The organism is Providencia sp. PROV269 (assembly GCF_028477785.1).
GTDB classification, from domain to species: Bacteria; Pseudomonadota; Gammaproteobacteria; order Enterobacterales; family Enterobacteriaceae; genus Providencia; species Providencia rettgeri.
This window is the reverse complement of the sequence record NZ_JAMPLV010000004.1, coordinates 1-230,686: the sequence shown is the minus strand read 5'-3', so window position 1 is coordinate 230,686 and position 230,686 is coordinate 1. Positions and strand designations below refer to the sequence as shown.

Genomic DNA, 230,686 nt, shown 5'->3' with positions numbered 1-230,686 from the left:
GATTTCAGCAAGGTTAAATGATTTGAGCCCCCAAATAATCAAACTAACCAGAAAACCGCCAATGACGGGAGAAGGAATACAAAAGCGCTGTAGCCATTCGATACGTTTTTTTAAGTGGATCCCCATGAGTAGGCAGATCACCGTTAGGAAGAGGGTGGAGAGTGTGTCGAGGTGTAGAATCATATTTTTCCCTTTTTAACTGTTGTCTTTCACGCTACAGCGTTGTTGGCCGCGCTCCGTTACCCTAGTCACATACTTTTGTATGCTCCTAGGGATAACGTCACTTGCCGCCTAGCTGTAACGCGAAATTCAATAGTTAAAAACCATTAATGCGCTACAGCGTTGTTGGCCGCGCTCCGTTACCCTAGTCACATACTTTTGTATGCTTCTAGGGATAACGTCACTTGCCGCCTAGCTGTAACGCGAAATTCAATAGTTAAAAACCATTAAGTTATCGTGCTACGGCTAGTTTGATAATCAACTTCAAAGCTATTTTTATTGTGGTGTTTGAAAATTAATTATCTTAACAGCGTGAGAAACAGTGTATTTATCAGTCGAATTGTTGTGTTGTTTTATTAGAATAAATATTGGTAAATCAAATAAGCCGCGAGTTTGGCGGTATGGTTGTCAATATCAAATTCAGGGTTGCATTCTGCGATATCAAAAACAGCCATTTTTTGGCTACTTTTGATAATGGCAAACAGTTCATCAAAAACTTCAGTGGAAATACCTTTCGGTGCTGGTGCGCTAACGCCCGGCGCAATGGCAGCAGAAAACACATCTAAATCAACGGTGACATATAAATAGTCTACGCCGTCAATAAATTTTTTAATTTTTTCAATTGCTTGAGGAAGCTTAGAATAAGCAAGTTCTTTATCGCGGATATATTGGCAACCTAATGAATCAGCGGTATCGAACAATACTTTAGTATTGCCATGGTCTGCGATGCCTAAACATAAATATTGAAAAGGGCGTTGGTGCTGCTGACACAACATGGCAGATTGTAAAAATGGGGTACCAGAAGTCGCGATAGGGGCTTCGCGTAAGTCAAAATGCGCATCAAAGTTAATAATACCGATCGTTTTACCTGCTTGATAATGTTCAACATAGTCAAACAGGCCTTGGAAGCTTGCAAATGCGACTTCATGGCCACCGCCAAGTACAATCGGCTTTTGGTTTTCAGCGAGCAGTGCGATAAGCTGGTCGGATAAACGACGTTGTGCGGCTTCCAGATTGCCATCATCACAGCTAATTGTACCGACATCTTTAATTGCAAGCGGTTGATGAATAGGTAACCCAGCCAGTTGATAGCGAATTGCATCTGGGCCTGCTTTAGCGCCTTGGCGGCCTTTATTGCGCCTAACGCCCTCATCAGAAGCAAAACCAATTAATGCAAATTCAGCAGGTGTGTGTTTATTAATGACTTGATGGATGCGCAAATGCTCTTGTGTTTCACCATCTGTGCGCCCTTGCCATTGGAAAGGTTGTGTCATAGTTACTCCAAGTTAATTAATTTAGTGATGTTATGCGCTGTTTGGCAGGTGTGCGTGATAAATTCATCCACGCGATGTGTAGAGCGGAATTCAGGTGCCATAACTGAAACGACAGCTAACACATCATTTCCTTTGAAAATCGGTGCAGATACCCCCAGTACGCCTTCATCGATTTCACTCACAGACATGCCGTAACCTTGCTTGCGTATCTGTTGTAAATCTTGTTGTAGCTTTATTTTTTGTTGTTCAGTGGTTAACTGCTTTGTATGAGCTTCAAGTACTTGGTTTTGATAGAGTTCATGACGAAAAGCTAACAAGGTTTTCGCACTTGCTCCCTTAACTAAAGTATTGCCTCGCCCAATAATAAAAGAACAGCGTAGCGCTTGTTCACTCTCAATCATGTCGACACAAATGGTCTCTCGTAAATTTGAGGTAATAATTGCCACCGTTTCTTGGGTTTTTTTCGCTAAAGTTTGCAGTTCTTGTTTAGATGCGCTCATCAATAAACTGTGGTGATAGTATTTTTCTTGATTTTTGATACTCTGCGAGCCGACACAATATGTGCCATATTGTTTTGCGTGAGATACAAATTCCCAATCTATGAGAATTGTTAGTAAACGATAGACTGTTGATAATGGGATCTCTAACGCTGATGAGATAGACTGTGGCGTCACTGGAGATGCGCAAGTTGTGATGTAAGACAAGATGTCTAAGGTTCTATTTATACTGTTCATAGCATCTCCTTTTTTTCGAACTTATCAGTAAATTTTTTTCGTCTCAAATATAATTCCCATAATATGAGAATTATATTGTAGCAAATAGGTTAATTTATGACTTTTATTTGCTTAGAATGAGAATATTCGAACAAGTATTAGCCAATTAGAGTGTTTGCATGTGTGAGCAAAAAAAGAATTACCGTAAAGGCGGTTTTACATTTAAACAGTTTTTTGTGGCCCATGACCGATGTGCGATGAAAGTGGGGACGGATGGCGTGCTATTGGGGGCTTGGGCTCCCGTGGACGGTGTTCAATCTGTATTAGACATTGGAAGTGGTAGTGGGTTAATAGCCTTGATGTTAGCGCAAAGAAATACAAAGTTACGTGTTGATGCGGTCGAATTAGATAGTGATGCCGCAGTGCAAGCGCAGGGAAACTTTACTGAATCGCCATGGGCTGAGCGTTTGCATGTTATCAACCAAGATATTGTCAGCTACAGTCAGTTACATTCAGTTCAATATGATTTGATTGTGAGTAACCCACCGTATTTCGAACCTGCTGTTGCGTGTCGGGACGAAAAACGAGACCAAGCGCGATATACCGCGACATTAACTCATGATGTATTACTAGAAAGTGCAAAATCCTGTCTTCTATCTCATGGACTATTTTGTTTAGTGCTGCCCTATGAGGTCGGTGAAAAAATGCAGAAGATGGCTGAGAATTCAGGCTGGTTTACTGCTTTTCGCGTTAATGTTAGTGATAAACCTACAACAGCCTACCATCGCATGCTATTGGGCATTCAACTGCAAGAGACACAAACACAAGTGACATCGCTGGCACTCAAAGATGAAAATGGTGAGTATACTGATGAATTTCGTAAACTAATTCAGCCATTTTATGTGAAATACTAAAGCCGGCACTTAAGGCCGGCCCTAGCTCACGTTATTCAGGTTGTAAAATAGTGGGGCCTGAATTAGGAAGTGGTTCTGGGTAATCTAAGGTGTAATGTAATCCCCGGCTTTCTTTGCGTTCTAATGCACAACGAACCATTAATTCAGCAACTTGAACTAGGTTTCGTAGTTCCAATAAATTATTTGAGATACGAAAGTTGGCGTAATAATCGTGAATCTCTTGTTGAAGTAAATGGATGCGGCGTAATGCACGTTCAAGGCGTTTAGTCGTTCTGACGATCCCCATGTAGTCCCACATAAATAGACGTAATTCATGCCAATTATGTTGAATAACCACCTGTTCATCTGAGTTATGTACTCGGCTTTCATCCCACTCAGATAAATAGGGAATATCATCGATCTGTTTGATCGTTTTATTAATGTTTTCAGCCGCCGCCCAGCCGTATACCAAGCATTCTAATAGCGAATTGGATGCCATACGGTTTGCACCATGTAAGCCGGTGTAGCTCACTTCGCCAATTGCATAGAGATTCGTGATATCAGTCATACCCGTTTCATCGACAATTACACCACCGCATGTGTAATGGGCCGCTGGTACGATAGGGATGGGCTCTTGAGTGAGGTCTAACCCTAAAGTCATCAATTTCGCATAAATAGTCGGGAAATGGTTTTTAACGAAATCGCTAGGCTTATGGCTAATATCCAAATACATGCAATCAGCACCAAGGCGTTTCATTTCATGGTCAATAGCACGTGCAACAACATCGCGAGGGGCAAGTTCACCACGATCGTCGTGATCTGGCATAAACCGGCTACCATCAGGGCGCTTGAGGTAAGCTCCCTCACCACGTAATGCCTCAGTTAATAAAAAATTACGTGCTTGTGGATGAAATAAACAAGTTGGGTGAAATTGATTAAACTCAAGGTTAGCAACACGACAGCCAGCTCGCCATGCCATTGCAATCCCATCACCAGAAGAAATATCTGGATTCGTGGTATATTGATAAACTTTGGCCGCGCCGCCCGTAGCCAGAACAATCGTTTTCGCTCGAATAGTTTCAACTTGTTCTTTTTGGCGGTTCCAAACGTAAGCACCTAAAATTCGCGGTGATTCAGCTGTGCTAGAAAGGATTAGGTCGACGGCATTATAGCGTTCTTTAATATGAATGTTTGGGTGAGCAAAAGCGAGGTCGACTAACGTGGTTTCAACTTCTTTTCCTGTCGCATCAGCATGATGGAGAATTCGTCGATGGCTATGGCCGCCTTCACGGGTCAAATGATACTGTGTTTCGCCGTTCTCGGTAATCTCTGTATCGAATAAAACACCTTGGTCGATAAGCCATTGAACGCATTGTTTTGCATTGGAGGCAATAAACTCAACAGCTTCTTTCTGGCAGATACCTGCACCAGCAATTAGTGTATCTTCTACATGAGATTCGATGCTGTCAGTGTCATCAAAAACTGCAGCAATACCGCCTTGTGCGTAATAAGATGCTCCTTCGCTAAGGCTGCTTTTACTAAGAATGGTCACTTGATGAAAGGGGGCGAGCCGCAAGGCAGCTGAAAGTCCTGCGACACCACTCCCAATGATTAAAATATCAGTGTAATGCTGTGTGGATTCGTTCATAAGTGTTTGCATGTATATAATAGTATGTATTGAGTTTTTTATGTTAGCCTATCGAGTGTCCTATTGCTATTAGTGGATGGCTGTTAAGGTACAGTATATTGACCTAGCGCTATTTACGTATTCAAATGGTTTTAGTGTGATAGCTATCGCATTCGTGCCTAAAATCTGTATGCTGTCTTCTGGATCTTGTAGTTAGTTGTTTTAATAAGGATCTTTAAGATCAACCAAGTAATTTTTTCATCAGTTTTGTAAATTTTTGACTATTTTTTTAGATTAAATTGAACTTCAACGAGTTCTACTACTCAAAGTAGTGCTTGCTTTAGGAAGGGAGAACATGATCAAGTTAACATATTATCGGCCTGAATTCGGGAGATACTTCCTGGAATGAGCGAGCAATTGACCGACCAGATTTTGGTTGAAAAGGTACAAAAAGGCGATCAACAAGCTTTCAACTTATTGGTGATAAAATATCAGCATAAAGTCGCGAGCTTAGTATCTCGCTATGTACCGCAAGCAGATGTGCCTGACGTTGCGCAGGAGTCATTTATAAAAGCTTATCGCGCCATTGGTTCGTTTCGTGGTGATAGCGCATTTTATACTTGGCTTTATCGGATTGCGGTAAATACAGCTAAAAATTATTTAGTTGCCCAAGATAGGCGCCCACCTGCGTCGGACTTGGAAGCGAGTGATGCAGAAAACTTTGAAACCGCGAGTGCCTTAAAAGAAATTTCGAACCCAGAGAACTTAATGTTGTCTGATGAATTAAAGAAAGTTGTTTTCCGGACCATCGAATCGCTGCCTGAAGATCTTAGAATGGCAATTACGCTCCGCGAGTTAGATGGTTTGAGCTATGAAGAAATCGCAGAAATAATGGATTGCCCAGTCGGCACCGTACGTTCTCGTATTTTTAGGGCAAGGGAAGCGATTGATAATAAAGTTCAGCCACTGATTCAACAGTATTAGTATGTTAAATCAGTCAATTAAACATAATTGTGATGCAATTAACTGAAGGTAATTGGGCATGCAAAGAGAGAAACTTTCCGCAATGATGGATGGCGAAGTACTAGACTTAGAACTGGTCAGCGCTATTTCACGTGATTCAACGTTAAAACAACGTTGGGAGAGCTATCATCTTATTCGTGATACTCTACGTAACGATACTAGTGAAGTCATGCATTTTGATATTGCAAGTAAAGTTGCGGCAGCATTAGAGAATGAAGCTGTGCGTATTAATCCTCAGGTAGTTGTCGAATCGCAGCCAGAGCCTGCGACTTGGGGGGCTTTCCCATTCTGGGGCAAAATTCGTCCTTGGGCGAGCCAGTTAACTCAAATTGGTGTTGCAGCCTGTGTGTCTTTGGCTGTAATTGTTGGCGTTCAACAATACAACCAAAGTAATGCGGTTGACTCACCGGTTGATGAGCCAATGTTCAATACCATTCCTGTCGGCAGCGGGGCACCAGTTAGCTTGAATATCTCAGATAACCAATTATTTGGTAATGAGCAGCAACTTCAACAAGTTGAACAACAAAATCAACGCATTAATGCGATGCTACAACAGTATGAAATTGAAAGACGCTCGATGCTCAACCAGCAATATCAAGAGTCTGCACAACCTGCGTCTTCAGCAGGAGTTAAATTGCAATAATGAATAAATGGTTATCCGTCATCTGCCTGACGGGCAGCCTGATTATTTCTAATCAAGCTTCGGCATCTGAAATAGATGCCGATGTTCTTTTTAAAGAAATGGGGAATGCTGCCCAGAACCTTTCTTACGAAATGTCTTATATGACATTTAGTCCGCAATCAATAACGCCTGTACGTTATCGCCATGCAATCATTAATGGTGAACCTGTTTCACAAATGATCCAAATGGACTCATCGCGTCGTGAAATTGTTCAAAAAGGTAATAGTATTAGTTATTTTGAACCAGGTTTTGATGCATTTAGCTTAAATGGCAAATATATAGTTGATAATTTGCCATCAGTAGTTTTTGCCAATTATCAGCAAATTAAACCTTATTATAATTTTATTGATGCGGGACGTACCCATATTGGTGATAGGCCTGCGTTAGTGATTCGCATAATATCGAAAGACAACTCTCGGTTTAACTATGTAGTATTAATCGATGAAGAAACGAAATTGCCATTACGTATCGACCTTCTTGATAATAATAGCCAAACATTAGAACAATTTCGTGTGATCTCGACGGTGCTAGATAGCCAAACAGTGAAAGACTCATTACTCGCATTAAGTAAGGTAAATATGCCACCATTATTGATTTCCCCTAAAAATGGAAATCCTTCTTTTAAATGGCAAGTTGGCATGTTACCTCCTGGTTTTGAAGAAATATCTCGTTCTTCGCGAAAATTAGCTGAAGACGACGTAGTAGAAACCGCAATGTTTAGTGATGGTTTATTTACCTTTTCTGTAAACGTGACAAAATCGACTAAAGGCCCGTTACTTGATCAACCGCTTCAAAATGGGCGTCGTACTATTTACACAATGACGCAAAAGCAAAATGTTATCACTATCATTGGTGAATTACCGTTAGCAACAGCGCAAGTGGTAGCAGGTAGTATTCAGTTTCGGGAGTAAATTATGGTAAAAGAGTGGGCAACAGTAGTCCGTTGGCAAAACGGTAGAGCTTTATTGCGCTATGGTTCTTCGTCCGGCTGTGGTAGTTGTGGTGCTCGTAAAACCTGTGGTTCTTATGCTTTAAGCAAAATAGGGCCAAATACGGAACATGAATTAGAAATTGCGATTGAACAACCGCTAGTTGAAGGGCAAAAAATTGAAGTGGGCATCCCGGAGGGAAGTTTGATCCGTTCAGCGCTATTAGTTTACTTAACGCCTATTTTGGGGTTATTTATTTTTGCAGGCTTAGCACAGGCGTTTGATTTTGAGCAGTTCTGGATAGCAATTTCAGGTGTAATTGGTGGTATTATTGGCTTTTATATTGCGCGTAGACTAGCCTCAAATTGGCGTGATGATGAAGCTTTTCAACCTGTTATTTTACAGATAGGGCTACCTCCAAGTGAGCTTTCAGTACAAGTTAATTGCTAAATTTCAATATGTTGAGTTAGAAGATTAATTTGATATTATCAATAGAAAGGGGAAACTTAAGTTTCCCCTTTTTGTGGATTAGAGTTAATTAACAAACAAATAGTATTATGGCGAACAAAGTTATTAACCAATTTTGTCTGTTTTGAGTTAGAAATTACAATAGATTGACTATGGCTATAGAAGTGGTTGGTGTGAGTTGTATTAATGATGAATCACGACAACTAATCTATTAACCTGATGCAGGTTTACAGTTGTTTTACATTGAATCTTTGTGTTAGCGGGTTCTTATATGTAAAATGCAGCTAATTAACAATCTTGTGATAATCATAGCATTTTAGTTTTGCTGCAATATTTGCACAAAGCTGATTTTGTAAGGCAATTTAAAAGAAGATATTACCTTGAAAATCAATAACATAAGAAATTTTTCCATCATTGCACATATCGACCATGGCAAGTCGACCTTGTCAGACCGCATCATTCAAATTTGTGGTGGCTTAACTGACCGCGAAATGGCGGCACAAGTTTTAGACTCGATGGACTTAGAGCGTGAGCGTGGGATCACTATTAAAGCACAGAGCGTAACGCTTGATTACAAAGCTTCAGATGGTGAAACTTACCAATTAAACTTCATTGACACACCGGGTCATGTTGACTTCTCTTATGAAGTGTCTCGTTCATTAGCTGCCTGTGAGGGGGCTTTGCTGGTGGTTGATGCAGGGCAAGGTGTTGAAGCTCAAACTTTGGCAAATTGCTATACCGCTATCGAGATGGACTTAGAAGTTGTTCCGGTCTTAAATAAAATTGATTTACCAGCTGCTGATCCTGAACGTGTTGCCGATGAAATCGAAGATATTGTCGGCCTTGACGCACATGATGCAGTTCGCTGCTCTGCAAAAACCGGTATTGGTGTTCAAGATGTGATTGAACGTCTTGTTAAAGAGATTCCACCACCTGTTGGTGATGCAGATGCTCCGTTACAAGCACTGATTATTGACTCTTGGTTTGATAACTATTTAGGCGTGGTTTCTTTGATCCGTATTAAGAGCGGAACATTGAGAAAAGGCGATAAAATTAAAGTTATGAGCACAGGGCAAGTGTATAACGCAGACCGCCTTGGGATTTTCACACCGAAGCAAATCGACCGCGATGTATTAAGTTGCGGTGAAGTGGGCTGGTTAGTTTGTGCGATTAAAGATATCACTGGCGCCCCAGTTGGGGATACATTAACTGGGGCTCGCAACCCGGCAGATAAAGCGTTACCAGGGTTTAAAAAAGTTAAACCACAGGTATATGCAGGCTTATTCCCCGTCAGTTCTGATGACTATGAATCATTCCGTGATGCATTAGGTAAATTAAGTCTAAATGACGCATCTTTATTTTATGAACCAGAAACTTCGACTGCGTTAGGCTTCGGCTTCCGTTGTGGTTTCCTTGGTTTATTGCATATGGAAATCATTCAAGAACGTTTAGAACGTGAATATGATCTTGATTTGATTACCACTGCACCGACTGTTGTGTATGAAGTGCAGCAAACTAACGGTGATATCGTGTATGTCGATAGCCCATCTAAGCTACCGGCATTGAACAATATTGAAGAATTACGTGAACCAATCGCAGAGTGTCACATGCTGATGCCTAAAGAATATTTGGGTAACGTTATTACACTTTGTATTGAGAAACGTGGCGTTCAGACCAATATGGTCTATCATGGTAATCAAGTATCGCTGACTTATGAAATCCCAATGGCAGAAGTAGTATTGGATTTCTTCGATCGCTTAAAATCAACGTCTCGCGGCTATGCATCTTTAGATTATGCATTTAAACGCTTCCAAGCATCAGATATGGTGCGTGTCGATGTTCTTATTAATAATGAACGTGTTGATGCTTTGGCCTTGATCACACACCGTGCGAATTCTCAATATCGCGGTCGTGAACTGGTCGAAAAAATGAAAGAGCTAATCCCGCGTCAGCAGTTCGATATTGCGATTCAAGCAGCGATTGGTAACCATATTATTGCTCGTTCTACAGTTAAACAATTGCGTAAAAACGTACTTGCCAAGTGTTATGGTGGTGACGTTAGCCGTAAGAAAAAACTGTTGCAGAAGCAAAAGGATGGTAAGAAACGTATGAAGCAAGTTGGTAACGTTGAGCTACCACAAGAAGCGTTTCTTGCTATATTGCATGTTGGTAAAGACTAAGTTTACAAGGAGCCTCAATGGCTAACACCTTTGCCTTGATCCTAACACTGGCAACATTAATCACAGGGATTATATGGTGTTTAGACAAGTTTAAATTTGCACCTGCGCGTAAAGCAAAACTCAAGCAGTTACAGGATGCAACGAATGGCGCCGTGAGTGAAGCGGATGTGGCAAATGCTGTCCGCCGCCCATCGTGGCTTGAAACAGGGTCGTCTATTTTCCCTGTGTTGGCGATTGTACTGATTGTGCGTTCATTTATTTATGAGCCATTTCAAATACCTTCAGGGTCAATGATGCCAACGTTGTTAGTTGGTGATTTTATGTTGGTTGAGAAATTTGCTTATGGTTTAAAAGACCCAATTACACAAACGACGTTAATCGAAACGGGTAAACCGAAACGTGGTGATATCGCAGTTTTTAAATACCCAAGAGATCCTAATGTTGATTTTGTAAAACGAGTTATTGGAATGCCGGGTGATAAAATTATTTATAACCCAGATGCAAAGGAATTAACAATTTACCCGAATTGTGCAGATAACAAATGTACAGAGACCTTACCTATTGTTTATGGTCCTCTGGCGCCGAGTGAATGGACCATGTTCCTTGATATCGGTTCTGTTGTTGATAACCAAAAGGGGAATTATGAAATTCCATTAGACCAACCTCTACCAAGGAATGCGTTACGCCAGTATGAGCGTAGTGAAAAATTGGATACGGTTGAGCATCAAATTTTAATTATTCGTCAAGCAATTACTGAAGCTAAATATCTGCAACCAGGTATGCCGAAGAACGAATGGATTGTTCCTGAAAAGCACTACTTTATGATGGGTGACAACAGAGATAATAGCTCTGACAGTCGTATGTGGGGCTTTGTACCAGAAGAAAATTTAGTCGGTCGTGCAGTATTTATTTGGTTAAGTCTTGATAAACAAGAAAATGAATGGCCGACAGGTATTCGCTTTAGCCGAATTGGTCCACTATAATTTGAATAGTGGGTCTAGCCAAATGTTGGAAATGCGGGTTTTCATTTGAAAATCCGCATTAACCGAAGCATTATTGTTTTACCCAGTGTACAATATAGATTAATTAATATTATTGGCTCCCCAATTATTAACTCTCCTATTTTAACTTATTGTAACTAATGAATTTTTATAATTAGTTCCACTGAGCTGTAAAATATATGGAAGCATAAGGAGTCAGTGCAAACGCAACAGTTTTGTAAAATGGTGAATTTTACAGGTCTGTTGCGTGTGCTTTTTTATCAAATAAAAAATGGTTGGGCGCACATGAACCCCTCTTTATTAGAAAAATTACAGCGTAAGCTTGGTTATCAATTCAAGCAGAACGAGTTATTAATCCAAGCATTGACACATAGAAGTGCAAGTAGCAAACATAATGAGCGTCTAGAGTTTTTAGGTGACTCAATTTTGAGTTTTGTGATTGCAAATGACTTATACCACCGTTTTCCAAAAGTGGACGAGGGTGATATGAGTCGTATGCGAGCAACGCTTGTACGCGGAAATACATTAGCAGAAATCGCACGTGAATTTGAACTCGGTGAGTGTTTACGTTTAGGGCCGGGGGAATTAAAAAGCGGTGGTTTTCGTCGCGAATCTATCCTTGCTGATACTGTTGAAGCACTGATCGGTGGTATTTTTTTAGATAGTGATATCCAAACGATCGAAAGAATTATTTTAGATTGGTATCAAAGTAGACTGGTTGAGATCAGTCCGGGTGATAAGCAAAAAGACCCGAAAACAAGGTTACAAGAATATCTGCAAGGGCGCCATTTGCCACTACCTAATTATTTGGTTGTTCAGGTTAAAGGTGAAGCTCACGATCAAGAATTTACGATCCACTGCCAAGTTAGTGGTATTGACCAACCGATTAATGGTGTTGGCTCAAGCCGTCGTAAAGCAGAGCAAGCAGCAGCAGAGCAAGCATTGAAAATTTTGGAGCTTGAATGAGTGAATTACAATCCCACTGTGGTTTTGTTGCCATAGTTGGACGGCCAAATGTCGGTAAATCGACATTATTGAATCAATTACTGGGGCAAAAAGTTTCGATTACTTCGAGAAAGCCACAGACGACTCGCCATCGTATTATGGGGATCCATACAGAAGATAATTACCAAATTATTTATGTTGATACCCCAGGACTTCATATTGAAGAAAAACGTGCAATTAACCGTTTAATGAACCGGGCTGCATCCAGTTCAATTGGTGATGTTGAGTTAGTTATTTTTGTCGTTGAAGGGACTAATTGGACCGCTGATGATGAAATGGTATTGACTAAGTTATCTAGCTTACGTTGCCCTGTTATATTAGCAATTAACAAAATTGATAATGTGACTGATAAAACGATACTATTGCCTCATATTAGTATGATCAGTCAGAAAATGAATTTTTTAGATGTTGTTCCGATTAGTGCTGAAAAAGGTACTGGTGTGGATACAATTGCTAAAATTGTTAAACAGCATATCCCTGAAGCAGTACACCATTTTCCGGAAGATTACATTACTGACCGTTCTCAGCGTTTTATGGCATCTGAGATTATCCGTGAAAAGCTCATGCGTTTCTTAGGTGATGAGCTACCATATTCGGTGACGGTTGAAATTGAACAATTTAAGGTAACAGAAGCGGGTATTTACCATATCAATGGCTTGATTCTTGTTGAGCGTGAAGGCCAAAAGAAAATGGTTATTGGTAACAAAGGTAGCAAACTGAAAACCATCGGTACCGAAGCGCGTATCGATATGGAAAGAATGTTTGATAACAAGGTGCACCTTGAGCTTTGGGTTAAAGTTAAATCAGGCTGGGCTGATGACGAAAGAGCATTACGTAGCCTGGGTTATGTTGACGACCTAAAATAGTAGGTGGCAAAGTGAGTGGTTGGCAGCGTGCGTTTGTACTCCATTCAAGGCCTTACAGTGAGACGAGTTTATTACTCGATTTTTTTACTGAAGGCGAAGGAAAAATACGTTTACTTGCAAAAGGCGCTCGCCGTAATCGCTCACCATTAAGGGGCTGCTTACAGCCCTTCACACCTTTGCTAATCCGCTGGGGAGGCAAAGGTGAAATCAAAACCTTAATTAGTGCAGACCCAGTTTCTTTAGCCCTCCCTTTAACAGGAACCGTTCTATATAGCGGTTTATATCTTAATGAATTAACCGCGCGTGTATTAGAATTTGGTACACCATATTCTGCACTATTTTTTGATTATCTCTCCTGTTTACAAATTCTTGCTGCGAGTGAGCACACTCCTGAATTTGCCTTGCGTCGCTTTGAGCTAGCCTTGCTTTCTTACCTTGGTTATGGTGTTGATTTTTTACATTGTGCTGGTAGCGGGGAGCCCGTTTCTGACACAATGACTTACCGGTATAGAGAAGAAAAAGGATTTATTGGTAGTTTGGTTGTTGACCAGCTTAGTTTCACGGGTAAACAACTTAAAGCACTGGCAAGTCGCGAATTTCCTGATGCAGATACGCTTAAAGCAGCAAAACGTTTTACTCGACTTGCTTTAAAGCCTTATTTAGGTGGAAAACCTTTAAAAAGCCGAGAGTTATTTCGCCAGTTTACTTATTCGCCAGTTGTGCAGAACAAACAGAGTTGAAATTGTTTTTAATTTTATTTTTACCTAGTTTGTTATACCGCTAATACCCCTAATACCTCTATATATCCCTTTCTCATGTATCTTTTTAGCTGAACTGGCTTTATCAAACAATATATTTTTTTGTCGATATAAAATCTTACGAAGCGCTTCGCAAAAATTAAATACAACGACTGAAATAGGGTATGTATATTGGAATTTACTTCGAATGATGAGAGATTTATTCCCTCAGCACAGGAAATTACAGTAGGATAGTAGGCAGATAAGTTTATTAGCGTTTACTAATGAGGAATAAAAAATGGCAGAGCTTTTGTTAGGCGTAAATATCGACCATATTGCAACGGTTAGAAATGCAAGAGGAACTCAATATCCAGATCCTGTACAAGCTGCGTTCGTTGCTGAACAAGCGGGAGCTGATGGTATCACCATTCATTTACGTGAAGACCGCCGTCATATTACAGATAGAGATGTCACATTGCTAAATGAAACCATTCAAACTCGAATGAATCTTGAAATGGCGGTAACGGACGAAATGGTAGAGATTGCTTGTCGTATTAAGCCTGCATTCTGCTGTTTAGTACCTGAAAAACGGGAGGAAGTGACCACGGAAGGCGGTTTAGATGTCGCAGGGCAAAAACAGAAAGTTGCAGATGCTGTTAAACGCCTCACAGAAGCGGGTATTTTAGTTTCATTGTTTATTGATGCAGACCACGCACAAATTGATGCTGCGCAAGAGTGTGGTGCTCCGTTTATTGAAATCCATACAGGAGCCTATGCAGATGCTAAAACAGAACAGGAGCAAGAACTTGAGTTTCGCCGTATTCATGATGGCGTTATATATGCGGCGAGTAAAGGAATTAAAGTCAATGCAGGTCATGGCTTAACCTATCATAACGTTCAACGTATTGCTCAGTTACCTGAAATTTATGAGCTTAATATTGGTCATGCAATTATTGGCCGAGCATTGTTCAGTGGGTTAGCTCAAGCCGTTGCTGATATGAAAAAAATTCTGTTGGAAGCGCGTAAATAATGGCAATTGTAGGGTTAGGTACAGATATTGTGGAAATTGCTCGTATTGAGTCTATGATTGAACGTACAGGTGACAGCCTTGCTAAACGCATTTTAACGGAGGCTGAGTTAGTCCAGTACCAACAACAATCAAAGCCAGCTCGCTTTTTAGCAAAACGCTTTGCAGTTAAAGAAGCTGCAGCAAAAGCACTAGGTACGGGAATTCGCAATGGTCTAGCGTTTAATCAATTTGAAGTCACTAATGACAAGCTTGGGAAACCCTTATTGAGCTTAAGTGATGAGGCATTAACGTTGGCTAACTGCATACATGCAACACACTTTCATGTTTCGATTACCGATGAGCGGCATTATGCGGTAGCTACTGTGATAATTGAAAGTATTATGAAGAATTAAAGTCTTTCTAAGTAGTAGAAAAATATAGGTTATTTATTGCTTGTTTGATTAGCCAATAAATAACCTATTAAAATAAAAGATATATTATCTGAAAATAGAATACAATACTTATTTTAAGTTAAATATCTATGCTTAACGCTATGAAATAAAATGGCCATTCAATCAGTTAATAAAGAATTGACTGGCTAATAATACATCGCTTTGTAATTAGTTTAATTAAAAACTATTTTCCATGGTGAAATTATATTATTCTCTTACAAATTTTCTAATTTCCCACTCTAAAGTTCGCTGAGATTGTTCATAAAAGAAGAAAAATCCATTTTCAGCATAAATTGCTGTTCCTTGTTTAGAGTTTCTTTTATAGTCAAGAGAGTCAAATAGTTTTATAGAACCATTTGCATAAATAGTAAATATATCTAATTTAGACTCAGTGGTGTTTGTACATATAAGGAATTGTTTGTTTTGATTTGGTTCATAAACAACTTGGAGGTCATCATGGAAAGTATCTAACACTCCATCTTGTACAAAATTTTTAAGATCTATTTTTCCATCTTTTGTTATTTCATAAATAACAAAAGACTTGTTCTTAGCTATACCAATAAAGTAATTATAGTCTTTTACAGTATAAACTAAACTTGTGCTGTAATAATTATTAAATTTACTTTTTTGAACGCTTTCACTTGATTTGGTCATAATATCCCTCTTTGAAAATTGGTAAATGCGAGGGGTTAATGTATCAGAAAATATTTATTGTAATAGTAATAAATATTATCAGAATATAATGTTTATTAATCTTTGGTAATAAATTGTATAAGCGAAAACTTATATAAGCTTAAACTGATAAGAATTCATCATAGGAAGTAAGCTACTACTAAATATTATTATGTTTATTTTTTATAATGATGAATTCTTAAAGTAATCATAGAGGTTTAAATTTTGTCTGCGTGGTGGATCATAACAAATTTATCCCATAGCTGATCTTGGCTTTCGATATGATTGGGATCAATAATGATAGTATTGTTTATGGGACATACTGATTGGCAGGTAGGCTTATCGTAGTGCCCTACACATTCAGTGCATAGGTTTGAGTCAATCTCATAAATTTCGTCACCCATAAAAATTGCATCATTTGGGCATTCAGGTTCACACATATCACAATTGATACAGCGTTTTGTAATTAATAAAGACATATCAGTGACTTATACTCGACTAAGTTAAAAAATAGTAACTTATACCTTGCACCTATTCGTTACTTCTATTCAATTCTTGTGTTTTTGTGCAACCATTTTACATTGAAAAGCTTGAAAAAGTAATACTAAATTACAATACTTATTTTTCATATTATTTAAATGTAAGTTTTTTAAAGTCCATTGTTATGCAGAATGGCTATTTTTCCCTGAAAAATAGGAATATTCAAATCAAAATGGTTTGGTTAATGGAATGTAAGTGAGTTATTTGGTTTTACTAATATTTTTTTATTGCTGTTTGGTTATGGGTTTAGTATTAATTAAAACTGGATTATATTTTTAATAGGAAAGTTATGGTTTAAAAAGTTTGAAAAGGAAGCTGTTTTTAACTGAAAAGTTTTAATATTAAGATGTTTTTTATTAATTAATGATAAAAAATTCTTTTTCGGGTATTATGGGAAGTATGTTTAATTATTGTCAATAAGGGTCTTGTATTTGACCCTTATTTATTTTGAATTTTAACTTAAATATAATGCGATGTTATTATTCTTCTATCGAATAGCTATGAATTTTCCAGTTTTTATCTTTTTCTGCTTGGCTATATATATGAATAAGACCATTAGCGATATAAAGCGTTGCTGATTGAATTGTATCTCCAACGTTGAAGTTATCAACATAGATCGGCTGTATACCTGCTTTATCATCTATTTGGTACAATTCGACAATTTTTTCATTTAAATTATAACCATATAAATATTGTTTATTTTTTGCTGAATTATAGAATGCTTGAATGTTACTAAGGTAGGACCTCAGTTTTCCTTTTTGTACTGGTGCATTTGGGTCAACTTTACCATTATCTGCCATAGAGTATACAACGTAAGTTTTATCTTTTGAGTGCCCTAAAAAATAATTACGTTTAGCGGCACTAAAGGTCATCTTTGTTGGATAGAAATCTTCGAATGCTCCATTTTATACTAATGTTCTAATAATAAGCATATATTTATTCCTTCCGTTGTTAATAATGAATAAGCCTAGTAATCATAAATAAGTTTGATTTAAAATAATCTTTATTATCAGTTCATTTCATATATCTAATTAATTGAATAAATATTCACAAAGAGTGAAAGTTATGATAAAAATAATAAAAAAGATAAAGGGTCAAAAATATGTTCGAAAATCTTGGCGTTCTTAACTTCTGGACTTATTTGGCAGGGTTAGTTTTAATCATTATTGTACCAGGACCTAACTCATTATATGTATTAAAAACAAGTACATCGAGTGGCACTCGGTTTGGTTATCGGGCTGCTCTAGGGGTATTTACTGGAGATGCAATATTAATTTTCCTGTCATTTATCGGTGTCGCTTCAGTGATTAAAGCATCCCCGACATTATTTATGATAGTTCGCTATTTAGGTGCGGCTTATCTACTATATTTAGGCGGTAAGATTTTATATAGCACATTTATGTATAAAAAATCGCAGCCAAACGGTATTGATGCTATCCCAATTAAAACAGAAAAACACTTTACTCGCGCTCTAGTGCTGAGCTTAACAAACCCGAAAGCAATTTTATTTTATATTTCTTTCTTTATACAATTTGTTGACTTTAATTACTCACATGCATGGGTACCTTACCTTGTACTTGCGACGATTTTAGAATTAGTGAGTTTTTTATACCTGAGCTTATTGATTTTTAGTGGCTATTTGATTGCGCGTTTTTTGCGTGAAAAGCAACTCCTTGCAAAGCTTGGAAATTGTACGGTAGGCGCTTTCTTTATGGGGTTTGCAGCTAAATTAGCGATTTTTAGCAATTAAAATTAGGTTGCTATTACAGAGACAAAAGCATTTTAATTGCGGTCATTCTAACATTTGAGGATAATCGCGTGTAAAACGCATTGACCAGAGGTAAGAGTGACGCAAATTGAAATTGATGAGTATTGGATGCAACAAGCTATTGAACTTGCGCTAAAAGCACAAGATCTTGGCGAAATTCCTGTTGGTGCGGTCTTAGTTAAAGACAATCGTTTAATTGCTTCAGGCTGGAATCGTTCAATTATTGACCATAATCCAACAGCACATGCTGAAATTATGGCTCTGCAACAAGCAGGGCAAGTGCTGTCAAATTATCGGTTATTGGATACCACATTATATGTAACGTTAGAGCCTTGCATTATGTGTGCAGGCGCAATGATCCACAGCCGTATTAATCGTGTCGTTTATGGTGCTAAGGATTTTAAAACTGGCGCTTGTGGTTCCTACCTAGATATTATGGGGCAAGCCGGGCTAAACCATTATGTGGATGTGACTGGTGGTGTTCTAGAAGAGCAATGTTCTTCAATGCTGAGTGCTTTTTTTAAATTGCGTAGAGCGCAAAAAAAAGAACAAAAGCGCTAACACAGTAAAATTTAGCGCACTTATTTTATTTCAGCATGATTTATAGCGAGTTTTCAGGTGCTTCTGGTGGCGAGATAGGTGTTTCATTATCGGTCTCATCGGTATTTTTTGATGGGTGTAATGAAAGTAAATATTTTCCTAATGGCAGCCTTTTTTCATCAAGAGTTTTAGATGGCCGCGCCGCAGAACTCATTTTCCCTAAATTCGTCATACTAACTTTTTCAGAAATAGGGGACTGATTTTGCATAGCTTGAGATTCAGTAGTGCTATGGTTCTCAGGAGAAATCAAATAAATAAGTGACTTCTGGGCAATATCAAGAGCATGCTGTTTTCTTTCTTGGCTTTGTAAGTAACCCACTAAACTTTGATGATAACGACGAATATTCTCAACGTAACGATAAGCTTCGTGGCCACGTGCATAACCATAAGTGAGTTGTGAGTAATATTTTTTCTGCGTCAATAAAGGTAAACGGGCTTTTACATCTAACCACCGGTTAGGGTCTCCGCCTAACATTTCAGTTAATTTACGGACATCCTGCATATGCCCATACCCCATATTATAGGCGGAAAGGGCAAACCAGATACGGTCATCCTCTTCGATGGTTTCAGGTAAACGCTCCATAATATAAGCAATATAAGCGGCGCCGCCCTTTATGCTTTCTTCCGGGTCTAACCTATCTGCAATACCCATTGTTGTTGCGGTTGGCTTTGTTAGCATCATTAGCCCGCGTACCCCCGTAGGTGAGGTCGCTAAAGGATCCCAATGGGACTCTTGCCATGCAATAGCCGCTAATAATTTCCAGTCAATTACCTGAGCATATTTTTCAAATAGAGGTTGATACTCGGGGAGTTTATTATCAATGGCTTTAATAAATGCCATTGTGTCGAAATAATCGAAAGACTCTACATGGCTGAAATATTTTTCATTAAGACGTGCAAGTAATTCGCTTTCATGGCTGATGTTGAAGAAATCAAGCAACGCAGCATCTAAACTGTTTTCTTTACTACGACGCATATACCAAGTAACAGCATGATCATCCAATAAATCAAAAGCAACCGCTAATTGCGGGTGAATACGTTGCTGTAGTGCAACGGCAATAGAGTCTTCTAATGTGTAGTCAACCTCACCATCGGCAACCATTTCAAGGATTTGATTGGTATTGTATTTTGAGGTTTCTTCCCACTTTAGGTTTGGGTATTCCTTGGCGAGTTCCTTCAAGGTACTTGCATGCGCCGTACCCGCTGTTACCAATAATTTACCCGTTATTTCATTGAAGTTTTTGGGGCGATTTGTTCCTTTGCGATAGACAAGTTGTTGAGTGACATTAAGATAACTTGGACCAGTTTTTGTTTTGGCTAAACGGTCTTTGTTATACAGTAAACCCGCAACCGCGATATCGGCATCGCCATTTTCAAGGTCATCAAATATTTGCTCGAATGTTGGGCGGATGGTTATCTTGAGTTTAACGCCTAAGTATGAGGCAAAGCCTTGAGCCAGCTCGTAGTCGAACCCACGCAGCTGTTTCTGCTCATCAATATAGATAAGTGGCGAGCTAACGGCACTAATACGTAATTCACCTTGAGAAATAATTTTATTAATTTGTGAATTCTGCGTATTGGGCCAGCGGACGTTAAAACCGATGACCATAGTTGCTAGTAGCGCGATGACCACGATAATTAAATAGTTAACTTTTAAGTTATTCAAATAATAGTTTCTCGTGCATTGACTGGTGCTGTATGTCCATAAAAGAGTATGGCTAAGTAATGGTTATAATTCCAGTAGTCGGCTATTTTGCTCAACATTTAGGAACGGTGCAACCTATATTATCGTATTTAGCACAGAATAATATTTAACTAATCGCTTTATTTTTAATCACGCAAACGGTTTCGTATTGATGAACATTGCTCTATAATGTGTTCCGGTTTCCCTGCTTTCATGTTCAGGGCTGGCGTTTAAAAGAGAGAAATTAAGACGATGGAAATTTTGCGTGGTTCACCTGCTCTATCAGCATTTCGTATTACCCGCCTTTTGGCGCTGTTTGCAGAAAAACAGCTTCCTGTCACGGATATCTATGCTGAGTATATGCACTTTGCTGAATTATCAGCGCCGTTGAGTGATAGTGAGCAAGGCAAACTGAGCAGTTTGTTAAAGTATGGTCCTTCTCTGGCTGAGCACGAGCCATTCGGTAAGCTTATTTTAGTCACTCCTCGTCCGGGAACTATCTCTCCGTGGTCTTCAAAAGCCACCGATATTGCACATAACTGTGGTCTTCGCCAAGTAAAGCGTATCGAACGCGGGATTGCTTATTATGTTCAAGGTGATGCATTGACCCAAGAACAGTGGCATGAAGTGATCGCTATTTTGCATGATCGCATGATGGAAAGCATTTTTTCTTCTTTTGAACAAGCGAGCGCACTGTTTGTGCAGCAACAGCCGGCACCAATGAAATCCATTGATGTGATTACAGGTGGCCGCCTTGCATTGGAAACAGCTAACAGGGAAATGGGGCTCGCGTTAGCCGATGACGAAATTGATTACCTGTTAGAGGCATTTACTGGGTTAAAACGTAATCCAACGGATGTTGAGCTCTATATGTTTGCGCAAGCAAACTCAGAACATTGCCGCCATAAAATCTTTAATGCAGACTGGGTAATTGATGGTGAAAAACAGCCTAAATCACTGTTTAAAATGATTAAAAATACGTTTGAAAAAACACCTGACCATGTTTTATCTGCTTATAAAGATAATGCCGCCGTTATGGAAGGTTCGTCTGTTGGCCGCTTTTTTCCTGAACCTGAAGGACGTACATACCGCTACCACCAAGAAGATGCTCATATCTTAATGAAGGTGGAAACTCATAACCACCCAACAGCGATTTCACCATGGCCGGGAGCAGCAACAGGCTCTGGCGGTGAAATTCGTGATGAAGGCGCAACAGGGCGCGGCGCGAAGCCAAAAGCTGGTTTAGTCGGTTTTTCTGTTTCTAACTTACGCATTCCCGGTTTTGAACAGCCTTGGGAAGAAGATTTTGGTAAACCAGAGCGCATTGTGACGGCTTTGGATATTATGATGGAAGGGCCATTAGGTGGGGCGGCATTCAATAATGAATTTGGTCGTCCTGCGCTATTAGGTTATTTCAGAACGTATGAAGAAAAAGTTAACAGCCACAATGGTGAAGAATTACGTGGTTACCATAAGCCTATTATGTTAGCGGGTGGTATCGGAAACATCCGTGCAGATCACGTACAAAAAGGCGATATTACGGTTGGTGCAAAACTGATTGTACTCGGTGGCCCTTCAATGAACATTGGGTTAGGTGGCGGGGCTGCATCATCAATGGCATCAGGCCAATCAGACGCAGATCTCGATTTTGCTTCGGTACAACGTGATAACGCCGAAATGGAACGCCGTTGCCAAGAAGTTATCGACCGTTGCTGGCAGCTTGGTGATGATAACCCTATCTTATTTATCCACGATGTGGGCGCAGGTGGTTTATCGAATGCCATGCCTGAGCTGGTGAGTGATGGTGGCCGCGGTGGACGTTTTGAGTTACGTAAAATTCTTAATGATGAACCGGGCATGAGCCCGCTAGAAGTTTGGTGTAATGAGTCTCAAGAGCGCTATGTGATGGCAGTTTCACCTGAGCAGCTTTCTGTCTTTACGGCGATTTGTGAACGTGAACGTGCGCCATTTGCCGTGATTGGGGAGGCGACTGAAGAGCGACATTTAACACTGAATGATGAACACTTTTCTAACCAACCTATAGATATGCCTTTGGATGTTTTACTGGGTAAAACACCAAAAATGCTGCGTGATGTAACAACATTAAAGGCAGAGCCCGATTCATTAGATAGAACAGCGATTAATTTAAATGAAGCGGTGAAGCGTGTTCTACATTTGCCTGCAGTAGCTGAAAAAACATTCTTAATCACCATTGGTGACCGCACAGTGACGGGTATGGTGGCACGAGATCAGATGGTTGGCCCATGGCAAATTCCTGTTGCTGACTGCGCGGTAACCACCGCTAGCTTAGATAGCTACTATGGGGAATCCATGTCAATAGGTGAAAGAACACCAGTAGCATTGGTAGACTTTGCTGCATCAGCACGAATGGCAGTTGGGGAAGCATTAACTAATATCGCATGTTCTTATGTGCAAGATTTAAAACGCGTTAAATTGTCGGCTAACTGGATGGCAGCAGCTGGGCACCCTGGTGAAGATGCAGGTCTATATGAAGCGGTTAAAGCGGTAGGAGAAGAACTGTGCCCTGCGTTAGGTTTAACTATCCCAGTTGGTAAAGACTCCATGTCAATGAAAACGCGTTGGCAGCAAGATGGCGAAGAACGCGAAATGACCTCGCCACTTTCTTTGGTGATTAGTGCATTTGGTCGTGTTGAAGATGTTCGCTTGACAGTGACACCTGAATTAAAAGTAACTAATGATAATGCCTTGTTATTAATTGACCTTGGGCAAGGCAATAATGCGCTGGGCGGCTCTGCGCTCGCACAGGTATATCGTCAGTTAGGTAATAAAGCCCCTGATGTACGCAGTCCTGAAGTATTACTTGGCTTCTTTAATACAATTCAGAAGTTGTTATCAGAGCAAAAACTTCTAGCCTACCATGACCGCTCAGATGGTGGTTTATTCGTCACTTTAGTAGAAATGGCTTTTGCGGGTCATTGCGGTATTAATGTTGATATCAGCTCTTTTGATGAAGACACGCTTGCGGCGTTATTTAACGAAGAGCTAGGAGCAGTCATTCAAATTAATGAAGCCGATAGAGCGTATGTAGCAGAATGTTTTGAGCAAGCAGGGCTGGCAGGTTGCGTTCATTATTTAGGTTCTGCAATACATGATGATGTCGTGATTATTAATAGCCGAGATACGGTTGTATATCGTGAATCTCGTAGTTTATTGCGTCAATGGTGGGCTGAAACTACTTGGCAAATGCAACGCTTGCGTGATAACGAAGTGTGTGCAGACGAAGAGCATGCGATGAAACAGGATAACCAGGACCCTGGTTTGAATGTGAAACTGACGTATGACATTGAAGAAGACATCGCAGCGCCGTTTATTTTGTCAGGCGTGCGCCCTAAAGTGGCTGTTTTACGCGAACAAGGCGTGAACTCGCATGTGGAAATGGCCGCCGCTTTTGACCGTGCTGGTTTTGATGCGGTTGATGTGCACATGAGTGATTTACTTGCAGGTAACTTGTCTTTGGAACAATTCCAAACATTGGTGGCTTGTGGTGGTTTCTCTTATGGGGACGTATTAGGTGCGGGTGAAGGTTGGGCAAAATCTATTTTATTCAATAATAAAGTTCGTGATGAATTTGCTACGTTCTTTAACCGCCCAGATACCTTATCTCTTGGGGTGTGTAATGGTTGCCAGATGATGTCGAACTTACATGAGCTGATCCCAGGTGCGGAATTCTGGCCTCGCTTTGTACGTAACCGTTCAGAACGTTTTGAAGCGCGCTTTAGTTTAGTAGAAATTGCGAATAGCCCATCGTTATTACTGCAAGATATGGCAGGCTCTCGTATGCCTATTGCTGTTTCTCATGGTGAAGGGCAAGTGGAAACACGTGCAGCGGCACATTTACAGCAATTAGAAGATAACGGGCTGGTGGCGATGCGTTTCGTGAATAACTATGGCCAAGTGACAGAGGAATATCCAGCTAACCCGAACGGGTCAGTTAATGGAATTACTTCGGTGACATCGAAAGACGGCCGTGCAACGATTATGATGCCGCATCCTGAGCGTGTTTTCCGTACGGTAAGCAACTCATGGCACCCTGAAAATTGGGGAGAGGACAGCCCATGGATGCGGATTTTCCGTAATGCACGTAAGCAATTAGGTTAATAAATCACAAGCTCGATAGATTGTTGAAAAGGCCAGCTATTTTGCTGGCCTGAATTTTAATCGAGCTAGTTTTAAACGGAAAGGTTGGTTTTTGAATCAGAATTATTCCTAATTACTATTTCCAAAAACGGTTGATTTGCTCACGTAATGCTTCTGCCGTTTTTTTACCCTTATCGCCCACTAATGCACGGCCAGCAATAAAGGCTTTGGCCTTGATACCGTTAAATAAATGGATATCCTCCGGCACGATACCGCCAGTAATGGACAGTTCTAGCCCTAAATCAGACAGTTTTCGCATTTTTTCGATATCTTCATTGGTCCAGCCAATACCGGCGAGTTCAGCATCGCGGGAGCGGTGGTAAATCGCTTGGGAAATACCTAAATCGACCCAATTTTTGGCATCTTCAAAAGTCCAATTACCATAAATTTCAATTTGGATCTCACGATTAAACTCATCGGCAACTTTTTTGCAGGCAGCAATAGTGGCAATATGCGCCGCGGCTGAGACTGTGATCCAATCTGCTCCTGCTTCAAATGCCATTCTCGATAAAATGGCTCCCCCATCGGTGGTTTTCATATCGCAAACCAGAATGTGATTAGGGTATTTTTGACGTAAAGTAGAGACCGCATTCATGCCATCAGCGAACGCTAAAATTGTACCCACCTCAATAATATCAACGAAAGTGTGTACATTTTCAGCCACTTCGAGTGCGGCAGGTAAGGTGGTTTGGTCTAATGCAATTTGGATCAAAGGCTTTGTCATTGTGATTGTCCTAAAATATTTTCATGGATTAGACGCGCAAGGCCATCACCGTTATTATCTGTAGCACAGATAGCATTCGCATGGGATTTCACCGTGTCATCGGCATTTTTCATTGCTACGCCTAGGCCCGCTAGCTCAATCATGGAGATATCGTTGTGGTTATCACCAACAGCGATAACTTGGTTTGAGTTATAACCCTGAGAGTTAAGATATTCTGCTAAACGCGTTCCTTTGTTATTGCCTTTTGCGGCAAAGTCGAAACGGTTTGACCATGATTTTTCGGCATTAAAAGTTTGTTTAATCCAAGGGGAATTTAAGAAACGTTCTAACGTAGACGGTTCACCTTCGACGACGAACTTCCAAATATAGTCAGCCTGCTGGACTTGTTCTTCAAATGAATCAATGCGATAAATTTTCGGTGGATGAGCCATGGTTGAGTCGTTAGCCCACTGTTCCATTGTACTCATGTAATCGATAGGGTCGATTTTTGAATACACCATGGCATCGGTGATGTACATCACCATTTTCAGTTTATCGTTCTGTGCTAATTCGATGAATGTCAGTGCATTCTCTTTGGTAAGGGCATTGTGCGTGATAACTTTTTCATTTTGGTAATCATAGATATAAGTACCATTGCAACAAATAATCGGCGTAGTTAGCCCGAGTTCATCATAGTAGGGGCGGGCAGCAGTATGGTGGCGACCAGTGACTATCATGACGTGGCATTGTTTTGCTGCTTGTTGAATGGCTTGTTTGACTGCAGGGTGGATCGTATGTTCTTGAGTTAAAGCCGTTCCATCCAAATCAAGCGCTAATACGTTATACATAGTTGATTACCTCTATCGCTAATTAATGATTTTCTTTTATTTTCATTAAATTAGCATAATGCTTGATCAATAACCTGATAAACATCATCAATCGTGCGGCAACGGCGTAGTTTTTCAAGATCAACGCCAGTTTCACTGTCTTCATCATCGAGAACACGAGTGACTTCCATCAGACCTTCCATATGTTCATCGGATGAACTGCCTGCCAAGGTGATAAGTACGTCAACAGGCTCATCTTCGCCATCAAAAACAATCGGTTTTTCCAGTGTGACTAAAGCAAAAGCGGTTTTTAGTACCCCGTCTTCAGGCCTTGCGTGAGGAAGCGCTAAATTAGGTGCGATACAAATATAAGGCCCAAGTTTTTCAATACTGTTGATAATTGCTTTATGATAGCTAGGTTTTATCGCACCTGAAGCGATGAGCAAGTCTGTGCCTATCTTAATGGCATCACGCCAGTTATCAGCGGATGCTTGTAGCTGTATCGAATTATTGTCGATTAATGATTGTTTAAATCCCATCATTGCCTTCCTATTTTTATACATTAAGTGAATAGATACCGTTATGAGCGATATCTATACCCATGAGTGATGCTATTTATTCCCTATAAAATTGGTATGTATGATATCGAGTAGTTCATCACCAAATGAGTTGGGGTTGAGCATATTTTGTACGCCAAGAATGAATTTACCATCACCCGGATCCATTTCTGCACTAAGGTGTTTAGAGGAAACGATAATATCAGTTGCTGGTAATTTCGATTTATAATCGGAGACTGCACAAGAATCCATCACATGAGGAATGCCTTTCTTTTCGAGGTACTGGCCAATTTTCATTTTCATCATCATGGACGAGCCTTGTCCATTGCCGCAAACCGCTAAGATACGTACAGGCTTAGTACCATTATGTTCAATAGATGCAGCTTCGACTTCTTCATTGGTTTCCATTTCAGTTTCGATTGGGTTTTGTGCATCTTCTTCGGCGCGAAGTTTCTTTGCAGCAAAATACATATAGACAAGGGAGAGGGCGACAACGACAAAGAAGAACATTTTAGAGAAGGACAAACCTTGCATAATGACAGGGAAGGCGAGGGCCCAGTCGGCCATACCCATCCAACCACTAAAGTCCGTACCTTGGCTATTAATTAAGCTGATTGCCCAAGCTGAACCCAATACTTCAATGATACCCATCACGAAACACACTTTCATGACGGCTTTCCAACCCCCAAAATGGTTGGCAAAAATACCGATAGTGGCGTTCGAGAAGAACATAGGGATAAAGCCTGGAATGATCATAATGGGGGAGTTGAATGCCAACATACCGAGTACCGCAACAAATTGCCCGATAGCACCCCACATAAAACCAAATACCATGGCATTAGGGGAGAATGCATAGATAGCGGCGCAGTCAATCGCAAGAACAGCATTGGGGATCACGCGCTCTGAAATACCTTTGAAAGCTTCAGATAATTCAGCGACAAACATGCGTACACCGGTAACAATGATTTGGATGGCAACGGCAAATTTTAAACCCGTTTCAATGATATAAATAGTCCAGTGAGTGGTACCTGCCATGGTTTGTAGGTTGGGAATGCCAAAAGAAATCAGAATAACGCCAAAGAATAAGGTCATCACAATGGCGGTGGCGGAAATGCTGTCATGGAATATATGCAACCATTTGGGCAGTTTTAAATTATCTACGCTGTCTTTTTTATCGCCCAGTTTCGGAGCAACTTTAGTGGCTATCCATGAAGCAAATTGTTGCTGATGACCTATTGAGAACCCAGCACCTCCCGTCACTTCTTGCGTCGGTTTAAACATAATATTGGAGGAAATACCCCAATACAGTGCCATTAATACCGCAGAATAAATAATGGTTTCCCACATGCTCGTCCCGAGTACAAAATAGAAAACAGCGATCAAGCCTGCTTGTTGAAACATAATATGCCCTGTCAGCATAATGGTACGAATACCGGTGACGCGGCGGAAAAGGACTAAAAGAATATTAATTGCGAGAGCTAACAACACGGTATAGCCCACCCATGAATAGTTATCTCCCATCGCTTCCATGGTGGCCATCATTGATGTATATGGGTCAATAACTGACCCTGTAAGTCCATGGTATTCAGACATTTTTTCGATGACGGGTTTAAAACTGGACACTAAGGTACTGGCACCCACGCCAACTAGCATAAAACCAACAATCGTTTTGATTGTCCCTTTGAGGATTGTCGTGCCATCGCGCTTTAATAGCCAATAACCGATAAATGTGACTAAGCCTAATAATAGAGGCGCTTTTGTCATTACTTGGCTGTAAAAAATATAGAAAGCGTCGTATAAAAAATCCATATTTTTACCTCTAATCAAATTGTATTTGTAATTTATCTGGGTCAGAGATTAATCATATTGATCGTATCTGGTGTTATTGCGATATAATCATTTAAAGCGACTAATCAGTCTCGCAAAAATCAAATGTGATCATATGTAATCATCAATTGCTCTTTTTTGATTGTTCTCATTTGTGCGTTTTTTTACCAGCAAAAAAATAAATAAATGGCGACCTGATCACGTAAAATTTAAAATTATCTTATATATCAATAGAATAAATTTATATTTGTCAAATGTTGTTTTTTTACCTGAGCAAAGGTTGACAATAGTAAGTGAGATAAATAGAATCAAAACCAATCACCAATAATCATTTTGAATCATAATCCATCATCAAGGTGATTATTAACTAATAAGGCGATGATTATGAATGAAGTGCAAAGACACAATGAAATATTGTCGTTATTGGAAACACATCGAGTGATCAATGTTTCTCATATTACCGAACAATTTAGTGTGTCTCCTGCAACAGCTCGTCGTGATATTTCAAAGTTAGATGAGCAAGGTAAATTGCGGAAAATCCGTAATGGCGCTGAACGTATTGAAAATAAAAAACGCAAGTGGACACCGTTAAACATTAACAGTACCGAGCACTATGAAGAAAAAGCTGAAATCGCAATTAGAGCGGCAGAGCTTTGTCTTCCTGGGGAAAGCGCTGTCATTAACTGTGGTTCTACCGCGTTTATGTTAGGGCAGCAATTATGCGGGAAAAACGTACAAATTGTGACTAATTATTTTCCATTAGCGAGCTATTTGATTGATCAAGACCATGATGACGTCATTCTAATCGGTGGGCAGTATAACAAAGCACAAAACATTTTTTTGAATCCGGCTTTGAACACGTTAATGGGTTATGCAGGTAACTGGATGTTCACATCAGGGAAAGGGTTAACGGAAGCTGGATTATATAAAGCTGACATGCTGACTGCGGTTGCAGAGCAGCAAATGCTTGACCAAATTGATAAATTAGTTGTTGTTGTAGACAGTTCCAAAGTGGGTCATCGAACCGGAATGTTATTTTGCCCAGCTAATAAGATAGATGTTCTTATTACTGGAAGAAATGCCAACTCTGAGGTTATCAAAGCGATTGCCGCACAGGGCACGCGAGTGATACTGGTTTAATTCCGTCGTATACCTAATTTTTAACATTTAAACCAATTCAGCCTTCATGCCTTAATTTCTCGATTAAGGCATCAGGCTCCCTACATCTAAAATTCTTGAAAAAGGTATTATGACTATGAGCAAAGTTAATGAAATCACACGTGAATCTTGGATTTTAAGTACATTTCCTGAGTGGGGAACGTGGCTAAATGAAGAAATTGAAAAAACGGTTGTTGAACCTAATACCTTTTCAATGTGGTGGCTAGGATGCACAGGGATTTGGTTAAAAAGTGAGGGAAATACCAATGTTTGTATCGATTTTTGGTGTGGAACAGGGAAAAAAACACAAAAAAATCCATTGATGAATAAGCAACACCAAATGATGCGCATGGGGGGAGTTGAAGCGCTACAACCAAACTTACGAACCGCAATTTTCCCTTTAGACCCGTTTGCCATTAAAGAAGTTGATGCGATTCTAGCCTCTCATGACCATGCTGACCATATTGATGTCAATGTGGCTGCGGCGGTAATGCAAAATTGCGGCGACCACGTTAAATTTATTGGTCCTCAAGCCTGTGTAGATTTATGGATTAAGTGGGGCGTACCAGTAGAGCGTTGTGTAGTCGCCAAAGTTGGCGATGTACTGGAAGTAGGGGATATGAAAATCCGTGTGTTAGATTCATTTGACCGCACAGCATTGGTGACATTGCCACAGGGTGTTTCTTCCACTGATAAGCAAATTTTAGATGGCATGGATTCTCGTGCGGTGAACTACTTGATAGAAACAACTGGCGGCTCTATTTATCATTCCGGCGATTCACATTATTCAAACTATTATGCGGCGCATGGTAACCGTTACAATATTGATGTCGCACTGCTTTCTTTTGGCGAAAACCCACGTGGTGTGACGGATAAAATGACGTCATCGGATATTTTACGTGCAGCAGAATCATTAGATTGTGAGCGGGTTATTCCATTCCACCATGATATTTGGGCAAACTTCCAAAATGACCCGCGTGAAATAGAAGTGTTGTGGAATATGAAAAAAGAGCGTTTGCAATATAAATTTGCCCCGTTCTTTTGGCAAGTGGGTGGGAAATATACTTATCCAACCGATAAAGACCGCATGCATTATCAACATTTCCGTGGCTTTAGTGATATTTTCAAAAATGAACCTGAATTACCATATAAAGCATTTTTATAATTAATTGGTTTGTTAAGAAAAGCAGAAGGGGAAACTTTTCTGCTTTTTTAATTGGACTTAATAACGAAAAAAACCGTCACCATGAAGTGACGGTTTAAGTGATTGAATTAGAAATTATTCTTTTTCGGTTAAGATAAACATGCCGTATGGGTGGATCTGCAAATAAAGTTTTTCCCCAATAGTGGGTTGCAACTGCGTCGCATTAATTTGCAGTAACATAGATTGACCGTGCCAATCAACAGTGACCTCGTATTGAGGTCCCATATAAGCAACGTGAGTAACTGTGCAGCATTGGCTATCTTCGCCTTGCAAACTCAGTGTGATGGCTTCAGGACGAACCCCCACAGTCACCGCAGTTTTATCTGTAACAAACTGCTCTGGACGCGGTAAACGATAATTGAAAATATCCACCGAGTCAGCGCTAAGAGTTGCAGGGAAAATATTTGCATCCCCCATAAAGCTCGCCATAAATTTTGACGCTGGCTGGCGGTATAGCTCTTGCGGTGAACCTAACTGCATGATTTTCCCTTTATTCATCACTAGAACCATATCCGAAACCGCAAAAGCCTCGCTTTGGTCATGGGTGACATATAAAGAGGTGATATTGAACTGTTGCTGTAACTCACGAATTTTTTCACGCATGCTACGACGCAAATTTGCATCCAAGTTACTTAATGGCTCATCAAATAATAGCACTTTAGGCTTGAGTATCAATGCACGAGCTAAGGCTACACGCTGCTGCTGACCTCCAGAAATTTGGTCAACAAAACGGTCAGAAAAACCGGCCAAATCCACTAACTCTAATGCTTCTTCAACTCGTTTTTTAATTTCCGCTTTGGGTAATCCTAACATTTTTAAGCCATAACCGACATTATCCCCTAACGACATATGTGGGAATAGGGCGTAGGATTGGAAAACCATACAAATATCACGCTGTTGAATTGAACGGTCTGTCACATCTTCGCCATCAATAAACATGCGGCCTTCAGTGGGTTTTTCTAACCCCGCCACTAGGCGTAATACGGTAGTTTTACCGCAACCGGATGGGCCGAGTAGGGTCACCATGCTACCTTGCGGAATAGAAAGACTTAAATCATCGATGACGGTATTGTTGCCAAAGCGTTTAGTCACATTTTTTAGTTCAACAAAATTATGTTGTGTCATGTCAGTTACTCCGTGATTACTCTGCATTTTTGGCTTTGGAACGTGAAACACGGGCTTCGCCAATCAAATAGTCAAATAAGAAAATAATTGCCAACATTACGACAATCAGGATTGAGCCATAGGCAATAGCAACGCCATATTCACCGTCTTCTACACGGTTCAAAATATAGGCTGTAGCGACGCGAGTATCAGGAGTAACCAAGAATACAATCGCACTGACCGTGGTGATCGCACGGACAAAGCTATAGATCAGCGCTGATAAAATGGCTGGGCGCAACAATGGCAGTAAGATAAAGAAGATGGTACGCATTGAACCCGCCCGTAAGCTGAGAGAGGCTTCATCCAACGATTTATCAATTTGCCCTAAGCCTGCAATACCTGCACGGATCCCGACAGGAACGTTACGCATGGTCATTGATATAATGACGATAGCGGCAGTTCCCGTTAAATAAAATGGGGAATCGTTAAAGGCTAAGATGTATGACACGCCCGCAACTGTTCCCGGTACGGCAAAGCACAGCATCGTGGTAAATTCGATGGTCTTTTTACCGCGGAACTCTTGGCGAACCACAATATAGGCAATTAATAAACCGAGGATCGCGGTGATGGGGGCGGCAATACCGGCGTACAGAAGGGTATCCAACAATGATGGCCACGCACCATCGCTCATTCCTTGACCGAATAATTTTATAAAGTTATCGAAAGTTAAGGTGTAATCAACACCCCAGTTAACGGTAAAGCTACCGTAGAAAATACTGCCGTATAACAATACGTTAAATGCAACCCAAATCGCTAAGAAAGTGGTCACAGTGGCAATTAATGACGTTGGTAAAGGCTGAACATCACCACGGTAAGATTTTCCTGATACGGTGACATAGGAGCGTTTACCTATCCACATATACTGCACGCAGAAGACTAATAGTGAGAACACTAATAGTGATGCACCCAAGGTACTGGCGGCTTGATAATCCAGCTGTGAACCGGTGATATAAAAGTAAATTTGCGTTGCGAGTACGTCGAAGTTACCGCCTAAAACCAATGGGTTACTAAAGTCAGCAAGCGATTGCACAATGACGATTAAAAATGCGTTCGCCAAAGCAGGTTTCAGTAATGGCATAAACACATTAAAGAACGTTTGGTAGCGGTTTGCCCGCAGTGTGTACGACGCTTCTTCTAATGATGGATGAATGGTTTTAATTGCCCCATCTAAAATCATAAATGACATAGGGGTAAATGCGAGGACTTGAGCCAACCAAATACCGGTGAAGCCATATAACCAGTTGGTATTTTCCAGACCCATATAGGTCGCAAGGAATTCAGTAATATAGCCCGAACGCCCCATCATCAAGGTGACCCCTAAGCCAACCACAAATGGCGGAGTGACGATAGGCAAAATAGAAAAAACACGGCCAATGATGGCAGAGCGTTTAGCAATACGCGTCGTATAAATGGCTAAAATTAAGCCAAAGAAAGTACAGCCAGCCCCTACCGCTAACGATAAAAATACTGAGTTAATAATAACTTGGACAATATGAGATTGCGTCAAAATTGCCACAAAGGCGAATGGTGCAAAGTCCCCATTTCCATCAGTAAACATCGGAATGAAAATAGCGACACTCGGGAACACAATAAACAGGGTTATCAAAGCAACAACGGTGATTAGCGAGCCAATAACGAATTGGTCTCCACCGAGCCACTCAAGTCGAGTTAACGCCAGTGTCATCACCATACCCAAGGCGATAAATAGTACAATAGTTGAGTAACCTAACCCTTTTCCTTCAAAATAGGAGGTTAAGATCACCACGGCTGCGGTGACAACCGCCACGCCAATATCGAAATAATGGCGGGTTTTATGGTAACGATCCGCTGGTGTTAACGGGCGAATAAATAAAATAGAAGGCAATAAATACCAGAGCCAGCTAATGTTTAGGTTGCTCCAACCGTAAGCCGCTATGATTTCGTCTTGTGTTGAGTCAAGTACGCCATAGTCTAAGCTCCAAGAAGGCAGCAACGCGAAACCTAGCCAAGCAATCAGCAGCCAAAAAAATATGCTATCTTTTTTGGTTGAGGTCGATAAGGTTAGGGTTTGAGACATAGTTCCCCCTAAGCTCGTCATATATTGCGCTGTCACAGTGTTGGCTTCACTCCATTACCCCAGTCACATACTTTTGTATGCGTTTAGGGATAACGTCATGCGGCGCTGGCGACAACTCAAATTATTCAGAGCTTAATTAAATTTAATTTTTATTTTAGTTTAGTAAGAGCTCAGTGCGGTGGATGGCCACCGCACGAGATAGCTATTTGCTCATTTTGACTTCTGTTACCCATTTATTGATAAGGTTCTTACGGACATCAGAATCACCGTATTTGTCCATATCGTAATTAATTAGGTTTAACTCATTGAGTTTTAAAGAAATAGGAGATGACTCAGCTGTCGTATTGGTTAAGATTTGGTAAGATTTTCCTTCTTTCCAACTTAACTCTTGGGCTTCTTTCGATAAGACGAAATCAACAAACAGTTTCGCGTTATCCATATTGCGTGCATTTTTCAGGATACTGATCCCGCCAATTTCATAGCCAGTACCTTCGCATGGTGCGATAAGCTCTAATGGCGCGCCATTTTCCACTTCTAATGAATAATCATGTAAAAAGCCAATACCAATGGCCGACTCACCGCGAGCGGCGTTACGTGCTGGGGCAATACCTGACTTAGTATATTGAGAGATATTTGAGTTTAATTTTTTAAGGTAATCAAAGGCTTGCTCATTACCCCATAATTGGTCGAAAGTGGCTAATGCGGTATAAGCGGTTCCTGAACTTTGTGGGTCTGCAATTTGAATTTCGCCTTTATATTCAGGTTTGGTTAAATCTTTCCAGCAAGTTGGGATAGGTAACCCTTTCTCTTTTAGGCGGTCTTTGTTAACGCCAAACCCTAAAATACCGATGTAAACTGCGGAAGAGTAATTACCTTTACGTTTTGCAGGGTCTTGGAATTGTGGCATGATTTCAGCCAGATTTGGCGATTTGTATGGTTCAAGTAAATCCATTTCCCCTGCTTGTGAATGTGGGTCTAATGTACCGCCGTACCACACGTCAGCTTGTGGGTTTCGTTTTTCAGCTTCGATTTTGGCTAACGTACTGCCAGAACCATTACGTACAAAGGTGGTTTTGACATCATATTTCTTAGCAAAAGCTTGTGTTTCAGTTTCACACATGGCGTTAGTGGCGCTACAGTAAACAACTAAACGGCCCGCAGCATTTGCAGTGGTAGTAATAGCTGCAAGGGATAAGCCTGCAGCAACAAGCGTAGAGAGAGTTTTCAGTTTCATTGTCAGTCCTTTATTCAGGTTTTATTATCAGAGGGTGAAACAGTGCCCGCCAAATGCTCTCGTTTGCTGACATTGGCAATCAATAGAGGCATTAGCAGTAATCCCATCAAAGCCGCGGCACTGGCAAGTAAGGAAAACATGCCTGACCAACCATAATGTGCAATGACTTGAGAGAGTGGCCACCCGGCAATCGCCGCCCCTAAATAGGCGTACAAACCGAGATAACCTGTTACCGCTCCAGCTGCTTTTTTATGACAATATTCTGTTGCAGCTAGACCGATTAACATTTGTGGTCCAAAAACAAAAAATCCAATCGCAAAGAAGCATGCAGCCAATAAAGCATAGTGATGAATTGGCGTTAACCATAAGGCACTTACTGAGACACAAAGACCCAATGAAAACAGCAGGATCATAGGCGCTCGTTGGCCACGAAACAGAATATCAGAGCCCCAACCAGAGCAGAGTGCCCCTAATAATCCGCCCAGCTCAAATAACGATAATGTTGCATTCGCACTGAGTAAATTGGTGCCATGTTTCTCTGTTAACCATAGATTTCCCCAATCATTTATCGCCATGCGAATGAGATAAACCAAAATATAGGAGAAGCCCAGTAACCAAATCATACGGTTAAAAATGATGGCATCTTTTAATATCACTAGCATTGGCATTGGCGGCGATAAGCGCTCTTGGCGCAACTCCAAAACATCGTGTCGCCACTGCCCAACGCTTGGAAGCTGCTCTTCTTGCGGTGTGCCACGTAATTGACGACATAACCACAGCCCAATAATGACACCAATAACACCAGGGACAATTAAGGCCATTTGCCAACTGTATTGGGTCGCCAATAACGCGGTAAGCAAGGGCAGTAACATTCCCCCAAGGTTGATGGAGATATTCCATAATCCCCACCAAAACCCGCGTTCATTGCGTGAATACCAGTGCGTTAGAATGCGTGCACAAGGCGGCCAACCCCAACCTTGGAAAAAGCCATTTAATGTCCAAACAATTAATAACGCTGGAAATGATAAGCAATAGGCAAAAATGATGTTGAGTAACCCCGTCATCACTAAGCCAACCCCCATAAACCAACGGTATCCTGTAATATCGTGGAAAATCCCTGAAAGAAACTTGGAGATTCCGTAAGTCAAATAAAACGACGTCGCTATCCAACCTATGTCACTTTTATCAAGAAACAGTTCGTTTTGCATAACAGGCATCACGAAGTTAAAACTCTTTCGTGTGAGGTAAAAAGTGGCATAACCAATAATCATTGATAGCATTAAGCGGCGACGCCAAAAACGATACGTGTTATCCAGACTCAACGTGTCTTTACCTGTCATAGGGCGGTTTCTCTTGTTAAGGAAAATGTAATCAAGTTTTTAACAAAAAGGATGAGAGAAGGTATTAGAGGGCTAGGAATTATTCCTAGTTTTGCGATGTTTTATCTTAAAATGTGGGCAAGTTAACACTTATTTGTGTTCCGTTTTGGGTTGTTAATGTCCAATCACCACCTAAGGCTCGAACTCGCTCCTCAATACCGCGCAACCCAAAGCCACTAGTGCGTTTGCTAAATGGAATGCCGACGCCATTATCATTAACAACAAGCTGGATCGAGTCACCTATTTGCTTAAGAGATATGTGGATTTGTGTGGCTTTTGCATGTTTACTGATATTGTTAAGTAACTCTTGGACGAGGCGATAAAGCGTAAACAACACTGTTTCATTGATCGGTGTTGTTTGTAAGCCATAATGAAAGTGGCATTGAATATTATTCTGTGGAAAAGAAAATTCAGCAATTAAGTGTGTTAGTGCATTTTCAAGCGACATTTCATCTAACACAGGAGGGCGCAACTGGCGCAATAATTGCCGCGTAGATTGATGAATTTGTTGCGCTAATTCATTTATTTGACTTGCTGCTTGGTGGCTGATGTCATCTGTTGCTGTTTTTTTCACTAACATCGACTGAATTTGAATCGCGGTGATATTTTGCCCAATTTCATCATGCAGCTCACGGGCAATCGCTTTTTTGATATCTTCTTCGGTATGCACGAGCTGCAACATTAAGTCGCGCCGTGTTTTTAGTTCTTCTTCTAAGCGTTGGCGATAACGTTGTAGGTTACTCGCCAGCTGTTTTTGTCGGCTAATTGCTATCCCAAGGCCAATACCAATTAAGGCTTGAGTGCTGAGAAACATTTCTAATTCTTCTAAATCAGCAAATGCACCGTGAAATTGCCGGGCAAAAGTAATGATTAAACTACCTAATAATGCAGAAAGTACGCCACCTTGCCAGCCATAACGATAAGCCATAAAAACGTTAGGAATAAACACCAGTAAGACAATTAACCGTTCAATTTCGGGAGCAAAAAATACTTGGGCGCTGAGTCCAACGACACAAAATAGAAAACACCAAACAATTAAAGAGGTTCGTAATTGCTTATCTGGCGTCCCATAATCAAGGAGCATTTGGTAGTGCTGTTCGTGTAGATATTCATAAATAAGGTAAACAAAAGGAGAAAGCAGTATCCCTCCGGTTAATGTTGTTAGGAATAATTGGCTAATGGAATAAGATGATAACCCACTGAATAATAAAGCATGTAATACACTATTTGCCGCAACGCCTGCGAGTAATAATAATAACCGCTGCCAATATAACGTATAACGCCACCAGATATTTTGAATAACAAAAGCAACACCGAGACTTAATAACGGTGATAACAGTAAAATAGGTTGGAAGAGAAGTTGCTCTGATGATAACCAAAAATTTAATATCCCTTCGCTAAGTAGCAGTGTTGGCCAGTAGCGTCGCCAAAGGATAATCATCAATGCTAGGCGTAAGCCTTGCGGCAGAAATAAAGTTGCCTGAAAACTGTTTTGACTTAAATAAAAGCCGATGATCCACAACCCAATCCATAACAGCGAATAAGTAAAAAATAAGAAGATGGATTGCAGCGTTAACCGTAAGCTTTTATTCATGCCTAAATTACCGTGAAATTAGATTATGTTCTAGCGCGTAGTGAACAAGGTCGATGGTATTTTCGCATTGCAATTTGCCTAATATATTTGCGCGGTGAACGTGCACGGTTTTATGGCTTAATTCAAGTTGCTCTGCGATCACTTTTACACTCAAGCCAGCAACTAATAAATCAAATACTTCCCGTTCCCGAGGTGTCAATTCATGTAGGCTTTGCTGTTGTTGAGGTGAGTGGCGTAGTGCTCGCATAGCATCGGAACATAAGTAGCAGCCGCCTTGGTGGACAGAGCGAACAGCTTGCACTAACTCTTCAGGGCCACAACGTTTAGTTAAATACGCGCTGGCTCCCGCATCTAAAGCACTTTGCACAAAGGCTGGGGTATCATAAATGCTCAATATAATGGTGCGAAAATCAGGCTTTTTTTGACGTAAACGTGATAAAAGCTGTAAACCGTTTTCATCTGGCATCGATATATCCATGATGGCGACATCGATATCCAAATTAAGCAAATTAGGCCAAGCTTCTTGGGCATTCGCATATTGCCCAACAACAGAAATATCGGGTTCCAGTGTTAAAAGTTGAGCGAAACCAGAACGCACAACCACGTGGTCATCAACTAAAGCGATTTTTATCATATTTTTTATCAATTTGATGAGTAGGATATTGGGAAATCTTATATCAATATCGAGAAAGATTAGCTACCAGCAGAATGTAAAATTCTGCTGTTCATCCATAATGACGAGCAATTTTTTTATTGGGGTAAAATTTTCACGCAAACTTATTCATATTGAATAATAAATAACCAAAAAACAAGGTGTATAAAAATAGCGACAGACGCCACTTTGGGGTGTCGCCAAAAGGAGACATTTATCTTATTGATAAATATAGATTTATAAATTTGATGTTTAGGGTGTCTTAAATTAGCGACAATATTGAGAAAGAGATAAACCGTTTCAGTGTATCCAGAATCACTGAATAGACGATAAAAAATAAATTGTCTTATTTTTTAATGTGTTAAAAAATAAATTGAAAAGTTGGCACGGCATGTGCATAATAATATTCAGTTGCTCATTCAACTTCTTATGTAGGTCCAAAATTAGTTGGGTACATACCACATAAACCAAGAATGACGCCAAAGTAAGGTGCCTACCGTCCAACAGCACAGATATTCGCCTTCGGGCCTTATCAAACACAGGGCGACACGTGGAGTGAGGCACCACCTATATAATTATCTTTAATGTAAAGACATAATTATATAAAAGCAGTAACCATCAGAATCAGAGTAGTTGTTATCGCTGGCGGAGTAAAGGTAAGTCCTTTATCCCGCCTTCCTATTTTATGCCCACCATAATGCCCGTCATACTTTGTACCACAGCGTTGTTGGCTGCTCTCGTCTACCCGAATCACATACTTATAGAGATATCTTCACTTGGCGCCTAGCTGCAATCCGAATTATTTAGGGCATAGCTGAGTGTTTTATTTTTAAAGCAAAAACTAAAGAAAAGACGAAAGAATTCATTTAATAAGACCTATTGATTCTTTTATGCTTTCGTTTATGCGAAAAAGGAACATCCGGAGCGATGAACATACCTATCTGAAAATTATCATTTTTTACCAATTAAATTGGCACGTTCATTGCTTTTAGTTGTTACACTTAGTCTGATTTTAACGCTATGGGACACATAATTTGGATTGTGCTTTTCGCATGACAACGAGTTCTGCTACCATTGCAATACGTTGAATGGGTATGAGATGAATGTATTGAGTAAATGGCGTTTTTTCCCGCGCTCCTTGCGCCAACTCGTTGTGATGGCATTTTGGCTTGTACTACTTCCTTTATTAGTACTCGCTTACCAGGCATATCAAAGTCTGGAGCAACTTAGTAACCAAGCTGCCAATATCAATAAAACCACGTTGCTTGACGCACGGCGTAGTGAAGTGATGAGTAGTCTCGCCTTAGAAATGGAACGGAGCTATCGTCAATATTGTGTGTTACAAGATCCCACCTTGCAAACGCAATATCAGAAACAGTTTGCAGATTATCAGCAAATGTTCGAGCGTCAGAAAACAATCTTACCCACTTCGTCAGACACCTCCGCATTGACTAACACTTTGGATGCACTTAAAACGGTCGCTTGTGAAAACAATGAGCCGACAGAAAAAATTACACGAGCTTTAGAACAGTTTTCTGCCGAAAATGCCTCATTAGTGCAAGAAACTCGTGATGTGATTTTTAGCCGTGGAGAACAGTTACAAAAAGCAATTGCGAATAAAGGTCAATTATTTGGCTGGCAGAGCTTAATTTTATTCTTATTAAGCGCTTTACTAGTTGCATTATTCACAAGGATGATTATTGGCCCAGTTAAAGCTATCGAACGAATGATTAACCGTCTTGGAACTGGACGCACGATAGCCAATAATATTGAGCGCTTTAAAGGCCCTAGGGAATTACGGACAATTGCGCAGCGTATTATTTGGTTAAGTGAGCGATTAGCATGGCTTGAATCACAGCGTCATGAATTTCTTCGCCATATTTCACATGAATTAAAAACACCTCTTGCGAGTATGCGTGAAGGAACGGAGTTACTTGCTGATGAGGTAGCTGGACCATTAACGGTGTCTCAAAAAGAAGTTGTAGAAATTTTGGATCACAGTAGTAAGCATCTTCAGCAACTTATTGAGCAATTACTTGACTATAATCGTAAGCTTGTAGATGACCCACCAGAAGCACAGATTGTTGATTTACAAAAGCTCATTGAAGATATCGTCAAAGCACATAACTTACCCGCACGGGCTAAAAACATCAAAACAGAAGTGCGTTTAAAAGTGGATAGCTGTTTAGCTGAACCCTCACTTCTTGGGCGAGTTATTGATAATATCTATTCCAATGCGGTGCACTATGGCGGCGAATCAGGTAATATTTGGATCTCTAGTCGACAAACAGGCAATAAATTGCTAATTGAAGTTGCGAATACGGGTACGCCAATTCCTGAATCTGAGCAAAGCATGATTTTTGAACCTTTTTATCAAGGCTCATTACAAAGAAAAGGTGCTGTTAAAGGAAGTGGGCTAGGGCTAAGTATTGCGCAAGATTGTATTAAACAAATGGGGGGTGAGCTTTCTCTTGTTCCCACTAAATCAGCAGATGTCTGTTTTAGAATTGAACTGCCTCTAACCGCAGAGAATGAATAATGGTAAATCGGTCTACAGGTGTTTGGGCGGTACTTTACCGTAACGCATCGTTAAGTAAAAATAATCGAAGAGTACCTTATGTGATGAGACGTACAGGGCTCAATTTTGGGGCGGTCTTATTTTCCCTAATCTTAAGTGGATGTGTCGCTAAAAATGGCCAGTCACCGCTCGAAACTCTAGCGCAAGTCGTTGTGCCTGAGGTAAAAGTTACGGACTATCGGTATACATCATGTGAAACGATCTGGAACAATGACCAACCTACTGCACGGGAAAACGCGCTATTTTGGTTGCGAATGATGGATTGTGCCGATCGTACTGAAACCAGTCAAGCACGTGAGGAAGCAGGTAAAATCGAGGTAACAAACTGGTCGAGTGCATTTCAACAGAACATTTTGTTGAATTCTGCAGATCCGTCTATTGCTGAACGTCGCAAAATGCTGGATAGCATTAATACGTATAGTTTGAATTTTCCAACAGCAGTACGGCCATTATTGCAATTATGGCGTGAGCAACAGGTGCAAATTATCAACTTGTCAGATGCGGGGGCTCGTTATAAGCGCCTACAACAAGAAATGGATACAAAGCTCGACCGCTTGAAAGAAGATAATGCTAAATTGGCTTTCGAACTGAATACGACCTCCCGTAAGCTTGAAAACTTAACGGATATTGAACGTCAGCTTTCTTCTCGTAAGAAAAGCACGAACGAAACCGAAAAAGAGGTAGAAAATGGGGTTGAAGGAGATAAACCTATTTCCTCTGAAGAGCCAAAGCCTGATAGCAGCGCATCTTCTCCAGTAGAGCAAAATTCATCGGAGAATGAACAAAAATGACGAATCGTAAGTCAGCAAATTTGTTACTAGTTGACGATGACCCAAGTCTTCTGAAACTGTTAGGTATGCGTTTGAGTAGTGAAGGCTTTAAAGTCACTACCGCAGAGAGCGGCCCTGAAGCGCTAAAAATCTTACAAAAAGAAAAATTAGATTTAGTGATCAGTGATTTACGTATGGATGAAATGGATGGCATGGCGCTTTTCGATGAGATACAAAAAGCCCATCCAAACATGCCTGTCATTATATTAACAGCTCATGGCTCGATTCCTGATGCCGTCGCGGCAACACAACGAGGCGTATTTAGTTTTTTAACTAAGCCAGTCGACAAAGACGCATTATATAAAGCGATTGATGAAGCACTCGCGCTCTCTTCAACACCCATAAGTGATGAAGAGTGGAGCTCTGGTATTGTCACACGTAGCCCCTTAATGATACGCCTGTTAGAACAAGCGCATATGGTGGCACAATCTGATGTTAGCGTATTGATTAACGGGCAAAGTGGTACAGGTAAAGAGGTTTTAGCGCAGGCGATTCATAAAGCTAGCCCTAGGGCGCGTAAGCCGTTTATTGCCATTAACTGTGGTGCACTACCTGAACAATTATTAGAGTCTGAACTATTTGGGCATGCAAAAGGCGCCTTTACTGGCGCAGTTAGTAATCGCGAAGGGTTATTCTTTGCAGCCAGTGGTGGGACGTTATTTTTAGATGAAATTGGTGATATGCCAATGCCATTGCAGGTTAAATTACTGCGGGTATTGCAAGAGCGCAAAGTTCGTCCTTTAGGTAGCAACCGTGATTTAGATATTGATGTACGTATTCTGTCTGCAACTCACCGTAACCTACCAAAAGCAATGGAAAAAAATGAGTTTCGTGAGGATCTTTACTATCGTTTAAATGTGGTCAACTTACGTATTCCTGCGTTAAATGAACGTTCAGAAGATATTCCATTATTAGCTAATCATCTATTGCGTGAAGCTGCATCACGTCATAAACCTTTCGTACGTAGTTTTTCCAGTGATGCAATGAAATGCTTAATAACAGCGAGCTGGCCGGGCAATGTCCGTCAATTAGTGAATGTGATTGAACAGTGTGTAGCATTAACGACGTCTCCTGTTATAAGCGAAGCACTGGTTAGCCAAGCACTTCAAGGTGAAAATACGGCGCTACCAACATTTGTTGAAGCTCGCAATCAGTTCGAATTGAATTATCTACGTAAGTTATTACAAATGACGAAAGGAAATGTTACCCAAGCTGCCCGAATGGCAGGACGAAACCGTACAGAATTTTATAAATTACTTGGCCGTCATGATTTAGAAGCTAATGATTTTAAAGAATAAATAAGTATTATTTACCACATGGTTGTTATCGATTACATTATGTGGAATAAGGCAATTCATATTCACGCTCCGGGAGAAAAAATACCTTATGAGCCGTAAGCTTAATATTTCACTAGCACAACTTAATTGGTTAGTCGGTGACATCGAAGGCAACTGCGATCGCATGCTGCAAGTTGTGAGTGAACAAGCACCAAACACAGATATTGTCATGTTTTCAGAGCTGTCTTTGACAGGGTATCCACCAGAAGATTTAATTTTCCGAGCTGATTTCGAGGACCGCTGTTTAGTACAACTCGACCGTTTGCAAAAAGCCAGCCAAGAAACGGCGATTATTGTTGGTCACCCATGGTATGAAGGGGATGATATCTATAATGCGCTGTCCTTTTTCTATCAAGGCAAATTGCACGCTCGCTATTTTAAACAAGAGTTGCCAAATTATGGTGTGTTTGATGAACCCCGTTATTTCACTGCAGATGAAAAATCCTGTGTTGTTGAATTTAAAGGTTATCAGCTCGGTTTATTAATTTGTGAAGATATTTGGTATGACGAGCCAGTAGATGCAGTCAAAGGGGCGGGTGCTGAAATATTATTAACCATCAATGCATCTCCTTATGATATTCATAAAGAACATATTCGAACCGACTTATTAGTCGAACATTGCAAACGCACTCATATGCCAATTGTGTATCTCAACCAAGTGGGTGGGCAAGATGAATTGGTGTTTGATGGTGGCTCAAAAGTCATTGCAAATAAAGGTAAACAAATCTTTAAATTGGCAGAATTTAAAGAGCAAGTTATCACAGTTCAATTTGATGAACTTGCATTGGTGAGCGAAGGTAGCGTATTTATTGAGAATGACCCAGTTGCTCAGGTATACCAAGCTTTAGTTATGTCAACTCGTGACTACATCAATAAAAATGGTTTTAATGGTGCAATTTTAGGGCTATCAGGCGGTATTGACTCAGGGCTAACGGTGGCTATTGCGGTTGATGCTATAGGGAAAGAGCATGTGCAAGCTGTCATGATGCCATTCCGCTATACTTCTGAAATGAGTATTCACGACGCTAAAGAGCAAGCTGATTTGCTTGGGGTTGAATTCGATATCGTATCCATCGAACCGATGTTTGATGCCTTTATGGCTCAGTTAACGCCGATGTTTGAAGGAACCGCGGTTGATACCACTGAGGAAAACTTACAAGCACGTTGCCGAGCGGTTATTTTAATGGCAATGTCAAATAAACGTCGTCGCTTAGTGTTGACTACCAGTAATAAAAGTGAATCTGCTGTTGGTTATTCAACATTATATGGCGATATGGCAGGTGGTTTTGATGTGTTAAAAGATGTGCCTAAAACCCTTGTTTTTGAGTTAGCTAAATATCGTAATACATTATCTCCAGCAATTCCTCAACGTGTGATTGATAGGCCACCGTCAGCAGAACTTGCTCCAGGGCAATTAGATCAAGACAGCTTGCCGCCTTATGATGTGTTAGATGCATTATTGGAAGGCTACGTGGAAAAAGACTTGTCAGTTAATGATTTAATCAAACTTGGTTTTGATAAAGACGTGGTACGAAAAGTTGTACGTCTTGTTGATATTAATGAATATAAACGCCGTCAGGCTCCTGTTGGGCCACGTATTACGATGCGTAATTTCGGTAAAGATCGCCGCTATCCGATCACCTCAGGTTTTGGCCGTAAAAACTGGTCATAACAGGAATTATTTATGAAAAAAATTGATGCAATTATAAAGCCATTCAAACTTGATGATGTTCGTGAAGCATTGGCTGAAGTGGGTATTACCGGAATGACGGTAACTGAAGTGAAAGGCTTTGGACGTCAAAAAGGGCATACTGAGCTTTACCGTGGTGCAGAGTATATGGTTGATTTTTTACCTAAGGTTAAAATTGAAATTGTTGTCCCTGATGACATTGTTGAAAACTGTGTCGAAACCATTATGCAAACGGCCCAAACGGGCAAAATTGGCGATGGGAAGATCTTTGTTTATGATGTAGCTCGAGTGATCCGTATTCGGACCGGTGAGCAAGATGAAGAAGCGATTTAATAAATTACGTTATGTGAAAAAGCGGTAACGGAAAATACACAGGAATGGGATTAGAATTGCGTATTTATTATGCGAGTCCGTTACCGCTAAATTTAGAAAAATGGCAAACACTTAACCATTTAAACCATTTTCTTCAGTTAACATGTTTCAGAGAATGCTCTTCTAAACAGAAGAGCATTTTTTATCCATTAATTGAGGGGTAATACTTTATGTGGTCCAAAACATTCATAGTGAATAGCATCGGCATCGACACCCATTGCAATTAGCTGTTTGCCTACGTGCTGCATAAAACCAACAGGGCCACAGAAATAGAATTGCATGTTCGGTTGCTCAATCCATTCACGTACCAATTCTAAATTCATTAAACCTTCATATTGGTAATCAAACCCGAGACGATCTTCCTCTCTTGGTTGATTAAACCAAATCGCAGATTGGCTGGTTTGTTGTTTTGCTAATAGTTGTTGAATTTCGTGCCTAAAGGCATGAACAGCACCATTTTCAGCGGCATGGAACCAATTAACTTGAGCATTGTGACCTTGTTCTGTTAGATGATTTAACATACTCAGCATTGGGGTTAAACCAACGCCTGCAGAGATCAAGGTAACAGGTGTCTGGCCATCAACATCAATGAAGAAATCACCACAGGGTGGGGCGAGTAGTACATGGTCACCTTCATTTAATTGTTGATGTAAGAAATTAGAAACTGAGCCTTGTTCTTCACGTTTTACTGCAATACGGTAGCTACGGCCATTAGGCGCAGTCGTCAGTGAGTATTGGCGGATTTCTTGGTTTTCAAATCCCTGGTTGTTGACATAAATAGTGATATATTGGCCTGGGCGGTAATCCGCGACAGGTTTCCCATCGACAGGTACGAATTCAAAACTGGTGATTACATCACTTTGGGGCTGTTTTTGTTTCAATTTAAATTCACGTAAACCTTCCCAGCCCCCAATTTTATCTGCATTCTCTTGGTAAATTACTGCTTCACGACCAATAAAGATATCAGCTAAGACCCCGTAAGCTCTTCCCCAAGCATCAAGTACTTCTTGGCCTGGGCTAAGTAGTTCATCGATAGCCGCCAGTAAATTTTCCCCAACAATAGGGTAATGCTCAGGTTTGATATTTAAACTAACGTGTTTTTGGGCAATTTTTTCAACCGCTGAAATCAGTGCTTCAGGGGTTTCAATATTTACCGCATAAGCACAAATAGCGTTGAATAGAGCTTCACGTTGGTCGCCATTCATTTGGTGAGTCATGTTAAAAATATCTTTTAGTTCAGGGTGTTGTTTAAACATCCGATCATAAAAATGTGCGGTTAGTTTTGGCCCTGTTTCAGCAATGGCAGGAATGGTGGATTTAACAATGGCGATGGTTTGGCTATCTAGCATACAGGTGCTCCTGAATTATTTTCATGTTCTCATCGTAGTGATCGTAAGGCGTCAGTTTTTAGTTTTGTACAAACATATCCTTTTACATCATTGGGATAAGTATATTTCATCCCAATAAATCACTCTTTTTTGAGAGACATAAAGTTTATTTATAAACATGTATTTTAAATACAACTTATAATATTTAAGGTTTTATGTAAAGACTCAAACTGGGAAAATATGTCGGAATTAAGCACACAATGAGAAGGGGCTAGCAAATCTGGATGTTTCTACGTTAAAAATTAAAATTTAAGCTATTTTATAGTGGAGCCTTCAGAAGCAAATGAAGTGAAAAAAATTAATGCAATCGTTTGCGTATATTTTTTCTTTAGGGCTATCTCAAGAGAGAAAAAGAGTTTACACTGTGTGTCATTGCGATGAATCGATTTTCAACCTATTGAATTGCTGAGGCAGGAGAAGCGAATGTTAAAGCGTGAAATGAATATTGCTGACTACGATCCAAAATTATGGGAAGCAATGGAGCAAGAAGTACAACGTCAAGAAGAACACATTGAATTAATTGCTTCTGAAAACTATACCAGTCCACGAGTCATGCAGGCTCAAGGTTCTCAGCTAACCAATAAATATGCAGAAGGCTACCCAGGCAAACGCTACTATGGCGGTTGTGAGTATGTTGATGTGGTAGAACAATTAGCGATTGACCGTGCGAAAGAACTATTTGGTGCTGACTATGCGAACGTGCAACCGCACTCAGGTTCACAAGCTAACGCTGCTGTTTACATGGCGTTATTACAGCCAGGTGATACTGTTCTGGGGATGAATCTGGCACATGGTGGTCACTTAACTCACGGTTCACCAGTTAACTTCTCAGGTAAACTGTACAACATCGTGCCTTATGGCATCGATGAAAGCGGTAAAATTGACTACGATGATATCAAAGCGCAAGCTGAAAAACATAAACCAAAAATGATTATCGGTGGTTTTTCTGCGTATTCAGGTGTGGTTGATTGGGCAAAAATGCGTGAAATCGCAGATGGCATTGGTGCTTATCTGTTTGTGGATATGGCTCACGTAGCAGGTTTGATTGCTGCTGGTGTTTATCCAAACCCAGTGCCTCACGCACATGTTGTGACGACAACAACACATAAAACTTTAGCAGGTCCACGTGGTGGATTAATTTTAGCTAAAGGTGGTGACGAAGAGTTATACAAAAAAATCAACTCAGCCGTATTCCCAGGTTCTCAAGGTGGCCCTTTAATGCATGTGATTGCAGGTAAAGCGGTTGCATTGAAAGAAGCGATGGAACCAGAATTCAAAGTTTACCAACAACAAGTGGCTAAAAATGCCAAAGCAATGGTCGACGTTTTCCAAAAACGTGGCTATAAAGTCGTATCTGGTGGAACGGAAAACCATTTGTTCTTAGTGGATTTAGTAGACAAAGATATCACAGGTAAAGATGCAGATGCTGCACTGGGCCGTGCGAATATCACAGTTAACAAAAACAGTGTACCTAACGATCCTAAGAGCCCATTCGTAACGTCTGGTGTACGTATCGGTTCTCCTGCAATTACACGCCGCGGCTTTAAAGAAGCAGAAGCGAGTGAGCTAGCGGGCTGGATGTGTGATATCCTAGACAACCTCAATGACGAAGCGACCATTGAGAGCGTAAAACAAAAAGTATTAGCAATTTGCAAGAAATACCCAGTTTACGCATAATTTAAACGACAATTCGTGATTAAAACCCGCTTCTACATGCATGTATGAGCGGGTTTTTTGCATTGAAAAAACGGAGGGATGATGGTCATTCCATCAACGCGTTGGCTAGCCATTGATTATTTTACCTACTTTTTTGCCTACAGTATTTTCTTACCATTTTGGTCAGTTTGGCTACAAGGTGAGGGAATTGATGCAGAAATGATTGGTGTTTTGTTAGGGGTAGGGTTAGCAGCCCGTTTCCTTGGCGCGATGTTCATTACTCCTTTAGTTAAAGAGCCCTCGAAACTGATTACGGCACTACGTTTACTTGCAGGGCTTTCACTCATTTTCTCTGTTGGTTTTGCTTTGGGTTCTCATTGGGCATGGCTGCTATTTGTAATGATAGGCTTTAACTTATTTTTTGCGCCAATGGTTCCGTTAGGAGATTCACTGGCAGGAACATGGCAAAAACAATTTACCTTTGACTATGGCAAAATTCGCGTCTGGGGGTCGATAGCTTTTATTATTGGCTCCTCATTGATGGGGTATTTAGCAGGTGTTTGGGGTAATAAAGCCATCATGGTAGCGTTGATAGTAAGCTGTTTAGCATTATTACTAGGCGCAATGATGAAACCGGCAATTATGCCAATGGGAGCGGCGAAAATTGAAGGTGGCAATAAAGTCACTTTTAAACAGTTGATTGCTGATAAAAACGTCGTTAGGTTTTTAATTTGTGTGACCTTATTACAAGGGGCCCATGCAGCTTATTATGGTTTTGCTTCCCTATTTTGGAAAGAGGCGGGTTATTCAGATTTAGTGATCGGTAATTTATGGTCGCTGGGGGTGGTTGCTGAAGTCATTGTATTTATGTTAAGTCACCGTTTGTTCCGGCGTTGGAGTGCGCGTAATTTACTGCTGTTATCCGCATTTTGTGGAATTATCCGCTGGGGGCTGATGGGGGCGTTTACTGCATTACCTGTGTTAATTGTAGTGCAAATTCTTCACAGTGGGACTTTTACGATTTGTCATCTAGCGGCAATGCGCTTTATCAGCGCAAGAAAAGAAAATGAAATTATCCCATTACAAGGTGTTTACTCTGCCCTCGCAACCGGTGGTGGGTTAGCCGTCCTGACTATTATTGTGGGGTATATTTATGAGCGAGTGCCTGCTCATCATGGTGTAGTTTTCTATTTAATGGCGCTTCTTGCTATTCCTGCCGTGTTTATCCGCCCTAAAGTTGTAGCTCAATCCTAGTATTTATCAACCAAGCTATAAAAGGGGCTAAACCTATTTTTATAGCTTGGTTTGGTACTGAATTTGTTTCCCTGTATCGTCAATATAAATCATTGTTATATTTTCTCCGTGATTAATGACGGCGGTTGAAGGGAAGATTTGTGATGAAAATGGCGCAATCATCGAGCTTTTTGTAATAGAACGGCTTTCATTATTAGCTAGATAGATATTGGCAATACTTAAAAAATAAGGGGTTGGGTTGTTGACGATAATGCCATCTTTAGCTAAATGGAATTTAATGTTATTGATTAAATCATCTGGTTTATTTATAAGCGCAATTGGTCGATAAAAAACTTTAATCCGTGTTTGAATGGCGAACTGCAGCATATTTGCACTATTTATTTGTTTTGGCTTTGGCGCAATGTCTAATACATTTAAATAAAATACAGACTCTTTATTCGTAGGGAGTTTGTCGCCAATAAAGCGTATTTGTAATTGAGCCCCGTCATTTGCCGCGATTTTAGTAACGGGGGGGGTCACAATAAATGGCGCGTTCGTCGTTTCTGGTGTTGAATCGAGGTTACCTTCATCCACCCAACTTTGAGTCAATGTGGCTTGTTCACTGTAATTAGTCAGTTGAATCCCGACGGCCTTTTTATCGCTAGGAAAAATAATTCGTGTTCCTTGTAAAACAAGGCTCGCACATGCTTGGACGCTAAAAAATAGTAACGTAGCAAACCCTGTGATTTTAATTATTCCGTCCATAATATTTTCCTTTCTAATTGTATGACATCACCACGGTTGCAGTACTTGAGACTTGTCCTTGAGTGACACTACTTGGGTTGTATGCATGGTAATAAGCACCTAAGTTTACTGAAAAAGAAGGGGAAATCGGATTTCCTTTAAGGACAGTAAAAATATTTGTCGCGCCATTTTTAGCTGCTACGCTATCCGAAAGTACTAACGGTGTATTGAGATTGCTTGCGCTAACTAATCGGAAACCAACGCCTTTAGCACCTTGGCTAATGGTATTATTCAAGGTTGTTTTATCATTTGAGAGTAAATTACTACTGGATAAAAAAATAGATACATCACGAGAAGCATTACCGCCTGCTAAAAAGTCTTGGCAGGTAAAGTTAAGCGTGAATGGCGTGTAGCCTGCTCTGGTTACAGTTTTCACCGCATTGATACTTACTGGGGGTAGCGCAACGACTAAACCTTGGTTAACAAAATTACAGGTAGTGAGAATGGGATTATAAGTTAAGGTCATTGGTTGTAAGTAGATGTCATCGGCACTGGTTGGCCATTGTAGCGTTAACAGAAAAGTGACTAATTTGACTACAATATCTAATAACCACTGTAGAATTCCCAAGCTGGATGCATCAGAGGCGAGTACAATAGGGGTAACTGTGGCGGTACTTCCTGATACTTCGACATAGTTGGTTCCGGGTTTGGCTGTGAGCAAATTAAATTGAACGGTAAAATTTGTATCGAGCTCACTACCTTGATGTATACCTTCCGTAAGGCCGACAACTCTATCTTTTTCTAATGCAGTGACTGTAATTGAGACAAACTGCTTTCCACCATTAAAACCAATAGTGGCTGTTCTGCCTTGGAAGGGGGATGCAATACCGATAGAGTTAGGAAAAAGCAATCCTCTTGCAGTACAGGTAAAAGTTCCAGGGTAGATGGTTCTGCTATTTTTACTAACTTGAGTCGATGTACTGGTAAGTTCTGTCGATAAATCAAAAGCAAGAGCGGGAGCCGTCACTGTAGATGTTTGTCTACAATGTGCTGAGGAATACTGGCTATAAGCCAATATACTGGAAAGCATCAGTGCTAAAGTGATTTTTTTCATCATGTTTTCCTTTATCGACAGAGGTTTTTATTCTTATCCATCGTATTGAGTAGTGGCTCAATAACACATGTCTTTTTCCCTTTAAGCTTTATGTGCAATGCCATCGGTAATTGCTCACTTTTGATATACATCACGCCAGATTGACCGACATAACCAACACTTTGCTGTTTAGCATCTGTGATTTCTGTACCAAAAGGTAAGCTATCGCCATTAGCAAGCACGCCTCGGATGAGATAAGTTTGTCGTGTATCGGTTTCGAGTTTGATGTAATTCACCGCTCCTTGATATGGACTCACATTGGCCATATTACCGAGCACCTCTGCACCTGCGGTTTTTTCTGTATCCGTCAAGGTATAGGTATTGGTTCTATACGGTGTGGAATTAGCAACTAAAACGACACCTTGTTGGTTGGTTAAGGTAGTTTTATCAGCGTTGACCATCATGTTACTGGCCATTGGAGCATCAATGATGGTATAGGTTTGTCCTGCTTCCCCTGAAAAAACAATATGTCCAGGGATAGCAACCAGAGTTCCTTTGGCGCCTAAACCAGTTTGGCGGTAATTATTGGCCTCTGTGTAAGATCCTGAAAGCGTGCTAGAGGGAAGCTGATAGCTGACGTTGCCACCAACTAAGTTATTCCCACCGTTTTGGTTCGTTGCAGTTAACGTATAATTGACTTGGTCATTTTTACCTGCAATACCACTGACACTTAGCGTAGTTTGTTGGTAACGAGAGTCAGTGAAATAACTTCCCATGCTAATATTGGCGCGTTTTTCAAATAAAGAAAAAGGAACACTAAAGTTGGCATAAATACGTGTTTCTTCTTCGCTGTCGTAATTACGAACACGTGAAACAGACACACTATAGGAAATATCGTTATAGTTGTTGGCATAACCAGCTTGATATTCACGGCTATTACCGTTTGTATTCCAATAATCACGATGTGTCCCCGAGATGAATACCGAACCATAACCATCTGCTAATTGTTGGTTTAAATTCAATGTAAATGTGTTTTTAGCACGTGAACCGCGTAAGGCGTCATAATTAGTGAGTGAAAGTTCAGGTGGAATATTATTGCCGAGTTTTTCTGATAGCTGGTCTTGATAAACTTTCCAAGCGCGATAATTGTCTTGGGAATAAATGGCATCAATAAAACTATAGTAGCCACTAGTCGAATAACGATATGACGCCAAGGTTAAATTGGTCGACGTTGCGTTAATATATTTGTTATAAGTCAAGCGATAGCTTTGACCACTATGATCGCCTGAATCTAATTTAGTATTTGCTTGCGTAATATCAGCTGAAATGGCCCCAAAACTAAAATTCCAACCACTCCCAATAACGCCGGAATAGTATTTTTCGCTAAATAACATTCCTGCATAAAGTGTCACTAAATTATTTAAACCATAGTGAAACTCACCTTGAGTAAATTTGGGTTGATAATGGGTATTGTCGATTTTTGTTTGCCCAGCAATGAGGCTGTAATTGTAAACGCCTTGTTTGAGCATATCAGGTACAGCAGAATAGGGTACAGTAAAGGTTTCTTGCCTTCCATCAGCTTCTTGGACAACGACGAATAAGTCACCACCACCAGCACTAGGCTGAAGGTCATTAAATGCGAACTCACCAGGGGGAACGTTTTCTTGATAAACCAGATTGTTATTTTGGTATACGCTGACTAATGCATTTGTTTGAGCGACACCGCGTATAATGGGGACAAAATTTTGACTTGAATTTGGCAACATACTGGCTTCTGTTGCCAATGCAATGCCTCGAACTCGAATACTATTAAATAGGGCTGCAGGTGTATAAAAATCACCTAATTTCAACCCGGATTTGATTGCACTAAGGGGGCGATAAATATAACGGGTATTGTTTTTCCATTTTTGGCTACCATGAGAGCTATGTCGATAGCTGGACTCATCTCTAAATTGCCAGGCGCCCAAATTAATGCCTGAATTTAAGGTCGCATAAAAATTGTCACTGCTGGTTTTTGAGTTTTTTTTCTCTTTGTAACTATAATAATTTGTATTATAAGAAAAAATAATTGCAGGCTCGCCATAATTCCAGAGGCTGGGGTCAACATAGTTAGCTTCGATTTGTTTCAGAGCGACTTGAGGGACGATAATATCGAGCCGCAGGTCGTTGATATTAAATTTATACTTTATATTGGGTACTAAATCATCTATAGGAATAAATGGCTGTTGTTTGGTTTGTTCAATTACCTCAGAAGACAAATTCAGATTTAATTTTTGCACATCATCAGCAGCAAGGCTGATCAGTTTACCATCATTATTGATATCAATTTCAAACTGACCTTTCCAATTATTATTGACATAAAGGTCGGCTAATTGTTTACCTGATGGAATGTTATTATCAGTATAGAATCGTGAAATATCTCCTTGTGCAGATTTACCTACCAATAGGGAAGTCTCAAACTCGTCCGCTATTGAGTTCTTTTGATAACTTTGTAGTCCTATTAAGATTAGGAGATAGAGATAATTTTCTTTTTTCACGATGATTTCTTCTATTAAAGTTTAATATTTTTAGATTTGAAAACACCATAGTCATCCACATACATTAAAATAAGATCGTGGTTTTTCATTATTCCTTTAATAGGTAATTCTTTTTCAGACATAGGGGCAATCATCGCAGAATCAGTTAATGAGTTATTTTTATCGTCAGATGGTGCGATAGCTGCAATAGTTAAATGGTATTGTGAATTATTTTTAACTAATATTTTATTATTTTTAATCTGATAGCTTGCATTATTAATAACCTCATCGGGAGATTCAGTTAGCCCAATAGGACGATAAAAAATTTTAATTCGTGAACGTGTGGCTAGCTGAATTGCATTTTTGCCTTTAGCAGACTCTGGCGTTTTAGGAATATCTAAAACATTTAAGAAAAATACGCTTTCAACATTTTCAGGAAGTTTTCCGGGTATTTTTTTAATTTTTAGTTGCTGACCTTGTAAACCTTCAATTTTAACAATAGGAGGGGATAAATAAAAAGGCGCTTCAGAATTCTCAGGCGTGGAATTTTCATCACCGTTATCAATCCATGACTGAACAAGAGACGATGTTTTACTGTTATTGGTTAATTGTACAGCAATACTATCAGCGTCAGCAGGATATATAATTCGAGTGCCAGTAATAATAACATTAGAAAGTGTTGCGCTCGAAAATAAAATAGTGAGTAATAAAACTAGAATTTTCATAATAGCATCCATTTAAAGCCAGGCTAATAAAAGCCTGGCTAAGTCATAATTATAAATAGGAAACTGTATATATTACGTTTGATTGCAAAAGACCGACTTTGGCGGCAGTTGCATTAGTTTTATAATAACTGGCAATTAAATTGAGGGTAGCTCCTGTCGCACCACCAGTATCAGCTCCTGTAAGGTTAGTATCAAAAGCCACATTGAGTGGAATTGCGGTGGTTGGAGTACTGGTTTTAGATAAACTAAATCCGACGTTTTTGGCAACGGAAGCATCATTTTCATTCACGGAAGTATTCACTAAATACAAACCGGAAGGAGAAATATTACTTGACGAATAGAAGTGTAATTTCAGATTACTTACAGGGACGCTTGCGGGTGCGCAATCAGAGAAAGTTAAAGAAAATTGTTTTTGATTTTTAGAAATAACCGTGGCGGCAGTTGTCCCTGCATCTGTTACGGTTATTGGATCAAGAACAACAGTCATATCGGCACTATTTCCGCCATTAATGGTACAAGTTGTATCGCTTATTGCTCCAGAAATTGAAATAATTCCCCCAGCACTATTCGTTATTGCAAGTGCTGAACCTGATATAAAAGATAAAGAAAGTAAAGACAGAGGTAGTATATATCTAGACATAATTAACCCCATAAGGTCAAAAATAAAATAAAGTTATATAACTTTGATTAACAGCTGAATGTAAATTAGCTGTATTGTTTTATGCTAGATATAAAGTGCATTTTTTTCAAATTCAAAATTAAAAAAACAAATAATGAGATTGGTGTGTTTTTTATATATATGAATTTAATGTAATATTATTTTTTTGATTGTTTCAAAATAACGCGTAATAAGTGTGTTTATTGGTGGTTAGTGGTTTGTCTATTGGAATACTTCTCGTTGTAAGTGTTATTATGACAATGGCAAAGGTCAATTAACTTAATCATAAATAGAAGTAATATTAACTCATGGGATTAAATAAAATTTAATTTATAAAAAATAAATTGATAATAAAATGGCAAATCATAGAAAATGATTTGCCATTGAAAGATATCTTATAAGCTTGGTAGGAAAGTAGTAAATACAGGCATAAAGGTGACTAAGAGTAAAACGATAATTAATGCAAAGAACAAGGGCATAACTTCACGAATAAAATCAGAAATACGGACACCAGTAATCGATGTGGCTACAAACATGACGGTTCCCATTGGCGGTGTTAAGCAGCCGATGGCCAAATTAAGGATCATGACAATGCCAAAATGGATAGGATCAATCCCTAATAGCTTTACTGTAGGCATTAATAATGGAACAAGGACAATAATTGCGGCATTTCCTTCAATAAACATACCTAGGATTAACAACACCGCATTGACAATCATTAAGAAGACATACGGGTTATCAGAAAAATTGGTCATCATTCTGGCAACATCTTGCGCCACTTGCTCGTTCGTCAATACCCATGCTAATGCGGAACAAGTCATAATAATGAGCATGATACTTGCTGTTGAACGGGCGGTTTCTAAAAATGAGGCAGCAATGTCTTTTAACTTCATTTCACGATAAAAGAAGGTACCAATTACAATAACGTAAAGTACAGCAATAGCACCAGCTTCTGTTGGTGTAAAAATACCAAAGCGAATTCCACCAATAATAACGAGAACTAATAGGAAAGCAGACATCGCTCCTTTACCTGTTTGGTAAACTTCAGCAAATGTAGGTGCTTTATCTCTAGCAGGCTTATATCCACGTTTTTTTGCAATCAGATAAATTGCAACCATTAAAGCAACGCAGCACATTAATCCAGGAATGATTGCAGCCATAAACATCTTACCAATAGAGACGTCAGCGACAAATCCATAGATGATTAATGCAATACCCGGTGGAATTATAGGTGTTATTAATGATCCTGCGGCAGTGACAGCGGCAGAGAAGCTTTTTCCATAACCTAATTTTGTCATTTCTGGCACTAACATTTTAGATAGCATTGCACAGTCAGCGAGGTTAGATGCAGAAAGTCCGCCCATCATTGTACTTAATAATACGTTAGATTGGGCAAGTCCTCCTGGATAGTGGCCAGACAGAGTACCAGTAAATTTCAACATTCGTCTAGTAATACCAGTGTAATTCAAAAGGTTACCTAACAAAATGAAGAAAGGGATAGCAAGTAACGTCACATTTTCCCCAGCCCCAATAATGCGTTGTACCGCAATGAGGGGAGAAATGTCACCCGCAGAGAAAAAGTAGGTGAGTAATGCAATCAGTACACTTAAAAAAATGGGAACATTAATTAAAAAGCAGAATATTAATACGATACAGGCGATAATTACTGACATGGTTTATCTCCTTTTAGTAATTTACTCATGTCTTCCAGTAAATGTTGGATAGAAAATAACACCATGATGGATGCGCCAATGGGTACAGAAAGGTCGATATAATAATAAGAGACACCAATAATTGGTGTTATTTTGTCTTCTGCAATAATAGAGAGTTCATATCCAAGATAACCAAAAATTGATAAAGCAATAATGGCCATAATATGAGTAACGACCGCAATAGCTAATTGTACTTTTTCAGGAAATAAAGAGGTAATTGCATCAATACTGACATGCATTCTTTTGCCTGCCGCAGATGCTGCGCCAATCATCACCAACCAAATGTAGCAAATGATTAAAACTTCCTCACTCCACATTAAAGGGTCATTAAGAAGCCAACGCATGAATACAGCAAGAATGGTAATAATGACAATAGCGGCAACAGCAAGAGAAGCCACTATATCACTTAATTTCCCCAGAAATTTAAACATAAAAGATCCTTGCGAGAATAATAGTTAACCATTTGTATTGTAAAAATATTGGCGGTATTAACCGCCAAGTAATAGGGTTACTTATTAATAATATCTTGAGTTTGTTGATATAAATTCGCAGACCATTCAGGGAATTCATTATAGAAAGGCTTAGATTTTTCTTTGAAGAGCGCTCTGTCTACTTCAACAACAGTAACACCTTCATTTTTCATTTTCTCAATGATTTCTTTTTCTTGTTGTAAGACTAAATCTGTTAGGAATTGCCCAGCTTCATTTCCTGATTCAACTAAAGCCTGCTGAATATTTTCAGGTAATTTAGCGTAGGTTTTGCTGCCCATGACTAGGTTGGTTACGTTCTCTACATGACCCGTTAAAATCAAGAATTTGGCCGCTTCATGGTGTTTTTGCCCATATAGCACAGGAATTGGGTTTTCTGCGCCATCAATAATTTTAAGATTAAGTGCAGTATAAACTTCTGCTAAAGGTAATGGTGTTGGTGTGGCACCCATTGCCTCTAAACCTTTAATTTGAATTTTATTATTGGGGACGCGAATTTTTAAGCCTTTTAGGTCATCTGGGGTTTGGATCATTTTATTGGCTAAGATATGGCGTGAACCATATAACCAATCTTTAGAAACCACGTGAAGGCCTTTTTTATCTAACTGTTGTTCTAAGGAACCATACCAAGGTGAGGCATTTAATTTAAAAATATCTTTATAAGATAGTCCTAAATACGGCCCAAACATAATGCCGTAATCAGGTACATAATCAGAAAAGAAGGCACCATCTGCTAAGGTAATTAGTGGGCTACCTAACTTCATTTGTTCGATGACATCTTTTTTGGAGCCTAATTGTGAGCTTGGATAAGGAATTAATTCACCTTCACCATTAGTTTTTTCATTGAATTTTTTTGCCCATTCGTGAATAGCTAAATCAAAAGGCTCTCCAGGGTTATTTTCATAAGCGACTTTTAACTTATATTTAGCATCTGCAAATGCGGCATTTGTCATGCTGCCCATTAATAGCATTGTGCTGAGTGTTAAGCTAAGAAGTTTTTTTCCGTTTAATGTGCTCAGTTTCATAAAGGTATCTCCTGTAGGGGGATTTATTGTTTTAAGTATTTATTTTCTTTTTCTAACCAATGTATTTTCTGCGTAGCATTGATTCTGTACCGCTACTCAGAATTTCAGTAATTTTTTGGCTCACATCATCTTGTAATTGTGGTATTTCGTTGAGGTTTAATCCCCATAAATCAGACATTGCTAGCACATTTTCAGTAAGTTGTTTTACATTTGAGTCATAGAGTTCATGCCAAGCTTTAAAGCGTTCAAGTAAATAATCATCATCATTTAAAGGAATGAGTTGTTCAGCCTGTTTTCCTCGATAGAAAACAATAAGTGCAGCAAGTGAAAATGAAATGCAATAAGGAATTTTATTGTATTGCTTAACATAAGAGATTAATTGAGGTAATAGGCGAGTTTTAAATTTAGTTAACGAGTTTAGAGATATTGAAATTAATTCATGTTCTATATATGGGTTATTAAAGCGGTCAATAACTGCGGAGGCAAAAGCCGCGAGCTCCGAAGGGCTTTGAGATAAAACAGGAATAACTTCATTATCAATTAAATCTTTAATGAAAGCTAAAAAGATTGGGTTGCTAGTGACATCACGGACAGTTCTGATCCCTGCCAAGTAAGCAACAGGAACCATCGCGGTGTGCGCACCATTTAAGATTGCAACTTTACGCTCTTTGTAGGGCTTTATGTCATCGACTACTTTGATATTTAATGGTAATTCATTCAGTTTTAGCTTCTGCTCTAGTATTTTTGGCCCTTGAATGACAAATAAATAGAAATATTCAGCAGTGACGAGAAAATCGTCTTTATAACCTAATTCTTTTTCCAGTTTCTCAATTTCATTTTTCGGGTAGCCAGTAACGATCCTATCGACTAACGTAGAACAAAACGTATTACTGCTATTTAGCCAAGCAATAAAATCTGCGGGGAGTTGCCAGTCTTGCGCATGTTGATTCACAAACTCTTGTAACTTATCGCCATTATAGTCAATTAACTCACAGGGGATGATGAACAACCCTTTGCTATTATCACCATTAAAATGTTGAAAGCGGTGAAATAAAAACTGAGTAAGTTTCGCAGGGAAACTACTTGCTGGTGCATCTTCTAAGCGTACGTCGTGCTTATATACGATCCCTGCTTCCGTCGTGTTAGAGAAGATCCATTGTAATTCGGGATTTTCTGCACATTTTAGAAACTTATCATATTCAGAATAAATCAGTATTTCACGGTTAACCGAATTAATAATTCTTATATTCGAAACGCTTTGTTTTTGTTCATTAATTCCCCTGGTGATGGCAGTATAAAGTCCATTTTGCTGATTGATTGAGGGATGTGATGAGTCAATTGGCCTGACAAGCGTAATGCCACTATTGAAATCTGTCTTTTCATTCAGTTGGTCAACCATCCAGTCGATAAAAGCACGTAGAAAATTACCTTCTCCGAATTGCAAAATTCTCTCTGGGTATTGCTTATTAGCCATTGACTGTCTATTTAAGTAATCCATGACCATTCCTCTAGTTATTATGTGTATTAATCATCCGGTGTTGATTCAGACTAGAAGTATTTTTTTCTATGGACTATTAATTGCATCAATTTTGTGGAATGAATGGCTTTTTGATGTTTTTAATCTGTTTTTTATCAGTTAAAAACAGATGGAATTATAAATGAATTCAATCTATTTAGTTAGTTGGTATTTTAATTGCATGAAAAATAGTAATATTTTTATTTTTTATAATTTTGATTAATAGTAATTTTATAATTAAGTTGTTTTTTTTACTAAAAAATTCAGGTTTTATTTGATGTATATATTATCGAGCCAAAGAATAAGTCATCGTTGACCATTCATTGGCCTTGTAACTTAATGTTATTTATTCATAAGTTTGCTGTATGGAGTTAATCATAGTTCTTTTAGCGGTATCTAAATGATGTCGAAGTTCATTCATCGCCACAATATCATTACGGCTAATCAAAGCACTTAAAATGGTCATATGTTCTTCAATTGCCAGTACATTTCTTTCTTTTAAATCTGACTCATCCCATTGATATTGAAAGTGAAATATCACAGTGATGATTTCAAGAGACTGATTAAAAAACGGGTTATTGGCACCTGATAAAATAAGACTATGTAGTTCATAATCTAGTTGGGAAAAGTCGCGGTAATTGATAGTAACGGTTTCCCGTAGTGTCCTATGTTTGAGTAATAGCTCTTTCGCTAAAATCCAACGGTGGTCATCTGGTGGTAAATTTAAAAAATGAGTCAGAGCATTGGTTTCTAGCAATTCCCTGAACTCAAAAAGCTTTTCTGCATATTCACGCGAAAATTTCATCATGTGCCAGTTCCCCCGGTGGGTGTTTTTAATTAACCCATAACGAGAAAACTCCACTAAGAACTCCCGAACAATACTAGAACTTACATGGCTTTTTTTTGCTAGTTGTAATTCAGTAAAAGTATCCCCAGGCATCAATTCTTTGCGTTTAATCATTTGATAAAACGCTTTTTCGAATAAGACGATTTGTTGATCAGGAAGACTTGATTCAACAGGAAAGAAATCAGTTTTATTGGGATAGCGAATAACATGATATTCACTCCCTTGTTTTTCAATGATTTTCTTTTCTAATAAATATTCGAGGGTATGTCTCACTGTGGTTCGACTGATATTAAACATCTCAGCTAAAGAAGATTGTGAGGGAAAGGGGGATGTTAATAAATTTTTATGTATAGCGTCTAAAAATTCATTAATTGACCCATAGCGTACATTTTTACTCCTCACCATTTAAACACTCCTTAATCTGATTTTTATTCTTTAAAGACCGATTTAAAACCGATTTAAAAACATTTAATCACAAAATTCGGTTGTTAAGTATCTAGTCTATGTTTTTTAAATTAAAAAAGACAGATTAATTGACGGAGGAAAATATGAAACAATTGATTTGTCAGGAACCTAAAAAATTAGTCTATCAACAAGTCGTTGAACCTACAGTGCAAGTTGGGCATGTAAAAATAAAAATACATGCGGTTGGAATATGTGGAACGGATATCCACGCTTGGGGAGGAAATCAGCCCTTTTTTCAATATCCACGAGTATTAGGACATGAAATCTCTGGAACTATTTGTGATGTTGCACCTGACGTTACACAATGGAAAGTCGGTCAGCGTGTTGCTGTAATGCCTTATGTTGCCTGCTATGAATGTGGTGCTTGTAAGGAAGGAAAAACAAATTGCTGCGAAAAAATTTCAGTTATTGGCGTTCACGAAGATGGTGGTTTTTGTGAATATTTAAATGTGCCAGAGAAAAATGTATTAGCGATTGAAGATACAGTTACAGATATTGATGGCGCCTTAATCGAACCATTTTCAATCAGTGCTCATGCCGTCAGGCGTGCGCAGGTTAAACCTCAAGATACTGTTTTAGTTGTAGGGGCAGGGCCTATAGGGCTAGGTGTTGCTGCTATTGCTAAAGCGGATGGTGCTAACGTATTAGTGGCTGATACCAGCGAGGCACGTCGTCAACATGTTGAAAAAGTATTAGGCTTAAAAACGTGTGACCCAGCCGATGAAAACTACTTATCAAGTATTGAACACCATTTTTCAGGTATGCTTGCTGAGAAAGTTATTGATGCAACGGGGAATCAACACGCAATGAACACCGCGGTGAATTTAATTCGTCATGGTGGCTTAATTGTATTTGTTGGGCTATTTAAAGGTAATTTATCGTTTCCAGATCCAGATTTTCATAAGAAAGAGACAACAATGATGGGAAGCCGAAATGCCACTCCTGAAGATTTCAATAAAGTTGCAAGGTTAATGGCAGAAGGTAAGTTATCTAGTGGTATGATGCTAACGCATCAATTTGATTTTAATACCATTGGTGATATTTATGAAAGTGATGTTATTAATAATCGTGAATTAATTAAAGGTGTTATTTTATTTTAAATAACAATTTATCTTTAAATAATAACAAAAAACCCACAATAAAAGTGGGTTTTGTTTTTAGTTCGTCTCTAGAAAGGATGTGTTAGCGCTTTAATGCTTCTGATAACTCATCTTTCATGACGGACAGTATGTCTCTAACAACACGTGGGCTACCAGCAACTAAGTTACCTGAGGCTAAATAATTATGACCGCCAACAAAGTCAGTTATGATGCCGCCAGCTTCACGCATGATCAGCTCACCGCCCATGAAATCCCACGGTTTTAAACCAATTTCAAAAAAAGCATCAACACGGCTAGAAGCCACATAGCATAAATCTAATGCTGCGGAGCCGGTACGACGCAAATCAGCACATTTGTTAAACATCGCAGTCATGATGTTCATATAGACAGGTGCATGTTGTTTTTGTTTGAAAGGGAAGCCTGTCGCAACGATAGCGCCATCAAGGTCACGTTTTTCGTCGATGCGAATACGATAACCGTTAAGCTGAGCGCCTTGCCCACGTACTGCGCTAAATAATTCATTACGCATTGGGTCATAAACAACAGCAACTTCTGTACGGCCTTTAACGCGCACAGCGATAGAAACAGAAAAATGGGGGAGACGTTTTGTGAAGTTGGTAGTGCCATCCAGTGGATCGATTACCCATTGAATATCATCATCTTTACCAATTAGTTCACCACTTTCTTCAGTGATAATAGTGTGGTCAGGATATGATTTGCGGATGATTTCAATAATCAGTTGCTCAGATTCTTGGTCAACGTTAGTAACGAAATCGTTAGTGCCTTTCTGAGTGACTTTAATATTGCTAGGCATTTCATAGTTTTTAGCTATGTGATTACCGGCCTTACGTGCTGCACGTATGGCGATGTTAAGCATCGGATGCATGGGCTTTTTCCACTGGAATGTTAAAGAACGAAAAACTTGAGTGCCGAAGTATATAGATGTTCGTCACAATAAGCAATTTTGTGTTAAGCTATTGCAATAATTTTTTCATTAAACGTATAAATCATGTTAGATAACATCCGTATTGTTCTTGTTGAAACCTCACACACTGGTAATATGGGCTCAACAGCTCGTGCCATGAAAACCATGGGGCTTTCTAATCTGTACCTCGTTAATCCTCTCGTTGAACCTGATTCACACTCTATTGCGCTTTCTGCCGGGGCAAGTGATGTTATTGGTAATGCGACAATAGTTAAAACTCTCGATGAAGCTTTAGAAGGCTGTAAGTTAGTGATCGGTACCAGTGCACGTTCTCGCACCTTATCTTGGCCAATGGTTGAACCACGTGAATGCGGCATTAAATCTGTTGAGCAATCCAAAGAATCACCTGTTGCTATCGTATTTGGCCGTGAGCGAGTGGGCTTAACCAACGAAGAACTTCAAAAATGCCAATATCATTTATATATCCCCACAAACCCAGAATACGGTTCTTTGAATTTAGCGATGGCAGTGCAATTGGTGAGTTATGAAATACGCATGGCGTATCTTTCAATGGATGAAAAAAATACGGTAATTTCCGCTGATGATGAGGTAGAATACCCACCGTCAGAAGATGTTGAACGTTTTTATGTCCATCTTGAGAGCGTGTTGAATGAATCAGGTTTTATTCGTAAAGCGCACCCTGGCTTAATTATGAATAAATTACGCCGTTTATTCACTCGAGCGCATATCGAAACCCAAGAGTTACATATCCTGCGGGGTATCTTAACATCAATGGAAAAATGGGCGAAAAAGTGAGGTTAAATCCGTGGTAAAATCAGGTGAATAATACTTGAGTAAATTAGTCAGGTAAATAGTTGACTAAATTACTCAGGAATGTCACAATCTGACCATAATTTACCATGGAGTAATATGTTATGAGACTCACTTCCAAAGGGCGTTACGCAGTAACTGCGATGTTAGATGTCGCATTACACTCTCAGTCAGGTCCAGTGCCTTTAGCTGACATTTCTGAACGTCAGGGAATTTCCCTCTCTTATCTTGAGCAACTTTTCTCTCGTTTACGTAAAAACGAGTTAGTTTCGAGTGTGCGCGGTCCAGGTGGCGGTTATTTGCTTGGTAGAGACGCAGACCAAATCTTTGTTGCTGAAGTAATCGCTGCGGTAGATGAATCTGTTGACGCCACCCGTTGTCAGGGTAATAAAGAAGGTTGCCAAAATGGTGATCGCTGCTTAACTCACGCATTATGGCGCGATTTAAGCGATAGAATTACAAGTTTCCTTAGCAGCATTAGCCTTGATGAACTGGTTAAAAACCAAGAAGTCATGGTTGTTGCTGATAGACAAGATAACGAACAGCGTAAGACCATGCCAAATGGGATTACACCTGAATCGATTATCAATGTACGTGCTTAAAAATATTAAAAAAATTGCAGTCGGTACATTTTGGTGAGTTATTAGACGAAGAGCTAATTTCCGCCATTTGTATCTTTAAAAATTAAAGGCAAGTTAGCTTGTCCTTTGGAGTAAGTGAGCAATGAAATTACCAATTTATCTTGATTATTCAGCAACAACACCGGTTGACCCGCGTGTGGCTGAAAAAATGATGCAATGTTTAACAATGGATGGGAACTTTGGTAACCCAGCGTCCCGTTCTCATCGTTTCGGCTGGCAAGCTGAAGAAGCGGTGGATATTGCTCGCAATCAAATCGCCGAATTAGTGGGTGCTGACCCACGTGAAATTGTATTTACCTCAGGCGCAACTGAGTCTGATAACTTAGCGATTAAAGGCGCTGCTAATTTCTATAAAAAGAAAGGCAACCACATTATTACCTGTAAAACGGAACACAAAGCCGTTTTAGATACTTGCCGCCAATTAGAGCGTGAAGGTTTTGAAGTGACTTATCTGTCACCACAAAGCAATGGTTTAATTGCTATGCAAGACCTACAAGACGCTATCCGTGAAGACACGATTTTAATTTCTATTATGCATGTTAATAACGAAATTGGGGTTGTGCAGGATATCGCAGCTATCGGTGAATTATGCCGTAGCAAAGGAATTATTTTCCACGTTGATGCAACACAAAGCGTAGGTAAATTACCTATCGACCTTAGTGCGCTAAAAGTGGATTTAATGTCATTCTCTGCTCACAAACTTTACGGGCCAATGGGTATCGGTGCGTTATATGTGCGCCGCAAACCGCGTATTCGCCTTGAAGCGCAGCAACATGGCGGTGGTCATGAGCGCGGTATGCGTTCTGGGACATTACCTGTACACCAAATCGTGGGTATGGGCGAAGCTTACCGTATTGCCAAAGAAGAAATGGCGGCGGAATCTGAACGCTTACGCGGTTTACGGTTACGTTTGTGGAATGGCATTAAAGATATCGAAGAAGTTTACCTCAATGGTGATTTAGAACACGGTGCGCCGCACATTCTGAACGTCAGCTTCAACTATGTTGAAGGTGAATCACTGATGATGTCATTAAAAGATTTGGCTGTATCTTCAGGTTCTGCATGTACTTCTGCAAGCCTAGAACCTTCTTATGTACTGCGCGCTTTAGGGATGAATGATGAGCTGGCACATAGCTCAATCCGTTTCTCTTTAGGTCGTTTCACGACAGAAGAAGAAATTGACTATGCAATCAAAATGATTCATGGCGCAATTGGCCACTTACGCGAGCTGTCTCCTTTATGGGAAATGTTCAAAGACGGCGTAGATCTTAACAGCATCGAATGGTCTCACCATTAATCAGACGGTTTCAGGAGTTTAAAAATGGCTTACAGTGAAAAAGTTATCGATCATTATGAAAACCCACGCAACGTTGGTTCGTTTGACAACAGCGACCCAAGCGTAGGTAGCGGTATGGTAGGCGCACCTGCCTGTGGTGACGTCATGAAATTACAGATTAAAGTAAATGATGACGGCATTATTGAAGATGCACGCTTTAAAACTTATGGCTGTGGTTCAGCAATTGCATCAAGTTCACTCGTGACTGAATGGATGAAAGGCAAAAGTTTGGACGAAGCGGAGTCAATCAAAAATACAGCGATTGCCGAAGAGTTAGAATTACCACCAGTGAAAATTCACTGTTCAATTCTGGCTGAAGATGCAATTAAAGCTGCTATTGCTGATTACAAAAGCAAACGCCAAAGCAAATAAGTTTTTAATCAGTCTATAGGGCAACCCATATTAATAAATAACAACAAGTTATCGTCCTATAACTGGAACAATACCCACGGCGTCTAGGCTAAACATCGCTGAGTTTCTTAGTTTAGAAATAGGGTGGGTATAAAATAATTTGAAGGCGGATGCGACTCATGAGTAGCATCTGCCTTGTTTGTTTCTAAAGTGAGGTTTGCAATGTCTATTTCTCTTACAGAAAGTGCTGCGCAGCGTATTCAATCCTTTCTACAAAATCGTGGGAAAGGCGAAGGTTTGCGTTTAGGTGTAAGAACTTCAGGTTGTTCAGGAATGGCTTATGTTCTTGAATTTGCTGATACAATCAATGAAGAAGACACAGTTTTTGAAGATAAAGGTGTGAAAGTCATCATCGATGGCAAGAGCATTGTTTATCTTGATGGTACTGAGCTGGATTTCGTGAAAGAAGGCTTAAACGAAGGGTTTAAATTTAATAACCCTAACGTCAATAGTGAATGCGGATGCGGTGAAAGTTTTCACGTATAATGCGTTTTATTAAGCCTAATTTTTGGCCAATCTTACTAATTTTATTTTATTAGTGGTATTGGTAACCGGTTCGAGAAACTGAGCACTTATGGATTATTTTACTCTTTTTGGGTTGACTCCCATCTATGCCATCGATAGCGAACAACTGACGTTACGTTTTCAAGACTTACAGCGTCAATACCATCCTGACCGTTTTGCAACCTGTTCTGAACAGGAGAAAATGCAAGCACTACAAAAAGCAGCAACCATTAATGCTGCTTATCAAGCCCTCCGTCATCCGCTAAAACGCGCGGAATATATGCTTTCATTGCATGGTTTTGATATTAATAACGAACAACATACCATGCATGATACGGCATTTTTGATGGAGCAACTTGAGCTACGCGAAGAGTTAGACAATATTGAGAACAGTGATGACGCACTTGATCTATTGGCTAAATTTATGCAGAGCGTCAAACAAATGCAGCAAGCACGAAGTGCACTGATGGTGACAGAGCTAGATGCCATGCAGTGGGAAAAAGCCGCTGATACCGTACGTAAACTACGTTTTCTCGACAAGCTTCAGCAGCAAGCAGAGCAACTCGAAGAACGATTACTAGATGAATTTTAAGAGAAAACGATTATGGCGTTACTACAAATCAGCGAACCCGGTATGACAGCAGCTCCGCATCAACGCAAATTGGCTGCAGGCATTGATTTAGGTACCACCCACTCTTTGATTGCGACAGTGCGCAGTGGTGAAGCTGCAGCTTTGCCTGATAGCCAAGGGCGCTTTTTATTACCATCGATTGTTAATTATCAACCCGAAAGCAAATTAGTGGGATGGGAAGCGAAACAACTTGCCGAGCAAGACCCGGTCAATACCATTATTTCAGTGAAACGTATGATGGGGCGTTCATTAGCCGATATTCAAAAACGCTACCCTGACTTACCTTATCAATTGACTGCCAGTGAAAATGGTTTGCCGTTTATTCAAACCGTGGCTGGCCAAGTTGACCCAATCCAAGTTTCTTCTGACATTCTAAGAACACTAGCAAAACGTGCTGAAGAAACCTTAGGTGGGGAAATGGATGGCGTAGTGATCACAGTACCGGCTTATTTTGATGATGCACAACGCCAAGGGACCAAAGATGCAGCGCGCCTTGCAGGCTTACATGTATTGCGTTTGCTGAATGAACCGACTGCGGCTGCGATTGCCTATGGATTAGACTCTGGGCAAGAAGGTGTGATTGCTGTTTATGACCTCGGTGGTGGCACTTTTGATGTGTCCATTTTACGCCTGAGCCGTGGTGTTTTTGAAGTGTTAGCAACGGGCGGCGATACCGCGCTTGGTGGTGATGACTTTGACCAAGTATTGGCTCAGTGGATTGCTGAGCAGGCAGGGGTTTCATTACAAGGTGATCATCATTTAAATCGTCAGTTATTAAATGTGGCGACAGAAACCAAAGTTGCGCTTAGTGATGCAGAAACAGTGACTATTCAGCTTGCCAACTGGCAAGGGGAAATTCGTCGTGAGCAGTTTGAAACGTTAATTGAAAATTACGTAAAGCGCACTCTGATGGCTTGTCGCCGTGCGTTAAAAGATGCGGGTGTTGAGGTTGAAGATGTTCTGAATGTCGTGATGGTCGGTGGTTCGACTCGTGTGCCACTAGTACGTCAAAAAGTCGGGGAGTTTTTTGGTAAATCACCACTGACATCCATCGACCCAGATAAAGTTGTCGCCATTGGCGCTGCAATTCAAGCGGATATTTTAGTCGGAAACAAGCCTGATAGCGAGATGCTGTTGTTAGATGTGATCCCACTCTCTCTTGGTTTGGAAACGATGGGTGGATTAGTCGAAAAAGTGATCCCGCGTAACACCACCATCCCTGTTGCTCGAGCCCAAGAGTTTACCACCTTTAAAGATGGTCAAACGGCGATGAGCGTTCATGTCGTACAAGGTGAACGCGAAATGGTGGCAGATTGCCGTTCATTAGCTCGCTTTACCTTGCGTGATATTCCAGCGATGGCCGCAGGTGGGGCACATATTCGTGTGACTTTTCAAGTCGATGCCGATGGGCTGTTGAGTGTTAGCGCCATGGAAAAATCGACAGGTGTAGAAGCATCGATTCAAGTTAAGCCATCGTATGGGTTAACGGATAACGAAATTTCAAACATGATTAAAGATTCAATGACTAACGCGCAAGATGATTTAAATGCGCGCCGCTTAGCGGAGCAAAAAGTTGAAGCTGCAAGAGTGCTTGAAAGTTTAACGAGCGCATTAGCCCAAGATGGCAATTTACTGACGCCAGAAGAAGAGTCAGAAATTGATAATGCAGTCAATGAGTTAATTAAAGCGGTTGAGGGTACAGACCCAATCGTAATTGAAAATGCCATTAAACAACTGGATAAGCAATCGCAGGAGTTTGCAGCGCGTCGCATGGATACCTCCATTCGCCAAGCGTTGTCAGGCCATTCTGTGGATGAGATATAATTATGCCTAAAATAGTTTTTTTACCTCATAGTGATTTATGTCCAGACGGTGCAGTAGTTGAAGCACAAGAAGGCGAATCTATTTTAAATGTTGCACTACGCAGCGGTATTGAGCTTGAGCACGCCTGTGAAAAATCCTGTGCTTGTACAACCTGTCATTGTATTGTTCGTGAAGGTTTCGATTCACTGGAAGAAAGCAGTGAACTCGAAGATGACATGTTAGATAAAGCATGGGGGTTAGAGCCTGAAAGCCGTCTAAGTTGTCAAGCATTGGTGACGGATGAGGATTTAGTGGTAGAGATCCCTCGTTATACTATCAATCACGCCCGCGAACACTGATTTTTGTCATACTTCACGCTGTAGCGTTGTTGGCTTCTTTCGCTAACCCTAGTCACATACTTTTGTATGCTCCTAGGGATTAGCTCAACTTGCCGCCTAGCTACAACGTGAATTATTTAAAAAATAGAAACGCTCGTCATACTTCATACTGTAGCGTTGTTGGCTTCTTTCGCTAACTCGAATCACATACTTTTGTATGCTCCTAGGGATTAGCTCAATCGCCGCCTAGCTACAATGTGAATTATTTAAAAAATTGAAATGCTCGGCATGTTTGGCGTTGTAACGTAGAGCATCAATGGTAAAAATCATTTAATAATCAAATTGGTGAGAGAACATGAGTTTAAAATGGTCAAATAGCCGCGAAATCGGTGAAGCACTGTACGACGCATTTCCTGATGTTGATCCTAAAACGGTGCGCTTTACTGATATGCACCAGTGGATTTGCGATTTAGAAGAATTTGATGATGACCCGCAAAAATCGAATGAGAAAATCCTAGAAGCCATTTTGTTAGTTTGGCTGGATGAGTTCGAATAAGTAGAGTTTTACCCTAAAAACCGAGTGACTGTCAGAAATAGTGCTCGGTTTTTTATTTTATATCAGCACTATAATGATATCCCTATTGGTATTTATCAGTTAAGGTAATGCTATCTGCCGACAGAATCAATGGGTTTTTACTGTCTGCAAAAATAGACAAAGTGAGAAAAACGATGACAAAACAAATTATGCCAGTAATGATTTCTTGTGAGCCTGCTGCACCTTGTTGGGGTGAAGGCGCATTGTTAAGCTCTAGTGATAAAGGGATGACAATCCACCTGAAACATGCAGGTAAATTATGTGCAGTACAAAGCGCTGGCCGTAAATTAGATGGTCAAGGGATCCGCAATGTTGCTTTGGCTGGCGAAGGATGGGATTTAGAAAAAAGCTGGGCATTTTGGCAAGGTTTTCGTGCGCCAAAAGGGGCGAGAACGATTGAATGGCCAGTATTGCCTGAAGCAGACCGCAAAGAATTAGAAAACCGTATTCGTACCATTGATTGGGTACGTGATGTCATTAACGCACCTGCAGAAGAGTTAGGCCCAGAACAACTCGCACAACGCGCCATTGATTTACTCTGCACTGTGGGCGCACAAGACATTAGCTACCGCATTATTAAAGGCGATGACTTATTAGAACAGGGGTATACCGGTATTCATACGGTCGGTCGTGGTTCAAGTCGCCCACCTGTCTTTTTAGCGTTAGATTACAACCCAGGTGCGAACCCAAATGCCCCTGTTTTTGCTGCGTTAGTCGGCAAAGGTATTACTTTCGATTCAGGTGGTTATAGCATCAAACCATCGTCTTCCATGAATTCAATGAAAGCGGATATGGGCGGTGCTGCAACCTTAGCGGGTTCATTGGCATTGGCGATTTCTCGTGGCTTACAAAAACGCGTCAAAATGTTCCTGTGTATTGCTGACAATATGGTTAGCGGTAATGCATTCAAATTGGGTGATATTATTCGTTACCGTAATGGTAAATCCGTTGAAATTATGAATACGGATGCTGAAGGCCGCCTTGTGTTAGCTGATGGCCTGATTGATGCGAGCAAAGAAAAACCAACGCTGATCATTGATGCTGCAACCTTGACGGGTGCGGCGAAAACCGCCGTGGGCAATGACTACCATTCAGTGTTGAGCTTCGATGATAAATTAGTTGCTGACTTGATGAGCGCTTCAGACGCTGAGTTTGAACTGTTCTGGCGTTTACCTTTGGCAGAGTTCCATCGCCAACAATTACCGTCTGGCTTTGCGGATTTGAACAACATCGCGGCACCATCGCACACAGCAGGCGCAAGCACTGCTGCGGCATTTTTATCGCATTTTGTCGAAAATTATCGTCAAAATTGGGTACATATCGACTGCTCCGCGACTTATCGTAAATCTGCAGTTAGCTTATGGGCAGAAGGCGCAACGGGTACAGGTGTAAGAACATTAGCAAACTTATTAATCAGTAAATCAAAGTAGTGAATGTTTGATTAATAACAGGCACGGGAAGGTAACTTTTCGTGCCTATTTTTTATCTTGATGTATTTGCGAGTATAATAAGCTCTTCTTTTTAATAGCAGGGGATTGGCAATGTCGCAGCAATCGAATAATAACAGTTCCACCCAAGAAACTGAGATCCAATTTACTGAGTTAACCGTACCGAAAGGCTCATCACTTAAATTAAGTGTGTTAGAAGAACAGCCGCAGGCTATTGTTGATGCGCTTAGCGAATTTTTTAAACAACACAAAGTCGTGAGACGCGGTTTTATGGTCTCCGCAGTAGAGAGTGATAACGCTGAAGAAACGCCAATATTAATGATAGCGTTAGAGTTTACTGCAGGGGCAGAAAATATTGATTCCATTATTCATGAGGCGGGGACACTTGCTTGTGAGTTTTTAGCCGATGACGAATCTATTGATTTTTGTGTGGTAAATGAGAATGAGCAAGGTGTCAGCCACTTTATTACTCAACATATTCAGCCTTTTTATCAGCGTCGCCTTGGTAGCTTCTTACGAGACACAATCCCAGTAAAAAACACCTAATAGTTCCATGTATAGAGTGAGAAAAATGTTTTTCTCACTCATAAAAGGCATATTGCTCATTTATTAAATATATATTCTGCTTACTATTTAAAAAATATTATTTCATTTCACTGTTTTTCTCGCCCATCATTTTTTCCGTTTTGTCTGATAGGTGTTCTAATCACATTCTGTTAAATTATATTGATAATTGAAACAATATCAGCAGTATTTATCTGTGTGTGTTTTTAGCCATTTCCAAGTATATAGTGGGTTTTAACCTCCTGTTAAAACCTTAAAAAAACAGAATAAATTTTAACTAATTAAAGGGCGGGCGGTAATGAAACAACAATCTAGTTGGGCTTCATTGGCGGGTCTAAAAACCAAAAAGCGTTATTTAGCACTTGCGTTGGCATCTGTCGTGGCATTGGCCGGTTGTGATAATACAGAAGAAGCAACCAAAAATGAGCCAAATGTTTCCACGACAGCGCCAGAAAATCAAACTAAAACAGCGCCAGTTGCAGAGCAGAAAAAAGCAGCACCGAAACTTTCCACTGAAGAAATGGTAAAAAAATATGCAGGGAAAGATCTCACCATTTTAGATGCGTCTGAATTGCAGCTTGATGGTGCGAGTGCCATGGTGGTGACATTCTCCGTTCCATTACAAGCAAACCAAGATTTTGGCCAGTACATAAACCTCATTGATGTTAAAACCGGTAAGTTAGATGGCGCTTGGGAACTGTCTGATAACCAAATGGAATTACGTTTTCGTCACCTTCCACCGTCTAAAGAATTAAACCTCACCATTAACCCGGGCATTAAAGCGGTTAATGAGCGTACAACGACCGAAAGTTTTGAGAAAAAACTCACCACGGCGCAAATCATCCCAACAGTTGGTTTTGCAAGTAAAGGCTCTTTATTACCGAGTAAAGTCGCACAGGGTTTACCTGTGATTGCGCTGAATGTTGATAAGGTTGATGTTAATTTCTTCCGTGTGGATGAAAAGCAGCTGCCACAATTTTTAGCGCAGTGGCAGTATCGTAGTAATTATGAGTATTGGTATTCAGAAGAGTTTCTCGACAAAGTGGAGCTGGCTTATACCGGCCGTTTTGATTTAAATCCAGATAAAAATACTCGCCAAACTATTTTACTTCCGTTGAAAGATGTCAAAGAATTACAGCAAGATGGCGTATATTTGGCCATCATGCAAAAAGCAGGCAGCTATAGCTATCAATTCCCTGCAACCGTCTTCACATTAAGTGATATTGGCGTGTCACTACACAGTTACCAAGACCGAGTCGATATTTTCACGCAATCCTTAGCGAAAGGCTCTGCCATTAAAGGCGTTGAGCTACGTATTTTGGATGAAAAAGGTCAGTTAGTGACAAAAGGCACCACAGATGGTGATGGTCACGCTCAATTAGATAAATTAGCGGGTGGAAAATTATTACTGGCAACCCATGAAGGGCAAACCAGTATGATTGATCTCACGCAGCCGGCACTTGACCTGTCTGAATTTGATATTTCAGGGCCAGAAGGCTATGCAAAACAATTTTTCACCTTTGGGCCGCGTGATTTATATCGTCCGGGTGAACTGCTGCTGGTGAATGGCTTACTGCGTGATGGCGATGGTAACCCAGTTAAAACTCAGCCGGTTAAAGTTGATGTATTAAAAACAGATGGGCAAGTGGTTCGTAGTTTCGTGTGGCAGCCGGAAGAAAACCAAAATGGGTTATATCAATACCAATTTGAAATTCCTAAAAATGCAGAAACGGGCGGTTGGTCGTTACGTTTTGATTTAGGTGACGGTTCACCACAACGCTATTACAAATTCAATGTTGAAGATTTCATGCCAGAACGCATGGCGCTGGAAATTGTTGGCAGTGATGTTCCTCGTTTAACAGACCAGTCGGTTGATTTTGATATTCAAGGCCGTTATTTATACGGAGCACCTGCAGCAGACAACCAGTTGCAAGGCCAAATTGTTTTAAAAGCAGACCGTGAAGCGGTAGCAAAATTACCCGGTTTTGAATTTGGCGCTGTCAATGAAGAGGGCTTACCTCGTAAATTAGATGAGTTTGACTTGACGCTGGACAGCAACGGTGAAACCGTCATTTCAATTCCAAACAGTAATTGGAGCTCAACACGTTCACCAATTTCGGCCGTTTTACAAGCAAGTTTACTCGAAGCTGGCGGACGTCCAGTGACGCGTCGTGCTGAGCAAGCCATTTGGCCTGCGGAAAAACTAGTCGGTATTCGTCCATTATTTGCCAAAAAAGAAATTTACGATTACCGCACAGATCGTTATGTCAAACGCCACAATGTGGATGAAAATTCACTCGCAGAATTTGAATTAGTCATGGCGGATGCGGCGGGTAATAAACTAGCGGCAGAAAACTTAACCGTGCGTTTAGTGTACGAACGCCGTGATTATTACTGGAGTTGGTCTGAAAGTGGTGGCTGGTCTTCAAATTATGACCAAAAAGACCTCGTTATGGCAAATGAAAATATTGCCATCGCGAAAGATGGAACGGCGAAAGTCTCCTTCCCTGTGGATTGGGGCGCATTCCGTTTAGAGGTATTAAACCCAGAGAATCAGCTCGTTTCTAGCGTTCAATTCTGGGCGGGGTATTCATGGCAAGATAACACGGGGGGAAGCGGTTCAGTTCGTCCTGACCAAGTGAAACTCAGCCTGAATAAGCCTGCGTATTTACCAGGTGAAAAAGCCAAAGTTCGCATTGAATCCCCTAAAGCCGGTAAAGGCTATATATTGCTCGAGTCGAGTAATGGCCCACTGTGGTGGGAAGAAATTGATGTACCAGAAAAGGGCTTAGACGTTGAAATCCCAGTCAATAAAGAGTGGGCTCGTCATGATTTATACGTTTCTGCCGTCGTTGTTCGTCCAGGTGATGACTCTAAAGAAGCCACGGTGAAACGTGCGGTGGGTGTGTTGCATTTACCAATTGCAGATGAAAACCGTAAGATTGCGTTGGCCTTAACGACGCCAGACAAAATGCGCCCTAATCAAGACTTAACGGTAAAAATTAAAGCGACAGCGCAAGATGGCAAACCGTTACCTGAAAAAGTGAATGTGCTGTTATCTGCAGTTGATACTGGTGTATTAAATATCACGGATTTCAAAACCCCAGACCCGTATGACGCCTTTTTTGGCCGCAAGCGCTATGGCGTTGATCAGTATGACGTTTATGGCCACTTAATTGAAGGACAAGGTAAGATTGCTAACTTACGCTTTGGTGGTGACAGCGAGGATGCGGCATTAGAGCGTGGTGGTATGAAGCCACTCACTGAAGTGCAAATCATTGCGGAGCAAGCCAAACCTGTCACATTAAATAAAGACGGTGAGGGTGAAATTAGCCTTGCTATCCCTGATTTTAACGGGGAATTACGTGTGATGGCCCAAGCATGGAATGAAAAAGAGTTCGGCCATGCGGATAGCAAAGTGATTGTCGCGGCACCATTAGTGACACAAATGTCGATGCCTCGCTTTATGGCGGGCGGTGATAAGTCTTACTTTGCGCTTGATTTGACCAATATGACGGATAACACACAAAATGTGACTGTTAATTTCAAGGCATCAGGAATGGTGAAACTTGATGGCGTCAGCAGCCGTGAGTTGGAGTTACCAAAAGGCAAACGCACCACCATTAATTTACCTGTCAGAGCAGACTACGGCTTCGGTGAAGGCGAAGTTTCGATGACCATTAATGGCGTGAAAATTCAAGGCGAAGCCAATAAAGACTACAGCAATAGTTGGAAAGTGGGTGTTCGTCCGGCACAGCCAGCAGAAACGGTTTCTTTTGCCACTTCCATTGAGCCAGGTACTTCATGGGCACTGCCAACTAACCAAATTGCAGGCCTGCAACCGGATACCATTGAAGGGCAAGTTCTGTTAACCAGCCGTCCGCCATTAGATATCTCACGTTATATTCGAGAGTTATTTGCTTATCCATACGGTTGTTTAGAGCAAACTATCAGTGGTTTATACCCTTCATTGTTCTCAACCCAAGCCGAACTGAATAAGTTAGGGATTAAAACGCAAACAGATGCGGACCGCCATAAAGCGATTGAAATTGGTATTCCACATTTGTTAAGTATGCAACGTAATGATGGCGGTTTTTCATTATGGGATAGGAACGGTCGCGAAGAGTATTGGTTAACTGCGTATGCGGCGGATTTCTTGAATAAAGCCAATCAACGTGGCTTTACTGTCCCGCAAGAGGCGATAAGTAACGCCAATACGCGTCTACTGAGCTATTTACAGGATGGTAGTCAAATCAACTACCCGTATACGGAAAACCATGAGGGCGCTCGTTTTGCTACTCAGGCCTATGCAGGTTTAGTGTTAGCATCACAGCAAAAAGCACCGTTAGGCGCATTACGTCAACTTTATAACCAAAGAAACTCTGCAGCAAGTGGCTTACCTCTGGTTCAGCTTGGAGTTGCATTGAACTTGATGGGTGATAAATCACGTGGTGAGAGTGCAGTGATTGACGGACTGAAAAAACAACGTAACCGCTACAGCTATGTTGGGGATTACGGTTCGGTGATCCGTGATGATGCGATGATTGTTGCGCTATTAAATGAATATAATTTAATGCCAAAATCCCGTGACCAAAAACTTCAAACTTTATCTAATAATTTGACTTCTCAACGTTATTTCTCAACACAAGAGAGCAATGCGTTATATTTAGCAGGTCGTTTCTACTTAAATGAAAGTGAAGCACCGTGGAAAGCTACGATTAATGGCCAAGAACCCCCAATGGTCTCAGATAAACCTGTAAGTGAATTCCTGAGTAAAGATCAATTGGAGACAGGTTATAGCATCGAAAACAGCGGAACGAATACTTTGTATACACGCTTAAATGTGGTGGGTTATCCGCAACATTCACCAAAACCAAGCTCGAATGTATTAGGTATCACTCGTAGCTACTATGATATGAAAGGCAATCGCATTTCGTTAGATAGATTAAGAAGCGGTGAAATGGTGGTGGTTAAACTGGAAGTTCAAGCATCCCAAAGTGTGCCAGATGCGTTAGTGGTTGACTTGCTGCCCGCAGGCTTAGAACTGGAAAACCAAAATTTAGCGAACAGTAGCGCTAATTTGAGTGAGTCCGCGCCGAACCTGCAAGAATTAATTGATGACATGCAGCAATCGCAAATACGCCATATGGAATACCGTGATGACCGTTTTGTGGCTGCGGTTGAAGTTCAGCAATACCGCCCAACGACCTTAGTCTACTTAGCGCGAGCGGTGACGCCGGGTGTGTATAGTATTCCGGTACCACAAGTTGAATCAATGTATGTCCCTGACTGGCGTGCGACTGGCTACTCGGATGGCCAATTAGAAATCGTTCGCTAATCACCTTCTAAAGCCCTTATATTGATACTCAGATATAAGGGCTTTTTTAATTTATTTTCGGTACTCCCATCAATGAAAAAATGGTTACGTCGCACAGGCATCACACTGGTTCTGTTGGTCATTATTTTGCCACTGGCTTTTTTAGCTGCTGATAAAATTTGGCCGTTGCCGATTAAGCAAATTGAAATGGCACGAACCGTGGTTGCAGCTGATGGTACACCATTGTGGCGCTTTGCAGACAAAGAAGGAATTTGGCGCTTTCCTGTTACACTCGAAGAGGTTTCTCCTGATTTTATCGAAGCGTTATTAACGTATGAAGACCGCCATTTTTACCGTCACCCGGGGGTAAACCCGTTTTCGTTAGTTAGGGCAGCGGGGCAGTTTGTGAGTTCAGGGCGTATTGTGTCGGGCGGAAGTACCATTTCGATGCAAGTTGCACGGTTAATTGACCCCCATGAAAGAACATTGGGCGGTAAGCTGAAACAGCTTTGGCGTACGGCTCAACTCGAATATCACTATTCGAAAGATGAAATTTTAGAAATGTATTTAAACCGTGCTCCGTATGGCGGAACCATTGAAGGTATTGGCGCAGCTAGTTGGGTATATTTGAATAAGTCACCGGCAAAATTGACGGCGAGTGAAGCGGCTCTCTTTGCTGTTCTACCTCAAGCCCCTAGCCGTTTAAGGCCAGACCGTTATCCACAAAGGGCACAAGCCGCCCGTGATAAAGTATTGGATAGGTTAGAAGAATACCAAGTCTGGAGCTCTGAAAAAGTTGCCGATATTAAACAAGAACAAATTTGGTTAGCACCGCGAAAGAATCCGCATTCAGCCCCTTTGCTTGCAAGGAGGGTGACCATAGATACGCAACAGTCCATCATTGAAACCACTATCGATGCCAGTTTGCAAAGGCAACTGGAAGACATGGCCATGAATTGGAAAAACCAACTACCAAAACAAACATCATTGGGAATTTTGGTGGTTGATCATACAGATATGGCAGTGAAAGCGTATATTGGCTCAATTGATTTTCAGGATGATAGCCGTTTTGGTCATGTGGACATGATTAGTGCTTGGCGCTCTCCAGGCTCAACGTTAAAACCATTCTTATACGCATTAGCTATGGATGACGGGCTCATCCATGCGGAATCGTTATTACAAGATGTTCCACGGCGCTTTAATGATTATCGTCCGGGGAACTTTGACAGTGGTTTTAATGGGCCAGTGAGTGTTAGCGATGCGCTCGTTCGTTCATTGAATTTACCGGTGGTTCAGTTGTTAGATGTGTATGGCAGCAAACGATTTACGGCTCAACTGCGCAATGTTGGGACTGAGCTACGTTTTCCGTTAGGTAGTGAACCAAACTTGTCGCTGATTTTAGGCGGCACAGCCACACGGATGGAAGATTTAGTTTCTGCCTATAGCGCATTTGCGCGAAAAGGTAATGTGTCACCGTTACGTTTTAAACCAGCCGATGAAATTCGCGATAGAGTGTTGATGTCACCGGGAGCTGCATGGATAGTACGCCGTATTATGGGGGGGGAAGCACGCCCTGTTCCTGAGGCTAATTTATCAGGGCAACTCAATTTGGCATGGAAAACGGGAACCAGTTATGGTTATCGCGATGCGTGGGCGATTGGTGTTAATCCACGTTATACCATCGGCGTTTGGGTTGGGCGGCCTGATGCGACACCCGTTGCGGGACAACTAGGCTTTGCAACCGCCATTCCGATTATGAACCAAATTAATGGCATGTTACTGAGCAAAATCTATCAATCCCACGAACCACTACCAAAAGATGTAAAACCTGCCAGTGTGAGCCAAGCGGTGATCTGCTGGCCGGGAGGAACTTCATTACTGAAAGACGATAATAACTGCCGCCAAAGGCGTCTTAGTTGGATCTTGGATAATACCATTCCGCCTACTTTAATGGCGCGAGATCAAGAGTCACTATTAGGATTAAGACAAAAAATCTGGGTAAATGACAAAGGGCTTCAAGTCGCGGCAGATTGCCCAAATGCCCAAGAAAAAGAAGTACATTTATGGCCTATTACCGTCGAATCTTGGTTGCCATCAAGTGAAAAACGTGAGAACCGTTTACCCAAAGCGGATTTAGCGTGTCCACCGATGAAGCTAGAAATGCCGCCATTATTGATTTCTGGTATCCGTGATGGGGAGGTTTTACAGCGTCTATCCGGGAAAACCAGCTTAGATTTACGTTTAGTCACGCAGGGTGGGCAAGGGCAGAAATGGTGGTTTTTAAACGGAGAACAAGTGAATACAACCGAGCAAAACGGTTCTATTTTGCTGACACTCGATAAAAGTGGGAACTACCAAATTTCGGTATTAGATTTAAGCGGCCAAGTGACGGCAATGAGGTTTAGAGTGAAGTAATAGATGAAAAACGTGACTTACCCGAAAAAATAGTGTTTTTTGCTATAAAAAATTTAACAAAATGTTGTTGTGACTGTAGGAAATTGTAATCAGAGCCCCTATAATCATCGCCTTATTTTTCTTTTTCCTAGATATGGTTGCTTTTGAAGTCTAAAGGCCTAACAATAGAATTAGAAATAATATAAAAAACTACAACATGCCTATTTTAAGTTCTTGCATCCTAAGTTACAGGGAAGAATAAAGAATAAAGGCCTAATGAATCGCTAAGAGGTTATTTATGACTGTTCAACGTACATTTTCTATTATTAAACCAAACGCTGTGAAGAAAAACGTTATTGGTGCAATCTACAACCGTTTTGAAAGCGCGGGTTTCACAATCATCGCTGCTAAAATGATGCATTTGACTCGTGAGCAAGCTGAAGGCTTCTACGCTGAACACAAAGGCCGTCCTTTTTTTGAAGGTCTGGTTGAATTCATGACTTCAGGCCCTATCATGCTGCAAGTGTTAGAAGGTGAAAACGCAATCCAACGTCACCGTGACCTGATGGGCGCAACTAACCCAGATAACGCATTAGCGGGTACTTTACGTGCAGACTACGCAGACAGTTTCACTGAAAACGCAACTCACGGTTCAGACTCTGAAGAATCTGCTGCACGTGAAATCGCGTATTTCTTCACTGCTGATGAAATCTGCCCACGCTAAGACTTCTTTAACTAATGCATTAGCATTATTGTTATAAAGTTTGTACAATGCGACGCCCTGCTATGATTAGCGGGGCGATTATATTTTTAAGACCGCAAAAATTACGTCGTGCTATACTCACTACTAGCACTGCCGAAAGTGTAACAACGAGGCAATACACCATGTCTGATATGACGACAGATGCACAATGTGCAACTTCTTCCGCTATTTCTGTCACACCAGAAAAAACGAACCAAAAAACCAATTTACTCGATTTAAACCGCAAGCAAATGCGCGAGTTCTTTGCTCAAATGGGTGAAAAACCGTTCCGCGCGGATCAGGTCATGAAATGGATTTATCATTATTGCTATGATGATTTTGACCAAATGACCGATATTAATAAAGTCCTTAGAGCAAAACTGAAAGAAGTCGCGGAAATTCGTGCACCAGAAGTCGCTGATGAACAGCGTTCATCAGATGGCACCATTAAGTGGGCAATCAAAGTGGGTGACCAACTGGTTGAAACGGTGTATATCCCAGAAGCAGACCGTGCAACATTGTGCGTTTCTTCACAAGTGGGTTGCGCATTGGAATGTAAATTCTGCTCTACGGCGCAACAAGGCTTCAACCGTAACTTACGTGTTTCAGAAATTATTGGTCAGGTTTGGCGAGCTGCCAAAATTATTGGTTCACTGAAATCCAGTGGACGTCGTCCAATTACCAACGTTGTGATGATGGGAATGGGCGAACCATTGCTGAATTTGAATAATGTCGTCCCTGCGATGGAAATTATGTTAGATGACTTCGGCTTTGGTCTATCTAAGCGCCGTGTCACGATTTCCACTTCAGGTGTTGTGCCTGCACTGGATAAGCTAGGGGATATGATTGATGTTGCGTTAGCGATTTCATTGCATGCGCCAACAGATGATATCCGTGACGATATCGTTCCAATTAATAAAAAATACAATATTGAAACCTTCCTCAACAGTGTGAATCGTTATTTAACGAAATCGAATGCTAATGCAGGGCGAGTAACTGTTGAGTATGTGATGTTAGATCACGTGAACGACAGTGTTGAGCAAGCACATCAATTAGCGGAATGTTTAAAAAATACACCGAGTAAGATTAACTTAATTCCATGGAACCCGTTCCCAGGGGCGCCATACGGTAGAAGTTCGAATAGTCGTATTGACCGTTTTTGTAAAGTATTGATGGGATATGGTTTTACCACGATAGTGCGCAAAACACGCGGTGATGATATTGATGCTGCCTGTGGGCAACTTGCTGGCGACGTGATCGACAGAACAAAACGAACGTTGAAAAAACGCTTAGCAGGGGAACCTATCAAGGTAAAAACAGTCTGATTTATAAATAGGCTTGAATCAGTGAATTAGGTGATGATTTAGGGCGTTTTAGAGTTAGGCAAAACGCCTTTGTTCACCTACAATAGTTGAAGCAATAAGAAAAATTTAATTGTTGTTTCAACATGATGATAAATTATTGACGAATAAAGCTGCTCAATGTTTGCTTTATATCTTTTAAACTTGGAAATAGTGTTGCCAGCAAATGACTATCGAAAATAATACCGAACAAGCTACGACCACAGTAGGACAATTATTGACGCAAGCACGTGAGCGCATGGGGCTAACCCAAGATGTTGTTGCAGAACGATTGTGCCTTAAAATCAGTACGGTAAAAGAGATAGAACAAGATATTGCTCCCGCTGGCGTGGAACCAACATTTTTACGAGGCTATATTCGTCTTTACGCTCGTATGGTAGGTATACCCGAAAGCGAATTAAAAACGTATATGAAAACGGAAGAAACCGTTACGTTAGCCAAAGTTTCTCCTATGCAAAGTTATTCTTTGGGGAAAAAACGCAAAAAGCGCGAAGGTTGGTTAATGAAGCTGACTTGGTTGATTGTGATTGTTCTTATCGCAATGGTTGGCATATGGTGGTGGCAGGATCATAACGCTCAAAAAAATGAGCTAGTTTCAATGGCAAATCAAAATGATTTGATTTTGTCCCAGCAAGATAATAACACCACACCGGTTGAATTACTGACATCAACAGAGGTCGTCTCAACTGACACGGCGCCTGTTGTACCGGAAAATACTCTTGAATTACAAACTCAAGAGCCCGTATTAGCGACTGACCCTATTACCGAGCCTGTCAAAACAATTCCATTGCCTAATGCACCGCAATCTTCAGTTGCATTAGACAGAACACAAAATACAGAAACGGCTGAACCTGTTGCTGCAAGCAGCCAAGCCCTAGTATTGAATTTTACTGGCCAGTGCTGGTTAGAAATTCGTGATGCGAATAATAAAATCTTATTTAGTGGCACCAAAAATAATGGTGATAAGTTGGAACTTGATGGGCCGCAACCTTATCGCCTGAATATTGGTGCACCAGCGAATGTCACTGTACAGTTTCAAGGCAATACTGTTGATTTAAGCCGCTTCATTAAAGCGAAACGTCCAGCAAAATTGAAGTTACCTGAAGCCTAAAAACAGACAGGTAAAAAGAAGCAAACTATATCCGAAAACATCTTTTTTGATAGGCTATAGTTTGCTTTCTTGTGTATAGTTGAGCGTATAAAAATAATCGTTAAAACTATATCGCGGTAACAAAGAATATCACGGTAATAAAGAGTACCACGGTAACAAAGAGCACATGGACGTTCGGAGAATTAAACCAAAATGCATAATGAATCACCGATAAAAAGACGTAAATCCACCCGTATTAATGTAGGTAGCGTACCCGTAGGCGATGGCGCTCCTATCGCTGTCCAGTCAATGACTAATACCCGTACAACTGATGTCGAAGCCACAGTTCGCCAAATAAAATCCCTTGAGCGTGTGGGTGTTGATATTGTGCGTGTTTCTGTTCCTACCATGGATGCCGCTGAAGCATTTAAATTGATTAAACAACAAGTTAGCGTTCCATTGGTGGCGGATATCCATTTTGACTATCGTATTGCATTAAAAGTGGCAGAATACGGCGTTGATTGCTTGCGTATTAACCCAGGTAATATTGGTAGCGAAGAACGAATTCGCCAAGTTGTTGATTGCGCACGCCACTACAATATTCCGATTCGTATTGGGGTTAATGGTGGCTCCCTTGAAAAAGATATTCAAGAGAAGTACGGCGAGCCAACACCTGAAGCATTGGTTGAGTCGGCAATGCGTCATGTGGACATCCTAGATAGGCTTAATTTTGATCAGTTTAAGGTTAGTGTAAAAGCATCAGATGTATTTCTTGCTGTCGGCTCTTACCGTTTATTAGCGAATAAAATCGATCAACCACTGCATTTAGGGATTACCGAAGCCGGTGGTGCCCGTGCAGGTTCAGTAAAATCTGCAATTGGCTTAGGAATGCTATTGTCTGAAGGTATCGGTGACACCTTGCGTATTTCTTTAGCTGCTGACCCTGTTGAAGAAGTTAAAGTGGGTTTTGATATCTTAAAATCACTGCGAATTCGTTCACGTGGTATTAATTTTATTGCTTGCCCAACTTGTTCACGGCAAGAGTTTGATGTGATTGGTACCGTGAATGAATTAGAACAGCGTTTAGAAGATATCATTACACCAATGGATGTATCGATTATTGGCTGTGTGGTTAATGGCCCCGGTGAAGCGGAAGTTTCTACGCTAGGCGTTGCAGGGGCAAAAACCAAGAGCGGTTTTTATGAAGACGGTAAACGACAAAAAGAGCGTTTTGATAATGACAACATTATCGACCAGTTAGAGGCTAAAATTCGAGCCAAAGCGGCGATGATGGATGAAAGCAAGCGGATTGAAGTCAACTTAAAAGACTAATTTTGTGTATTCTACTGCTAAGCGGCTCACCGAGTCGTTTGGCATGTTTAGAACAAACACTCTATCAATCATCCGCATTTTTTTCTAAAATCGGTCGCTCACCGTACAAATTGACAGATAAATCCCGATTAGTATCAGTAATTGGTGTTTGTTGATTGAACCAGATGATATTTCGCTCTTATAATCAAACTTATGTAATTCTGAAAATAGAGAAATAAAGTGGGAAAAAATATCCAAGCCATTCGCGGTATGAATGATTACTTACCAGCTGACACGCGTGTATGGCAGAAAATCGAAGCAACATTGAAAAATATTTTACAGGGTTATGGTTTTAGTGAAATTCGTACCCCGATTGTAGAGCAGACCCCGCTATTTCGCAGAGCGATTGGTGAAGTGACGGATGTCGTTGAAAAAGAAATGTACACTTTCAATGACCGTAACGATGAAAGTCTGACATTACGCCCTGAAAATACCGCAGGTTGTGTCCGTGCCGGTATTGAGCATGGTTTGCTGTACAATCAGGAACAGCGTTTGTGGTATTTAGGACCTATGTTCCGTTATGAGCGCCCACAAAAAGGCCGTTATCGTCAATTTCACCAGTTAGGGGCTGAAGTTTTTGGTCTTGCGGGTCCTGATATCGATGCTGAAGTCATCTTAATGACGGCACGCTGGTGGAAAGCGTTAGGCATTAGTGAGCATGTGACTTTAGAGCTGAACTCGATTGGCTCATTAGAAGCGCGTGCCAATTACCGTGAGGCTTTAGTTGCTTTCTTAGAACAGCATAAAGACAAGCTGGATGAAGATTGTAAGCGTCGCATGTATACAAATCCTCTACGTGTTTTGGATTCTAAAAATCAAGAAATTCAGGCTTTATTGAATGATGCACCTGAACTGTTTGATTACCTTGATGTCGAATCACGTGAGCACTTTGATGGCTTATGTAAGTTATTAGAAGCAGCAGGGGTTAAATACCGCGTTAATCAACGCTTAGTTCGTGGTCTTGACTACTACAACCGCACCGTTTTTGAATGGGTAACAACGGCACTGGGCTCACAAGGCACAGTTTGCGCGGGCGGTCGATATGACGGCTTAGTTGAACAATTAGGCGGTCGTGCAACACCTGCGGTTGGTTTTGCCATGGGTATGGAACGGATGGTGTTGTTAGTCCAAGAAGTGAACCCAGAATTTACAGCGGATGCTTCAGTTGCTGATGTTTATCTTGCTTCTTTTGGCGAAGATAGCCAACAAGCAGCGATATTAGTAGCCGAAAAAGTACGTGATGCACTACCAACACTACGGTTAATGACTAACCACGGTGGTGGTAACTTCAAGAAACAGTTAGCAAGAGCGGACAAACAAGGCGCTAAAATTGCACTGATCTTGGGGGAAGATGAAATTAAAAATAGCCAAGTCACATTGAAAGATTTACGCACAGGCGTACAAGAAACTATTTCGCAGCAACTTATGGCGTCACGCATCGCCGAGTTATTAGGTTAAGGAGAGACAAGTGGAAGTCTATACAAACGAAAATGATCAAGTCGATGCGATTAAACGCTTTTTTGCGAATAATGGCGTGGCATTAGTTGTTGGCCTCGTAATTGGTGTTGGTGGTGTATTTGGTTGGAACTACTGGCAGTCTCATAAAACGAATGTACTGCAGGAAAGCGCTCAAAAGTTTGAAGCAGTAAATAGCCAATTACGTTCAGGCTCAGAGCAAGGCATTGTTGCAGCGCAAAAATTCGCGGCTGAAACCGACGATGTATACAGTGCGATGATGGGCTTAGAGCTTGCACAAATCGCGGTGGATAAAGGCGATTTAGCTAATGCACAAACTGCATTGACCAATGCACTAGCCAAGGCAAAAACCGTGGATATGCAAGATTTAATTAACTTGCGTTTAGCGCGAGTGCAATTAGCCCAAGGTAATGCTGATGGCGCGATAGCGTCAGTTGCAAATATTAAAAGTAAATCATGGCAAGCAACGGCACAGGATGTCCGTGGCGATGCTTTACTCCATAAGGGCGATAAAGCTGGTGCAAAAGCCGCTTATGCTCAGGGGTTAGAAAGTGAAGGCTCTCAATCTATTAGAGGTATTTTGACTCTGAAGTTGAACAACGTATCTAATTCATAAGAAGAAAGGAAACGACAAACATGCAGTTGCGCAAAACACTTTTAGTTGGCCTAGTCGCTTCAGCTTTACTTGCCGGTTGTTCCAGCGAAACTGATTCTATTATCATGGCGCCACTTCCACAGGTTGAAAATCAATTCACCCCATCAATTGTTTGGGATAAATCGGTTGGAAATGGTGTTGAACAATTTTATTCTGAATTATCACCTGTTTGGGATGGTTCAGCCGTTTATGCAGCAGACCGCAAAGGTTTAGTTAAAGCCTTTGAACTCGATAGTGGCAAAGAACTGTGGTCAGTCGATTTATCTAAACGCACGGGTTTTCTTTCTGCTAACTTATCGGCATTGCTATCAGGTGGTTTAACCGTTGATGGTGATAAAATTTTTGTGGGTACTGAGCGCGGAACCGTTATTGCTCTGAACAAAGAAGATGGCCAAGTTGCTTGGGATGTCGAAGTTGCAGGCGAAGCCCTTTCTAAACCTGTTGTGAGTAACGACTTTGTTATTATTCACACCAGTAATGGTCAACTACAAGCTTTAGATGTCAATAGTGGTGAAATCAAGTGGACCGTTAACATGGATACACCATCGTTGTCATTACGTGGTGAATCTGCTCCTGCGGTTGCTTTTGGTGCTGCGATTGTCGGTGGGGATAACGGCCGTGTCAGTGCGGTGCTATTGTCTCAAGGTCAGTTAATTTGGCAACAACGTATTTCTCAAGTGACAAGTTCGACAGAAATCGGCCGTTTAAATGATGTCGATATGACACCAATTATTGATGACGGTAAAGTGTATGCGATTGCTTATAATGGTACTTTAGCCGCACTGGATATGCGTTCAGGTCAAATTCTGTGGAAACGCGAGCTTGGCTCAATCAATGACATGGTGATGTCAGGTGAAAACCTGTATCTTGTCGACCAAAATGATCGCGTGTTATCTGTTCGTAAAAGCGATGGTGTAACGCTGTGGACACAGGAAGAACTGCTAAACCGCGGGCTATCTGCGCCAGAAATGTATAATGGCTATCTTGTGGTCGGTGATAAAGAAGGTTATCTGCATTGGTTAGATATGAGTACGGGCGGGTTTGTAGCACAAAACAAATTAAACAGCTCCGGTATTCACAGTCGTCCAGTGGTTGCAAGTGATAAGCTAATGGTTCAGACAAAAAACGGAACAGTTTACCTCTTAACACGTTAATTTTCTGACAAACCGCCAATTTATCGATAAAATCAACGGTTCCTGAAGATAGGAGCCGTTTCGTTTTTTGTTTTCTGAGTTAAAGCCTCAGAATTCCTTTAGTTAATAAAAGTTGTGAGGCATCTAAAAATGATACCCGTCGTAGCGCTGGTAGGGCGTCCAAACGTAGGAAAATCCACGTTATTTAACCGTTTAACCCGTACCCGTGACGCATTAGTAGCGGACTTTCCCGGTCTGACTCGTGATCGTAAATATGGTCGTGCTGAAGTTGAAGGGCATGAGTTCATTATTATAGACACGGGTGGTATCGATGGGACTGAGGAAGGCGTAGAGACGCACATGGCCGCACAGTCCTTGCAAGCAATTGAAGAGGCAGACATTGTTCTGTTTATGGTTGATGCAAGAGCCGGGTTAATGCCCGCTGATGAAGGCATTGCCAAACATCTTCGTAGTCGCAAGAAAAAAACCTATTTAGTCGCGAACAAAACCGATGGAATTGATGTAACTACGGCAATCGGAGATTTTTACTCGCTTGGCCTAGGCGAAATTCATCCGATCGCGGCATCACATGGTCGCGGTGTTACTCAGTTAATTGAACAGTCGTTGAAACCTTTTGTGGAAGAAGACGAGGAAGAAGTTGAGTTGACCGAGGAAGAAGAAAATGCGGCATATTGGGCTGAGTTAGAAGCTCAAGGTGAGCTTGATGAAGACGAAGAAGATGACTTTGACCCAACAACATTACCGATTAAATTAGCCATCGTTGGCCGTCCGAATGTCGGTAAATCGACATTAACCAACCGTATTTTAGGTGAAGAACGTGTTGTGGTGTTTGATATGCCAGGAACCACACGTGACAGCATTTACATCCCAATGGAACGCGATGAGCGTGAGTATATTTTAATCGATACCGCCGGTGTGCGTAAGCGTGGAAAAGTTACAGAAACAGTGGAAAAATTCTCTGTTATCAAAACATTGCAAGCGATTGAAGACGCGAACGTCGTACTCTTAGTTATCGATGCACGCGAAGGTATTTCAGACCAAGATTTATCTTTACTTGGCTTTATCCTCAATGCGGGGCGCTCATTGGTGATTGCAGTCAATAAATGGGATGGTATGAAGCCAGAAGACCGCGAGCACGTAAAAGACATGCTTGAACTGCGTCTTGGTTTTGTTGATTTCGCGCGTATTCACTTTATTTCTGCACTGCATGGTAGTGGAGTGGGTAATTTATTTGAATCAGTGCAAGAAGCTTATGAGTCTGCAACTCGTCGAGTAGGTACTGCATTATTAACTCGTATCATGAAGATGGCAGAAGATGAGCACCAACCGCCACTTATTCGTGGTCGTCGTGTTAAAATGAAGTATGCCCATGCTGGGGGACACAATCCACCGATTGTAGTGATCCACGGTAACCAAGTTTCTGATTTACCAGATAGCTATAAGCGTTATTTGATGAATTACTTCCGCCGTTCATTGCAAGTGATGGGAACGCCAATTCGAATTCTGTTTAAAGAGGGAGAAAACCCTTATGCAGATAAGAAAAATAAGTTAACGCCAACCCAGTTGCGTAAGCGTAAGCGTTTAATGCAGCATTTGAAAAAACGCTAGTCAATAAGGCGCTGATGAAAGCTTAATTAGCCCTATTGAACGCATAAAAGCCGTAACAAAGTCATTATGTTACGGCTTTTTAATATTATCTGGATAATACTTTAAGAATGAATATCGCCCTTACGTTACTAGCATATATCATGATGAACGTAAGGGTAAGAATCAAAGATTGAGGAAAATTATGGACACTCGTTCTTCTACACGTTTAAACAAATATATTAGTGAAAGTGGTATTTGCTCAAGGCGTGAAGCTGACCGTTATATTGAACAAGGTAATGTATTTATTAATGGTAAGCGTGCAGGAATTGGCGACCAAGTTTTTGCTGGTGACGTGGTAAAAGTTAATGGGCAATTAATAGAGCCGCGTAATGAAGAAGATTTAGTATTAATCGCACTCAATAAGCCTGTCGGTATTGTTAGTACGACAGAGAGTGGTGAAAAAGATAATATTGTTGATTATGTTAATCATAGTACCCGAATTTTCCCGATTGGCCGCTTAGATAAAGACTCTCAAGGGTTAATTTTTCTCACCAACCATGGGGATTTGGTGAATAAAATTTTACGGGCAGGCAATTCTCATGAAAAAGAGTATTTAGTCACGGTCAATAAACCCGTAACGGATGACTTTATTCGTGGAATGGGGGCTGGAGTACCCATTCTTGGAACAATGACGAAAAAATGTAAGGTTAAGAAAGAGGCTCCTTTTGTTTTTAGAATTACACTTGTACAAGGACTAAACCGTCAAATTCGTCGTATGTGTGAGCATTTTGGCTTTGAGGTCACCAAGCTTGAACGTGTTCGCATCATGAATGTTAAGTTAACAGGCATTCCTGTCGGGGAGTGGCGTGATTTAACTGATGATGAACTGATTGAATTATTTGATATGATGGAAAAATCTGAATCAGACGTAAAAGTAAAGAAGCCACAGAAGTCAGCTTCTGCTAACAAAAGTAATACAAAGCAGACTTCGCCAAGTAAACCCAAAGTAAAACCAGAAAACCCGACACGCAAAAAGTTTACACAACCAGGTAGAAAAAAGAAAAAACGTTAACGTGCAGGTTTGATTAATAAGGCTGAATAAAAGAGTTGTTTTGAGCTCTTTATTATCGGCCTTTATGTTTTACAGAAAAATTAATCTTAAATTAGTTTAAAACTGTTTATATAAATTATTGCAGTTTTAAAACTAGTCCAACATCTAACCAGCTTTGCTGTGTTTTTTGCGCGATATTATCATCAAATAATTTCTTAGCAGCACGGATCGTTGCATTAGCAAATTCGATGAAGTTGGCTCTCTTTGTCACATTATTGTCAGACACGGCTTCAAGCCAAATTTTACCGGCGATGTCCCATGTATAACCTCCAAGACTCTTAGCTAATAGGTAAAAGGCTCTATTTGGGATACCTGAATTAATATGTACGCCGCCATTGTCAATAAAAATAGGTAAATCCTGATATTGAGACATATGACCAACTTGCGGGTCTCTAACATCGTCAGAAAGATAATAAGCATCCCCTGGGTTTATCATAGAACGTAGTGCCGGCGCATTTATTTGGTCAATAAATAAATTTTCGCCTAGTAGCCAATTAGAAGTATCGGCTGTTTCATTATTTAAATATTGTTTCACCATAATCCCAAGTACATCTGCGACAGACTCATTGAGCGCACCAGATTGGTAAGTATATCTAAAATCAGCTTTTGAACTAATAAAGCCGTGAGCCAGCTCGTGAGCGATTATATCGATGTCATTATAGAATGGGCCAAAAACGATTCCATCCCCGTCACCAAAGAAAATAGCTTGAGAATTCCAAAATGCATTAGCGTAGTTTGTTCCATAATGGATAACCGCATTAATATCAGCAGAACAGCCAAAAATTTGGTCAATATTTAACTTTTCCTTAAAAAAGGTACGGATAATGCCAATTGAATTAAATACTTGCCCCGCTGGTTCTGATGGCGCATGAGTATCTTCTTCGCGCATAATCACCGCGTAGTCATCATGTGGCATATGGCTATCAGGTGAAAGTCCTGAACGTTCACAAATTGGCAGGTCGGAATGCCAGTGGTTTTTATGTGGGACAGGGCGTTGAGCATCGCGAATAAAGCGATTATAGCGCTTTCCTATCATATCTATAGGGCATGCTGAAAGATTATTGCGGTGGAGTAATGCATCTTCATGTGAATAGGTTCGGCTCATAATATCATTGATATGCGTGAGCGTTGATTTTAAGTCTGTGTGGCCTGATTTAGTGACTAAACTTGCTAATAAACAAGGTGATAATAATGAACGGCCTAAAATTTGATTCATATTACAACTCCATTCAGTTGGGTGAAATGGAATCATAATCTGTCGTGATTGATTTGTAACTACTTGATATTTAAGATTTATAATCAATAATTATTATTTTATGTTAGAAAGGTAGAACGGTTATTTTTCTACCTTAATTTATAAACCAGTGTTATCAATTATGGCGAAACCCACTCTTTATTTAAGACTAAAAATTCAGTATAGAGGGCAGCTTCTGGGCTATTAGGTTCTGGATGATAGTCGTATTCCCAGCGAACAAGCGGTGGCATTGACATTAAAATTGACTCTGTGCGGCCTCCGCTTTGTAAGCCAAATAATGTACCTCTATCCCATACTAAATTAAATTCTACGTAGCGACCACGACGATATAATTGGAATTGACGTTCTCTTTCACCCCATGAATGAGCTCGGCGTTTTTCAACAATCGGGACATAGGCATCTAAAAAACCATTACCCACCGCTTGAGTGAAGCTAAAACAAGACTCAAAACCACCTTGGTTAAGGTCATCATAAAATAGCCCACCAACACCTCGAGGTTCATTTCTATGTTTCAGGAAAAAGTATTCATCGCACCAATTTTTATATTTAGGATATACATCAGTCCCATAAGGGCGACATAGATCACGAGCAACGGTATGCCAGTGGATAACATCTTCATGAAAACCATAGAAAGGGGTTAAATCAAAACCGCCACCAAACCACCAAACGGGCTCATAACCTTCTTTTTCAGCGATAAAGAAACGAACATTAGCATGGGTAGTTGGAATGTAAGGATTCAGAGGGTGAATAACAAGAGAGACGCCCATTGCTTGGTAGCTACGGCCAGCAAGCTCGGGCCGATGTGCAGAGGCTGATGCTGGCAACTTTTCTCCTTTAATATGTGAGAAGTTAACCCCAGCTTGTTCAAATAATGCGCCTTTCGTTAGTACTCGGCTACGACCGCCACCACCTTCAGTTCGTTCCCATGTTTGTTCTAGAAAAGTTTGCTTACCATCTAGCTCAGTAATTTTTTGGCAAATAGTCTCTTGCAAGTTCTGCAAATAGGCTTTTACGCGATCAATATCTGGGTAATTCATTGTTTTATAATAGAACCATAGCAAAAAAATAATGGTTAAAGTATACCCTTTTACTCGAAGAAAGGCATATTGAATATTGATTGTGTTGCAAAAGCAGAGATAATGGCAGAAAGATTAGCTTAAGTAGGCAAATGAGATGGAAATACGAGTCTTTCGGCAAAGTGATTATGAAGACGTCCTGACCTTATGGGAGCGTTGTGCTCTCAATGAATTTTCAGGTGATCCTGAACTCGATATTGAACGCAAATTACAGTGTGGGGCCGACTTATTTTTAGTGGCTGAAGTTGCCGGTGAAATTGTCGGTACTATTATGGGGGGCTACGATGGCATTCGTGGCACAGCTGTTTATCTTGCTGTTCACCCTGAATATCGCGGTCGTGGTATTGCTAATGCATTAGTGAGTCGACTAGAAAAAAAACTGATAGCCAGAGGCTGCGGAAGAATAGAGTTATTAGTGAGTGAAGAGTCTGATGCGGCTATTTGTATGTTTGAAAAAATGTTGTATGAAGAAGAACAACCTGAACGTTTGATTTATTCGAAAAAATTAACGCACGAAACGGATTTTTAAGTTAATTGACTATTTATTTAACTTTCTATGGGAATGTTTTAGTAAATAGATTGTCACAATATGCATTATGCGACTCATAAAAGAGGATGATATGTCCCAACATGCAAAGTTGAACAGTAATAATGGATTATCGCCGTTGTTGAAGGTTTCTCTACTCTGTGGAGCAGCCTTGTTATCAGGGTGTGCGGGTGTGAAGGTTTTTTCGCCATCGACTTGGTTTAGTGGCCCGTTGGTAGTTTCTAGCTCAGGGCTTGGCCAAGTGACCAGTTTTACACCAATGCAAGCGGATATCATTAAGAAACAGCTTAATGACCGTTATACACTACGCAGCGGTATGCAAATGGAAAGTGGGGATGTGGTCACAGTTTTCCAAGGTATGGATGACAATGAAGTAAAATTAGAAATAGTGGGCCCTGAGCACGGTTATGTCTCACGTATTACGGTGAGTGATCCAAATATCGTCACCGAATGGGGGCCTGCAATTGGTACTGAATTTAGCGAAATTTACCAAAAAGCCTTCGGTATTTGCGGCTTAGGTGAACGAGTCAATGATGTTCCGACTATTGAATGTAATTCACCGCAATCAAGTAAAGTGGTTTACCGTTTTACAGGTAAATGGCAAGGGCCAGAAGATTTAATGCCCCCTGATGATGATCTGAAAACATGGCAAATCTCACAAATTATTTGGCATAAATAGTTTTATTTCGTTAATGATATCGCTGGGTCTATTCAGACTGGCGATATCTTCCCATTAATACTTCTTTTTCGTTGTTTTCAAAGAAATTTCCCCTTTCTTAAATTTTCTTTCTTATAATAGGCCTGAAACCTATATTCCCTTGCGTTAAAACAAGGTGAACATCATGGCGATAAGATAGGATATTAATATCGTTTTATATAAGAAATAGGTTATATAACATATTCATTTTACGAGGTTTACCGTATGTCTCATTCTCAAAGTGGTATTTTGAAAGAACATAGCCGTTTTGGTATTTTTATTGAAGCGCAAGTGCAAGAGGGATCTCTGGATGAAATTAAGTCTGGATGTAAAAGCTTTGTCGAGGCTTTAACTAAATTACAAGCCCAATACCCAGATGACCGCCTCGGCGCGGTTATCGCGTTTGGCTCTGACATCTGGAAACAGCTCGGTAAGACAAATAGTGCCCCTGAATTGAAACCATTTCGCACGCTAGGTAAAGGACTCGCTCCTGCCACTCAACGGGATATGTTTATTCATATTCAATCACTGCGCCACGATATTAACTTTTCATTAGCACAGGCGGCTTTAAAAGCATTTGGTAAATCTATCTCTGTGGTTGAAGAAATCCATGGCTTCCGTTGGGTAGATGATAGAGATTTAAGTGGTTTTATTGATGGAACCGAAAATCCGCAAGGGGAAGAAATTGCGGAGGTCACATTAATCGAAGACGGTGAAGATAAAGGCGGAAGCTATGTTTTAGTCCAACGCTATGAACACGATTTAAGAAAATGGGATCGTTTTTCGGAACATGAACAAGAAAAAATGATTGGTCGGACGAAAAAAGACAGTATTGAGCTGGACGAAGATGCCCGTAATGTTACCTCTCATGTTTCCCGTGTGGTTATTGAAGAAGAAGGTGAAGAGCTTGAAGTTATGCGTCACAGCTTGCCATATGGAACAGCAAGCGGTAAGCACGGCTTATTCTTTGTGGCTTATTGTGCAAGATTACACAATATCGAACAGCAATTATTAAGTATGTTTGGTGAAAAAGACGGCAAATACGATGATTTGTTGCGAATGACGAAAGCGGTATCGGGCAGTTATTACTATGCTCCATCAATAGAGTCATTGCTGTCTTTATAAGTTTACTCGTCATACTTTGCGTTACAGTGCTGTTAGGTAGGTTAGATTGCCTTAGTCACATACTCTAGTATGCTCCTAGGGCTAATCTTCCTTGCCGCCTAGCTGTAACACAAATTATTTAGAGTAACTGTTTATACTTAGCAATTTAAACATAATGATTTGTATTTATTCTATTATTATTAGCCCGTTATCATTAATGCCTACTTACTACCTAGTAATGATTTAACTTATAGAATGCTCCTCCATTGAGTAATATTCATATCACTAACTAATTAAAAAATCAGTTAATTTTCCTGCTTATGACGTTCATTTCTTTGTTATTCTAATTTGATATATAAAAAGGTGATTGATAGCTACACAGTTATAACCAAAACATATACAGTGGTTCCAATGTCAGCCATTTGGGTTTAGTTACGAACAGGTGTGGAATGAAAAAATCATTTTTGAAAAAAACGGCACTCGCAAGTTTGGCAACAGTCTCATTACTCGGCAGCTCGCCACTAATTGCAGCTGAACTGCTTAACAGTTCTTATGATATTGCACGTGAACTATTTGTGGCGTTGAACCCATCATTTGAAAAACAGTGGAATGAGGCTCACCCTGACGACAAACTAACGATTAAACAATCACACGCAGGCTCATCAAAGCAAGCCTTAGCGATTTTACAAGGGTTAAAAGCAGATGTGGTGACCTACAACCAAGTCACCGATGTGCAAATTTTGCATGATAAAGGCAATTTGATCCCAGCAGACTGGCAAGCTCGCTTGCCAAATAATAGCTCACCGTATTATTCAACAATGGCGTTTTTAGTTCGTAAAGGAAACCCGAAAGGAATTAAAACGTGGGATGATTTGGTCCGCGAAGATGTCAAATTAATCTTCCCAAATCCAAAGACTTCAGGAAATGGTCGTTATACCTACCTTGCTGCATGGGGGGCTTTTAATCAAGAAAATAAAGGTGATAAAGCGAAAACCCGTGAGCAAATGAAACAGTTTTTGAAAAATGTCGAGGTATTTGATACCGGAGGGCGTGGTGCAACAACGTCATTTATTGAGCGAGAGCTTGGTGACGTCCTGATTAGCTTTGAATCTGAAGTGAATAATATTCGCTCTCAGTATGGTGAATCAGACTATGAAGTTATTGTGCCACCAGTGGATATTTTAGCAGAATTCCCTGTCGCTTGGGTCGACAAAAATGTACAAAAAAATGGGACTGAAGACGTCGCTAAAGCTTACTTAAATTATCTCTATAGCCCACAGGCGCAAGAAATCATCACTCAGTATAATTATCGGGTGAATGATAAAGCGGTAATGAATGCGAATAAGGATAAATTTCCTGAAACTCAGCTGTTTACGGTTGAATCTCAATTTGAGAGCTGGCCAAAAGTGATGGATGTTCATTTCGTCACTGGTGGGGAATTTGACAAATTAATGGCAGAAGGGCGCCGTTAATGAATCGTTCAGGAAAGCGCTTTTTGCCGGGTTTTGGGCTAACGCTAGGTAGCAGTCTGTTCTATACGTGTTTGATTTTGCTATTACCCATGAGTGCATTGGTGATTCAATTATCAGAAATGACATGGCAGCAATACTGGGCCGTCATAAGTTACCCGCAAGTGGTTGCTGCGTATAAAGTGACGTTACTGTCAGCGTTAGTCGCAAGTCTGTTTAATGCGGTATTTGGCATGCTATTAGCTTGGATTTTAACGCGTTATCGCTTTCCTGGGCGTTTGTTTTTAGATGGTTTAGTGGATTTACCCTTTGCATTACCTACCGCTGTGGCGGGGCTAACATTAGCAACCTTATTTGCAACCTCAGGGTGGTATGGGCAATATCTGCACCAGTTTGATATTAAAGTTGTTAATACTTGGCTGGGAATTGCGGTTGCAATGGCATTCACCAGTATTCCGTTTGTTGTGCGTACGGTTCAACCAGTGTTGGAAGAGCTCGGCCCTGAGTACGAAGAAGCTGCTCAGACTCTAGGTGCAAGCCGTTGGCAAACTTTTCGTAGAGTGGTATTACCGGAGCTTTCACCAGCCTTATTAGCCGGAACGGTTTTATCCTTTACGCGTAGTTTAGGTGAGTTTGGCGCCATTATATTTATTGCGGGTAATATTGCGTGGCAAACCGAGGTTGTTTCATTAATGATTTTTAGTCAATTACAACAATTTGATTATCCGGCCGCCAGTGCTGTCGCCTCAGTTATTTTAGCGGTTTCATTGTTACTGTTATTTAGTGTCAATTTAGTACAAAGCCGCTTCGGTAAACGGTTAGGAGGTAAGTAATGGCGCAAATTACCCCCATTCATACTGCTAGCCGTACCCAAATAAACTGGGGGAAATGGCTATTAATAGCGATAGGTTTATTGTTTTCACTTTTACTATTAGTTATTCCAATTGTTTGGATATTTATTACAGCTTTTCAAAAAGGGTTAGATGCTGTTTTACTGAATTTGGCAGACTCTGATATGCTACATGCCATTGGTTTAACAGTATTAATTGCTTTAATTACGGTTCCGGTAAATTTAGTCTTTGGTACCATGATGGCGTGGTTAGTGACGCGATTTCAGTTTCCTGGTCGCCAATTATTACTAACCCTAGTTGATATTCCGTTTGCGGTTTCACCTGTTGTTGCAGGTTTGCTGTACTTACTTTTTTATGGCTCAAACAGTTGGTTTGGTGGATGGCTTGAAGGTTTTGACATCCAACTGATGTTTTCATGGCCCGGTATGGCATTGGTGACTATTTTTGTCACTTGCCCATTTGTGGTACGTGAGTTAGTCCCGCTAATGTTAAGTCAGGGTAGCCAAGAAGATGAAGCGGCGGTTTTACTTGGGGCCTCAGGATGGAAGATGTTTTGGCGTGTGACATTACCTAATATCCGCTGGGCATTGTTGTATGGGGTTGTTCTAACTAACGCCCGCGCGATCGGTGAATTTGGTGCGGTTTCGGTGGTCTCAGGGGCTATTCGCGGTGAAACATACACCTTACCATTGCAAGTTGAATTATTGCATCAGGATTATAATACGGTGGGCGCATTTACGGCCGCAGGGATCCTCGCACTAATGGCAATTATCACCTTAATTCTTAAAAGTGCATTGCAGTGGCATTTGAGTCGCCAGCAATCTGAATCAGGAGTCCATTAATCATGAGTATTGAAATTGAAAAAATCGGTAAATTATTTGGTAAAACCCAAGTACTTAACGATATTTCACTGGATATTGCATCGGGTGAAATGGTTGCCCTATTAGGGCCTTCCGGTTCAGGAAAAACAACCTTATTGCGGATTATTGCAGGGCTTGAGCAACAAAGTCAGGGGCTATTACGTTTTCATGGTCACGATGTCAGTAAAATCCATGCTAAAGATAGGCATGTTGGCTTTGTATTTCAACACTATGCACTATTTCGCCACATGACAGTGTTTGATAATGTAGCCTTTGGTTTAACTGTCTTACCAAGAAAACAGCGCCCATCCGCTCAGGCTATTAAAGATAAAGTAACAAAATTGCTAGAAATGGTTCAACTCGGTCATTTAGCTTCACGTTACCCTGCACAACTTTCAGGGGGGCAAAAACAGCGAGTGGCATTAGCAAGAGCTTTAGCCGTTGATCCACAAATTTTATTATTGGATGAACCTTTTGGCGCGCTCGACGCACAAGTACGTATTGAATTACGCCGTTGGTTACGTCAATTACATGATGAATTAAAATTTACCAGTGTTTTTGTGACTCATGACCAAGAAGAAGCCATGGAAGTTGCAGACAGAGTGGTGGTGATGAGCCAAGGTCATATCGAGCAAGTTGGCACACCGAGTGATATATGGCAGCGCCCAGAAACACGATTTGTCCTTGAATTTATGGGGGAAGTCAACCAAATCTCTGCCCATATCAAAGGTTCAACATTAAATATCGGTGGCTATGACTTTCCACTGAACCACACTAGTGTTCAACAAGGAGAAGTCGACGTATTTTTACGTCCTTGGGATATCTCATTACAAGCTGAAGTGGATGAGCAGCACCGTTTACCTGTAAGGGTCACGGAATCGGGGCCAAGAGGGCATTTTTGGCAATTAACCGTTCAACCGTTAGGTTGGGGGAAAGAGCCGTTGTCAGTGATTTGGCAGTCTGAGAAAACAATACCCACTCGAGGTGAACGTTACTTTTTAGGTAGCCAGCAGGCAAAGATTTATCAAGGTGATCAGGCGTTAATTTTTCCACAACTCGCTGAAAGTGCATGAATATAAAATTCAATAATTTATAACACTAATAAATATATTATTGGTGTTACCTTCTCTATTACTTTCTAGGTATATTCCCGATGATTAGACTTTATATTAAAAATATTAAGTCTAATCTCTCTATGTTTAATTTTCGCATAACCATTTGATATCAAATAATTAATTATTATATTTTTATGGGAAATATAACTGGCAATTCTATAAACTTATTGTAATATAATATATCAATTAGCTATATCAGAAATGGTAATTAAGATAATCTATTTTTCTAATATTAATGTGAAGAGATTTCAATTTTTACATTTCAATATTGGGGTAATATCTTATCTCTATTCTTTCTTATTTATATATAAAAATTATAAGGATGGTAAAGTGTCGGCTCTGGAACAGTTTATCGGTAATACCCCATTAGTAAAACTTCAGCGTTTAACACAAGGGATTGAAGCTGAAATTTGGGTAAAACTTGAAGGCAATAACCCCGCGGGTTCAGTGAAAGATCGTGCGGCATTTTCAATGATTAATGAAGCGCAATTACGGGGTGAAATTAAGCCAGGCGATACGCTAATTGAAGCGACTAGCGGTAATACCGGTATCGCCCTCGCGATGATAGCCGCAGTAAAAGGCTACAAATTAAAATTACTCATGCCAGATAACATGAGTAAAGAGCGACAAGCCTCTATGCAAGCTTATGGTGCAGAACTTATCTTAGTAAGTACGGCTGTCGGTATGGAAGGTGCACGGGATCTCGCTAAAGAAATGGAGCAGCGAGGAGAGGGGAAAGTTTTAGACCAATTTAATAACCCTGATAACCCATTAGCCCATTTTAAAACAACGGGTCCTGAAATTTGGCAGCAAACTCACGGCGCAATTACCCATTTTGTGTCGAGTATGGGAACCACGGGGACCATTACAGGGGTTAGCCGCTATTTAAAATCCCAGTCAGCGGACGTGCACATTGTTGGCTTACAACCTGCTGAAAAAAGCCAAATTCCGGGTATTAGGCGCTGGTCACCGGGTTACTTGCCCGGCATCTTCGATAGCTCATTAGTTGATAGCGTACTGGACATCAACCAGCAAGAAGCCGAAGAAACCATGAGAGCCTTAGCGAAGGTTGAAGGTATCTTTTGTGGTGTGAGCTCAGGTGGAGCGGTTGCCGGTGCTTTAAAAGTGGCTCAAGCTAACCCAGGAGCGGTGATTGTGGCAGTCATTTGCGACCGAGGAGACCGATATTTATCAACAGGTGTATTTAATGAGTGAGATAATTTAATTGCCACTGGCGTGCAATAAAGTACCCCATCAATGAAAAACCATCAGGCAAGCCTGATGGTTTAAACTAAATATAGGTAGTTGAGTTATTTCTTAATACGCATGACGACAGTTTCACCCACTGTCACTGAGCCCGTCAGTTTGTTTAGCTCTTTGATTTCGTCCATATTAGAAATGACAACCGGAGTTAGAACCGATTTTGCTTTCTCTTCTAATAGTGCTAAATCAAACTCAATGATTAAATCACCTTTTTTCACTGCTTGACCTTCTTCGGCGATGCGTTTAAAACCCTCACCTTTAAGCTCAACAGTATCAATACCGAAGTGAACAAATAGTTCTATGCCATCATCTGATTCAATAGAAAACGCATGGTTAGTTTCAAAGATTTTACCAATTGTACCGTCTACAGGGGCAACGATTTTGTTACCTGCGGGTTTAATCGCAATACCGTCACCTACAATTTTTTCTGCGAACACAACGTCTGGAACATCTTCAATATTGACTATTTCACCCGATAAAGGCGCGATAATCTCAATACTGCCACTGCTACTTTTGTCTTCCGAAACGAGTGATTTCAGTTTGTCAAACAGACCCATGGACCTTCTCCTAATCGTTTTATATGGGACCGAACTAATGTGCTGTTCTTAGCATAACGTTTTTTCTTGGATAAAGGTATCTACAAGTTTCATCAATTCATCGGCTGTTGGTTGAGCAAGTGCTTGTTCAGCCAAAGCTTGAGTATCAGTAAAGCTCGCATTGCGAATTAGCTTTTTGATACGTGGAATTGAAATTGCGCTCATACTAAATTCATCCAGCCCCATGCCAAGTAGCAATAAGGTTGCACGCTCATCTCCAGCTAACTCCCCACACATCCCAGTCCATTTACCTTCAGCGTGTGATGCATCGATCACTTGCTTAATTAAGTTTAGGACAGCAGGTGACATCGGGTTGTAAAGATGAGAAATCAGTTCATTACCACGGTCGACCGCTAAAGTGTATTGAGTGAGATCGTTCGTCCCAATACTAAAGAAATCAACTTCTTTTGCCAAATGGCGAGCAATAACAGCAGCTGCTGGCGTTTCAACCATCACACCGACTTCAATTGACTCGTCAAAAGCCTTACCTTCTTCACGTAACTGAGCTTTCAGCATTTCTAGCTCTGCTTTTAGTTCACGAACTTCTTCAACGGAAATGACCATTGGGAACATAATACGCAGTTTACCAAATTTAGAGGCTCTTAAAATAGCTCTTAATTGTGAGTGTAAGATTTCTTTGCGATCAAGACAAATACGAATTGCACGCCAGCCGAGGAATGGGTTCTCTTCTTTCGGTAAATTCATGTATGGCAGGTCTTTATCACCGCCGATATCCATAGTGCGGACAATAACGGCTTGGCTGCCCATCGCTTCTGCAACTGCTTTATATGCCTGGAATTGTTCTTCTTCAGTAGGAAGAGAGTCTCTATCCATGAATAAAAATTCAGTACGATAGAGGCCAACGCCTTCTGCGCCATTGCGTTCTGCTCCGGCAACATCACGCACGGTACCAATGTTGGCACAAACTTCAACTTGATGACCATCAAGGGTGATAGCTGGCAAATCTTTTAATTTTGCGAGCTCTTCTTTTTCTTGAAGATATTCATCACGGAAGGCTTTCAGTTTGTCAATTTCGGTTTCAGATGGGTTCAAGTGGATAGTGTTGTTGACACCATCTAACACAATGAAATCGCCATTTTTAATTTTACTGGTGGCATCGCTCGTACCGACAATGGCAGGTAACTCAAGGGAACGCGCCATAATTGAGGTATGCGATGTACGGCCACCTAAATCAGTAATAAACCCTAATACTTTATCTAAATTCAGCTGGGCGGTTTCTGAAGGGGTTAAATCCGCAGCGACTAAAATAACTTCTTCGCTGATTGCACTTAAATCAACGATAGGAATATTTAAGATGTTTTTTAATAAACGTTTACCAATATCGCGTACGTCAGCGGCACGCTCTTTAAGGTATTCATCGTCAAGAGATTCAAGTGCTTGGGCTTGGTCTTCAATAACGGAATATGCAGCTGCATCAGCAGTTTTTTTATCACCTTTGATTAAAGAGACAATTTCTTGTTCCAGCTCTTCATCTTCCAGCAGCATGATATGACCTTCAAAAATCTCAGCTTTTTCGGCTCCAAGATTTTTTTCGGCTTTCTCTTTAATCAAATTGAGTTGTTCGGCTGATTTGTTACGACCCTCAATAAAACGAGCGATTTCTTTATCAACCTGATCGTCAGCGATTTTTTTTGTGCTAACAACGATAGGATCTTCTTTGAGGATTAAAGCCTGACCAAAAGCAAAACCCGGGGATACTAAAATTCCTGAAATCATAATATTACCTTACTGCTGCTAGTGCTGGGAGTTCTGATGTTGCAGAGACGACAATAAATATAGCTGATTATACAAATGTCCCCGAATGAGATCACTCAGGGACATTGAATGAAATCAGTAAACGCTATATTCGTGCGAAATTATTCTAATTCGCCCATCAGTTTAACTAAATGCTCAACGGCTTCTTTTTCATCTTCGCCTTCAGCTGAAATTGTCACTACTGTGCCTTGTGTTAGGCCTAAGGTTTGTAATTTAAACAAACTTTTCGCACTAGCGGATTTACCACCAGAGATTAAAGAAATATCGGAAGAGAATGCTTTTGCTTCTTTTACGAATTGAGCTGCAGGACGAGTATGTAGACCATTTGGTGCCGTAATAGTAACTTCTTGCTGAAACATAGTATTTCCTCAATAACTTTCGTTTTTTTAATTACCCAGCCAATTGTAGATGAAATAGACTAGGTTTGCGTATAAGTTAGATTATTAACTTGAAAAAAGGTTTCCTACTTTGTGCGGTATCAACCCTTTTTCTGCTTTTCTTGCGAACTCGTGACTTTTTCTCGTTGGCAAATTATTTTACTTGGCCTAGAGGTTGGCTAAAAAGTGATTAATTTCGAGGTGCAAAATAATTACTATGTTTAATACTAAACCCCGAATTAGAAATCATCTCCATCCGTGCTAAAGTTTGATCCATGCCACAAAAAAAGCACCATTTAGGTGCTTTTTTAACGATATTGTAACGAAATTATGTTATTCAGCGGAAATGTCAGCAAACAGGACAGTTGACAGATAACGCTCACCTGAAGAAGGTAAAATAACGACAATATTTTTACCTTTATAAGCAGGGTCAGCGGCAATCTTAGTGGCAGCAGCAATTGCTGCACCTGATGAAATCCCTGCGAGAATACCTTCTTTTTCCATCAGCTCGCGTGCGGTTTTAATCGCTTCGTCATCACTGATTTGAATGACTTTATCAAGTAATTTTAAATCTAAGTTACCTGGAATAAACCCAGCGCCGATCCCTTGTATTTTGTGAGGACCCGGCTTAATTTCTTCGCCCGCCAAAGCTTGGGTAATGACAGGAGATGTTTCGGGTTCAACAGCGACGATAGTCACATCTTTACCTTTGGTATTTTTCAGATACTTTGCAATACCGGTAATTGTCCCACCCGTACCGACACCTGCGACTACAACATCTACATTGCCATCGGTATCTTCCCAAATTTCAGGCCCTGTGGTTTTTTCATGAATTTCAGGGTTTGCTGGGTTATTAAACTGTTGAAGTAATAGGTATTTTTTAGGGTTACTATTCACTATCTCTTCAGCTTTAGCTATCGCACCTTTCATGCCTTTTGCACCCTCGGTTAAAACGAGGTTGGCACCCAATGCTTTGAGCAGTTTACGGCGTTCAATGCTCATAGTTTCAGGCATGGTTAACGTCAATTTATAACCTCTTGCCGCAGCCACATAGGCTAAAGCGATACCCGTATTACCACTGGTTGGCTCAACTAATTCTTTATCTTTGTTGAGGATACCTTTTTTTTCTGCATCCCAAATCATGTTCGCACCAATACGGCACTTAACACTGAAGCTTGGGTTGCGAGATTCCACTTTTGCTAAAATATTGCCATTACCAAAATGCTTTAAACGGACAAGAGGGGTGTGGCCAATGGTCAACGAGTTATCATCATAAATTTTGCTCATGGGATATCCTTAAAATCGGTTAGCCGGTAATGTAATCGGTATTAATAAAAAAATAATCAGATGGATTCAACATACGTTAAGAACAAATTAATGCAAATATGATTTGAGTATAAGCTTATAACGTAATGCTATTTTAGATCCAATTGTTCTAAGAAATTTCGCTGAAAAGAAGTGAAGTATTCGATAAGAGAAAGGCGCAGGCGATAAGCCTGCGCAATAATTGGTATACAATAATTGATAAAATTAGTAACGTGCGTAACGCTCACGATACCGGTCAACCCACATCAATGTTGCACCACAGACAGCAACAGGCATGATCACTAAGTTGACAAAAGGCACCATCATTAACAGGCTAACGACACCACCAAATTGAACATTTCTCATTCGTTCTTTGGCAAGCGCTTGCTTCATTTCACTGAAACCAACACGATGGTTATCAAACGGATAATCGCAATATTGAATTGACATCATCCAAGCACCAAATAAAAACCACAGTACCGGAGCGACAGTTTGGCCAATACCAGGTATGAAAAATAGGATTAATAACCCAATAGCGCGAGGCAAGTAGTAACCGATTCGGACAAACTCGCGTTTTATCATACGAGGAACATCTTTTAATAACTCAGCCACACCCGTATCTGGCGATGGTTTACCCGTTAGCTCAGCTTCGAGTTTCTCTGATAGCCAACCGTTAAAAGGCGCCGCGATAATATTAGCAACCGTACTAAAGAAATAGGTAAATACGAGCAGTATTGAGATAACGGCGATTGGCCAAATAACATAGTCGAGCCATTGTAGCCAGTCAGGAACGTAACTCATCACTTGGTTTATCCAGCCACCAAGCTTGGTATATAACCACCAAAATGCGCCGCCTAAGAATAAAATATTGGCTAATAGGGGCAAAATAACAAAACGTTTAATACCGGGACGAGTGATTAATCTCCACCCTTGTGTAAAATAATAAAAACCGGAATGGTCTTTTTGTGTCGAAAATGTCGATTGGGTCATACTTCTTGTTCTCTCCTTTTCGGTTGACCATGTATCATATAGATATGAAATTAGGCTGACTAGCCATTATTCGCTTAAAAAAGCAGCAAATGAAAGCGGAATATTCTCTTTCTTGTAAGAAAATCGTTCTGGGGGTTGCACTTAGAGCAATTGAGAAATAATCTTAGGGTAGTTTCCGCCGTATTGGCATTATCATTCATCAACTAGAGATAGCAGCGATGCAGGATTTGCGTCTGATATTAGTGGTCGTAGGTGCGATAGCGATTGTCGCTTTATTACTGCATGGTTTATGGACCAGCCGTAAAGAGCGCTCAAAGTTATTTCGCGATAGACCCGTAAAACGTAGAAAAAACGATATGCAAGAGAATTCATCAGAATATGATGATTCCGCATTATTTACTGAAAATCAACCTACTCAGCAAGCGCCTGTTCACCCCGCTGCGACTGAGCCTGTATATCCGGTAAAAAATGAGTCTCCAGTTGAACCTAATATACAGCCACAGGCATCGGTTGAACCTGACATTATTATGAATATGGAGCCAGAGGCTAAATCGCCAGTTCATAATGAGCCTACGATGCACCAACGTACTGAACCTGTTCATGTACCTGAGCAACTCACCATTAATATGAGTGAGGAAGTGGCTATTGAGCCAGAAGTTCGTACTCAGCCAGTCATTGGTACTGCCGCTGAGCCGCATATTGATTCAACTAAATTGAGCGAAGAGCCTCAGCCGAGTACCTATGAACAAGAGACGCAGCATATTGAGAAGAAAGCTGAGCCGCAGGAAAATTCTGCTACAACAAGTAGCAAGGAGACAGTCCTGGTACTTCACGTAGCAGCTCTTCAAGGACAAGAACTTCAAGGTGAATTGTTACTGCAGAGTATTTTACAAGCCGGTTTCCAATTTGGGGAAATGAAAATATTCCACCGTCATGTGAATCCGTCTGGTACAGGGCCTGTGCTGTTTAGCTTAGCTAACATGGTAAAGCCGGGCTCATTTGACCCTGAGACAATGGCGGACTTTACCACCCCAGGGGTTTCCATGTTTATGATGGTACCGTCTTACGGTGATGCAGGGCAAAATTTCAAACTGATGTTGCAAGCGGCTCAACGTATCGCATCAGATGCGGGAGGGGTTGTTCTTGATGACGAACGCAAAATGCTGACACCTCAAAAAATAGAGGTGTATCATGCACGAATTAGAAACACACTAAGTTAAGTAAACATTGAACAAAACCCCCATTAATTGGGGGTTTTTTATCTGTATGAGTGAATCATGACTACCAAACAAGAAATAGACGAATTAAAAAAGCAGTTACGTCATCATGAATATCAGTACCATGTATTAGATGCGCCTGAAATTCCAGACGTGGAATATGACAAGTTAATGCAACGTCTAAAAGAGATAGAGGCGCAGCATCCTGAACTTGTCACCAGTGATTCACCGACTCAACGTGTTGGTGCTGCACCATTAGCTGCGTTTGATACCGTACGCCATGAAATTCCTATGTTGTCGCTAGATAACGTTTTTGATGAAGAAAGCTATCTTGCGTTTGATAAGCGAGTCAGGGATCGCTTGAAAAATCATCAAGAACTGACTTTTTGTTGTGAGCTCAAGTTAGATGGGTTAGCGGTCAGTTTGCTGTATGAAAACGGTGAGCTAGTACAGGCCGCGACTCGGGGCGATGGAACCGTAGGCGAAAATATTACTGCGAATGTTCGAACCATTCGTGCTATCCCATTGCGTTTAACGGGAAGCAATATTCCTGATCGCGTTGAGATCCGTGGGGAAGTTTTTATGCCCCAAAAAGGCTTTGAAGCGCTTAATGAGCAAGCACGCAAAACGGATGGCAAAGTCTTTGCAAACCCACGTAATGCAGCAGCAGGTTCTTTACGCCAATTAGACCCACGTATTACCGCCAAAAGGCCGCTTACTTTTTATTGTTATGGTGTGGGGCTTGTGGAAGGAGGCTCTTTACCGGATACACATTATGACCGTTTAATGCAATTCAAGGCATGGGGTTTACCGGTTAGTGATTATGTTCAATTACGTGTTGGTCATCAGGCAGTATTGGATTTTTACCATGAAATTGAGCAAGTTCGACCTGACCTTGGCTTTGATATCGATGGTGTGGTTATTAAGGTTAACTCGATTGCGATTCAAGAAGAGTTAGGGTTTGTTTCTCGAGCACCTCGCTGGGCGACCGCATTTAAATTTCCAGCGCAAGAACAAGTGACATTATTAAAAGATGTTGAATTTCAAGTCGGGCGTACCGGGGCTATCACGCCTGTCGCGCGTTTAGAGCCCGTGCAAGTTGCAGGCGTCGTTGTCAGCAATGCGACTTTACACAATGCCGATGAAATCGAACGCCTTGGTGTGCATATTGGTGACACGGTTATTATTCGTCGAGCCGGAGATGTTATTCCGCAAATCGTCAGTGTTGTGGTTGATAACCGCCCTGCAGATAGCCGGGAAATTGTTTTTCCAACTCATTGCCCAGTATGTGGCTCTGATATCGAACGAATCGAAGGCGAAGCGGTAGCGCGCTGTACAGGTGGGCTTATTTGTGGGGCACAACGCAAAGAAGCACTGAAACATTTTGTCTCACGCAGAGCAATGGACGTCGATGGCATGGGCGATAAAATTATCGACCAATTAGTTGAAAAAGAGTATGTCAAAACGCCGGCAGATTTATATCAATTAAGTGCGGGTATCTTAACAGGCTTGGATAGAATGGGGCCGAAATCGGCACAAAATCTGGTTGATGCACTCAATAAGTCTAAACAAACGACGTTAGCTCGTTTTATTTATGCCCTTGGAATTCGTGAAGTTGGTGAAGCAACGGCGGCAAACTTAGCCGCGCATTACACCACACTTGAAGCCGTGATGGCGGCAGATGAAGAGTCACTAAAAACGGTTCAAGATATTGGTCATGTGGTCGCGAAGCATGTGGTCAATTTTTTCCGCGAACCTCATAACCAAGCGGTGATTGAAGATTTACTGACTAAGGCAAATATTCATTGGCCTGAAGTAAAAGTCGTCAACAGTGCAGAAATTGATAGCCCATTTGCAGGTAAAACGGTAGTGCTAACAGGGTCAATGAGTATCTTGACGCGTGATGAAGCCAAAGACAAATTAGTCGCTTTAGGTGCAAAGGTTTCAGGAAGCGTCTCTAAAAAAACAGATTTGGTGATTGCTGGTGAGGCTGCAGGTTCTAAATTAGCGAAAGCAAATGAACTTGGCATACGTGTTATAGATGAAAATGAATTGATTCGTTTGCTGAATATTCAATAGTGAACTATATTCAATTTGGCTTAGTTGCCTACAATCTCTGTAGGCAACAATTTTGTACGCAGGTTGTTGTAAGTCTTAACTTAAATTCTCAGTAAAATTTCTGTGCAAAAAAAGCGAATACTAGGATTTGTTATAGTTGAAACGTGATCCCCTTCTTCTTTTTGCAAAATACACCTAGTAAGCTTTCATATTAATGTGACCTCCGTCTCATTTAAATGTTGTCTATTACATAGAATATGCACATAGACTGATTCTTAAATTTGTTGGAGTCGCATATGACCTCGATCCTGCATTTCGTTTTATCTTTAGTAGTAATAGCTGCTCTTGCTATTTTAGCCAGTAGTAACCGTAGAGGGATCCGCCCTCGCTATGTTGTTCAACTACTGGTTATTCAAATTGCATTAGCTTATCTGTTCTTAAAATCGAATATTGGCGAATCATTTGTTCTTGGTGTGGCAGGGGTATTTACCCACTTGCTAGGCTATGCAGCAGAAGGGACCAAATTTATTTTTGGCGGTATGATTGAAGGCAACTTAGCGTTCTTCTTCTTACAAGTATTATGCCCAATCATCTTTATTTCTGCGTTGATCGGGATCTTACAGCACGTCAAAATTCTTCCTATCGTGATCCGTATCATCGGTACCGTGCTATCGAAAGTGAATGGTATGGGGAAATTGGAGTCATTTAACGCAGTCAGCTCATTGTTATTGGGTCAGTCAGAAAACTTTATTGCGTATAAAGACCAATTGAACCGGATGTCAGACCGCAGAATGTACACCATGGCCGCAACAGCCATGTCAACGGTATCTATGTCTATCGTTGGGGCATACATGACCATGTTAGAGCCACGTTTCGTGGTCGCTGCATTGGTTCTGAATATGTTTGGTACTTTCGTTGTACTCTCACTGATTAACCCGTATCCACCGGAAGGTGAAGAAGATATTCAAATGAGCAACCTGCATGAAGGGCAAAGCTTCTTTGAAATGTTAGGTGAATATATTCTTGCAGGGTTTAAAGTAGCAATTATCGTTTCAGCAATGTTAATTGGTTTTATTGCCCTCATTGCGATGATTAACGGTATTTTCTCAGCCGTATTCGGTATCGACTTCCAAACCATGTTAGGTTACGTGTTCTATCCGTTTGCGTGGATGCTCGGTATTCCTGCCGATGAAGCCTTACAGGTTGGCGGAATTATGGCAGTGAAAATGGTGACGAATGAATTCGTTGCGATGGACGGCTTACAAGCGATTGCTGGTGGGTTATCTGAGCGCTCTGTTGGTATCTTATCTGTATTCTTAGTTTCTTTCGCTAACTTCTCATCCATCGGTATTATTGCGGGTGCGATTAAAGGCTTAGATGAGAAACAAGGTAATACCGTGGCTCGCTTCGGTTTGAAATTACTGTACGGTTCAACCCTAGTTAGCTTCTTATCTGCAGCCGTTGTCGGGTTAGTTTTGTAATCCACTAAAACATGCTAAATTAAGAAACGGCGTTCAAATGAGCGCCGTTTTTTTATGCTTTGATACAAAAGAGAACTAATAATGGAAAAACAAGATCTCATCGATATGGCCAATACCTATATGCCATTTGGTAAATATAAAGGCTGCGTATTAATTGATTTACCCGAAGAATATTTATTATGGTTCTATAAGAAAGGAGAGTTTCCTGCTGGACGTTTAGGGCAGTTAATGGAGATGACCCTAGGGTTAAAAATAGAAGGCTTAGAAGGGCTAGTAAAGCCTTTAAAGCGAGGTTAATTGTGCCCTAGTGCGTGAGTAATCTTCTGGCTTAAAGTAATAAATAACTTTTGCTCTTGGGGGGTTAATGCTGCTTTGACCTTAGCCGCGTTTTCAGCACGTCCTGTGGCTGCACGCTGCAAAAAATGATGCCCTTTGTCGGTTAAATGGGTGATCAGTTCCCGTCTATCTTCTTCAGATTGATATTGCTCGACAAATTCATAATATTTCAGAACTCGAAGAAACTTCGATAAATTTTGGCGAGAAAGGCCAAGTGCTTGGCTTAACTGGCTTGGTGTTAAGTCTCCTTTTAATCTCAATATCTCTAGCACATCATATTGGCCCCAAGTTATTTGTTCAGGGGTAAAGCTAACTCTGCGTGCAACTAGCGTACATTGCAGTAGAGAAAGCGCATCTTCAAGAGAATTTGGCATTATGACGATCCCGTAATATTCAATCTGTTGAGTATATATTGATTTTAATAATAAGACGACCAGTTGATTAACTTTAGTTAATTAATTATAGTTAACTAAAGTTAATTATAATTGAGGTGAGCTATGGGTAAATTTAATCAGCGAGTTGCGCTTATAACAGGGGCATCGACAGGTGTCGGTTTCACTATTGCACTAAAGCTGTATTCACTTGGCGTAATAGCGGTAATTACGGGGCGTAATGAGGCAGCTTTACAACAAGCCGCTAAAGAAATAGACCCAACAGGACAACGTGTCTATGCCATAAAAATGAATGTCGCAAATGCACAAGACTTTAAAACAACAGTTGAAAAAATTGAGCAACAATACGGTGCATTGCACTACTTGGTGAATAATGCAGGGATCACTGGGCCTCATGGCGTCAATATTGAAGATTATCCTTTAGAGGCTTGGCATGAGGTGATCGAGACCGATATAACAGGAACATTTCATGGTTTAAAGTACAGTATTCCTGCGATTTTGCGCAGTGGTGGGGGAGCTATCGTGAATTTATCAGCTTGCAATGGGGTAACAGGGATAGCGGGCATAGCACCTTACACCGCAGCAAAGCATGCGGTACTGGGGTTAACGCGTTCAGCAGCCTTAGAAAACGCTCAAAAAGGTATTCGTATCAATGCGGTTGGCCCCGGCTATGTAGAAACACCGAATATTAGCGTATTACCACAGGAAACGAAGCAATGGATGGCTTCAACTCATCCAATGGGTAGAATGGCTACTCGGCAAGAAATTGCTAATGTTGTCGCTTTCTTGTTATCAGAAGAGAGTAGCTTTATAACAGGGGCGTTTATTCCTATTGATGGTGGTTATACTGCGCAGTGATGCAAAATAATCAAGGTTTGGCGTCAGCCACAAAATGAGGGAAGACGCCAAAATTACTACCAGTCTACGAGCCTGCTTTGCATCCCTTGGTGGCTAGGGAAATGTGGTAAAACCTCTTCAGCCATTTCTTGTAGTACCTCTAAAGCTGGTCGCTCAGAGTATTGAATTCCAATCGCGGCATGGTTAACTCCCGCAGCTTGCCATTCTTCGAGTAGTTGAATCAAACCGTTACGGCCTGTTCGTAGAGTGAATCCTCCTCGTAAAGGAGTGCGCGGGAAATCAGGATCATCGACAAGGTCAATCCATTCATTTGTCATATGTGGCCTAAAGTCATGTTCAGGGATGAGGGCACGCCAGGATGCAATTTTCTCAGCTAAACGAAGAGCGCCTTCTGGATGACTGGTAGCTTCAGGATAGGATAACCAACCATCGGAATAATCAGCAATCCACTGTTTAGATTGGCCTGAGCCTCCTGTGACGATTAATGGTATTTGCCCAGTGATTGGTTTCGGGAGTAGCTGGGCTCGATTGAACTCACCTAGTGGGGATTGAATATTCAGTAACCCATCAGCCATTAACTGCCTAAAGTAATCAACAGCCTGTGCAAATCTTTTTGCACGTTGCTCATAATTAATACCATAGGCAGGAAACTCAATAGCTCTATCTCCTGAGGCAATACCCATTACTAGCCGGTTACCTGAAAGTTGGTCAATTGTGGTGGCCGCTTTGGCTAAATCAATTGGGTGTCGTAATGAAAAAATCGAGCTTCCTGTAACCAATGCAACATTTTTTGTTCTGGCAGCAATAAAGGACAAATAGGTCAGAGGATCAAATAACTGACCTGCATCACCAAACAATGGGTCGAATAAGGGAATATCTCGCACCCAAACTGCAGCAAAATTATATTCATCAATATGTTCGATTAAGTTTATTTGCCCTTTTAATATCTGGGTATCTCCTTGATAAAAACGTAAGGGCAGGAAAATTCCGACAGTAAGTTTGTTAGGAGAAAACATACGATTATAGCCTACATGAGATGCAAAGGACGATGATGGCTGTGCTTTTTGTTTAGGGAAAAATGGGGATGTATTCATGTCATTGTCCAATATTAGGCTTCTGTAGCAGGGGCGGGTAGAGTGATCCCTTTCATGACAGCGGGTCTCAAGGCAACTCGGTCATACCATTTCGTTAAATGTGTGTGTTGGCTAAAATCGAACGCAATAACCTGAGCAATGTGTAACCAGCCGAAATTAGCGATATCTGCGATGGAGTAATCAGAGCCTGCAAGATAAGGTGCATTTTCGAGTTGTTTGTCTAATACCGTGAGTGCCTTGTGGGTCATATTAAAATAGCGTTCCACAATCTCTGGCTTTGGTGATTTATCGAAAATAGCGAAGTTTACCCATTGACCTATAATCGGCCCTAAACTGGCAGAATGGAATTGTAGCCATTTAATGGCTTCCCACTTTTGTTTAGGGATAGCGGGAAGAAGTTGGCCTGTTTTTTCAGCAAGATATAATAAAATTGCGGCTGATTCAAAGAGAGTAATCTCTGTTTGTGGATCATAAATAACAGGAATACGTCCATGAGGATTTAACTGTAAAAAAGCGGGTTGCTGGTGGTTACCACGAGAAATTTGTATATGATTAAGGTGGTATGGAAGGTTTAGTTCTTCTAATGCTATTGTTATTTTAAATCCATTTGGTGAGCTATCAGTATAAAGTTCAAGCATAGTTGTATTCGCTTTTCTATATCGTTAAGATTGAATTGATGCCTTGATTATTGGTTTTCTACTGAAGAAAATAAAACCATATTAACTCAACTTAAATTTAGAAAAACTAAACTATGAATCCGGTTCTTCCATTACTTGCTTTACGAGCTTTCACCGAAGTGGCGAAACATAAAAGTATTAAGCGCGCCGCACACTTTCTTGGTGTGACATCAGGTGCGGTTAGCCAGCAAATTCGTTTATTAGAAGAACGGATTGGAATGCCATTGTTTGTGCGCAGTCACCACAGCATGGAATTAACACATGCAGGGCAGTGTGTTTACCCTGCGTTGTTGCAGGCATTCGAACAAATCGAAGGTTCAATGTATGTGCTAGAAAATATTCGTAAAGAAAAAACGATTAACATTAGTACCGTTCCTTCATTTGCCGCCTCTTGGCTAGTACCCCGTTTAGGGAGGTTCACGCAGTCACATCCTGAAATTGAGGTGCATATTGAAGCTTCTTCAGCATTAGTTAATTTGCATCAGCAGCGGGTTGATATAGCTATTCGCCATGGTTTAGGGCATTACCCAAATTTAGTGAGTGAGCGGTTAATTACACCTGTTTTATTACCGGTGATGAGTCCTGATTTTCCGATTAATAGCGCGATTGAAACCCCGCAAGACTGCCTGAATTACCCATTATTACAAGATAATGACCGTATGGACTGGTCACTTTGGCTAGCGGCTCATGGCGTGGAAAATAGCGAAAGAGCAAAACGGGGAAGTGCATTTGATGATGATTATTTATTGATCCGTGCTGCGATTGCAGGGCAAGGTTTAGCCTTAGTCCCAAAAGAGTATGCGATACAGGAAATCGAAGAAGGGCGGCTAGTGCAAGTGATTGATAAGCCATGGCCAGCGAGGTTCGCGTATTATTTAGTGATGTTACCGGAATCTATTGAAAAACCAGAAGTTTTAGCATTTTAAAATTGGATTAAATCGGAAGCTAAACAGACTGAAAGTGTAGAAAGTTAATGGTGGAGCTAAGCGGGATCGAACCGCTGACCTCTTGCATGCCATGCAAGCGCTCTCCCAGCTGAGCTATAGCCCCAATCGAAATGTTTTGTATTGTGCCATCTAACAGGGAATTAGATGGTGGAGCTAAGCGGGATCGAACCGCTGACCTCTTGCATGCCATGCAAGCGCTCTCCCAGCTGAGCTATAGCCCCAAACAAAATCTTTTGGACGCAGGGATGATATTCAAGGCTAGAGAGAGTGTCAATCAAATAATAGCATTTCCAAACCGATTGATTAAATATAAAGCAAATTCTAGCTAATTCAAATGATTGAAGTAATCAGCGGGTAACTTTTATTTATTAAAGCCAAACCCTTGGCCGATGTTAATTTTTGCACCGTTTCTCAAGAGCAGCGTATTATTATATTGGATATCATCATTAGTTAGATTTGGAGCCATAAGCAATAAGCTACTGCTATCAACGAGAAGGAGCGTATTTTTTAATGATATGTTATTCATGCTTATTGATGAGGTTTTTTTATCATCTGGCCGTGTGATATTAATGGCGGAAAACACCTTTCCTTGAAACTCACCTAGAGTTGAGATCTCTGCGCGTTTAGTATTAATAATTCCATTATTTGCTATATTAAATTCATTTTCGCTATGAATGAATAGATAAGGTGTATTTACCGTTGCAGCTGGCCTTATCAGAATATTTTTTCTTTTCCGCTGTTGTGGTATTGCCTCAGGAAAGATATCTGGAATAATTATTTCATCTTTTGTGATTTTAACATCACCATTATAAATTTTAATACTTCCTTCAGAGTGATTTTCTTTATTAAACCTAATTTTATTGGCTATCAAATTCAAGTCATTATAATTATTTTTTAATTTACTGATGTTGATTGTTCCTTTTTGAACTGTATTGGGTTTATATTCTCCTTGATTATTAATATGTTGGACTGAAAAGGCTGTTAAAGTGGTTAAATTATCAAAGCTACAGCGATTACAGTTGATCCCATTGGGGTTGACGATAAGGTGATGGGTTTTCTCGGTGTTAATATTAATATTACCGTTAATATAACTTTTGTTATTGGAAGTGACCTCGCTAATAATTAATTTTGCTGGATAAATAGGGTGGTTATTGATTTTCAATCCCTTTTTATTAACATGAAATTCTTGATAATAATTATGGGAAACTTGGTTTTTATCGCTTGGGTTTACCTCTATAATAGGAATATTGTTTCTGTTTTCAGCTATTCTAATTTGTTGGTTTTTACTATTATCAATGAGTACTTTCTTTTCTGAGAGAATAGAGGAAAAACTCATTTTTGAAAATATTAATATAGGTAATATGATTGTGAGATTGATAATGAATTTTTTCATTTAATGACCGTAATTGTGTGATAGAAGTGTTTACCATAAATTAATCATCACCCATACGTCTAATTAAGATTTTATATGAACCCAGGTAATATATAAATAATAACCTCATACGTGATAAGACGCATGAGGTTATTTAATTTTAGTCGTTATTATTGTGCGCTTGATTCGCGCTCACTAATAAATGAAAGTGCTTTTTCAATACGAGCGATTGAACGGGCTTGGCCGATAGCGTGAACGGTCACATCAAGGCCTGGAGATTGGCCGGCACCTGTTACAGCAACACGTAAAGGCATTCCCACTTTACCCATACCCACTTCTAATTCAGCTGCAGTAGCTTCGATGGCTTGATGAACATTTTCAGCCGTCCAATCAGTGATCGCAGCTAACTTATCTTTTACGACTTCTAACGGTTGACGTGCAACAGGTCGTAAGTGTTTTTTCGCGGCATCAGCATCAAACTCTTCAAAATCTTGGTAGAAATAGTGGCAGGATTCCGCCATTTCTTTCAATGTCTTGCAGCGTTCACCCAGTAATTTGATTAGATCAACTAATTGAGGCCCTGTGCTGGTATCAATGTTTTGTTGTTCAATATGCCATGCAAGATAGGTTGCAACTTCTTCTGCTGGTAATGTATTGATATAGTGGTGGTTTAACCATTGCAGTTTTTCAGTGTTAAACGCACTTGCTGATTTACTGATAGCATCAAGGCTGAAATACTCTTTCATTTCTTCAACGGTGAAAATTTCTTGGTCACCATGAGACCAACCTAAACGCACAAGATAATTAAGAAGCGCTTGCGGCAAATAACCGTCATCACGGTACTGCATAACGCTAACTGCACCATGGCGTTTTGACAGTTTTTTACCATCATCACCTAGGATCATTGACACGTGGGCATACACAGGCACTGGTGCCCCTAATGCTTTTAGAATATTGATCTGGCGAGGTGTGTTATTAATATGGTCTTCACCACGAATAACATGAGTGATTTCCATATCCCAGTCATCAATTACGACGCAGAAATTATATGTCGGGGAACCATCAGTACGGCGAATGATTAAGTCATCCAGTTCTTGGTTACTAAACTCAATTGGCCCACGAATTTTGTCGTCAAAAATAACGGAACCTTCTTGTGGATTACGAAAACGAACAACGTGTGGCTCATCTGGCGTATGGTTGTGAGCATGATCACGGCAGCAACCATCGTACCGAGGCTTTTCGTTATTTGCCATTTGTTCTTCACGTAACGCTTCTAGACGCTCTTTTGAACAATAACAACGATAAGCGGTACCCGCATCTAACATTTGATCAATGACATCATTATAACGGTCAAAACGTTTAGTTTGATAATAAGGGCCTTCATCCCAATTTAAATTCAACCAGTTCATACCGTCCATAATGGCGTCGATAGCTTCCTGAGTTGAACGTTCTAAGTCAGTATCTTCAATACGCAGGACAAATTCGCCCTGATTGTGGCGACTAAATAACCAGGAATACAGAGCGGTACGTGCACCACCAACGTGTAAATAGCCAGTTGGACTTGGCGCAAAACGGGTTTTGATTTTACTCATCGAGATTGCCTTAATTGCAAAACATGTTTTTGAAGCGCTTATCTATTTACTGTAAAAGACTAAAAACAAGCACAGTTAACTGGGTAGCAAGTTTGATGTTCTAAACAGCGAAATGTCTAAGCATTGCTAAAATGTGTATCTATTCTATCATCCTACAATGATTCCTCAATCAAGTTATCAGAATAGAAGACAAGAAATTACGCAGTTTCGACAAATTTGACATAAATAAATGCGCTTTAAAAATAATTTCTGTTTTTTTCTTAAAAGAACAAAGAGAAAATGATAGGTAATTGATTAAAAAGGCAGCTTTTCTGGTGAATATTGAAACATCTTGATTATTTTTGCAACGAACGATAAAAATCTATTGAAAAAGCGTTGACTCAGAACTCAGTATCCCTATAATGCACCTCCATCGACGACGGGGCGATTAGCTCAGTTGGTAGAGCACCTCCCTTACAAGGAGGGGGTCAGTGGTTCGAGCCCGCTATCGCCCACCACCGTTGACGATGACAATAAATAATTGGGCGATTAGCTCAGTTGGTAGAGCACCTCCCTTACAAGGAGGGGGTCAGTGGTTCGAGCCCGCTATCGCCCACCAATTATTTATTATAATGTAATATAAGTCATGAAGTGGGCGATTAGCTCAGTTGGTAGAGCACCTCCCTTACAAGGAGGGGGTCAGTGGTTCGAGCCCGCTATCGCCCACCACTTCATTAGATACTTGCATTAAAATACAATTTAGATGGGTCGTTAGCTCAGTCGGTAGAGCAGTTGACTTTTAATCAATTGGTCGCAGGTTCGAATCCTGCACGACCCACCATCTAAGCAGTAAAAAAATCAGAATTTCCAAGATGGGTCGTTAGCTCAGTCGGTAGAGCAGTTGACTTTTAATCAATTGGTCGCAGGTTCGAATCCTGCACGACCCACCATCTCAGCCATTTCTAAGTTAATTCCCAATCAAGTAAATACTCAAGTTGCCAAGCTATACCTCGACAAGCTGGTTGTAGGTTCAGCCCGTAGGGAAAATCCGAAGGATTTAAATCCTGCACGACCCACCATCTCAGCCATTTCTAAGTTAATTCCCAATCAAGTAAATACTCAAGTTGCCAAGCTATACCTCGACAAGCTGGTTGCAGGTTCAGCCCGTAGGGAAAATCCTGTACGACCCACCATTAAGACATGGTGTTATTGCAGACTAAATCTAGCGAATACACACATATTATGGCAGTTTTATTTCTTAAAGGACTCAATAAGGATTAAAGTAATTAGCAATTATACTGCTTGCCTGATATGTAGAATAATTCAGGATGCGCTTTGCAATGATCATTTCGTTCTTACACCTATATTTCTATATGGCATTAGCAGAATATATTTTACTACTAATAGATAATAAAGGAGTAAGCGATAGACTATAATGATTTAATTAGGCATAAATGACAAAATAAAATTGTATAAATGAATGTCTAATTGCTATTTTGTGGAATAGAGAAAGTACATATCAATTTTTTATAAACTATTTTTATTATATCGTAAATGTGAGATACTACATCTTGGTTATAAACTCTGAGATCGTGTTTGTTTTTGAAATATTATAGCAATCTGCGTACTGTAAAAAATAGAAACTAGTAAGAACCAAATTAGATTGTCGATGAAAGTCATTTTTCATAATTTTGTGATGCTCATCTAGTAAAATGAATAATAAGCTTTCTTAACGTTATGGTTTTGTTATGTTTGGTACTTGAATATTATAAATTTTATTCTTGCTACTTTAAAAATTTACTATTTCGCTAATTGTAACAGGTTAACTGGCTTTTTAGCGTACTGATATTTTGTCGAATCAGAGAGTTTTAGAGATAAAATTGATTGTTTTTACTATTTTTTACATAAAAGTACCATCTAAACTGGGTTTATCACATTTCTCCAACTAAAATTGTATCAATAACATTAATATTGTTACAGTGTTAAATAATTCTGTTTATTTCCTTTGTTTTTAGATTATACATCGGCTATATGGGTCTTTTTTAGATAAATATTCCAAAGAAAGGTGGGTGTCTTATGGAATATAAGCATGAGGTATTACTCATTTTGTGCGTAACTAGGTGATATTACAGCACTATTTTGATTTTAAACATGAAGTGTATAGAGTGAAATACTTTGTTACATAGTTGCAATGTCAATTTAGGACTAGTTGAAACTAATTATAATGGTAGTATATCATTCTTTCCGATATATGCTGAATCGACTATAGCATTATCAAATGTTATACACATAAATATAAAAATAAAATATGTAGATAATTATCTGCTAATTTTTATTTCCTTAATATAAATTGAAGCGAGAATGTTTATGAACACGAAATATCCTGTCGCTTGTGCAGTTGGACAAAAAATAAAAGCCCTTAGAAGAGCTCAAGGCTTTACTGTTTTTCAGTTAGCTAAAGAGATAGATATAAGTGAACAGCAGCTATTTCGTTACGAGCGCGGTGTTAATCGTATTGATATAGATTGCCTTGTTCGAGTGTTAAAAGTTTTAGACGTTAACATGGGTGAGTTTTTTAGTGAAGTCCTACAAGATGATACTCAAGTAGATGAGAGCACTGGTGATAAAGGGTTTGAAAGCTCTGCATATACCCTTGTATAACCAAATATCCATATTGTCTCAGAATGAAACGTAATTAACTTTCGTTCTTAATTATTTCAATTGGGAACGTAAATTAAATGTATCTGCTGTGTATGATTTAAATAAGACAATAGCTATTTTTAGCTTATGTTTCATAATAGAACAAATAAAAGCCCGAAAGGGCTTTTATTTTTATATCCTTAAACTAACAATTACTTAATATTTCACTCGGTATGGGGGTAGTTTTTCTGGCGTGCTTATGCCTAGTTAACTTTCTTGTTCTTGAATTGGCTCTAATATTACTGTGACGATACGTGTTTCGATCATTTCTCCAATTCTTAATTGCAGTTGTTCTAGTTTTATGACGGTATCTTGTAAAGGACTCGATATAGAAGCATAAATAAATTGGTTAAGCGTCCTTTCATCGCCGTTATCAATTTGAATACCATAAGAGGATTGGATCTCATTTAATCGCGTCGTTCCTTTTAGACTTAACCCTGTATCGGGTAGTTCAATAGGTATGTGCTCAGAGATATTTTTTTCTGAAAAAAGACGTTCAAGGAAAATACGGTTTTCAGGTTTAAGAACAACGAATAAATGGTCATCAGCGTGAAGAATAGTTGACCCCCTTGGTGGTAAAACACTTTTTTCTCGCGTAATCATTGCAATGACAGTTTGGTCTGGTAATGCTAATTGTGATAACCGACGACCTACCGCAGAGCAATCCTCCCCTAAAGTATATTCCACTAAATCAGCATCTATTTGGTCTACTGCGGTAATATCTAAAGTGGCTGCAGGGATCAATGGAGGTGGCTGCATTAAATTCAATTTACGTGCTACATAAGGCAAGGTTGAGCCTTGTAAAGTTGCTGAGATTAATACCACAAAGAAAACCACGTCAAAAATCAGATGGGCATTAGGTAGCCCGTAGATAAACGGGAAAATAGCGAGAATAATAGGCACTGAGCCACGTAAACCTACCCAGGAAATCAATGTTATTTCAGGTTTTGGAAAACCAAATAATTTTAGGACAGGTATTACAGCCAATGGCCTCGCAATAAAAGTTAAGACAAGGGCGATAACTAAGCCTTCAAGCCAGACTTCAATAAGAGAACTTGGGTTGACAAGTAACCCTAACATAACGAACATGATAATTTGGCTTAGCCATGCTAATCCATCATGGAATAAAAATGTGTTACGTTGAAAAACAAACCGATGATTACCAATTACCACACCGGTAACAAAAATAGATAAGAAACCACTGCCTTCTAAGTTACTGGCGAGCCCGAAAGAAAGTAGTCCACATGCAGCGACAAGGACAGGATATAATCCAGTTGCTAGTAGCTTAATCTTATTGATAATTTTGACTGAAACCCAGCCAACACTCAAGCCAACAACTGTCCCTATTCCCATCTGGCTAAAAAATAGCAAAATTAATTCACTACCTGAAGCTTGTGGATTCATTAAGAGTTGTAATAAACCAACCGTTAAGAATATGGCAGTAGGATCATTGGTTGCACTTTCTATTTCTAAAGTAGATTGCAGACGCTCGTTTAAATAGATCCCAGCGTTGCGCAGTAAGGAAAAGACGGCAGCGGCATCGGTAGAACCGACGATAGCGCCAAGTAGTAGCCCTTCAAGCAGAGGGACACCGAGAATATAAGCTGCGGCGAGCCCAGTTACACCAGCAGTTACAAGAACGCCAAGTGTTGCTAGTGTAAAAGACGGTTTCCAAACTAAACGAATTGACTTTACGGATGTTTGCAGACCTCCATCAAATAAAATTAAAGCAAGAGCAAGAGAACCAACGGCATACGAAACATTAACGTTATCAAACGTAATCTTACCTATCCCATCTTCACCGGCTAACATGCCAATAAATAAAAACATGACTAGCATGGGTAAACCAAGTCTAGCTGACAATTTGCTAGAGAAAATACCCAAAAGAATGAGTATAGAAATCAATAAAATGAGTTGTTCAATAGTTGGCATAATCAGTTTAATCTGTAAGTGAATAAAACGCTGACGATGCATCGTAAAGCGCGCGTAGAAAGCAAAAAATGTCAAAATAGCAAGATAACTAAATATACACTGAGAATAGATTATTTTAGCGAAAAGCCGATAATATCCATTAAAAAGTATATCTACATGATTATAATATAAATAAATTTAAATAATTTGATTATTTATCGCATTTTTTGTCATTAAAGTGAGTTAAAGCACGTAAAAAAACGATAAATTTGAATAAGTAAGCATCGAGGTGGGCTTATTATATTTTTTTAATCAAAGATAATTATGGCGTGGGGAGAGAAGTATTGAAGGGAGGGAATAGGCATTTATAAAGTAAGGTCAAAATAAAGAAGGCCGAAAAATTTTCGACCTTCACCATTACACTAATGATAGCGAGCTTTTTTAGCTAAATAGTCGCCAATAAATTGCATGCCTTGAACGATAATTACCAATGTAACAACGGTGATAGCCATTGCGACATTATCAAAACGCTGGTAACCATAGTTTAGAGCTAAGTCACCCACACCACCACCACCAACGGCGCCTGCCATGGCGGTTGCACCAACTAAAGTAATACTGGCAGCGGTTAAACTTAGGATTAATGATGACTTCGCCTCAGGTAAAATAAAGTGCCAAACAATTTGCCAATTTGTTGCTCCCATAGAATCAGCCGCTTCAATAATACCTGAATGTACGCTGAGTAATGAGTTTTCAACTAAACGTGCAGTATAAGGAGCAATAAAAATAACTAATGGTACAATTGCTGCAGTTGTTCCTATTGAGGTTCCAACCATAAAGCGTGTTAGGGGGATCATTGCAACTAATAATATGATAAAAGGCAATGAGCGAATAATATTAATAATAGGGTTCACTATACGATAAATACATTTATTTTCCCAAATACCGTCTGGCCTCGTTACAACAAGTACGATACCTAACAGAATCCCAAATATAGAGCCTAATACGAGTGCAACGCTGACCATCGTAAAGGTTTCTGACATCGCTAATAAAAACTGTTTAGTTGTTAAAGCGGTTTCGAATAATTGTGTCATATTGCCCCCTTATTGACAGCAACCCCACGTTGACGAAGAAAAGAAACCGCCTCATCCATTTTTTCTTTATCACCAATAAATTGGACAAACATGCTACCTAGCACGACACCACTGATTTCTTTCATGTTGGCAAATAAAATATTTATTTTGACAATTTCTTTCAGTATTAACTCATTAACAACAGGTTGTTGAGCGGAAGTTCCTAAAAATTCAAGACGATAAACATCTTGTTGATGTTCTAAGTTATGTAGAACGCGCTCTGGAATTTCTTCGTTTAACACGGTTCCTACAAACTTTCTGGTTGTGTCTTGGCGTGGGTTGGCAAAAATATCAAGTACGGTTCCTTCTTCGACAATTTTACCTGATTCCATAACAGCAACACGGTTACAGATTTGTTCAATAACTTCCATTTCGTGAGTCACGAGTAAGATAGTAATATGTTGTTCTTGGTTGATCTTTTTTAATAATTGCAAAATTGAGCGAGTCGTTTGTGGGTCAAGTGCTGAGGTGGCCTCGTCACATAATAAAATTTGTGGGTTATTGATCAAAGCGCGAGCAATACCAACTCGTTGTTTTTGTCCACCAGATAACTGCCCTGGGTATTGGTTTTTTTTATCGCTAAGTTCGACATATTCAAGAATGCTATCAACTCGCTGAGTGATTTCCTGTTTATCGATACCTGAGAGTACTAAGGGCATCGCAATATTTTGTGCGACAGTTTTCGTTTCCAGTAAATTAAAATGCTGGAAAATCATACCGATGCTTTTTTTATGTGAACGAGTTTCTGCTGGGGTATGCTCAGCAATATTTTGGCCATTAATGATAACAGCACCACTGGTTGGTTTTTCTAATTGATTCACTAGGCGGATAAGTGAGCTTTTACCAGCTCCGCTATAACCAATAAATCCAAAGATATCCCCTTTATTGATATGCAAATTAATATCTTGCAATGCAACTAAAGACTGCCCATCTTTTTCATAGACTTTTTGAATATTTTGAAAGGTAATCATAATTTACTCTACATTATCAGTTAATTGCATACGTTCTGAAGGTGGTGCAGCGGGGAGCCACTCATCACCTAATAATTCAGCTTCTTGGCTATTTTTGACTTGCTCAAGATGTTGTTCTTGATGGTTCAGATACAATTGAGCGGCAATATGGTCAGCCAATCGTTCAGCTCCAACATTCGTTCCGGGGATTAACCCTATAACGGGCCCCATGCTGAGTGATGCGCTTAAATTAAAACAATATAACTGATTGATTTTTAATGTGTCTGAGTTGCTTTTAGCTTGAAATTCAAAGTGATTACCTAAATAAGGGTGTGAAGCTAACTCTGCATTTTCCTCATGGAAAGATGGTGTGTATGCATCCCCCCATGTTTTGACTAGCGGAGATAATTGATGAAAAGCTCTGTCCTTAGCCCAATTAATTCGATAGCCAGTTGCCAAGATTAAATAATCTAATATGAATTTGCCTGTTGTGGTCGTGACGTGCAACTTTTTGTTTTTTACTTCAATAAATTTAACTTGAGTATTGAAATTGAAATAAGCATTTTCATGGCGAGAGACTCTCAAGGTACTTCCGTGAGGGGCTGGTGTTTTAGCTTTAGCAACATAATCCGTGTAATGCCACTTTTGAGCATCGGTAAAATAGGTATATGCATTGGTAAAACCTGCACTTCCAGCAACTTTTCCTCGGTTTACACGAGGCATATCGTTAGCTCGGATCAAAATTTCAACCGAATTAGCGCCATTTTCTAATGCCGTTGCTGAGCTATCCATCGCTCCTGCACTATAACCTACAACACCAATATCTAAGCCTTTAAAACGGCGATAGTCAGTGCCTGCGTAGGAGTGTTCCCAATAGGCTGTTGGAATATCATTCATAAAGCTAGGGATATTGGCCTCACTAAAAGACTCCATACCCGTTGCTAAAATAACATGTTGTGCTTGATAACTGACTGTTCCTTCAGGGGTATTAAAAATTAATTCACGGTAGTTATCATTAAGTTGTACATCAACGAGATGGTATTGATTAAGCACATGGGGTTCAGTCATGGTTTTATACCATTGCAGGTATTCACCCCATTGCAAACGTGGAATTTTATCAAGTTCATCCCATTTTTGAATACCAAATTGGGCTTTAAACCAAGCTTGGAAAGTTAATGAGGGAGATGCAAGTGCAGGGCCAACCACATGTTTTGGTGAACGTAATGTTTCCATTAGTGCAGGGCTTTGCCATGGGCCTTCTTTGCCAGAAGCGGCCTGATCGAAAACAATGGCGTTAATTCCGCGTAATTTCAGAGCGAAAGCTGCTGCAATCCCTGACATGCCCGCGCCAATGATAGCGACATCAATAACTTGGTTTTCAGGACAGTTTTTTGATAATGACCAAGACGTTATTGGTAAATTTAAATATTGCAAATCTTGTTTTATTTGCGCTTCTAATGCCTCTAAACCCATAATCAGTTCCATTGAATTACTCCTTGCCCTCGGCTATTTCAAAGGGTTCTCCTAGTGATAACATTAAGCGGTTCGCCCATGAAAAGAAGGCTGTTGATTGAACTAAATCGAGTAATTCAAGTTCAGACAAGCCTAGCGTTTGTAACTCTTTAATTTGTGATGATGTGGCTTGGATGGGGGTTGCAGACAAGGAAGCAACCAAATCTGTGATGGCTAGTAGTCTGTCATCAAAACCTTCTGCAAGTACTGAACCTGTCGCCGTTGCTAATAGTTTATCAACATCAGCGCGTCGCTCTTTTGCATATTGACTGGCTTTTCTTGCGTGAACAGAAGCACAGTATATGCAACCATTAACTTTACTAGTTACAGCTGCTGCAAATTCACGTTCCCAGCGAGGTAGCCCTTCAGAGGTATAAAATACGCCACGGTCAATTAAAGTTCGTAATTCTAAAATTTTGCTTTGATGGGCAAGTAGTAAAAAATATTCAGAGTTTAATTGACCAAATTTTTTCATAACTTGGGCTTCTTCAGCGGATAATGTCTTCGCATCTCTTGCTGAAATCCAAGCTTCCCATCCTAAATTATCTTGTGTAAAAGCGGTTGGGGATGAATTTCCTTTGCGGGTTAAAGGTTGGTGGTTCCACTTACCTGCAACAACTTTAGGTGCACTATTTGTAAGATTACTACTATCCGTCAGTAACAGAATCCCTTCGATTAGCCGAGCTTGATAAGTGACATAAGTTATTAATTGAGCAAGTAAAATAATGTCACTTTCTTGCCAACCTTGGTTAGTTAATTCGGCAATCAATTGGTAATGAGTGTCTTTCGGTGACTGTGTTAAAACTTGCAGATATTCTTTTGCTGTGGCAAGTGGTTTGCTAAGCGGTTCATCAGGAATTGAGTTTATTAATTGCAAATAAAATTCAGCAAGGCGGGGACTTCCTGTAATTTTTGCAACTTCATGGGCAAAATAATATTTCACATCACTTGTTAGCCGTGTCGAGGGCGCTGAAAAAATGGCTTCAAATACGGCTTGAGTATTTTCAGTCGCCACATTACGTTCATGGCGAATCTTAGTTAGACTGGAATCTGGTGTTAAGTTAGTTAAATAATTAATTACATCATTATTGGAAATAGTCATAAAGTAACTCACTTTTTTTAAACGTTTTTTATCTCCTTCATTACATATCAATCACATCACTAATCGAACGATCTATTTGTTATATGCTTATAACCAAAAGAAATTAAACTAAGCCCTTATATTACTTTTGTATTAAGTTATAACGATATAGTCTAAGTCGTGCTCTCTAATTATGATTATACTGCCCAAAATATCTTTACAGGGTTGTTACATATGTTAAAACAAAAAATAATAGGCTTGTCTTTAATTACTACGGCTTTAGTTGCGTTGGCAGGTTGTGGTGATAATAGTGAAAAAGATAATCCGAATAAAAAACAAATTACGATAGGCTTTGGTGTTGGTAATTATATTGACCAAGTGGATAAAGGTATCGTCCCGATTTTAGAGAAAAAAGGTTATACGGTTAATTTGCGCCAATTTTCGCAGAATAGGCAAATTAATCCTGCTTTTGAAGAAGGTTCAATCGATGCTTCTGTTAATCAAAGCCGCGCCTATATGGAGGCTTATAACAAAAAGAATAATATTAACATGGTGGCATTGACGGATTCACCGAGTGCGCCACAAAGTCTGCGGTCAAATAAACATAAAACACTGGATGATGTGAAAGATGGTATGATCGTCGCGCTATCTAATGACCCTGTTAATGCAGAACGTGGTGCTAGAATTCTGGAACAGTTAGGTTGGATTAAAATTAAGCCAAATGTGAGTACATTAAGCTTTAGTGTTAATGATATTTCGCCTGATAAATATAACTTAGATATCCGAGAAACTGATGCAGCACAAGGGTTACGATTATTAGATGATGTCGATTTTGTCGTTGTGAATGGCAACTATGTTGCAAGTGCAGGTCAGCGCATTGCTGATGGCTTGGTCGTAGAAAATTCACCGCTAGAGCATCGTGTTATTGTGACTGTCATGCAAAAAGACCTAGATGCTCAGTGGGCAAAAGATTTGAAAGAAGCTTTTGAGTCTAAAGAATATGCAGATTATATTCGTTCGCAGCGTATTTACGATGGTTTTATTGAACCTGAAAGCTGGAACAAATATCCTAAATAAAACCCTAGTCTGTTTTTTTATTATTAGTATTACGTTAACCACTAATTTTTATTAATTAGTGGTTTTTTCTATATAAACTAAATATCTTACTGATTTAATGTGAAAAATATTCGTGTTGAATTTGTAGACAATCTGATGTTTTTTCGTTATTTAATAGATTAAGAGCTGAATTATAAAAATAGAATATAGATAAGTTTATGTAAAAAATAAAACTGACAGGGGAAAGTATGAGTAACGAATTAATTGATGCATTTAATGTAATAAAATCTAAAAGATGGGTTGATTTGACACATAGCTTCGATAAAGATTCACCGCATTTTTTTATGTTTGATTCTGCTGAGTTTAAAACATTATTTGGTTATCCAGAGGGTTTTTTTGCACAGCAATTTACATTTCCAGGCCAATATGGCACTCATATTGATGCTCCTTGTCATTTTGTCGAAGGAATGCGTTATTTACATGAACTCGAATTAAAGGAACTTGTTTTGCCATTGATTGTTATAGACCAATCAGAAAGAGCAAAAGAAGATCCAAATTTTGCATTTTCTCGTAATGATATTCTCAATTTTGAAGCACAAAATGGCCAAATTGAATCCGGGAGTTTTGTTGCATTACGTACCGATTGGAGTAAACGTTGGCCATCACAAGAGCTTATGGATAATAAAGATGATGAGGGCAATAACCAAATACCGGGTTGGGGAATGGACGCTCTTAAATTTTTATTTGAAGAACGTGGAATAAAAGCTATTGGACATGAAACATTTGATACTGATGCAGCAAAAGATTTTCGAAAAAATAATGCATTACTCGGTGAGTATTATGTATTAGAGCAAGATACATACCAAGTTGAATTACTCGCTAATTTAGACCAAGTGCCCACACGTGGTGCCGTGATTTTTAATATTGTCGCTAAACCAAATAATGCCAGTGGTTTTCCTGTGCGTTCTTTTGCAATACTTCCATAGGAAATATAATTATAACCAATCTGCTAATGTAATAGCAGATTGGTTAAAACGGCTATAAAGCAATTATAATCCATGCAGCGGCTAATAGCATACACAATAGCGCGACAACTCCTCCAGATTTAGAAAATTCACCGAAAGAGATTTTTACACCATATGCCGCTGATTGTTCAACGACAATAATTCCAGCAAGGCTACCGAAGACCAGTAAATTACTTGAAAAGCCTGAACCCAATACAAGAGCTGCGCCTAATGAATCGGCATTACCATCAGGTGTTAAGAATGGGACGAGTAACATAACTGAGGGATTATTTCCAACGATAGTGCTTAGAACACCGGTCACTAAAAATAGGGCTAATGGATTATTGAGATCCACACCGTAGCTTCGTAAATCCGTTAATAATTGCTGAGGAAGGCCTGTGGCGGCAAAAGCAGCGTTAACAACAAATAACCCCATGATGAGTAATAGAAGATTACCGTCGACGAGTTTAAGCATATCACTCGAGGCAATGGACCGGTTTAATAATAAAAAACCAGCAGCAGTCAATGCTATAAGTTCTTTAGGAATATCAGTCACAATAAAGGCAATGATGACTGCGAAAGTAATAACACCAGCTTTTGCTGTCTCCCATACATTTAATGTTTCTTGGGTTTTTTGTGGGGAAGCTGCTAGCGTATTTTCTTTAGCCAAATACCAACGATTACGATATAACCAAACGAGTACCAACCATGTTAATGGTAAAGAAAGTAGGGCTGGTATTGCTGATGCCTGTAATAAGCCTACAAACGAGATATCGAGCCCTTGGGCTGCGATCATATTTTGTGGGCTACCAATTAATGAGCCGGCCGCGCCATTATTCGCCGCGAAACAAAAACCAAGTAAAAATGGAATTGGGTTTAAACCGCGAGATAAACTAATTGATACTAATAATGGTGTCATGGCGACAACAACAACATCGTTAGTGAGAAATGCAGAAAGAAAGCCACCGACAAGAATTAAAACCGCGAGTAATGTAGGGGGAGAAACTTTTAGCATTGCCACTCGGTTTGCGGTCCAACTATAAAAACCAGACACAACAAAAGAAGCAGAAACGACCATAAGCCCAAATAACATACCAATCGTTCGGTAATCGATAGCATTCCACGCATGAGGCGGTGTAATACTGCCGATAGCCATCATAGCTAGGGCGCCAATAACAGCAGCTCCAGTTCTATCAACTTTGAAGCCTGGTAGCTTACCAAAGCCCATTGCAATATAAACTAAAAGAAAAACAATAACGGTTAACGTCATGATATTCACATTTTAATTAAGAAAATTAGAGGTAATTTATCGATGAACACTCAGCGAAGCAAGGCTAAATAATGTATTGATAATAACATGTTGCAGTTAGCTCCATTTAAGATTGTCGCTAAAAGATAACAATAATGTAATTAAGAATGAAGTTTACAAATAGCGATAACAAGCATTGACCATAAGAAACGATAATCTGATTTGTTGCAGCATAAAAAGAAAAACAAAGAAAATACATTTGGTAATTTTATTACAAAATTAAAAAAGTATTTGGTCAGTTGAGAATTTGATAGCAGCTCATAGGATTAAAAAAGAGAAACTGAAAATTAATTGTGACAAAAGTCACTATTTAAAGATAAATAACGTTTTTTAATTTGTGATTTAAGTCACAAAAAATGGTTTTTTAGTGCAAAAAAAGATCAATGTAATTTAGTGACACGAGCTTTTTGTGAGCTTCATCAATATAAATATAGGGTGGACAGGGGGGTAATGGTGACTTTGATCACATAAAGGCCCACGTGGTGCGAATCTGATAAAGCTCATGCTAGAGTGAAAGTGTTGAAAAAATCACGGACGTTATTTGGCGATAACGTTACTACTTTATCATTCTCGTACCACGGGGTTCTGTCATGGTAACATCAAATATCAAATTAAAGGTACAGAATTTTGGGCGTTTCCTCAGTAATATGGTTATGCCTAATATCGGTGCTTTTATCGCTTGGGGATTAATTACTGCGTTATTTATCCCAACTGGCTGGTGGCCTAATGAGACATTAGCTCAACTTGTAGGCCCTATGATCACCTATTTACTACCACTATTAATCGGTTATACCGGTGGCCGTTTAGTCGGTGGAGAGCGGGGTGGAATAGTTGGCGCAATAACAACAATGGGTGTAATTGTTGGGGCCGACATGCCAATGTTTATGGGGGCAATGATTGCTGGCCCATTAGGCGGATATGCAATAAAACGTTTTGATTTGTGGATAGAAGGCAAAATTAAAACGGGTTTTGAAATGTTAGTGAATAATTTTTCATCTGGCATTATCGGTATGTTATTAGCCATTTTGGCTTATTTAGCGATTGGGCCTCTTGTTGCAGGGCTATCCAAGATATTAGCAGCCGGTGTAAATGTGATGGTGGAGAATAATTTACTTCCACTCACGTCTATTTTTGTTGAACCTGCCAAAATCTTATTTCTTAATAATGCTATCAATCACGGTATTTTTTCACCACTAGGTATTCAGCAAGCATCAGAAACAGGTGCATCCATCTTTTTCTTAATTGAAGCCAACCCTGGACCCGGTTTAGGTGTTTTACTCGCGTATATGTTTTTTGGCAAAGGTAATGCTAAGCAGTCTGCGCCAGGAGCCGCAATTATTCACTTTTTTGGTGGCATCCATGAAATTTATTTTCCTTACGTCTTAATGAATCCTCGGTTAATTCTTGCTGTTATTCTGGGTGGAATGACAGGGGTATTTGTGATGAACCTTTTTCATGCTGGGTTAGTCTCTCCTGCATCCCCGGGCTCAATATTTGCAGTTCTACTGATGACGCCTAAATCATCACTTATCGGCGTTATTTTATCGGTCGCAAGTGCTACAGTTGTTTCTTTCATCGTTTCAGCTCTTTTATTAAAACGAACACGAATTGGTGATGATGATGAACTCGAGAGTGCGACGAAAAAAATGCGTAATATGAAAACGCAATCAAAGTCATCATCAGTAAATTCAATCAATAAAGATGCTTCTATCAATTTAGCTCAAGTGCATAACATTATTGTCGCTTGCGATGCAGGCATGGGCTCAAGTGCAATGGGAGCGGGGGTATTAGCCAAAAAAGTACGTGATGCTGGCTTGCTAGACATCACCGTCACTAATATGGCAATCAACGATTTACCAGAAAATGTTGATATTGTTATCACTCATAGGGATTTAACGCAAAGAGCGAAATCATTTGCGCCAAATGCAATCCATATTTCTTTAACAAACTTCTTAGATAGTCAAACGTATAATGATTTAGTCACGAATTTAATAGCTAAAAAAAATCCTAAGGCAGCTAATGATGGGCATTTAATTAAACAAACTATTGTTGCGGCTAATGATGAGTCATATGACATAACCGAACATGAAGAGGCTTTGTTTACTTTAAGTGCGAAGCACATTCATTTAAATCTGGCGGCAGAAAATAAAACCCAAGCTATCCGCTTTGTAGGGCAGAAGCTAGTTGAAGGCGGGTATGTTGAGCCTGAATATATAGAGGCTATGCTAGCTCGTGAAAAACTAACACCAACATATCTTGGAGAGTCTATTGCGGTACCTCACGGAACAATAGAAGCCAAAGACCGCGTATTAAAAACTGGCATTGTTATTTGCCAATATCCTAAAGGCGTACAATTTGGTGAAGAACCCGATGAAATTGCTCGCTTAGTGATTGGTATTGCAGCACAAAATAATGAGCACATTGAAGTTATTACACGAATTACTTCCGCTTTAGATGAAGATGGGGTCATTGAGCGTTTATGTGAAACCCAAGATGTTCAGGAAGTACTCGAAATTTTAGCGTCTCAAAGTGCAGCATAAGGAGAATAATAATGAAAGTCATTCATTTTGGTGCAGGAAATATAGGCCGCGGTTTTATTGGTAAATTATTAGCAGACGCAAATTCACAAGTCACTTTTACGGATGTCAATCAGCCATTAATTGACCAACTAGCACATCAACAATCTTATAATGTTCATGTTGTTGGTCAGGAAAATCGTATTGAGAAAGTCCAACACATTCACGCTGTTAATAGTAATGATCCTAAAACGATAGAGTTTATTGCAACGGCAGATATGCTTACAACAGCAGTCGGGCCTCAAGTGCTTGAAAAAATTGCCTCAACGATAGCTAAAGGCATTATTCATAGAAAATCGTTGGGAAATAACCAGCCACTCAATATTATTGCATGTGAAAATATGGTGAGAGGAACTAGCCAATTAAAGCAACATGTATTGGCTCAATTGCCTGAAGAGTTACATCAATGGGTTGAGCAGCATATTGGTTTTGTAGACTCCGCAGTTGACCGTATTGTTCCTCCGATGGAGGCAGCGAATGATGACCCGCTTGATGTTACCGTCGAATCCTTTAGTGAGTGGATTGTTGATCAGACACAATTTGTTGGTGATATTCCTATTATCGAAGGAATGGAATTAACGGATAATCTAATGGCATTTGTCGAACGTAAGCTATTTACGTTAAATACAGGCCATGCAATAACAGCTTATCTGGGACAATTATATGGATACCAAACAATTAGTGAAGCGATTGGCGATTTTAGGATCCACACTATTGTTAAATCGGCAATGAAAGAAAGCGGGCAAGTATTAATTCAACGTTATGGCTTTGATTCGAAAATACATAATCAATACATAGATAAAATACTGAGCCGCTTTGCGAACCCATATTTAAAAGATGATGTTAGCCGAGTAGGACGACAACCTATGCGAAAATTAAGTTCAAATGATCGCCTAATTAAGCCGTTATTAGGTACATTTGAATATCAATTATCACATGAAAATCTGATCATAGGTATTACAGCTGCATTGCATTTTAGGTGTGAAACTGATCCCCAAGCAAATGAAATGGCAAAGTTAATTGCAGACAAAGGACTTACCCAAACGGTCATTCAACTTTGTGGAATAGAGCAATATCCAGAGGTAATTGATAAAATTTGTACTCAATACCAGTTAATGATGTTGAGTAAAAAGTAATATTACGGATAATGGGTTAATTATTGAGGTTCAATCACTTTATGGCTACCTACTATGTGAAAGCAAGTAATATAGCCATAAAGTGATAAAAGAAGCTAATATGGAAAATAAACAAAACATTGAAAATCAAATTCTTGAGCGGTTGAATCAACGACCAGAGGTGCACTTATTTGTTCAAGATGTCGTTATTTTAATTTCACAAGCTATTGATAAATTAATGTTAAAAGTTTTCAGAAAGGATGACTATGCAGTAAAATATGCAGTTGAGCCTCTTTTAACTGGAAATGGCCCATTAGGGGAGTTATCGGTTCGTTTGAAACTCTTATTTGCGTTAGGGGCTATTTCTCGTGAAACCTATGAAGATATAGAATTATTTCTTGCTTTGAATGAGTCATTATCTGCAGAAAAAATAAATATAAATTTTACGGATGATGAAATTTTAGGCAGTATTAAAATGCTTCATTGTATGGAACCATTACCAGAAATGATGAGATTTAATCAGCCGGAAGATCTTATTGATAATCAATTAATTGAATTGCAAAAACACCGTTTTCAGCAAATGATCAAATCTTCATTGATATTGTCTGTAACAGCCTTAATTACCCAAATTATCGAAACGGATGTATTTTAAATCGGTTATCCTATCATCTCTATTTTACTGTTTACTTATCGAGGTAAATATGTTTGAAATAATACGTTATTAGCCGAGAATCAGCAGAGTATCGAATGAATATTATTATTGCACATGAAATAACCACCGAAGATAAAGAAGAGTTACTTGCAGGGTTGCGTAGTTTTAATACTCAGTTTTTAAATGCCGACCGATTTGGTTCATTAGGAATTTATTTTAAAAATGATGATGGTGTGATGCTTGGTGGTTTACTTGCCTCAGTTAAGGCAAATTGGTTATGTATTGATTATTTATGGGTTAGTGAAAGTGCCAGAAATGATGGATTAGGGCGTGAATTGATGTATACCGCTGAACGGGAAGCAATAAAATTAGGTTGTATTCATAGCTTAGTTGACACATTTAGTTTTCAAGCCTTACCATTTTATGAAAAATTAGGATATGTGAAACAAATGTCATTACCTGACTTCCCGGAGACAGGCATGCAACGACATTATTTAACTAAACGTGATATATAAAAAGTACCTATAAATTATGGCATGATCGGTTTAGTCGATAAATATTGTGCTGCATAATCAGGTAGGCGAGCCTTTAATTTATCAATTGTTATTTCAGCAATGACACCACTTGTCGGTACTAACTCGTTTGTTTCAACGAAAATATTCTCTGAACAAAAGAACTGATTAGATGAGAATGATTTTTCTGGTGAAGTAACTAATGGTTTGCTCTTAGTCCTATTGATAAAGCGATTAGAGAAAACTAGATAATTTTTAATATTAATAGATTTATCTTCAGTATCTACAAAATTTTGCCAATAGCTAATTAAAGCGTCAGATAAATAATTATTAAAAATGAAGGTGTCTTGCATAATTAGCCATTTGTCATCGACATTGTCATAGGGGCGTGCATTAAAAGAAATGTGATTAAGATAGTTACCAGCAAATACGAGTCCTTTTGCATTACGAAACTTTAATTGACCGGATGGCTTATCATCTTTTGGCCAGCCAGAGAAATAATTTTGAATAACTTCAACTTGTTCATACTGTTTAATATAAATACCATGATCACGTTGTATATCATCTTTATCTGTTTTAGGATTGTAGAGAAAGATTTGGTCACTACCTGAAATAAAGTTTTTACGAAATATCCCTTTTTTGAGATTACTCGTCGAATACCAACCGGAAACAAATTCACCTTGGGCATCATCAAAAGATATTAATTTTTTATCTCTTAAACTTAAAAGTGTGGTGAGCAGTATCTGTGTTTTTTTATCAAGCCATGGTGTTGCTAAGTTAATCTCATCGACCGAACCTAAAAAATTTTGTTCAATTAATAAACCGGAACTATTACCATAAGTACTAAGACCAACTCCTGCATAGTTACGCCCACGCATAAAAACATTACCATTTATTGTATAGAAATGACTAGAACAGGTCAGTTGCGCTGTGCTGTATTCGGTTATTGTGTTAATAAATACATTATGGCTAATACGAATTGCAGATTTGTGTCCATAAAAATGTATTCGAATATTGTCAAAGATTATGTTCTCTATGTTTATATTTGACACTTTTGTTCTGTAGGTACTATCACCGAACATAACCGATTGTCCTTTGGGATTTAAACAACGAAAAATTGTGCCTTCTATCGAACCCAATAAGGAATTATAAGATGTTAATAATACATCGCTAGCAAATAAGTAAGTACCGGCAGGAAAATAAATACCTTTATGAAATGTGTTACTTTCTTTAAGTAAACTTAATATCGCCTGACTTAAATCTTTATCTGTATTTGGTAATATACCTGCATCTTGTGCATTGATATAGCCATCCGGTGTGTCATTGCATGTGGGGCTTTGATTTATCATGTATATATCCTATCGACGGTTTTATTGTGGGGATATGAATAGTGTCACTTATAATTATCTGGTACTTAGCTATAGTACTAGTCATAAGGGGGATAAGTATATTGTTTTATCAATAATTCAGCAATATAAATTAAAATTATCATGGTCTACATTGTTTTTAACGCATTGATATTTATGTTAAAATTAATTAAAATATATTATTGCGAATAATATTTTTTAATTTTTGGTTCATCGGCATAGTTATTATGTAAATCTATCATTCGCAGTTTGATTATTAATAAATGAAGATAAAATATGAAAATTTGTATTATAGGGACGTCCGGGGCAGGAAAAACAACATTATCTGCCAAGCTAGCCGATGAATTTAATACGCCTGTATATGGCTATGATGAAATTTATTGGAATAAAACTCAGGCAGAATATATCAAAAATCCTCAACCTATTATTAACGCATTAGTCTTAGAGATAACATCTAAAAAAGAATGGATTATTGAAGGCGCTTACGATAGGCGTTTAACTCCCTTTTTTCATGACTGTACGTTAATTATTCGCTTAAATGTACCTTACCATATATGTGCCTTTAGAATCGTAAAACGATACCTTGCATCTAAATTTACAACGATAGGGCCCAAAGAGACATTTTTCAATACAGTTGAGTTACTACGCTTTGCAAAGCAATTTGATAAGCAGCTTGATGATTTCTTTGCACAAAATCCTTTATTTTCTTCTAAAGTCATCATTATAGATAATTCCAAACAATGTATTGGTACGATAAAAAAACATTTAGAATAAATAGGGTTCAGTGGCCTGTCCGGCTCTTACAGTATAAATAATTTTAGCAATAACTTTATTTGTACATCTATCAGTTGGTTTATGCTCTCTAAAGGCTGTTTTTGCTTCATCTCTTTTCTTCTGGTATCGGCTAAATAAATTTGCCCATAAAAAATACTATATACATGAGTACTTAGATTCCACTAGAAATTACTAGACCTTCTTGGAAGTAAAAATAATTAATCAATTCTCGTATAAAAAATAAAATAACATTCAAGCGGCCAAGTCATTTCAATCACTCAGAATGGCACTCAATCAGTTGGTAGGAGGAGGGATCATTAATTAAAAGTGACTCATTTTTAATTAAATATCTATTAGCATTTTTGCTTATAACGAATTGAGGCGGGGGGATTTTACAATCCTGTTCATCAATAATAGATGCATTAAATCCTGTGGCTATTTCTTTTAATGTATAATTCCCCTGGCAAGCATATAATTCTTGCCAGGATGAAATAGTTAACTTAGCCTCATTGTTAAATTTAAATTTTAGATTAATAAGTGTATTAACATCATTATTTGATTTTTTCTCGGAATAGTGTAAATAATAGCAACCAATGGTTTTAGTTGCATATGCACAATTTAATATAATGAATGAGAATAATGCACTAATAAATATAAGGTAACTCATTTTTGATTCATTCATCGATGATAACTAGTATACATAGCGTAATAGCAGAAAGTAAGTTAGCACTGCGTTAATTAACCGATTAATAAGCATTTTGACGAACATTAAAGGGTTGTAAAATCCTATTCCAGATTTCAATCATTTGTTATATTTGTCTTAATAATGAATTCTAAAATTTCTTTAAACATTTCTTTTCTATCTAAATTTATAGAATATTTAGGCACTGTACCGTCATCGTGCCCGCCCTCATAATCCATTGATGGCGTACTTTTCCATTTATTGCTAGATTTGAGTAACGTATATTTGCGCTTATCGCCATTCATCTCAGTAGAACGGTTGTCGTCAGACAGAATCGCCCGTATCTTTATGTTTTAAGTTAGACCCCATAATGCTAGGTAAAAAAATAACAGGAACCACTTTGGTTGCAGGGACATAAAGGTGGGCTTTGGCGTTCCGTGATTGATGTTCAGTCGTACATTCCCAAGAAACCCGTTTTTTCACATCAAATTGACAAAATGGTGCTGGATATTTTCGCCTTGTTCATCCTGACTCATTGTATTTTCTTCAAATTGAGCATGCCGATGATTGATTTGATATTCCCACTTATACTCAAATACATTTATTTATGAAAAATAAGGCGAGAATGATGGCAATATCGATGAGCAATTTATCGAGTGATAGGGAATTATTTATTTTGCTGAATCAATGCATATCGGTTCAATAGTTGTTTAAAGTGAGTATCAATACGTTGATATTCTGATTCAGGTACAGTGCCTTGCGCTTGTAATTGTTCTAGTTGGCGTAGTTCTTCTTCGAGTGGCAACCCTTGATTAAAATGTTGACGTGCATTAAAAATAATCGTTTTTAATTCAGACCCAGTGATATAGCTGCGAGGTTTACCATCGAGACTGTCTAAGCGCGTACTGAGATTATTTAACTCTGACATTCCTTCAGACCACTGTTGGAGTTTATCGCGAGATGACGCATTGATTTGCATATTTTGCTGCCATTTATCGTTTAACGCTCTGACTTCTTGCCGTTCACCATATTGCTTCGTGAGGTAACTCACCATGCTTAATCCATACTGTTGAGACCAAATTGGGGAGACGGACTCTAATTCTACGAGGTAGTTATCGATTACCTTGAGTTTTTCAGGAGAAAAACTATTCGGTTGCGCGGCATTAGGTTGTAATTGTTGCTCAAGAATTGAGGCAATATTCGGCGTAAAGTCAGGTAACTGGGGTAGCGCTTGCGCTAAAACGTGGTTATTGATTTGCGGGTGTAACACATACAAAGTTCCTGCACACAGCGCGCCTGTGAGCACAATACCGAAAGCCAGACCCACACAAATGCCTTTGCGGTAAGAAGGCTTGGTCGGTGTCGGTGTACTGATAGTGGCATTGGCCTTGATGGAAATTGGCGTTGCTGCGGCACGGGCATGAAATGATGATGGTGAGGTTTTCGGCAATTGCAGCGGCGTTGGTGGAATAAAACCACTATCGGGAACATCGGTATTTTCGAGTTGCTTGGCTTGAGTGGTGAGCAAGTTTTGCAGTCGTTCCAGCTGAGTGAGGTGTTTGAGCTCTAATGTTTGCAGCAACTGTCCAATTTGGTTGAGCGTCGCTTCAGTTTGATACAGTGCTGGCAGGTCTGCATAAACAGGTGCATGGGCGCGTAACCCTGTCATGAGTTGTTGGCTCAGCGTTGCGAGGATCTCAACCCGGGCATGGGTCTGTTGTGGCCATAATCCTTGCCAGTGGCGGCTCAGTAAATGTTGGAGTAAAGATAAGCCTTCGTTTAATCCCGCAATGCCATTTTGATGCTGGCGGATCAGGGTAAACCATGCGCAAGTTTGTAAATCAGCGCCATTTTGGTTGAATAAGGACAAACATAGCCCATGAGCTCGAGCCCAGTCAACATCAGGGCGGGCAGGGTGGAAGCGTTTGTTTAACTCGTCTTTAAGGGCAGAGAAATCAGTCAGGGTGCGAGGGTCGCCACCAAGGCGTAATGTGTTTAAATCTGGGGTCATAGTCTTCTCACGCTATCGTCGGTTAAATCGTATCGAATTGTTTTTTCAGATGGTGGACGAGAATGCGTCCATCCGGCATAAACTCAGTGCCATAACGGATTAACCCTTGCTCATGTAATTCAACCTCAAGGGCGTAATGGAGTGCCCCAAAGCTATTTTGCGGTAATAACACTAAAGAGAGTGATTTGATACGGGGCTCATACTTGAGTAACGTTGCTGATAAAATGGTCATCATATTGTGAGCGGTACCGGGGAGACCTTGGATCATTTTACTCATATCGGGGAGTCCGTAGTCGGGAAGATGTTCGATGCTACCCGCTCTGGCGTTGAGAATGCGGCGAATATTGTCCATCACGGATACCATCACTTGGTCATGTTCTGGGATAGCATCAATATCTAATCCTCCCGCAAAATACCCCGTCAACATTTCATATAATGAAGGCTGGGACATGCTATTTTTCTCCGAGTGGTTTCAAGGTCATGGTGTTATCCGCGAGGGTGAGTAAGCGTGGATCATCGGGTAATAACCGCTTTTTGGGGATCACCACGCGCCAGTCGTCGGTGATAAGGTCAGGGTGATGGAACATTACGGCAACGGCAACAAATTCAGCACCGTCCTCAAGGGGCATATCAAGAGAAATTGATTCGCCAGGGCGAATTCGCAGGTCTTTTTGTGTGACTAATGAGGATTTGAGTACTTGGCTATCTTTAGCGAAAAGGGTGGCATAGTCGCTTTCAACAAAGCTTTCAAAGTTTTTTAGTTGATAAACACGGATAATCGTTGATAGCGAAGCGCCAGTATCGTCAGTATTGAGTGCTTCGCGTGCCACGAAATCAAGATGGACGACTTTCACTTGCTTATAAAATATCGCGTTTGCTGCACTGCGAGTGCCATCGCTGACCATTTGAGTAAGTCCGCATCCAGTGAGGTTTAATGCTGTCAGAAGCACCAATGTCTTGCCGCAAAATGACAATAAAGGGAGTTGTTTCATAGGTGAGTCCCAGAATTAGAATCGATAATTAGCATAATGTGAGGGCGGCGTAGAGTGTGATGTTGCCGATAACCGCTGATAGCGCCCCAAATTTAAGGTAATAATGTGTTCTCGGTGAGGGGCATTAGGCGCCAATGTGCCCATCGCGGCGGTACGTCCCAGTTGAACACCTTGGCGAGATTGCGTGCTTAACGTTGCGTTAGGGAGCAACTTTCTGGGTAATTTGAGACAAAGACGGGCATTGACTCTTGACCCTAGGTAAACATGCAACAGCGCCATTAAATCTTGATACAGTTGTCCGTCAGGCAACCAATTGCGGGCTTCATTAAAGTTATCTGTCTGTAAGGTAATCAAAATTTGGCTGTTTATATCGGTAGAATACTGACCTAAAACAGGCTTGTTGGTTAAGGTCATCGGTGTTCTGCAGGATAACCCTGTTTGAGTGGTTTGCTCAATGCGTCTTGGGTCATGAGGCTTGATGTTAACTTGGGTATCAGGCGCGAGTAATTTAACTAATGATATAACCCCTTCGGCGGTACGAGTTGGAAAACGTAGCGTACCCAGTAATGCGAGAAAGCGGGATAAAGGCGCTTGCACATGTTGAGCAGTGCCGGGGATCCCCAAGCCAATTAACCCATATAAATACTGGGAAGTTTCGTCTTCACCTCCCGCTAAAAATGTTGCAGGGTAAGAGTATTTTCGCCAAATACGATAAAACTGCGTCGTCAGTCGGTGGTTAAAAATATCTAAAAAATCGGTAAGAGACTCGGTTCCCTCACGTCGTTGTGCAATGTCATCAAGGTAGGTTGTCGGTAGCGGGGAAGTGACACCATATAACCCTAAAAATGTCGTTCGAATACTGGGTGTGTTGCTATCTCGGTAGCGGTCTTCAATGTCGATACCTTTAATTTCGGTGACAGGAAAACCCATCCCACGATGGGGACGAAACCGGATAACATCTGTTTTCGGGTCTTGGGTGCTACCGAGTGGCGGGCGCTGTTTATTACTCTGTTCTAGCAGTTGGCAAAACCGATAGAAGTTAACCAGTGGTAGACGCTCCCCTAGTGCATCAAAAAGCTGATTTACTGAGGATGATTCTCTGTCCATGTGAGGCTATTTCCTTTTGGTACAATATGGAGAGTTAATTGGTTAAATAGATGCACGTCGGTATAAAGCGCGAAAAAGCGATTGAGCATTTCACCAAAGAGATGAATATCACCTTCACCGTTAAATCCGTTGCTATCAAGGGTGATATCGATGGCAATACCACGCTGTAAAAAGCCTTTTTCGAAGCGCTCAATAAGGTGCTGTTCAACGTGGATCATGGCATCGAGTTTGCGGCTGTTTAGATCATCATCTCGCCAGTCATAGAGTGCCAATGTGCCACGTAATACTTCTACGTTATCCATCATATTGAGGAAGCTAGCGCCAAGGTGACTGAGGACACGCCAATGGAACCGATCTTCTGCAGGGGGATAGCACGGCAGGGTTGGCTTACATAAATTACGAACCTGCAATTGGGTTTGTAGCGTTTCTTCGGTTCTGTCGAGCAATGTACTTTGCAGCGCTTTGCGTGGAAGTTGTCCGTTAGTGCCGGTTAATTGTAAAGATAAGGTTTCACTTTCAAGGGTAGCGGTCGGTTGTTCGCGTTCTCCCCCTAAAATCAGCCATGTATCATGTAACCCACTGACACCGCGCTTAACACGAGTGTGGTAGTAGTGTTCTGGCGCATTGCGGCGCAACATGCCGCCTCTGTGGCGGAAACTGCTGAATGGAACATAATGAATGTGTTCATCTCGTCTTGTGCCATGAACCGTATCGACAGCATAAATTTCGGTGTGCCCATCTTGTAGGCGACGGGGACGCAGTAAATATTCACTTTCTAACCCGTTAACGGTGAGTGGGTCAGCTTCAATATTGAATAAGTTGATCACCGGAACGCTGTGCAGTTTTAGGTTATCCGTACTTAATGGAATGTCGCTATCCCATAGCGTATCAAGCACAATTTCGAGTTCAAAATGACTCAATCCTTCAGGTAATTGAATTTCACCGAGCCCGTTTAAGTTGACGAAAAAAAATTTTTCACGGAAAGAAAAATACTCCAGTAATAGCTGGTAGCCGCTGAAAGTGCTATCACTTTTAGGCCACAGTTGGTCTTCTTCAGCAAAGCCCCCCGGGGAAAACCAAAGGGGTAAACGAATACGATCAGGGGACGATGGCAGGCGAATATAGGTGGCTGCAACTTGCTTAGTCAGCGCTAAATGGAGTGCATAGGTCGTTGGAACGTCACCAGAGAGATAAAAGGAGAGTGCATTAAGTGCGGTTTGTTTCCAGTCAGCGAGCTTCGCACAATCGAACTGCAAACGAATTACGGAACGGCCATCAGGCTCTGTGGTTAAATTAACGGTTGATAGCACAATGGGATTGAGCGTTAAGTCTCGCGTTGTGCGATAGCGGCAGACGGTCTTTTTGGGACCAATCGGGCGCGAAAGCACTTCAAAGTTAGCAGGGATCACCGATGAGAGTTTCATATCGTGAATATCTGGCGCGAGTTCAACGACAGAAAGCGATGGAATGGTTTGTAGATAATGAGGCCAAAGTAGGCTAACTAACCCTTCTGTTAACTCAGGTAAATCATCATCAATTTTTTGGCGCAATTGCCCCATGGAGAAGGCAAAACCTTCAAAAAGTCGTTCAACAAAAGGGTCAGGAATGCCCACTTTGTCTAAATCTAATAACGCCGCACGATCGGGGTGAGCTTGAGCGAATTCTTTAGCTGCTTCACGCAGATATCGCATCTCCGCATCATAATAGCGAAGGGTTAAATCATCCATTTGTGTGGTTCTCATTGATTAATTTAGGGGTAGAGTACTAAGGCTCGCACAGGATCTAATCGTGTGAGTTGAGCCAGTAACTCAGACATCTGATGATGCAGTTCAGCTTTGTCAGGTGTATTACGCTGCGTTTTCCCTCGCAACAGTTGCAATTGGCGGGCTTTAACTTCAAATAACGAGTGTGGTTCCCAATCAGCGAGACGCATCTGCTCAGCACTGTGGTCTAATTCACGAAGTAAATTCAGTGCCAAATCATAACGAGTAAATTGTTCGGCCACTCTTGCCATCACTAATTGCAGCAACCATTTTTGACGGGGTGTTTGGATATTCGGACGTGACATTAACCAGGCTAATGCGGCTTCAACGCCTTCAGTGTCAGCTTGAGTTAACGCTTCTTGTTCTAACGAAAATATTGAGTCGTTATCATCGTCACTTGTGCCACGAACAGGCATGTGATGGAGAGACTGAATATTCTCTTCTAGAATATGCTGTTTGATCCACGCTAATGTGACTTCATCAGCGAAAGGTGTGCCATCTTCCCAAGCGAGATTTTCTAAACCCGGCAAGCGAAGTAAGAACTGCTTTAAATCAGAAGCAATCACCTCTGCCCAGCCGTCCCACGGCGCAGGGGATTTACTCAATGCCTGATGCAAATACCACTGCACATCTAACCAAAAATGGTTAACTCCTTCTGCAAACAATCGATCAGCTTGCTCGGTGAGTTCGAGCCAATTTTGTTGCAGATATAAACGTTTTAGCTGCGCTTTGGCATCTGAGCGTGGTGAGGCTAATCGAGTACAACCTTGCTGATTTTGTGGTGGCGATTGGTGCAGGGTATCCCAACGGACAGATTTCATCAGCCGGTGACCCGACAGCCAGCCGTTCGGTTGATTACGCAGATAATTGGCGAGTACTTTGGCTTGATCAAGTAATTCTCGACCAGACTGAATAGGCGTGATAGCGCTGATACCTGATGATATCTGTTTCGTTGAGATATTTTCTGTTGATTTAATATTTTGTGGAACAACACTATTCGCACCACCAGATTGTGCAAGTCGATTTTCTAATGCGCGTAGTAGTGGTGCAAGATTAGGACGGTTTGCTTCATCCCATGTACTAAATTCATCCACAATCGAACTAAGTAACGCCACGATACGTGCGAATTCGTTACTATCCACTTCAGGATAAAGGGATAAACTGTCGATAACCCGTTGACCCGCCAACCATTCAATGGCCGACTTTCGGCTATTTGGGCGATTTGGTAGCAAGTCATCATGGTAACGGTGGAGTAACCCTGCCAGTAATCCTAATCCATCGGCTAGGCCCGTTTCACCTTCTTGATGCAAGCGTGCCCAAACGTAGTAAGTGATCACGCGTGCGTCTTTACAGACATGAGTTAAGAGATTTTCGGCAAGTGTACAGATTAATTGTGTATCTGAGCCTGATAACTTGTTGACTTCTTCTTTCATGCGTTCGAAGTCATCGTCATAGCCAGGGTCTTCCCCAACCGGATTTTCAGCTGTGATTGGCAATAACCAGCGTTCCCATAACACGACTTGTTGTTCCACTAATTGATTAGCGACAAGCGGATTTCCGGTAAAACAGGCTGTGCGTAAGGCAGTTAATAAAGGCATAGGTGATGTCCTATCGAGGCTAATCCAAGAAGATTTTTTCAGGTAGCACAAAGTTACGTAGTTTTAATAGCGCCAGTGGGCCTTGGCCCATTTCAGTGCGCAGTTGGTAATTGAGCGTGTTGCCATCTGGCGTAGTCCATGACACGGTATAGCTACTGGTGCTTCCTGCATAAGGCGCGACCTTGGCTGTCTCGAGTAAACGGATTAACCCCCAAACACCACGATGATCACCATAGAGTCGGGTACCGGTGGAGGTCGTCATCCAAGACAATGAGGCGCCTGACGCGACGGTATCGGCAGGCCATACAAACCGTTGCCATTGAGGGAATTGGTTATCGTAGGTGAGGTTTTGCTTATCGATCACCAGTATCGTTTGCATCACTTGTTTACTGGTGCCTGGGCGCATTTCGAAGTATAGGCGAGCTTCTCCGTTTGCGAACGCTACATCGCCTAGCTCACTCAAGGTATTCATCGCCTGAATAAACTCAGGGTTAAAGCGTAAGCCTTGAGCATTCGTGCTATTGGGTACCCAATGGTTGCCTTCTTTGCGTAAGACACCTTGCAAGCGTGTTTCTAAGAAACGCTGAATACGTCCACTATCAGGGCGAAGATATTGTGCCATCAGAGGCAAAGAAATATCGCTTTGCGTATCTTTCAAGGGATAGCGACCACCAAAGGCATTATTCCATTCATTGACAATCGCATTTTGCCATTCGCTATTGATCCCTTGAGCGGTAGGTGTGAGTAGCTGTTGCCATGCCTGAGTCATGGGCTCCACCAACAGTGCATCGCCAAAAGGTTGCCACTCTTGCCCAAAACTGGCGGCAATCAAGCTCCCCATATCCCGCGTTTCGGCAAAATCGACACTTTTACCTTCTAGAATACTTTGTGCGAAGGCTTGGGACATGGCTTGTGGGTCGGGGGCATTCACCACTTGCTGAAGTTTTAAGCGCACACGAGTAATACGGGTTAAATACGCTTGTAAACTCAGATTATCACCGGTTTGTGAGGTGGCTTGAGGATCAACAAAGTTTAGGATAGGACCAAACGTCTCTTCCAATGGCCCCGTAAAATCGGCTTTTTGGTTAATCACCGGTTTTTGTTCTTTGTTGAGCAGCTCTTTTGCCGAATTAACAAACGAGTCGGCCAGTTTTTCTGCCTGACGTCCGGTTTTCCCTTGGTAGGCGAGGGTATTCATCAGGGCAATGACCGGGGACTGGCGAACATCGCTCATTAATGTGAGCTGGTCAATAGTATCGGACAGGCTGTCGGTCTGTCGCCATTGCAGGCTGTTTAAAAAATTTAACCAGCTACTTGAAAAATCGGCAAAATAACGCTCGGTGAGTTGCTGTTTAAGTACGTCAGGCGAAATCTCTTGGCTAAGTTCATGCTGGTTGTCGCTCAATACCCAGTCAATTTCATTGCGACGGGATTCAACCACTTTTTTGATGGCGGGTTGAATGGACTCTTCCCACGCTTTGCGGGTAAAAATGCCCGGTACAAACTCTTCTGTCGTCAATAAAAAGCTAACATCAGTATCGTTTGTCATGTCATTGAGGGTCATATCCGGAAATTGGTTCTGTGCCTGCAAAAGCACTTTTTGGTATAACGAAGCACTTTCGCTGCGTTGGCCGATTTGTCGAATGAGTAAGGTACGGCTTTGATTAATCAGGTTATTGTTAGCCGATAATTGCCAGCCAGGGTGCTTTGGTAGCTGCTGCGCGTAGAACATGAGCAACTCTTTGCCGAGAGTGTGCCATTCTCCTTCATCCATTCCCTGAGGGGCGGGTAGGGTAGTTAGGATACTATCAGTGAAAAAAGCAGGTTCCATACGCTCAGGCGTACTCATCATGAGATAAGTTTTTAAATCTTGATATGCACGTTGGGTAGCTTGGCGACGCTCATCACTATTTGGCGATAATTGTGTATAGGCTTGCAATCGTTGCTCAAGTTGTTGACGGATATTATCTCGCAGAGGAGGGAGTACCGTCTGCTGATACAACGGCCATAAATGCGCTAATAGCGGCTCATTGCTATTCAAGCCAAAATGTAGCCAAAAAGGCACTGAGTTCTGTTCCCGATGCGTTAACAGCCCAAGAGTTTGCTGAAAATCATACTGAGCTTTGAGGCGTTCAGTTTCCGGCAATTGGCTGTTAGCGGCGACGCTCGCGCTTTGGTAGCTCTCTTCGATAAGCTGGCGATTGGCGAAATAAGAGACAATCATGCCTGCACCCCACAAGGTCATGGCGGTAGCAGCACCATATTGAACGAGACGTTTTTTGTCAAAGCCTAAAGAGGCAGGCTGTAAACCGGATGCCAGTTCAGATTGCACATTTAACCAGCTTTGCCAGCGCGTATCGGGGTGCCAACTATTGGGTAAACGTTGCTGATTTAACGGATTGATAGAAGGGCTAAATGCGATGCCGGAAAAAGGCAGCGTACGTAATTGGGTATTGAGTGGCGCTAATGCGGTCGCAAGCTGCTGGCTGCCCCCGTTTTGTAGAAATTGGGCTAAGGCGAGTAGATAGGTGTGTTTCTGTTCGCGAAGTAATGCTTGGGTTCCGTTGATCACAAGTGCGGGGATCAGGCTTAACAAGCTAGGTGATAACGCCTCGGCTGGCATATTTTGCTCTATCATGCAGAGGATAGAGGGCGTTTCAACAGCACTGAGGGATTGTTGGTCACTGACACTCCATACCCAAACAGGCGCACGCCAACCTAATGCTTGGAAGAGGTTTTGGATTGCACGCCCTGCGTTATGGGCTGTTGCGGTATTGAGATTAGTGAAAGTGACGTTGTTGTCTAAAAGCTGGGAAGAAATGCTGTTTTCCGTCACCCAAATCACGCCATCGAGCGGACGACGCCGGCGTAGGTGTTTGAGGGTCTCTAGTCGCTTTGAGTCGATGGAACTGCCGATATCGCCACCGTAGATAAGCAAGGTGCCATCACACTCTTGCCAGATTTCTTGGGTAAGACTTGGGGCGAGTTTTTCGACGGCGGAGTGGGAGCCGAGGAGGAGCTGAATAGAGACTTTGGAATGCCAGAAAGTGCCGTATTGGGATTTTAGGGTTGCTAATATGGGGGATAAATTTTGGTTATTAAGGATGGATTTTTTATCTTCATCTGGGTAAGTGCCCGTGTCTTTATTTTCCTCACGGTGACCAGCTATTTTTTTGTGATGGAGCCCCCATCGAACGACTCTATTAATAATACTAAAAGAAATAATAATACCGATCGCAATGTACTTTTTGAATTCTGTTTCTAGGTAAAAATGTTCACCATAGAACCACACACTCAGGCATAGTAAGACGACAAAAATGAAGAAAGAAAATGTATTCACTACGGGTTTATTCAATTTTATATTCATATTGATGGACTCGAAGTAATAGTTCCAATAAACATTGATTGGTTATCTTGGGAAAGTGTTAAAGCTGAGTTTTTGGTTTGAGAAACATAGTCAATGGCGATGGCTAAATTTAACCAACTTGAAAATTCGCCTACTGGACCAATAAAAAACTCTAAGTTAAGTAATTTATTGGGTTCTATTTTAGGGAGCGCCTCAGAGGCGCTGAAAAGCGCGCCGATTAAATCGTTTTGGCATTTATTGTCAGAAAAACAAAGAAACGTATTTTTTGATTCAGTCTGTATTTCAGTAAATAAACGGATGGCATTCTGTTTATCTTCATCGATTGTGATTGGCATCGGTCTTTTTACATTCGCAATTGTATTTAGTTGATATGCTAGAGCGACTTCATCGGAAGTAAAAATAAAAGCTGCAAAAGCGGCAGATTGATTTTGGTTATAAGCCTGCTCAATGAGTACAAGTTGGATTAGGTCTTCATTCTTTCTAACAGTATCTTCGATGTAGTTGTAATCTAGTTCATGGGTGAAATTTACATTGTGTGGTGGTGGGGTATGAAATAATTTTTCCCATGAATATTCAAATTCTTTTCTTGAGGTGTTGAGGTCTTGATTTGTTAAATAGTGAACAGAGAAAGGGTATTTTGTACTGACTTCAAGAATCTTATCTTGAAGTGTCCTTAGTAAAATAAAACACGGAGATTTATCTTCAGGTAAATAATCAATTCTCTTTGGTAGTTGGTAGCTTGCGATATGTGAATTCTGATGTTTTAAAATATAGGGTAATGTGATTTTATCAGGAAGCAAAATAACGGAGTCTAATATGCTAATCGCTCTTGAACCCCATTCCTCCCACTTTGTATCAGCATATTTTTTTTCATTTTCTAAGAATTCATAATTATTTTTTGATTTAAAATAAAAAATGAGTTTTACAAAGAATGTAATTAAAACAGTAATTAGCGGGGCTGTAGCCACAAAAACTGTGATAATCCTTCCTTTATCTGAATTAAAAGCGTCTTTTTGAGAATTAAAATAGAGAGAATAAAATAGAAAAAATAATGTTAATCCTAACGCTATAATCCACTTAACGTAAGGAGGTTTATGAGGTTTAGGTACTTGTAGCGATGCTTTTTTATTCCAAGACATAATTATCCTAAATTAAAGTCAGTAATACTGGCAATGAGATAACAACCACACTCAGTTTTACTTCCATCCACGGCAACAGGAATACCTTTACATGTAAATTCTGTAGTGCCTTCAATAATGGCATTAGTACCATGACCTTTTTTAGGACAACTGATTAAGTCACCTATTTTAGCTGCTCTTTTCCTGTCGATAATAATATCGGAAGTTGCGGTAATAACTGTACCACCATGACTGGTTTTATCACCCAGTAAAATAATGTTTTTAATCATAAGAGTTTAAATAGTAATAGGTAGGTTGTGATATATCAAAAAATATTAACTTAGTATTTTAATATTAATTATTGGCTATAACCTTCAGTGGTTGAAATAGGCGTTGGGGAAATTGTTGATACAGCGCCGCCAGATTTTGGTGGTAACCCATTCAAGGGTTTTCAACACACCGAAATCCATTACCAAACTCATGGTCAGGGAGTTTACCCCCTCGGGTGATCGTTAATGTGCCATCAACACTGCCACGATAACCGCGCTCCACTTTTTTTGTTCCACTTTCTGGTCCTGGTGGATTATCTTCGGGGGAGTGTTGATAATAATCGTCACTATACCAATCGTTGACCCAATCCTTCCCATTGCCCATCATGTCATACAGTCCGATAGGGTTCGGTGCAAAATTCCCTACAGGAGAAAACCCATCAGTAAAGTTTCGTTTGGGGTCTCCATCATAATACAACTTATTATCACTATTCCCGTAAATCAAAAATTGCCCGCCGCTGCGGGCGGCATATTCCCACTGCGCTTCGGTTGGTAAATCGGTTTTTTTGCCACTATTTATCCCTAACCATTGGCAATAATCTTTCGCATCCTGCCATGATACTGTTGCTGGGTAGTCGTCACCCAGTTTATCTTTCTTTGCATAGGGATTATTCAATACATCTAAGTAGTAATCCGTTTTATCGCGTCCTTGCAAATCGAGCCAACGATTAAACTCCCCCCACGTGACCCGGTATTTGCCCATCTTAAAATCGTGCAATGAAACCCAGTGTAACGGTCGGGTCGACGGATCAATACTATACGGCAGCTTATCTTCCACTAACGGTCCAAAATCTCCCATCTGAAAACGCCCTCCGGGAATAGAAACCATATTATCCATCGAGGTTTGACGCAACTTAGCCGATTCAGCCGCTTTTTGCCCACTATCACACCCTGTAAGCATGACTATCAGTAAAGGTGTGTAGAGACGCCATGGCATTGTCATTATTGTAACTCCTTATCGTTCACAAACACGCGCGTACAACTGTCCACATAGATAAATTCAACTTGCTTTAATGGCATTTGCTGATTTACATCCGTATTTTGCAGAACTTCAAGACAATCGGGAAGCTGTTGATACAGTGCCTCAAGATTTTGTCGATAATGGCTTGGCTCTATCCTAATGTCCGGTAATGTCCCGAGAATAACTGGGGCGGGACCAAATAATTGCGGCTTTATTGCTGAAATAGGTGCTTCCCCATCAGATAAAAAAGCCACAACCTGTGCTTCATTTGCTCGCCAATCCCCTTTTTCCCCAATATTCATGGATAAGTGCTGCATAATATTTTCGTAATCCCGTTTGGATTGTGCCCAGCTTAAAATCAGTAAAATCGCCCGTTTACGCGACGCAAACCGCACGCCTCCTTCACATGTCGTGCCTTTATGACTGGCAGGACTGAACTCATCCCAAAAATTCCCAGTCATCAGCGAGGCAATCGCCGCCCCTTTACTTTCTGGAGGCGCTAGTTTTAAACACTCGCCATTAGTGCTGTTTACCTTCTCCATTAACGTGACGCGCGCCTCTTTATTCTTCCATGATAATTCAAAAGCACTCATTAATTCAGTAAAACCCTGATATGCCGCTAAAAATGCCTTAACATTTTTGACGATTCCCATTGATTTCATAAGGGTTAACATACAAAAGACTTGAAAATCCTTATTTGTCACAATGGTCAAGACTTTGATGTAATCGACATTACGTAACATATAACCAAAAGCAGGTAAAAAATCTTTAAAGATAGCTTCCCCGTTGATATCAAACGCCAGCGTGCCTTTACCCCCAACCCCTTTACACAATCCGCCTGACACCAAACAGCGTACCCGCCCATCAGTATAAGTGAACTGGATAGCCCCAGTGACCCCCATGCCGGCTTGCAGCGAAACACCTGCACTGCTTTTCCCCAACACTGCAAACCCATCCGCTCCTTGGGTTGAGCCTGTTTCCGATTTATGTGGGGAATTCCATTTCAGTGAACCGGTCACATTTAAGCTGGCTTGCGCTCCGGCAAAAATACCGATTTCCCCCGTCACTTTTGGGTCGGCAGGGCGGTGACTGACGTCAGCTTTTCGTTCGCTCGGATCTGTTTTTGACGCAACTGAGGTAGGTAGCCCTTTCATTGAGTTCCCTTGAAAACTGGCACCTCCTTCCACTGCAAGACTCACCCCGACACTCCCCGACAAAACGACATCAATATCCAGCCGCATCGTGCCTAGTACACCCATACCGCCGCCTTGGATTTTGTCTGCATCCAAAGGATACATCAGGGTAATCCCTTGGTCATAAGGCAGTTTGAGTTTCAGGGTGCTTTTGGATTCCGCTAATGCTAACCCTGCATAGGCACTGAATTTTCCATCTGCCGCCGGCAATGAACCTTCTTTACGTTTTCCGGTCCGTAAATCCACCTCAAACGGACTAAATCCAGCTTTAAAACCTGCACCGTATCCCCATCGCATCAGTTGGGACTGGGAGTCAAACTCAAAGTTGTCACCTTTGTACGGTGAGTTTTTCAGTTTTTCATTTAGCTCATTAGCCCATTCCCCGAGCGTATCGGCTTTGTCTTCCACCAATTTTTTGTCATACAGGGAGATGTTCATTTTCCCCGTGGTTAATTGTGATGTGAGCTTTTCCTTGTCAATCACTTGCCGTTGGCGCTTTTCCCCCTTGTCATCGGTATATTCTTCGGTAGTGATAAAACTTTTAGTCCCACTTTTCTTGTCATTCTCATTCAGTTGATAGCGGCGAATATGATTTTTAATTTTATCGGAGCGCACGTAGGTGTATTTATACCCCTTTTTTCCCCCGGAAATTTCGATGAGCTCCATGAGTCCAATGGCACTTTTTTTACTGCTGTCGTCCAAGAGCTTAGTTTTGGGCAACTCTTCCGGAGGAGCGAGCATTTTCATTTCCGTTTTTAAATTTTTCACGGCAGTATCGAAGCATAACTCTTCTTTGCGCAGCTCTGCCAGTAAACGTTCTCTATCCTTCAATTTATTAACATCATAGGGTTGTGAAATATCACCGAGCTTTCGTTGAAGCTCTTCTATGCGTAATTCTGCATCCACACGAAGTGCTAATAATCCGTTCATTTGATTATTATCGAGTTCGATGGCCCGTGCATCGTTATAATCGGGAAAAAGGAACGTACCACTGTCGGGGTGAAAATAGAGGCTAGTTGGCGCAGTGCTGGTGGCGATTTCCCCAGTAGCCCCCGGTTTTGTTTTTGATTGATGGTTATTTTCAATATTTTCTGACATAAAAATACCTTTGAATAAAATAGACGGTAAGATTTCGTTGTGAATATTAGTTTTAGTCCGTATCAGAAAGGGGATCTTGATTATTCCGTTCTATTTTCATATCGATTTTTTGTGGTGTAGCCGTAAATATTTCAAGCGTTCTACCGTCTTTATCTGAGATGGCTTCATAGGTGTCTCCATCATCAGTGGTGAGTGTGTATTTGGTAAAAGGTAAAACTTCCTGACTGGTTTCATCTTTGATAATAAATTGCTCGCTAAAGCCTTTTGGAATTTCAGGCGCTGGGGAGTTGAAGTTAGTCGCCCCCATTTTCTGAACATTGGTCGTTTTAAGTAATACATTGCTTGGTGTGCCAATTTCAACGTTACCATCTGCAATCTTGATGTAACCACCACCACAATTAAGGATAATTTCTTTTTTTGCGGTAATATTCAGTGCTCCATCAATCGTTCTAATATCAAGGTCTTTTTTAGATAAAATTGACATTGCATCATTTTGAGACTGTATTTTTATATCACCATATTTGGCTATTGCATTAATGCCTGAACTTTGAGCGTAAATGCTGACATCATTCTTGGCATTGAATGTGATTGCGCTATTTGCAGATATATTTGCAGATTGATTAGCGGTTATGGCAATACTTTCATGACCTGAAGCTAGATGTATCGCTTTAGGTGAAAATACGCCTATTCCAGCGGGGGCATGAACAAGTACACCGGGAGCTTGTAGGTTATTTAAACTATTCTTGAGTGTATCTTGGGATGCTATATCGGCTGGAATAGAACCGCTAATTTCAGCTGACTTTGATAAACTTTTGGCGATTGCGAGTGCTTGTTCTAATTGAGCAACCGCCTCTTCCATCGCCAGCACATCCCCACCGGCTTTATCCTGCTTATCGGTGGTAATAAACAACCCGTTACCCGCACGGATCGCGCCCCAGCTATCTGTACGTAGCTCAAAACCGTCACCACGCTGTTCGCGTTCGGCGTTCACCAAATGCCCCAAGTTTAACTGGGTTTTTCCACCATACTCGGTGCTGAGCTTAATATGCTCTTGTCCGCGCTTATCCTCCATGCGCAGTTTGTTATTCGCAGGCGTGCGGATCACATTGCGGGTGTTATTTTTATCGGTCACGTGGTCGGGGTGGCGGGAATCATGCAGTGCATGAGCGATGTAAGGGCGGTCTGGGTCACCCTCATGGAAGGCGATAGCGACTTCAGTCCCTTGAATTAGCGGGAAATGCATCCCATACGTATCCCCCGCATAAGGTTTCGCCAACCGCACGGGCATACTTTCATAGCCCTTGGTTTTATCATCTCTGTCCGCATCGAATTTGACCCAGTAAAACCCGTGTTCATTTTGGTGGGCATAAATATCGTGGTCTTTTGCGCTGGTGACGCGTGCCATTAATGTTCCGGCAATGACAGGGCGTGGTTTTAGAGCAGGGCGCCAACACAGTGATTCCGTGTAAGGCACTGCGTCGAAACGGACGGTTAGCGCTTTATCTCGGCTGGCGGTAAAGCGTAATCGCGTAATTAAAATCGGTGATTTAAAGACGGCCGGTAAGGTCGAACTGAGCGGGTTATCTTGAATGTTTAATACCAATAATGGCGTCAGGTCTGCTGCGCTGCTTTCTCCGCGTAGCAAAGTCTGGCGAGCCAAAAAGCGCTCGTGATCGAGTCTTGCCCAGAAGTTAGCGGTTTCAGTTTCAGGGCGAATTTTGTCCCCGCGGGTTAGGTGACGACCTTTATAGTGGTAAACATCGCCGTAGTTGGTTTTTTCGCCATCACCGCGCGTCATGTCGGCGACAGCGGAAATCAACGTATCTTCCGCCAGTCGGTGGTTATAGTCTTTGGCAAAAACAGTGCTTTCAACTACTTGATGACGTAAAGATAATCCCCAAACACTGTCGACATGGTTATCGCTCAGCCCAGATGGGCTATTTAATGGCAGCGTTTTGTCATACACATAGCCGCGTTGGCTGTCAGTAAAGTGGAGCACCTCGGTTTGGGTATCATCTTGTAAACCAAAACGATAAAAAATCCCCACTTCACTGAGTAAGCGCTCAATAAATTGGCGGTCGCTTTCGTTAATTTGGTTGATTTGTTCGCGTTTTGGGTACGCTTTTTCGAGATGAAACTCGAACTCCCAGCCTTTGAAATTGTGTTCGCGTAAAATTTGTTCAACTACTTGCGGCACAGATTGGTTGATAAAGAAACGGTGGCTGCGAATTTGATGGCGCAGTAGCGCAAAAAAAGGCTCGATAACTAACTGGTAGCGGGCTTCATCTGCAGAGCCAGAGAGACGACGGAAATCCGTCACCACGCCATGAACGCGCTTGGCAACGCTCGGCTGAGTGGCAAGTCCCATTACGTTATTTATCGGCGCACAAAAGGTTAGGCTGGCATTACGGCGCAATAATTGTTGAGCAGAAAGATCTTGGGCAGAACAGGTAAATGTAATTTGATAGTGATAGGTGTCGCTAGCGGCTTCACGCCCGGTAAAATGTTCAACGTCCAGTAAATCTGTGCAGCCTTGCACTTCTAATCGGTAGCGGCTTTGGCCTTGGATCAGGTTTTTGGCTGTATCGAGTAGGCTCATGGATTTATTTCCTCAATATCACTGAAACTCAGGGTGATCCCATCTTCTTCGCTATACCCCAACGTCAGACTTTGCGCTTGCTGGTGGTTCGCTTGGCGCATGAGTAATTGCTGGCTCAGTACTGGTAAAATTTGTTGGTTAAGCAGGCTGTCTATATTGCGTGCGCCGGTGTCGGGTAATAAACAGGCGCTCACGAGGGTGTCATACAGTGCTTCTTCGACAATACCTTCCAATTTGTAGTGGGTGTAAAGACGCTTAATCACGCTGCCCAGTTTCATTTCAACAATTTGGCGCAGTGCCACAGGGCCTAATGGGCGATAAATCAAGGTTTGGAAGCGAGCAAGTAGTGCAGGTTGGAAGTGGTCACGCAAGGTTGGGCGCAGCAGTTCTTGTAACTCGCCATCAGTGGACTCAGGGGACTCTTCCAGCTGTTGCATTAATAAATCGCTGCCTAAATTGGCGGTCATTAAAATCACGGTATTGCGAAAATCAATTTCACGGCCTTCGCCATCGCGCATGAAACCACGGTCAAATACTTGATAAAACAGGTTAAGTACATCACGGTGGGCTTTTTCCACTTCATCGAGTAATACGACGCTATAAGGACGCTTGCGAACAGCTTCCGTTAAAATCCCGCCTTGACCGTAACCCACATAGCCTGGAGGCGAGCCTTTTAATTGGCTGACGGTATGGGCTTCTTGATACTCAGACATGTTGATAGTAATTAAGGATTTTTCGCCACCAAATAGGACATCTGCCAAGGCTAAGGCAGTTTCGGTTTTCCCTACACCACTTGGGCCAACCAGTAAAAATACCCCTTGCGGACCATTTTCTGAGGCGAGACCTGTGCGAGCTGCACGTAACCGTTGTCCAAGCGCCAATAATGGGCTTTCTTGACCGACTACGCGTTTACCTAGCGACTCTTCTAACTCAAGTAGCTCGGTTTGTTCATCTTTTAATAGGCTGGATAAGGGCACGCCTGTCCAATCAGCGATGACAGTGGCCACCGTTCTGACATCCACATCCGGAGTGATTAGCGGTTCATTTTGCTGAATAAGTTCTAACTGTGATTGGATATCGCTGACATCTTGGGATTGACGGCGCTGTACTAAGAGCTCACTGATAAGATTTTTTTCTTGCTCAAAACGCTGTTCTAATTCAGTCAGCTGTATGGCGATTTGCGCATCTTGAGTGACTAATTCGCTCAGGAGGGGTTGGTTGGTGGTGTTGCCAATCACCAAATCATCAAGGATCGCTTGCTGTTCAAGTTCTAATGCAGTGCGCTTGGCTTTTAAACGTGTCAGTTCTTCAGGGAGTGTATCGAGGCTCATCCGGATACGAGCGCTGGCGGTATCAAGTAAATCCACAGCTTTATCGGGGAGTTGGCGACCTGTTAAGTAACGGCGAGATAAGGTGACAGCGGCTTTGACCGCATCATCGGTAATGTGAACACCGTGATATTTTGCATAGCGAGGTTTTAGCCCCCGCAGCATTAAACAGGCTTTTTCATCATCAGGTTCATCGACTTTGACCACTTGGAAGCGGCGTTCTAAAGCGGCGTCACGCTCGAAATATTGCTTATATTCAGACCAAGTGGTTGCGGCAATCGTGCGTAATTCACCACGGGCAAGGGCGGGTTTGAGTAAGTTAGCGGCATCTGCGCCACCGGCTTGGTTGCCTGCGCCAATAATGGTATGGGCTTCATCGATAAATAGTAAAATTGGTGTTGGGGATTGTTGTACGGCTTCAATCACGTTTTTTAAGCGCTGTTCAAATTCGCCTTTTACGCCAGCTCCCGCTTGCAGTAGCCCTAAATCTAATGTGCGTAATGATGTGGTTTGCAGGCTGACAGGAACGTTGCCTTCAACGATGCGTAGAGCTAAACCTTCTACCAAGGCGGTTTTACCCACCCCCGGTTCGCCCACGAGAATGGGGTTGTTTTTGCGACGGCGAGAGAGAATATCCACCATTTGACGTATTTCGTCATCACGTCCAAAGACAGGGTCAATCGCGCCTTCGCGAGCTTTATCGGTGACATCCACCGTAAATTTATTCAGCACTGCCAGTAAGGCATCGTTCAGTGTGTTACCGATGACATTCGGTGCTGGAGTTTCGTTTGTTGATTGCGTTTCAAGTGGCGCTTCTGCCGGTAAAGATTGATTATGTACCGCAAGTTGCTGCACTTCAGGGCGCTCATCGGATTGCGCATCAAGCATCGGTCTTAAGCGTTGTAATTGTGTGATGCTTAAGGTCATTAATGGCCAAAGGGCGTCGTTCGGAACTAAAGAGGGTTGCTTCACAATCGCCGCAAGAATATGGACGCTGCGAATGTGCTCGATATCTTCATCCAATGAGGCTATCACCCAAGCGTTTTGAATTAAGTTTAGGAGTGATTTTGAGAGGGAGGGGCGGCTATGGATAGAGCGTGGTAAGCTATCGATTTTAGTCAATAAGCTTTGCCAAAGTGTGGACATATCCCATTCATAGCGGCGAGCTAACACCGTGATATCGCTTTCCCCTATTTCCAATAATTTGAGCAACCAATGTTCAATGGTAATTTCCGCATGCGCTCGTGTCTGGCAGAGTGAAGCTGCCGCTTCTAATGCGCTGGCACAGTAAGGGTTTAGGCGACGTAATAGCATCACGGATGAATTGTCCATATTCTCTCTCTTGTATTGGGGGGAAAATGGTTAGAGACAGCAAGGAACGCTACCGCCCCTAACCGTTAACCGAGGTTCATTAGGTATCAAGATAAATTGTGTGTTGTGTGTCATCGGCGTACGAATACGTACAAAAAAGCAGACGCCGAAACGCCTGCTTGTCTTAATTAAGCGGTAGCACGCTCATTCCACGAGTCGGAATGAATGATGTTGCCGTCTTTGTATGTCCAAGTGATTTTTTCATAGCGCAGCTCAATCTCTTCGAGATGGTTGTGCTTCTCTTTATTAGGGTCTTTAATGTCGTGCATTTTTGGCGCGACTTTGACCACTTTGACGTTTTCGAGCTTGGTATTGAAATATTCGACTTCTTGTCCTGCATCATCAATGCGGTACCATTTGAATTCGGCTTCTTTCAAGGTTTGGCCAGTCGTTACCGCTTTGTACAAATAAGGGCTTGATGCATCAATTTCTTTCACGAAAATAAACGGGGTATGAATACGTGTACCCGTTAACTTACCGGTATTGTTATCGGTTGGGATGTACAGGTTATGGTCTTGTGCGACCACTTCAATACTGCCTTCACGGTCTTGTACATTAACAGAGCCCTTGATATCTGCGCCGCCGTCATCTTTTAGCCATAAATAAACAGGAATAGCCATTGTTACTTCTCCTTTCGGGTCGAATGTGTGTCATCGTCCATCGGTGACACGGTTTGATTATCTGTCTCTTGGCAAGCATCTGCCTGAGGGATGAGTCGTATTTCAACGCGCCGATTCTTCGCTCGGCCTTCAGCGGTTTGATTATCGGCAACAGGGTTATTCTGGCCATCTCCTCGAACGGCAAAACAGGCTGGACTGATATCACTGGTCTTTATCATCCAATCTCTGACCGATTCGGCGCGTTTCAGGGATAGTGTTTGGTTGAGTGCTGGGTTTCCGGTGTTATCGGTATAGCCTGAGACGACAATCAACCAACCGGGTTTCGCTTTAATATTGAGTAAGGCGTCGACCAAAACCTTGGTGGCACCTGCTTTTAGCGACGATTGTCCCACATCGAATAGCGATAAGCTGTCAAGGCTGACTATTTCGGGGGCATTTTGAACAATGATAGGCGCAGGAGGCGGTGGGGGCGCCCAACCACTTAATAGTGTGTGCAAGTAGGGTAATATTCTCGCTCCCTGATATAACGCTAAAGAATGAGAGGTTGGGACTCCTTCGCGTTCCCAGCGCGCTAATTGAGCTGCATCATCTTGCAGTTGCTGGTAAGCAGTCTGTTTTGGTGCAAGTGGTGTATCTGATAGTTGCGAAAAACGCGCAATATCTTCACCAATATGACGAATGAGTTGCTGATTATGGTAGTAACTTCCGATTAATGTGCCTATTAAAAAAACACCAAAAATAATTCCGATAGCGCCGAGGGTTCTTTCTGTACGGCTTAAGCTAATATCATGGTGTAAGCGACGCAACATGACATCGGGCAAAGGTAGCAAATCAGTAGTTTGAATTGATGAATATAGAGGCAGCATGGTTTTTTCTTGAATAAATTGTTGCCATAAATTGTTTGGTTGGCTAGTGATATCAATCCACTGAATAGCCCATGCTGAAGGGATTTGTTTCGGTGCTCCAGCTTGAGGTAGTATGAATTGAGGAACTAAAACTTGGTTTAGCCAGCTTTGTAAGGTATCTAGCCATAGAGAAAATTGCAGGCTTTGTTCTGACTGACCGATATGCGTGGGTAGCCACACAGAGTAAGGGACTGACATTGTACCTTCTTGCTCCACCTGAAATTCAGTTTGGTGGCTGAGTAACGTCATCCAAGGGGTATGTTCATCATCAACATGCATAGCGGTATCAGCGTAATGAGGTTTAGAAAGGTATACCGTTACCCAAAATGGCAATTTAGCACCGATTTTTTGACGACCTTCCCCAATAGCTCGACGCCAATTGAGTAGCGCTTGTGTTAGAGTTTCTTGTTGGGTCAGTTGCTCGGGTAATACAACGTATAGTAAGGATAAGTGCCCAGATAGCGATGGGGCATATTCCACCAATGCGGCAATCAATTTAACGAGCTCAGTGGGCGCGGATACACGAATATACCAACCTTGATTTGTTTCTCTGTGTAATTGGGCATCCAGAAATAGCGCTTGAGATTGACCACAAACTAAAATGACAGGCCCCTGATAATTATCAGCCGGAAATGCACCTGTATAATCATGTTCAGTGGATAATACTTGGCGTCGTTGTTTATATTGCCAAAACAACATTCCACCCGTCAGTACTAAGACGAAGACGGAAACAAAAATGGAGACACTTTGCCCTAGAGACCAAAACCCCCAAAGTAGCCACAAGAAAAGTCCCGTAGCAAAAAGCGTCAGACACGGTTTGATTGGATTTTGCATGCCTATCCTTGTGTCATCCACTGTTGTAGTAAATGTTCTAGCGAAGCACTGAACCCCCACCACATGGCGACGAGTATGAGAATGCCGCCTATCCAACCAAACCAGTAAAGTCTGCGACGGCTAAACCGTAATTTAGGTTTTACGACGAGAGGTAATTCTGAAGTGACCAGATAGTCCGGAAGTTGAACATTGAGTTGAGCGACGATCCGCTCACGTTCTGGCGCTTCTTTTTGACGAAACTTACCGACAAACCCGAGGGTAAGCACACGATGAAAACAGAGCAAAACGTCAGGATTCGGGGCGGTTTCGTTTAAAATGCTGCGTAGGCGATCCCAAAGTTTGTCTCCCGCTTCTAATGTATTGAAATAACGTGCTTGCAAAGGAGACTGGATCCAAGTGTTGTACCCATCATCTTGGTGCTGGCGATTCATCACGCTTTCATCAATTAGCGCACATTGGGCATATTGCATATGCTCAATGGCGGATTCAGGGTAGCCATGTTCGAGTAGTTTTTGACGTGTTTCATCAATGAGTTGGCAAACACGACGATAAAAACTATCCCCTTGAGTGATGGCAGTGCCTTGATGTAATTGGCAAACCATCAGCCAAGTTTGAGCGAAGATCATGTCGATAGTATGGTGCGATGTTGTATTGTTCATGAGCGAAGTACCGCAAACAGCTCTAATTGAATGTCACCTAACGTGCTTGGAACATAGAACGCACACTGCCCAGAAGAGAGCATGGCTTGACCCGCAGGTGTTTCAATATCTAGCGCAAAATATTGATTTTCTAAGCGAAGAGGAACCGCCGTTGGGACATGACTGAGCGGTTTCAATGGAATACCATTGAGTGCCACATTAACGACGTCAGCCACATCATCACTACTACCCGCTTTGCAAAGGAGTGGAAATTGAGCGATTAATAAGTGAGCCGGTAATGATGAGCGAACCGATAAGTAAAAATCGGCTTCTTCACGTAATCGACCGTCATGGAGTTGACCTTTCCAGAATGGACCTTCTTTTACTAATTCAATACTGATAACACGCGAAGGTAAGCTGGCTTCAAGTAGCGTATTTAATAAAGAAAAAAGCGGTGGAAAAACCTGCTCAGGCTGCTCATGTTTGTATAGTGGTATATCTTCCAATTTATGTTCTAAAGAGAAGGTTAATAAGCTCCCTGCTAAACGAGCAAGTTCTCGGTAGAGTAATTCAGGATGACGATGTAATGCAGACCCGAGTTCATTGAGTACGGGTTCAGCGCTGTTTAGTGAGTTCAATAGCCAAAATAATGAGACATCAGCAACCACAAAGTCGGCCATTTTTTCATTACTTTCGCGACGTAGCGCCATTAAACGGCGGCGTTTAGCTACTAATCTATGCATAAACTCCGAGAGTAATGAACGTAATTCAAGGCTACCCTGACAAGCAAGCAAGGGGGGAATAAAACGGTTGTCGAATTCCCACATCCCTTGAGCGTTGCGGATAAGCCGTGCAACCGGACAGGTCATATAGGCTTCATTCTCATCATGGGCAAAACGTAGCGTTGCCACATGACGCAATACGGCAATATCCGTTTCCTCATGTCCGAGCAGATCTTGAACTTTAACCCACTCTTGACTAAATCGACGAGGGCGATCGGTACCCGCTTCAGAGGCTAAGTTGCCACCATTTGCTAGCATTAAAGGTAATGCTAAAACGATGTCTAACGACTGGCGGTCTGCGTAGTCTGCAAGGGATAACACCGGAGGAAGCGCATCAGCTAGAGTGGTATCAATAAGTGTGCCATCATGGAAACGCACAACCATTTTTTGTGCGCTAACGCGAGATAAGGTTAAAGCACTGGCATCAAATTCCGCGCTAATCACCCCCCACGTTGAGGCAATGCCCATTTGAGCAACGACTTCAGCGACATGGCTGTCCCAACGGGCTTGTTGTTGAAATTGCTGAGGGGCCAAAAAGGCCCCGTCTGTCCATAGGGGACGGTAGATTTTCATCCTGAATGACCTTTATGAACCGTTAGGCTTTGGCTTTAGGCATTTGTGAAACTAACGATAAATCAACATCCATACCTTCGACTTGGAAGTGTGGGACGGCATACAGTTTCACGCGGAAGAAGCCAGGGTTATCTTCAATATCTTCGACAACCACTTTTGCATCGCGTAAAGGATGAGAGGCTTGTAAATCATCCCCCGGATCGGTCATTTCAGTCACTAAACCACGCACCCAGTTGTTGAGTTCTAATTCAAGGAGGCGTCTATCTTTGGTGGTACCAATGTTTTCGCGTTGAATAAGTTTCAAGTAATGGGCGATACGAGACAGTAAGAAAATGTACGGTAAGCGGGCGTTGATTCGGCTGTTTGCTGTCGCATCGGCGGTGTCATACAGTGCTGGTTTCTGGGCTGAGTTGGCAGAAAAGAAACAGGAGTAATCACGGTTTTTGTAGTAAGACAGCGGGATAAAACCAAGGTTCGCAAACTCAAACTCGCGGGTTTCTGGGATCATCACCTCAGATGGGATTTTGACCTGACTACCTGTTCCTAAATCAAATAAATGAATAGGTAAATCTTTCACTGCGCCACCTGCCTGCGGGCCACGAATTTGCACACACCAGCCATTATTGATAAAGCTTTTTACCATATTGGCAGCAAAGGCAAATGTGGCATTCGTCCACAAATATTTCTCGTGATCTGGCCCTTTTACTTCTTCGACGTAATTGAAGCTACGAACAGGTACAGTATCTGGACCATAAGGTAGGCGACCCAATACGCGCGGCATGGTTAAACCAATATAACGGGCATCATCCGAGTCACGGAAGGCTTTCCATTTGATGTATTCAGCACGGTCAAAGTAGTTACCAATATCTTTGATTGCAGCCACTTCTTCCATGGTTTCTTTGCCAAAGAATTTTGGTCCAACAGAGCCAATAAATGGCATATGGGCAGATGCGGAGACTTTAGAGATACTACGTAATAAGGCGATATCTTGAGGGCTGCGATCAAATTCATAGTTAGAAATCATCGCTGCAATAGGCTCACCACCTGGAGTGTCATATTCCGCAATGTAGGTATGGTGGTAAAGGCCACTTTGGATAATTTCCGGGCTATCTTCGAAATCCTGGCGTAGGTCATCTTTGGCGATATCCAGTAGCTCAATTTTGACGTTTTGACGAAAATCAGTGCGATCAACGAGGAATTTTAAACCACGCCAAGTAGATTCAACTTTTTGGAAGTCTTGATGGTGCATCACTTCGTCAAGTTGTTGACTAATTTGCTTATCAAGTTCAGCAATATGATGATCAAGTAAGTTGCGGTCTAAACGTTCCACTTTTTGACCGGATGATTTTAAACGGTCTAAAAAGACTTGAACAGCAACCGTGACCCGTTCATCCGCAGTTGCATCCGCTAGTGCAGCATTATCTTGGAATTCATTAATATCACTGATTGTAGCAACAGGGGTTAAATTAATTTTTTCAAATAAAGAAGCATAAACACCATGATTAGACGCATCATCAAGTACAGTCGTTGCACCTTGGGTTGATTCAGTTTTTACAGACATCAGCATAATCCTTTAGTAATCCAAATTAATCTTTCTTCGGTGCAAGTTGGGCTAGCTCTTCGCGCAGTTCATCACTGAGTGTTGGATCCTTAAGGATATTTTCCAATTCACGGCGAAATGTGGCGTTATCGAGGAGATTAGATTTTAGGTCGCGTAACAGATTACGCATGGCTAACATTGCGCGCAGTTGTGGGATTTGACGAGCCACTTGCTCGGGTTCAAAGTCCGCCATGTTTTTAAACGTTAATGCGATACTTTCTTCACTTCCATCCCCTGCTAAGGTGTTTTTAACCGTTAGATTGACTGACGGTGAGAATTCATTGAGGACGCTGTCAAAGTTATTTTTATTGATATTTACTTTTTCACGTTCAGATAGCGCACGATCATCTTGCCCATGACTATAATCACCAACCGCTAACAGCTTCAGGGGTAACTCGACTTTTTTCTGAGCCCCCCCCGTGTGCAGATCTAATTTAATATTAACCCGCGCTTTAGGGACTTCATTTTGAAAGCTATCTGACATGAGTGAATTTCCTTGAATTTTAACAGGTATATTTCTTGGTTATTGTTAAATGGTTACAATTGAATTTGATATATTTAACTTATGTAGTTATTTTATTTATATCTTCACCAAATGAATAAATCAACTTTTCTTATCAATAAGTGTGAGTGCAAATTAATGTATTTTTTTGAGTTATCTTAGTTTTGTAATTTGAAAAACCAATCATATCAACATCTAATGGCTTTATTTTCTTATTGTTATGATTTTTCTGTGTCAACAAAACCTTTTTGTAACACTTTATTTCAAGTTGTTACAGGGTGATTCATAAGAATATTTACTCGTTTATTGTGTAGAGACCCTGATTTTGAAATAGGAAATTACTTTATGAAAAGGAATTGATGAACCCTATGAAAAATCATCGTTTTTAATGGTCTTTGAAAGAAATGTGTGACATCGGGCATTATTACGACCGCAGTAAAAAAGGGATATTGCAAAACAGCCACGGCCATTTGAATACAAACGCAAAAATTGGGTTGTCATCAATCTAAAAAGCTATTTTGGTGTGAGGATGAAAAGGTAAATACATCAAGCTTGCGGAAAGCTTTAAAAGAAGGATATAAAGAGATTTAATTGATTAGAAAGGATTTTTATTGAGTCAGGTAGACTTCGGGAGAGTTAGGCATGGTGTCCCCTGCAGGAATCGAACCTGCAACTAGCCCTTAGGAGGGGCTCGTTATATCCATTTAACTAAGGGGACTTTTGGTGTCAAAATTACGACAGCGAGGGCATTTTACTGTTCAGACCTAATTGAATCAAGTTGTTACGGGCAAATAATCGAATTTATCTGCCATAAATTTTTTTTGACTGTTTTTTATTCGAAAGTAGGGAGGTTGTCATTTTTAAAATTGAGTGAGGGAGTATTTCTGTTTTGTACTAATTGTTCAATTTTCTTATAATAAGAATATGATTAAATGGCTTATAATTAGTCTTTAAGATAATCAAATAACTCAAAAGGATTAACATAATTCTTTTTTTAGCCTTACTATAAGCAAAATATTTATTACAGTGGAAAGTACCGTAGTAGGACGGTGCAGGGAATGGAGAAATGTTATGAAGTTTCGCATGACGGGTGTTTTTCTGGCAGGGGTGCTGATTGCAGGTTGTGCTAGTAGCATTGACCCAGAAACACATGAGCGTTCAGACCCTTTAGAGGGGTTCAACCGAGCAATGTTTAATTTCAACTATAACGTCCTTGACCCTTATGTCTTGAGGCCTGTAGCGGTTGCTTGGAATGATTATGTCCCGATGCCTGCCCGAAATGGATTAACCAATTTTTTCGTTAACCTTGAAGAACCTGCAAGTATGTTAAATAGTTTTTTGCGTGGTGAAGTGACTCAAGGTTTCAAACATTTTAACCGCTTTTTCCTTAATACCGTCTTTGGTATGGGAGGCTTGATTGATGTTGCATCAATGGCCAATCCTCAGCTAGTTAAAGAAGAACCCAAACGCTTTGGTAATACCTTGGGTTATTACGATGTGGGCTATGGTCCCTATGTGGTGCTACCGGGATATGGTAGTGCAACACCAAGGGAACAAGGTGGTGATTTAGTTGATGATTTATATCCAATGTTAAGCTATCTCACATTCTGGATGTCAGCAGGTAAGTGGGCACTGGAAGGAATTGAAACTCGTGCAAGGTTGTTAGATTCAGATGGATTGCTGAAAAACTCTTCAGATCCGTACTTAATGATGCGAGAAGCCTATTTCCAACGTAATGACTTCTTATCAAGTGGTGGTGCGTTAAAAGCAACAGAAAACCCAAATGCAGCAGCGATTGAAGACCAGCTTGATTCGATAGATTAGTAAATTGAATTGTTTTGGAAGGTTTATCACTCTCTTGCATTAGAACAATACTAGAGAGTGATAAATAGAAAGCTAATCATTGTCTCTTTTTCCTCGTTGGGAGATAGTGTCAATCAGGGCGATTACCCCTAATACACCAATAAAACCTACAGTAAACAGTGTTCCCATAAAACCTCCTAAGTTTTCGTCATTGTTGCCTCTTTTACATGCCTTCACGGCCGTAGCCAATAATAGAATATAGCGTGATTAATATAGTTTGATGAAAAGCCATATATTAGTGGGTGTCATCAGTATAAATTATGCTATTGGGTTGTAGTTGCAAATAAGAACATTCAGAGAATGAATGATAATCTAATGAAATATAAAGCAAATTATCTCAAAAATGAGGTTGTATCTATTTTATAAAGAAATGGTAAAGTGAATTATATGCTTAACATTTAATTTACATATGATGTGGGTTAGGGTCAAGAAAATTTATGTTAAGTTTTGAAAATTAGTGGGATGAGATAGTTGAAGTTGAAAATAGTATCAGGGAGGGAACTCCCTGATACTGAAAATTCAATTAATTAGAATGTATAGTTGAAGTTCACACCATATAACCAAGCGGAACCTTCAGATTTGAAATGATATGCAGGAAGAACACTTTCAGGAATATCTTCACTTAACCGTTCCTTGATATCAACTTTCTTACCGTGCATGTAGGAGATACCGACATCAACAGAAGCATTTTCATTGAATGCATAAGTGGTACCAGCACTTAACCAGTAACGATCTTGGTCAGGTATAGAAATTGAACGGTAATCAGAGCGTACAGGTGTTTGGTCGTAGGCAATACCTGTACGGAATGTCCAGTTTTCATCATAGAAATAAGTGGTACCTAGTGCTAAACGCCATGCATCTTTAAAGTGTTCAGGTTTATGGAATAACTGCTCACCGTCACTTTTTCTGTAGGCGGTTAATTCTTTAAATTCACTCCAGCCAGTATAGGCAACGCTGTAGTGTAGAGCCCACTTAGGTGCAACTTTATGGTAGCCAGAGAATTCCCAGATATCAGGTAAATTAAGGTCTAACTTACCTTTGATTTTTTCACCACCTGTACCATTTAATTGAGTTATTGCTTTTGGTATGTCATTGGAATATTTGCCATCTTCAAACTTAACTTTAACTTTTGAACGGTAACTTAGGCTTAAACGGTTATCATCATTGATTTCATATAAAATACCCGCATTCCAACCATAACCCCAGTCATCGCCTGTTAATTTGGCCATGGTAGTGCTAGCTGGGAATTGAGGTAAACCTAATTTAGGCGCTAAAGTACCTAGATCTCCCGCATGACGGGTAATTTCAGCATCGGCATACACGGCATTCACGCCCAAGCCAAAACTAAAATTATTATTTACACGGTATGCTCCACTTAAGTTTAGATTAACTGTTTTTAAGTCTGTCTTACCGCCTATAGGGCCTGCTGCATAATTTTTATTAAAATCAGTGGCTAAACCAAAGTTGGTGGTCATTGACGTACCAACTGCCCATTTGTCATTAACTGGGAATATAAAGTGTGCATTGGGTACAACAGCACTTGGTGCAATGTCATTTGCGGTGGTATTGCTACCGAGAAGTGAACCGCCTTTGCCTTTAATATCAACACTTGGGTCAATATAAACGGCACCAATAGAAAGAGAAGGGCGATCAAACAACATCATGGCAGCAGGGTTTCGACTTCCCTCACTTGCGTTGTCGCCCATCGCACCAGCTCCCGAAAACGCGCGTCCCAGTGCGGATGTAGAATATTCATTAAGCAAAAAACCAGCCGCGCCTGCGTTGGATGATACAATTGCCACTGCTATTGCTAAAGCTGATCTAGAGAACAGGTTTTTCTGGCTCATGACCAAAACCCTCTTATGTTTTATTTTGAATAAAGCGACTTCTATCGCAAGAAGCGCAGAATTGTAGGGTCCCTTGCCGTTATGACAAATCAGACCAGTTACTAGAGTATAGGTCTGACCACCTGATATGTTGCAAGCTTGTTTTGCTATTATTGTGATATTGTTTTCAAAAATGCGACATATTTAACAAAATGGCAACATAAGCGGATAAATTGAGAACAATAAGTATGCGAATACGGGGTAAGATCAAACTTATGTTTAATTATTAGCGATATATTTTGATACACACTAGTTTTTAGCACTTTTTCAGCGTTATGATAGCGACTTAACAGTTTGTTTATTTGGAGAGTAAAATGACTGATGCGATTAACCGTTGTAGCGCGGATGAAACCGCAGCCTGCTGCTGTGTAGATGTGGGAACAGTATTGGATAATAAAGACTGTACTGCGTCGTATCAGCATGTTTTCGCTACACAAGGTGAAGCTGAAACCATGCTGAAAACACTCACAGAAAAAGCAAAATCTGTTGAGTCTGATCCTTGTGTCATAACCCATTCTATTAAGCCTGTAGAGGGTGGTGTTGAGCTGACGGCTGAATTTAGTTTTAGCTGTGAAGCAGAAAGCTTAATTTTTCAGTTAGGCCTTCGTTAATCAAACGTTTGAATTTGCTCTGATTTGCCTTTTATCGCTAAAACGGTGGTCTGATTAACACTCAGTGATAAAAGGCTTCCTTCATCCCCCTCGTTTTCCCTTACTGCAATTTGTTGCATTTTTACTCTAAGTTGCGTACCTGCTCGCATTTTTTATTAATACCCATTGATAATTGTGAATTTTATGTTAACAATCATTACAGGTCAGACCTCTTTATCCGGTTAGTGAGTGAGTTAACTATAATTTTCATTTTTGCTTTAGCAGGAGCGACCATGAATCAACATCTCCACCATGGTGAAAATACAGATAAAACAAATGAAAGGATCGCCATTGTCAGTGGTCTACGCTTGCCTTTTGCAAAGCAATCTACGGCATATGCAGGAATTCCAGCAGTCGATTTAGGTAAAGCGGTAGTTGCTGAGTTATTAGCCCGTAGTGATTTAGACAAAAACCTCATTGAGCAACTGGTATTTGGGCAAGTGGTACAAATGCCAGAAGCGCCTAATATTGCGAGGGAAATTGTTCTCGGAACAGGTATGAGCGTTTCGACGGATGCTTATAGTGTATCTCGAGCGTGTGCAACTAGTTTTCAAGCAATTGTTAATGTTGCACAAAGCATGATGGTAGGTGATATTTCTATCGGTATTGCTGGCGGGGCGGATTCATCTTCTGTGCTTCCTATTGGCGTATCAAAAAAATTGGCAGAGACATTGTTAGCTTTAAGTAAAGCAAAGTCTGTTGGACAAAAATTATCACTGTTAACGAAATTACGCTTGAAGGATTTAGCGCCTGTCGCACCGGGTGTTGCGGAATACTCTACGGGGCTACGCATGGGGGATACCGCGGAGCAAATGGCGAAAAGTTATCAGATCAGCCGAGCCCAGCAAGATGAACTCGCTCATCGTTCGCATATGTTAGCGGCAAAAGCTTGGGAAAATGGCGTTTTAAATGATGAAGTTATGACTGCCTATATGCCTCCCTTTAAGCAAGCATTTTCCCAAGATAACAATGTGCGTACAAACTCAGTTTTGTCTTCTTATGCGAAATTAAAACCCGCATTTGACCGCAAGCACGGTAGCGTTACTGCAGCAAACAGCACGCCGTTGACGGATGGCGCCGCTGCGGTATTGATGATGACAGAGTCTCGAGCGAAATCACTGGGTTATACACCGCTTGGCTATATTCGAAGTTATGCGTTTTCCGCAATAGACGTATGGGAAGATATGCTATTAGGGCCTTCTTATGCTACTCCACTCGCTTTAAAACGTGCAGGGTTATCGTTGCAAGATCTATCCCTGATTGACATGCATGAGGCCTTTGCTGCGCAAACACTTGCTAATTTACACATGTTTGGTAGCCGTAAATTCGCACAAGAGAAACTGGGAATGGATCACGCCATTGGCGAAGTGGATATGGACAAATTTAATGTCTTAGGCGGTTCTATTGCTTATGGGCACCCATTTGCGGCTACAGGCGCACGAATGGTGACACAAACTTTAAATGAGTTACGTAGACGCGGTGGTGGGTTTGGGTTAACAACAGCTTGTGCTGCGGGTGGTTTAGGTGCAGCAATGATTTTAGAGGTGGAATAATGGCTCAAAATTCTGCTATAGAAGTTACAAGAGAAAAAACACAACAGGCCTTTAGCTTAGAAATTTATGACGAGAATGTGGGGGTTATCTTCATTGATGTCCCCAATGAAAAAGTAAATACACTAAAAGCGGAGTTTGCGGAACAATTTCTGGCGATTTTACAACAAGCGCAGTCTACCTCTGGTTTGAAAGGGCTAGTTATTACCTCAGGAAAAAAAGACAATTTTATTGCAGGCGCTGACATTAGCATGATAGCAGGCTGTGAAAATAAGTCCCAAGCCAGTGAATTGTCAAAAGCAGGTCATGTACTGTTTGATAAAATCGATAACTACCCATTGCCTATTATTGCTGCGATACATGGTGCGTGTTTAGGGGGTGGGCTAGAGCTTGCTTTGGCATGTCATGCGCGGGTTTGCTCCAATGATGATAAAACGAAATTAGGCTTGCCTGAAGTACAATTGGGGCTATTACCTGGCTCCGGGGGAACTCAGCGTTTACCTCGGTTGATTGGTATTCCGCATGCATTGGATTTAATGCTGATAGGCCGCCAGCTAAAAGCTAAACAGGCGCTGAAAATAGGGTTGGTTGATGATGTGGTTCCAGAGCCTATTTTACTCGACGTTGCGGTGAAAATGGTGAAAAAAGGGGGCGTTCAGCGTCCAGCTATCCATTGGCAACAGCGTTTATTAAGCAGCAAATTACTACGTAATAAAGTGTTTGAGAGTGCCAAACAAAAAACACTCAGCAAAACTAAAGGCCATTATCCAGCCCCAGAAAAAATTATTCATGTCGTAAAAACAGGTATGAATAAAGGTTTGCAAGCAGGCTATGCGGAAGAAGCGAAAGCTTTCGGTGAGCTCGTGATGACACCAGAGTCTGCTGCATTACGTAATTTATTTTTTGCGGTTACCGCATTAAAAAATGACACAGGGGCACAAGCAACGCCATTGAAGATTAATCAAGTTGGTGTGCTTGGTGGCGGGTTGATGGGCGGTGGAATTGCTTATGTCACCGCTTTTCAAGGTAAATTACCCGTCCGCATAAAAGATATTTCAGACAAAGGCGTCACACAGGCCTTGCGCTATAGCTGGGATCTACTGACCCAGCGAGTTATCAAGCGGCGGTTATTAGCCCGAGAACGTGCAGCTGTTATGGCTAAGGTATCAGGCACATTAAATTATCAAGGGCTTGAAAATGCGGACATCGTGATTGAAGCGGTATTTGAAGATTTAGCACTGAAACAAAAAATGGTTGCTGAAGTTGAGAAGATGTCGAAACAGCAAGTTATTTTTGCTTCTAATACATCATCTTTACCTATTCACCAAATTGCACAGAAAGCGATTCATCCCGAAAAAGTGATTGGCTTACACTATTTTAGTCCCGTCGATAAAATGCCTTTAGTTGAAGTGATCCCTCATCAACAAACAGATGAAACTACAATTGCGACAGTGGTTGCTTTAGCAAAACGCCAAGGTAAAACAGCGATTGTTGTGGGGGATGATGCAGGTTTCTATGTAAATCGCATTTTAGCGCCATTCTTATGTGAAGCAGCGCAATGCCTTGTTGAAGGTGAATCAATAGAACACATTGATCGTGCTTTAGTTGAATTTGGCTTCCCTGTTGGGCCATTTAATTTGTTGGATGAAGTGGGCATTGATGTAGGAACAAAAATTTTACCGATTTTAGTTGAACGTTTTGGTGAGCGTTTTAAGGCGCCTGATATCCTCGACAAAGTGGTTAAAGATGACCGTAAAGGTAAGAAAAACGGCAAAGGTTTTTATGAATATGGTCATCACACCAATAAGTTGTGGTTTTGGAAAAAAGCCAGTAAACGTCAAGTTGATAAAACCATTTATTCACTAATTGAAATGGTTCCCAACAATAAACTGACTAAAGCGGATATTGCACAGCGCTGTGTCATGATGATGCTTAACGAAGCTGCCCGCTGCCTTGATGAAAACATCATTAGAAATGCTCGTGATGGGGATGTGGGAGCGGTATTTGGTATCGGTTTCCCGCCCTTCTTTGGTGGTCCGTTTAGGTATATGGATAGCCTAGGGATTGCAAAAACGGTGGAAACTCTGAATAACCTCGCCGTGAAATATGGTGATAAATTCCAGCCTTGTGAATTGCTATGTGACATGGCAGAGAATAATCGAACCTTTTTTTCTACCAATGTAGAAGGTGGGGTTGATGTAATAAAACCAAGTAATGAACAATAATGGCGCGGTAAGCTAGCCTATTAGCTGTTTGTTGCTTTTTTAATAAAACCAATCAATGCCTGATACCAAACATATTTTTGGTTATCAGGCTCTTTTACGTAAAGCTCGTATGATTAGAATAAATCATTATATTAAATTTAACTAATTGATAATAAATACTAAAATTTAACATGCGACATGGACTGCTAAAAAAACATACACAAAAATTTACTCAAATCATTTTCTTTGTTGATCATTTCATGCAGAATCACATTTCACCCCAACTGATGGTTACTTTTACAACAATTAGCTTAACAACAAAAGAATAACCTCCTTAATCAGGTAGGTTACTCAGATGGTGGATTATGCAAGTTTATATTATGCGTCACGGTGATGCAGCGATACACGCGCCTAGCGATGCTGAGCGCCCATTGACACAAAAGGGAAAAGACGACTCAGTATTGATGGCTCAATGGCTACAGAATCAAGGTATTAAAATTGATTCGGTGTTAGTGAGCCCCTATTTAAGAGCAGAACAAACTCGGCAAGTTGTGAGCCAGCACCTTGATTTGCCAGCAAAGTCAGAAGTTTTAGGGCAATTAACGCCAGGAGGGAATGCCGCATTTGTGGCTGACCATATTCGGGATGTTGCTGTGCTAGGCGCAAATGCGATATTGGTTGTATCTCATTTGCCACTGGTTGGCTATTTAGTGTCGGAGTTGTGCCCACATAAAGAACCACCGATGTTCACGACATCAACAGTGGCATGTGTTGACATTGATGTGGCTCATCAAAAAAGTCAGTTTGAATGGATGTTGAGCCCATCTCAATTGCTATTTGCTAAATAATACAGAACAACATGAGCGCTTAGCGGCGAGCGCTCTCAGCAGTTTCTATAAGCAGCAATAAGGCTGCATTACCGCCCCATTCTTTAGGTGCTTGGTGAAAAGCAATAATATCAGGATGTTGGGCAAGCCAAAGTGGTGTTTGCTGCTTTAAAACATGTTTACCATGGCCGTGCATAATGCAGGCGCAATAGACATTTTCACGCTTACAGGCCGCAATGAGCGCGCCAATTTCTTGCTTTGCTTCCATTTGTGTTAAGCCATGTAAATCTAAAAACAACTCCGGAGCGTAATCACCGCGGCGAAGTTTTTTTAATTCATAAGGGTTAGCATCGGGCCTTAAATAACGCGTTGGGCCTTCATTTTCAAGTTGAGGTTGAAATTCATCTGAAAAATAAAAGGAGGCGTCAACCTGTTCCTGTATGACTTTTTTATTAGATGGTTGTGTCACTTTGGCGCGGACAGGTGCGTGCAGGACTTGGTCCTGACGGATTTTTTTTGCTCCATTAATGGCTTCTTTGAAAAGACGAATATCTTCATCTTCTAGACCAAATTTTTTCTTCATAATTTTACTAATATGTTTTTGTGATTAATTTTTCTGGTTGGTAGTGTAACTCATTTTTGATGAATGGTGATAATCGTAGATTGTTCGTGCGAAGTAACATATTTATAACCTTTTTACAGGTAAGCATTGACAAAAGGGGACTTGCTAGTCTAATTGTATATACATATCTATACGATTTATTAATGCAATGAATAAAACTGAATTCAACAACAATAGGAAAAACGATGGTATTCAAAACACACTCTCGGGATGTCGTTTGGCGTAATGGCCGTATTGCCACTATGGACCCAGTACTATCAGCTCCTTATGGACTGATTAATCACCATGATTTAGTTGTTCGTGATAATAAAATAGTTGCAATTGTTCCTACTCAAAATATTGAATTGAATGACTGCGAACTTATTGATGTTGAAGGTAAATTAATAACCCCTGGATTAATCGATTGCCATACACATTTAGTTTTTGGCGGTGACCGAGCTTCTGAATGGGAACAGCGAATGAATGGGGTTTCTTATGAAACTATTAGTGCGCAAGGTGGCGGAATTAATTCGACTGTACGTGAAACCCGCAAAATGAGCGAGAACGAATTATTTGAGCGGGCAAAGCCAAGGCTCGAAGCATTAATTCAAGAAGGTGTCACAAGTATTGAAATGAAATCAGGCTATGGGCTCGACTATGAAAATGAAGAGAAACAATTATTAGTCGCAAAGCAGTTATCTGCACAATATCCTATTTCAGTCAGTTCAACATTGCTTTCTGCTCACACCGTCCCCGCTGAATATAAAGATAAACCTGATGAATATATTGATTTGATTTGCCAAAAAATCATGCCTGAATTATGGGAAAAAGGCTTGTTTGAGGCAGTAGATGTCTTCTGTGAAAGTGTGGGGTTTTCCCTCGCTCAAAGTGAAAAGTTATTTTCAGCGGCTCAGAAATTAGGGATCCCAGTAAAAGGGCATGTGGAGCAGTTATCAAACTTAGGTGGGAGCGAACTGGTTGCCCGCTACAAAGGTTTGTCGGTTGACCATATTGAATATTTGGACCTAGAAGGGATTAAAGCACTTAAAGCGAGCGGAACCGTAGCCGTCTTATTACCGGGGGCATTTTATTTTTTACGGGAAACCAAACTACCACCAATTGAGCTGTTACGGGAACATGACGTTCCTATGGCGGTTTCAACAGATTTTAACCCAGGAACCAGTCCTTTTGCCTCATTGCGTATTATTATGAATATGGCGGCCGTATTATTTAAACTGACACCTGAAGAGATATGGGCTGGGGTGACACGTAACGCGGCTAAAGCGTTAGGCCGTGAAAATAGCCATGGACAATTGAAAGCGGGCTTTATTGCGGATTTTGTTGTGTGGAATGCGCAAGAGCCCGTAGAAATGATTTATGAACAAGGGAGTAACCCACTGTTCATCAGAGTACATGAAGGCAAAATTACCCATCGTAATGGGTGAAATGGGTGAGTCGCTGTTTTAACTATAACAATAATGAATAGCGGTGAATGAGGTTGTTTGCCGCTTTTGACCCTAAAAGTTTGCTGTTTTTTGTTTGTTTTTATTAAAATTGCATCGTTTAATTATGTTAATGCTTAATAATTAAGCATGATGTTTTTATTCGCGACTGTCAGGATAAAAAATGTCCGATAGCACTAAGGTCGTGTTGTATGCTATTCAACGAATAGCATATTAATACTTAAGATTTTAATCATTAAATTGGAAATGACTGTGACAGCCGATAAAAAGGATAAACAAGGGGCACCGCTCCCGCTATATTTGCAAGTAAAACAATCAATAATTGAAAAGATCCACACCGCAGAATGGCAAGCAAATGACCGTATTCCATCCGAGTCTGAGCTCGTGACACAGTTTCAATGTAGTCGAATGACGGCTAACCGAGCACTACGTGAATTAACCGCTGAAGGGTTATTGGTTCGCTTGCAAGGTGTGGGAACCTTTGTGGCTGAGCCAAAAGGGCAATCTGCACTATTTGAAATACACAGTATTGAAGCGGAAATACTGGCAAGAAACCACAAATACAGCTGTAGGATAATTAAGCTCGAAGAAATTCAAGCGTCACCTGCGCTCGCAAATGAGTTAAATATCAGCCCAGATACCATGGTGTTTCATTCGATTATTGTCCATTTAGAGAATGATGTTCCTGTTCAAATTGAAGACAGATATGTCAATGCGTTAGCGGCTCCGGATTACTTACAGCAAAATTTTTTATCGATTACACCACATGATTATTTGTCTCAAGTTGCTCCTTTAACACAAGGGGAGCATATTGTGGAGGCCGTGGAGGCAGATGAACGTTCCGCGAGGTTATTGCAAATTAATACAGGTGCATCTTGCTTGTTAATTACAAGACGTACTTGGTCTCAGTCCTTTACGGTGACAAGTACAAAATTATTGTTCCCGGGTCATCGTTATAAGCTGAAAGGCAGTTTCACGTCATAAGTTTTTTTCACCACGTCAAAGTATGGGCGGAACGATATAAAGCATATTTTCCGCTTATCATCTCGAGTGCATGCCTTCTTTACCTATTTTGTGTGAATTTATTGTAAATCAAATGTGATCTAGTATGCAGATTTAGAATAAAGAAAATACAGCAAAATATCAGGTGATTTATTTATTCCATTGTTTTATTTGATTAAAAATATTTTTATATCATATTTTTTTAATCTTTATGTTAAAAGATTAATTGATCGTACATGTATATACAACTATATCTATAGGAACAAGAAAGGTAGCTAATGGACAGATAAAAGAGGGTATACAAGTGACAGCATTGAATAATAAATATCGAAATATCGAAATTAGGGCACCGAGAGGGAATACATTAAATGCCAAAAGTTGGCTGACAGAAGCGCCACTACGCATGTTAATGAATAACCTTGACCCGGATGTTGCAGAAAACCCTCATGAATTAGTGGTATATGGCGGTATTGGGCGTGCAGCACGTAATTGGCAATGCTATGACCAAATTGTCGAGTCCCTGAAGCAGCTTGAGAGCGATGAAACACTGCTGGTTCAGTCAGGTAAGCCTGTCGGTGTTTTCAAAACCCATGAAAATGCGCCACGTGTTTTAATCGCCAATTCAAATCTGGTACCACATTGGGCAAACTGGGAGCATTTCAATGAATTAGATGCGAAAGGCCTTGCCATGTATGGGCAAATGACCGCAGGTAGCTGGATCTATATCGGCAGCCAAGGCATTGTTCAAGGGACGTATGAGACCTTTGTGGAAGCCGCTCGCCAGCACTTTAACGGTGATTTAACTGGGCGTTGGGTCTTAACTGCAGGGCTTGGTGGAATGGGGGGAGCCCAACCTCTTGCTGCCACACTGGCGGGGGCCTGCTCATTGAACATTGAGTGCCAACAAAGCCGTATCGATTTCCGTTTAAGAACTCACTATGTGGATGAACAAGCGACTGACCTTGATGATGCGTTAGCGCGTCTGAAAAAATACACATCGGAAGGAAAAGCCATTTCTATTGCACTATGCGCCAATGCCGCTGAAATTCTTCCTGAGCTTGTCAAACGTGGGGTGAAACCGGATATGGTGACCGATCAGACAAGTGCTCATGACCCTTTGAATGGTTACTTACCCATTGGTATGAGCTGGGAAGAGTACCGTGAACGCAGTGTTCAAGACCCGCAAGCCACTGCATTGGCTGCAAAAAAATCTATGGCTGAACATGTTAAAGCGATGCTGGCATTTAAACAGCAAGGCATTCCCACCTTTGATTATGGAAACAATATCCGCCAAATGGCACTGGAAATGGGCGTAGAAAATGCGTTTGATTTCCCCGGTTTTGTACCTGCTTATATCCGCCCGCTATTTTGTCGCGGTGTTGGTCCATTCCGCTGGGTTGCGTTATCAGGAGATCCTGAAGATATCTATAAAACAGATGCGAAAGTGAAAGAGCTGCTGCCGGATGATAAGCACTTGCATCGCTGGTTGGATATGGCTCGTGAACGTATTAGTTTCCAAGGGTTGCCAGCGCGTATTTGCTGGGTTGGCCTTGGGGATCGCGCTAAATTAGGTTTGGCATTCAATGAGATGGTAAGAAGCGGTGAGGTTTCAGCGCCGATTGTTATCGGCCGTGATCACCTAGATTCAGGTTCAGTGGCCAGCCCAAATCGTGAAACGGAATCAATGAAAGATGGTTCTGATGCAGTTTCAGACTGGCCATTACTCAATGCGTTATTAAACACAGCCAGTGGGGCGACGTGGGTATCTTTACATCACGGTGGTGGCGTAGGTATGGGCTTCTCTCAGCATTCTGGAGTGGTAATTGTGTGTGATGGAACGGATGAAGCAGCAGAGCGCATTGCCCGAGTATTGCACAATGACCCTGCAACTGGTGTCATGCGCCATGCCGATGCAGGCTATGACATAGCTATCGCATGTGCGCAGGAAAAAAATCTTAATTTACCGATGATTAAAACACGTTAAGGAGTGCCATTAATGACTAAGTTAACTATTCACCCAGGAAAAATGACACTCGAAGACCTGCGTATTGTTTTCCAACAATCGGTAACAGTGGCATTAGATAAACGCGCTCACGGTGCTATCGAGAAAAGTGTTGCGACGGTCAATAAAATTATTGAAGAAGATAGAACCGCTTATGGTATCAATACCGGCTTTGGTTTACTTGCTAATACGCGTATTGCGACTAAAGATTTGCAATCATTACAACGATCTATTGTGATGTCTCACGCTGCTGGTGTGGGTGAACCGTTAGATGATGACCTCGTGCGCTTAATCATGGTACTCAAAATTAATAGCTTAGCTCGTGGTTTTTCAGGGATCCGCCTTGAAGTTATTAATGCCTTGATCGCATTAGTGAATGCGCAAGTTTATCCATTTATTCCTGCGAAGGGGTCAGTGGGGGCTTCTGGCGACTTAGCACCATTGGCTCATATGAGTTTAATTCTGTTAGGCGAAGGAAAGGCGCGTTATGAAGGCAAATGGATTTCAGCGAAAAAAGCGTTAGAAAAAGCGGGGTTAGCACCTCTAAAATTGGAAGCCAAAGAAGGTTTAGCCTTATTAAACGGCACGCAAACATCGACGGCTTTCGCGTTGAAAGGGTTATTTGAGGCAGAAAAATTGCTGCTATCTGGCATTGTTTGTGGTGCGCTGAGTGTTGAAGCCACACTGGGCTCTCGCAAACCCTTCGATGCTCGAGTTCAAGAGGTTCGAGGACAAAAAGGGCAAATTGATGTTGCGGCGATGTTCCGTGATGTTTTATCACCGACCAGTGAATTGGCGAAGTCCCATGAAAACTGTGTGAAAGTGCAAGACCCCTATTCATTACGTTGTCAGCCGCAAGTGATGGGCGCTTGTTTAACCCAAATTCGCCAAGCTGCTGAAGTGATATTAATTGAATCGAATGCTGTGTCGGATAACCCGTTAGTCTTTACCGATAATGGCGATATTATTTCAGGCGGTAACTTCCATGCAGAACCTGTTGCTATGGCAGCCGATAATATTGCGCTGGCATTAGCAGAAATCGGTGCGTTATCCGAACGTCGCATTGCATTACTGATGGATACCCATATGTCACAGTTGCCACCTTTCTTAGTGAATAACGGAGGGGTTAACTCAGGATTTATGATAGCTCAAGTCACTGCGGCTGCATTAGCGAGTGAAAACAAAGCATTAGCCCACCCTTCGAGTGTTGATAGCCTGCCGACATCAGCCAACCAAGAAGACCACGTATCGATGGCGCCTGCGGCGGGTCGTCGTTTATGGGAAATGGCAAAAAATGTCACGGGTATTTTAGCTATTGAATGGCTTTCAGCGTGTCAGGGAATGGATTTCCGTGAAGGTTTGAAGTCGAGTGAAACCTTGGAGAAGGCACGTAAAACACTGCGTGACCAAGTGGCTTACTATGATAAAGACCGTTATTTTGCCCCTGATATTGAAGCGGCAATTAATTTAATTAACCAATATAAACTGTCTGCGCTGTTCAAGGCTGGCGCCGTTTTCCCTAACTAGTTTATCAAGCAAATAAAAGGTGGTCGGCAATGTACTGGCCACCTGAAGTATTTATCTGCACGACAATAAAATAATACGAAGGATAAATCATGCAAAGCACATCACAACTTGCGCGAGGGCTTTCTGCGCGTCACATTCGATTTATGGCTTTAGGTTCTGCGATTGGTACAGGTTTATTTTATGGTTCAGCTAAAGCAATAGAAACCGCTGGGCCTGCGGTATTACTCGCTTATATTATCGGCGGTGCCGCTGTATTTATGGTCATGAGAGCACTGGGTGAAATGGCCGTCCACCGGCCACTTGCGGGATCGTTCTCACAGTACGCTAGCCATTATTTAGGGGCTAGAGCCGGTTTTTTTGCGGGTTGGACTTATGTTTTTGAAATGCTCATTGTTTGCTTGGCGGACGTGACAGCATTTGGTGTGTATATGAAACTGTGGTTTCCTGAGGTTGCGCAGTGGATCTGGGTATTGAGCATTATTTTCTTTATTGGTGCAATAAACTTATGCCATGTGAAAACTTTCGGCGAAATGGAATTTTGGCTGTCAATCATTAAAGTTATCGCGATTATTGCGATGATTGTTGGTGGTGCCGCTATTATGATGTTTGGTTTTGGCCAAGCGGCTGATCATGCGGTTGGGGTATCAAACTTATTTATTCACGATGGGTTTATGCCAAATGGTATTGGTGGGGTGATTGCGTCCTTTGCCGTGGTGATGTTTGCGTTCGGGGGAATTGAAGTTATTGGCATTACAGCGAGTGAAGCGAAAAACCCTGAAACCACGATTCCAAGAGCGATTAATGCCGTGCCAATTCGTATCTTACTGTTTTATGTCCTGACTTTATTTGTCTTGATGTGCATTTACCCATGGAACCAAATTGGGCAGCAAGGTAGCCCGTTTGTGCAAATTTTCGATAGCTTAGGTATTCAATCTGCAGCGAATATCTTAAATATTGTGGTGATCACTGCGGCAATTTCGGCAATTAACAGCGATATCTTTGGTGCTGGGCGTATGATGTATGGCATGGCACATGAAGGACAAGCACCGAAAGCCTTTACTAAGCTGACAAAAAATGGTGTGCCTTGGATGACGGTATTAGTGATGGTCGCGGTATTGCTGGTGGGTGTGGTATTGAACTATGTCATCCCTGATGATGTGTTTGTGGTGATTGCGTCAATTGCGACTTTTGCAACGATTTGGGTATGGTTGATGATCTTACTGTCGCAGTTTGCAATGCGCAAAAAAATGTCGCCAGAAGAAATTAGCCAATTAAAATTTCCTGTACCTATGTGGCCTGTTGCTCCTATTTTAGCCATCGCATTTATGGTATTTGTTTTTGGTGTTTTGGGATATTTTGAATCGACACGAATTGCATTATATGTCGGCGTTGTTTGGTTAGTATTGCTGACTATCGCCTATGCACTTTGGGTAAAAAAGCCAGCGAAAGAGGCGGAAGTGGTACTGCAAAACGAAAGTTAGTATCGTGACTTCTTTACTGAACTGGTTATTTTTCTTCACGCCCTTTAGCTAAAATAAAGGGCGTTTTTACGACCAAATATGCTTCAATAAGCGCGATAACCAGATTTCCTCAGCAAATTTTATTACATTAATCTGCTGATTTGTCTTTCACTTCGTGGCAAACTTTAGCTATTCATATATTCCCTTTCAAAATACAGGCTGGAGAACCCCTTCTTGGAAAAGATTTTCGTTGATGAAGCCGTTGCAGAACTTCATACCATTCAAGATATTTTACGTTGGACAATGAGCCGCTTTAATGCTGCCAATGTGTACTATGGTCACGGTACAGATAACCCATGGGATGAGGCGCTACAATTGGTGTTACCAACACTTTACTTGCCTCTAGACCTGCCCGATGAACTATTAACATCCCGCTTAACGCCAACAGAACGCCACCGCATTATTGAGCGTGTCTTGCGACGTATTAATGATCGTATTCCGGTTGCATATCTGACTAATCGCTCATGGTTCTGTGGCCATGAATTTTATGTTGATGAACGAGTGCTTATCCCTCGCTCGCCAATTGGTGAATTAATCAATAATCACTTTGTTGGCTTGGTGGCGGATGAACCTCAAACTATTCTTGATTTATGTACCGGAAGTGGTTGTATTGCGATTGCTTGTGCTTATGAATTCCCTGATGCAGAAGTCGATGCGGTTGATATTTCAAGTGATGTGCTAAGCGTTGCTGAGCAAAATATTGCTAATCATGGTTTAGATCACCGGGTGATACCGATTCGCTCTGACTTATTCCGTGATATGCCAGAGGTCAAATATGACCTGATCGTGACAAATCCACCGTATGTTGATGCGGAAGATATGGACGATTTACCAGAAGAGTTTCGTGTCGAACCTGAATTAGCACTTGCTGCCGGAAGTGATGGTTTGAAACTGGTGCGTCGTATTTTAGCGAATGCACCGCGTTTTCTGACGGAAGAAGGGGTGTTAGTGTGTGAAGTGGGTAACAGCATGGTTCATCTGATTGAACAATATCCTGAAATTCCATTTATTTGGCTGGACTTTGAATACGGCGGTGATGGTGTGTTTATGTTAACTCGTGAACAACTTGTTGAGCATCACGCACATTTTGAGCTTTATATCGATTAATCAACAGTTGCGTGATGTTCTAAGATCATGTAATCAATAATAACGACACAACGATATAATAATTAACAACCAAAATTCTTGATAAAACAAGAATGGCTTAGAATAGGAAACTCCGATGGCAGGAAATTCAATTGGGCAACTGTTTCGTGTGACCACGTTTGGTGAATCACATGGCGTTGCATTAGGTTGCATCGTCGATGGGGTTCCCCCAGGTTTAGCATTGACAGAAGCCGATTTACAAAAAGATTTAGACCGTCGTCGCCCGGGAACATCACGTTATACGACTGCGCGCCGTGAACCTGATCAAGTGAAGATTTTATCGGGTGTCTTTAATGGTGTGACAACCGGAACTAGCATTGGCTTACTCATTGAAAACACTGACCAACGTTCGCAAGATTATGGTGCAATCAAAGACGTGTTTAGGCCCGGCCATGCAGATTACACATATGAACAAAAGTATGGTCAGCGTGATTATCGTGGTGGTGGTCGCTCATCAGCACGTGAAACGGCAATGCGTGTTGCAGCAGGTGCGATTGCGAAAAAGTATTTACAAGAAAAGCTTGGCGTGCAAATTCATGGATGCTTAACACAAATGGGATCAGTCGCATGTGAAATTAAAGACTGGTCAATTGTCGAAGAAAATCCATTCTTTTGTCCAGATCCTAGCAAATTAGAGGCTCTTGATGAGTTATTGCGCGGTTTAAAGAAAGAAGGTGATTCGATTGGCGCTAAAATTACCGTTATTGCAGAGCATGTGCCTGCGGGCTTAGGTGAGCCGGTATTTGACCGTTTAGATGCCGATCTCGCTCACGCGTTGATGAGTATTAACGCAGTGAAAGGTGTGGAAATTGGTGATGGCTTCGGTGTTATTGCGCTCAAAGGCAGTGAAAACCGTGATGAAATTACCCGTAATGGTTTCACATCAAACCATGCAGGCGGCATCTTAGGCGGTATTAGCAGTAGCCAGCCTATTATTGCGCATATTGCGTTAAAACCGACATCCAGTATTACCGTTTCAGGTAAAACACTCAACCGTGATGGCGAAGAAGTTGAAATGATCACCAAAGGGCGTCATGACCCTTGTGTGGGAATTCGTGCAGTGCCGATAGCAGAAGCAATGATGGCGATTGTTCTAATGGACCACTATTTACGTCATCGTGGTCAGTGCTCGGATGTAACGCCAGCAATGAAACCGTTTGAATAATCGGTTTTACTGTGTTTTATGTAGTGACAACGGAGCGGCCTAGTAGGTCGCTTTGTTGATGATGAAGGTTCGGATGAAGCCTCCTAAAAATACCTCATCTAGGTTGTGATATTACCAAAGCTGTTTGGCGATATATTCACATCAACATCATGATATTTCTTCTCTTTGGATAGTAAAATGGATTGGCTAACAGCCGTTGCTCCTGAAGTTTACGCTTTACTCTTCTTTGTTGCGCTATTTGCAGGGTTTATTGACTCCATCGCGGGTGGTGGTGGGCTATTAACGATCCCAGCTCTGTTATCCGTGGGAATCACACCAGTTGAAGCGTTAGCAACCAATAAATTGCAAGCTGTTGGCGGTTCGTTTTCTTCAACACTCTATTTTGTCAGGCGCAAAGCTATAGATTTACGAGAACAATTGTTTCCGTTCATTATGACCATGATTGGTGCCATGTTGGGTGCGATTGTCATTCAAATGATTGATACCGCGTTCTTAAAACAACTGTTGCCTATCTTGGTGATTTGTGTCGGTTTATACTTTTTATTAACGCCATCAATCGGTGTGCAAGACCGCCAACAACGTATCAGCATGCCATTTTTCGGGGTGGCAATTGGGATGACACTGGGTTTTTATGATGGTGCATTTGGCCCCGGAACCGGTTCATTTTTGGCGTTAGGCTATGTTCTGCTGCTCGGCTATAATCTTGCTAAAGCCACCGCCCACGCGAAGTTACTTAATTTTGCCTCTAATTTTGGCTCTTTAGTATTCTTTATTATCGGGGGTCATGTTCTTTGGGCCTTAGGTTTTGTTATGCTAATCGGCCAAATGGTTGGCGCTCGTTTAGGTGCGCGTTTGGTCTTAACCAAAGGACAAAAACTGATCAGGCCAATGATCGTGGTGATTTCGTTACTGATGAGTATTAAGTTACTCCATGATAGCCATGGTGACGTGATTAAAGCTTGGTTTCTCTCATTATTTTAAGATGATTTAAATTATTCATGAGTACACATAATTATCAGGATCTAATCAATATCTTTGATGAATGTTTTGGTGTGACATATAACACCAGGCTGGTAAAAGGGGATGATGAACCCATTTATTTACCTGCTGATGAGGCTGTGCCTTATCACCGTATCGTATTTGCACACGGTTTTTTCACCAGTGCGCTGCATGAAATCTCACATTGGTGTATCGCAGGGGAAGCAAGGCGCCAGCAAGTCGATTACGGCTATTGGTATTGCCCAGACGGTCGAGATGAAAAAACACAGTGTGAGTTTGAAGTGGTAGAGATTAAACCTCAAGCGCTAGATTGGCTGTTTTGTGTTGCTGTTGGCATTCCATTTAATGTCAGTTGTGACAACTTAGAAGGGGATTTTGAGCCTGACCGCATTGCGTTTATGCGCAAAGTTCATGCGCAAGTGATGCTTTATTTAGAAAATGGTATCCCTGAACGCCCATTACGCTTTATTAATGCGTTACAATTGTTTTACAATACGCCACCTCTTTGTGCAGAAGCTTTTCCTTATCCGGAAGATATTTTTGCCTAATGAACACACATTTAAGTAAGGATTAAGCATGCTTGCGGATTTAGAAACACGCATACTAACGAAGATTGATGATATGGTTGAGCACGCGAGTGATGATGAACTCTTCGCTGGCGGCTATTTGCGTGGTCACTTAACCCTTGCTGTGGCTGAGCTGGAAGAAGAAAACGAAACCAGCTCTGAAGCATTATATCAACGTGTCGAAGTCAGTATTCAAAATGCCATCAAAGCTGGCGAATTGACACCACCAGACCAAGTACTGGTATTAGATATGTGGAAAAACTTATTAAATAACGCAATTTAATTTGTAATGTTATACATTGAAAGCGGGGAAACCCGCTTTTTTGTTAGCTAAATTTTGTTGTGAGTAAAAATTATGGCGAATATTCGTTTAGCAACCCCCTTCGATGCCAAACATCTTCCTGCCGTGGAAATTTCTGCAGGGCAGACATTCACGAGTATCGAAAAATATCAATGGCTTGCCGAAGGTGATGGGCAAACAGAGCAAGACCACCTCGATTTTATTTCCGAGCAATTAGAATGGGTTGCGGTGAATGATTGCGATGAACCAATTGGTTTTATCAATGCTGAAGATCATCATACTAGCCTACATATTTGTGAGGTTTCTGTCTGCCAGCAATGGCAAGGGCAGGGTTTGGGTAAAAAGCTGATTAAGCAGGTTCTTGATGCCGCTTTGGCACGGAATATCACGGTAGTGACATTGACCACTTGCCGTGATGTGCCTTGGAATGCACCTTATTACCAACGCTTAGGTTTTAAAATTCTTGCAATTAATGAGTTAACCACCGAGTTACAGGCTATTTTACAGTCTGAAGTCGAGGCGGGGTTTGCCGCTGAAGACCGTTGTGCAATGGCTATCTCATTAACATAAGGTATTAATAAGGGAGTTTAATAGGGCGACCTAATAATAATTTCCTTACCCAAAAACGGTTTGGGTTCAATTCTGCAAGGGTTTCATCGTCGAGCGGGAGTATTTGTCCAAAAATTTGAGCAGCCAGCAATTCCGCACAAAGGGGGGCAGTGGATAACCCTCTTGACCCTAATGCCCCAAAAATAAATAAATTTGGGTGCACAGGCGCTAGTGCAATAGGCTGCTCTTTGGCAATTTTGCTGGGTAAATCATGGTAATGCGCCAGATGTTGTTCAAAATCAGGCACATTGCCTAATAAGGGAAAGTGGTCGCGAATAACACAACGAATACCTTGGCGTGAATGTTGTTGCGAGATGTCGATATCCCTAGGCCAAGTTACATCAGGTAGGTTATCAATCAGTTTTTGGCGGTTTCCTTGTTGCTCTTCCTCACTATAATCTAAATCAAGTCGCTCACGTTGGTAGCTAGCGCCTAAGCAATGTTGTGTACCAGAGGTATCGGCAGGGGTTAAATACCCTTCAAAGCACAGAACATTTTTCAGTTGTTGTAGGGTGTGATTGGTAGGAATGTGGCTCACTTGCCCACGCACAGGTGAGATAGGTAAATTGATGGTTTGAGCAAATTGGCGCAGTTTGTGCCCATTGGCAATAATGACAGTTGAGTGAACACGTGTTAGCTCTTTTTGCGGCGCTGTTTCAATCAATAATTGCCAATCTTGTTCAGTTTGTTTTAATTCCACCACATTATGTTCAAAACAGAAGGTAACGCCTTTCTGCTGCAAATATTGCCGCAAACTCTCACAAAATTGGGCAGGGCAAAGCCATCCTCCAGACGCATAATGAATGCCATCATGGTTGACATCAACACCGCAAATATCACTCAATTGTAGACGATTCTTACCAATAGCAAAATCGTCAGGCCACTCAGTTTCTAACATTCCCGCTATTTTACGAGCTACTTTGTCGTTATACGCTAATTGGCTGACACCGCACCATTGCCCCTCAAATACGATCCCCTGTTTCGCCAATTGATGGTAAAAGCGAGAAGCAAAAGGGAAAGCGCTGACAAAAAAGCGCTCAAGTGGATCGTTATTGCCTGTGAGTAAGGGATAAATAGCCCCTTGGCGATTGCCTGAAGCATTTTGTGCAACTTGGGCATCTTGGCAGTATAAGGTGACTTTAGCACCGCGCTTATGAAGTGCGTAGGCTGCCGTTAAACTGGCGAGCCCACCGCCAATGATAGCAACATCCGTTGGGTTGTCTGCTTTTCGTCTTGCGAACCAAGGGGTTGGGATATTAATTTCTTTTTCAGCTAATACTCCGGTTAACATTTCTCGCTTGTTACCAAAGCCTTTGACTTTTTTAAGGGTGAAACCAGCTTGTTGCAGGCCTCTCTTGACCGCACCTGCCACGGTAAATGTCGCAAAAGTCCCATTAAGGCGAGCTAATGTTGCCATGTTAGTGAACAGCTGTTCACTCCACATTTCGGGATTTTTTGAGGGTGCGAAACCATCTAAAAACCAAGCATCTATCTTATTGTTTAAATTGCTTTTTAGTAAAGATATTTGCTCATTAACATCGCCAAACCATAAATCTAATATGATATGGCCATTTTCTAAAATGATCCGCTGATTACCCGGTAAGGCTTGTGGCCAACTTTCACAAAGGATTTGCGATAAACTAGCAAGTTCAGGCCAGCAGCGATGTGCAGCGATTAAATCTGTTTTTGTTAAAGGGTATTTTTCGAAACTGATGAAATGTAATTGCTGTAATGTTGCGTTTGGGTTTTCGGTTTTAAACTGCTTAAAAGATTGCCACAATGCTAAAAAATTCAAACCCGTACCAAACCCTGTTTCGGCAATCACACAGGTTGCAAGAGGGTGCGTCGCAAAGCGGTCAGGAAAATGATTTCCTTGCAAAAAAACATGGCGAGCTTCTTCTAAGCCATTTTGGTTAGAAAAATAGATATCTGCAAACTGTTCAGACATAGGAGTGCCTTCGTCATTCCAACTTAGGCGTGCGGTTTGTACAGCGTTCTTTTTCACGATAAGCCTACATTGTTTATATAATTCCTAAATTTTACCGCTGATATCGGTGTAAGGCTACCGTCATAAAAAAGACTCATTCCCGTCACAAAGAAAAAAATACAAATATTTACCCTGATCGGACTTGTTCAGCGTACAAGTGTAAGCTAAAGTGACAACCTGTAATCCCGCAATCATATAATTATAGTCATGAGGTAACGAATGAAGCGTGCAGTCATCACTGGTCTAGGTATTGTTTCCAGCCTTGGTAATAACCAGGAAGAAGTACTGGCTTCTTTGAAGGAAGGTCGTTCCGGGATCACTTTCTCAGAAGAATTCAAAGAGGCAGGGCTACGTAGCCATGTCTGGGGTAATGTCAAAAATTTAGACCCGAAAGACTTAATCGACCGTAAAATTTTCCGTTTTATGAGTGATTGCTCCGCCTATGCTTATTTATCAATGGAACAAGCGGTTGCGGATTCAGGTTTAACAGAAGAACAAGTTTCAAATTTACGTACAGGTATCGTTGTTGGTTCCGGTGGTGGTTCTCCACGTAATCAAGTTGCGGGTTCTGACGGTATGCGTGCTAAAGGTTTACGTGGTGTAGGCCCATATATGGTGACTCGTGCAATGGCATCGGGTATTTCTGCTTGTTTAGCAACACCGTTTAAAATCAAAGGCGTAAACTACTCAATTAGTTCTGCTTGTTCAACATCAGCGCACTGCATCGGCCATGCCGTTGAATTGATCCAATTAGGCAAACAGGATGTGGTTTTTGCGGGTGGTGGTGAAGAACTGAGCTGGGAAATGACCTGTGAGTTTGATGCGATGGGCGCATTGTCGACTAAATACAATGAAACTCCAGACAAAGCATCAAGAACTTACGATAAAGACCGTGATGGTTTCGTTATCGCAGGTGGTGGCGGTATCGTCGTCGTTGAAGAGTTAGAGCATGCGTTAGCACGTGGTGCGCATATCTATGCTGAAATCGTTGGCTATGGTGCTACATCTGACGGTGCAGACATGGTTGCGCCATCAGGAGAAGGTGCTGTGCGCTGTATGCAAATGGCAATGCAAGGTGTCGATAAAATTGATTATATCAATACACACGGTACATCAACGCCAGTGGGTGACACCAAAGAGTTAGAAGCTATCCAGGAAGTGTTTGGTGCTAACTCTCCTGCAATTTCTGCAACGAAAGCGATGAGCGGTCACTCATTAGGTGCTGCGGGTGTCCACGAAGCAATTTACAGCTTGCTGATGTTAGAACACGGCTTTATTGCACCAAGCATTAACGTCGAAAATCTAGATGAGAAAGCAGCGGGCCTGAATATCGTGACTAAACCAACGGAGCAAGCGCTGGAAACAGTCATGTCTAACAGTTTCGGTTTCGGTGGAACTAACGCCACATTAGTGATGAGCAAATACAAAGCATAATTTGTATCAGATTAACTAATTGAATAAACGAGAACTTCGGTTCTCGTTTTTTTATGTGAAAGTAATTGATCATTTCATCGTTGTTTTATTAAATAATTAATATGTTTAATATGGGAGTATATATCAAATAAATAAAGTTAATTGATATAGGAATAAGTTATGGGTATTAAAACTCTCATTTATAAACTCAACAATAGTTCTAGCAAGATGCTTGAAGTCTATAAGAAAAATCCATCCGAAGCCAATAAGAAAAATTTACTTAGCATGGTAATTTCTAAAATAAATAATACATACAGTCAGTATGGGTGGGATATTGAATCGGAAAATAAAGAGAAAATTACAAAGCAAATTAATATTATAAATAGCTTTATAAGTATTAATACAGAAAAATCAAATACCAAAGAGTTGAGAAGTAGTCCCCTTATACAAATTAAATCAGAACATAAATTAGATAGGCTTGCAGCATACTATGATTATTCAAATAAAATAATAACTGCTGAGGATATGTCAAAACTTTTACTTAATAGTACCTATGATGGAACTATTCATATTAGTAGTGCAAATATTGATTTTTCAGGTTCAAATCTATCGAACACAGTTGTGGATACAAGCAACAACATGCCTTTGCTAAGAGCGAATTTTTCTGATGCAATAGCTGAAAATACACAGATTAAAATCCCAGTTAAGGTAGATGTTGATTACAATTTTACCAATGCTAATTTAAAGGGTGCTAAAATAACTCTAGATATTGATTATGATAATTTGAGTGATACTGTTATGAATAGCCTATTTGGTAGTGATAGCACCAATTATAAAAGTGTTTTTAGTTCAATATCGACAATTGACAATAAATATCTTGGGATTAAACAAGCAGCATTTAAGATGCTTGCGAAAGCATATGCTGGAAGAAAGGATTATTTTGAAAAAAACAGAGTGATTAAACAATATTTTTTGGAGCAATATCGTGACATTAATATGGTACTAGAAGAGAAGCAATATACTGGTAACCACGCTGTTTAACTAAATTAACTAATCTCCATCACTTCCCCCTGAATCGGATGATGAACAATCAGAACTTGAGTTATCATTAGAACAATAATGGCTACTTGAGCGGTGGTTACCATCACTGGATGTGCTGTCATAATAAGGGGGCGTGTAGCTTGAACTCGCATTATTTGAATTCACTCGACATGCAGTTTCTTTCACATTTTTACGCACTTCAAATATTCGACTTTTGCCTTTCGACCAGCCAATAGTCACTAAAGTGATATTTTTCTTTACGCTGATATGCAGCATTTTCCCACAAAAAATATGCATTTTACCCAGCGCTTTTATTTGGATATAACCGCTGTCTTTTTCCGTGATAGTTACGGGCTTTTGGCTATGAATGGTGTAACGGTCACCATAGACATCAATGGTACGTGTATACGCTAACGGTTTCGGCTGGATATTAAAAAGGACAAAAAATAATCTATCGAACATAAAGTTTAATATTTTAATGAATGAGTCTAACAAAATAATTCATCAAAAGTCTTTCTTCACTCGTCTTTGTCTGATTAAACAGTTGTAGTTCATTGTTCGAATAATAAATCATCACTTTATGCAATTTTTGGTGGGGTGTTTATGCCATGATGACGACGAGATTAAAGACATTAGGGGGTTATATGAATTTCACAAGATGTAGATATTGGAAAAATGACTTTAATATTTTAACTCATCATGTACTTAAAATTATTACCACGAAATTTAGTAACATGATTTATAGAGTGAGAAATTGTTTTATTTCTTGCCCATTATTTACTAAAAAGCACACAAATAGGCCACAGATAAACGGCCATGTACTGCCTAATTTTAACTATCGAAACGAAGTGCTAGCCAGTGCTAGCCAAGTCCTTCGCTCTCAAGAGTCGCTGTGCTAAACATATTCAAAATAAAGTCGAAATATACAATTTAAGTAAAAAAATGCCCCAAAATCACACTGGGGCAAAGTTTTACAGAGATGTTATGAACAACAATCAACTATGAAGTAGCTGGCTGTTTACGTTTACGAATACGCTTTACAATAGGCGGAAGAATTAGCACTAATACTGCCAGTATTAATAAACTTTGAGAAATCGTACTGCTCCAAAGAATATCGAAATTTCCATTACTGATGGATAACGAACGGCGTAAGTTTTGTTCTAGCATTTCACCTAATACAAACCCTAAGATTAATGGCGACAATGGGAAGTTCATTTTTCGTAGAATAAACCCAAATACGCCAAGCCCCATCATGAGTAACAAATCAAATGTCGTACTGTGAACGGCATATACCCCGACAGCAGAAATGCAAGCAATAGCAGGGACTAAAAACCATAATGGAACCGTTAGCATCCGTGTGAATAAGCCAATTAATGGAATATTCATGATGAGCAGAACTACGTTAGCAATTAATAAAGCCGCAATTAACCCCCACACAATATCAGGTTGCTCAGTAAACATACCTGGGCCTGGGGTGATATTATAGAGCGTTAGCGCCCCCATCATTACTGCAGTTGTCCCCGACCCCGGAACGCCAAGGGTTAACATTGGGATAAATGAGCCACAGGCAGAGGCATTATTGGCTGCTTCTGGTGCAGCGACACCGCGAACATCGCCATTACCAAAATCGCCTTTTTCGCCACTGATTTTCTTTTCAGTCATATAGGTTATGGCACTGGCAATGGTGGCACCGGCACCTGGTAAGACGCCAACAAAGAACCCAATAAAAGAGGAGCGTAAAGCAGGGCCAGCACACGCTTTGACCTCTTTGCGATTAAACAGCATTCTGCCTGTTTTGCGGATCAGCCCTTGTCCTGTTGCCGTGCCTTCGAGCATCAATAAAATTTCGCTAACAGAGAACAAACCAATAACCACGACGATAAACTGCACGCCATCCGATAAATGTACGCTATCAAACGTAAAACGATATTCCCCAGAGTTGGCATCTACGCCCACAGTAGCAAGAGATAAACCAATTAATGCCGCCAATAGTGATTTAATTGGGTTTTGGCTCATCATACTGCCCAAACAGGCAATAGCAAAAACCATCAAAGCGAAATACTCAGCAGGCCCGAAAGCCAAAGACCATTGCGCTAATAAAGGAGCAAATAAAATAATACCCACAATCGCAATCGTTGAGCCAAGGAATGAACTCACTGCAGAAATTGACAGTGCAACACCACCTTTACCTTGTTTTGCCATTGGGTAACCATCTAGCGTGGTCATGATTGCAGCGGCATCACCAGGGACATTGAGTAATATGGATGAGATACGTCCACCATATTCACAACCTAAATAAACTGTGGCGAGTAAGATTAATGCAGACTCGGCCGGTAATTTAAGTGCAAAGGCCAGCGGTAGCAAAATAGCGACACCATTAATTGGGCCGAGGCCGGGAAGCATCCCAACGATAGTACCGATAAAACAGCCAATTAAGGCGATCAAGATATTTTGAGGAACAAGAGCAACCTCAAAACCTTGTGATAGGTACATCCAAGTTTCCATGATTTCGTTCCTTAATTAAGCAAGCTACCAATAGGTAAGGTTACATCTAGCCATTTATCAAAGGCATAGAATAGAAAGATACCTAAGACGGGGCCGGAAATAACCGCGGCGATAGGTGTTGCGCCAAATAGCAGGGCAATACTAATGGTGAGCAAACTAGTGGCAATCGGGAACCCCAACCATTCAAAAGCCCATGCATAGATAACAAGTGCAACGACTAATAAAACTAAACGACGTAATACATAGGGTTTTGGCCACTCAACGGCTTCTTGCTTGCCAAATAATAAGGCAAGGGCACAAAGCGCCATTAAAGAGAGTATGACAACCGGAAAAGGGCGGGGGCCCAGTGGTTCATAACTAAACTCACTCTGGATCCCCCAACCAATATAAATTCCGATAGCACACAGTATTAGCCAAACTATGGCAAATATGCGTTGGCTCATCGTTCACCCCATTATTTGGCTAAACCGAAGGCACGGGCTTGTTCACGGTATTGCTCGATTTCTTTTTTGACATAACTATCGAGTTCTTGCCCGGTTAAGTTGTATTCAAATAAGCCGCGGAGTTCGCGTTGTTTTTTGAATTCGTCGGTTTGTTGCAGTTTTTGGAAGGCTTCAACCCATTGGTTATAATCGGCATCAGACACTTTGGGGCCCATATAGAAGCCGCGGATGATTGGCCAGACAATGTCATAGCCTTGTTCTTTGGCTGTTGGGATGTCAGATAAACCATCTTCAAGGCGTTTATCTGAGTAGACAGCAAGGATACGAATTTTACCTTCATTGATATATGGCGTCATTTCGCTGATATCCCCTGAAAGGACTTGAATATGGTTGCCCAGTAGTGCCGTTAAGGTTTCACCGCCCCCTTCAAAAGCTACGTAACGCATTTTGCGAGGGTCAATATCAATGGCTTTGGCTAACAAGGCCGTTTTCATCCAATCTTGGCTACCAATCGACCCTCCAGCACCAAAGACGATGCTGTTCGGATCCTTTTTGAAGGTATCCATTAAATCTTTCAGAGTCTTATAAGGTGAATCTGCACGCACGGCAATCATACCGTAATCGCTTCCTACACTAGCCAGCCAACGCACATCGTTTTCGTTATAGCGACCAAACTTACCTTGAGCAAGATTGAGTAAAGAACCGCCGGAGAAAGCAACAATGGTGCCGGGTTCAGCAGGGCGTTGAGCGACTATGGCGTTATAAGCGACCGCGCCAATACCGCCAGGCATGTAGGTCACTCGCATTGGTTTTTCGATTTCTTTGGTTTCTAATAGGGAAACTTGGACTAATTTACAGGTTAAATCAAAACCACCGCCGGGTTTGGCGGGAGCAATACATTCGGTGCGCTCAGGTAGGGCATTTGCTTGGTTGATGCCAACTAAAAATATTGCTGTTGCTAAGGCCTTCAGTGTGAATTTTTTCATTCTTTTTTCCTTACTAAGACAATAATTAGAGGTATATATTGTTTACTTCTTGTTTTGTTGGTATGGCATCATTGACCGACGAAGCTTTCATTTACCTTTCATTAACAAATATTATTATTTTTATGTGATATATATCAGATTGTTTTGTATTTTTGCTTTTTTGTTATGTTAATTTAATGTTAAATTAATCACGTTAATAGTGTTTATTAACAATAGTTGTGATGGACACAGTAAATATGCGCACATTTGCTTTCCATTCATTCAATGGAATGCCAACGTATACTGATAAATAATTATAATGAGTATGCGGAATGAGAATTTTATTGGTTGAAGATCATGACGAATTGTCATTATGGTTACAGAAGGCTTTGTCGTCATCTGGGTTTGCAGTTGATGTTGCTAGTGATGGCGCGATAGCAGACCAGCTATTACAAACTGAGCACTATGAATTAGTCGTGTTAGATGTATCACTTCCGAGAATGAGTGGGCTTGAGGTATTAGCGCAAATGCGCAAACGTCATCAAGAAACCCCAGTCTTGTTATTAACGGCGAATTCAGATGTGGCCGACCGAGTTCAAGGGCTAAATGCAGGGGCTGATGACTACCTGACTAAACCTTTTGATATTGCGGAATTAGAAGCACGTCTTCGCGCTTTATTGCGACGTAGTCAAGGGCAAGTGAATGAATCACAACAGTTTGGTTTGCTTAGTTACCATGAGGACGGTTATTTCTTATTAGGACAAGAACCACTTGGCTTGACGCCAAGAGAATATGCGGTGTTAAACACCTTATTTCATCGACGAGGGCGCCCTGTTTCTAAAATGCAATTATTTGAGCAGGTGTTTTCGTTGTCAGATGAAGCCAATTTACAAAGTATTGAGTTATATGTTCACCGTGTTAGAAAAAAACTTGCTGGTTCGGATGTTAATATCAATACCTTACGCGGATTGGGATACCGATTAGAGCAGTGTAGTGTATGAAATTAGTCTCTCATCCACGCTCTCTCTTTCATCAGTTGCTGCTCTTTTTCGGTATCCCCCTCATTTTATTGGGGAGTTTTTCGGTTTATACGCACTACTACAGTGCAAAAAATGCCGCAAACTTAGCCTATGACCGCACATTATTAGCTTCAGCTCGAACCGTCGCGGAGCGCTTGCAAGTTGTCGATGGGCACCTCTCAGTCAGTGTGCCTTATGTGGTGCTTGATAGCTTCGAGCTAAATAATAATGACCGAATTTTTTATCAAGTTATTTCTCCCGGTGGTGAAACTATTTCTGGTTATGATGACTTACCGCCGATTCCCCCGTATTGGATGCGCTCACAGCATTATACTGCGCTAGTTTATTTTTATGATGCGCAGTACAAAGGCTTGCCTATCCGTATTGCTGCATTTTATCAACCGATTAATGAAGGCGGTATCACTGGGATGGTTGAAATCCGTGTGGCGGAAACAGTTTATTCGCGACAAGATCTTGCTAATCAATTATTAATTTCTGCCCTGATGAGCCAAGGTACTGTGGTGTTTTTAACTTTGGTACTTGCCTATATTTTACTTAGTAAGTTATTGGCACCGCTAAAAAAATTGTCCCATTTAATGTTAAGCCGTTCCGCTAATGATTTAACCCCTTTGCCTGATTTGCTGCCGTGGTCTGATTTATCACCATTAATTGATGCATTAAACCGCTATATTTCCCGCCTAAAGCGGATGGTTCGACGGCAAGAACGGTTTAGTGCGGATGCCTCTCACCAACTTAAAACGCCGCTAACTGTCCTCAAAACACAGGTTTCTGTTGCGATTAATAGTCAGGATGAAACCCAACGGCAACAGAGTTTACAAGCTATCGATAAAACTCTTGATAACACGATCAATTTGACGGATAGGCTTTTGCAGTTATCACGTTTAAAAGCCCATGAGAAAGAAGCCATTACACAGTATCGTGCTATAAACTTAGTGGATATTGTTCACCAGGCTTGTTTTACTCGGTTACCCCAAGCAGAAAGCCAAAATATTGACTTAGGTTATGAAGGCGCGGAAACAGCATGGATTAAAGGTGAACCTATTTTATTAGCAGAGATGTGTGCAAATTTAATTGATAATGCTATTAAATATACCCCTGCAAATGGGGTGGTCACCGTTCGGGTGGTCAGCAGTGATGACCATCTTCATTGGGTTTTGGAGGTCGAAGATTCAGGCCCTGGGATCCCAGACGCTAAAATTAGCCGTTCTATGGAAGCTTTTACTCGATTAAATAACGCGTTAGGAAAGGAAGGTGCAGGACTAGGTCTCGCTTTAGTGAAAGATATTGCCAGTTATCATGGTTCTGAACCACAGTTATTAAAAAGTGAGTTACTTAATGGATTGTTGGTTAAAATTGCATTTAAAGCAAGCCAAGCGCCACACTGAAAAGAACGCCCTAATTAGAGCGCTCCATTAGTGACAAATTTTAGGATAATAAAGCTTGATGCACTTAGTTTCGTATTGGTACTAACACCTGTGGTAGTGTGTTATTTGAAGTCTCCGGATTAAAATTACTGCTTATTATTTGTTGTGAGAATCCGGCTATGAATCGGACTAATGTATCTGCTAGATTATAATAATCGTTAGTATTTGTAAGTCCGTTATGTATGCCCAGTAGGTGTATTTTTCCTTTTTGTTCCATAAGTAATTTTTTTTCTCTTATTTTTGAGTCAGTTTGGTATATTTCCTTAACCAAAGAAAGTGTGTCTCTATGGGACCACTTTCTATCGCTATAGTCCAAATTCTGATAAATAAATTCTGTTAGATTTATTTCTTCATCTTTTTGTTGAATTATTAGTGTATTTCGTTTATCAATGTCTATTGACATATCTGGGTTTTGTTTCAAGTCAATCTTTTCATTAAGGGATTTAATTAAAGCAGTAGTATTTCGTAATGCATTTATTTTATCGCTAATCGTTTGGTAATAATTTCTCTCACTGGTTTCAGAGGAAACTGATTTTAATGGAACAAAATTATGAATCTGCGAAATATAAGTATCTGCTTTCATATTTAGATTTTCATATTCTATTGCTATATTAACGTCTTCTTCATTAAAATTAATAATGAAAGGCATCGGACTAGAAGATTGAGAAGATAAATATAAATTATTATTTAATTCTAAATTAATGAGTCTCAGGGAAACCTTTGTTTTTATTAGTAAATCATAATGCTGAGATATTAAATATTCAATGTCTTTACGGATTTTTTTTGGGTTTTTTAGTATTGTATTTTCAGCGAGATAATTAGATAAATTATCCTTTATGATAGACATGTCGTTTTCTAATTTATCTATTTCGTATAAGAATATCTGTTTATTTTTATATAGACCCGCTTCATTTTTTAATTCAATTTGAATTCGTTGGTAAATTAGGTTAAATAATTCGTCTAATTTATTCTCGATGTTTTCATGATGTCTGTCTTTATCAACATAAATAAATGGAGGCATTAGTTCGGAAGTTAATATTTGATTTTTTATTGTTAATTCAATGTTCATTTTAAATCTATCAAACGATTTTAATGACTCAGTAAGCAAACTAAACTTATTATTATTTGATTGGCTTTCGATAAAAGCATTCCTGTCGAATTCTTTATAATTTTTAAAGTGTTCAATGGTGTGATTTAAGTTTTTGTGTTTTTTTATTTTTTTCATATTTAAAATCAAATATTGAATTTCTGCGGTATCAATATTTAGTTCTGAAATATATTTACTTATTTTATTAATAGTGTTTTCATCTTTATGATAATTAGAGTTCTCATTATTTAGGCTTTCTAGTAATTCTTTGATTTTATTTGTTGTATCCCTGTGGGTTATAGCTAATTGCTTTGCTTTTAATTCAAGTTGGTACGTTTTATCTATAATAGATAATCTTTTATCTTGAATATCGACTGTTTTTTTTAAGTATTCTTTGAATAAAACATCGATATCATCTGAAGCGTTATTAAAATTATTGACTTCTATATTTATAGATTTTAAAAGGTCATCGATTTCTTGAGGTGTTTTTTTTTCTTTTGAAGTAAAAGTGTTGCGTATCTGAACATTTAGTTCTAATAACCTTGCAAAATCTAAATTCGATACCTCTGTAGCATTAAATTGAGATAATTGTTTTTTTAATTGGCTGGTTAATTCTAAAATGATTTCTTTATCACCTATCGAAGAATCTTTAGTTGTATTGTTTTGGGGGCTTTTCTTATATTCATTATTTAATTTATTTAGTATATCTAATTTATTCATTTGTTTTATTAATAGGCTTCTAACTTCAGTTTCTATATATTGTAAATTAAACCATTCTACGCTTGTATATTTCACGTGAGTTTGTAGTTTGCCAATTTTATTTAGTAGTTTAATATAAATATTATTGTTTTCTTTTAAGTTTTCATGGGAATCTTTGACCATCTTTTCTAAACGAGATGCGTCATTGAATGGTTTTTCAAAAATTGATAGGGTTGCAGAATGATTAGGTTCCTGAGATATATTGTGGTTGTTTATGTTACCTTGTGGTTTTTCTTTTTTGTTTAAAGTTGATATTTGGTTTGCATTCATAGTAAACACTCCATGTTAATGATTATTAGACCTGCATGTAAACAGGTTTAATATAATCTAACAAAAGGAGAGGGACTAATTTTTATTTTATATGAAAATACGATTAATATAATTTAAATTATTAGCCAATAATTTTTTAAATTATATTATAGATGGGTGCTATGAAATGTTTTTGTCTGGTTATAAAAATGATAATTGTAGATAGGTTAAGGCGCTAAAGGAAATTAGCGCCTTCATAATTCAATTATTTATTAATTAGATTGAAATCCCACTCTTTGAGAGCTTTCATGGAATCCTTATCTTGGTACTTAGCACCCAGTTCAAGGTAGTCATGGGCTTTTTGGATATCTTCTTTGGTTTTGTTACCTACCCAGCCATTATAGTACATATAAGCAAGCTTATATTTTGCCATAGCGTGGTGGTTACCTTGTTCAAGGTCTGTCATATCGTAATATTTCGCTGCGCGGACATAATCTTTTGGTATACCTTGGCCAAAATAGAGCATATCCCCAGCTAAATGTGCAGTATTACTGTCATTTTGTTGCGCACCTAAATCAAAATAATAAAGCGCTTTCGGGAAGTCTTTTTCAATGCCACGTTCATTATCTTTACGGTAAAGATTACCTAAAATATTATAGGCGCGAGGGTAGCCATTTTTTCCTGCTAATTCATAGTAGTAGAGCATCTTTTGTGTATCTTCGGGGACACGTTCTCCACGTGCGTAGGCGATACCTAATGAAAAGGCTGACATTTTGTCTCCTGCCTCAGCTTCGACTCGCTGCTTTTCAATTTGCTCGGCAAAACGGCCATATTTCTCGTAGGCTTTTTCATCGGCAACTTGTTTTTCAATCTCTTGTTTATCTTGAGCTGAAAGTTTATCCATTAGCTCAATAGAACTTGGTTTTTTATCAAGTTGCAATGCGTAGTAATAGGCTTGTTTGGCATCACCTTTTTCTACATATGCTTCATAAATTGCGTCAAGTGCATATGTTGGGTGGTAATATAACGAAATTTTATACCATTCGATGGCTTTGTCGATATTGTTATCAACATTACAATCACCTTTTAAATAGGTGGTTCCCATCTCTTCAGAAAGACTTTCTGGGTAATGAATATAGTGTTTGTCGGTATTTTTCTGGAAATTGCTTTTTTCAATCCACTCCTTCAAATATCGGCTTGCTTTATCCATATCTACATTATCGCTATTGCTACAATATTTACCGGGGTAATAGATTTGATAGAGCTTTTTGGTTGCGGCTAAATCGCCTTTATCATAAGCCTGTTGTAAATAAGTTAAGGCTTGAGTGTTATCACTATTGACATAATAGTGATACAAGTTCACCAGTGCTCCGGTTCGATTGTTTTTTTCACTGAGTAGCAACGCTAAATATTTTTGTTCATCTTTGGGGCGGTTGAGCTTCCTTTTTTCATCTTTAATCCCATCTCGATACAAATCCACCAGTGCATTGAAGGCATTATTAGAAAGCTTCTCATCGGTTGATTTCATACCTTCTTGTAGATATTGAATGGCTAAATCATATTCAGGAGAGCCAGAAACAATTTCGCTATCATATAAATAAGTTTGGGCTAATTGAACTTTAGAAAATAGGTCACCTTTCGCTGTGCCATCAGTATAATTTTGACGTTTTGCTTGGCTATCTTCAGTCACGGAATCAAGCGGTTGATAAGCGGCTAAATTGCCAGCCTTGATACTTTTCTTATACCAATCTTGCGCCGCAAGATCTCTACCGCGTGAACTATACCAATCCCCAAGTTTAATATAAGCGGCCGTATCGCCTTTTTTGGCAGGAACAACCAGGGTTTCATAAACTTCAATATAATCATCAACCCGTTTTGGATTAGAATGTTTGCGTAAATAAATGATGGCTTCATCCCAATCAGGTGCCATTAACCAAGCGTTTTTTTCGTCATTTAGCACGCCCATATAGCGCATCTCACTATAGAGAGCGATGGCGTAGTCATTACCTTCATCACTCGCTTGTTTTAGGTATTTAGCCGCTTCAAAACGATCTTCCTTGACACCTTGGCCATAGAAATAAGCTCGACCTACTTTGTATTTTGCTGAAGGACTATTATTGAGCGTTTTCATGCCAATTTCATAATCATCCATGTACTTGATGAATTCATTGCCCCAACTACCTGATTTAAGGTAATACTCACGTGCTTTTTGTCGATTAGGCTCAACAAGCTGGCTACCTTTTAAATATTGATGTGCCAGTTTACGGGTATAGTCTTTGCTGCCAAGGGCGGCTAATTGGTCGTAATAACCTAATATTTTCGCTTTATTGGCATCAACATATTGATCTTGTTGGTAATAATCAATGAGCTCTTCAAGTGCGCTTTCTTGATTGAATTTTGCACTTTTCTCTAAATATTCAAGCCATTTTTTCTGATCGACTTTCTGTCCATAATTACCATATTTATATGCATTGGCCAGTGTGCGCAACGCGTCAGGGTCGTTTTGCTTCGCTTTTACTTGAATATTGGCAAACGAGGATTTAGATTTTTCAATTTCTCGTTTACGTGATTTTAAAAAGCTATAATCAGGATCAGAAATTTGGTTGTAATAGAAAAGGGCGGTATCATAATTGGCATCTTCGCCGTAGTTACCTTCTTGGTAAATTTCTCCTAACTCATATAAGCAGCGGTTGTTTTTAAGTGCCGCACATTTTTTATATTGAGGAATTAAATCTTTTTGAGTCAGTCCAGTAATTTGTTGGAAGCGAGATTTATAATACGCCTTATCATTGTGATAAGTGACGCTATCAAGGTTTTGTGCGATATATAAATAAGCTGATGCACTGCCTAATTCTGCCGCCTTTAAAATATAATCGTATATTGGTTTTATTTCAGCATCACTTAACGTGTCAACTTGAGTTAATTGAGTCAGTTTATTGATCCCATATAAATAGGTGATATCGGCATCATGATTAATGAGTGGCTCAATTAATTTTTGTGCCTCAGCATGGTTATCATATAACGCCATTTTTACCAATATTGCTTTTGTATCAGCGCGATTTAAACCAGTTTTTAACAAAACACCTTGAGCGATTTGTAGCTCATGTGGGAGTAATTCAGCTTGTGCTTGAGGCGAATGGAGTACATTGACAACCAAATTAGCGATTTTATCGGTTTCTGTTGGTCGGTATGTTAATAATGCAGCGGCATAATTAACTTGGCTGTTAAAATTACGTTTAATTGATTTTTCATATAAATCAAAAGCTTGTTCGCTATTTTTTTCTGCATCTTCTTTGAGTAGATAATCAGCATATAAATAGGCTAAGGAATAATTTTCGCGTTTAATTACATCCTCTTTGAGGATATCGATAACCGTTTTTTCATCGATAAGTGCTTTAATATCATAACGATAATATAATTGAACTAATAGGCGCTCAGCGGTTGATGGATAACCGTTTGCATTAAGGTTGTCGATGAGTAACTTAGCCGCTTTTTGCACATCCTGCTTAGTACCAAATGCAATAATATAATAACGTGCTAATTGAATTTGAGCATCATAAGTGGGGTCTATGCGATTTGCTTTTTCTAAAGCCGCGAAGGCTTTCTCTGGTGAAAACAACGGACTACCTTTAACACTATAAACATCACTGGCTACCACTAACGCTTCTGCGGAGTTCGGGTATTTTTCCACTAAGATAGGTGTGTATTTAGCGACAATATTACTGAGTTTTTGGGTTGGAAACTCGTAACTGGAAATCGCTCGTTGGTTGATGGTAACGAGCGCGTCTAAATCACCGAGATCTGCTGCAGCGGTGAGATATTTTTCAGCTAAAGCGTCATCACGCTTAACGTCGCTAAATGTACTGCCTGAATAGACTTTATAAGCCTGATACATTGCGGGAGGATATTGGCCTTCGGCGGCATCAGTTAAATCCTGAATACGATCTTTGTCGGCTAGGTAATTTAAATACAAGGCTTTAGGTTGTTTGGCCTCAACAAGCGGCCGGATATAAGCCATCGCACGGTTTTTATTTCTCCGCACGCCATCGCCAGTCATATATTTTTGGTACAGAACATAGATAGCGTTCTCGTCACCACGGCTAGCACGCTCTTCTAAATTAGTGATGACTTTTTGTTTTTCTTCTTCTGTTTGTGAACCATACAATGATAAAGCCCCAGGTTCTAATTCACTTGCGTCAGAAATGTATTCTAGTGCGGAGGAAAAAGAGAGGCGTTCGTACTTTTTGGCTAGCAATGGGTTCGGTGGTACGCCGTTACCGCCATCTTCATAAATTGATGCGAGTAACATCGCGGGTAAAGGAAAGTCGTTGCTGACAAGCGGTGTTAATATTTCAACGGCTTTTTTACTGTCATTCTCAATGTCATGAGCGATATAACCCAAGGCAAATTTGGCCAATCTTGAGCCTTGGTCAGAGGCCAACGTAAAATATTGGCGAGAGAGTTCGATATTTTGCGGAACCTCTTCATATTTATCAGCTAGATAAATACCTCCAACCATTTCTTGTGCTTCTTTTACACCGAGATCAGCGGCTTTAGTTAAAGAGGTTAAACCGTTTTCATCAGTGGAAGTGTCTTCTATTAAGTGTTTATAACGGAAAAAACCAAGGTTATATAACGCATTTTTATTGTTAGATTCCGCCGCTTTAATTAGCCAGTTTTGAGCTGCCACATCATCGGCTTTCGTGCCAATACCGTCTTTATACATCATCGCTAAGGCAAAAGCAGATTGTGAGTCTTTCTCTGCAGTTTTTTGGAATTGTTCAAACGCAGCTTGAGATTCACCTTGTTGATATAAATCATAGCCTAATTGTGAGGGAGAAGATGAGTTGGTGGCATTGACGAAATAAATGCCAATGGCTACAGCAATTATTATCAATACGAACAACCCAACTTTAAACGGCTTAGCCATTGTCATTCCTTATCATAGTGGTTACTTGCCACGATCCATTTAGATTTATCGCGCTATAACGGCTTATTGAGTGGAGCTAATACTCCTAAAGGGGTATTTGATTTTGCTTAAGTCTAATTGGAATTCCAGAAGATTCAATCGGATTATCCTTCATCTGAAAAACGCTAATCCGATAAATGATACTAATGATGGGCGAACTAAAGGTGAATTGAGTGATTTTAAAATGTCACAAAGTATTAATAATGAGGAATATTAAAGTAAAATAAACGAAAGAATGAAGAGGATTTCAAACATAGCCCCACAAAGTGGGGCATATGAGTGACGACATTGCATTTATTGCTTTTGTAATTCTATTCTACTGGCAAGAATCTTCTTGAACCACCTTTTTTTCACGGCGGAATAATTCTGTCAGTGGCGTGCGTAATTGTTGCGCTAACATTACCCCGAGTAAAACCACTCCACCACCGATTAAATGGTAACTTTTGAGTTCTTCACCTAAGGCAAAAATAGCGATAATAGCGGTGAAAACGGGGGCTAGGTTCATAAAAATGGAGGTTGTATTCGCCCCAAGGCGCATAACTCCTTGGATCCATAATGCAGGAGCAATAATGGAAGCCGCAATACCAGCAAATACCACTAAACCGATATTTTGGCTGTTCAGCGAGACATCTTCAGCTAATAAGAAATTAGGGAATAGCATGATAACGCCAAAGAAAACTTGAACGTAGAGTGAGTCCCAACTGGATAACTGGATTGACCAACGCTTAGTAAGCACACCGTACAGGGCATATGCTGCAGACGCAACTAACATCATGGCTTCCCCTTGGCCTAAGCCTTGTGAGAATAATGCGCTTGGGCTTCCTTGGCTCACTAACCACACTAATCCACATAATGAAAGAATTGAACCTAGCACAATCCCCACGGTAGGAATAACGCGTAGTACAAAAATACTAATAATTACTGTTAATAATGGGATCATGGAGTTCATAATTCCCATAAAAGTAGCGCTCACGCTGTGTGCGGCATAATAAGCTAAACTTTGGTATAACATCATCCCTAAAGCGCCCAAAATGGCAAGTTGCCACCAATGCTTCCTGACCATTTTAAAATTTCGAAGCACAGAACGTAATACAAATGGAGTCATCACAAGCAATGCCAGCGCCCAACGGTAAAAAGAGATTGCCGCAGGGTCAATAGCGGTTGATGCCGCTTTGTTTACAATGGCATTAATTGACCATAATAAAACCGCAATCAGCGGAAAAAGAAGATTTTTCATTAAAACACTCTCCCATATTGAATGGGCGCTAGTATACATCTGTCCGATTTTTTATATATACTGATAATCAGACAATCGATAACGCTTTTCAGACAGGTACCATGGAAAATTTAAAATCAGACATTTGGCAAATCAGCGAATGTAATATCGCAGAGCCTGAATTGGTTGCTTTTCGGCATGAGCAAACTGCCGCCCTCACTGAGTATAAATCCCATTCGCATCCTTTTGGTCAAATGCTGTATGTGGTGTGTGGCATCATGGAAATGGAGGTGGCTGGTCAACATTATTTAGCACCGCCAGAATTTTGCATTTGGATCCCTGCGAATATTCCCCATGCTAGCTTTAATAAAGAAAGTGTCAAATTTCGGATTATAGATTTTGCTCATGAATACAACCAAGTGCTGGCTCAACGGCCGTGTGTGATTAAGCTTAGCCCGATATTTCAATCAATTATGACGGACATGTATCAACGCGGTATTGTTCAGCCCGAAACAGAGCAAGACTTGCGTTTGGCTCATGTGCTTATTGATCAATTTCCATTGTCTCCCTGCCAAGACACCTATTTGCCTGTTTCAAAAGATAAATTTCTTGCTCCCATCTTATTAGAGTTACAAGGTGACCCAGCAGATAACACGACGTTAGCACAATGGGCAAAACGCTATTATACATCGGAACGCACGTTATCAAGGCGTTGCCAGCAAGAGTTAGGAATGTCGTTTAGTGAATGGCGTCAACGTTTACGCTACCTACATGCCGTTGCCGGGCTAGAAAAAGGAAAAAGTGTACATGAAGTTGCATTGGATGTCGGATATAGCTCGGCATCCGCCTTTATTGCGATGTTCCAACAAATATCAGGTGTCACACCAGATCGCTTTCGAGCGAAAGAATTTACAGTAGAAGGTAACCTCTCATAGGCATCTGGCTTAAACCGTGGCAAAATATTGCTCCACTTATCTATATAACGACACACAACAAACAAGTGATTGATTGGGATAACAGCGTGAAAATTTTAGTCGATGAGAATATGCCATATGCTCAAACTTTATTTAGTGAGCTTGGTGAAGTGAAAGCGGTACCGGGGCGTCCTATACCAGAACAAGAATTAATTGATGCAGATGCATTAATGGTACGTTCTATCACTAAGGTTAATGAATCACTGCTCGGTAATACACCGGTTAAATTTGTTGGAACTGCGACAGCCGGTTTTGACCACATTGATACCGAGTGGTTATCAACCGCAAATATTGGTTTTTCATCAGCACCGGGTTGTAATGCGATAGCGGTCGTTGAATATGTCTTTTCCTCACTATTACTGCTAGCGGAACGCGACAACTTTGATTTGCGTGATAAAACAGTAGGAATTATTGGTGTTGGTAATGTCGGAGGGCGTTTAGCGGCTAGGTTATCGGCTTGGGGAGTCAAAACATTACTCTGTGACCCACCGCGTGCAGCCAAAGGGGACGACGAGCTATTTGTTTCTTTTGAAGATGTGCTCAAGCAAGCTGACGTGATAACCTTCCATACTCCGCTGAATATGTCTGGGGAATATCAAACTTTCCATTTAATGGATGAAACGGGTTTAGCAAAATTACGAGATGGCACCATTTTAATTAACGCAAGTCGAGGTGAAGTAGTTGATAATAAAGCATTATTATCTTTACTTAATCGCGGAAAAAAACTGAGCGTTATCTTAGATGTGTGGGAGCCAGAACCAGATTTAGACACCGCACTTTTAGCATTAGTGGATATCGGTACTCCGCATATTGCGGGTTATACGCTAGAAGGTAAAGCACGAGGAACGACGCAAGTTTATGAAGCTTACTGCCAGTTTCTCGGCAAATCGTCACAAATTTCCCTTTCATCCTTACTGCCTAAGCCTGATATCAATCAATTGACTTTCAATGGTAAATTAACGCAAAACCAGCTCAAAAGGTTAGTGCATCTCGTGTATGATGTGCGCCGAGATGATGCAGCATTAAGAGCGGTTGCAGGGGTAACAGGCGAATTTGATAAACTGCGCAAAAATTATCAAGAACGTCGTGAATGGTCATCCCTTGAAGTGATTTGTGATGATGAACAAACGGCATCAAAACTCAATGCACTTGGTTTTAAGGCAAGTTTAGTTAGCACAAAATAAATGAGTTAAAATGATCACCTGTTAAATAGCGCCAATTGGGGCTATTTAATTTTTTATTTTTTAGAGGAATAGCCATGACTGAAGGTTGGAATATTGCAGTATTAGGCGCAACCGGTGCTGTAGGTGAAGCTATTATTTCACTGTTACAAGAAAGAGAATTCCCAGTCGGCGAACTGTATTTACTGGCCAGTGAGCGTAGTGCAGGGGAGAGCGTACGTTTTAATGGTAAAAGTATTCAAGTTGAAAATGTGACTGATTTTGATTGGTCACAGGCACAAATTGCCTTTTTTGCAGCTAATGAAGGTGTAAGCCTACAATACGCTGAATTAGCGGCGCAGGAAGGGTGTATTGTCATTGATACTAGCGGCGTATTTGCTCAAGAACCGGATGTGCCACTGATTGTCCCAAATGTGAATCCGCAAGTACTCGCTGATTATCGCAACCGTAATATTATTTCATTGGCAGACAGCTCAGTGAGCCAATTATTAACGGCAATCAAACCGCTGGTGGACGCGGCAGGGTTAGGGCGTATTACTTTAACCAATATGTTGTCGGTTTCCAGTTATGGTAAAGCCGCTGTCGATGAGCTAGCAGGGCAAAGCGCACGTTTATTAAATGGTATCCCTGCGGAAGAAGGCCGTTTTAGTAAGCAATTAGCCTTTAATATGTTGCCATTATTGGCTGACATGGAAGGCAGTGTCGTTCATGAACGTCGCTTGGTTGAGCAAGTGCGTAAGGTACTGCAAGATGATGGCTTACCAGTGGCCGTTAGCTTTATTCAATCCCCTGTTTTTTATGGGAATGCGCAAGTCGTTCATTTAGAAACGTTGCGCCCAATGAGCGCAGAAGAAGCTAACGAAGAACTTGAACGTTTTGAAGATATTCAGGTCTCAGAAGAGGGTGATTATCCTACCCAAGTGACTGAAGCGTCAGGTCATGACCAATTAAGCATTGGTTGTGTACGTAATGACTACGGTATACCCGAAATTTTACAATTTTGGTCAGTGGCTGATAACGTGCGTTTCGGTGGCGCATTGATGGCGGTAGAAACAGCAGAAAAACTGGCTCAGGAGCTGTTTTACTAATGTCTGAGTCTACACAGTTGTATCGAATCGCATTAGGTATTGAATACAACGGCAGTCGTTATTTCGGTTGGCAACGTCAGCAAGAAGTTAAAAGTGTTCAAGGCTGTTTAGAGGACGCTTTGTCAAAAATTGCCGCGGAGCCAATTAGCGTGTTTTGTGCAGGGCGTACTGATGCTGGTGTCCATGCTACGGGGCAAGTGGTGCATTTCGAAACCTCTGCCATTCGTAAAGAAGCGGCTTGGACCATGGGGGCGAATACCCATTTACCCGCGGATATCGCTGTTCGCTGGTGTAAACCGGTGGCTGAAGAGTTTCATGCACGTTTTAGTGCAACAGCGCGTCGATATCGTTACGTGATTTTTAATCATCGTTATCGGCCAGCGATTTTATCGAGTGGTGTAACGCACTTTCATTACCCACTCGATGAAAAAAGAATGCATGAAGCGGCACAGGCACTATTGGGTGAACGTGATTTTACCTCATTCAGAGCAGTCCAGTGTCAGTCGAAGTCGCCATGGCGTAATGTGATGCATGTGAATGTCAGCCGCCACGGTAATTATGTGGTGGTAGACATCAAAGCCAATGCATTTGTTCACCATATGGTGAGAAATATTGTCGGAAGTCTGTTGGAGATTGGTTGTGGCAACCAAAGCATTGATTGGATGGCACATCTTCTTGAATTAAAAGACCGTACAAAGGCAGCTGCAACTGCGAGAGCTGAAGGGTTGTATTTGGTGAGTGTCGATTACCCAGAGAAGTTTGAGCTACCTCAGAATGTGATGGGGCCGCTTTTTCTGGCAGATGAACTGATGTAAAGCGAATTTTTATTTATCTCATAATTGTTGCAAATAGCATGGATGCTATTATTGATGAGGATTATATGGAATTTATCACTTTTATTATCGACTTTATTTTACACATCGATGTGCACCTTGCTGAACTGGTCAGAGATTATGGTACGTGGGTCTATGGTATCCTGTTTCTGATCCTATTTTGTGAAACAGGGTTAGTGGTCACACCATTTTTACCGGGAGATTCGTTATTATTCGTTGCTGGCGCGATTTCGTCATTAGACAGCAATGACCTGAATGTTCATTTAATGGTCGCGTTGATGATTACGGCGGCGATTATTGGTGATGCGGTAAACTACACCATTGGGCGTATTTTTGGTGAAAAATTATTCAAAAATCCGGACTCGAAGATTTTTCGTCGCGTTTATTTAGATAAAACCCATGCTTTTTATGAAAAACATGGCGGTAAAGCGATTATACTGGCGCGCTTCGTGCCGATCGTCAGAACTTTTGCACCATTCGTTGCAGGAATGGGTAAAATGTCTTATCGTCACTTTGCTTTTTATAATGTGACGGGCGCGTTTATTTGGGTATTATTATTCACTTATGCGGGTTATTTCTTTGGTGAATTACCGTTCGTACAAAAGAATTTGAAATTACTGATAGTCGCGATTATCTTTGTTTCAATTTTGCCGGGCATTGTTGAAATTATTCGTCATCGCCGAATAGCTGCGAAAGAAAAGCGTGCGGCAGCGCAAAAAATCGATAACCACTAGATGGTTTAACAAGTTTTTATCCACAGTGAGATATCATTGTGGTTTAATGGCAAAAAATTACATACTGGTGATAACCAGAGTGAATCAGACAAAAAGGTCCATTAATGAGCTGGATTGAAAAAATTTTAAAGAAAGGTAACTTGACCCAATCACACAAAGCCAACATCCCAGAGGGAGTTTGGACTAAATGCGATAGCTGCGGGCAAGTATTATATGGTGCTGAATTAGAGCGTAATTTATCCGTGTGTCCAAAATGTGACCACCATATGCGAATTCACGCCCGTCAGCGCTTAGAAACCTTCCTTGATGAAAACTCAACAACAGAATTAGGCAGCGAACTTGAGCCTAAAGATATTCTGAAGTTCAAAGATTCAAAAAAATATAAAGATCGTATTGTTGCAGCACAAAAAGAAACGGGTGAAAAAGACGCGATCGTCGTGATGAAAGGCACGTTGAAAGGCATGCCAGTAGTGGCTGCAGCGTTTGAATTCGCCTTTATGGGCGGTTCAATGGCTTCAGTTGTCGGTGCACGTTTTGTCCGTGCTGTCGAACAAGCTTTGGAAGATAACTGCCCGTTGGTATGTTTCTCTTCAAGTGGCGGTGCGCGTATGCAAGAAGCACTGTTATCATTAATGCAGATGGCCAAAACCAGTGCCGCATTAGCAAAATTGCAAGAGCGTGGCTTACCTTACATTTCAGTATTAACTGACCCAACCATGGGTGGGGTGTCTGCAAGTTTAGCAATGTTAGGTGATATTAACGTGGCAGAGCCGAAAGCGTTAATTGGTTTCGCAGGGCCACGTGTTATCGAGCAAACTGTTCGCGAAAAATTACCGCAAGGCTTCCAACGCAGTGAATTCTTACTTGAGAAAGGCGCGATTGACATGATAGTTCGCCGCCCTGAGATGCGTGACCGTTTAGCTGAAATATTGGCGATGTTAACCAATAAACCAAGCTTTAATGAGACACCAATCATCGTAGCGGAAACGGTTGAAATCGACATCGATGCCGTTGATGAACTTGATGCCCAAGAGCCAAAAAAGGATTCTGAAAAGCATAAAAAAGATGATGAGTAATCTAATCATTCCTAATGCCAAGTCTCCATTGGAGGCTTGGCTTTCTTATCTCACCGACTTACATAGCCAAAATATTGATATGGGGTTGGAGCGAGTCGGTCAAGTTGCTAGGAAAATGAACCTAACACAGCCTGCTCCCAAAGTTATCACTGTGACGGGAACCAACGGGAAAGGGACAACTTGTCATACACTAGAGTCCATATTTATGGCGTCTGGGTTAAAAGTTGGGGTATACAGTTCACCGCATCTTATCCGTTATACCGAACGCGTTCGTATTCAAGGCCAAGAACTTCCCGAGTCTGATTTCTGCGAGGCATTTGCCATAATTGAAGCTCAGCGAGCAGATATTTCTCTCACCTATTTTGAATATGGCACTTTGGCGGCGTTACAGCTATTTAAACAAGCTAAACTCGATATTGTGATTTTAGAAGTCGGTTTAGGTGGGCGGTTAGACGCGACAAATGTCGTTGATGCAGATATAGCCGCAATCACCAGTATCGCACTTGATCACACTGATTGGCTTGGTTCAGACCGTGAACATATTGGTTATGAAAAAGCTGGTATCTTCCGTGCTGGCCATTATGGTGTGGTTGGTGAGCCGGATATGCCAGCTTCAATCAGTCAAGTGGCTGAGCATTTAGGTACGAAGCTATTTCGTCGTGGGGCGGATTGGCAATACAGTGAGCAAGCAAATAGTTGGTCATGGCAAAGTTCACAGCGTGAATGGCATAATTTACCGTTACCGAATGTGCCTTTAGCGAACGCAGCAACAGCGCTAGGTGTGGTGAGTTGCTTATTGGAAATTGATGCTGATTTTGCCCAAAAAGTGACTGAGTCCACTATTCATCAAGGTTTGAAATCAGCTCAATTACCGGGGCGCTTCCAAATTGTCGGTGAAAAACCGTTGATGATCTTGGATGTGGCGCATAACCCTCATGCAGCAGGGTACTTAGTTAGTAAATTGGCTGCCTTGCCTGAAACTAAAGGTCGTCATATTCGTGCGGTTGTCGGGATGCTAGGTGATAAAGACATCAAAGGTACGCTTGAGTGTTTATCACAACAAGTCACCAATTGGTACCTTGCGCCATTAACTGAGTTTAGGGGGGCTGATGTGGCTCAACTGAGTCAACATTTACCGACAGCTAACCAGTTTGACAGCGTAGAAAAAGCGTGGCAGCAAGCTTGCATCGATGCAAACGAGCAAGATGTGATTGTGGTGTGCGGGTCATTTCATACCGTTGCTCACGTCATGATGTTATTGGAAAATCAAGAAGGATAGTGCCGGTGGCTAGTAAATTTCAGAATCGACTTGCTGGCGCCATTGTGCTTGTTGCAGTGGGAGTTATTGTGCTTCCTGCTCTGCTTGATGGCGATAAGAAATACAATGAAAATGAATTTGCGGCCATTCCTATTATCCCTAAACCGGGTGATGAAGAAGATATTGAAGCAATAGCGCCTATTGTGAGTACGACTACCACCGCTTCTTCAGAAGGTGCTTCTGAAGCCATGTTGTCAGAAGCCATTACGCAGCAACAAAATGAGCAGGTTGAAACTCAGCCATCGACGACAACTCCTGCGCCGAGCGTAGTTGAACCCGTCAAGCCGGAGCCTAAGCCTGAACCTAAAGTTGAGCCGAAACCACAACCAAAACCCGAGCCTAAGCCAGAACCTAAGCCTCAACCACAGGGCAAAGCGTTTGTTGTGCAAGTGATTGCATTGAACAATGCAAGTAAAGTTGAAGAGATTGTCGCTAAACTAAGGTTGTCCGGTTACCAAGTTTATACGGTTCCTGCCAAACCAGTGAATAATAAACTTACACGGATCTACGTTGGGCCTGAGGCTTCAAGGCAGAGGCTAGAAGCAGCTTTACCAGAACTGAATAAGATTACGGGGACGAAAGGGATAATCCAAAGCTATAAACCTTAAAATAGAATTTAAATAATCCCTAAAAGGTAAGGGGATTTAGTAACTTACTGCGGCGATTATGATTTTTTATTTTCGCCGCTATTTTTTTAAATTTGATAGAAAAATGGTTACGCAAACGTTTTCGTTTTCTGTTAGAATGCACTTCGCTGATGTCGTGAGTGCGAATTTTGGAATGAAATATGGTCTGGATAGATTACACAATTATCGCCATTATTGGCTTCTCGGCACTAGTTAGCTTGATCCGTGGTTTTGTACGAGAGGCGCTCTCTCTGGTTACATGGGGCTGTGCTTTTTTTGTTGCGAGTACGTTTTATCCTTACTTAGCGGGCTACTTTACTCGTTTTGAGGATGTGCTGGTTAGAAATGGCATTGCTATCGCTGCATTGTTTATTGCCACATTAATTGTTGGCGCGGTGGTGAACTATGTGATTAGCTCGTTAGTACAAAAAACCGGGCTATCAGGTACAGATCGAGTTCTGGGGATCTGCTTCGGTGCGCTGCGTGGTGTGTTAATAGTTTCGGCATTACTGTTTTTTCTCGACACATTTACACCATTACCTCAAAGTGAGGATTGGCAGCGTTCGGAACTTATTCCGCAGTTCAGTCATATAATCAGGTGGTTTTTTGACTACCTGCAAAATGCGTCAAGTTTCCTACCGGAGAACATTTCTCCGTCTGGCTGATGAGGAAAGACTAAATGTGCGGTATTGTCGGTATCGCCGGTGTTACACCGGTAAACCAATCAATTTATGATGCTCTCACGGTGCTTCAGCATCGTGGGCAAGATGCAGCAGGTATTGCCACGATTGATGGCAAAAACAACATTCGTTTACGCAAAGCAAATGGTCTTGTTAAAGATGTGTTTGAAACACGTCATATGTTGAGATTACAAGGCTGCATGGGGTTAGGGCATGTCCGTTATCCAACAGCTGGTAGCTCGAGCGCTTCTGAGGCGCAGCCTTTCTACGTAAACTCACCTTTTGGTATTACACTTGCACATAATGGTAATCTGACAAACGCTCATGAGCTCACTCGGAGTTTATTTGAAACAGCGCGTCGCCATGTGAATACTACTTCTGATTCTGAGATATTACTGAACGTATTAGCGCATGAGCTTGATAGGTTTGATCATTTCCCTCTTGAGCCAGACAATGTTTTCAGTGCGGTGTCAGCCATGCACAAAAAACTACGTGGCGCATATGCTTGTGTGGCACTAATTATCGGTCATGGAATGTTAGCTTTCCGTGACCCTCATGGTATTCGCCCATTAGTACTAGGGCGCCGCATTACTGAAAGCGGTGAGCATGAATATATGGTCGCTTCAGAAAGTGTTGCGCTTGATACTTTAGGGTTCGAATTTTTACGCGATGTTGCTCCAGGTGAAGCGGTCTATGTGACAGAAAAAGGGCAATTATTTACACGCCAATGTTCTGATAACCCGCAATTGACCCCATGTATCTTTGAATATGTATATTTTGCTCGCCAAGACTCCTTTATTGATAAAGTGTCTGTGTATAACGCAAGATTACGCATGGGGCAAAAATTGGGCGCCAAAATTGCTCGAGAATGGGAAGATTTAAACATCGATGTGGTAATTCCTATTCCAGAAACATCGTGTGATATCGCACTAGAAATCGCACATATTCTGGATAAACCTTACCGCCAAGGTTTTGTGAAAAATCGTTATGTTGGTCGTACGTTTATCATGCCGGGTCAACAAGAGCGTCGCAAATCAGTCCGTCGTAAGCTCAATGCGAACCGTGCAGAGTTTCGTGATAAAAACGTTTTACTCATTGATGACTCCATTGTTCGCGGCACAACATCTGAGCAAATCGTTGAACTCGCGCGGGAAGCGGGAGCAAAAAATGTTTACTTTGCTTCAGCGGCACCGGAAGTGCGTTTTCCGAACGTATATGGCATTGATATGCCAAATGCAAATGAGTTAATAGCACACGGTCGCGAAGTGGATGAAATTCGCAAACTTATCGGTGCAGATGGGCTAATTTTCCAAGATTTAACCGATTTAGTCGCTGCCGTCCGTGAAGAAAACCCTGAAATCACCGAATTTGAGTGCTCCGTATTTGATGGCATATATGTGACCAAAGATATCGACCAAAGTTATTTAGATTATTTGGAAAACCTACGTAAGGACGATGAGTTAAAGTTGAAGGATCAGAGTGAGGTTGAAGACCTAGAGATTTATAACGAAGGCTAAATTTTCGTCAATTTTCGTCATGGTTTGGGCTACAGCGTTGTTGGCTTCACAAATTCGCCCTAGTCACGTAGTTTTCTGCGCTCCTAGGGTCTCTTTGCTAGCCGCCTAGCTGTAACCCTAACTATATAGAAAATCCACAGTGATTCTGATTTTTCCCATCTTTAATCTGTAGCCTAAAATATCAAGAAAACTATGACGTCAAATGAAGGCCTAAGTTACAGTTATATCTGATTTAAAATACGTAAAAATCGAGTAAGCTAGAGGGACATTAACTGCCTATTTGGAGCGATATATGGCTGATTTCAACTCCCTTCCTGATGTGATTAAACCTTTTGTAGATAAAATCAAATCCACTAAAAAATCCCTTGTTGAAATGACGTTAACCCCAGTTGAAGACTATATTTTATGGGATAGTCGTGTCGGGGGAATGCCGTATTTGCCAATAAATGAAAAGTATCCGACGAATAGCGCAGGAACGCCGCTCAAGTTACTTGCCCAAATTAACTTTGCACAAATGCCTAAATTAGAAAATTACCCTGAAAAGGGTATTTTACAGTTTTTTATTGGTGGTGATGACTTATATGGAGCTGACTTTGAACAAAGGCAAAAACAGGAAGATTTCCGCATTATTTATTGGGAAGATATTATTGAAGATGCCAGCCAATTAACTCAAGATTTTTCTGCCGTGATTGCGGCTCATTCCGATGATTACTATACCCCTATAGATCACCAATACAGTATTGAATATACGCCTGCGGAACAGTTCATCAGCATCGATGATTTCCAATTTGGTCAGAAAATATTAGGGGTTGATAACCTCTATGATTATGAGGACCAATTTGACGGTGAAGACTTTTACGACGAATGGGTTGAGCCTTACAGTGATACTTTTGAATCAGGGGCACATTGCATAGGCGGTTATCCGTTCTTCACTCAAACCGACCCAAGAGAATACGAAAAAGATATTCAACAATATGAATTACTTCTCCAAATAAATACCGATTATGAAATAGGGATTATGTGGGGAGATATGGGAGTGGGTAATTTCTTTATTCCCCCTGATGACCTGAAGAAAAGAGATTTTAGTCGAGTCGTGTATAATTGGGATTGTGGCTGATGGCTTAAATTTTCGTTATAGATAGGATTGCAGCATTGTTGGTATCTGCAATTTTAGTGAATATTGTATATAATGCGCTGAGTTATCGTGAATAGGGCAGCGAAATGAAAAAACTGATCATTGGGTTAACAGGGGCGAGTGGGGCTATTTATGGCGTCCGTTTGCTTGAAGTGTTGAAGCCTGTCAAAGAGGTAGAAACCCATTTGGTGATGAGTGCAGCTGCCCGCCAAACATTAGCATTAGAAACTGACTACAGTGTAAAAGAGGTTCAGCAGTTAGCTGACCATAACTATGATAGTCGCGATATCGCCGCTGCAATTTCTTCAGGTTCGTTTCGCACTGCTGGAATGGTGATCATGCCCTGCACCATGAAGACACTGTCTGGCATTGTTCATAGCTACACGGATACATTAGTCACAAGAGCTGCCGATGTGGTCCTCAAAGAAGGCAAAAAGCTAGTGCTGGGTGTGCGTGAAACGCCTTTGCATGTTGGCCATTTGCGTTTAATGGTACAAGCGGCAGAGATGGGAGCCGTGATCATGCCTCCGATGCCAGCGTTTTATCACCAACCTGAAACAATCCAAGATATTGTAGACCAAACGGTGAATCGCATCCTTGATCAGTTTGATATCGAACTGGAACAAGACCTATTTCACCGCTGGCAAGGGGTGAAATAACCCTTATTCATCTGTATGTGGAATAAGCAAGTCAGTAAGTGCTTCTTTTAATTCTATATGTTCAAACTGGAATCCTGCTTCTTCCAACCTTTTGGGAATTGCCTGTTGACCACCCAATACCAACGCTGCAGATTCCCCCATGATGGCCTTAATCACAAAAGCGGGTGTTCGCACAAATGAAGGGCGATTGAGAACATCACCTAACGTGGCAGAAAATAAGTCATTATGGACTGGATAAGGTGAGGTCATATTAAAGGGCCCAGAAAGAGTAGGGCTATCCAATAGAAAACAAATTGCCCGAACCATATCGTTGATATGTATCCATGGCATGTATTGTTTTCCGTCACCTATTGGACCTCCCGCTCCCATTTTGAAAATGGGGAGAATTTTAGCCAGTAAACCGCCATTCGCCGATAGCACTAGGCCAGTGCGTAGTAAACAAACGCGAGTTTTTTCCGATTGTGCATTAACGGCTAATGCTTCCCAATGCTGTGTGAGTTGGTGAGTAAATTCATCGTGGGGTTGTTCGTCTTCAGTTACGACTGACTGGCCTTGGTTACCATAATAACCAACAGCAGAACCTGATAAAAATACCTGTGGTGGCGTTTCACTGGCGAGGATTAATTCGCTTAGCTTTTGTGTCAATTTCCAACGACTATCACACAATAACTTTTTTTGTTCTTCGGTCCAGCGCTTATCAGCGATCGGTTCGCCAGCAAGATTAATAACAGCATCAAAGTCATTCAGGTGAGTTTGCTCATTAAGAGACGTCCAGCACTCAACAGCCTTACAAAAATGGCTATAAACTTTTTGCGGAGAACGGCTTAACACAGTAACCTGATGCCCAAGAGAAATCAGTTTTTGGATAAGTGGTGTTCCGATTAGCCCGGTGCCGCCTGTTATGAGTATTTTCATCGCCATCCCCGTCATATTTCAAACCGCAGCGTTGTTGCTTGCGTTCTATCACCTTAGTCACATACTTGTGTATGCTCCTAAAGATGCCATCTCTTAGCGCCTAGCTGCAATTTGAACTATTTAGGGGATATCCCTGAGATCAGTAACAAACTACAGCATTATGATTTAACTATAGCATTTGTGAATACAATTTGTATGATTTGCTTGGAGTATCATAAAGAAACCTGGCTTCATTATCATTGCAATAAAGAAGTGCTTTTTATGATGGCAACTAATTACAAATTCAGCTAGGATCATCTCCATAGGTGCGGATCAATGCGGATTGGTATTGTCTGGCATACAATAATAATCAGTCTAATGATATAAGCATTTTTAGCTTAAAAATAAAAGGTTTACAGGATGGAACAACCAACCGAAGTCGTTGAATGGGTCGATATTGTTGATGAAGACAATACGGTGATTGCTCAGGCAACACGTAGCCAAATGCGGGCAGAAAACCTACGCCACCGTGCAACTTACATTGTTGTTCATGATGGAATGGGCAAAATATTGGTTCAACGACGCACTGATATTAAAGATTTTCACCCTGGTTTCCTCGACGCAACAGCAGGTGGAGTCGTGACAAAAGGGGAAAACATCCTTGATTCTGCAAAGCGCGAAGCTGAAGAAGAGCTGGGTATTGCAGGCGTTCCTTTTGCGGAACATGGCCATTTTTATTTTGAAGATGCGCATTGTCGTGTATGGGGTGGGTTGTTTAGCTGTGTGAGTCATGGTCCATTTGCTTTACAAGAATCTGAAGTTGTTGAAGTCAGTTGGTTGACCCCTAAAGAGATCAGCGCGCGCTGTGATGAATTTACGCCAGATTCACTCAAAGCACTTTCCTTATGGTTAACTCGCAATAATGAGTTAGAAAAAACCATCACTTGTGCTGAAAATTCATAACCGATCAGATTTAAATTATTAAAGGGCTGTTTTATTTAGCCCTTTAATTTTTTTCTCCCAAAATCAAATCTCTAGCAAAGTTAATTTCTGGCTAATATATAACGATTAGTTATAACCAACTTGCATGCTAAACGATGTATTCATTTCCACACTAGATATAATGTGACAGAACTTAACATTTATCGTTTGCGATATGATGCACTGCTTGATGTATATATAACGCTTCGAGAGAATAAAAATGACAATTGATAAACAGAATACTTTTTTGAAACAACAACACCTTGAGAACGTAACCAATAAAGCTCGCGAGATTATGGAGCGTGAAGGAATTGAAGCATTAATCGCAACCGTGGGTGATAACTTCTATCACCTAACCGGTTTTGCGAGCTTCTTTATGTATACTTTCAGGCAAACAGGCTCTGCGATTGCGGTTATTTTTCGCGATCCTTCCATAGAATCATTGGTTATTATGAATGAATTTGAAGCAGTAAACTTGTCACTTCAAATGCCTAATGCAAAGATTAAAACATTTCCAATTTGGGTGGATGTAGACGACCCTTACAACCCGGAAAATGGCAAAGTGGTAAAACCAAGGCCAATTAATAGCCCAATAGAAACAATTTTCAATTTACTCAAAGAAGCGTTGTCTGAAGCGGGGGTTTATGGAAAACCGGTTGCGATTGAATTAAACCAAATTACACATACTGGTAAGGTATGGTTGGATAGGATTATTCCTGGTTTAAATTTGGTTGATTCTTCGCCGTTATTTAATGAATTACGCATGATTAAAAGTGAGTGGGAAATTGCTCATCTCAGAAAATCCGCACAAATTACAGAAGCCGGTATCGCTGCTGCGAGTAAATTAATCAGGGTTGGCTGTACTTCAGCGGAATTAACCGCTGCTTTTAAAGCTAAAGTGATGGAATTCCCTGAAACGAACTATAGTCGCTTCAATTTAATTTCAGTGGGCAGTAATTTTTCACCCAAAATGATCCCAGATGATCAACCAGCAAAAGAAGGTGACTTAATTAAATTTGATTGTGGTGTTGATGTGGCTGGTTACGGTGCAGATATTGCAAGGACATTTGTGGTTGGTCAACCGAATGAAAAAGTCGCTGATATTTATCAAACTATCTTAAAAGGTCATCAATATATGTTAAGCCGAGTTGCACCTGGCGTTGCATTAAGTGATGTTTTTAATGAAACAATGGCTCTCATTCGTTCTTCAGGTTTGCCTCATTATAATCGTGGGCACCTAGGCCATGGTGATGGGGTGTTCGTTGGGTTAGAAGAAGCCCCTTTTGTGAGCGCTGCGACGACAGAAATATTTAGAGCTGGGATGGTGATGAGTTTAGAAACGCCGTATTACGGGATTGGTGTTGGTGGCATTATGATTGAAGATATGCTGCTTATTACTGAAGACGGAGTAGAAATGTTAAGTCATTTGCCTCGTGAATTAATTTCTTTCGGGCCAGTGGAATAAGGGGTGGTATATGAAGTGGTATCATTATTTAGTTATTTTTCCAATCCTCGCATTAACCGTAGGTATCTATTATGCCAATCAAGTAGAGCCTTTTGTTATGGGCTTGCCATTTTTAATGTTCTGGATTGTCTCATGGGTGATTGTTACAGCCTTAGTTATGTTATTAATCAATGTATTAGATAATAAAAATACGAAGGAAACATCATGAGTTCCGCATTAATTATTATTACAATTTTTTTCCTATTTAGCATTTATCTTGCTATCCGTGCTAAAAAGGGCAAAACGATGGATCACGAAGGGTGGTCTGTCGGTGGGCGCAGCTATGGTGCATTGCTGGTTTTCCTTCTAAGTGCAGGGGAAATATATACCACGTTTACTTTTCTTGGTGGAAGCGGCTGGGCTTACGGTAAAGGACCTGCAATTTTATATACCTTAGCGGTCAATGCTTTTATGGGGATCTTTTTATACTGGGTACACCCAAGAGTATGGCGCTTTGCAAAAGATAATGATGTCAGAACGATTTCTGAGTTATTTACCAAGAAATACCAAAGCCCGGGGTTAGGGTTATTAATTAGCTTGATTTCTATTGCTGCGATGGTGCCTTTATTTGTTTTGCAGCTTAAAGGATTAGGCATTATTGTTTCACAAGCGTCTTATGGCGCAATTCCTGCAGATATTGCCATATGGATTGGAATTATTGCAGTGACGTTGTTTGTGATGATCTCCGGTATTCATGGGTCAGCTTGGACATCAGCACTGAAAGATTTAATGATTTTAATTGTGGTCGTATTTATTGGTATTTATATCCCACTTCATTATTACGGTAGCTTTGGGGAGATGTTTAAAGCGATAGATACGGCGATGCCAAGCTTTTTAACATTCTCCGAAACGGGTCTAAATATCCCTTGGTATATTTCCACAATATTCTTATCTGTGGTTGCCTATTTCTGTTGGCCACATTATATGGCTGCGGTATTTACGGCTAAAGATGAAAAATCCTTAAAACGCAATAGTATTTTAATTCCTGCCTATAGCTTAATTATGTTATTTGCATTTTTTGTGGGTTATGCGTCTATATTACAAATTCCGCATCTTGAAGGTTCAGCTGTGGATTTATCGTTGTTTGAGATATCTAAAAGCACCTTCTCACCTATTGTGGTCGGTTTTATTGGTGCTGCTGGAATGTTAACGGCACTCGTCCCTGGTTCAATGTTGCTACTAACCACCTCTAATATGTTAGCGGGAGTTGTACAAAAAGCGATGGGGGTGAGTGAAGAAAAACGCCAGTCTGGTGTTTATGCACGCTTTATGGTGCCTGTCGTTGCGTTAGTCAGCTTGTATTTTATTTTCCACAGTAACGATACCTTGGTGGCTATTATGTTACTCGGGGTCAATATTGTTGCGCAGTTTTTCCCAGCTTTGTTGATGAGTTTTAAACAGAAAAATCCAATGACCCCTGCGGGCGCTATTTGTGGGATTTCCGCGGGGGTTTTATTTCTCGCGGTAACCTATATCGAGAAAATTTCTTTAGCGCAATTGTTCCCTTGGTTAGGGGAAAGTTTAAGTTTCATGAATATCGGTATTGCTGCATTTATTCTGAATATTATTGTGGCGGTAATAATTTCATTATTTAGCAAAACAAAGTAACAAGTGATATTTTAATTTTTTATTAATATTGCACCTTGTGATTATATCGCAGGGTGTATTTTTTATTTGATTAGTTTGAATTTAAATTCATTTAATAATTAACAATCAATTGATGAATATTATTATCTTATTTATCTTGTCAGCAATAAATTTAACCTTATAGTAATTTAAGCTACTTATATGAATCTTCCTTTAGGCTAATTTCTTACTGTTTTAAAAGGTGGATTTCTTAAGTTTTTACACGCTTAAATATTATTTGATATGAAGGATTCTTATTATGAAAAAAAATGAGTCAGTTGAATTATTGAAAAATCAGAAAGGAAAAGATAAATGCCCACCTAATAAATTAGCACTCTATACAAATATTGATTATAACAATTCAGAAATTGGCGATATTCTTTTAATATCTCCAGATATTCAACTTGATCAGAAGGAACTTGAATCATATGGATTTGATGTGGGGCATCATGATGGCGTTTCCTGTGTTGTTAACAATATGTCTAAAGCAGCTACGCTTGTCGCAGGTCTTAATCTTGATGGTGAAATATTACGAGTCCCTGCATTGTCTTCAATCGCGTCACTGGTTGGTTTAGGTTGGAATGATCTAACACGTTCTGTTGTTGCTGCCCCCGTTGAGTTAGTTACTTTAGAAATATCTTCTGAAAGCCCTCTCCAAAGTACATTAGGTAAAGTTAATAATATTGAAATTGATATAGTTAATAAAGGCAATGTTGCTGTTTATGGTGTCACATTAGAGATAACCACAAAAAATAGTGATGTAGCCAATGTCATTTCATACCCTGAATTAATTGATCTTCACTCAAATATGATCACCACAATCCCTGTATCTCTTGAAGGGAAGAATACGGGTGAAACACTATTAAGTGTTCGGATCCACACTCCGATTGGTGTTATTAATCAGGGAAGTAATACTTATGATGTAAAAGTCGAGGTAAAAGCTAGGGTTGAATTAAATTTAACGATAGATACACAAGTTACGTTATTAACCGGAGAGTCAAAGTCAGTCCCACTTAAGATCACGAATAACAGTGATACATTGGTTCGTAGTGCGATTATAAATGCGAATTCAGGGAATAGCTCTCTTGTTATAGTGGGTGAATTTGGCTCAACGGTTGATATAGACCGAAATAGTTCAAAGGTTGTTAATATTCCATTAAATGCAAGCTTAACGACAGTAGGTGATACGCAATTAGCCTGTAGCCTGACACTACCGAAAGGCTATGAAAATGAAGGTAATAATAATGCAATTTCTGCGATTACGGTGACAGCAGAAAGAGAATTAGAAGTTTTACAACAGTATCAAGCTAGTTGGGCTGGGGAAGGTGGTTATCTTTACAGCTACATGTTGACATTAAAATCACAAAATACACGCGTTAATAAATGGCAACTCACATTCCAATTACCAGCTGGTGCTAAAGTTTCTGAAAACTGGTATGAAAGTCAAAAAAACTGGTTGACGAAGGAAGAAGTGGGTGGAAATGTTATTTTAGGTAATACGAGTGGACATACTATCGACCCGGGTATTGAACTTCCATTGCAAATACAGGTGGTTTATCTTGAGCAGGCAAAGGTGAATGAGTACATCTATGACTTGCACCTTCGACAAATAGGATAATATTTTTAAGTGATAATTCAGTCTTTATCATCATAAAAAAAATGCCAATCAGTTTGAACTGGTTGGCATTTTTTACTTATAAAAGATAAATGAAATTTTAGTTAAGCGTTTTCGTTTTGTACTGCTTGGATAGCGGTTAACGCAACGGTATAAACGATGTCATCAACTAACGCACCACGAGACAAGTCATTGACTGGTTTACGCATACCTTGCAACATTGGACCGATGGAGACAAGGTCAGCAGAACGTTGTACGGCTTTATACGTGGTGTTACCAGTATTTAAGTCTGGGAAGATAAATACGGTCGCTTTACCTGCAACTGGCGAATTAGGCGCTTTGGATTTAGCCACATCAGCCATTACCGCGGCATCGTACTGTAATGGGCCATCAATCATCAGATCTGGGCGTTTTTCTTGCGCTAAACGGGTTGCTTCACGCACTTTCTCAACATCACTACCAGCACCTGAATCACCTGTAGAGTAAGAAATCATCGCAACGCGTGGGTCAATACCGAATGCTTTTGCAGAATCAGCAGATTGGATAGCGATTTCTGATAATTGCTCTGCAGTTGGGTCTGGATTGATAGCACAGTCACCATAAACAAATACTTGTTCAGGTAATAGCATAAAGAAGACGGAAGAAACTAATGAGCTGCCCGGCGCTGTTTTAATTAATTGCAGCGGTGGACGGATGGTATTTGCTGTCGTATGAACAGCACCAGAAACTAGGCCATCAACTTCGCCTTTTTCCAGCATTAATGTCCCTAATACGACGTTATCTTCTAACTGCTCACGAGCAACAACCTCTGTCATTCCTTTGCTCTTACGTAATTCAACAAGACGAGCAACGTATTCTTCGCGTACTTTAACTGGGTCAACAATTTCAATGCCGGTACCGAGTTCAATACCTTGTGCGGAAGCAACACGACGAATATCTTCTGGGTTACCTAACAGTACGCAAGTTGCAATGCCGCGCTCTGCACAGATAGATGCAGCTTTAACTGTGCGTGGTTCATCGCCTTCAGGAAGAACAATACGCTTGCCCGCTTTACGAGCTAACTCTGTTAACTGATAACGGAATGCAGGAGGTGATAAGCGGTTAGGGCGCTCAGAGTCTGCAACCAATGATTCAATCCAGTCGCTACTAATATGACGAGCGACATAGTTTTGAATTTTTTCAATACGCTCATGGTCATCCGCTGGAACTTCTAAGCTAAAGCTTTGTAAATTCAGCGATGTTTGCCATGTATTGCTTTTCACCATGAAAACAGGCAAGCCAGTTTCGAAGGCTTGTTCACAAAGTTGGCGAATAGGCGCATCGATGTTATAGCCACCAGTTAGTAGAACTGCACCGATTTCAACTCCGTTCATTGCCGCCAGTGATGCAGAAACTAATACATCAGGACGATCCGCTGAGGTCACTAATAATGAGCCTGGACGGAAGTGTTCAAGCATGTGCGGGATGCTACGTGCGCAGAAAGTCACAGATTTAACGCGACGAGTTTTGATTTCGCCTTCATTAACAATCTCTGCACCTAAGTGTTTTGCCATGTCAATTGCACGGGTGGCAATTAAATCGAAGTTCCATGGAATAGATGCCAGAACCGGCAGATTCAGCGCAGAAAGTTGCTTAGTATCGAGGTTAGCCACAGTCGCTTTAGTTGAATCGTCAAAAATTTCAGATAGGTCAGGGCGAGTACGACCTTGTTCATCAACAGGGGCATTCACCTTGTTGATGATCACACCAATAATATTTTTATTACGTTGGCCACCAAATTCGTTACGTACTAACTCTAAACGCTCTTGCATTTGTGGGATAGAGCTGTTGCCTGGTGCAGTGACGAAAACAATTTCTGCACCTAATGTTTTGGCAATTTCATAGTTTAATGATTGAGCAAATGAGTGTTTACGCGTTGGCACTAAACCTTCAATTAAAATTACTTCCGCATTTTTTGTGTGGTCATGATAGCGAGCTACGATTTCTTCCATTAACACATCTTTTTTAGAAGAGGTCAGTAGCGATTCAACGTATTCCATTGTCAGTGGTTCAACAATGGTGGTAATACTTGAATGAGAACGCAGGACTTCAGTGGTTTGGTCTTTATTGCCAGAGACGCGTGGCTGTGCGATAGGTTTGAAAACGCTTAATTGAACACCTTTTTGTTCCATTGAGCGAACGACACCTAGGCTAACGCTAGTTAAGCCAACGCTGGTGCCAGTAGGTATTAACATAATTGTACGGGACACGGGAACCTCTTTCTTTCGGTTACTCTAATGACAAAACGATACCGCCAGCAAGTTGCTGGCGGTAGAAGTTACTTATGCGGTTAAGCGCGCAGTATCTTGGGCGATAACCAACTCTTCATTGGTTGCGATAACCAGCGCTGGACGGCTATTATCGGTAGTGATTAAACCTTCTTTACCGAAGCGTGCCGCTAAGTTACGTTCGTGGTCATATTCGAAACCAAGGATAGCCAGTTTCTTCAAGGTGATTTCACGAACTTGTGCTGAGTTTTCACCAATACCACCGGTGAAGATGATAGCATCAAGACGGCCTTCCATCAGTGCACTATATGCACCAACGTATTTCGCTAAACGATGGCAGAAAACATCCATTGCGCGAGTTGCGTCTTCTTTAGCGCCGTAGTTATCTTCAACATAACGGCAGTCGCTTGTTACACCAGTTAAGCCTAATAACCCAGATTCTTTGGTTAGCATTTTGTTGATTTGATCAACGCTCATACCTAAAGAATCATGTAAATGGAAAATAATTGCAGGGTCGATATCACCGCTACGTGTTCCCATTACCAGGCCTTCTAATGGCGTTAAGCCCATTGAAGTATCAACACATTTACCGTTAACAATGGCAGTAACAGAACCACCGTTGCCTAAGTGGCAAGTGATAACATTGAGCTCATCAACAGGTTTGTTAAGCTTTTTCGCAGCTTCACGGGAAACATAGTAATGGCTTGTACCATGCGCACCATAGCGACGGATACTATGCTCTGAATATAATTCGTATGGCAGTGCATACAGATAAGCTTCCTGAGGCATGGTCTGATGGAATGCGGTATCAAAGACAGCGACATTTTTGTTGACCAGATGCGGGAAGGATTTTCTTGCTTCTTCAATACCGATGAGATGAGCAGGGTTATGCAATGGCGCGAATGGAATAGCCGCTTCAATGCCTTCGATCACTTCGTCTGTAATTAATACAGAGGAGGTAAACTTCTCACCACCATGAACAATACGGTGACCAATGGAGGTGATTTGCTCTGATAGCTCAGGTTTTTCAGCAAGAATAGTGTTAACAATGAAATCCAATGCTTCGCTATGCGCTGCACCAGCACCTAAAGGCGCTTCTTTCTTAGCACCATCCATTTTCCACTTAATACGGGCTTCCGGGAGGTTAAAGCACTCAGCTAATCCAGATAAAAATTCATCGCCATTAGTTGGGTCGATGATGGCGAATTTCAGTGAGGAGCTACCGCAGTTAAGAACCAGTACCAGCTTACTTGACATGGAAATACCTATCGTTAATTGTTGTTGTGAAGCCTTTTAAACAACATGAAAAGACTCAGATTAAAAATATACTGCTAGAGCCTAGCGTATTTATGACCTGAAACATCATGATTGATATCATGTTAAAGGCGAAAAAGTTAAAGATCGTGAGACCTCTAGGGGTTTGATAAAACAGGCGCTATCTTTTTTGCCAAGGTATATAAAAGTAAACCTTCGCACCTAGTGTTGAAATAACGACCAAAAACCCCAATATATATAACTGTTGTCTATCTTCAGTTTCGAAAATGGATAAAGCTACAAAGTAACAAATGCAACAGCAATTCTAAATGTGGCAGATTCTACTAAAAATATTTTATATTTTATACGTTTTTTTTAAAAATAGGGACTTTGATTGATTAAAATCATAAGTGACGTATAAAGTGGTGTTATAGCACAGGGTTACATTGCTATTAGAATAGCTGATATTTAGTAAAGTGACTTAACTTAAGGTAAATGTAATGAAATAATTTCGTTATCTTAAATGTGCTATCATTTTACTATGGCGCAATCTATAAATTATTGCCTCAGTTTTTAAGAAGTCGATAGGAAACGTTTCATGAGTACATTACAAAGTACACCGCCCGGTTTTTTTAAACGCTTTAGATTAGGTAACCGCTATCTGAAGACCTTTCCTATGGAAAAAAAACTGTCGCCAATCTTCCCCGAAATTCGCATCAACAAAGCTGTCCGCTTTGGTATTCGTTTTATGCCACCGATTGCAATTTTCACATTAGCATGGCAAATCGCGTTAGGTGGGCAATTGGGACCCGCCATTGCTACGGCACTTTTTGCCTGTAGTTTGCCAATGCAAGGTCTATGGTGGTTAGGAAAGCGTGCTTCGACGCCTCTGCCATCTAGCTTATTGAGCTGGTTTTATGAGATCCGTGATAAGTTTACAGAGGCGGGGATCGCTATGGCGCCGGTTGAGCACCAACCCGATTATATGGCGTTAGCTGACTTGCTAAAACGTGCATTTAACCAGTTAGACCGCTCTTTTATGGAAGATATCTAAGGGATGATTTCCACTAAAAGGTAGATTTAACAATAAGTAATGCAAAAAGCATGTTTAGATCAATAAAAGCGATGTTTTCACTGTCTATGATTGGTGTTGAATGCGAAGATAAGCCATACTTTTTAGTGGGAGAACCATGATGGAAATGACTAACGCACAACGCTTGATCTTATCTAATCAATATAAAATGATGACCATGCTTGACCCCGATAATGCAGAACGTTATCGCCGCCTACAAACCATTATTGAACGTGGCTTTGGTTTACAAATGCGTGAGTTAGACAGAGACTTCGGTCATTTAAGTGAAGACACCTGCCGTACTGTTATTGATATCATGGAAATGTACCATGCACTGCAAGTCTCCTACAGTAACATGGCTAACAAGGAAGACATTGATGGCCGACGCGTGCAATTTTTAGGTTTTGATGCTGCAACAGAAGCACGTTATTTGAGCTACGTTCGCTTTATGGTTAACACAGAAGGGCGTTATACCCACTTCGACAGTGGAACGCATGGCTTTAATTCGCAAACACCGATGTGGGAAAAATACAATCGTATGTTAGCGATTTGGCATGCGTGCCCGCGTCAGTATCATTTATCAGCGGTGGAGATTTCCCAGATCTTAAACGCCTAATGCTCGTCATTCTTCGCGC

At 40.8% G+C, this 230,686-nt stretch carries 191 protein-coding genes and 8 tRNA genes (1 of these 199 cut by a window edge); 113 read left to right on the top strand and 86 right to left on the bottom strand.

The genetic code is table 11. The features are described from left to right. From gltS to PR683_RS07475, 3 genes are all read right to left on the bottom strand, one after another. Window positions 1–183, bottom strand: partial view of a sodium/glutamate symporter gene (gltS, locus tag PR683_RS07485; protein ID WP_042851630.1) — the 5' end (the start) only. It extends 1,023 nt beyond the left edge of the window; the window shows 183 of its 1,206 coding nt (coding positions 1–183); the start codon lies at window positions 181–183; the stop codon falls past the left edge of the window. A 392-nt stretch (window positions 184–575) separates the two neighbouring features. After that, window positions 576–1,493 carry a formimidoylglutamase gene (hutG, locus tag PR683_RS07480; RefSeq protein WP_123382546.1) on the bottom strand — a complete coding sequence of 306 codons (918 nt, stop codon included), beginning with the start codon at window positions 1,491–1,493 and terminating at the stop codon, window positions 576–578. A gap of 2 nt (window positions 1,494–1,495) precedes the next feature. Continuing rightward, on the bottom strand, window positions 1,496–2,227 hold the full coding sequence (locus PR683_RS07475; protein ID WP_004912819.1) for an IclR family transcriptional regulator: 732 nt from the start codon (window positions 2,225–2,227) through the stop codon (window positions 1,496–1,498). Window positions 2,228–2,385: 158 nt separating this feature from the next. Between PR683_RS07475 and trmN the strand changes: the two genes are divergently transcribed. After that, window positions 2,386–3,120: a tRNA(1)(Val) (adenine(37)-N(6))-methyltransferase TrmN gene (trmN, locus tag PR683_RS07470; RefSeq protein ID WP_272581732.1), complete on the top strand. Its 735-nt coding sequence runs from the start codon at window positions 2,386–2,388 to the stop codon at window positions 3,118–3,120. A 31-nt stretch (window positions 3,121–3,151) separates the two neighbouring features. On the opposite strand, the gene nadB is transcribed toward trmN, so the two are convergent. Further along, the gene (gene nadB / locus PR683_RS07465; protein WP_162598828.1) at window positions 3,152–4,747 is read right to left on the bottom strand and encodes an L-aspartate oxidase; all 1,596 of its coding nucleotides are present in this window, start codon (window positions 4,745–4,747) and stop codon (window positions 3,152–3,154) included. 384 nt (window positions 4,748–5,131) lie between these two features. On the opposite strand from nadB, the gene rpoE reads away from it, so the two are divergent. From rpoE to acpS, 11 genes are all read left to right on the top strand, one after another. Next, window positions 5,132–5,710 carry an RNA polymerase sigma factor RpoE gene (rpoE, locus tag PR683_RS07460; protein ID WP_004912810.1) on the top strand — a complete coding sequence of 193 codons (579 nt, stop codon included), beginning with the start codon at window positions 5,132–5,134 and terminating at the stop codon, window positions 5,708–5,710. A 58-nt stretch (window positions 5,711–5,768) separates the two neighbouring features. Continuing rightward, the gene (gene rseA / locus PR683_RS07455) at window positions 5,769–6,392 is read left to right on the top strand and encodes an anti-sigma-E factor RseA (protein ID WP_004912807.1); all 624 of its coding nucleotides are present in this window, start codon (window positions 5,769–5,771) and stop codon (window positions 6,390–6,392) included. Then, a complete protein-coding gene (rseB, locus tag PR683_RS07450) occupies window positions 6,392–7,342 on the top strand; it encodes a sigma-E factor regulatory protein RseB (protein WP_004912804.1) in 951 nt (316 codons plus the stop codon). Before rseA ends, rseB begins: the two co-directional genes overlap by 1 nt. Window positions 7,343–7,345: 3 nt before the next feature. Beyond that, on the top strand, window positions 7,346–7,810 hold the full coding sequence (gene rseC / locus PR683_RS07445) for a SoxR-reducing system protein RseC (protein ID WP_164528609.1): 465 nt from the start codon (window positions 7,346–7,348) through the stop codon (window positions 7,808–7,810). A 404-nt stretch (window positions 7,811–8,214) separates the two neighbouring features. Continuing rightward, a complete protein-coding gene (lepA, locus tag PR683_RS07440) occupies window positions 8,215–10,008 on the top strand; it encodes a translation elongation factor 4 (protein ID WP_042851876.1) in 1,794 nt (597 codons plus the stop codon). 17 nt (window positions 10,009–10,025) lie between these two features. Then, window positions 10,026–10,991: a signal peptidase I gene (gene lepB, locus PR683_RS07435; protein ID WP_004912796.1), complete on the top strand. Its 966-nt coding sequence runs from the start codon at window positions 10,026–10,028 to the stop codon at window positions 10,989–10,991. Window positions 10,992–11,294: 303 nt separating this feature from the next. Further along, window positions 11,295–11,975, top strand: coding sequence for a ribonuclease III (gene rnc, locus PR683_RS07430; protein WP_004912793.1), 681 nt, complete (start codon window positions 11,295–11,297; stop codon window positions 11,973–11,975). After that, window positions 11,972–12,880: a GTPase Era gene (era, locus tag PR683_RS07425; RefSeq protein ID WP_004912791.1), complete on the top strand. Its 909-nt coding sequence runs from the start codon at window positions 11,972–11,974 to the stop codon at window positions 12,878–12,880. Before rnc ends, era begins: the two co-directional genes overlap by 4 nt. Before the next feature lie 11 nt (window positions 12,881–12,891). After that, on the top strand, window positions 12,892–13,620 hold the full coding sequence (recO, locus tag PR683_RS07420) for a DNA repair protein RecO (RefSeq protein ID WP_004912788.1): 729 nt from the start codon (window positions 12,892–12,894) through the stop codon (window positions 13,618–13,620). A gap of 295 nt (window positions 13,621–13,915) precedes the next feature. Beyond that, a complete protein-coding gene (gene pdxJ / locus PR683_RS07415; protein ID WP_004912787.1) occupies window positions 13,916–14,647 on the top strand; it encodes a pyridoxine 5'-phosphate synthase in 732 nt (243 codons plus the stop codon). Further along, the gene (gene acpS / locus PR683_RS07410; protein WP_123382549.1) at window positions 14,647–15,039 is read left to right on the top strand and encodes a holo-ACP synthase; all 393 of its coding nucleotides are present in this window, start codon (window positions 14,647–14,649) and stop codon (window positions 15,037–15,039) included. Before pdxJ ends, acpS begins: the two co-directional genes overlap by 1 nt. Before the next feature lie 246 nt (window positions 15,040–15,285). Here the strand turns inward: acpS and PR683_RS07405 are convergent, their stop codons facing one another. From PR683_RS07405 to PR683_RS07395, 3 genes are all read right to left on the bottom strand, one after another. Next, entirely contained in the window at window positions 15,286–15,732 is a 447-nt protein-coding gene (locus PR683_RS07405; protein WP_004912779.1) for a hypothetical protein, read from the bottom strand. Window positions 15,733–15,968: 236 nt separating this feature from the next. Further along, a complete protein-coding gene (locus tag PR683_RS07400) occupies window positions 15,969–16,229 on the bottom strand; it encodes a YfhL family 4Fe-4S dicluster ferredoxin (protein ID WP_004912777.1) in 261 nt (86 codons plus the stop codon). A gap of 540 nt (window positions 16,230–16,769) precedes the next feature. Beyond that, window positions 16,770–17,090 (bottom strand): hypothetical protein, encoded by a 321-nt coding sequence (locus PR683_RS07395; protein WP_227024226.1) that lies wholly within the window; start codon window positions 17,088–17,090, stop codon window positions 16,770–16,772. 302 nt (window positions 17,091–17,392) lie between these two features. On the opposite strand from PR683_RS07395, the gene leuE reads away from it, so the two are divergent. Together leuE and tadA are read left to right on the top strand one after the other, a co-directional pair. Then, window positions 17,393–18,040, top strand: a complete 648-nt coding sequence (leuE, locus tag PR683_RS07390) for a leucine efflux protein LeuE (protein ID WP_004912773.1) — start codon at window positions 17,393–17,395, stop codon at window positions 18,038–18,040. A 96-nt stretch (window positions 18,041–18,136) separates the two neighbouring features. After that, on the top strand, window positions 18,137–18,619 hold the full coding sequence (tadA, locus tag PR683_RS07385; RefSeq protein WP_109911452.1) for a tRNA adenosine(34) deaminase TadA: 483 nt from the start codon (window positions 18,137–18,139) through the stop codon (window positions 18,617–18,619). 40 nt (window positions 18,620–18,659) lie between these two features. On the opposite strand, the gene mltF is transcribed toward tadA, so the two are convergent. Continuing rightward, on the bottom strand, window positions 18,660–20,324 hold the full coding sequence (gene mltF / locus PR683_RS07380) for a membrane-bound lytic murein transglycosylase MltF (RefSeq protein ID WP_272524222.1): 1,665 nt from the start codon (window positions 20,322–20,324) through the stop codon (window positions 18,660–18,662). 270 nt (window positions 20,325–20,594) lie between these two features. On the opposite strand from mltF, the gene purL reads away from it, so the two are divergent. Then, the gene (gene purL, locus PR683_RS07375) at window positions 20,595–24,482 is read left to right on the top strand and encodes a phosphoribosylformylglycinamidine synthase (RefSeq protein WP_272578641.1); all 3,888 of its coding nucleotides are present in this window, start codon (window positions 20,595–20,597) and stop codon (window positions 24,480–24,482) included. Between the two features lie 115 nt (window positions 24,483–24,597). On the opposite strand, the gene PR683_RS07370 is transcribed toward purL, so the two are convergent. From PR683_RS07370 to PR683_RS07355, 4 genes are all read right to left on the bottom strand, one after another. Further along, the gene (locus PR683_RS07370; protein ID WP_272581731.1) at window positions 24,598–25,245 is read right to left on the bottom strand and encodes a 3-keto-L-gulonate-6-phosphate decarboxylase UlaD; all 648 of its coding nucleotides are present in this window, start codon (window positions 25,243–25,245) and stop codon (window positions 24,598–24,600) included. Beyond that, window positions 25,242–26,072 (bottom strand): Cof-type HAD-IIB family hydrolase, encoded by an 831-nt coding sequence (locus PR683_RS07365; RefSeq protein ID WP_209102003.1) that lies wholly within the window; start codon window positions 26,070–26,072, stop codon window positions 25,242–25,244. The genes PR683_RS07370 and PR683_RS07365 overlap by 4 nt, the downstream gene beginning before the upstream one ends. A 50-nt stretch (window positions 26,073–26,122) precedes the next feature. Further along, complete coding sequence (locus PR683_RS07360) at window positions 26,123–26,590, bottom strand: PTS sugar transporter subunit IIA (RefSeq protein WP_109911458.1); 468 nt, start codon at window positions 26,588–26,590, stop codon at window positions 26,123–26,125. 72 nt (window positions 26,591–26,662) lie between these two features. Beyond that, on the bottom strand, window positions 26,663–28,417 hold the full coding sequence (locus PR683_RS07355; protein ID WP_109911459.1) for a PTS ascorbate-specific subunit IIBC: 1,755 nt from the start codon (window positions 28,415–28,417) through the stop codon (window positions 26,663–26,665). 402 nt (window positions 28,418–28,819) lie between these two features. On the opposite strand from PR683_RS07355, the gene ulaR reads away from it, so the two are divergent. Both ulaR and ulaG read left to right on the top strand, forming a co-directional pair. Next, entirely contained in the window at window positions 28,820–29,575 is a 756-nt protein-coding gene (gene ulaR / locus PR683_RS07350) for an HTH-type transcriptional regulator UlaR (RefSeq protein ID WP_272537736.1), read from the top strand. A 115-nt stretch (window positions 29,576–29,690) separates the two neighbouring features. Further along, window positions 29,691–30,758, top strand: a complete 1,068-nt coding sequence (gene ulaG, locus PR683_RS07345; protein ID WP_196719402.1) for an L-ascorbate 6-phosphate lactonase — start codon at window positions 29,691–29,693, stop codon at window positions 30,756–30,758. Between the two features lie 114 nt (window positions 30,759–30,872). On the opposite strand, the gene fbpC is transcribed toward ulaG, so the two are convergent. From fbpC to PR683_RS07315, 6 genes are all read right to left on the bottom strand, one after another. Next, the gene (fbpC, locus tag PR683_RS07340) at window positions 30,873–31,922 is read right to left on the bottom strand and encodes a ferric ABC transporter ATP-binding protein (RefSeq protein WP_123382552.1); all 1,050 of its coding nucleotides are present in this window, start codon (window positions 31,920–31,922) and stop codon (window positions 30,873–30,875) included. A gap of 16 nt (window positions 31,923–31,938) precedes the next feature. Continuing rightward, complete coding sequence (locus PR683_RS07335; protein WP_109911463.1) at window positions 31,939–34,017, bottom strand: ABC transporter permease; 2,079 nt, start codon at window positions 34,015–34,017, stop codon at window positions 31,939–31,941. A gap of 202 nt (window positions 34,018–34,219) precedes the next feature. Beyond that, complete coding sequence (locus tag PR683_RS07330; RefSeq protein ID WP_272571323.1) at window positions 34,220–35,251, bottom strand: ABC transporter substrate-binding protein; 1,032 nt, start codon at window positions 35,249–35,251, stop codon at window positions 34,220–34,222. Between the two features lie 14 nt (window positions 35,252–35,265). Beyond that, window positions 35,266–36,618 (bottom strand): MFS transporter family glucose-6-phosphate receptor UhpC, encoded by a 1,353-nt coding sequence (gene uhpC, locus PR683_RS07325; RefSeq protein WP_226537939.1) that lies wholly within the window; start codon window positions 36,616–36,618, stop codon window positions 35,266–35,268. 79 nt (window positions 36,619–36,697) lie between these two features. Beyond that, a complete protein-coding gene (locus PR683_RS07320; protein WP_272571324.1) occupies window positions 36,698–38,224 on the bottom strand; it encodes an MASE1 domain-containing sensor histidine kinase in 1,527 nt (508 codons plus the stop codon). A 7-nt stretch (window positions 38,225–38,231) separates the two neighbouring features. Beyond that, window positions 38,232–38,858, bottom strand: coding sequence for a response regulator transcription factor (locus PR683_RS07315; protein ID WP_109911466.1), 627 nt, complete (start codon window positions 38,856–38,858; stop codon window positions 38,232–38,234). Window positions 38,859–39,975: 1,117 nt separating this feature from the next. Between PR683_RS07315 and PR683_RS07310 the strand changes: the two genes are divergently transcribed. The 5 genes from PR683_RS07310 to glnB all read left to right on the top strand — a co-directional run bounded on the left by PR683_RS07310 (window position 39,976) and on the right by glnB (window position 45,644). Beyond that, window positions 39,976–41,415 carry a sensor histidine kinase gene (locus PR683_RS07310; RefSeq protein WP_004912732.1) on the top strand — a complete coding sequence of 480 codons (1,440 nt, stop codon included), beginning with the start codon at window positions 39,976–39,978 and terminating at the stop codon, window positions 41,413–41,415. Beyond that, on the top strand, window positions 41,415–42,245 hold the full coding sequence (gene qseG, locus PR683_RS07305; RefSeq protein WP_109911468.1) for a two-component system QseEF-associated lipoprotein QseG: 831 nt from the start codon (window positions 41,415–41,417) through the stop codon (window positions 42,243–42,245). The genes PR683_RS07310 and qseG overlap by 1 nt, the downstream gene beginning before the upstream one ends. Continuing rightward, complete coding sequence (gene glrR, locus PR683_RS07300) at window positions 42,242–43,582, top strand: two-component system response regulator GlrR (protein ID WP_004912726.1); 1,341 nt, start codon at window positions 42,242–42,244, stop codon at window positions 43,580–43,582. Before qseG ends, glrR begins: the two co-directional genes overlap by 4 nt. A gap of 88 nt (window positions 43,583–43,670) precedes the next feature. Next, window positions 43,671–45,293 (top strand): NAD+ synthase, encoded by a 1,623-nt coding sequence (locus PR683_RS07295; protein ID WP_004912723.1) that lies wholly within the window; start codon window positions 43,671–43,673, stop codon window positions 45,291–45,293. 12 nt (window positions 45,294–45,305) lie between these two features. Then, on the top strand, window positions 45,306–45,644 hold the full coding sequence (gene glnB / locus PR683_RS07290; protein WP_004912721.1) for a nitrogen regulatory protein P-II: 339 nt from the start codon (window positions 45,306–45,308) through the stop codon (window positions 45,642–45,644). A gap of 188 nt (window positions 45,645–45,832) precedes the next feature. On the opposite strand, the gene hmpA is transcribed toward glnB, so the two are convergent. Then, window positions 45,833–47,032, bottom strand: a complete 1,200-nt coding sequence (hmpA, locus tag PR683_RS07285) for an NO-inducible flavohemoprotein (protein ID WP_004912719.1) — start codon at window positions 47,030–47,032, stop codon at window positions 45,833–45,835. Window positions 47,033–47,494: 462 nt separating this feature from the next. Here hmpA and glyA point away from each other — a divergent pair, with 462 nt between their 5' ends. Both glyA and PR683_RS07275 read left to right on the top strand, forming a co-directional pair. Next, window positions 47,495–48,748: a serine hydroxymethyltransferase gene (glyA, locus tag PR683_RS07280; RefSeq protein ID WP_004912718.1), complete on the top strand. Its 1,254-nt coding sequence runs from the start codon at window positions 47,495–47,497 to the stop codon at window positions 48,746–48,748. An 81-nt stretch (window positions 48,749–48,829) separates the two neighbouring features. After that, window positions 48,830–49,981 (top strand): 3-phenylpropionate MFS transporter, encoded by a 1,152-nt coding sequence (locus PR683_RS07275; protein ID WP_004912716.1) that lies wholly within the window; start codon window positions 48,830–48,832, stop codon window positions 49,979–49,981. A gap of 39 nt (window positions 49,982–50,020) precedes the next feature. Here PR683_RS07275 and PR683_RS07270 read toward each other — a convergent pair whose 3' ends face one another. The 10 genes from PR683_RS07270 to PR683_RS07225 all read right to left on the bottom strand — a co-directional run bounded on the left by PR683_RS07270 (window position 50,021) and on the right by PR683_RS07225 (window position 61,689). Then, on the bottom strand, window positions 50,021–50,725 hold the full coding sequence (locus PR683_RS07270; protein ID WP_109911469.1) for a fimbrial biogenesis chaperone: 705 nt from the start codon (window positions 50,723–50,725) through the stop codon (window positions 50,021–50,023). Between the two features lie 13 nt (window positions 50,726–50,738). Next, window positions 50,739–51,818 (bottom strand): fimbrial protein, encoded by a 1,080-nt coding sequence (locus PR683_RS07265; RefSeq protein WP_109911470.1) that lies wholly within the window; start codon window positions 51,816–51,818, stop codon window positions 50,739–50,741. A gap of 11 nt (window positions 51,819–51,829) precedes the next feature. Then, complete coding sequence (locus PR683_RS07260) at window positions 51,830–54,334, bottom strand: fimbria/pilus outer membrane usher protein (protein WP_109911471.1); 2,505 nt, start codon at window positions 54,332–54,334, stop codon at window positions 51,830–51,832. Window positions 54,335–54,348: 14 nt separating this feature from the next. Next, window positions 54,349–55,050, bottom strand: a complete 702-nt coding sequence (locus PR683_RS07255; protein WP_227024227.1) for a fimbrial biogenesis chaperone — start codon at window positions 55,048–55,050, stop codon at window positions 54,349–54,351. A 37-nt stretch (window positions 55,051–55,087) separates the two neighbouring features. Then, the gene (locus PR683_RS07250; RefSeq protein WP_109911473.1) at window positions 55,088–55,678 is read right to left on the bottom strand and encodes a fimbrial protein; all 591 of its coding nucleotides are present in this window, start codon (window positions 55,676–55,678) and stop codon (window positions 55,088–55,090) included. 413 nt (window positions 55,679–56,091) lie between these two features. Further along, a complete protein-coding gene (locus PR683_RS07245) occupies window positions 56,092–57,369 on the bottom strand; it encodes a TRAP transporter large permease (RefSeq protein WP_109911474.1) in 1,278 nt (425 codons plus the stop codon). Beyond that, window positions 57,360–57,839, bottom strand: coding sequence for a TRAP transporter small permease (locus PR683_RS07240; RefSeq protein WP_004912692.1), 480 nt, complete (start codon window positions 57,837–57,839; stop codon window positions 57,360–57,362). Before PR683_RS07240 ends, PR683_RS07245 begins: the two co-directional genes overlap by 10 nt. Window positions 57,840–57,916: 77 nt before the next feature. Beyond that, window positions 57,917–58,921, bottom strand: coding sequence for a C4-dicarboxylate TRAP transporter substrate-binding protein (locus PR683_RS07235; protein WP_004912689.1), 1,005 nt, complete (start codon window positions 58,919–58,921; stop codon window positions 57,917–57,919). A 52-nt stretch (window positions 58,922–58,973) separates the two neighbouring features. After that, complete coding sequence (locus PR683_RS07230) at window positions 58,974–60,419, bottom strand: tagaturonate reductase (RefSeq protein ID WP_196723839.1); 1,446 nt, start codon at window positions 60,417–60,419, stop codon at window positions 58,974–58,976. A 364-nt stretch (window positions 60,420–60,783) separates the two neighbouring features. Beyond that, the gene (locus PR683_RS07225) at window positions 60,784–61,689 is read right to left on the bottom strand and encodes a GntR family transcriptional regulator (protein WP_004912686.1); all 906 of its coding nucleotides are present in this window, start codon (window positions 61,687–61,689) and stop codon (window positions 60,784–60,786) included. Window positions 61,690–61,832: 143 nt separating this feature from the next. Here PR683_RS07225 and PR683_RS07220 point away from each other — a divergent pair, with 143 nt between their 5' ends. Beyond that, window positions 61,833–62,849, top strand: a complete 1,017-nt coding sequence (locus PR683_RS07220; protein ID WP_110732031.1) for a zinc-binding alcohol dehydrogenase family protein — start codon at window positions 61,833–61,835, stop codon at window positions 62,847–62,849. 82 nt (window positions 62,850–62,931) lie between these two features. Here PR683_RS07220 and suhB read toward each other — a convergent pair whose 3' ends face one another. Continuing rightward, window positions 62,932–63,735, bottom strand: coding sequence for an inositol-1-monophosphatase (suhB, locus tag PR683_RS07215; RefSeq protein ID WP_109911478.1), 804 nt, complete (start codon window positions 63,733–63,735; stop codon window positions 62,932–62,934). A gap of 123 nt (window positions 63,736–63,858) precedes the next feature. Between suhB and trmJ the strand changes: the two genes are divergently transcribed. The 22 genes from trmJ to rluF all read left to right on the top strand — a co-directional run bounded on the left by trmJ (window position 63,859) and on the right by rluF (window position 91,095). Further along, on the top strand, window positions 63,859–64,590 hold the full coding sequence (trmJ, locus tag PR683_RS07210) for a tRNA (cytosine(32)/uridine(32)-2'-O)-methyltransferase TrmJ (protein WP_004912680.1): 732 nt from the start codon (window positions 63,859–63,861) through the stop codon (window positions 64,588–64,590). A gap of 119 nt (window positions 64,591–64,709) precedes the next feature. Continuing rightward, window positions 64,710–65,207, top strand: a complete 498-nt coding sequence (gene iscR / locus PR683_RS07205; RefSeq protein ID WP_004264917.1) for a Fe-S cluster assembly transcriptional regulator IscR — start codon at window positions 64,710–64,712, stop codon at window positions 65,205–65,207. Window positions 65,208–65,328: 121 nt separating this feature from the next. Beyond that, a complete protein-coding gene (locus PR683_RS07200; RefSeq protein WP_004912674.1) occupies window positions 65,329–66,543 on the top strand; it encodes an IscS subfamily cysteine desulfurase in 1,215 nt (404 codons plus the stop codon). Window positions 66,544–66,567: 24 nt separating this feature from the next. After that, window positions 66,568–66,954, top strand: a complete 387-nt coding sequence (gene iscU, locus PR683_RS07195) for a Fe-S cluster assembly scaffold IscU (RefSeq protein WP_004264914.1) — start codon at window positions 66,568–66,570, stop codon at window positions 66,952–66,954. 201 nt (window positions 66,955–67,155) lie between these two features. Then, complete coding sequence (iscA, locus tag PR683_RS07190; RefSeq protein ID WP_004912669.1) at window positions 67,156–67,479, top strand: iron-sulfur cluster assembly protein IscA; 324 nt, start codon at window positions 67,156–67,158, stop codon at window positions 67,477–67,479. A gap of 88 nt (window positions 67,480–67,567) precedes the next feature. Then, window positions 67,568–68,089: a co-chaperone HscB gene (gene hscB / locus PR683_RS07185; protein WP_004912668.1), complete on the top strand. Its 522-nt coding sequence runs from the start codon at window positions 67,568–67,570 to the stop codon at window positions 68,087–68,089. 12 nt (window positions 68,090–68,101) lie between these two features. Beyond that, window positions 68,102–69,952, top strand: coding sequence for a Fe-S protein assembly chaperone HscA (gene hscA / locus PR683_RS07180; RefSeq protein WP_211889452.1), 1,851 nt, complete (start codon window positions 68,102–68,104; stop codon window positions 69,950–69,952). A 2-nt stretch (window positions 69,953–69,954) separates the two neighbouring features. Then, complete coding sequence (fdx, locus tag PR683_RS07175) at window positions 69,955–70,290, top strand: ISC system 2Fe-2S type ferredoxin (protein WP_004912660.1); 336 nt, start codon at window positions 69,955–69,957, stop codon at window positions 70,288–70,290. Window positions 70,291–70,624: 334 nt separating this feature from the next. After that, window positions 70,625–70,825: a Fe-S cluster assembly protein IscX gene (gene iscX, locus PR683_RS07170; protein WP_004912658.1), complete on the top strand. Its 201-nt coding sequence runs from the start codon at window positions 70,625–70,627 to the stop codon at window positions 70,823–70,825. A gap of 173 nt (window positions 70,826–70,998) precedes the next feature. Then, the gene (pepB, locus tag PR683_RS07165; protein WP_036959049.1) at window positions 70,999–72,294 is read left to right on the top strand and encodes an aminopeptidase PepB; all 1,296 of its coding nucleotides are present in this window, start codon (window positions 70,999–71,001) and stop codon (window positions 72,292–72,294) included. A gap of 111 nt (window positions 72,295–72,405) precedes the next feature. Then, window positions 72,406–72,858: an enhanced serine sensitivity protein SseB C-terminal domain-containing protein gene (locus PR683_RS07160; RefSeq protein WP_004912652.1), complete on the top strand. Its 453-nt coding sequence runs from the start codon at window positions 72,406–72,408 to the stop codon at window positions 72,856–72,858. 316 nt (window positions 72,859–73,174) lie between these two features. Next, window positions 73,175–78,214, top strand: a complete 5,040-nt coding sequence (locus PR683_RS07155; protein ID WP_211888292.1) for an alpha-2-macroglobulin family protein — start codon at window positions 73,175–73,177, stop codon at window positions 78,212–78,214. Between the two features lie 72 nt (window positions 78,215–78,286). Beyond that, window positions 78,287–80,608 carry a peptidoglycan glycosyltransferase PbpC gene (gene pbpC / locus PR683_RS07150; RefSeq protein ID WP_272581730.1) on the top strand — a complete coding sequence of 774 codons (2,322 nt, stop codon included), beginning with the start codon at window positions 78,287–78,289 and terminating at the stop codon, window positions 80,606–80,608. A gap of 277 nt (window positions 80,609–80,885) precedes the next feature. Further along, a complete protein-coding gene (gene ndk, locus PR683_RS07145) occupies window positions 80,886–81,311 on the top strand; it encodes a nucleoside-diphosphate kinase (protein WP_004264899.1) in 426 nt (141 codons plus the stop codon). Between the two features lie 161 nt (window positions 81,312–81,472). Beyond that, window positions 81,473–82,654, top strand: coding sequence for a bifunctional tRNA (adenosine(37)-C2)-methyltransferase TrmG/ribosomal RNA large subunit methyltransferase RlmN (locus PR683_RS07140; protein WP_004912645.1), 1,182 nt, complete (start codon window positions 81,473–81,475; stop codon window positions 82,652–82,654). Between the two features lie 202 nt (window positions 82,655–82,856). Beyond that, the gene (rodZ, locus tag PR683_RS07135) at window positions 82,857–83,801 is read left to right on the top strand and encodes a cytoskeleton protein RodZ (protein ID WP_004912642.1); all 945 of its coding nucleotides are present in this window, start codon (window positions 82,857–82,859) and stop codon (window positions 83,799–83,801) included. A gap of 192 nt (window positions 83,802–83,993) precedes the next feature. Continuing rightward, on the top strand, window positions 83,994–85,112 hold the full coding sequence (gene ispG / locus PR683_RS07130; RefSeq protein WP_004264895.1) for a flavodoxin-dependent (E)-4-hydroxy-3-methylbut-2-enyl-diphosphate synthase: 1,119 nt from the start codon (window positions 83,994–83,996) through the stop codon (window positions 85,110–85,112). Between the two features lie 219 nt (window positions 85,113–85,331). Continuing rightward, entirely contained in the window at window positions 85,332–86,609 is a 1,278-nt protein-coding gene (gene hisS, locus PR683_RS07125) for a histidine--tRNA ligase (protein ID WP_109911481.1), read from the top strand. A gap of 10 nt (window positions 86,610–86,619) precedes the next feature. Beyond that, window positions 86,620–87,243, top strand: coding sequence for a YfgM family protein (locus PR683_RS07120; RefSeq protein ID WP_004912636.1), 624 nt, complete (start codon window positions 86,620–86,622; stop codon window positions 87,241–87,243). 20 nt (window positions 87,244–87,263) lie between these two features. Further along, complete coding sequence (gene bamB / locus PR683_RS07115; RefSeq protein ID WP_004912633.1) at window positions 87,264–88,436, top strand: outer membrane protein assembly factor BamB; 1,173 nt, start codon at window positions 87,264–87,266, stop codon at window positions 88,434–88,436. Window positions 88,437–88,565: 129 nt separating this feature from the next. Continuing rightward, on the top strand, window positions 88,566–90,044 hold the full coding sequence (gene der, locus PR683_RS07110) for a ribosome biogenesis GTPase Der (protein ID WP_004912629.1): 1,479 nt from the start codon (window positions 88,566–88,568) through the stop codon (window positions 90,042–90,044). Window positions 90,045–90,225: 181 nt separating this feature from the next. Then, complete coding sequence (gene rluF / locus PR683_RS07105) at window positions 90,226–91,095, top strand: 23S rRNA pseudouridine(2604) synthase RluF (protein WP_109911482.1); 870 nt, start codon at window positions 90,226–90,228, stop codon at window positions 91,093–91,095. Between the two features lie 115 nt (window positions 91,096–91,210). On the opposite strand, the gene PR683_RS07100 is transcribed toward rluF, so the two are convergent. Continuing rightward, window positions 91,211–92,350: a M4 family metallopeptidase gene (locus PR683_RS07100; protein WP_184957485.1), complete on the bottom strand. Its 1,140-nt coding sequence runs from the start codon at window positions 92,348–92,350 to the stop codon at window positions 91,211–91,213. 158 nt (window positions 92,351–92,508) lie between these two features. After that, the gene (gene hemF, locus PR683_RS07095; RefSeq protein WP_272581729.1) at window positions 92,509–93,426 is read right to left on the bottom strand and encodes an oxygen-dependent coproporphyrinogen oxidase; all 918 of its coding nucleotides are present in this window, start codon (window positions 93,424–93,426) and stop codon (window positions 92,509–92,511) included. Window positions 93,427–93,562: 136 nt separating this feature from the next. Here hemF and PR683_RS07090 point away from each other — a divergent pair, with 136 nt between their 5' ends. The 8 genes from PR683_RS07090 (at window position 93,563) to cysM (ending at window position 101,323) form a co-directional block, all read left to right on the top strand. Further along, window positions 93,563–93,994, top strand: a complete 432-nt coding sequence (locus PR683_RS07090) for a GNAT family acetyltransferase (protein WP_109911483.1) — start codon at window positions 93,563–93,565, stop codon at window positions 93,992–93,994. Between the two features lie 91 nt (window positions 93,995–94,085). Further along, on the top strand, window positions 94,086–94,691 hold the full coding sequence (locus PR683_RS07085) for an RpoE-regulated lipoprotein (RefSeq protein WP_109911484.1): 606 nt from the start codon (window positions 94,086–94,088) through the stop codon (window positions 94,689–94,691). A gap of 243 nt (window positions 94,692–94,934) precedes the next feature. After that, window positions 94,935–95,834, top strand: coding sequence for a Dyp-type peroxidase (locus tag PR683_RS07080; protein ID WP_109911485.1), 900 nt, complete (start codon window positions 94,935–94,937; stop codon window positions 95,832–95,834). 428 nt (window positions 95,835–96,262) lie between these two features. Beyond that, window positions 96,263–97,285: a sulfate ABC transporter substrate-binding protein gene (locus PR683_RS07075; RefSeq protein ID WP_109911486.1), complete on the top strand. Its 1,023-nt coding sequence runs from the start codon at window positions 96,263–96,265 to the stop codon at window positions 97,283–97,285. Further along, window positions 97,285–98,115: a sulfate/thiosulfate ABC transporter permease CysT gene (gene cysT, locus PR683_RS07070; RefSeq protein ID WP_004912608.1), complete on the top strand. Its 831-nt coding sequence runs from the start codon at window positions 97,285–97,287 to the stop codon at window positions 98,113–98,115. Before PR683_RS07075 ends, cysT begins: the two co-directional genes overlap by 1 nt. After that, window positions 98,115–98,975 carry a sulfate/thiosulfate ABC transporter permease CysW gene (gene cysW / locus PR683_RS07065; RefSeq protein WP_109911487.1) on the top strand — a complete coding sequence of 287 codons (861 nt, stop codon included), beginning with the start codon at window positions 98,115–98,117 and terminating at the stop codon, window positions 98,973–98,975. The genes cysT and cysW overlap by 1 nt, the downstream gene beginning before the upstream one ends. Window positions 98,976–98,977: 2 nt before the next feature. Then, window positions 98,978–100,066: a sulfate/thiosulfate ABC transporter ATP-binding protein CysA gene (gene cysA / locus PR683_RS07060; RefSeq protein ID WP_109911488.1), complete on the top strand. Its 1,089-nt coding sequence runs from the start codon at window positions 98,978–98,980 to the stop codon at window positions 100,064–100,066. A 372-nt stretch (window positions 100,067–100,438) separates the two neighbouring features. Next, window positions 100,439–101,323 carry a cysteine synthase CysM gene (cysM, locus tag PR683_RS07055; RefSeq protein ID WP_117162421.1) on the top strand — a complete coding sequence of 295 codons (885 nt, stop codon included), beginning with the start codon at window positions 100,439–100,441 and terminating at the stop codon, window positions 101,321–101,323. Window positions 101,324–101,418: 95 nt separating this feature from the next. On the opposite strand, the gene crr is transcribed toward cysM, so the two are convergent. From crr to cysZ, 5 genes are all read right to left on the bottom strand, one after another. Next, complete coding sequence (crr, locus tag PR683_RS07050; RefSeq protein ID WP_004912598.1) at window positions 101,419–101,928, bottom strand: PTS glucose transporter subunit IIA; 510 nt, start codon at window positions 101,926–101,928, stop codon at window positions 101,419–101,421. A 48-nt stretch (window positions 101,929–101,976) separates the two neighbouring features. Then, the gene (gene ptsI / locus PR683_RS07045; protein WP_004912596.1) at window positions 101,977–103,704 is read right to left on the bottom strand and encodes a phosphoenolpyruvate-protein phosphotransferase PtsI; all 1,728 of its coding nucleotides are present in this window, start codon (window positions 103,702–103,704) and stop codon (window positions 101,977–101,979) included. 140 nt (window positions 103,705–103,844) lie between these two features. Next, complete coding sequence (ptsH, locus tag PR683_RS07040; protein WP_004264876.1) at window positions 103,845–104,102, bottom strand: phosphocarrier protein Hpr; 258 nt, start codon at window positions 104,100–104,102, stop codon at window positions 103,845–103,847. A 351-nt stretch (window positions 104,103–104,453) separates the two neighbouring features. Then, on the bottom strand, window positions 104,454–105,407 hold the full coding sequence (gene cysK, locus PR683_RS07035; RefSeq protein ID WP_004912592.1) for a cysteine synthase A: 954 nt from the start codon (window positions 105,405–105,407) through the stop codon (window positions 104,454–104,456). Window positions 105,408–105,650: 243 nt separating this feature from the next. Beyond that, a complete protein-coding gene (gene cysZ / locus PR683_RS07030) occupies window positions 105,651–106,415 on the bottom strand; it encodes a sulfate transporter CysZ (protein ID WP_109911490.1) in 765 nt (254 codons plus the stop codon). Window positions 106,416–106,633: 218 nt separating this feature from the next. Between cysZ and zipA the strand changes: the two genes are divergently transcribed. From zipA to PR683_RS07010, 4 genes are all read left to right on the top strand, one after another. Then, complete coding sequence (gene zipA, locus PR683_RS07025; protein ID WP_109911491.1) at window positions 106,634–107,635, top strand: cell division protein ZipA; 1,002 nt, start codon at window positions 106,634–106,636, stop codon at window positions 107,633–107,635. 57 nt (window positions 107,636–107,692) lie between these two features. Further along, window positions 107,693–109,711, top strand: a complete 2,019-nt coding sequence (ligA, locus tag PR683_RS07020; RefSeq protein WP_109911492.1) for an NAD-dependent DNA ligase LigA — start codon at window positions 107,693–107,695, stop codon at window positions 109,709–109,711. Between the two features lie 275 nt (window positions 109,712–109,986). After that, entirely contained in the window at window positions 109,987–111,171 is a 1,185-nt protein-coding gene (locus PR683_RS07015; protein WP_004264869.1) for a NupC/NupG family nucleoside CNT transporter, read from the top strand. Window positions 111,172–111,252: 81 nt separating this feature from the next. Then, window positions 111,253–111,468: a DUF3820 family protein gene (locus tag PR683_RS07010; RefSeq protein WP_004912576.1), complete on the top strand. Its 216-nt coding sequence runs from the start codon at window positions 111,253–111,255 to the stop codon at window positions 111,466–111,468. Here the strand turns inward: PR683_RS07010 and PR683_RS07005 are convergent. Beyond that, window positions 111,465–111,881 carry a MarR family winged helix-turn-helix transcriptional regulator gene (locus tag PR683_RS07005; RefSeq protein ID WP_109911494.1) on the bottom strand — a complete coding sequence of 139 codons (417 nt, stop codon included), beginning with the start codon at window positions 111,879–111,881 and terminating at the stop codon, window positions 111,465–111,467. The two genes, PR683_RS07010 and PR683_RS07005, sit on opposite strands and share 4 nt — an antisense overlap. A gap of 123 nt (window positions 111,882–112,004) precedes the next feature. Between PR683_RS07005 and PR683_RS07000 the strand changes: the two genes are divergently transcribed. Continuing rightward, entirely contained in the window at window positions 112,005–112,757 is a 753-nt protein-coding gene (locus PR683_RS07000; protein WP_267750798.1) for an SDR family NAD(P)-dependent oxidoreductase, read from the top strand. Between the two features lie 56 nt (window positions 112,758–112,813). Here the strand turns inward: PR683_RS07000 and PR683_RS06995 are convergent, their stop codons facing one another. Continuing rightward, a complete protein-coding gene (locus PR683_RS06995; RefSeq protein ID WP_196718972.1) occupies window positions 112,814–113,851 on the bottom strand; it encodes an LLM class oxidoreductase in 1,038 nt (345 codons plus the stop codon). A 14-nt stretch (window positions 113,852–113,865) separates the two neighbouring features. Next, window positions 113,866–114,489 (bottom strand): glutathione S-transferase family protein, encoded by a 624-nt coding sequence (locus PR683_RS06990; protein ID WP_117162420.1) that lies wholly within the window; start codon window positions 114,487–114,489, stop codon window positions 113,866–113,868. 113 nt (window positions 114,490–114,602) lie between these two features. On the opposite strand from PR683_RS06990, the gene PR683_RS06985 reads away from it, so the two are divergent. Continuing rightward, entirely contained in the window at window positions 114,603–115,454 is an 852-nt protein-coding gene (locus tag PR683_RS06985; RefSeq protein ID WP_272581728.1) for a LysR substrate-binding domain-containing protein, read from the top strand. Window positions 115,455–115,502: 48 nt separating this feature from the next. Here PR683_RS06985 and PR683_RS06980 read toward each other — a convergent pair. From PR683_RS06980 to gltX, 4 genes are all read right to left on the bottom strand, one after another. Next, window positions 115,503–115,578, bottom strand: a tRNA-Ala gene (locus PR683_RS06980). Between the two features lie 42 nt (window positions 115,579–115,620). Continuing rightward, window positions 115,621–115,696: transfer RNA gene (locus tag PR683_RS06975), tRNA-Ala, on the bottom strand. A 140-nt stretch (window positions 115,697–115,836) separates the two neighbouring features. Beyond that, window positions 115,837–116,868: a two-partner secretion domain-containing protein gene (locus tag PR683_RS06970; RefSeq protein WP_109911498.1), complete on the bottom strand. Its 1,032-nt coding sequence runs from the start codon at window positions 116,866–116,868 to the stop codon at window positions 115,837–115,839. Window positions 116,869–117,017: 149 nt separating this feature from the next. Further along, complete coding sequence (gltX, locus tag PR683_RS06965) at window positions 117,018–118,439, bottom strand: glutamate--tRNA ligase (protein ID WP_004912558.1); 1,422 nt, start codon at window positions 118,437–118,439, stop codon at window positions 117,018–117,020. 421 nt (window positions 118,440–118,860) lie between these two features. Here gltX and PR683_RS06960 point away from each other — a divergent pair. The 6 genes from PR683_RS06960 to PR683_RS06935 all read left to right on the top strand — a co-directional run bounded on the left by PR683_RS06960 (window position 118,861) and on the right by PR683_RS06935 (window position 121,079). Beyond that, window positions 118,861–118,936, top strand: a tRNA-Val gene (locus tag PR683_RS06960). Between the two features lie 25 nt (window positions 118,937–118,961). Beyond that, a tRNA-Val gene (locus PR683_RS06955) sits at window positions 118,962–119,037 on the top strand. A 34-nt stretch (window positions 119,038–119,071) separates the two neighbouring features. Then, a tRNA-Val gene (locus PR683_RS06950) sits at window positions 119,072–119,147 on the top strand. Window positions 119,148–119,183: 36 nt separating this feature from the next. Continuing rightward, window positions 119,184–119,259: transfer RNA gene (locus tag PR683_RS06945), tRNA-Lys, on the top strand. Window positions 119,260–119,292: 33 nt separating this feature from the next. Further along, window positions 119,293–119,368: transfer RNA gene (locus PR683_RS06940), tRNA-Lys, on the top strand. Between the two features lie 1,417 nt (window positions 119,369–120,785). Further along, the gene (locus PR683_RS06935; RefSeq protein WP_004912555.1) at window positions 120,786–121,079 is read left to right on the top strand and encodes a helix-turn-helix domain-containing protein; all 294 of its coding nucleotides are present in this window, start codon (window positions 120,786–120,788) and stop codon (window positions 121,077–121,079) included. 246 nt (window positions 121,080–121,325) lie between these two features. Here PR683_RS06935 and PR683_RS06930 read toward each other — a convergent pair whose 3' ends face one another. The 5 genes from PR683_RS06930 to PR683_RS06910 all read right to left on the bottom strand — a co-directional run bounded on the left by PR683_RS06930 (window position 121,326) and on the right by PR683_RS06910 (window position 127,723). Continuing rightward, window positions 121,326–123,092 (bottom strand): potassium/proton antiporter, encoded by a 1,767-nt coding sequence (locus PR683_RS06930; protein WP_226537920.1) that lies wholly within the window; start codon window positions 123,090–123,092, stop codon window positions 121,326–121,328. Between the two features lie 359 nt (window positions 123,093–123,451). Next, window positions 123,452–124,120 carry a methionine ABC transporter permease gene (locus tag PR683_RS06925; RefSeq protein ID WP_004264861.1) on the bottom strand — a complete coding sequence of 223 codons (669 nt, stop codon included), beginning with the start codon at window positions 124,118–124,120 and terminating at the stop codon, window positions 123,452–123,454. Beyond that, window positions 124,117–125,130: a methionine ABC transporter ATP-binding protein gene (locus PR683_RS06920; RefSeq protein ID WP_109911499.1), complete on the bottom strand. Its 1,014-nt coding sequence runs from the start codon at window positions 125,128–125,130 to the stop codon at window positions 124,117–124,119. The genes PR683_RS06925 and PR683_RS06920 overlap by 4 nt, the downstream gene beginning before the upstream one ends. Before the next feature lie 3 nt (window positions 125,131–125,133). Continuing rightward, the gene (locus PR683_RS06915) at window positions 125,134–126,594 is read right to left on the bottom strand and encodes an NAD(P)-binding domain-containing protein (RefSeq protein ID WP_109911500.1); all 1,461 of its coding nucleotides are present in this window, start codon (window positions 126,592–126,594) and stop codon (window positions 125,134–125,136) included. Between the two features lie 4 nt (window positions 126,595–126,598). Further along, window positions 126,599–127,723: a CMD domain-containing protein gene (locus tag PR683_RS06910; RefSeq protein ID WP_004912546.1), complete on the bottom strand. Its 1,125-nt coding sequence runs from the start codon at window positions 127,721–127,723 to the stop codon at window positions 126,599–126,601. Window positions 127,724–127,936: 213 nt separating this feature from the next. Here PR683_RS06910 and PR683_RS06905 point away from each other — a divergent pair, with 213 nt between their 5' ends. Together PR683_RS06905 and PR683_RS06900 are read left to right on the top strand one after the other, a co-directional pair. Beyond that, window positions 127,937–128,779, top strand: a complete 843-nt coding sequence (locus PR683_RS06905) for a MetQ/NlpA family ABC transporter substrate-binding protein (protein ID WP_004912542.1) — start codon at window positions 127,937–127,939, stop codon at window positions 128,777–128,779. A 227-nt stretch (window positions 128,780–129,006) separates the two neighbouring features. Continuing rightward, entirely contained in the window at window positions 129,007–129,744 is a 738-nt protein-coding gene (locus PR683_RS06900; RefSeq protein ID WP_109911502.1) for a cyclase family protein, read from the top strand. A gap of 52 nt (window positions 129,745–129,796) precedes the next feature. Here the strand turns inward: PR683_RS06900 and PR683_RS06895 are convergent, their stop codons facing one another. Next, on the bottom strand, window positions 129,797–131,032 hold the full coding sequence (locus tag PR683_RS06895) for an SLC13 family permease (RefSeq protein WP_004912534.1): 1,236 nt from the start codon (window positions 131,030–131,032) through the stop codon (window positions 129,797–129,799). 629 nt (window positions 131,033–131,661) lie between these two features. On the opposite strand from PR683_RS06895, the gene PR683_RS06890 reads away from it, so the two are divergent. The 4 genes from PR683_RS06890 (at window position 131,662) to PR683_RS06875 (ending at window position 135,929) form a co-directional block, all read left to right on the top strand. After that, window positions 131,662–133,611 carry a PTS mannitol transporter subunit IICBA gene (locus PR683_RS06890; RefSeq protein WP_109911503.1) on the top strand — a complete coding sequence of 650 codons (1,950 nt, stop codon included), beginning with the start codon at window positions 131,662–131,664 and terminating at the stop codon, window positions 133,609–133,611. Between the two features lie 11 nt (window positions 133,612–133,622). Next, a complete protein-coding gene (locus PR683_RS06885) occupies window positions 133,623–134,783 on the top strand; it encodes a mannitol-1-phosphate 5-dehydrogenase (protein ID WP_272581727.1) in 1,161 nt (386 codons plus the stop codon). 100 nt (window positions 134,784–134,883) lie between these two features. Then, on the top strand, window positions 134,884–135,414 hold the full coding sequence (locus tag PR683_RS06880) for an MltR family transcriptional regulator (RefSeq protein ID WP_004912528.1): 531 nt from the start codon (window positions 134,884–134,886) through the stop codon (window positions 135,412–135,414). A 95-nt stretch (window positions 135,415–135,509) separates the two neighbouring features. Beyond that, on the top strand, window positions 135,510–135,929 hold the full coding sequence (locus tag PR683_RS06875; RefSeq protein ID WP_109911505.1) for a GNAT family N-acetyltransferase: 420 nt from the start codon (window positions 135,510–135,512) through the stop codon (window positions 135,927–135,929). Between the two features lie 14 nt (window positions 135,930–135,943). On the opposite strand, the gene PR683_RS06870 is transcribed toward PR683_RS06875, so the two are convergent. Then, window positions 135,944–137,275, bottom strand: a complete 1,332-nt coding sequence (locus tag PR683_RS06870) for a glycosyl hydrolase family 28-related protein (RefSeq protein ID WP_272581726.1) — start codon at window positions 137,273–137,275, stop codon at window positions 135,944–135,946. Window positions 137,276–137,569: 294 nt separating this feature from the next. Between PR683_RS06870 and PR683_RS06865 the strand changes: the two genes are divergently transcribed. Continuing rightward, a complete protein-coding gene (locus PR683_RS06865) occupies window positions 137,570–138,067 on the top strand; it encodes an AAA family ATPase (protein ID WP_004912522.1) in 498 nt (165 codons plus the stop codon). Window positions 138,068–138,341: 274 nt separating this feature from the next. On the opposite strand, the gene PR683_RS06860 is transcribed toward PR683_RS06865, so the two are convergent. From PR683_RS06860 to PR683_RS06760, 21 genes are all read right to left on the bottom strand, one after another. After that, a complete protein-coding gene (locus PR683_RS06860) occupies window positions 138,342–138,749 on the bottom strand; it encodes a hypothetical protein (RefSeq protein WP_164528636.1) in 408 nt (135 codons plus the stop codon). Window positions 138,750–139,416: 667 nt separating this feature from the next. Further along, on the bottom strand, window positions 139,417–140,760 hold the full coding sequence (locus tag PR683_RS06855; RefSeq protein WP_004912515.1) for a VasL domain-containing protein: 1,344 nt from the start codon (window positions 140,758–140,760) through the stop codon (window positions 139,417–139,419). 22 nt (window positions 140,761–140,782) lie between these two features. Further along, a complete protein-coding gene (tssE, locus tag PR683_RS06850) occupies window positions 140,783–141,211 on the bottom strand; it encodes a type VI secretion system baseplate subunit TssE (RefSeq protein ID WP_004912512.1) in 429 nt (142 codons plus the stop codon). Between the two features lies 1 nt (window position 141,212). Beyond that, window positions 141,213–141,752: a type VI secretion system lipoprotein TssJ gene (gene tssJ / locus PR683_RS06845; RefSeq protein ID WP_004912506.1), complete on the bottom strand. Its 540-nt coding sequence runs from the start codon at window positions 141,750–141,752 to the stop codon at window positions 141,213–141,215. Window positions 141,753–141,767: 15 nt separating this feature from the next. After that, complete coding sequence (gene tssG / locus PR683_RS06840; protein WP_272513365.1) at window positions 141,768–142,859, bottom strand: type VI secretion system baseplate subunit TssG; 1,092 nt, start codon at window positions 142,857–142,859, stop codon at window positions 141,768–141,770. Next, window positions 142,835–144,586, bottom strand: coding sequence for a type VI secretion system baseplate subunit TssF (gene tssF / locus PR683_RS06835; protein WP_110732018.1), 1,752 nt, complete (start codon window positions 144,584–144,586; stop codon window positions 142,835–142,837). Before tssF ends, tssG begins: the two co-directional genes overlap by 25 nt. A 23-nt stretch (window positions 144,587–144,609) precedes the next feature. After that, window positions 144,610–146,220, bottom strand: a complete 1,611-nt coding sequence (gene tssA, locus PR683_RS06830; protein WP_272581725.1) for a type VI secretion system protein TssA — start codon at window positions 146,218–146,220, stop codon at window positions 144,610–144,612. Window positions 146,221–146,239: 19 nt separating this feature from the next. After that, window positions 146,240–149,587 carry an ImcF-related family protein gene (locus PR683_RS06825; protein WP_272571334.1) on the bottom strand — a complete coding sequence of 1,116 codons (3,348 nt, stop codon included), beginning with the start codon at window positions 149,585–149,587 and terminating at the stop codon, window positions 146,240–146,242. Further along, on the bottom strand, window positions 149,584–150,726 hold the full coding sequence (locus tag PR683_RS06820; RefSeq protein WP_196719417.1) for a hypothetical protein: 1,143 nt from the start codon (window positions 150,724–150,726) through the stop codon (window positions 149,584–149,586). The genes PR683_RS06825 and PR683_RS06820 overlap by 4 nt, the downstream gene beginning before the upstream one ends. A 2-nt stretch (window positions 150,727–150,728) precedes the next feature. Further along, window positions 150,729–150,995, bottom strand: a complete 267-nt coding sequence (locus PR683_RS06815) for a PAAR domain-containing protein (protein ID WP_123382573.1) — start codon at window positions 150,993–150,995, stop codon at window positions 150,729–150,731. A gap of 151 nt (window positions 150,996–151,146) precedes the next feature. Beyond that, window positions 151,147–151,977, bottom strand: coding sequence for a formylglycine-generating enzyme family protein (locus tag PR683_RS06810; RefSeq protein WP_123382574.1), 831 nt, complete (start codon window positions 151,975–151,977; stop codon window positions 151,147–151,149). Beyond that, a complete protein-coding gene (locus PR683_RS06805; protein WP_196719418.1) occupies window positions 151,977–154,118 on the bottom strand; it encodes a hypothetical protein in 2,142 nt (713 codons plus the stop codon). The genes PR683_RS06810 and PR683_RS06805 overlap by 1 nt, the downstream gene beginning before the upstream one ends. A 220-nt stretch (window positions 154,119–154,338) precedes the next feature. Next, window positions 154,339–156,885, bottom strand: coding sequence for a type VI secretion system Vgr family protein (locus PR683_RS06800; protein ID WP_272571335.1), 2,547 nt, complete (start codon window positions 156,883–156,885; stop codon window positions 154,339–154,341). Then, window positions 156,882–159,545, bottom strand: coding sequence for a type VI secretion system ATPase TssH (gene tssH / locus PR683_RS06795; protein ID WP_272571336.1), 2,664 nt, complete (start codon window positions 159,543–159,545; stop codon window positions 156,882–156,884). The genes PR683_RS06800 and tssH overlap by 4 nt, the downstream gene beginning before the upstream one ends. A gap of 167 nt (window positions 159,546–159,712) precedes the next feature. After that, window positions 159,713–160,204 (bottom strand): Hcp family type VI secretion system effector, encoded by a 492-nt coding sequence (locus PR683_RS06790; RefSeq protein WP_004912469.1) that lies wholly within the window; start codon window positions 160,202–160,204, stop codon window positions 159,713–159,715. Window positions 160,205–160,206: 2 nt separating this feature from the next. Continuing rightward, window positions 160,207–161,943, bottom strand: a complete 1,737-nt coding sequence (locus tag PR683_RS06785) for an OmpA family protein (RefSeq protein WP_117162403.1) — start codon at window positions 161,941–161,943, stop codon at window positions 160,207–160,209. A 2-nt stretch (window positions 161,944–161,945) separates the two neighbouring features. Next, on the bottom strand, window positions 161,946–162,602 hold the full coding sequence (tssL, locus tag PR683_RS06780; protein ID WP_164528648.1) for a type VI secretion system protein TssL, short form: 657 nt from the start codon (window positions 162,600–162,602) through the stop codon (window positions 161,946–161,948). Continuing rightward, window positions 162,599–163,936, bottom strand: a complete 1,338-nt coding sequence (tssK, locus tag PR683_RS06775) for a type VI secretion system baseplate subunit TssK (protein WP_004912456.1) — start codon at window positions 163,934–163,936, stop codon at window positions 162,599–162,601. Before tssK ends, tssL begins: the two co-directional genes overlap by 4 nt. 22 nt (window positions 163,937–163,958) lie before the next feature. After that, window positions 163,959–165,503: a type VI secretion system contractile sheath large subunit gene (gene tssC, locus PR683_RS06770; protein ID WP_109911521.1), complete on the bottom strand. Its 1,545-nt coding sequence runs from the start codon at window positions 165,501–165,503 to the stop codon at window positions 163,959–163,961. A 19-nt stretch (window positions 165,504–165,522) separates the two neighbouring features. Beyond that, complete coding sequence (tssB, locus tag PR683_RS06765; RefSeq protein ID WP_110732011.1) at window positions 165,523–166,020, bottom strand: type VI secretion system contractile sheath small subunit; 498 nt, start codon at window positions 166,018–166,020, stop codon at window positions 165,523–165,525. A gap of 661 nt (window positions 166,021–166,681) precedes the next feature. After that, a tRNA-Arg gene (locus tag PR683_RS06760) sits at window positions 166,682–166,756 on the bottom strand. 353 nt (window positions 166,757–167,109) lie between these two features. On the opposite strand from PR683_RS06760, the gene mlaA reads away from it, so the two are divergent. Next, window positions 167,110–167,862 (top strand): phospholipid-binding lipoprotein MlaA, encoded by a 753-nt coding sequence (gene mlaA / locus PR683_RS06755; RefSeq protein ID WP_004912414.1) that lies wholly within the window; start codon window positions 167,110–167,112, stop codon window positions 167,860–167,862. A gap of 566 nt (window positions 167,863–168,428) precedes the next feature. Here the strand turns inward: mlaA and fadL are convergent. Beyond that, window positions 168,429–169,748 carry a long-chain fatty acid transporter FadL gene (fadL, locus tag PR683_RS06750; RefSeq protein WP_004912411.1) on the bottom strand — a complete coding sequence of 440 codons (1,320 nt, stop codon included), beginning with the start codon at window positions 169,746–169,748 and terminating at the stop codon, window positions 168,429–168,431. A gap of 353 nt (window positions 169,749–170,101) precedes the next feature. Here fadL and PR683_RS06745 point away from each other — a divergent pair, with 353 nt between their 5' ends. After that, window positions 170,102–170,398 carry a YfcZ/YiiS family protein gene (locus PR683_RS06745; protein ID WP_004912408.1) on the top strand — a complete coding sequence of 99 codons (297 nt, stop codon included), beginning with the start codon at window positions 170,102–170,104 and terminating at the stop codon, window positions 170,396–170,398. Here PR683_RS06745 and PR683_RS06740 read toward each other — a convergent pair. Further along, window positions 170,395–170,547, bottom strand: coding sequence for a hypothetical protein (locus tag PR683_RS06740; protein ID WP_162598829.1), 153 nt, complete (start codon window positions 170,545–170,547; stop codon window positions 170,395–170,397). The genes PR683_RS06745 and PR683_RS06740 overlap by 4 nt on opposite strands. Window positions 170,548–170,670: 123 nt before the next feature. Between PR683_RS06740 and fadI the strand changes: the two genes are divergently transcribed. The 3 genes from fadI (at window position 170,671) to sixA (ending at window position 175,039) form a co-directional block, all read left to right on the top strand. Further along, the gene (gene fadI, locus PR683_RS06735) at window positions 170,671–171,990 is read left to right on the top strand and encodes an acetyl-CoA C-acyltransferase FadI (RefSeq protein ID WP_123382580.1); all 1,320 of its coding nucleotides are present in this window, start codon (window positions 170,671–170,673) and stop codon (window positions 171,988–171,990) included. After that, a complete protein-coding gene (gene fadJ / locus PR683_RS06730) occupies window positions 171,990–174,212 on the top strand; it encodes a fatty acid oxidation complex subunit alpha FadJ (RefSeq protein ID WP_272581724.1) in 2,223 nt (740 codons plus the stop codon). Before fadI ends, fadJ begins: the two co-directional genes overlap by 1 nt. A 344-nt stretch (window positions 174,213–174,556) precedes the next feature. Then, window positions 174,557–175,039: a phosphohistidine phosphatase SixA gene (sixA, locus tag PR683_RS06725; RefSeq protein ID WP_004912397.1), complete on the top strand. Its 483-nt coding sequence runs from the start codon at window positions 174,557–174,559 to the stop codon at window positions 175,037–175,039. Window positions 175,040–175,058: 19 nt separating this feature from the next. Here the strand turns inward: sixA and smrB are convergent, their stop codons facing one another. Further along, entirely contained in the window at window positions 175,059–175,601 is a 543-nt protein-coding gene (gene smrB, locus PR683_RS06720) for an endonuclease SmrB (RefSeq protein WP_004912393.1), read from the bottom strand. Window positions 175,602–175,825: 224 nt separating this feature from the next. Here smrB and hutI point away from each other — a divergent pair, with 224 nt between their 5' ends. The 11 genes from hutI (at window position 175,826) to PR683_RS06665 (ending at window position 187,880) form a co-directional block, all read left to right on the top strand. Further along, a complete protein-coding gene (gene hutI, locus PR683_RS06715; protein WP_117162401.1) occupies window positions 175,826–177,064 on the top strand; it encodes an imidazolonepropionase in 1,239 nt (412 codons plus the stop codon). Window positions 177,065–177,328: 264 nt separating this feature from the next. Next, window positions 177,329–178,066, top strand: coding sequence for a histidine utilization repressor (hutC, locus tag PR683_RS06710; protein WP_042851623.1), 738 nt, complete (start codon window positions 177,329–177,331; stop codon window positions 178,064–178,066). Between the two features lie 322 nt (window positions 178,067–178,388). Further along, window positions 178,389–180,068 (top strand): urocanate hydratase, encoded by a 1,680-nt coding sequence (gene hutU, locus PR683_RS06705; RefSeq protein ID WP_109911527.1) that lies wholly within the window; start codon window positions 178,389–178,391, stop codon window positions 180,066–180,068. A gap of 12 nt (window positions 180,069–180,080) precedes the next feature. Then, the gene (hutH, locus tag PR683_RS06700; protein ID WP_109911528.1) at window positions 180,081–181,613 is read left to right on the top strand and encodes a histidine ammonia-lyase; all 1,533 of its coding nucleotides are present in this window, start codon (window positions 180,081–180,083) and stop codon (window positions 181,611–181,613) included. 89 nt (window positions 181,614–181,702) lie between these two features. Beyond that, complete coding sequence (locus PR683_RS06695; protein WP_004912378.1) at window positions 181,703–183,094, top strand: amino acid permease; 1,392 nt, start codon at window positions 181,703–181,705, stop codon at window positions 183,092–183,094. A gap of 213 nt (window positions 183,095–183,307) precedes the next feature. After that, entirely contained in the window at window positions 183,308–184,240 is a 933-nt protein-coding gene (prmB, locus tag PR683_RS06690) for a 50S ribosomal protein L3 N(5)-glutamine methyltransferase (RefSeq protein ID WP_004912375.1), read from the top strand. Window positions 184,241–184,355: 115 nt separating this feature from the next. Then, window positions 184,356–185,444, top strand: coding sequence for a chorismate synthase (gene aroC / locus PR683_RS06685; RefSeq protein WP_004912373.1), 1,089 nt, complete (start codon window positions 184,356–184,358; stop codon window positions 185,442–185,444). Between the two features lie 177 nt (window positions 185,445–185,621). Continuing rightward, window positions 185,622–186,425, top strand: coding sequence for a TSUP family transporter (locus PR683_RS06680; protein ID WP_004912371.1), 804 nt, complete (start codon window positions 185,622–185,624; stop codon window positions 186,423–186,425). Window positions 186,426–186,442: 17 nt separating this feature from the next. Further along, window positions 186,443–186,991 carry an elongation factor P hydroxylase gene (locus PR683_RS06675; RefSeq protein ID WP_109911530.1) on the top strand — a complete coding sequence of 183 codons (549 nt, stop codon included), beginning with the start codon at window positions 186,443–186,445 and terminating at the stop codon, window positions 186,989–186,991. 28 nt (window positions 186,992–187,019) lie between these two features. Next, window positions 187,020–187,292, top strand: coding sequence for a YfcL family protein (locus PR683_RS06670; protein ID WP_004257217.1), 273 nt, complete (start codon window positions 187,020–187,022; stop codon window positions 187,290–187,292). Between the two features lie 72 nt (window positions 187,293–187,364). Next, the gene (locus tag PR683_RS06665) at window positions 187,365–187,880 is read left to right on the top strand and encodes a GNAT family N-acetyltransferase (protein WP_109911531.1); all 516 of its coding nucleotides are present in this window, start codon (window positions 187,365–187,367) and stop codon (window positions 187,878–187,880) included. A gap of 4 nt (window positions 187,881–187,884) precedes the next feature. On the opposite strand, the gene mnmC is transcribed toward PR683_RS06665, so the two are convergent. Beyond that, a complete protein-coding gene (mnmC, locus tag PR683_RS06660) occupies window positions 187,885–189,924 on the bottom strand; it encodes a bifunctional tRNA (5-methylaminomethyl-2-thiouridine)(34)-methyltransferase MnmD/FAD-dependent 5-carboxymethylaminomethyl-2-thiouridine(34) oxidoreductase MnmC (RefSeq protein WP_210850393.1) in 2,040 nt (679 codons plus the stop codon). A 201-nt stretch (window positions 189,925–190,125) separates the two neighbouring features. Between mnmC and fabB the strand changes: the two genes are divergently transcribed. Together fabB and PR683_RS06650 are read left to right on the top strand one after the other, a co-directional pair. Beyond that, window positions 190,126–191,340, top strand: coding sequence for a beta-ketoacyl-ACP synthase I (fabB, locus tag PR683_RS06655; RefSeq protein ID WP_109911533.1), 1,215 nt, complete (start codon window positions 190,126–190,128; stop codon window positions 191,338–191,340). Window positions 191,341–191,499: 159 nt separating this feature from the next. Further along, on the top strand, window positions 191,500–192,360 hold the full coding sequence (locus PR683_RS06650) for a hypothetical protein (protein WP_004912361.1): 861 nt from the start codon (window positions 191,500–191,502) through the stop codon (window positions 192,358–192,360). Window positions 192,361–192,369: 9 nt separating this feature from the next. On the opposite strand, the gene PR683_RS06645 is transcribed toward PR683_RS06650, so the two are convergent. The 4 genes from PR683_RS06645 to PR683_RS06630 form a co-directional block, all read right to left on the bottom strand. Beyond that, window positions 192,370–192,822, bottom strand: coding sequence for a hypothetical protein (locus PR683_RS06645; protein ID WP_211889071.1), 453 nt, complete (start codon window positions 192,820–192,822; stop codon window positions 192,370–192,372). A 537-nt stretch (window positions 192,823–193,359) separates the two neighbouring features. Then, window positions 193,360–194,865, bottom strand: coding sequence for a tripartite tricarboxylate transporter permease (locus tag PR683_RS06640; RefSeq protein ID WP_228367601.1), 1,506 nt, complete (start codon window positions 194,863–194,865; stop codon window positions 193,360–193,362). Between the two features lie 11 nt (window positions 194,866–194,876). Beyond that, complete coding sequence (locus PR683_RS06635; RefSeq protein WP_109911536.1) at window positions 194,877–195,308, bottom strand: tripartite tricarboxylate transporter TctB family protein; 432 nt, start codon at window positions 195,306–195,308, stop codon at window positions 194,877–194,879. Between the two features lie 11 nt (window positions 195,309–195,319). Further along, complete coding sequence (locus PR683_RS06630; protein ID WP_004912350.1) at window positions 195,320–196,294, bottom strand: Bug family tripartite tricarboxylate transporter substrate binding protein; 975 nt, start codon at window positions 196,292–196,294, stop codon at window positions 195,320–195,322. Between the two features lie 311 nt (window positions 196,295–196,605). On the opposite strand from PR683_RS06630, the gene tctD reads away from it, so the two are divergent. Further along, window positions 196,606–197,274 carry a transcriptional regulator TctD gene (gene tctD / locus PR683_RS06625; protein ID WP_109911538.1) on the top strand — a complete coding sequence of 223 codons (669 nt, stop codon included), beginning with the start codon at window positions 196,606–196,608 and terminating at the stop codon, window positions 197,272–197,274. Then, window positions 197,271–198,698: a sensor histidine kinase gene (locus tag PR683_RS06620; protein WP_109911539.1), complete on the top strand. Its 1,428-nt coding sequence runs from the start codon at window positions 197,271–197,273 to the stop codon at window positions 198,696–198,698. Before tctD ends, PR683_RS06620 begins: the two co-directional genes overlap by 4 nt. A 64-nt stretch (window positions 198,699–198,762) precedes the next feature. Here the strand turns inward: PR683_RS06620 and PR683_RS06615 are convergent, their stop codons facing one another. The 3 genes from PR683_RS06615 to PR683_RS06605 form a co-directional block, all read right to left on the bottom strand. After that, complete coding sequence (locus tag PR683_RS06615; RefSeq protein ID WP_272581723.1) at window positions 198,763–200,853, bottom strand: hypothetical protein; 2,091 nt, start codon at window positions 200,851–200,853, stop codon at window positions 198,763–198,765. A 244-nt stretch (window positions 200,854–201,097) separates the two neighbouring features. Beyond that, entirely contained in the window at window positions 201,098–205,762 is a 4,665-nt protein-coding gene (locus PR683_RS06610; protein WP_272581722.1) for an SEL1-like repeat protein, read from the bottom strand. A 355-nt stretch (window positions 205,763–206,117) separates the two neighbouring features. Further along, window positions 206,118–207,038 (bottom strand): DMT family transporter, encoded by a 921-nt coding sequence (locus PR683_RS06605; RefSeq protein ID WP_004912327.1) that lies wholly within the window; start codon window positions 207,036–207,038, stop codon window positions 206,118–206,120. Window positions 207,039–207,139: 101 nt separating this feature from the next. Here PR683_RS06605 and PR683_RS06600 point away from each other — a divergent pair, with 101 nt between their 5' ends. From PR683_RS06600 to PR683_RS06545, 12 genes are all read left to right on the top strand, one after another. Further along, entirely contained in the window at window positions 207,140–207,952 is an 813-nt protein-coding gene (locus tag PR683_RS06600; protein WP_004912323.1) for a helix-turn-helix transcriptional regulator, read from the top strand. A gap of 86 nt (window positions 207,953–208,038) precedes the next feature. Continuing rightward, entirely contained in the window at window positions 208,039–209,175 is a 1,137-nt protein-coding gene (gene pdxB / locus PR683_RS06595; RefSeq protein WP_272581721.1) for a 4-phosphoerythronate dehydrogenase PdxB, read from the top strand. Between the two features lie 74 nt (window positions 209,176–209,249). Continuing rightward, entirely contained in the window at window positions 209,250–210,260 is a 1,011-nt protein-coding gene (locus tag PR683_RS06590; protein ID WP_004912316.1) for an aspartate-semialdehyde dehydrogenase, read from the top strand. After that, entirely contained in the window at window positions 210,260–211,075 is an 816-nt protein-coding gene (gene truA / locus PR683_RS06585; protein ID WP_109911543.1) for a tRNA pseudouridine(38-40) synthase TruA, read from the top strand. Before PR683_RS06590 ends, truA begins: the two co-directional genes overlap by 1 nt. A 65-nt stretch (window positions 211,076–211,140) precedes the next feature. Continuing rightward, the gene (locus PR683_RS06580) at window positions 211,141–211,827 is read left to right on the top strand and encodes a DedA family protein (protein WP_272581720.1); all 687 of its coding nucleotides are present in this window, start codon (window positions 211,141–211,143) and stop codon (window positions 211,825–211,827) included. A gap of 104 nt (window positions 211,828–211,931) precedes the next feature. After that, a complete protein-coding gene (gene accD, locus PR683_RS06575; protein WP_004912308.1) occupies window positions 211,932–212,903 on the top strand; it encodes an acetyl-CoA carboxylase, carboxyltransferase subunit beta in 972 nt (323 codons plus the stop codon). Beyond that, window positions 212,893–214,182, top strand: a complete 1,290-nt coding sequence (folC, locus tag PR683_RS06570; RefSeq protein ID WP_272581719.1) for a bifunctional tetrahydrofolate synthase/dihydrofolate synthase — start codon at window positions 212,893–212,895, stop codon at window positions 214,180–214,182. The genes accD and folC overlap by 11 nt, the downstream gene beginning before the upstream one ends. 5 nt (window positions 214,183–214,187) lie before the next feature. Then, on the top strand, window positions 214,188–214,829 hold the full coding sequence (gene dedD / locus PR683_RS06565) for a cell division protein DedD (protein ID WP_117162391.1): 642 nt from the start codon (window positions 214,188–214,190) through the stop codon (window positions 214,827–214,829). Between the two features lie 179 nt (window positions 214,830–215,008). Next, on the top strand, window positions 215,009–215,512 hold the full coding sequence (gene cvpA, locus PR683_RS06560; protein ID WP_004912301.1) for a colicin V production protein: 504 nt from the start codon (window positions 215,009–215,011) through the stop codon (window positions 215,510–215,512). A gap of 14 nt (window positions 215,513–215,526) precedes the next feature. Beyond that, window positions 215,527–217,044 (top strand): amidophosphoribosyltransferase, encoded by a 1,518-nt coding sequence (gene purF / locus PR683_RS06555; RefSeq protein ID WP_004912298.1) that lies wholly within the window; start codon window positions 215,527–215,529, stop codon window positions 217,042–217,044. A 292-nt stretch (window positions 217,045–217,336) separates the two neighbouring features. Beyond that, window positions 217,337–218,161: a YwqG family protein gene (locus PR683_RS06550; protein ID WP_272581718.1), complete on the top strand. Its 825-nt coding sequence runs from the start codon at window positions 217,337–217,339 to the stop codon at window positions 218,159–218,161. A gap of 104 nt (window positions 218,162–218,265) precedes the next feature. Further along, a complete protein-coding gene (locus PR683_RS06545; RefSeq protein ID WP_004912293.1) occupies window positions 218,266–218,838 on the top strand; it encodes a UbiX family flavin prenyltransferase in 573 nt (190 codons plus the stop codon). A gap of 3 nt (window positions 218,839–218,841) precedes the next feature. On the opposite strand, the gene PR683_RS06540 is transcribed toward PR683_RS06545, so the two are convergent. Next, window positions 218,842–219,753: a TIGR01777 family oxidoreductase gene (locus PR683_RS06540; RefSeq protein WP_109911545.1), complete on the bottom strand. Its 912-nt coding sequence runs from the start codon at window positions 219,751–219,753 to the stop codon at window positions 218,842–218,844. Between the two features lie 399 nt (window positions 219,754–220,152). Between PR683_RS06540 and yfcD the strand changes: the two genes are divergently transcribed. From yfcD to PR683_RS06515, 5 genes are all read left to right on the top strand, one after another. After that, complete coding sequence (yfcD, locus tag PR683_RS06535; protein WP_004912292.1) at window positions 220,153–220,695, top strand: NUDIX hydrolase YfcD; 543 nt, start codon at window positions 220,153–220,155, stop codon at window positions 220,693–220,695. A gap of 238 nt (window positions 220,696–220,933) precedes the next feature. Beyond that, window positions 220,934–222,178: a M24 family metallopeptidase gene (locus PR683_RS06530; protein WP_272581717.1), complete on the top strand. Its 1,245-nt coding sequence runs from the start codon at window positions 220,934–220,936 to the stop codon at window positions 222,176–222,178. A gap of 10 nt (window positions 222,179–222,188) precedes the next feature. Further along, complete coding sequence (locus tag PR683_RS06525; RefSeq protein WP_004912288.1) at window positions 222,189–222,386, top strand: DUF3311 domain-containing protein; 198 nt, start codon at window positions 222,189–222,191, stop codon at window positions 222,384–222,386. Beyond that, complete coding sequence (locus tag PR683_RS06520; RefSeq protein WP_109911547.1) at window positions 222,383–223,825, top strand: sodium:solute symporter family protein; 1,443 nt, start codon at window positions 222,383–222,385, stop codon at window positions 223,823–223,825. The genes PR683_RS06525 and PR683_RS06520 overlap by 4 nt, the downstream gene beginning before the upstream one ends. Before the next feature lie 277 nt (window positions 223,826–224,102). Continuing rightward, window positions 224,103–225,461: a hypothetical protein gene (locus PR683_RS06515; protein WP_109911548.1), complete on the top strand. Its 1,359-nt coding sequence runs from the start codon at window positions 224,103–224,105 to the stop codon at window positions 225,459–225,461. A 101-nt stretch (window positions 225,462–225,562) separates the two neighbouring features. Here PR683_RS06515 and pta read toward each other — a convergent pair whose 3' ends face one another. Then, window positions 225,563–227,692, bottom strand: coding sequence for a phosphate acetyltransferase (gene pta, locus PR683_RS06510; RefSeq protein WP_181937056.1), 2,130 nt, complete (start codon window positions 227,690–227,692; stop codon window positions 225,563–225,565). A gap of 87 nt (window positions 227,693–227,779) precedes the next feature. After that, complete coding sequence (gene ackA / locus PR683_RS06505) at window positions 227,780–228,982, bottom strand: acetate kinase (protein ID WP_004912276.1); 1,203 nt, start codon at window positions 228,980–228,982, stop codon at window positions 227,780–227,782. A gap of 595 nt (window positions 228,983–229,577) precedes the next feature. On the opposite strand from ackA, the gene yfbV reads away from it, so the two are divergent. Both yfbV and PR683_RS06495 read left to right on the top strand, forming a co-directional pair. After that, window positions 229,578–230,033 carry a terminus macrodomain insulation protein YfbV gene (gene yfbV, locus PR683_RS06500; protein ID WP_004912272.1) on the top strand — a complete coding sequence of 152 codons (456 nt, stop codon included), beginning with the start codon at window positions 229,578–229,580 and terminating at the stop codon, window positions 230,031–230,033. 139 nt (window positions 230,034–230,172) lie between these two features. Then, window positions 230,173–230,667, top strand: a complete 495-nt coding sequence (locus PR683_RS06495; RefSeq protein WP_004912269.1) for a YfbU family protein — start codon at window positions 230,173–230,175, stop codon at window positions 230,665–230,667. Window positions 230,668–230,686: the final 19 nt, after the last annotated feature.

Excerpts from the sequence above, each read along its gene's own strand:
- hutG (WP_123382546.1), bottom strand. The coding sequence starts at position 1,493 with ATGACACAACCTTTCCAATGGCAAGGGCGCACAGATGGTGAAACACAA.
- PR683_RS07475 (WP_004912819.1), bottom strand. The coding sequence starts at position 2,227 with ATGAACAGTATAAATAGAACCTTAGACATCTTGTCTTACATCACAACT.
- trmN (WP_272581732.1), top strand. The coding sequence starts at position 2,386 with ATGTGTGAGCAAAAAAAGAATTACCGTAAAGGCGGTTTTACATTTAAA.
- nadB (WP_162598828.1), bottom strand. The coding sequence starts at position 4,747 with ATGAACGAATCCACACAGCATTACACTGATATTTTAATCATTGGGAGT.
- rpoE (WP_004912810.1), top strand. The coding sequence starts at position 5,132 with ATGAGCGAGCAATTGACCGACCAGATTTTGGTTGAAAAGGTACAAAAA.
- rseA (WP_004912807.1), top strand. The coding sequence starts at position 5,769 with ATGCAAAGAGAGAAACTTTCCGCAATGATGGATGGCGAAGTACTAGAC.
- rseB (WP_004912804.1), top strand. The coding sequence starts at position 6,392 with ATGAATAAATGGTTATCCGTCATCTGCCTGACGGGCAGCCTGATTATT.
- rseC (WP_164528609.1), top strand. The coding sequence starts at position 7,346 with ATGGTAAAAGAGTGGGCAACAGTAGTCCGTTGGCAAAACGGTAGAGCT.
- lepB (WP_004912796.1), top strand. The coding sequence starts at position 10,026 with ATGGCTAACACCTTTGCCTTGATCCTAACACTGGCAACATTAATCACA.
- rnc (WP_004912793.1), top strand. The coding sequence starts at position 11,295 with ATGAACCCCTCTTTATTAGAAAAATTACAGCGTAAGCTTGGTTATCAA.
- era (WP_004912791.1), top strand. The coding sequence starts at position 11,972 with ATGAGTGAATTACAATCCCACTGTGGTTTTGTTGCCATAGTTGGACGG.
- pdxJ (WP_004912787.1), top strand. The coding sequence starts at position 13,916 with ATGGCAGAGCTTTTGTTAGGCGTAAATATCGACCATATTGCAACGGTT.
- acpS (WP_123382549.1), top strand. The coding sequence starts at position 14,647 with ATGGCAATTGTAGGGTTAGGTACAGATATTGTGGAAATTGCTCGTATT.
- PR683_RS07405 (WP_004912779.1), bottom strand. The coding sequence starts at position 15,732 with ATGACCAAATCAAGTGAAAGCGTTCAAAAAAGTAAATTTAATAATTAT.
- PR683_RS07400 (WP_004912777.1), bottom strand. The coding sequence starts at position 16,229 with ATGTCTTTATTAATTACAAAACGCTGTATCAATTGTGATATGTGTGAA.
- PR683_RS07395 (WP_227024226.1), bottom strand. The coding sequence starts at position 17,090 with ATGGCAGATAATGGTAAAGTTGACCCAAATGCACCAGTACAAAAAGGA.
- leuE (WP_004912773.1), top strand. The coding sequence starts at position 17,393 with ATGTTCGAAAATCTTGGCGTTCTTAACTTCTGGACTTATTTGGCAGGG.
- purL (WP_272578641.1), top strand. The coding sequence starts at position 20,595 with ATGGAAATTTTGCGTGGTTCACCTGCTCTATCAGCATTTCGTATTACC.
- PR683_RS07370 (WP_272581731.1), bottom strand. The coding sequence starts at position 25,245 with ATGACAAAGCCTTTGATCCAAATTGCATTAGACCAAACCACCTTACCT.
- PR683_RS07365 (WP_209102003.1), bottom strand. The coding sequence starts at position 26,072 with ATGTATAACGTATTAGCGCTTGATTTGGATGGAACGGCTTTAACTCAA.
- PR683_RS07360 (WP_109911458.1), bottom strand. The coding sequence starts at position 26,590 with ATGGGATTTAAACAATCATTAATCGACAATAATTCGATACAGCTACAA.
- PR683_RS07355 (WP_109911459.1), bottom strand. The coding sequence starts at position 28,417 with ATGGATTTTTTATACGACGCTTTCTATATTTTTTACAGCCAAGTAATG.
- ulaR (WP_272537736.1), top strand. The coding sequence starts at position 28,820 with ATGAATGAAGTGCAAAGACACAATGAAATATTGTCGTTATTGGAAACA.
- ulaG (WP_196719402.1), top strand. The coding sequence starts at position 29,691 with ATGAGCAAAGTTAATGAAATCACACGTGAATCTTGGATTTTAAGTACA.
- fbpC (WP_123382552.1), bottom strand. The coding sequence starts at position 31,922 with ATGACACAACATAATTTTGTTGAACTAAAAAATGTGACTAAACGCTTT.
- PR683_RS07335 (WP_109911463.1), bottom strand. The coding sequence starts at position 34,017 with ATGTCTCAAACCCTAACCTTATCGACCTCAACCAAAAAAGATAGCATA.
- PR683_RS07330 (WP_272571323.1), bottom strand. The coding sequence starts at position 35,251 with ATGAAACTGAAAACTCTCTCTACGCTTGTTGCTGCAGGCTTATCCCTT.
- PR683_RS07320 (WP_272571324.1), bottom strand. The coding sequence starts at position 38,224 with ATGAATAAAAGCTTACGGTTAACGCTGCAATCCATCTTCTTATTTTTT.
- PR683_RS07315 (WP_109911466.1), bottom strand. The coding sequence starts at position 38,858 with ATGATAAAAATCGCTTTAGTTGATGACCACGTGGTTGTGCGTTCTGGT.
- PR683_RS07310 (WP_004912732.1), top strand. The coding sequence starts at position 39,976 with ATGAATGTATTGAGTAAATGGCGTTTTTTCCCGCGCTCCTTGCGCCAA.
- qseG (WP_109911468.1), top strand. The coding sequence starts at position 41,415 with ATGGTAAATCGGTCTACAGGTGTTTGGGCGGTACTTTACCGTAACGCA.
- glrR (WP_004912726.1), top strand. The coding sequence starts at position 42,242 with ATGACGAATCGTAAGTCAGCAAATTTGTTACTAGTTGACGATGACCCA.
- PR683_RS07295 (WP_004912723.1), top strand. The coding sequence starts at position 43,671 with ATGAGCCGTAAGCTTAATATTTCACTAGCACAACTTAATTGGTTAGTC.
- glnB (WP_004912721.1), top strand. The coding sequence starts at position 45,306 with ATGAAAAAAATTGATGCAATTATAAAGCCATTCAAACTTGATGATGTT.
- hmpA (WP_004912719.1), bottom strand. The coding sequence starts at position 47,032 with ATGCTAGATAGCCAAACCATCGCCATTGTTAAATCCACCATTCCTGCC.
- glyA (WP_004912718.1), top strand. The coding sequence starts at position 47,495 with ATGTTAAAGCGTGAAATGAATATTGCTGACTACGATCCAAAATTATGG.
- PR683_RS07275 (WP_004912716.1), top strand. The coding sequence starts at position 48,830 with ATGGTCATTCCATCAACGCGTTGGCTAGCCATTGATTATTTTACCTAC.
- PR683_RS07270 (WP_109911469.1), bottom strand. The coding sequence starts at position 50,725 with ATGGACGGAATAATTAAAATCACAGGGTTTGCTACGTTACTATTTTTT.
- PR683_RS07265 (WP_109911470.1), bottom strand. The coding sequence starts at position 51,818 with ATGAAAAAAATCACTTTAGCACTGATGCTTTCCAGTATATTGGCTTAT.
- PR683_RS07255 (WP_227024227.1), bottom strand. The coding sequence starts at position 55,050 with ATGGATGCTATTATGAAAATTCTAGTTTTATTACTCACTATTTTATTT.
- PR683_RS07250 (WP_109911473.1), bottom strand. The coding sequence starts at position 55,678 with ATGTCTAGATATATACTACCTCTGTCTTTACTTTCTTTATCTTTTATA.
- PR683_RS07245 (WP_109911474.1), bottom strand. The coding sequence starts at position 57,369 with ATGTCAGTAATTATCGCCTGTATCGTATTAATATTCTGCTTTTTAATT.
- PR683_RS07240 (WP_004912692.1), bottom strand. The coding sequence starts at position 57,839 with ATGTTTAAATTTCTGGGGAAATTAAGTGATATAGTGGCTTCTCTTGCT.
- PR683_RS07235 (WP_004912689.1), bottom strand. The coding sequence starts at position 58,921 with ATGAAACTGAGCACATTAAACGGAAAAAAACTTCTTAGCTTAACACTC.
- PR683_RS07230 (WP_196723839.1), bottom strand. The coding sequence starts at position 60,419 with ATGGATTACTTAAATAGACAGTCAATGGCTAATAAGCAATACCCAGAG.
- PR683_RS07225 (WP_004912686.1), bottom strand. The coding sequence starts at position 61,689 with ATGGTGAGGAGTAAAAATGTACGCTATGGGTCAATTAATGAATTTTTA.
- PR683_RS07220 (WP_110732031.1), top strand. The coding sequence starts at position 61,833 with ATGAAACAATTGATTTGTCAGGAACCTAAAAAATTAGTCTATCAACAA.
- suhB (WP_109911478.1), bottom strand. The coding sequence starts at position 63,735 with ATGCATCCGATGCTTAACATCGCCATACGTGCAGCACGTAAGGCCGGT.
- trmJ (WP_004912680.1), top strand. The coding sequence starts at position 63,859 with ATGTTAGATAACATCCGTATTGTTCTTGTTGAAACCTCACACACTGGT.
- iscR (WP_004264917.1), top strand. The coding sequence starts at position 64,710 with ATGAGACTCACTTCCAAAGGGCGTTACGCAGTAACTGCGATGTTAGAT.
- PR683_RS07200 (WP_004912674.1), top strand. The coding sequence starts at position 65,329 with ATGAAATTACCAATTTATCTTGATTATTCAGCAACAACACCGGTTGAC.
- iscU (WP_004264914.1), top strand. The coding sequence starts at position 66,568 with ATGGCTTACAGTGAAAAAGTTATCGATCATTATGAAAACCCACGCAAC.
- iscA (WP_004912669.1), top strand. The coding sequence starts at position 67,156 with ATGTCTATTTCTCTTACAGAAAGTGCTGCGCAGCGTATTCAATCCTTT.
- hscB (WP_004912668.1), top strand. The coding sequence starts at position 67,568 with ATGGATTATTTTACTCTTTTTGGGTTGACTCCCATCTATGCCATCGAT.
- hscA (WP_211889452.1), top strand. The coding sequence starts at position 68,102 with ATGGCGTTACTACAAATCAGCGAACCCGGTATGACAGCAGCTCCGCAT.
- fdx (WP_004912660.1), top strand. The coding sequence starts at position 69,955 with ATGCCTAAAATAGTTTTTTTACCTCATAGTGATTTATGTCCAGACGGT.
- iscX (WP_004912658.1), top strand. The coding sequence starts at position 70,625 with ATGAGTTTAAAATGGTCAAATAGCCGCGAAATCGGTGAAGCACTGTAC.
- pepB (WP_036959049.1), top strand. The coding sequence starts at position 70,999 with ATGACAAAACAAATTATGCCAGTAATGATTTCTTGTGAGCCTGCTGCA.
- PR683_RS07160 (WP_004912652.1), top strand. The coding sequence starts at position 72,406 with ATGTCGCAGCAATCGAATAATAACAGTTCCACCCAAGAAACTGAGATC.
- PR683_RS07155 (WP_211888292.1), top strand. The coding sequence starts at position 73,175 with ATGAAACAACAATCTAGTTGGGCTTCATTGGCGGGTCTAAAAACCAAA.
- pbpC (WP_272581730.1), top strand. The coding sequence starts at position 78,287 with ATGAAAAAATGGTTACGTCGCACAGGCATCACACTGGTTCTGTTGGTC.
- ndk (WP_004264899.1), top strand. The coding sequence starts at position 80,886 with ATGACTGTTCAACGTACATTTTCTATTATTAAACCAAACGCTGTGAAG.
- PR683_RS07140 (WP_004912645.1), top strand. The coding sequence starts at position 81,473 with ATGTCTGATATGACGACAGATGCACAATGTGCAACTTCTTCCGCTATT.
- rodZ (WP_004912642.1), top strand. The coding sequence starts at position 82,857 with ATGACTATCGAAAATAATACCGAACAAGCTACGACCACAGTAGGACAA.
- ispG (WP_004264895.1), top strand. The coding sequence starts at position 83,994 with ATGCATAATGAATCACCGATAAAAAGACGTAAATCCACCCGTATTAAT.
- bamB (WP_004912633.1), top strand. The coding sequence starts at position 87,264 with ATGCAGTTGCGCAAAACACTTTTAGTTGGCCTAGTCGCTTCAGCTTTA.
- der (WP_004912629.1), top strand. The coding sequence starts at position 88,566 with ATGATACCCGTCGTAGCGCTGGTAGGGCGTCCAAACGTAGGAAAATCC.
- rluF (WP_109911482.1), top strand. The coding sequence starts at position 90,226 with ATGGACACTCGTTCTTCTACACGTTTAAACAAATATATTAGTGAAAGT.
- PR683_RS07100 (WP_184957485.1), bottom strand. The coding sequence starts at position 92,350 with ATGAATCAAATTTTAGGCCGTTCATTATTATCACCTTGTTTATTAGCA.
- hemF (WP_272581729.1), bottom strand. The coding sequence starts at position 93,426 with ATGAATTACCCAGATATTGATCGCGTAAAAGCCTATTTGCAGAACTTG.
- PR683_RS07090 (WP_109911483.1), top strand. The coding sequence starts at position 93,563 with ATGGAAATACGAGTCTTTCGGCAAAGTGATTATGAAGACGTCCTGACC.
- PR683_RS07085 (WP_109911484.1), top strand. The coding sequence starts at position 94,086 with ATGTCCCAACATGCAAAGTTGAACAGTAATAATGGATTATCGCCGTTG.
- PR683_RS07080 (WP_109911485.1), top strand. The coding sequence starts at position 94,935 with ATGTCTCATTCTCAAAGTGGTATTTTGAAAGAACATAGCCGTTTTGGT.
- PR683_RS07075 (WP_109911486.1), top strand. The coding sequence starts at position 96,263 with ATGAAAAAATCATTTTTGAAAAAAACGGCACTCGCAAGTTTGGCAACA.
- cysT (WP_004912608.1), top strand. The coding sequence starts at position 97,285 with ATGAATCGTTCAGGAAAGCGCTTTTTGCCGGGTTTTGGGCTAACGCTA.
- cysW (WP_109911487.1), top strand. The coding sequence starts at position 98,115 with ATGGCGCAAATTACCCCCATTCATACTGCTAGCCGTACCCAAATAAAC.
- cysA (WP_109911488.1), top strand. The coding sequence starts at position 98,978 with ATGAGTATTGAAATTGAAAAAATCGGTAAATTATTTGGTAAAACCCAA.
- crr (WP_004912598.1), bottom strand. The coding sequence starts at position 101,928 with ATGGGTCTGTTTGACAAACTGAAATCACTCGTTTCGGAAGACAAAAGT.
- ptsI (WP_004912596.1), bottom strand. The coding sequence starts at position 103,704 with ATGATTTCAGGAATTTTAGTATCCCCGGGTTTTGCTTTTGGTCAGGCT.
- ptsH (WP_004264876.1), bottom strand. The coding sequence starts at position 104,102 with ATGTTTCAGCAAGAAGTTACTATTACGGCACCAAATGGTCTACATACT.
- cysK (WP_004912592.1), bottom strand. The coding sequence starts at position 105,407 with ATGAGCAAAATTTATGATGATAACTCGTTGACCATTGGCCACACCCCT.
- cysZ (WP_109911490.1), bottom strand. The coding sequence starts at position 106,415 with ATGACCCAATCGACATTTTCGACACAAAAAGACCATTCCGGTTTTTAT.
- zipA (WP_109911491.1), top strand. The coding sequence starts at position 106,634 with ATGCAGGATTTGCGTCTGATATTAGTGGTCGTAGGTGCGATAGCGATT.
- ligA (WP_109911492.1), top strand. The coding sequence starts at position 107,693 with ATGACTACCAAACAAGAAATAGACGAATTAAAAAAGCAGTTACGTCAT.
- PR683_RS07015 (WP_004264869.1), top strand. The coding sequence starts at position 109,987 with ATGACCTCGATCCTGCATTTCGTTTTATCTTTAGTAGTAATAGCTGCT.
- PR683_RS07010 (WP_004912576.1), top strand. The coding sequence starts at position 111,253 with ATGGAAAAACAAGATCTCATCGATATGGCCAATACCTATATGCCATTT.
- PR683_RS07005 (WP_109911494.1), bottom strand. The coding sequence starts at position 111,881 with ATGCCAAATTCTCTTGAAGATGCGCTTTCTCTACTGCAATGTACGCTA.
- PR683_RS07000 (WP_267750798.1), top strand. The coding sequence starts at position 112,005 with ATGGGTAAATTTAATCAGCGAGTTGCGCTTATAACAGGGGCATCGACA.
- PR683_RS06995 (WP_196718972.1), bottom strand. The coding sequence starts at position 113,851 with ATGAATACATCCCCATTTTTCCCTAAACAAAAAGCACAGCCATCATCG.
- PR683_RS06990 (WP_117162420.1), bottom strand. The coding sequence starts at position 114,489 with ATGCTTGAACTTTATACTGATAGCTCACCAAATGGATTTAAAATAACA.
- PR683_RS06985 (WP_272581728.1), top strand. The coding sequence starts at position 114,603 with ATGAATCCGGTTCTTCCATTACTTGCTTTACGAGCTTTCACCGAAGTG.
- PR683_RS06970 (WP_109911498.1), bottom strand. The coding sequence starts at position 116,868 with ATGAAAAAATTCATTATCAATCTCACAATCATATTACCTATATTAATA.
- gltX (WP_004912558.1), bottom strand. The coding sequence starts at position 118,439 with ATGAGTAAAATCAAAACCCGTTTTGCGCCAAGTCCAACTGGCTATTTA.
- PR683_RS06935 (WP_004912555.1), top strand. The coding sequence starts at position 120,786 with ATGAACACGAAATATCCTGTCGCTTGTGCAGTTGGACAAAAAATAAAA.
- PR683_RS06930 (WP_226537920.1), bottom strand. The coding sequence starts at position 123,092 with ATGCATCGTCAGCGTTTTATTCACTTACAGATTAAACTGATTATGCCA.
- PR683_RS06925 (WP_004264861.1), bottom strand. The coding sequence starts at position 124,120 with ATGACACAATTATTCGAAACCGCTTTAACAACTAAACAGTTTTTATTA.
- PR683_RS06920 (WP_109911499.1), bottom strand. The coding sequence starts at position 125,130 with ATGATTACCTTTCAAAATATTCAAAAAGTCTATGAAAAAGATGGGCAG.
- PR683_RS06915 (WP_109911500.1), bottom strand. The coding sequence starts at position 126,594 with ATGGAACTGATTATGGGTTTAGAGGCATTAGAAGCGCAAATAAAACAA.
- PR683_RS06910 (WP_004912546.1), bottom strand. The coding sequence starts at position 127,723 with ATGACTATTTCCAATAATGATGTAATTAATTATTTAACTAACTTAACA.
- PR683_RS06905 (WP_004912542.1), top strand. The coding sequence starts at position 127,937 with ATGTTAAAACAAAAAATAATAGGCTTGTCTTTAATTACTACGGCTTTA.
- PR683_RS06900 (WP_109911502.1), top strand. The coding sequence starts at position 129,007 with ATGAGTAACGAATTAATTGATGCATTTAATGTAATAAAATCTAAAAGA.
- PR683_RS06895 (WP_004912534.1), bottom strand. The coding sequence starts at position 131,032 with ATGACGTTAACCGTTATTGTTTTTCTTTTAGTTTATATTGCAATGGGC.
- PR683_RS06890 (WP_109911503.1), top strand. The coding sequence starts at position 131,662 with ATGGTAACATCAAATATCAAATTAAAGGTACAGAATTTTGGGCGTTTC.
- PR683_RS06885 (WP_272581727.1), top strand. The coding sequence starts at position 133,623 with ATGAAAGTCATTCATTTTGGTGCAGGAAATATAGGCCGCGGTTTTATT.
- PR683_RS06880 (WP_004912528.1), top strand. The coding sequence starts at position 134,884 with ATGGAAAATAAACAAAACATTGAAAATCAAATTCTTGAGCGGTTGAAT.
- PR683_RS06875 (WP_109911505.1), top strand. The coding sequence starts at position 135,510 with ATGAATATTATTATTGCACATGAAATAACCACCGAAGATAAAGAAGAG.
- PR683_RS06870 (WP_272581726.1), bottom strand. The coding sequence starts at position 137,275 with ATGATAAATCAAAGCCCCACATGCAATGACACACCGGATGGCTATATC.
- PR683_RS06865 (WP_004912522.1), top strand. The coding sequence starts at position 137,570 with ATGAAAATTTGTATTATAGGGACGTCCGGGGCAGGAAAAACAACATTA.
- PR683_RS06860 (WP_164528636.1), bottom strand. The coding sequence starts at position 138,749 with ATGAATGAATCAAAAATGAGTTACCTTATATTTATTAGTGCATTATTC.
- PR683_RS06855 (WP_004912515.1), bottom strand. The coding sequence starts at position 140,760 with ATGACCCCAGATTTAAACACATTACGCCTTGGTGGCGACCCTCGCACC.
- tssE (WP_004912512.1), bottom strand. The coding sequence starts at position 141,211 with ATGTCCCAGCCTTCATTATATGAAATGTTGACGGGGTATTTTGCGGGA.
- tssJ (WP_004912506.1), bottom strand. The coding sequence starts at position 141,752 with ATGAAACAACTCCCTTTATTGTCATTTTGCGGCAAGACATTGGTGCTT.
- tssG (WP_272513365.1), bottom strand. The coding sequence starts at position 142,859 with ATGGACAGAGAATCATCCTCAGTAAATCAGCTTTTTGATGCACTAGGG.
- tssF (WP_110732018.1), bottom strand. The coding sequence starts at position 144,586 with ATGGATGATTTAACCCTTCGCTATTATGATGCGGAGATGCGATATCTG.
- tssA (WP_272581725.1), bottom strand. The coding sequence starts at position 146,220 with ATGCCTTTATTAACTGCCTTACGCACAGCCTGTTTTACCGGAAATCCG.
- PR683_RS06825 (WP_272571334.1), bottom strand. The coding sequence starts at position 149,587 with ATGAATATAAAATTGAATAAACCCGTAGTGAATACATTTTCTTTCTTC.
- PR683_RS06820 (WP_196719417.1), bottom strand. The coding sequence starts at position 150,726 with ATGTCTTGGAATAAAAAAGCATCGCTACAAGTACCTAAACCTCATAAA.
- PR683_RS06815 (WP_123382573.1), bottom strand. The coding sequence starts at position 150,995 with ATGATTAAAAACATTATTTTACTGGGTGATAAAACCAGTCATGGTGGT.
- PR683_RS06810 (WP_123382574.1), bottom strand. The coding sequence starts at position 151,977 with ATGACAATGCCATGGCGTCTCTACACACCTTTACTGATAGTCATGCTT.
- PR683_RS06805 (WP_196719418.1), bottom strand. The coding sequence starts at position 154,118 with ATGAACGGATTATTAGCACTTCGTGTGGATGCAGAATTACGCATAGAA.
- PR683_RS06800 (WP_272571335.1), bottom strand. The coding sequence starts at position 156,885 with ATGAGCCTACTCGATACAGCCAAAAACCTGATCCAAGGCCAAAGCCGC.
- tssH (WP_272571336.1), bottom strand. The coding sequence starts at position 159,545 with ATGGACAATTCATCCGTGATGCTATTACGTCGCCTAAACCCTTACTGT.
- PR683_RS06790 (WP_004912469.1), bottom strand. The coding sequence starts at position 160,204 with ATGGCTATTCCTGTTTATTTATGGCTAAAAGATGACGGCGGCGCAGAT.
- PR683_RS06785 (WP_117162403.1), bottom strand. The coding sequence starts at position 161,943 with ATGCAAAATCCAATCAAACCGTGTCTGACGCTTTTTGCTACGGGACTT.
- tssL (WP_164528648.1), bottom strand. The coding sequence starts at position 162,602 with ATGAACAATACAACATCGCACCATACTATCGACATGATCTTCGCTCAA.
- tssK (WP_004912456.1), bottom strand. The coding sequence starts at position 163,936 with ATGAAAATCTACCGTCCCCTATGGACAGACGGGGCCTTTTTGGCCCCT.
- tssC (WP_109911521.1), bottom strand. The coding sequence starts at position 165,503 with ATGCTGATGTCTGTAAAAACTGAATCAACCCAAGGTGCAACGACTGTA.
- tssB (WP_110732011.1), bottom strand. The coding sequence starts at position 166,020 with ATGTCAGATAGCTTTCAAAATGAAGTCCCTAAAGCGCGGGTTAATATT.
- mlaA (WP_004912414.1), top strand. The coding sequence starts at position 167,110 with ATGAAGTTTCGCATGACGGGTGTTTTTCTGGCAGGGGTGCTGATTGCA.
- fadL (WP_004912411.1), bottom strand. The coding sequence starts at position 169,748 with ATGAGCCAGAAAAACCTGTTCTCTAGATCAGCTTTAGCAATAGCAGTG.
- PR683_RS06745 (WP_004912408.1), top strand. The coding sequence starts at position 170,102 with ATGACTGATGCGATTAACCGTTGTAGCGCGGATGAAACCGCAGCCTGC.
- PR683_RS06740 (WP_162598829.1), bottom strand. The coding sequence starts at position 170,547 with ATGCGAGCAGGTACGCAACTTAGAGTAAAAATGCAACAAATTGCAGTA.
- fadI (WP_123382580.1), top strand. The coding sequence starts at position 170,671 with ATGAATCAACATCTCCACCATGGTGAAAATACAGATAAAACAAATGAA.
- fadJ (WP_272581724.1), top strand. The coding sequence starts at position 171,990 with ATGGCTCAAAATTCTGCTATAGAAGTTACAAGAGAAAAAACACAACAG.
- sixA (WP_004912397.1), top strand. The coding sequence starts at position 174,557 with ATGCAAGTTTATATTATGCGTCACGGTGATGCAGCGATACACGCGCCT.
- smrB (WP_004912393.1), bottom strand. The coding sequence starts at position 175,601 with ATGAAGAAAAAATTTGGTCTAGAAGATGAAGATATTCGTCTTTTCAAA.
- hutI (WP_117162401.1), top strand. The coding sequence starts at position 175,826 with ATGGTATTCAAAACACACTCTCGGGATGTCGTTTGGCGTAATGGCCGT.
- hutC (WP_042851623.1), top strand. The coding sequence starts at position 177,329 with ATGACTGTGACAGCCGATAAAAAGGATAAACAAGGGGCACCGCTCCCG.
- hutH (WP_109911528.1), top strand. The coding sequence starts at position 180,081 with ATGACTAAGTTAACTATTCACCCAGGAAAAATGACACTCGAAGACCTG.
- PR683_RS06695 (WP_004912378.1), top strand. The coding sequence starts at position 181,703 with ATGCAAAGCACATCACAACTTGCGCGAGGGCTTTCTGCGCGTCACATT.
- aroC (WP_004912373.1), top strand. The coding sequence starts at position 184,356 with ATGGCAGGAAATTCAATTGGGCAACTGTTTCGTGTGACCACGTTTGGT.
- PR683_RS06680 (WP_004912371.1), top strand. The coding sequence starts at position 185,622 with ATGGATTGGCTAACAGCCGTTGCTCCTGAAGTTTACGCTTTACTCTTC.
- PR683_RS06675 (WP_109911530.1), top strand. The coding sequence starts at position 186,443 with ATGAGTACACATAATTATCAGGATCTAATCAATATCTTTGATGAATGT.
- PR683_RS06670 (WP_004257217.1), top strand. The coding sequence starts at position 187,020 with ATGCTTGCGGATTTAGAAACACGCATACTAACGAAGATTGATGATATG.
- PR683_RS06665 (WP_109911531.1), top strand. The coding sequence starts at position 187,365 with ATGGCGAATATTCGTTTAGCAACCCCCTTCGATGCCAAACATCTTCCT.
- fabB (WP_109911533.1), top strand. The coding sequence starts at position 190,126 with ATGAAGCGTGCAGTCATCACTGGTCTAGGTATTGTTTCCAGCCTTGGT.
- PR683_RS06650 (WP_004912361.1), top strand. The coding sequence starts at position 191,500 with ATGGGTATTAAAACTCTCATTTATAAACTCAACAATAGTTCTAGCAAG.
- PR683_RS06645 (WP_211889071.1), bottom strand. The coding sequence starts at position 192,822 with ATGTTCGATAGATTATTTTTTGTCCTTTTTAATATCCAGCCGAAACCG.
- PR683_RS06640 (WP_228367601.1), bottom strand. The coding sequence starts at position 194,865 with ATGGAAACTTGGATGTACCTATCACAAGGTTTTGAGGTTGCTCTTGTT.
- PR683_RS06635 (WP_109911536.1), bottom strand. The coding sequence starts at position 195,308 with ATGAGCCAACGCATATTTGCCATAGTTTGGCTAATACTGTGTGCTATC.
- PR683_RS06630 (WP_004912350.1), bottom strand. The coding sequence starts at position 196,294 with ATGAAAAAATTCACACTGAAGGCCTTAGCAACAGCAATATTTTTAGTT.
- tctD (WP_109911538.1), top strand. The coding sequence starts at position 196,606 with ATGAGAATTTTATTGGTTGAAGATCATGACGAATTGTCATTATGGTTA.
- PR683_RS06620 (WP_109911539.1), top strand. The coding sequence starts at position 197,271 with ATGAAATTAGTCTCTCATCCACGCTCTCTCTTTCATCAGTTGCTGCTC.
- PR683_RS06615 (WP_272581723.1), bottom strand. The coding sequence starts at position 200,853 with ATGAATGCAAACCAAATATCAACTTTAAACAAAAAAGAAAAACCACAA.
- PR683_RS06610 (WP_272581722.1), bottom strand. The coding sequence starts at position 205,762 with ATGGCTAAGCCGTTTAAAGTTGGGTTGTTCGTATTGATAATAATTGCT.
- PR683_RS06605 (WP_004912327.1), bottom strand. The coding sequence starts at position 207,038 with ATGAAAAATCTTCTTTTTCCGCTGATTGCGGTTTTATTATGGTCAATT.
- PR683_RS06600 (WP_004912323.1), top strand. The coding sequence starts at position 207,140 with ATGGAAAATTTAAAATCAGACATTTGGCAAATCAGCGAATGTAATATC.
- PR683_RS06590 (WP_004912316.1), top strand. The coding sequence starts at position 209,250 with ATGACTGAAGGTTGGAATATTGCAGTATTAGGCGCAACCGGTGCTGTA.
- truA (WP_109911543.1), top strand. The coding sequence starts at position 210,260 with ATGTCTGAGTCTACACAGTTGTATCGAATCGCATTAGGTATTGAATAC.
- PR683_RS06580 (WP_272581720.1), top strand. The coding sequence starts at position 211,141 with ATGGAATTTATCACTTTTATTATCGACTTTATTTTACACATCGATGTG.
- accD (WP_004912308.1), top strand. The coding sequence starts at position 211,932 with ATGAGCTGGATTGAAAAAATTTTAAAGAAAGGTAACTTGACCCAATCA.
- folC (WP_272581719.1), top strand. The coding sequence starts at position 212,893 with ATGATGAGTAATCTAATCATTCCTAATGCCAAGTCTCCATTGGAGGCT.
- cvpA (WP_004912301.1), top strand. The coding sequence starts at position 215,009 with ATGGTCTGGATAGATTACACAATTATCGCCATTATTGGCTTCTCGGCA.
- purF (WP_004912298.1), top strand. The coding sequence starts at position 215,527 with ATGTGCGGTATTGTCGGTATCGCCGGTGTTACACCGGTAAACCAATCA.
- PR683_RS06550 (WP_272581718.1), top strand. The coding sequence starts at position 217,337 with ATGGCTGATTTCAACTCCCTTCCTGATGTGATTAAACCTTTTGTAGAT.
- PR683_RS06545 (WP_004912293.1), top strand. The coding sequence starts at position 218,266 with ATGAAAAAACTGATCATTGGGTTAACAGGGGCGAGTGGGGCTATTTAT.
- PR683_RS06540 (WP_109911545.1), bottom strand. The coding sequence starts at position 219,753 with ATGAAAATACTCATAACAGGCGGCACCGGGCTAATCGGAACACCACTT.
- yfcD (WP_004912292.1), top strand. The coding sequence starts at position 220,153 with ATGGAACAACCAACCGAAGTCGTTGAATGGGTCGATATTGTTGATGAA.
- PR683_RS06530 (WP_272581717.1), top strand. The coding sequence starts at position 220,934 with ATGACAATTGATAAACAGAATACTTTTTTGAAACAACAACACCTTGAG.
- PR683_RS06525 (WP_004912288.1), top strand. The coding sequence starts at position 222,189 with ATGAAGTGGTATCATTATTTAGTTATTTTTCCAATCCTCGCATTAACC.
- PR683_RS06520 (WP_109911547.1), top strand. The coding sequence starts at position 222,383 with ATGAGTTCCGCATTAATTATTATTACAATTTTTTTCCTATTTAGCATT.
- PR683_RS06515 (WP_109911548.1), top strand. The coding sequence starts at position 224,103 with ATGAAAAAAAATGAGTCAGTTGAATTATTGAAAAATCAGAAAGGAAAA.
- pta (WP_181937056.1), bottom strand. The coding sequence starts at position 227,692 with ATGTTAATACCTACTGGCACCAGCGTTGGCTTAACTAGCGTTAGCCTA.
- ackA (WP_004912276.1), bottom strand. The coding sequence starts at position 228,982 with ATGTCAAGTAAGCTGGTACTGGTTCTTAACTGCGGTAGCTCCTCACTG.
- yfbV (WP_004912272.1), top strand. The coding sequence starts at position 229,578 with ATGAGTACATTACAAAGTACACCGCCCGGTTTTTTTAAACGCTTTAGA.
- PR683_RS06495 (WP_004912269.1), top strand. The coding sequence starts at position 230,173 with ATGGAAATGACTAACGCACAACGCTTGATCTTATCTAATCAATATAAA.